Here is a 227087-nt window from a genome sequence, read left to right as displayed (position 1 = left end):
CCGCACCTGCCGGATGAACAGGGCCTGCACGGCGAGCGCGGCCACGAACACCCCGATGGTCAGGCCGAGATGGAGTTCCCGCGCGCCGTCCGACACCCGCTCGACGAGATCGCCGAGCAGATAGGGGCCCACCATCGAGGCGATCACGGCGACCGTGTTCACGCTGACGAGAAGGAGGAAGGCGCGGCGGTGCCGCTGGAACAGTTCGGACACGTAGGCGCGTACGGTCGCGGGGGCTCCGACCGGCAGGGTGTTCGCCGTGGTCGGGGCCGCCGGGTCGTAGGCCGGGGGCGCCACGCCGATCATGCGCTCTCCTCGATTTCTTCCAGTGCGCTCCGCAGCGCGGCTTCGTCGTCGTCCAAGGCGGCCCGCAGCGAGCCCCCGTCGTCGTCCTCGGCACCCCGGAGAGGAGCCTCGTCATGGTTCGACTCGCCCCGTGCGGCGGCCTTGCCGTGTGCCGCGGCGCCTTGCGGAGCGGTGCCCTCGTCGTGTTCCACGGCACGCCGGAGCGGGACCGCACGGGATTCCAACTCACCCCGCAGGGAGGCCTGTTCGTCGTCCAGCGCCTCCCGCAGCGCGGACTCGTCCTCGGTCTCCCGGGTCACTACGGCGCGGTACCGGGGCTCGCTGCGAAGCAGATCGCGATGGGTGCCGACCGCCACCACCGCGCCCTCGTGCACCAGCACGACCCGGTCCGCGTGGTCCAGGAGCAGGGGCGAGGAGGTGAACACCACCGTGGTCCGGCCGGTCCTCAACTCCCGTACGCCGTCGGCGATCCGGGCCTCGGTGTGGGAGTCGACGGCCGAGGTCGGCTCGTCCAGGACGAGGACCTTCGGGTCCGTGATCAACGACCGCGCCAGGGCGAGCCGTTGGCGCTGGCCGCCGGACAGGGAACGTCCGCGTTCGGTGATGCGGGCGTCCATCGGGTCCTCGGTGTCGAGAGAGCCCTGCGCGAGCGCCACCAGCACGTCCCCACACTGCGCGGCGGCCAGGGCCTCCTCCGCGCCGACCGCACCCGAGGCGGGCACGTCGAGCAGCTCACGCAGCGAACCGGACAGCAGCACCGGGTCCTTGTCCTGGACGAGGACGGCGGTGCGCGCCGACTCGAGGGGGAGTTCGTCGAGCGGTACGCCGTCCAGGAGCACGGAGACGCCCTCCTCGGCGGGGTGTCCGCCGAGGCGTTCCGCCAGCCGCCCGGCCGCGTCCGGGTCGCCGCACACCACGGCGGTGAGCCGGCCGGAGGAAGCGAGCAGACCGGTGTCCGGGTCGTACAGATCCCCGGCGGGCACCTCGGCCGCGCGCGTCCCCACGGTGTCGGTGACCCGCTCCAGGGACAGCACGCGTGCGGCGCGTTTGGCCGAGGGCCGGGAGAAGGAGTACGCCATCGCGATCTCCTCGAAGTGCCGCAGCGGGTAGGACATGATCATCACCGCGCTGTAGACGGTGACAAGTTCGCCGACGGTGACCCGTCCCTCGCGGGCCAGCCGCACGCCGTGCCAGACGATCGCGATCAGCAGCAGCCCCGGCATCAGCACCTGGATCGCGGAGATGACCGCCCACATCCGGGCACTGCGCACGGCCGCGTGGCGCACCTCCTGGGAGGCGCGGCGATAGCGGTCGAGGAACAGTTCCTCGCCGCCGATGCCGCGCAGCACCCGCAGTCCGGCGACGGTGTCGGAGGCGAGTTCGGTGGCGCGGCCCGCCTTCTCGCGCTGCACGTCGGCGCGCCGGGTGGCACGGGGCAGCAGCGGCAGCACGGAGACCGCCAGCACGGGCACACCCACGGCGACGACGACACCGAGCGCGGGCTGGTACAGGAACAGCCCGACGCACGCGATGACGAGCGTCAGCGCGGCGGCCAGGAAGCGGGACAGCGCCTCCACGAACCAGCCGATCTTCTCGACGTCCCCCGTGGACACGGCCACGACCTCACCGGCGGCGACCCGCCGGGTCAGCGCCGAGCCGAGGTGGGCCGCCTGGCGGGCCAGTAGTTGCTGGACGCGGGCGGCGGCCGTGATCCAGTTGGTGACGGCGGCCCGGTGCAGGAAGGTGTCGCCCAGGGCGATGCCCGCCCCGCACAGCACCATCAGCCCGCCGGTCAGGGCCAGCCGGCTCCCGGAGCGTTCGACCACGGCCTGCACGGCGAACCCCACACAGAACGGCAGCGCGGAGACGGACACGAAGTGCAGCAGCCCCCAGGCCAGGGACTTGAGCTGTCCACCGAGCTGATTCCGGCCGAGCCACCACAGGAATCGGGGCCCCGAGCGCGCGTCCGGCACACCCGGGTCGGGATACGGAAGGTCTTGAATCTGCATGACGTCCCAGTGGCTCTTGTTCAGGCGGGAAGGGGGAGGAGGGAACCGCGGAGCGCGGCGACGGACCGCGAGCGGAACGCGGCAACAAACCGTGAAAGGTTCGCGTCGCAGCGTGGTCGGAAGCAAGCGGTTTTCCCCGCCGGGGGTCAGAACCGGCGTTCACCCATCAGGGGCGAGATGTCCGTGACCTCACGCAATGCCACCGAATGCGATGTGACCATGGCCCGATGCAGAGTGGCGGCACACGACGTGCGACGGTCGCGATGGCGGCTCTCGGTTCCCTCCTGACGATGACGACCCTGTCCGCGTGCGGCAGCGCGCACACCGGACACCCCGGCGGCGCGGAAGGGAGACCCGGCGCCCAGGCGACCCACCCGAGACCGGCCGTGACCACCTCCGCCCCTGACCCGACCCGCATCCCGGACGTCGGTGACCGGCTCCAGCGCGCCATCCCCACCGACACGAGCCAGGTCCTGACGGTCTACGGCGACGGTAAGGACTCCTCGGACTCCACCGCCGTCCTGTTCACCAAGAACGGCTCCACCTGGGACCGGACCGCCGGCTGGCCCGCGCACAACGGCAAGCTGGGCTGGACCACCGACCACCACCTCGGCGACAAGCGCAGCCCCGTCGGCGTGTTCACGCTGACCGCGGCGGGCGGTGTGCTCGACGACCCGGGCACGGCGCTCCCGTACTCCCAGGACGAGTCGTACGAGGCGCCGCGCGACTGGGACGAGTCGCACTGGCACGACTTCGACTACGTCATCGCCATCGACTACAACCGCGTCCCCGGCACCCCGCCCGACGACGCGGAGCAGCCCGAGGGCGAGGACAAGGGTGGCGGGATCTGGCTGCACCTGGACCACGGCAGCGGTACGTCGGCCTGCGTCAGCCTGTCCAAGGAGGCGATGGAGTACCTGCTGCGCACACTCGACCCGGCCCGGCATCCCGTGGTGCTGATGGGGGACAGGGAGGACCTCAAGGGGTAGAACACCGCCCATGAGAAGCCGGATAGTCATGTCCATGCTCGCCGGAGCGACCCTCCTGGCGAGCACCCTCCTCGGCGCGAGCCCCGCTCAAGCGGCCGAAACGAAAACTCAAGCGGCCGATACCAAGGCTCAAGTCGCCGACGTCCCCGCCGAGTTCGGCACCGACTGGCACGACCCCATCACTGCCGCCCCGCCGATCAAGAAACCCGCGACGAAGTCCTGCCAAGTCACCCTCGCCGACACCGAGTTCCGCGACTTCACCCCGTACCAGGGCACCTACACCCCGCCCAAGGCATGCGGCGACCACTGGAGCAAGGTCGTCCTGAGACTGGACGGGACGGTTGCCGGACGGCAGTACGACCGACTCGGCTACCTGCACGTCGGCGGGGTCGAGATCCTCCGTACCTCCACACCGGAACCGTCGCCCGACGGCATCAAGTGGTCCGTGGAGAAGGACGTCACCCGCTACAGCGCCACCTTCCGCAGCGCGCAGGACGTCGAGATGCTCATCGGCAACGTCGTCGACGACACCTACACCGGCGTCATCGGAGTCAAGGCCACCCTGACGTTCTACGAGGGCAGACCCGCGGCTGCGCAGACCCCCGACCGCGTCCTCACCCTCGCCGCCGACTCGACCGTGACCACCCCGCGCAACACCGAACGGATCGTCGCCGAGGTCTACGCGACCGGATCCGGCGGCGGCTGCGAGGAGTTCTGGTATCTCGCGGTGCCCGACTCGGCGCCGTACTCCTGCCAGGCGGACAAGGGCCCCTACCGCGAGGTGCAGATCAAGGTCGACGGCCAACTAGCCGGAATCGCCGCCCCGTTCCCGAACGTGTGGACCGGAGGCTGGTCCGACCCCTTCCTCTGGTACGTCATTCCCGGCCCGCGCGCCTTCGACGTCAAGCCGATCGAATACGACCTCACACCCTTCGCCGGGCTGCTCAACGACGGCCGCCCGCACCACGTCGACGTCTCCGTCGTGGGCGTGCCCGAGGGGCAGAGCGGGTGGAGCGTGCCGGTGAACGTGCTCGTCTGGCAGGACGCGCAGCGCGCCCACGTCACCGGAAAGCTCACCCTCGACCGGGCGGGCAAGCTCGCCAACTCCTCGACGTACACGCCCGGTTCGGAGGAACGCGTGGACACCGACGCGGGCCATCGGCTGACCACGGCCGGATATGTCGACACCTCGCACGGCCGGGTGCGGACCACCGTCGACCGGACGCTCGCGAACACCTCCGTGCACCGTTGGATCGACGGCGAGAACATGGACGGGCTGGACGCGACCTGGACGGACGACGAGTCGGTGACCGCCGACGGGCGTGGACCGGCCCGGACGACGGCCACGCATCGGACGTACACGATGAACGGTGCGACGACGATCGGGACGGACGACCGGCTGCGTACCGTTCTCACGCTCGGCGACCGGGCGGCGGTCGTCGACACGCGGGACGGGCGGCGGACCGGGTGGTCGCGGCTCGACGACACCTACACCGGGGACGCGACCTACACGCTGAACGTGCCCCGCGACCAGCGGCACGCGGTCGGGACGTCGAGTGAGCGCTACCGGCTGTACGGCTCGGGCGGCTGCTACGACCGTTCGCTGACGACCGCGCAGGGGGTGCTCACCGAGGACCGCAGCGGCTGCTGACCTGCTGTGCGTGCGATGCGTCACTCAGGTGGGTGATTTACACGGCCGTCACACGGAGGTTTTCCGGACGATCAACAACGGCTTCAAAGTGTCCACTCGGAAGCCGCTTTCCGTATCGCAGAAGTCGCCCCCCATCGACTTCCGCGAACGACCGTCCCCCCTCAAGGAGTGCCCGTGCCGCCGTCCGTCCCGCCCCTGCCGCGACGCGTCGCACGCATACTGCGTACCTCACTCTTCGCGCAGGTCGCCTGCGCGCTCGTCCTCGGCATCCTCGTCGGAAAGCTGTGGCCCGACGTGGCCACGGACCTCCAGCCCCTCGGCGACGGATTCACCCGGCTCATCAAGACGATCATCTCGCCGCTCGTGTTCTGCGTGGTCGTCGTCGGTATCGCCAAGGCCGGTGACCTCAAGGCCTTCGGCCGGATCGGCCTCAAGGCGCTGATCTGGTTCGAGGTCGCCAGCACCGCGGCGCTGATCATCGGGCTGGTCCTCGCCAATGTGGTCCAGCCCGGTTCCGGGATGCACGTCGACCCGGCCACGCTCAACACCTCGGCGGTGGACGCGAAGACGGGCGGCGCCGCGCTGCCCTCGACGACCGAGTTCATCGTCAACGCGCTGCCCACCAGCTTCATCGGCGCCTTCGCCGAGAACTCCCTGCTCCAAGTCCTCATCCTGGCCTGCCTGGTGGGCGCCGCACTGCTCCACCTCGGCCATACCAAGGTGCCGCAGGTCCTGCCCGCGATCGAGCAGGCCCAGGAGATCATCTTCGCGATCGTCGGCTTCGTCATGCGACTCGCCCCGCTCGCCGTCTTCGGTGCGATGGCCGTCCTCGTCGGCCAGTACGGGCTCGGCGTCATGAAGACCTACGCCAAGCTGATCATCCTCTGCTATGTCGCCGCCGCGCTCTTCCTCGTGGTGCTCGCCGTCGCCCTGCGCATGGTCACCGGGCTCAGCCTCTGGAAGTTCCTCCGCTACATCCGTGAGGAGATGCTCCTCGCGCTCGGCACCGCCTCCACCGAGTCCGTCATGCCGCGCGTGATGCAGAAGCTGCGCAAGGCCGGCGCCCGGGACGACGCGGTCGGCCTGGTGCTGCCCACCGGCTACTCCTTCAACCTCGACGGCGCCTCCCTCTATCTCTCCATCGGCACGCTGTTCATCGCCCAGGCCGTCGGCGTCGACCTCAGCCTCGGCCAGCAGATCACCGTGATCCTGGTGCTCATGCTCACCAGCAAGGGCATGGCCGGCATCCCCGGTTCGGCCTTCCTCGCCCTGTCCGCGACCGCCTCCTCGTTGGGCGCGATCCCGGCCGGCGCGGTCGCCCTGCTCCTCGGCGTGGACCGCATCATGGACTCGATGCGCGTCGTCACCAACCTCCTCGGCAACTGCGTCGCCGTCTTCGCGGTCTCCCGCTGGGAAGGCGCCCTCGACATCGAGAAGGCCAAGAAGGTCCTCGACGGCGAGATCACGGACGTAGAAGAAGCCGTAGCGGAAGAGGGTGTGCCGGAAGAGGCGGAGATCCCCGCTCAGCGCGTCAAGGAGACTGCCCCCGAGGCCAGTTGAGGTTGCGGCAGTTCGTCGTGGCGGGCTGCGGCTCCTGCTCCGTTTCTACGGTGGGGAGTCGCGGCCCGTTTTTGTGGCTACGGGAGGTCGACCGGGTAGTCATGGTCGAAGTCGGCCGAGCGGCTCACCGTCTCCCATGCTGCCGCCTGCGCGATCTGGTCGCGTGAGTAGCTCTGCGCCATCTCGACCGCGATGACACCCAGGAGGAGATGAGACGGCAGGTTCGGCTGCTTGACGAGCCGGACCAGGATCTCCCCGGCCCGCTTCGGGTCGCCCGCGGCGGTCACGGGACCGTCGAAGAGGCGGATCACCGCGCCGACGGTCTCGTCGTACTCCGGCGGAACTTCCGGGATCTGCATCGACGAACCGGCCCAGTCGGTCGCGAAGCCGCCCGGTTCCACGACGAGGTACCTGATGCCGAACGGCGCGGTCTCGGCCGCGAGCACGCGCGTGAAGCCGTCGACCGCGAACTTCGCCGCCTGGTACGACCCGAGCCCGGGATTCCCGCCGACCCGGCCGCCGACGGACGAGAACTGTACGACTGTGCCCGCGCCCTGTGCCTTCAGGATCGGGAGCGCCGCCGTCGAGACGTTGTAGACGCCCCAGAAGTTCGTGTCGAACTGTCGGCGGAAGTCGTCCTCGGGTGTCGTCTCGACCGGGGAGAGATTGGCGTACCCGGCGTTGTTGACGACCACGTCGATCCTGCCGAAGCGGTCAACCCCCGCCTGTAGAGCGGCTGTTGCCGCTGCCCGGTCGGTGACGTCGAGCGCGACGGGGAGTACGCGGTCGCCGTACTTCTCCGCGAGGTCGTCCAGCTGCTCCGGCTTGCGGGCCGTCGCGACGACTTGGTCGCCGGCCTCCAGGGCCGCGGCGGTGAGGTTGCGGCCGAAGCCGCGGGACGAACCGGTGATGAACCATGTCTGAGTCATGCAGATAGCAAAACATCGTTTCGTTATTAATGCAACCCGGTTGCGCTAATTTAATGCAACCAAGTTGCGCTACGCTCTGGGGCATGAGCACGCCCAGTCCCCAGCGCGCCCGAAGTGCGGCGGCCAAGCAACAGCGCGAGAAGGCGATCCTCGACGCCGCCAGATCCCTCGGCGCCGAACGCAGCGTGCGCGAGGTCACGCTCACGGACATCGCCGCCGCCGTCGGCATGCACAAGTCCGCGATGCTTCGGTACTTCGAGACCCGGGAGCAGATCTTCCTGGCGCTGACCGCCGAAGGATGGGAGGACTGGTCGGCGGAGCTTCGGGTGCGGTTGAGTGACGTCGCCGACGGGGATTCCGACGCGGTAGCCGCCGTCATCGCGCGGACGCTCGTCGCGCGGCCGTTCTTCTGCGATCTGCTCGCTCAGGCGCCGTTGAACCTGGAACGCAACGTCTCACTCGACTCGGTGTACGAGTTCAAGACGGTCGTACTCGGCGTAGTCGCCTCGCTGGTAACCGAGTTGTGCCGGATGCTCGCGATCACCGAGCGTGCGGCCATCGATGTGATCGCCACGGCGACGAGCATGGCGGGGGCGCTGTTGCAGATGGCCGCCCCCGGTACCCGCCTCCGAACGCTCTACGAATCCCGCCCCGAGTTGGCGCATGCGCTGGTCGATGTCGAGCCCCAACTGACGCGCATCCTGGCCGCGTTGCTGACAGGGCTGCGGGCTGCCGCGACGCCAACACAGCCGTCCGGGCAAGCGTGACTCGAAGCCCGTGGGCCACAGCTCACGGCACGGGCGACTGGCCGCGCGTGCTCGCGAACCGGCTGCGATAGTGCGTCGGCGTCGTGTCCAAGTGGCGGGCGAAGGCGCGGCGGAGGGTCTCGTCGGTGCCCAGGCCGCTGTGGTGCGCCGCGGAGGTGACGCTGTGGCCTTCGAGGAGGAGATGCCGGGCGCGGTCGAGACGGACCCGTTCCACCCAACGGGCGGGCGTGGTGCCGAGTTCGGTGCGGAAGAGCCGGGTCAGGTGGCGGGGGCTGACGGCCACGGTCGCCGCCATGGCGGGCAGGCTGTGGTCGGCGGCCGGGTCGGCCAACACCGAGGTGATCAGTGACCGTAGCGGATCCGTGCGCGGTGGTGGGGTGGCGGTCGCGGCGGAGAACTGCGACTGCCCGCCCGGGCGTTGCATGAAGACGACCAGCTCGCGTGCGATGTCCCTGGCCACGTCCGCGCCGTGGTCGTCCTCGACGAGGGCGAGCGCCAGGTCGATCCCGGCGCTGATGCCCGCCGAGGTGACGAAGCGGTCGTCGCGGATGTGGATGGCGTCCGGTTCGACGCGCACGAGGGGGTAGCGGCGGGCCAGGGTCTCGGCGTGCCGCCAGTGGGTCGTGGCCGACCGGCCGTCCAGCAGGCCGAGTTGGGCGAGGACGAAGGCGCCCGTGCAGACGGAGGTGACCCGGGCGGCGTGCTCGGTGAGGGTGCGGGTCGCGGTCAACAGCCCTTCCTCGACGGGCTGTTGGGCCAGCCGGTCGCCCCCGGCGACCATGACCGTGTCGACCGGCCCTGCGTCGGCCGCGGTCACCGTACCGGTCAGTGTCAGCCCGTTCGAGGAGGTCACGGTGCCGCCGAGGGGCGAGACCAGCACCAGCTCGTAGGGATGGCCGAGCCGGCCCGACTGGTGCAGCACCTCGGCGGGACCGCTGACGTCGAGCATCGTCACGCCGTCGAAGACGAGGAATCCGACCCGGTGTGTCATGCCGGAAGCCGCATCTCAAGCCGCATCTCAAGCCACGTCTGAAGCCATGTCCGAATCTGTGGTTTTCCTGGCTGTGAGGACATGGCCCCAGCGTACGCCGCTGACGATGCTGGGGTCATACGGCATCGATGGGCACGGCATCGAGTCGCACGGTATCGAGGAGAGGCAAGAGCGATGAGCGAAGTGATCGCAGGCGTGGAGATCCCGGACACCGCCCTGGTGCGGGAGGCGACCGAGCTGGTGCGTGAGGCCGCGTCGCCGTTGCTGTTCGACCACTCCCGGCGGGTGTTCCTGTGGGGCGCCCTGCGCGGCCGGGAGCAGGGGCTCGACTACGACTCCGAGCTGCTCTACGTGGCCGCGATGTTCCACGACCTCGGGCTCACCGAGAGATTCCGCCGCACCGACCAGCGCTTCGAGATCGACGGCGCCGACGAGGCCCGCCGGTTCCTGCACGCGCACGGCGTCACCGGTGAGCCGGCCGACCGGGTCTGGGCGAGCATCGCCCTGCACACCACGCAGGAGATCCCGCTGCACATGGCGGCCGAGATCGCCCTCGTCAACCGGGGTGTGGGGCTGGACGTCGTGGGCATCGGCTATGACGCCGTCACCGACGAGCAGCGCGCGGCCGTCGTGGCGGCACACCCCCGCCCGGACTTCAAGAACGGGATCCTCGCCGCCTTCACCGAGGGCATCAAGGACCGACCCGACACCACGTTCGGCAACATCAAGGCGGACGTGCTGGCCCATTTCGTACCGGGCTTCGTGCGCGGCGACTTCGTGGAGCGCATCAAGGCCTCGAACTGGCCGGAGTGACGCGAACCCGGTCTCTGGGCGCAGCCTCGGTGCGGGTCAGTGGGTCAGTGGGTCAGCGGGTCAGCGGGTCAGCGGGTCAGCGGGGTCAGCGAGATGGCGGGTCAGCAGGACCGCCCGTGCCCATGCCCATGCCCCTCGTGCGCCCCATGGGCATCGTGCCCCTCGTGCCCCTCGTGTGCACCAGGCGCCCCGTCCACCAACGTGTCCAGCAACGCCCGCAACACCTCGCGCTCCACATCCGTGAGCGGCGCCAGAATCTCGTCCGCCGCCCCCCGCCGCGCGCCCCGCAGCTCGCTCAGCGCCTTGCGGCCGTCGTCCGTGATCTCGATCCGGATCACCCGGCGGTTGGACGGATCGGGCGCCCGCCGCACCTTGCCGCTCGCCTCCAGCCCGTCGACCAGTGTCGTCACGGCGCGCGGCACCACTTCGAGGCGCTCGGCGAGGTCGGCCATGCGCGGTGGGGCGTCGAAGTGCGCGAGGGTGCGCAGCAGCCGGGACTGGGCGGGGGTGATGCCGAGGTCGCGCTGCTCCAGATGGCGCTTCTGGATGCGGTGCACCCGGCGCGTGAGCCGCAGCAGCTGCTCCGCGAGCAGGCCGTCGGAATCGGGGGTGGTCATACGGGAACAATATCAGGACCTGGTTCATTGTGAGTATAGGTAACAATGAGCTATCCTCCACCAAGTCTCATCGCTCCACGAGCTCTGAGCGCTTGACCAGTCCTGATCGCCTCACCATCCGTAGGAGACCATGCCCCGCGACGACATCAACTGGACACCGTCCCCCGGCACCTCGACCGAGCAGCCTCGGCAGGTGCGCCGCATCCTCAAGCTCTTCAAGCCCTACCGCGCCCGGCTCGCGGTCGTCGGCCTTCTGGTAGGCGCGGCGTCCCTGGTCACCGTGGCGACCCCGTTCCTGCTGAAGGAGACGCTGGACGTCGCCATTCCGCAGAACCGCACCGGCCTGCTGAGCCTGCTCGCGCTCGGCATGATCCTGAGCGCCGTCCTGACCAGCATCTTCGGCGTGCTGCAGACCCTGATCTCCACGACGGTCGGCCAGCGCGTCATGCACGACCTGCGCACAGCGGTCTACGGCCGTCTGCAGCGCATGTCGCTCGCCTTCTTCACCCGGACCCGCACCGGCGAGGTCCAGTCCCGCATAGCCAACGACATCGGCGGGATGCAGGCGACCGTCACCTCCACGGCGACGTCCCTGGTCTCGAACCTCACCAGCGTGGTCGCCACGATCATCGCGATGATCGCCCTGGACTGGCGGCTGACCGTCGTCTCGCTGCTGCTGCTCCCGGTCTTCGTGTGGATCAGCCGCCGCGTCGGCAACGAACGCAAGAAGATCGCGACCCAGCGCCAGCGGCAGATGGCCGAGATGGCCGCCACGGTCACCGAGTCGCTGTCCGTCAGCGGCATCCTGCTCGGCCGCACGATGGGCCGCTCCGACTCACTCACCCGCTCCTTCTCCGAGGAGTCCGAGGGCCTGGTCGACCTCGAAGTCCGGTCGAACATGGCCGGGCGCTGGCGCATGGCCGTCATCTCGATCGTCATGGCCGCGATGCCCGCCGTCATCTACTGGACGGCCGGCATGACCCTCCACCTGGGTGGCCCGGACGCCTCGATCGGCACCATCGTCGCCTTCGTCTCGCTCCAGCAGGGCCTGTTCCGCCCGGCCGTCAGCCTGCTGTCGACCGGCGTCCAGATCCAGACCTCGCTGGCACTCTTCGCCCGCATCTTCGAGTACCTCGACCTGCCGATCGACATCACCGAGCGCGAGAACCCGGTCCACCTCGACACCATCAAGGGCGAAGTCCGCTTCGAGGACGTCGAGTTCCACTACGACGACAAGAGCGGCGCGATCCTCGACGGCGTCGACATCACCGTCCCGGCAGGCAACAGCCTCGCGATCGTCGGCCCGACCGGCGCCGGGAAGTCGACCCTCGGCTATCTCGTCCCCCGGCTCTACGATGTGACGGGCGGCCGGGTCACCCTCGACGGGGTGGACGTCCGCGACCTGGACTTCGACACGCTCGCGCGTGCCGTCGGCGTCGTCTCCCAGGAGACGTACCTCTTCCACGCCTCGGTCGCCGACAACCTCCGCTTCGCCAAGCCCGACGCCACCGACGAGGAGCTGTACACGGCGGCGCGAGCGGCGCAGATCCATGAGCACATCGCGGGCCTGCCCGACGGGTACGACACGATCGTCGGCGAGCGCGGCCACCGGTTCTCCGGCGGCGAGAAGCAGCGCCTGGCCATCGCCCGCACCATCCTGCGCGACCCGCCGGTCCTCATCCTGGACGAGGCGACCAGCGCGCTGGACAACCGCACCGAAGCCGCCGTCCAGGACGCCATCGACGCCCTGTCGGCCAACCGCACCACGCTCACCATCGCCCACCGGCTGTCCACGATCCGGAGCGCCGACCAGATAGTGGTCCTCGACTCCGGGCAGGTCGCGGAGCGGGGCACGCACGAGGAACTGCTCGATCAGGACGGGCGGTACGCGGCCCTCGTACGCCGGGATGCCCAACTGGAACCGACAAGCTGAAGATATGCCGGGTTTGTGGCGATATGCGGGTTACCGTGCCCGCATGCAGATGAACACTCCGCCACGGAGCACGATTCGACTGACCCGCAGGGGCCGGGTCGCCCTCATCGCGACGGGGGCCGTCGTGGCCGGCACCGCCGTGGCGGTGCCGCTGCTGAGCCTGGAGGGCGAGGGGGACACGCGTCCCGCGTCCCTGGTGATCCCGGAGGGCTGGCGCTCGGGCCAGATCTACGAAGCCGTGGACAAGGTCCTCGCGCTGCAGGTCGGGACCACGAAGAAGTCGATCGCGAAAGCCGGCCTGAAGCTGCCGACCGACGCGGAGGGCAATCCCGAGGGCTATCTCTTCCCGGCGACGTATCCGCTGGAGAAGAAGTCCACGCCCGCGTCGCTCCTGTCGTTCATGGTCAACACCGCGAACAAGAAGTTCAACGGCGCCCCCGTCGCGGCCGGCGCCCAGCGCAACGCGATGAACGTCTATCAGGCGGTCACCATCGCGAGCATCGTGCAGGCCGAGGCGGCCTCCCCGGCCGACATGGGGAAGGTGTCCCGGGTCATCTTCAACCGCCTCGAACGCGGCATGCCGCTGCAGATGGACTCCACCATCAACTACGCCCTCAACCGCGCCACGTTGAAGACCACCGGCAGCGACACCCGGCTCGACAGCCCCTACAACTCCTACCAGCGCATGGGTCTGCCGCCCACCCCGATCGACAACCCGGGCGAGGAGGCGATGCGCGCCGCGATCAACCCGCCCCCGGGCGACTGGCTGTACTTCGTCACGGTCAAGCCCGGCGACACCCGCTTCGCGGCCACCTACGAGGAACACCAGCGCAACGTCGCCGAGTTCAACGCGGCCCAGAAGAACAGCGCGTCGCCCACGAAGTGACCCGTGCGGGACGCCGTAGGGCGGCGCTCGGCATTCCTGCCGGCGCCGCCTGATGTGTCGCGGGGGTGAGTTACTCGTGTTTCGTTGGAGGGTGCGGGTGCGGGTGCGGGTGCGGGTGCGCTGTGGCTGGTCGCGCCCCGCGGCGGAGCCGCTAATGTCACAGCCTCGCGCCCCTCAAAAGACCCTTGGCCGGCCGGTAAGCGCCCAGAACAACCTCAGACCGCCACCGGCTCCCCGGCCAGCAACCGCCTGATGTCACGTACCGCCGCACGCCCCGCCCGGTTCGCGCCGACGGTGCTCGCCGACGGCCCGTACCCGACGAGATGCACTCGCGGATCGGCGACCGCCCGGGTCCCCTCGACACGGATGCCGCCACCCGGCTCGCGCAGTTTCAGCGGTGACAGGTGGTCGATCGCGGCGCGGAAGCCGGTTGCCCACAGGATGACATCGGCGTCCACATGGCGGCCGTCGTCCCAGTCCACCCCGTCGGGTGTGATGCGGTCGAACATCGGCTGCCGGTCCAGGACTCCGTCCGCCATCGCCTGCCGGATCGCGTCGTTCAGCGGCAGGCCGGTCACGGAGACGACACTCTTCGGCGGCAGGCCCTGCCGCACCCGTTCCTCCACCAGCGCCACGGCCGCCCGGCCCACGTCCTCGGTGAAGGGCCCCTCGCGGAACACCGGCGGACGCCGGGTCACCCACGTCGTCGCCGCCGCGTACGGGGCGAGCTCCATCAGATGCTGGGTACCGGACGCGCCCCCGCCCACCACGACCACCCGCAGCCCGGCGAACTCCTCGGGTCCCGGATACTGCGCGGTGTGCAACTGCCGCCCCCGGAACGTCTCTTGACCGGGATAGCGCGGCCAGAACGGCCGGCCCCACGTCCCGGTCGCATTGATCAGCGCCCGCGTCGACCACGTACCGTCCGACGTCTCGACGAGCAGCCGCCCGTCCACGCCCTCCCGCACGGCCTTCACATCCACCGGCCGCCGTACCCGCAGGTCGAAGGCCCGCTCGTAGGCGGCGAAGTACTCGGCGATCACCTCGGCGGACGAGCGGGCCGGATCGGCGTCCGTGAGTTCCATGCCCGGCAGCGCGTGCATCCCGTGCACCTTGGCGTACGTCAACGACGGCCACCGGAACTGCCAGGCCCCGCCCGGCGCGGGCGCGTGGTCCAGCACCACGAAGTCGCGCTCCGGCTCGAAACCGGTGCGCCGCAGGTGATGGGCGCCGGCCAGTCCTGCCTGCCCGGCGCCTACGACGACCACGTCGACCTCACGCGTGTTGTTCACGTTTGTACGAACAGCGCCGAAGCCGTGGATCTTCCCGGCCGCTCAGCTCCTGCCGCTCACGAGCAACGGCAAGCCGGCCTTCGTCCTCTCCTCGACCAGCCCACGCGCCGCCAGCTCGGGAATCACACCCTCGCCGAACCAGTACGCCTCCTCCAGATGCGGATACCCGGAGAGCACGAAGTGCTCGACGCCCAGCGAGTGGGTCCCCGCGCCACCCCGGACGAGACCGACGCCCGCCCACAGGTTCGGATGGATCTCCAATTCGTCCCGCGAACCGCCGTGCAGGGCCAACATCCGCCGCTGGCCCACCGATTCACTGCGCCCGAGGGCTGTCTGCGCGGCCGCGATCGTGTCCGCGTCGAGGTCGTCGAGCAGCCGGTTCGCGGTCGCCCACGCCTCGGCCGGCGAGTCCCGCGAGATGGTGTGCAGCCGTACCCCGAACCGCACGTCCCGCCCCTCGCGCTCGGCCAGCCCGCGAATCCAGTCGATCTTCTCCTTGACCTGTGTCGGCGGTTCTCCCCAGGTGAGATAGACGTCCGCATGCCTGGCGGCGACCGGCCCGGCCGCCGCCGACGAACCCCCGAAGAACACTTGCGGCACCGGATCGGGCGGCAGCGCCGTCAGCCCGCCCTCGACCTGGTAGTGGACACCGTCGAAGTCGTACGGCTCTCCCCGCCACACCCCTCGTACGACCGACAGGAACTCGTCCGTACGGGCGTACCGCTGATCGTGGCCGAGACGGTCGCCGAAGCGGCGCTGCTCGGCCGAGTCGCCGCCGGTGACGACGTTGAGCAACAGCCGCCCCCGCGTGACCCGTTGATAGGTCGCCGCCATCTGCGCGGCCAGCGTCGGCGAGATCACCCCGGGCCGGAACGCCACCAGGAACTTCAGCCGTTCGGTGTGCTGGGCGAGCGCGACCGTCGTCAGCCAGGCGTCCTCGCACCATGTGCCGGTCGGCGTCAGCACCGCCTCGAAGCCCAACTGCTCGGCGGCCTTGGCGATCTGGGCGAGGTGCTCGATGTCCGGCGGCCGCACCCCGCGGACCGCGCCCGCGCGGTTGGGCCCGTAGGCGTGCCGGTCGACGAGCGTACGGCCGTCCCCGCCGGTCGGCAGGAACCAGTGCAGACGCACGCCCATGTCACGAACCTCCCGTGGTGCGCGGGGCGGAGGTGGAGGCCGGCAGGTTCTCGTTGTAGCGCGTGTCCACGAAGTCGGCGAAGTCCACCTCCCGCGGTATCAGCTTGAGTTGGGTGAAGGTGTCGGCGATCTGCTGCTCGGAGGCGATGAGCGGCTTGTCGACCGCGACCGGGACCCGGGTGGAGTTGGTCCGCTTCACTGACGCCAGCGCCACCTCGTACGGCAGCCCGGTGTCCTTCGACCACACCTTGGCCCACTCGTCCTGATGCGTGAACACCCATGTCTGGGCGCGGCGCAGCCGGTCGAGGTAGTCCTTGACGGCGGCGGCCTTCTTCTTGTCCGCCAGCGCGCCGGGCGCCGCCACCTGGAAGGTGAGGCCGTTGGTCACGCCCTCGCCGGTGGTGAGGAGGCGGCCCTGCTTGGCCTGGAGGATCTGCGAGGTGTACGGGTCCCACACCGCCCAAGCGTCGACCTTGCCGGAGGTGAACGCGGCCAGCGCGTCGGCCGGTTGGAGGTACTTCACCTTGACGTCGCCGATGCCGAGCCCGGCCGCCCTGAGGGAGGCGACCAGCTGGAAGTGCGCGGACGAACCCTGCGCCACGGCGATGGACCTGCCCTTGAGCTGCTGCGGTTCGCTGAGCTTCGAGTCCTTCGGCACGAGGATGGCGTCGCCCTCGGACGTGCCGTGCCAGGCGGCCACCACCTTGATCTTCGAGTCGGCGCCCGCCGCGAACACCGGCGGGGTGTTGCCGACACCGCCGATGTCGACGGCCTTGGCATTGACGGCCTCCAGAAGGGGCGGGCCGGAGGTGAACGTGGACCACTTGATCTTGTAGTCCAGGTTCTTGAGTTCACCGGCGGCCCGCAGCACCGCCTCCGAACCGCCTTTCTGGTCACCGACGTCGAGCGTGAGGGAGCCCTTGCCGTCGGTGCCCGTCGAGGTCTCGGCGGCCGAGTTCCCGCCGCAGGCGGTGAACAGGAGGGCGAGGGGGAGCAGCAGGGCGGCGGGAACGAGGCTTCGTCGCATGGGGGTTCCGTTCTCGGTAACTGGGCTGGTGCGTGGGGGAGTTCAGGCGGCTTCGGCGGCGGTGTCGACGCCGAGGCGTTCCAGGAGTCCGGCGCGCAGTTCGGCGAACCGGGGGTCGGTGATGTCGCGCGGCCGGTCCAGTTCGATGCGCTCCTCGTGCGCGATGACACCGTCGTCCATCACCAGGACCCGGTCCGCGAGCAGCACGGCCTCCTCGACGTCATGCGTCACCAACAGGACGGCACAGCCCCGCCGTTGCCACAGCTCGCCCACCAACCGCTGCGCCTTGATCCGGGTCAGCGCGTCGAGCGCCCCGAACGGCTCGTCGAGCAGCAGCAGATCCGGCTCGCGCACCAGCGCACGGGCCAGCGAGGCCCGCTGCGCCTCACCGCCGGACAGCGTCTTGGGCCACGCGTCGGAGTGATCCCCGAGCCCGACCTCCGCCAACGCCTTTTCCGCTACGGCCCGTTCGGGCTTGCCGGGCAGCCCGAGCAGGACGTTGCGCCACACCTTCTTCCACGGCATCAGCCGGGGCGCCTGGAACGCGACGGCCTTGCGACGCGGCACGAGGACGGTGCCCGCGATGTCCCGGTCGAGCCCGGCGAGGATGCGCAGCAACGTGGACTTGCCGCAGCCACTGCGGCCGAGCAGTGCCACGAACTCGCCCTGCCGCACGTCGAGTTGAAGCTTGTCGATGACGGCGCGGCCGTCGAAGGAACGGGTCAGCCCCTCGACGCGTACCGCCTGCGTGGTCACCGGCGACCGGGTCGCCGATCGGGTGGTCACCGGCCCGTGAACGTCGGTTGCCATTGCAGCAACAGCCTTTCGAGGATGCGGACGAGGAAGTCGGCCAGCAGGCCGAGGAAGGCGTAGACGATCAGACAGACCACGATCACGTCGGTCTGCAGGAAGTCCCGGGCCTGCACCATGAGGAAGCCGATGCCGGCGTCGGCGTTGATCTGCTCGGCGAAGACGAGGGCCAGCCAGGCGATGCCGAGGGAGTAACGCAGCCCGGTCATCGCGTTGGGCAGCGCGCCCGGCAGCACCACATGCCGGACGAGCCCCCAGCGGGACAGCCCGAGCGACTCACCGGCCTCGATCAACTGGCTGTCCACGCCCCGGATTCCGGCGTAGACGTTGAGGTAGAGCGGGAAGGTCACGCCGAGCGTGATGATGGCGACCTTCGGGGCCTCGCCGATGCCGAACCAGATGATGAACAGCGGGATCAGCCCGACGAAGGGCACGGTCCGCAGCATCTGCACGGGGGCGTCGACCAGGTCCTCGCCGACCCTGAACAGACCGGAGACCAGGGCGAGTCCGGTGCCGATGACGGTGCCGAGGAGCAGCCCGACGGCGACCCGCTGCAGCGAGGTGGCCATGGCCGAGGTCAGTGAACCGCTGTCGATCAGGTCCCAGCCGACCTGGGCGATCCGCCCGGGCGAGGCGAGCACGTCGGAGGTCAACACGCCTGTGCTGCTGAGGAGTTGCCACAGCGCGAGCAGCACGAGCGGGCCGGTGGTGCGGCGCAGCCAGCGGGGGACGCGGGTGCGGCGCGAGGAGGTGGGGACGAGGGGGACGAGATCGAGCGGAGCGGGATCGCCTGAGTCGGCCTTCGATGCCGATATAGGGGAAATGTCGGGCCCGGAGGAGTCGGGCGGGGCGTGGCTGATGCTCATGGGTGCTCCACGGATGGGGGAGAGCGTCCGGTGAGGAGAGGGGTACGCCTCAACGCCGCCGCGTCACGACGATGTGAACGGGCGCGACGGAGTGCGGGAAAGGAGAAGGGGTGAGGCGGAAGAAGACGTCAGCAGCCGCGGCGACACGCGGCGGAGGCCACCCGCAGCAGGTCGATGTGACCGCGCGTGGTGAGCAGAACTGAACGCAACATGCGGCCGAAAATAGGTCAGATGGCGTGCCACGGTCAACGGTGTCTCGCGGGCTGGACCTCTCGTATCACGGGCCGGGCGATCGATCGGGTGGGGAGCCCGACGGGCGGGTATCGGGCGCGGAGTCCGACAGATGGGTCAGGATGGGAGGCATGTCAGCTGCCTTCACCACTCGAGTCCTGAACGTCGCCACCGGTTCGAGGGAGCGGGTCATGGATCTGACCCGCGACTGCGAGGCCTTCCTCCGGGAGGCGGCGGCCGGCCGCGACGGCCTCCTCAACATCTTCGTCCCGCACGCCACCGCGGGCGTCGCGATCCTGGAGACGGGTGCGGGCAGCGACGACGACCTCCTCGCCGCCCTGCACACCCTCCTCCCCGCCGACGACCGCTGGCAGCACCGCCACGGCAGCCCCGGGCACGGCCGCGACCACGTCCTTCCGGCGTTCGTACCGCCGCACGCGACGTTGCCGGTGGTGGGCGGGCGGCTGGAGTTGGGGACGTGGCAGTCGGTGTGTCTGGTCGATACGAACAGGGACAACCCGGAGCGAAAGGTGCGCCTCACTTTTCTTGCAGGGTCCTGATGCTGTCTCTCATCTCTGGGTGCCGCCTCTGGTTGAGCTGCCCGGACCGGTGACCGCTCCGGGCAGCCCTACCGCCTTGATCAGGTGGTGAAGCGGTGGGTGCCGGAGCCGACTTGGTACACCGCGCAGTCGTCCTCCTGGCGCAGGTAGGTCCCGTGCGTGTGGGTCACCGCATCCGGGGTGGACGTGGGGATCCACACCTCGGCCGTCGTGTTGGGCGGCACCGCGCAGGTCAGCGTGAACCGGCCGGACCGCTGCCGCCACTGGGTGGAGACCGGGCCGTAGACCGAGGTGAACGTCGCGCGTGCGGTGGTGACGGCTCCGCCGGGGCGGGGGCGGATGACGATCTCGCGGTAGCCGGGCCGGCCCGCCGAGATGCCGGCGATGTTCGTGTACATCCATTCCCCCACCGAGCCGTAGGCGTAGTGGTTGAAGGAGTTCATGCCCGCGTCCTGGAAGCTGCCGTCGGGCCGGATGGAGTCCCAGCGTTCCCACATCGTGGTGGAGCCCCGGTCGATCTGGTAGCCCCAACCGGGGAACGAGCGCTGTTGCAGGAGGCGGTAGGCGACGTCGGTGTGGCCCGTGTCGGTCAGGACGGGAAGCAGTCGGGGAGTGCCGAGGAACCCTGTCGACAGGTGCCAGTCCTTGGCCTCGATCAGGGCGACGAGACGGTCGGCCGCGGGCTTCCGCGACGCGTCCGGCAGCAGGTTCATCGACAGCGCCAGGACGTACGCCGTCTGCGTATCGCCCTTGATGCGGCCGTCGGAGGTGACGTAGGCGTCCTGGAAGGCCGCTCGGATCCGCTCGAAGAGATCGCTGTACGGGGCGGTGTCCTCGCCGAGTTCGCCGGCCATCCGCGCCGCGAGATCGGCGCTGTGCGCGAAGTACGCGGTGGCGATGACGTCCTTGGGGGTCTCGTCCTCGACGTTCAGCCAGTCGCCGTATCCCTGGTCCGGGCGCAGCAGGTGGTCGCTGTGCTTCTCCAGGTACGTCAGCCAGGTCCGGACGGACGGCCAGGCGTCCGCGAGGACTTGGCGGTCGCCGTATGCCTGGTAGAGGGACCAGGGGACCGTGACCCCCGCGTCGCCCCAGCCGGCCGTGCCGTTGCCGACCGTGCCGACCATCGGGGCCACGTCCGTGAACGCGCCCTCCGCGGTCCGCGAGTCCCTAAGGTCGACGAGCCACTTGGACAGGAAGCGGGCCGACTCCATCGTGTACGCGGCCGTGGGCGCGAAGACGTTGATGTCTCCCGTCCAGCCCAGGCGTTCGTCGCGCGCGGGTGTGTCGGTCGGGACGGAGAGGAAGTTGCCGCGCTGGCCCCAAGTGATGTTGTGGTGCAGCTGGTTGAGCATCGGTACGTCGGTTTCGAAGTCGAGGGTGAAGGGGGCGGACGTATGCATCACGCGGCCGGTGACGGCCCTCCCCGAGGGAGTGCCGGGGAATCCGCTCAGCTCCACATACCGGAAACCGTGGAAGGTGAAGCGGGGCTCGTAGACCTCCTCCTTTCCGCCGCCCTTGAGGGTGTACGTGTCGGTCGCCGCCGCGGTCCGCAGGTTCGCGGTGTAGATGGTGCCGTCGGGGTTGAGCACCTCGGCATGTCTGAGCCGGACGGTCGTGCCCGCGTCGCCCGAGACGCGCAGCCGCACCGAGCCGACCATGTTCTGGCCCAGGTCCAACACGTAGACACCGGGCCTGGGTTGGGTCACGGTCTTCGGTGTCAGCTCCCGCTCCACCTGTACCGGACCGTCCACCTGCGCGACGATCAGGTCGGGACCGAAGTCGCCGACGCCACCCATGCCCCGCACGCCGAGCCAGCCGGTGTCGTCGAAGCCTGGCGAGGCCCAGCCGGGGGTCTCCTTGCGAGCGTCGTACGTCTCGCCGTTGAGCAGATCGGCGGCGACGATCGGCCCTGCGGCGGCCCGCCAGTCGGCGCCCGACACGATGCGCTCGCTCGTCCCGTCCGCGTACTCCACCTCCAACTGGGCCAGGAGCGCCGGGACTTGACCGTACTGACCGGGCCCGAACATGCCCACGTTGCCGGCGTACCAGCCGGGTGCCAGATACGCCCCGATGGCGTTGGCGCCGGGCCGCAGGAGTTCGGTGACGTCGTACGTCTGGTATTGGACGCGGGTGCGGTAGTCCGTCCAGCCGGGAGCGAGCTGGTCGAGTCCCACCCGGCTGCCGTTGAGGTGACTCTCGTACAGGCCCAGCGCCGTGGTGTACAGGCGTGCTCGGGCCACCTTCCGGCGCGGCAGCCGGAATTCGTGTCGCAGCTGGGTGACGGCGTACGACACCGGGACGACTCGTCCCCACGGTCCGCTGCCCCAGGCCGCTGCCACCCGGACCGCCGGCCAGCTCCCGTCGTCGAACCCCGACTCCCGCCATCCGTAGGCTGGTTCCTGATTCGTCGCCTTCCAGGAGGCGTCGGTGAACACCTTCTGCTCACCGGACGCGGTTCGGACGACAAGGGTGGCGACGAGCCCCGCCGGGCCCTCCGTCGCGTTGGTGGCGGCGACGGCGATAACGTTGTCACCGGTCCGCACGTGGTCCAGCACGTCGATCACCGCCGGGCGCTTCCAATCCTCGTTGTCGGTGTCGAGGTCGGTGTGGGCGACCTCAACTCCGTTCAGCGAGACGGCATATACGTTGTCCGCGGTGATGGCGAGCGTCGCCGACGTGATCCCGTCGGGCAGGTGGGCGGTATGCCGGAACCAGCGGGTGGCCGCCGGAACGCTGTTGGTCGGATCTCCCTCGGGGAACCAGATCCATGAACCGCCCTCGAAGGACGGCGCGTCCACGAGGCCCGCGGGTGCGGAGATCCAGTCGGCGGTCCACTGCCCGGCATCCATCAGTCCGGTCTCCCACCACGAGGGAGCGCTCCAGTCGGAGGCGTGGTCGTCGGCGTCCCAGACGCGTACGGACCAGTGGTAGCGCGTCCGGGGCTTGAGTCCAGGACCTCCGTAGGACACGAGGACGGACTCGCCGGACGTGACCTTCCCGCTGTCCCAGACGTCCGGGCGGGACAGGCCCGACGCGGTGGTGGCGACGCGGATCTGATAGGCGCTCTGGCGCATGCCCACGCTGTCGGAGGCCAACGGCCAGCTCAGCCGGGGCCGTTGTGCGTCGAGCCCCAGCGGGTGCTGGACGTATTCCACGGTCGGCGCCGTGACGCGCTGTCCGTCGTGCGGCGTCCGTGTCTCTGCCCGCGTCTGTCCGGATGCCGGCGCGGCCATCGCCGGTGCGCCGTCGACGGTCGCTGCCGCGACCGTGGCGACCGCGCCCGCGAGTATGTTCCTCCTGCTGATCACTACGACTCCTCACTCGTGCGGAAGGGGATGAATCGATTCAGATGTGAGAGGCGTGGGTAACGTAGAGCCTGGTGGTGCCGGGGTCAATCGTCATGCAACGGTTTTTGTGACATGGCTACTTGGCGATCGCTTCGGGCGGAGTCGCCGCGCGAGGTGGATGCGCGGGGAGTTGAACGGTTTCAATCGCGGCTCGCAAACCCTTGTGCTGGCAGGGCTCGGTACGTCGCGAGCAGGGCTGCGCGGCGGCGCTTCTTCCTCAGCGGCCGGCCGGTGCGGAGCTTCCGCGTCAGCGTTCTGCTCGGGCCGGCTTTCGCGTCCTGGTGGAGGGCTCTGCCTACTGGTGCGCTGTGTAGACGGTCGCGGTCATCGGTGCCGTCACGGGGCCGGTGCCGAGTCGGTCCGTCATCTTCTGTGTGACGGCGGCCTGGATGGCCTGCGCGTCTTCGCGTGCCTGCACGGCGGCGCTCACCGGTGTGCCGGTGAGGAACCCGGTGGCGATGGAGGCTGCCGACTCCGCGACGCCCTCCAGCGTGATCTCCTCGGCGCTGGCCAGGGTCAGTCCGGCGGCCGCCAGGTCCGCGGTGACGACGGCCGGGTCGGAGTAGCCGTGGGGCACGTCCTTCAGGAACGGGGGTGCTCCGTCGGGCATGGACTGTTCCAGGGCGGTCTGGAAGGCGGCCCCGAATCCGTGCGAGGCCAGCGGGCCCCAGCTGTTGAACAAGAACCGCCCCTGCGGGGCCAGGACCCGGCGCACCTCGGTGTAGGCGGCGGGCCGGTCGGGGAAGAACATCACCCCGAACTGGCACACGACGAGGTCGAAGCCGCCGTCCTCGAAGGGCAGGTGTTGGGCGTCCGCCTGTCGCCAGTCCGCACGGGGTTCCCGTGCCGATCCCGCGGTGACCATCGCTTCGTTGAGGTCGGTCGCCACCACCGAGGCCGTGGGCACCGCGGTGAGCAGGGCAGAGGTCAACGCCCCGGTTCCGGCGGCGAGTTCCAGGACCGTGCGGGGTCGCAGCGCTGCCGCCCTGGCGGCCAGGTCGGCGGCGAAGGGGCGGAAGAGGACCGGCACCAGGTGGCGTTCGTAGGCCTCGGGCATGGACCGTGTCCAGCGCCGGTTCACATCGTCTGTGCTCACCCGATGGACACTAGCCCCGCGGGGACTCCGACGGCGGACGGCCGCGACCACGGCGACTTCGTGTCGGTGCTGCCGCCCCGCGACCGCACCGCAACCGGACCGCGCCGGATGACGTCGAGACCAGTGACACCACTGATGAAGGCGCCGACTCGCTTGGCGGCTGCGGGAGTTGTGACGTCCAGTGGGTGATGCTGGAAGCTTCCGCACAGTGGTTCGGGCAGGCGTCACCCCGCACGTCTGCCTCAGGGCACTACATGCATCAGAGCACTCCATACATTCAGGGCACTACATACAAGGGAAGAGCCTTGCAGCAATCCTCGCGTAGAAGATCACCCCGGAAGGTGCTGGCCGGGATCCTGGCCGGCGGCGCCGTGGCCGCAGGCTGTTTCGCCGTTCTGCCGTCGACGGCGCAGGCCGCCCAGGCCCCGGGCGCCGACCGGCAGTCCTCCTTCACCGACGCGGCAAAGGAGTTCGGCGTACCGCTGCCCGTGCTCCTGGCCGTGTCGTACCAGGAGTCGCAGTGGGACGACCACGACGGGCACTACAACACCTCGGGCGGATACGGCCCGATGAACCTGACGGACGTCACCCCCACGATGGTGTCCGGGGGCGCGACGGGCGCCGCAGGCCGCGGTGACCTCGCCGAGCTGACGTCGGACCCGGCGCTGCACACCCTGGACGCGGCGGCGAAGCTCACCGACACCCCGGCGACGAAACTGCGCACCGACGACCGCGAGAACATCCGTGCGGGTGCCGCCCTGCTCGCCTCGTACCAGCGGGAGTTGACGGGCAAGAGCTCCACCGACCCGGCCGACTGGTACGGCGCGGTGGCCAAGTACAGCCAGTCGTCCGACCAGAAGGCCGCGCAGCTCTTCGCCGACCGCGTCTTCAAGACCGTGTCCTCGGGCGCCTCGCGGACGACCGTCGACGGACAGCACGTCCGCCTCGCGGCGCAGAGCGCGGTCCACCCCGAGACGCGGCAGCTTTCCGAACTGAAGCTGAAGGCCGCCGCGACCGCCACCGACACCGAGTGCCCGGCCACCGTCGACTGCACCTTCCTCGCCGCGGCCGCCTCCAACGGGCAGGTCGCGGGCCGCCCGGACGACGGCGTGCAGATCAAGTACATCGTCCTGCACGACACCGAGTCGTCCTACGACGCCGCGATCAAGACCTTCCAGACGGCGGGCTCCGGCGACTCGGCGCACTACGTCATGCGGGCCTCGGACGCGGCCGTCACGCAGATGACGCACGCCAAGGACATCGCCTTCCACGCCGGCAACTACTGGTTCAACATGCACTCGGTCGGCATCGAGCACGAGGGCTACGCCGCGCACGGTGCCACCTGGTACTCGCAGGCGCAGTACCAGGCGACGGCCGATCTGGTGAAGTACCTCGCCGCGAAGTACGACATCCCGCTCGACCGCGAGCACATCATCGGCCACGACAACGTGCCCGGCCCGCAGGACAGTTACGTGCGGGGCATGCACTGGGACCCCGGCCCCTACTGGGACTGGACGGCGTTCATGAACATGGTCGCCCCGTCGAGGGCGGCCCACGCGCAGAGCGCCGCCCGGCACGCCCCTAGGGTGGGTTCTGCGGTCACCATCAGCCCCGAGTTCGCGACCAACCAGCAGACCGTCCAGGTCTGCCCGGCCGACGACCCCACGGGCGCCACCACCGCCTGCACCGAGAGCACCGCACCCTCCGACTTCCTTCCCGTGCGCACCGCTCCGAGCGCGGACGCGCCCCTGTTCGCCGACCCGGCCATCCACCCCGGCGCGAGCGCGGGCACCGACTCGATCCACGACTGGGGCAGCACCGTCTCGGCCGGCCAGCAGTTCGTGGTCGCCGACGTCGACGGCGACTGGACCGCCATCTGGTTCAGCGGCGCGAAGGTGTGGTTCCACAACCCCGGCGGCGTCAACACCTGCGCCGCGCCGGGCGCCACGATCCTCCACTCCGGCGACCAGGCCGCGACCCTCTACGGCTCCGGCTACCCGCAGGCGTCGGAGTACCCGTCCGGCCTGTCGCCGTCCACCCAGAAGCCCCTGACCGTCTACGGCTTCCCGGCGGGCCAGGCCTACGTCGCCACCCAACCCCCGGTCAGCGCCGACGACTTCTTCGTCCCGGGCGACACCTACGTCACCGGCGCGGCCAAGTACTACACGATCCAGTACAACCACCGGGTCGTCCTCGTCGACGCCTCACAGGTCTCCTGAAGCGGCCGGTGCGGGCGGCACACGTCCTGCCCGCACCGGACTCCGTCGTATCCCGACTGCCCGCGCCCCGCTACCCGGTGACCCCGGCGTGGGCCAGGCAACGCGCCAGGTCCGAGCGGGAACGGACGCCCAACTTGCGGTAGACGCGGGTGAGATGGGCCTCGATCGTCTTGCGGGAGAGGAAGAGCGACGCGGCCGCCTCCACGTTGCTGAGGCCTTCGCCGATGGCACGCGCCACCTGGAGCTCCTGCGGCGTGAGCAGGGCCACCGGAGGCGGTTCGTCCCCGTGGACGGCTGAGCGGTGTCCGGTCGCCGCGACCTCCGCCTCGGCCCGGACCGCCCACGGAACAGCGCCCAGCGCGGTGAACGTCCGCTGTGCGAGCAGCAGCGGCTCCCGTGCCGCGGACGGCCGCCGGAACCGGCGCAGCACCTCTCCCGCGACGAGCCGTGTCCGCGCCGCCTCGAAAGCCATCTCCTTGTCGGCATGGACGCGTTCCGCGACGGCCAGCCAGTCGGCGGCCTCCTCGGCGGACCGCGCGAGCATCACCCGGCACCGGGCGTGGGCGGCCGCCGGCCACGCCAGACCGGTCGCCGTGTCGCGCTCCCGCAGCCAGTCCGCGACGGCCACGGCACCCTCCCTCGCCCCCGTGCGCAGACAGGCCTCGGCGAGGTCGGCAACCCACGGCATGAGGGTGGGATTGACCAGCCCCATCTCGTCGGCCAGCGCGAACGCGGCCTCCAGGTGCGTACGAGCCGCCTCGGCGTCACCGGCGGCGAAAGCGGACGTACCGAGCGCACCGCGTGCGAACATGGCCAGGCCGCGCAGTCGGCTGCCGCACCAGCGCTCGTACTGCGCCACCCGCTTGTGGCAGTCCGCGAAGTCGCCGTGCAGGGCGTCGAGCCGCGCGAGCTGGATCAAGGCGTAGCCCGTCATCGCCAGATGCCCGAACTCCTCCGCCCAGCGCAGCGCCTCGGTGGCGTCCGCGCGCGCCATCGGCCAGCGGGACCACATCTCCACCTGGCACCGCGCCAACAGGGCGTACGGCAGGAGGGCCGGGGCGTTGTCGCGGCGCACCCCCTCGATCACCGTGTCCAGCACGCGGCGGGCGAGGTCCCCGTCGCCGGTCCACGACAGGCCCTGCGCGATCTCCATCGTCGTCTGACGTTCCTCGGGGCCGGTCAGGCCGCGCGTCTCGTCCAGCAGCGCGAGCAGGGTCGTACGGCCCGCGCTCACGTCGCCGCCCAGCACCTCCGCCCGGGCGCGCATGACGGCGGCCTGCCGACGCCGGGTGCCGTGCATGCCGTCCGCCAGTGCCTCGCAGCGTGCGGCGATGTCGCACGCGTCGCGTATCCGCCCGTCCATCGTCGCCGGCACCACTGCGGCCCCGTACAGCTGGGAGGCACGTGAGCGGTCCACCGGCTCCACCGTCCGGGCGGCGCCGACCAGCAGCTGGTGCGCGCGGCCCGGGTCCCCGAGCCAGGTGCAGGCCTGGCCGCGCAGCAACTCGATGTCCGCGGTGAGCAACGGATCCTGACTGCGTGTCAGGGCCTGTTCGCACCACTCGGCGGCATCGCGCGTCGTACCGCCGTAGAACGCGTCGTGTGCGGCTTCGAAGAGTCGGCGGGCCGCGTCCGCGGGGTCCGGCGACAGCTCGCCGGCACGGCGCCAGGCGGGCGCGGCAGCCGCCAACGCCCCACGCTGGCGCGCCTGCCGGGCGTCGGACACCAGGCGGGCGGCGACCGACTCGTCCGGACCGGGGGCGGCGGCGGCCAGGTACCAGGTCTGCAGTTCGCCCGAGCTCAGGGTGGCCAGTCGCCGGTAGACCTCCAGTCGCCGGACGGTGGCGCACTGTCCCAGCACCACCGGCCGCAGCACGGGATGCCGCAGCTCGCAGGCGCCGTCCCGCATGCGGACCAGCCCGGCTGCCTCGGCCGCGTCCAGGTCGGCGGTGGTGAGTCCGTCGAACGCCAACACCCTTTGCAGCAGCGGCCATTGCGGAGCCCGGCCGGCGGCGACGTACACCAGCGCCTTTCGGCTGCGCGCCGGCAGCATGCGCAGTTGTCCGCGCCACGCCCGTTCCACCAGTGGCCCCGGCGCCTCCCACGAGTCGTCCCACGGCTCGGTTCCGCACGCACGGGCCCGGGCGAGCGCCGCCGCGTACTCCACCAGGACCAGGGGGTTGCCGTTCGCCAGCCGGACGATCCGGTCCGCCGCCCGATCCGTCCGGTCGAGCGCCTGCCGCCGCAGCAGCGTCCAGCACTCGTCGTCCGACAACGGCCCCAGCGTGGTCTGCGGCACGCTCTCCTGGATCCCGTCCTCCTGCCGCCCCCGGCGTGCCGCCATGACCAGGGCCACTCGCTCCGTGGCCAGCCGCCGGGCCACGAACTGCAGGACCTGGCGCGACGAGGGATCGGCCCAGTGCAGGTCGTCGACGAGGACCAGCAGCGGCCACGACTCCCCGGCGGCGGCCAGCACCCCGAGCGCGCCCGCGCACACCGCGTACGGGTTCGACTCAGCCACGTCCGTGAGCGCGAGACAGCCCTCGACGGCACTGCGCTGGGCCGACGGCAGTTCGCCGAAGTGACGGCGGAGCGGCAGCAGCACGTCGGCGAGCACCGCGTACGGCAGGACGGCCTCCGACTCCACTCCGCAGGCCCACAGCACCCGGGCATCCTGGCAGCGGGCGGCCGCGTGGCGCAGCACCATGCTCTTGCCGATCCCCGGCTCACCGCTCAGCAGCAGAGCGCCGCCCCGCCGGGGCAGCGCGTCCACCAGGCCGTCCACCAGGTCTCGTTCGGCGCGTCGGCCGACGAGGGCGGCGGGTCCCGGGAGGGACGTCACCCCGTCGGGTACGCCGGGAGTCACCACGCGGTGCGGCCCGTGCGCACCCGAGTCGTCCGCCGCGCGGACCGGATCGTATGCCGCCGCGCTTGCCGACACGTCCGTCATCGCTGGTTCTTCCATGACGCCCCCGTACCTCCGCCGCTCCCCAGCGGCGGGGTCATGTCCTCAGCGTGCCTCCGGGACGGTGATCGGCGTCAGGGGTCGGGGCCGTCCTACGGCGGCCTGCGTACGGTGCTCTCCGTGCTGTGGGCCCATGACGCGTAGGAGGTGCCGGGTACATCCTGCGCCGCCGACCCGGCAGGTGGCGTAGGAGCTCCGGCGAACGGGTCCTCCGAGAACGCGCGAGGGCATGTCCCGGGCGGAGGCAGGGAGTTCCCCGAAGCCGTGGCGCGGGCGTTCGGGAATGCTCGCGTGCTCCTAGACCGGAAAGGGATACGGGATGACTGAGCAGGGACAGTTCCGGCGAGTGATCACGAACCTCACGCACGGTGGACACGCGATTCTCGACAGTGCGGAGGAGGCGGAGAAGACCGCCCAGAGCCAGGAGAGTCTCAGCATGCGCAGCACGGTGGTCCAGGAGTCCACCGACGACGCGGCGCACGTGGGTACCACTTCCTTCGACTACTTGTTCCTCGACCTCGCGAAGAAGTTCCCGGACAACCACCTGCCGATCGACGACGTCCCCACGGTCGTCAAGGCCCTCCTCGACCTGGGCTCGGCGATCGTGGAGACCCCGGACGAGGTGCGCGACCCGGTGCTCAACTCGCCGATTCCGCCGATCTACACCTACTGGGGCCAGTTCGTCGACCACGACCTGACGGCCGCGACCGACCGTGACCTGGTGATCAGCATCACCGATGAGAATCCGCCGCCCGTGCCACCGGACGAAGTGGTCAAAAAGCTGGAGAACCTGCGGATCCCGGCGCTGAACCTCGACTCGGTCTACGGCGACGGACCGTTCGCGCCACCGGTGCCGGGCAAGGACGCCGTTCCGTACGACGGGATCAAGTTCCGGCTGGGCCTGCTCTCGCCGGTTCCCGCCAACGTGGGCGCGCTGATCCCCCCGGTCGACGACACGCAGCGGGACCTGCCGCGCAAGGCCGACCGCACCCCGCTCGTCGGCGACACACGCAACGACGAGAACCTCGTGGTGGCCCAACTCCACGTGGCGTTCCTGCGGTTCCACAACGCGGCGGTCGACTGGGTGCGCGACCACGAGCCCGAGTTCGAGACGGACGTCGAGATCTTCCGGCGGGCCAGGGACCTCACCCGGTGGACCTACCAGTGGTTGAGCGTGCACGACTATCTGCGTACCGTGGCGCGCCCCGACGTCGTCGACCGCGTGGACACCGCCGAGGGGAACCTGCTCGACCTGGACCGCCGCGGCACCTACATGCCGATCGAGTTCTCCGTGGCGGCCTTCCGCTTCGGTCACAGCATGGTGCGTGGCGCCTACGACTGGAACCGCAACTTCGGCCGACCCGGCGACAGGGCCGCCGTGTCCACCCTGGACCTGCTCTTCCAGTTCACCGGCAAGGGCGGCTTCGCCGGCACGCTCACGACGCTCCCGTCGAACTGGCCGGCGGAGTGGGACCGGATGGTCGACAAGAACAGCCCGTTCGCCAACCGCTTCGCCCGGCTCATCGACACCAGGCTCGCACCACCGCTCGCCGACCTGCGCAACGAGGGCACCGACCCGAGCCTGCCCGAACGGATCAAGAAACTGCTCAAGCACCTCGCCCAACGCAACCTCCTTCGCGGCTACCGACTGGCCGCCCCCACCGGACAGGCGGTGGCCGAGGAACTGGAGGTCGAACCCCTCAGCCGCGCGGAACTCGAAGAGGGCAGCAGCGACCTGGTCAAGGATGCCCTGGAGGCCGGCGGTCTGTTCGACAGGACCCCGCTGTGGTTCTACGTGCTGAAGGAGGCCGAGGTGCGGGAGCTCGGCCAGCGGCTCGGCGAGGTCGGCAGCCGCATCGTCGCCGAGACCGTCATCGGCCAGATCCGCAAGGACCCCGGTTCGTACGCCAACCGGACGAGCTGGAGCCCCGCACAGGGCGTCCTGCTGCCGAACGGCCGGCCGGTGCGCACGATCGCGGACTTCCTCCGGTTCGCCGGGGTGCTCTGACCCGACGACACCCTTCGAGCCCTGCCCGTCACGCCCCCGCCGATCCGCATCGGCGGGGGCGTACGCGTGCGCCGTAGGGAGTTCCCCGAAGCGCCCTGCTCCCCGCTCGCCGGACCATGCGCGCATGAACCTACGAGAGCAGCAGCGGAACATGGTGGAGCGCTACCGGGAGACGGTGGACCAGCGCGAGAACATCCGCCGTCGGCAGGTGGAGACCGGTACGCCCTTCGCCGCCGACAGCGAGGAACAGCTGCGCGCACGCGCGGAGCGGTTGGTTAGCAGGCGCGAGGTCGACCCGGGGGAACTGGCGCTCGTGCCGTCCGACGAAGGGCCGGTGCGTCCCGCCGTCGTCTTCGAGCGGATCCTCGGCGCCGCGAACGAGCTGCAGAGCGTCAACTTCCTTGCCCGCGGCGCGCGTGCGGCCCGCGCGGTCGCCCGCGTCTCCATCATCCAGGGCGGACAGCGGGCCGGGTTCGGCACCGGTTTCCTGGTGGGGGAGCGCCTGCTGCTCACCAACAACCACGTGCTGCCCGACGTGGCGACGGCGACGGGGTCCTTCGCGGACTTCGACTTCGAATCCGACGCCGACGGTGTGCCCAAACCGGTCGACTCCTACGACCTGGCCCCGGACGATCTGTTCGTCACGGACCCCGCGCTCGACTACACGCTCGTCGCGGTCGGGGCCCGCCCCGACGGGAAGCGGCCGGGCGAGGCGCACGGCTGGCTGAAGCTGATCGCCCAACAGGGGAAGATCGTCATCGGGGAGCCGGTGAACATCGTCGGCCATCCCGCCGCGCGGCTGAAGGAGGTCGCGGTCCGCGCCAACGAACTGCTCAACCAGCTCCCGCAGTTCCTGCACTACCGCACGGACACCGAGCCCGGAAACTCCGGCTCGCCCGTGTTCAACGACCAGTGGGAGGTCGTCGCACTGCACCACGCCGGCGTACCCGATCCCGGCGGCGCGGGCTGGATCGCCAACGAGGGGGCCCGGGTCAGCAGCATCCTGCGGCACCTCGCCGCGGCCGCGCTGCCACCGGAACAGCAGGCGCTGCTCGCCGAGTTGGGCTCCCAGGCGGTGCCGGTCGGGCCGGCGCCTGTCGAGAAGGTGCCGGTCGGCGGCCGCTTCGGCGAAAGCGGCCCAGGTGTTCAAGAGCGGCGGGGCGTCACCGGGCGGACCGCCGCCGGCCGACGGCGCGTGGTGTTCCTGCACGGTCGCGGCCAGCAGGGCCACAACCCCGCCGAACTGCGCGCCAGTTGGTGCCGGGGCCTGGCCGTCGGACTGGCGGCTGCGGGCCTTCCCCCACTGGACGATGCCGACGTCTGGTTCCCCTTCTACGGCGACGCGCTGGCCGCCGCGACGGCCGGCCGTGAGAGCGCCGCACTCGATACGGCGACGACCACGGCCGAGGCGTACGTGCCGGCCGACTCCGGCGCTCGCACGGTGTACGCCGCGCTGATCGCCGATTCCGCCGAGGCCGCCGGGATGCCCGCCCTGGAGCAACAGCCCGAGAACGCAGGGGAGTCGGGCCTGCTCGGCGGGGCGGTCGCCGCACTGCAACGGCCCTTGTCCTGGATCGCGGCGCGCAGCGGGCTCGACGACGTCGTGATCGCGGCGGTGTTCCACGACGTCGCGGCCTACCTCGGCGACAAGTCGGTACGCGACGCCGTGCTGGAGGCGGTGCTGTCCGGGTTGCCCGAGGACGGCGAGATCGTGCTGGTCAGCCACAGCCTCGGCACCGTCGTCGCGCTCGACCTGTGCACCATGCTGCCCGGCGGGATCTCGGTGCCCCTGCTGGTGACGGCCGGCAGTCCGCTCGGACTGGACGCCGTGTACAAGCGACTGCTCGCCCGCGGACCGGTCCGGCCCGGTCAGGTGGACGTGTGGACCAACGCGTGGGCGGCGGCGGACGCCGTCGCCATCGGCTGTCCGCTCGGCGACACCTGGGCGCGCGTTCGCGACGTGCTCTGCGCCAATCGGAAGGACCGGGCGCACGACATCACGCAATACCTGTCCCACGCCCCGGTCGCAGCCGAGATCGGCGGCGCCCGGTCGGCCGTCGGCTGAGGGTGCGCTTCCAGGGATCATCTCCGTGGCCTCGGACGATCCGGTCGAGGTCTCTGGAAGGATCCCCACCATGAGCGACAACCCCCTGCGCCAAGTCACCGTCGACCGCACCGCCCCCGGCCGCTTCACCGCGACCAACGCCCGTGGCGGCACGATCGACTTCGGTACCGCCGTCGGCGGCGGTACCGAGTTCACCCCGGTCGAGCTGCTGCTCGCCGCGATCGGCGGCTGCACCGCGGCCGACGTCGACGTGGCCACCACGCGGCACGCGGAGCCGGACGGATTCACCGTCACCGTGACCGGCAACAAGGTCAGCGACGACCTCGGCAACCGGATGACCGACCTGGCGGTCACCTTCGCCGTGACCTTCCCGGAGGGGGAGGCCGGGGACCGGGCCCGCGCGATCCTGCCCCGGGCGGTCACCGTCTCGCACGACCGGCTGTGCACGGTCAGCCGTACGGTGGAGACCGGCACGCCAGTCACCGCGACGATCAAGGACGCCTGACCTCACGCCGTTGTCCGCGAGGTTCGCTGCGAGGTTCTCTGCGAGCAGGTGACAAGGGCGCCGGCGTGCGCTGCGTTCTTGTGAGCACCGCCTGATCCCGTGGTCCTGACCGTCCTACGGTCCGGCCATGAACACGAGTCGCAGCAAAGGAAGTTCGTGGCGGGGAGCCGCGAGCACAGGACGTACGTGGCGCGGTGCCGCGCTCGCGGTGTTGCTGACCGCGGGCGCGCTCACCGCGGCCGCTCCGCAGGCCCAGGGGGAGAGCGCCCGCACCGAGACGCCGGTGGCGTCGACGCATCCCGCCGACGGTGTGGTCGAGTCGGTGGTGCGGGTCAAAGTGCCGTTACCGCAGTCGTTCGGCGCCCGGCCGACGGCCTGCGACTGGCTGTCGTATCTGCGCTACCGCTCCGCCGACGGACCGAGCGCGCCGGCCGACGCCGACCGGATCCTCGTGGCCCAACCCGGCATCCTGGAAGGGGCCGGAGCGTTCGACAGCGTCGCCCGCGACACGGTCGTCCAAGCCGCCGCGCAGGGACGGCACATCGAGTTCTGGGCCCTGGACCGGCGCTCCAACTGCCTTGAGGATCCGACCGGTATCGCCTCCGGCGACCAGCACACGGCCGTCGACTACTACTACCGGGGCAAGGCGGTCGGCGGCCGGACCTTCGCCGGGTTCGTCGGCAACGACAAGCTCGGCTGGATGGCCAAGCTCGGCATCCAGCAGACCGTACGGGACGAATACGACCTGCTCACCGCCGAGTTGCCCGATCCGACCCTGCGTAAGAACAAGGTGCTGTGCGGCGGGCACTCGCTCGGCGGTGTCATCACCGGCTACTTCGCGGCGGCCGACTTCGACGGCAACCCCGCGACCACGGCGGACGCCGGGCAGAACCAGTGCGCCGGGTACTTCGCCCTCGACACGACGATCTCCACCGACCTGTCGGACCTCAGCGGCAGCATCCCGGACGACACCAACCTGCCTGACATCGGGCTCGGTTACGGCGTCGTCCAGGCCGGGCTCGACAGCGGCGTGCTGTCCCGCTCGCTGTCCGCGCCCGTGCTGCTCAACCCCGAGACGATGACCCTGCTCGCCATCGCCGGCCTGGGCGCCGTACGGAACCCGAACGGTGAGGCGGACCTGCCGTCCTACCTCCCCTCCAACGTCAACATCGAGGCCACGAACCGCTTCCTGTTCTCCAAGGACACCGCCACGTTCCTCACCGGCTCACCCGCGGTGAAGGACTTCCGGCTCACCAACGACGCCGTGCTGGGGTCGCTGATGGACGACAACTCCGTACCCCTCGCCTTCCTGCAGAGCAGCGTCGGCTTCTTCGACGGTGGGCCGATCACCGACAAGAACTTCCCCGCCGCCAACGGCAGTTCGGACCAGTCGCAGCTCTTCGGCGTCGAGTACAAGGCCATCCCGGCCGTGCCGCACGGGCCGCTTTACACCTGGCGCGATTACGACCGTGTCGGCGCCGCCGACGACCCCGGGTACCGGTCGGCCGACGGCACCCCGTTCACCAATGCCTCCAAGGAGGTCACCGACATCCATGAGCTGGCCCGCAGCATGGGGGAGCAGCCGCTGGACTTCACCGAGCAGTACTTCCCGACCAAGCTGGTCACCGACATCGAGCTGGCCACCTCACCACAGGTGAAGCAACTCGTCGTGCACCCGGGCGGGTTGACCGCCAACCCGACGCTCACCGTGCTCGCGGGCGACGGCCTGCTCGCCGGTCACATCCCGGCCGGCCTGCACCCCGTGATCGCCCCCGGCTACCAGCACCTCGACGTACTGACCGCGGCACCCGTCCAGAACGACGGCCGCCCCGAGGCCGTCTCCAGCAGCCTCGCCGCGTTCGCCGCATCGCCCAAGTAGCCGAACCCGTACGGCCGTTCCGGGACGCCGATGAGGACCGGGAGGATCAACTCCCGGTCCTCATCGGCGCATTGCTACGGCTCAGACCTTGCCCGCGGCGAACGTGGCCGCCGCGTCGGCGTCGGAGGTGTAGCCGAGGTGGGCGAGGACGTCGGTTCCGCCGTTCTGGCAGATGGGGTCACCGTTGGCGCAGAAGTCGATGGTGCGGCTCTGGTAGGTGCCCGTGACGCTCTTGCCGAGGGCCCGGATCGGGTTGCCGAACAGCAGCACGGCGGCGACCTTCGGCTCCACCGCGGCGGGAATGGTCGCGACGATCGGGCTGCCGACCACCGCGCCGTCGCTGCTGATTCCGATGGAGTTGTCGACGACGTTCGCGCCCTGCGAATAGCCGACGAGAATGAAACGCTGATTGGGGCAGGCCGCCGCTTGTGCGTTGACGTGGTTCACCACATCGGCGTTTCCCGTCGCGGCGGACGTGAGGGAAAGGTCGGCGGGATAGTTCACCGCGTAGCTGGAGAGCGACTTTCCGGAGATTTTCTGCTGGAGCGCGGAGAACACCGGGTCGCCGACGATCAGGCCGAGTGTGCCCGGCTCGAAGGTGCCGCGCGCCGCCACGACGTCGAGGTCCGAGCAGGTGGCGGCCGACGCGGCGGGTGCGGAGAGGGTGGCGAGCCCGGCCCCGCCGACCAGCGAGAGTGCGGCCAGGCATAAGCGAATACGCATGGGAATCCTTTGAGGGTGGGGCGCGTGAAAGCGCCTGTGGAAAGGACTGTCCCGAAGGTATTCGCGTTCCCGTACCCGGTGTTATGGACGGGAATTCAGAAACTCTCTCTGTTTTTGTCGCTTCGTGAGTCGCGGTCACCGCCCCGTGAGTCCTGGTCGCCCTCCCGCGAAGCCGCCGAACGCAGCGCGAGGATCAGATCCAGACGGGTGCCGGGATCGTGCAGGGAGGCGCCGAAGAGTTTCTCCAACTGACGCAGGCGATAGCGGACCGTCTGCGGGTGGATGTGGAGCCGGGCGGCTACATCGGGGACGTTGCTGCCGCTGAGCAGCCAGGCGAGCAACGTCTCGGCCAGCCGCGGGCGTTGACCCTCGGAAGCGGCGTCGAGCGGCGCGAGGGCCCGTAACTCCAACTGGGCGAGCAGCGGTTCGTCGCTGTGCAGCAACAGCGTCGACAGATGGTCGGCGCACAGCACCACGCCCTGCCGGGGCAGCACCCCGCGTCCCATCAGCCCCAGCGCCCGCGTGGCCCAGTGCAAGGACCGCGCGGCCTCGACGACCGGGACCGTAGGACCGATCGCCGCCGGACGGCCACCCAGCCCGAGGACGAACGACCGCCCGCCGAACCGGCCGTAGCCCTCCGGGTCCGGCACCAGGACGCGCGGCGGCCGTGACTCCATGTCGGCCAGCGCGCCGGGCATCGCCGGCGGCCGGTCCTCCGCACGCGGGTCCGCGGGGCCCGCCAGCGCGATGACGGCGACCTGCGAAGGCACCCGCCACCGCGCGCCGTGCGCCAGGTCCTGCAAGGTTTCCGGGGCCACCGGCCCCTCGCCCAGCAGGAGTTCGAGCAGCCGTCGGCGCCGCCGCTCCACCTCGTGCGTGCTGCGCGACTGCGCCTCCGCGTACCCGGCCGCCGCTGCCTCCGCGACCTCGTGCACGGTACGGAACGCCAGCTCGCCCAGCGCGGCCACCACCGCCGAATCCAGGCCGAGTTCCTCCGCCGTACGGCCCATCAGCCGCCACGCGTGCAGCCCGCCCACGCGGATCGCCGACTGCAGCGCCTCCAGGCTGCGGCCCTCCAGGGCCTCGCCCCGCCCGAGTTCCTCGTAGTACGCCGCCGCCATCGCGGCGTTCTGGCCGTCCGGGTCCGCGATGTGGTCGACGAACAGGGTGAGCGCCTGCACCACCCCGGATCTCAGGTTCTCGCGATAGGTGCCATCAGCCGGCCGCGCGTACTCGGGGACATGTCTGCGGACCACCTCCTCCACCTCCGCGGAGACGGCGGCGAGTTGGGCACGCAGCAACTCGGCCAGGTCGGGCGGAACCAGCGCGGTTCCGGGCTCGGTGGGTACTCCGCGCGGGGTGGGGACAGCCACGACGGACACTCCTTTCCCCCGGAGGCGGCTCGCCCACGGACTGTTGCCCGTGGGACGAGGGGGACGTCCCGTGTTGGACGGTCGTCCCCTGCGCTCCGTTCCGTGCCCCGGCTGCACCGACATCACTCCGGCAGCCCCAGCGCACCGGCGAGCATCGGCCACGAGGTGGTGAACTCCCCTTTCCAATAAGCCCAGCTGTGACCTCCTCCCGAATAGAAATGCGCGGTGACAGGAATGCCGAGCAGGGCGAGAAAGCCGGTGAAACTGTGCGCGGAGGGCCACAGCAGACTCTCCAACGCCTCGGGCAGCCAGTCGCCCGAACCCCCGGCCACACCACTGCCGTTGGACACGTACAAGGGAGTCCCGCGCAGTCCGACGGCCCGGGCTCGCGGATTGAAGCTCTGCCAAGTCAGCAGGTCCAGGAGGGGATTGCCCCAGAGGGAGCTGGGCGCCAGGTTCTCGCGGGCCACGATGGCGTCCACCAGCGAGGGCACCCCGGGGGCCGTGGTGTCGAGGATGCCGCTGTACGACGCGGCGGCGGTGAACGCCCCCGGGTGACGGGCCGCGTGCGCCATCGCACCGTAGCCCCCGGTGGACACCCCGGCGACGGCCCGCACCCCGGACGCCCGGTAGTCGCGGGCCAACAGTGCCGGAACCTCCGTGAGTTGGAAGGTCTCGTAGTCGGGACCGTCCCGCCACGCGCTCGGGATACCGGTCGGACCCGCGTCCGGCATCGCCACGATCAGATCCCGCCCCTCGGTGAAGGCCTCGATGTCCGTCTCCCGGGTCCAGGACGTGTAGTCGTCGTGCGCCCCGTGCAGCAGATACAGCACGGGGTACGTCCGCCCGGGCTGCGCGTCGAAGCCCGACGGCAGGATCACCCGCACCGGCGCGTTGCGGCCCAGCGCCGGCGACGACACGGACACGTCGAACGTGCGCGCCGAGATCTGCGTCGCGGCCCGGGCCCGGCCAACGGTGCCCGTGGCACCGAACAGGACGGCAAGTCCCGTGGCCGCGGTGGCCCTTGTGACGGCGCGGCGGGATATCCCGTGGGGGTGATGGTGCGGCATGGCGGCTCCTCAGGCTGGTTCGGCGGGTCCCTCCGGCGAGGCGAGCACCCGCCGCAGATGGGCGGCGATCTCGTCGACGTACGGCGGGTCGAGCAGCGACAGGTGGTGCCCCGCCACCGGTACGACCGTCAGCCGCGGGCACACCTCGTCCCAGCCGAGCGCGTCGTCGTCCCGTTCGTACGCCGGGTCACGCACGGTGTGCGGCGCCGGTTCGGTGGCCCGGTACAGCACCACCCGCCCCTCGTACCGGCCCGGTTGATGCGCCTCGCCGATCCGCAGATCCAGGTACGAGGCACGCTGATGCTCCAACGCGGCGGACGGCACCTTCACCGCCCCGCGCAGGGCACGCAGCACGAGGTCGATGCGCTCGTGGTCGTCGTCCAACGCCACGAGGTCGTCGTAGGGCAGGGGGAGTTGGACCCCGTAGGTGTCGGCGATGTGCTCGGCGAAGCCCGTGAGATACGCGCGGACGCGCTCGGCGGGGGTGCGGTCGGGCTGGGGGAGGGGCCGTACGGAGTCGATGAGCACGAGGAGTTCGACATCCCTCCCGTCGGCGGTGAGTTGGCGCGCCGTCTCCTGTGCCACGAAGCCGCCGAAGGACCAACCAGCCAGCACACAGGGCCCGTTGGGATGAGCAGCGGTGATCGCCTCGGCGTAGCGGCGGGCCTTATCGGAAACGGTGTGAGCGTCCTCGATCCGGTCGAGTCCGTGCACCGGCCGGTCTTCGCCGAGGCGTTCGCCGAGCGCGCGGTAGACGTCGCTGGTCCCGCCGGCGGCGTGGAACAGGAAGAGAGGAGAGGGATGGGATGGCGCGTCGGTCAACTGAGCTATCCGGTCCGCCACTTCGGCGACCGTGACGGCGTCGAACAGGTCGCGCAGGTGCAGCTCGACGCCGAAGTCGCGTTGCAGGGCGGTGCGGATGCGGACGGCCATGAGGGAGTCGAGGCCGAGGTCGGTCAGTGCCGTGGTGGGGGTGATACGGGCCGCTGGATGGCCGGTGACGCTGGAGATGTGGTGGCTGACGCGGGCGGTCACCGAGTCTTCGGCGGCCGGGACGGGCTCGGCCCAACGGTGGGCGGCAGGCGCTGGGGTGACGGGAGTTCGGCCGTCGGTCCACCAGTACCGGACGTGCCGCCAGCGCGGTGTGGGGAGGTCGATGACCCGGCCGCCCGGCAGCGGGAGGTTCAGTCCCGCCGTGTACAAGGCCCCCAACTCCCTTAGAAACGCGGTGGATCCGTCCGCGTCGCGGCGCAGCGTGCCGACCGTGAGGGCGCCGGGTACGTTGTCGGCGATGGACCTGGCGAGGACCGGGTGCGGTGAGATCTCCACGAAGGCGGTGTGACCGTCGGCCGCGGCGGCGGCGAGGGCACCGTCCAGGCGTACCGGCCGGCGCAGATTGGCGGCCCAGTGGTCGGCGTCGAACTCGAAGGCAGCGCAGGGGTCTTCGAGGACGGTGGAATAGACGGGGATGCGTGGCGGCCGACCCTTGACGTCCCCGAGAGCCTCGGCCAGCTCCGGCAACAGCGGGTCCACCTGAGGTGAGTGTCCGGCGCCGACGACCCGCATGACCCGGGCGGCCCGCCCTCGCTCCTCCAGCCGGCGCACCAGGCGGGCGACCGCCATCTCGTCACCGGTGACGACCTTCTGCCGGGGCGAGGAGTGGACGGCGACGTGCACGCCCGGTAAGTCCCGCTCCAGGGAGGGAAGTTCACCGTCATCCAGGTCTACGACGGCCATCGCGCCCCCGTGCAACTGCCCCAGCAGCCGCGCCCGTACGGCGACCACCCGGGCCGCGTCCGCCACATCCAGCGCGCCCGCGCAGACGGCGGCGGCCACCTCGCCCAGGGAGTGGCCGATCACGGCGACCGGCTCGACGCCGTACGATCGCCACAGCTCGGCGAGCGCCAATTGGACCCCGAACAGAGCGGGTTGAGCGACATCCAACCGGTCGAGATCCCCGGCGGAGGCCAGGCGCTCGTGCAGGGAGAAGCCGAACACGTCAGCCACCTGCGCGTCGAGCTTCTCCACGGCGGCGGCGAAAGCCGGTTCCTCCAGGAGCAGTTGGCGCCCCATGCCGGTCCACTGGCTGCCGTATCCGGAGAACACCCAGACCGGACCCCGCCCCACGAGATCACGGTCACCGGTCACCACGCGCGCATCGGGGCTGCCACCCTGCGCCAACGCGCCCAGTGCATCGGCCAGTTCGCCCCTGTCGCGCGCGACGACCGCAGCGCGTACGGGCCCACGCCCCGCCCGTCCCGCGAGCGTGCGCGCCACGTCGGCCGGACGGGCGGAACTCCCTTCGGACGTACGGAGCCATGCGGCGACACGGGACGCGGTGTCGCGGACCCGCTCGGTGTCGATGTCGGAGAGGAGATGGAGGCGCGCGGCGGCTTCTTCCAACGGGGGCAGCGCGGGCCGCCATTCCTCCAGTACCGCATGGGCGTTGGTGCCGCCGAACCCGAAGCCCGAGACGCCTGCGGTGGCCGTACCGCCGTAGCGGGGCCAGGGTTCCGGCTCGGTGACGACGCGCAGCCGTGTGTCGCCGAGGGGGTTGCCGTGCAGCGACGGTGGGACGAGGTCGTGGTGGAGCGCGAGGACCGTTTTCACCAGGCCGGTGATGCCCGCCGCGGATTCCAGGTGGCCGAGGTTCCCCTTCACCGAGCCGAGCAGCAACGGCTGTTCGGGGTCACGGCCCGCGCCCAGCACCGCGCCGAGCGCGCCAGCCTCGATCGGGTCGCCGAGCGGGGTGCCGGTGCCGTGCGCCTCGATGTAGTCGATGTGGGCCGGGGTGAGTCCGGCCCGTGCGTACGCGGTGGTCAACAGGGCTTGCTGAGCTGCGGGGTTGGGGGCGAGCAGGCCGTTGGAACGTCCGTCGGAGTTGACGGCGGTGGCGCGGATGACCGCGAGGACACGGTCGCCGTCCCGTTCCGCGTCGGACAGCCGCTTGAGCAGTACCGCCGCGCAGCCCTCACCGCGTCCGATGCCGTCGGCCGCCGAGGAGAAGGGCTTGCAGCGGCCGTCCGGGGCGAGGGCGCCCGCTCGTTCGAAGGCGACGCCGACGGCGGGGGAGAGGAGGACGTTGACTCCGGCGGCGATCGCCGTGTCGGTCTCGCCCGTGCGGAGGCTGACGCAGGCCTGGTGCACGGCGACCAGGGAGGATGAACAGGCCGTGTCCACCGCCATGTTGGGGCCGCGGGTGTCCAGGACGTAGGCCAGTCGGCCCGCCGTCACACTCAGTGCCGCGCCCGCCGGGGCCCAGGGGTCGACGGCGTTCAGGTCGGCGCCGGTGAGCTGTCCGTACTCCGGGGCCGAGACGCCGACGTAGATGCCGGTGGCCGTGCCCGCCAGGGAAGGTGCGGGGACGGCGGCGTGGTCGAGGGTCTCGCGGACGACCTCCAGGAGGATGCGTTGCTGGGGGTCCATGACCGCGGCCTCGCGCGGAGTGATGCGGAAGAAGTCGGCGTCGAACCCGGCGATGTCGTCCAAGTAGCCGCCGTGCAACGGTGTTTCGGGAGGTGGGTACGCCGTGAAGTCGGCCCATCTGTCCTCGGGGACACGTCTGATCGCGTCGACGCCGTCGAGCAGCAGTTGCCAGTAGGCGGCCGGGCCGCGCACCCCGCCGGGCAGTCGGCAGCCGACCCCGACGACCGCCACGGGCTCGCCCGGCGCCACAGCAACAGGGGCGTCCTGTACGGCAATTGGCGTGGCTGTACCGCACACCCGATCCACCAGCGCGTCCACGGTCGGCGCCTCCCACAGCAGGGTCGCCGGCAACTCGTGGCCCGTCAGCGTGGACAACTCGCCCGCCAGCACGACCGCCTCCCGCGAGGACATGCCGAGGTCGGCCAGGGGGCGGTCCAACGGGACGTCGTCGACGGGGGTGTTGTTCCACTCGGCGACCCGTTCCGCGATCCGGCGGCGCAGCAGCGCTCTGGTGTCGGCGGCCGTCATACCGCGGTCTCCGCCGTGTAGGCGCCCTCCAGGTAGCGGGTGCGGGTCAGGGCCCGGGACACCTTGCCGCTGGAGGTGCGGGGCACGGTGCCCGGTGCGACGAGGACGACGTCGGCGAGGCGTAGTCCGTGCCGGGCGGAGACGGCCGAGCGTACGGCCTGCGTCAGGGCCGGTACGTCGATGTCCGCCAGGCTGGTCGTGCGCGCGTGCTCGGCGACGAGCACCACCCGCTCGCCCGTGCCACCCGGCACGCCGAACGCGGCGAGCCGGTCGCGTCGTACGGCGTCATGCGCGTCCTGGGCGGTGGCCTCCACGTCCTGCGGATAGTGGTTGCGGCCGTCGATCACGATGAGGTCCTTGAGCCGGCCGGTGACGACCAACTGCCCCTCCAGCACGGTCCCGAGGTCGCCGGTGCGCAGCCACCTGCCCGGCGCATCCTCGCCGAGCCTGGCGCCGAAGACGCGCTCGGTCTGCGCGGAGTTGTTCCAGTAACCGCGCCCCACGTTGGGACCCTGCACCCAGATCTCCCCGACCTCGCCCTCGGCCAGTACGGCGCGGGCGACCGGATCGACGATGCGCACGCGCTGCCCAACTGGGGCTCCACAGGCGGCCAGTAGCACGGCTCTCGGGTCCTCGGGCCGTGCGGGCAGGGCCTTCCCGGCGGCGAGCGCGTCACGGTCGAGGGCGAAGCGGCCGAGCGGTCGGCCGGGCCGGGCGGCGCTGACGAAGACCGTGGCCTCGGCGAGCCCGTACGACGGGCAGTGGACCTCCGCCGCGAGCCCCTGCGCGGCGAACGCGTCCTGGAAACGGTCGGCGGTGCCGGGCCGGACGGGTTCGCTGCCGTTGATCAGCGCGGCGACCCCGTCCAGCCGCAGCCCCTCCTTCTGCGCCCCGGTGACGGCGGAGGCGCAGTAGTCGTAGGCGAAGTTGGGCGCGGCACTCAGCGCCCGCGGATGCGCGGCCAACAGCCGTAGCCAGCGCACCGGTTCGTGCAGGAACGCCGCCGGGTCCATGAGCACCGACAGCAGGCCGCGTACGACCGGGGCCGCGACGCTCAGCACCAGCCCCATGTCGTGGTAGAGCGGCAGCCAGCCCACGCAGGTCATCGGGTGCGCGTCGGCACCGTAAGCGGCAAGCGCCTGGCGGGCGTTGGCGACGACGTTGGCGTGTGTGATCTCCACGCCGGCCGGAGCGCGGGTGGAGCCGGAGGTGTACTGGAGGTAGGCGGTCGCGGCTGAATCCGGCGCGGGCGCTTGCCAGTTGAGGGCGGTGGAGTCCGGTACCCGGTCCGCCACGAGGACGGTGACCTGTGCGCGCTCGCAGAAGTCCGTCACCTCGGGCAGGACGCGTTCTGTGGTGACCACGATGGACGGGCGCGCGTCCCCCAACACCCCGACCAGCCGGTCGCCCTGCCCCGGCAGGCCGGGCGGGTACAACGGGACGGCGACCGTCCCGGCCGTCAGTGCCGCGAGGAAACCGGTGATGTAGTCCGTGCCCTGCGGGCACAACAGGGCGACCCGCGAGCCGGGTTCGGCGTGCTCGGCGATCCGTGCGGCCAGGGCGCGTACCCGCAGATCCAGCCGCTGCCAGGTCAGGGTGCGGTGCACACCACGGGAGTTGGGGGCTGGATGGTCGACGAACGTGAACGCCCGGCGGTCCGGGGCGACTTCGGCCCAGTGCCGCACGTACCCGGGCAGAGTCCGGTACGCGGGGGCGAGCGGGGGGCGGCGGCTGTCCATCGGGCGTGACTCCTCACATCGCGGAACTTCGCGGTGTCGGCTGACGAGGGTGAACGAGGTGAACAGGGCGGTCAGAGCGGGATGTTGCCGTGCCGCCGCTCCGGCATCGGGGCGCGCTTGCCGCGCAGGGCGCGCAGAGCGCGGCTGACATGGGCGCGGGTGTCGCGCGGCGCGATCACGTCGTCGACGTACCCGCGCTCGGCGGCCGGGTACGGCGTCCCGTGTGTGGACTCGTACGCGGCGACGAGGTCGGCCCGCAGCGCCTCCGGGTCGGCCGCGGCGGCGAGTTGGCGCCGGTGCAGCACGCCGACGGCACCCTCGGCACCCATGACGGCGATACGGGCGGTGGGCCAGGCGAGATTGAGGTCGGCGCCGAGATGCTTGGAACCCATCACCGCGTACCCCCCGCCGTAGGCCTTGCGCACGACGACGGTGACCTTCGGGACGGTCGCCTCGGCGTACGCGTAGAGGAGTTTGGCGCCGCGCCGGATGATGCCGCCCCGCTCCTGGCGGACGCCGGAGAGGTAGCCGGGGACGTCGGCGAAGGTCAGCAGGGGGATGCCGAACGCGTCGCAGAACCGTACGAACCGCGCGGCCTTCTCGGAGGCGTCGATGTCGAGGACACCGGCGAAGCGCAGCGGCTGATTGGCGACGACCCCGACACTCGCCCCCTCGACCCGGGCCAGCGCGCAGATGATGTTCGGCGCGAACAGCTCCTGGACGTGCAGGAGTTCACCGTCGTCCACAACCGCGTGCAGGATGTCCCGCATGTCGTAGGCCTGTCCGAGCCGGTCGGGCACGATCCCGTCGAGCGGCGCCCCGTCGGCGACGGAACCGGGCGCGTACTCCGGTGGCCGCTCCAGGTTGTTGGCGGGAAGGTACGACAGCAGATCGCGCACGGTGTCGAGCGCGTCGCCCTCGTCGGCGGCCAGGAAGTGGGCGTTGCCGTTCACGGAGTTGCTGGTGCGGGCGCCGCCCAGCTCCTCGGCGGTGGTGCGTTCGCCGGTGACCGCCTCGATGACGTCGGGGCCGGTGACGAACATGTGCGAGGCGCCGTCCACCATCACGGTGAAGTCGGTGATCGCGGGGGAGTACGCGGCACCGCCCGCACACGGACCCAGGACGACCGAGATCTGCGGGATCACCCCGGACGCCTTCACGTTCCGGCGCACCAACTCGGCGTAGAGAGCGAGGGAGTTGACGCCCTCCTGGATGCGGGCGCCGCCGGAGTCGTTGAGGCCCACGACCGGGCAGCCGGTCTTCAGGGCGAGTTCCATGAGGGCCACGGTCTTCTCGCCGAAGGCCTCGCCCATGCTGCCGCCGAAGACCGTGGAGTCCTGCGCGAAGACACAGACCGGCCGTCCGTCCACCGTGCCGTACCCGGTCACGACCCCGTCGCCGTAAGGGCGTTGGGCGCCGTCCCCGACGGCCCGGGCCCGCACGAAGCCGCCGGTCTCGGCGAACGAGCCGACGTCCAGCAGCCGTTCGATGCGCTCCCGCGCACCGAGAGCGCCCTGTCTTCTCGGCGCGGCCGTGGCAACTGCCCGCGCCCGCCGGTGTTCCAGATCGCCGATGCGTCCGGCGGTCCCGTCCGCCGCGGGTGTCACTGCCGTCAGGGATGTCGTCGCCTCTAGCGTCACAGCCACCTCCGAAGTGGTTCTCGAATATGGCAGCGATTCCGGAGCGGGCCGTGGGATCGCCGTTCTGTTTGCGGGAGTTGAGTCCCGGGCGACGGAGGTTCGTCCTGAGGTGACAAGGGAGTGAGGGTGGGCGCGCACAGCACATAGGCGTCTGCGGTCCAGACCATTAGTGTGGTCATGTCACTGGCAACGTTTCCATCCCGTCTTACGTGCCCCCACCGATGTGACTACAGGAGGACCCCGGATGAGATCGTCGATGAGCCGGCCGTTGACCGCGGCCGACAGACGGCTGTTGACCGCGGCCGACGGAACCGAGAAGCGCGTACTGCGCCCCCTGGCTCTTGTGCTGACGGCCCTCCTGCTCGGCGTCGCCGCACTTTTCGGCGCCCCGCAGACCGCACAGGCCGCGGCGGGCACCGTGTCGGCGTACCCGATCGCCTCCATCTACCCGGCGTCCACCGACTACAGGTTGACGGTCAACGGCACGTCCGTGCCCGTCACCAAGTACACCGGCTACGACATCGCCCAACTCGCCCTGGGGACCGGCACGGCCACCATCTCGGTCACCAAGCTCAACAACACGGCCATCGGCGCGTACAGCATCAGCCCGCAGAAGCTGGGCATCACGGGCACCGTCAGCGGCCCGACGCTCACCTTCACCGTGCAGAACGACGAGTACCTGATCGTCAAGCTCGACGGCCGCCCCAACCTGGTCATCGCCGCCGACCCGGCCGAGACCAACCGCCCGGCGACCAGCGGCACCGGCATCTTCAACGTGCAGAGCGCGCCCTACTCGGCCCAGCCGAACACCGGCGCCTACACCACAACCGCCTTTCAGGACGCCCTCAATGACGCCGCCGCGTACGGCTCCGCCAACGGAACCCAGGGCATCGTGTACGTCCCGGCCGGCGTCTACACCCTCGGCAACCTCTACCTGCGCAGCAACCTCGCGTTCTATCTCGCCCCCGGAGCGGTCCTCCGCTACACAGGAGAGGCCAGCCACTATGTGGTGACCGGACACAAGACCTCGCAGGGCCGCGACCTCACCTGGTTCATCTCCACCCGCTACTCCTCGACGAACATCAAGATCTACGGCCGCGGCATCATCGACGGCAACGGCCAGGCCGCGCTCGCGCCCTCCAACCTCGGCGTGAACCTCCTCGCCCCGATCTACACGAGCGGCTTCACGGTCGACGGCATCACCTTCCGGGAGTCCAGCAGTTGGGCGGTCATCCCGCTGCGCTCCTCGGACCTGGCCTTCCGCGACATCAAGATGTTCAACAGGTTCGACATGGGCGAGAACGACGGCATCGACGTCATGGAGTCCACGAACGTCACCGTCGACCACGCGATCGGCATCGGCCTCGACGACCCGTTCAGCACCAAGACCTGGCCCGACGTCGCCGACATCTACAAGAGCGTCCCCGGCACCGCCCGCCCACTGGACAACGTCACCTTCAACGACCTTGTCTCCTGGACCTATTGCTACGGCGTCAAGGTCGGCCAGGGCGTCTACGAGTCGCAGAACAAGGTCACCTTCCAGCACGTCGTCGTCTACGACGCGGCCGTCGGCATCGGCGTCCACCACAAGTACGGCACGGCGAGCGCGACGAACCTCAAGTTCGACGACATCGACATCGAACGGCTCAGCTTCAAGAACGACGACAACCGGACCTGGCTCGCCATGCAGACCGGCAGCACGGCGGGCATCGGCCCGGTCACCGGCGTCACGATCTCCAACGTCCGCGTCCGCAACGCCGGAGTCACCGCCGCACGCATCAACGGCCTTCCCGGAGCGCCCATTTCGGGCGTCGCGCTGAGCCACATCGTGATGCCCGGAAGCACGACCGGCGCGACCACCCTGAGCCAGGTCAACCTGACCAACCTCTCGGACTACGGCAGCCTGACCATCACCCCCTGAGGTCAGACGGCCAGGGGCGTCGCTCCCCAGGGTCCGGCCCAGCCGTAGACGAGGGTCTCGGCGCCGGACCGCCGGCGACGAGGAGCGGTGGTGGAGAGCCAGTCGAGCGGCTCGACACCACCGGGTGTCCCGCCGTCCAGCGCGAGCCGTACGGCCACCGCGAGATCGGCGTCCCTACGGGCCGTGCGGGCGGCGGGATCCACCGACACGAACAGGGTGGTACCGGAGCGCGCCCGGCCTCCAGCCACCGCCCGGTCACGCCGACCCGCCGCTCGTCCCCGGCCCACCGGGCAACGCCCGCGGATGCACCGGAAACAGGTGCCGCACCCCGCCTCCGCACACCTCCAGCGCAAGCTCGCAGAACATCGCGTTCGCCCAGCCGAACCACTCGCGCGTGAACCGGCCCGGTGCGTCGACATGGAAACTCTCGTGCATCAGGCCGGTACCGGCGGTGGTGGCGGCCAGGGTCTCCAGGGCCCGCGCCGCCTCGTCCGTGCTGCCGGTCAGGCCGGCGGTGGCGATCGCCAGGGGCCAGATGTGGCGGTCCGGCGTGTGCGTGCTGCCGATACCGGACGCGTAACTCCCGCTGAAGTAGGAGGGGTTGGCCTCGGACAGCGCGAAGCGCCGGGTGGCTCGGTACAACGGGTCCTCCGGCGCGCACCAGCCGCTCAGCGGAAGGCTCAGCAGACTCGGAAGGTTGGCGTCGTCGCACATCAAAGCCGAGCCGAAGCCGTCGACCTCGTAGGCGAGGACGGAGGCGCCGTCGACCTCGGTCACCGCATGGGCCAGGATTCCGGCGTCGATCTCGTCGGCCAACCGCCAGCATTCATGGGCCAGTTCGGTGTCGTCGAGGACCGCCGCCGCCAGTTCGGCCAGGCCGTGCAGGCTCGCCGACGCCAGCGCGTTGGCCGGGATCAGATAGCCGTGGGTGCACGCGTCGTCGCTCGGCCGGAAGCCCGACCACGTCATGCCGGTCCAACCGACCGGCGCACCACGGCCGTTGAGGGGCAGGCTGTCGCCGGCGAAGGGGCCGGACGGCCGGACGAACCGGTAGGGCCGGTGCGCGTGGGACTGCTCGGCCCGCCACAGCCGTACGATCAGCCAGGCGGCGCGGTGGAACGCCTCGTCGAGATGGTCCTCGCGGCCCGTCGCCCGCCGGAGTGCGTACGCGAGCTGCAACGGCGCGCAGAGGGAGTCGAGTTCGTACTTGCGCTCCCACACCCAGTCGCCCGGCGTGGGCAGATCGCCGGGTTCGCCGTGCGCGCCGGTGGGACCGTCGTTGAAGGCGTTGGCGTACGGGTCGAGCAGGACGCAGCGGATCTGGCGGCGCGAGACCGCGGCCAGGACGTCGCCGACCTCCGGGTCCGTGGCCACGGCCAGGTAGGGGCGGACCTGCGCCGTGCTGTCCCGCAACCACATCGCCGGGATGTCACCGGTCTTCACGAAGACCTCGGACGACGCGTCCGACACCCCGCCCGATACCCCGGCCACCACCCCGTGCGCCGGACCGCCCGGCAACCCGTCCGGCACCCCGTGCGCCGGACGCCACGGCAATCCCCCCGACATGCCGCCCGGCAGATCGCTCGACAGCCCACGCGACGGACGGTCCGGCAGTCGACCCGCCGGACCGTCCGGGAATCCACCCGCCGGTCCGCTCGACACCCCGTCCGCCAGACCGCTCGTCAGCCCACCCGACGGACCACCCGGGAAGCCGTCCGACAGATCCCCCGGCGCCCCACTCGCCGGAGCCCCCCAACTCATCGAAGTAGCCCACGTATTGGTCAGACACCGCTCGACGATCTCCCCCGCCGGCCCACCCCGCAACTCGTCGGCCAGCCGCCGCCCCAGCGTGCTCAGCGACTCCGGAACTGCCCACACTGTTCCGGATGTTGATCCGGGAAACGTTACCATCGCGCCTCTTGACTCCCTCATGTGGCGTGCGCCACCGTGTGATCGCCAGGGAATGGAAACGTTACCTTGAGCGGGCCGACGACCACCAGACGGTCGGGTCCGCGTGATCCGAGTGATCGTCAACTCCTCGGAGGAAGAAGGTGAGCGCGTGTGACAGCCGCCCCGCACCAAGAGACGCGAACCGCCGTACCGCCCGTGGACAGGCCGCCCGGCGGGGGGAGTCCCGGCGGCCGAGGACGACCCTGGCGGCGGCCACCCAAGAGGTCCTCGGACACCCTGGCCGCGTACGTGTTCCTGGCACCGGCGCTCATCGGCTTCACGGCGTTCGTCGTCTACCCGCTGTTCCGCTCCGCGTACTTCGCGCTGACGACGTACAACGGCCTGACGGACCCCAAGTTCGTCGGCCTCGACAACTTCCACCGCATGTTCACCACCGACCCGTCCTTCTGGCCCTCGGTGCGCGCCACGCTGCTGCTCGTCGTGCTGTACGTGCCGCTGTCGCTGGCCATCGGGCTGGCCCTGGCGGTGTTCTGCAACCAGCGGATGCGAGGCGTCGGCCTGCTGCGCACCCTGTGCTATCTGCCGGTCGTGCTGCCCGTGGTCGCCACGATCACGCTCTGGAAGTTCGTGTTCAACCCCCAAGTCGGCCTGGCCAACCAGGTGTTGAAGTGGTTCCACCTGCCTACCAGCGAGTGGTTGTCCGGCGACAACTCGGCGATGCCGTCGATCGTGATCGTCATGCTGTGGAGCGTCGGGTCCACGATGATCATCTTCCTCGCCGCGCTCCAGGCGGTCCCCACCGAGCTGTACGAGGCGGCCAGGCTCGACGGAGCCGGCCCCCGCACGGTGTTCTTCCGGATCACCCTGCCGCTGATCAGCCCGATCATGATCCTGCAGGTGGTCCTGCAGATGGTGACGGCCCTCCAGGCGTTCAACCAGCCGAAGATCCTCTCGCCGGACAACCAGGGCGGTCCCGGGTTCAGCACCAGGACCCTGATGCTGTCGATCTACGACAACGGCTTCCCCCGGCTCGGGCAGGTCTCCCAGTTCGGCTACGCCTCCGCCCAGGTTTGGGTGCTGTTCCTCGTCATCGTCGTCGTGATCGCCGCCACCGCCCGCTTCTCGTCGATTTGGACCTACAGTGACCACGTCTCCTGACGTCACCAGGGCGCCGACGACCGCGCCGACACCGGTCGCCCCACCGACGAAGCCGCCCCGCAGGGCCGTACGCACGGCATCCTGGTACGCCGTCGCGCTGCTTATCAGCTCGGTGATGATCCTGCCCATCCTGTGGATGCTCACCGTCGCGCTGAAGGGCCCCTCGGCGGTCTTCGAGGTCCCGCCGAAACTGCTGCCGCACGAGTTCCACTTCAAGAACTTCATCGACGGCCCGAAGGTGATCCACTTCCCGCGCCTGCTGCTCAACTCCCTTGTCATAACCGGTCTTTCGGTGATCGGCGGGGTGATGACGTCGATGATGGCGGGCTACGCGCTGGCCCGGCTGCGCTTCCCCGGCCGCAAGGTGTGGTTCTACGTCTTCGTCGGCAGCATGCTGCTGCCCCCGGTGGTCGGCATCATCCCGCTGTTCCAGCTCTTCAAGGACATCGGCTGGTACGACACCTGGCTGCCGCTGATCGTCCCGGCCTTCCTCGGCGGCAATCCGCTCTTCATCTTCCTGGCCCGGCAGTACTTCCTGTCGATCCCGCACTCCATCGACGAGGCGGCCAAGGTCGACGGCGCGGGACACGTCCGGATCTTCTTCAGCGTGATGCTGCCGATCACGAAGCCCGCCTGGATAACGATGTCAATCCTGGCCTTCCAGATGTCCTGGAACGACTACCTCAACCCGCTGATCTACCTGTACTCGTCCCAGAAGTGGCCGCTGAGCGTGGGCATGGCCTCCTTCGTCACCCAGTTCGCGGGACAGACCCCGGACTGGAACCTCTACATGGCCACCAACCTGCTCTACATGCTCCCGCCACTGATCGTGTTCTTCGTCGCCCAGCGCTACTTCATCCAAGGTCTGAGCGCCCTGGGCACCGTCAACCAGCGCTGATCCGACCCCGTCCCGTCCCGACCCACCTACGAGCCGTATGCCAGCCAGGTATCAGGAGGCCACGATGAAACGATGGATCCGTTGCGCCGGAGCGTTGCTGTCGGCGGGGGGACTGCTCGCGACGGCGGCCTGCGGCGGCTCGTCCGGGAAACAGTCGGACGGCAAGGCCACGGTCACCCTGATGACCTGGGAGTCCGCCGCCACCAACAAGGCCATCGACCAGGCCCTGACCGGCTTCCACGACCCGAACATCACGGTCAAGCGCGTCGACACCCCCAACGGCAACTACAGCGACAAGCTCGCGGCCCTCACCCAGGCCAAGAAGCTCCCCGACCTCTTCTGGTGCGGCAACGACACCGAGCAGCAGTACACCAGCCAGGGCCTCCTCACCGACTGGGCCTCCCGGCTCTCCGGCTCCAGCGACTTCGGCGCGAGCAGCTTCGTCTCGTCCACGATGAAGAACTGGAAGACCGCCGACGGCAAGATAGGCGGCGTCCCCTCCCTGCTGAACACCTACGGCATCTGGTACGACATCGACGCCTTCAAGGCCGCCGGCATCACCGTGCCCGCCGCGGGCTGGACCTGGGACCAGATGTTCGACGCGGCCGCCAAACTGCACGCCAAGGGCGCCAAGTACGGCCTGGTCGCCGATGCCCTGACCTCCACGGACGGACCGTTCTCCCTCAGCACGTACGCCCTGTCCGCGGGCGGCAAGCCCTTCGCCGACAACGTGCACCAGCCCACCAGGACGACCATCGACACGACGTACACCGAAGGCGTCAGTAAGGTCGTGGCCGGCATCAAGAGCGGCGCCATCGCGCCTCCCGGCTACGACATCAGCAACCAGCAGGGGCTGTTCGCCGCCGGACAGATCCCGATGCTGTGGAGCGGCCAGTGGCTGGCCGCCGGCTTCCTCACCGACAAGCCGAAGATCAAGTACGGCTTCGCGCCCCTGCCCCAGGTGACCAAGCCCGCCACGCTCTACGACGCCGTGGGCATCTGCACCCCGTCGTACACCCAGAACGCGGACGCCACCTTCAAGGTCCTCAAGTACCTCGACTCCACCGTGTGGACCAAGGTGCTGCCCGACTCCCCGGTCGCGGCCCCGGCCTATCTCTCCGCACAGAGCGCCTACTTCGGCGCCCTCGACAAGGCCGGCCAGACGACTGTCGCGGCCACCGTCAAGGCGGGGCTGAACACGCAGACCACCATCGGCGTGCGCTTCACCACCCAGTGGGCCAGCCAGTCGAATGACTTGATCACCGCCTACTGGCCGGACATCCTCAACGGCAAGAAGCCTCTCTCCGACCTCCAGACGATGACCGACAAGATCAACGATGTGATCAAGAACAACGGTTAGCGTCCCGGGCCGAGCGGCGGGCCGGGACCCGATACGTATCCTGAGGGCGGTCCCGGCCCCCGGTACGCGATGGAAGGTTGGTCTTCAACTCACGTGAGCAGTCGTCCCCCGCACCGCCAGAACACCAGACCCACGATGCGCGACGTCGCGGAGCGGGCCGGAGTCGCCGTCGTCACCGTCTCCCGCGTCGTCAACGGCATCGGCACGGTCCGCGAGGAGACGGCCGAACGCGTGAACGCGGCGATCACCGCGATCGGCTACCAGCGCAACGAGATCGCGCGTTCCCTGCGCCCCGGCCAGAACTCCATGACCATCGGGCTGCTCCTTGGCGACCTCACCAACCCGTTCTACGCTTCTCTCGCGAAGGCCGCCGTCGAGGTCGCCAACGAGGCAGGCTACGCAGTCCTGTTGAGCACCGCCGACGAGGACCCCGAGGTCGAGCGCCGGGCCGTCGGCGAGCTGATCGGCCGCCGGGTCGCCGGGCTCATCATCGTCCCCGACCAGGGCGACCACGCCTTCCTCAACGAGATCAACGGCCACGACCACGTGCCGATCGTCTTCGTCGACCGGCCGGCCACCGGCGCCGAGGCCGATGTCGTCCTGGTCGACAACGAGGACGGCGGACACAAGGCCACTCAGCACCTCGTCGACCAGGGCCACCGCCGCATCGCGATCCTCGTCGCGCCCTCGTACTACAGCACCGGCCGACGGCTGCGCGGCTACCGCAAGGCGCTGCGCCGCAGCGGCATCGAGCCCGACAACGACCTGGTCGTCACCCTGCGCCGCGGCACCACCGAGGAGGCCGAGGCCGCCACCCGCGCCCTGCTCACCTCCGCGCACCCGCCCACCGCGGTCTTCTCCACCACGGGCTTCCTCACCGAGGGCGTGCTGCGGGCCTGCCGTGACCTCCAAGTCTCCGTGGCCGTCGTGGGGTTCGACGACTTCAAGCTCGCCGACATGCTCCCCACCCCGGTCACCGTCGTCACCTCCGACACCGAGGAACTCGGCCGCCGGGCCGCCCACATCCTGCTGGACCGCATCGACGGCGACGACAGCCCCTCCCACCGCACCGTCCTCCCGGTGCAGCTGATCGCACGCGGCACCGGGGAGATCGGACACCCGTAACGTCAGTACAGGATCCGCCACTTGGCGCGCGGCCAGGCGAGCACGGCGTAGAGCTGTACGAGGGCCGCCTGCTGGATCGCCTGCGTCCCACCGGCCGAATCGAAGTGCACGAGGCCGGTCGCGGGATCGCGCATCGTGTCCCACACCTGGTCGGCGTAGGCGGCCATCGCCCGGTGGTAGGTGTCCTTCCCGGTCACCGACTCCAGGAGCAGCAGGTTCTTGAAGAAGATCGAGTTGAAGAACACGGGCTGACCGAACAGCCGCCCCTGCGTGACGTAATAGGCGTACGCGGCGGCCGCAACTCGCTCCGCCTGACGCAGGTAGGCGCGGTCCCGGGTGACCTCGTACAGCAGCACGGCGACACCGACCGGCACGCCCTGGTTGTAGGACCAGACGGTCTTCTCGATCGTCCCCTGCAGGTCAAGGTGGTCCCAGTACAGCCCACTTGGGCTCTGCAGATGCGCGTTCGTCCAGTCGTAGAAGCGCTTGGCCCACTCCAGGTAGTCGGCCTCGCCGGTGATCTGGTGCAGGCGCAGGGCGAGTTGGGCGCCCGGCATGTTCGAGACGGTGTTGCGGTCGTGACTCCAGTCGGCCTGCGTCCAGAAGACCCCGCCGGGTGCGGCATGGCTGCTGTCGGTGTCCCAGCCGGACTTGACCAGGGCGAAGACCTCCTTCGCGCGGGCCAGCGCGGCGGCGTCCCCCGTCTGCAGATACCGCTGGACCTTCGCCAGCCCGACCCATTCGTTGTCGTCGTAGAACATGTCCCCGCCCGCCCCGTACGGCGCGACCGGGTAGGAGGCGTAACCCGGCAGCTTGGTCGTCCCGCCGCCCGCGTTCCAGTGGTGCTCCTGCGCCGCCGCCCGCCGCGCCAGCTCGGGCTCCAACTCCGGTGCCACGACGGTGAGATCGAGCGCGGCGACGTGCACCTGCGAGAAGGGCCATTCGTACGAGTACGGGTTGTCGCCGGCCGCCGCCGGGATCTGCTCGCGGACCAGCCCGGAGCCGTCGGTCGCGTCGAAGTGTCTTCTCAGCGCGTAGTACGTCGCCTTGGCGCGGGACAACGCCCGTGCCGCGCTGGGGCGTTCGGCCGCGAAAGAGGGGGTGGCGGCCGTCGCCGTCAGAGCGGCGGCCAGGCCGGATCCGATCATCACGCGCCGGGAGGGACGCAGCGACATGGAGGCCTCCAAGGGTGCGGGTGGGTGCCGATGATGGAAACGTTGTCATCGACTCACGAGGTCGTCAACGCATCTGACGACACGGGTAGTTCACTCCCGGGACATTTTGGTCCGGACCATTGACGACGCAGCTCCGCTGATGGAACCTTCACGATGGTTACGTTTCCACAGGTGAGTTCGACCGGCCCCACACGGCGAAGCAGGAGACCTCGACATGACCCTCCCGTCACCCTTCAAGAGACGTCTGAGCGCCGCCCTCACGATGGTGCTGCTGCTGGCCCTCGTCCCGGCCCTGCTGGTGCTGCGCGCCGCGCCGCCCGCGCAGGCCCTCGACAACGGCCTCGCCAGGACGCCCCCGATGGGCTGGAACGACTGGAACGCCTTCGGCTGCAACGTGACGGAGCAGCTGGTCGAGCAGACCGCCGACTACCTCGTCTCCTCCGGGCTGAAGGACGCCGGGTACCAGTACGTCAACATCGACGACTGCTGGATGACCTCGGCCCGCAACTCGGCCGGTCAACTGGTCCCGGATCCGGTCAAGTTCCCGAACGGCATCAGCGGCACCGCCGCCTACGTCCACGGCAAGGGCCTCAAGCTCGGCATCTACGAGAGCGCCGGCACCGCCACCTGCGCGGGCTACCCGGGCAGCCTCGGCCATGAGCAGACCGACGCCAACAGCTTCGCCGCGTGGGGCGTCGACTACCTCAAGTACGACAACTGCAACCACCAGAACGTGCCCGACCAGCAGCGCTACACCGCGATGCGCGACGCCCTCGCCAACACCGGCCGCCCGATCGTCTACAGCCTCTGCAACTGGGGCCTCGCCGACGTGTGGACCTGGGGCGCGGGCGTCGGCAACAGCTGGCGCACCACCGACGACATCAACGTCAACTTCTCGACCGTGGTGTCCATTTACAAGGCCAACGTCAAACTCGCCGCGTACGCCAAGCCGGGCGCCTGGAACGACCCCGACATGCTCGAAGTCGGCAACGGCATGTCGTTCACCGAGGACCGCTCCCACTTCAGCCTCTGGTCGGAGATGGCCGCACCGCTGATCGCCGGCACCGACCTGCGCAAGGCGACCGCCGCCACGCTCTCCCTCTACGGCAACAAGGACGTCATCGCCGTGGACCAGGACTCGCTGGGCAAGCAGGGCACCGAGATCTCCAACTCCGGTGGCCTGCACGTCCTTTCCAAGCCCCTCGCCAACGGCGATGTCTCGGTGGTCCTCTTCAACGAGAACTCCTCCGCCGCCACCATCACCACCTCGGCGACGGCGGCCGGCCTTCCCTCGGCATCCTCGTACAAGCTCAACAACCTCTGGTCCCACGTCGTCAGCAGCACCAGCGGCAGCATCTCGGCGAGCGTCCCCGGCCACGGCTCGGTGATGTACCGGGTATCCGCCGGCAGCGGCACCAGCGTCGGCACCACCCACCCGCTGATCGGCGCCTCCTCCAACCGCTGCCTCGACGCCTACAACGGCGAGACCACCCCCGGCACCAAGATCGAGATCTGGGACTGCGGCGGCGGCACCAACCAGGCCGTGACCATCACCGCCGCCAGTGAACTCCGGCTCTACGGCGGCACCCAGTGCCTGGACGCCTACGACAACCAGACCAGCAACGGCACCAAGGTGCAGCTCTACACCTGCAACGGCGGCGCCAACCAGAAGTGGAGCGTCAACCCCAACGGCACGATCACGGGCACCCAGTCGGGCCTCTGCCTCGACGTCACCGGCGGCGACCAGCCCGCCGGCAACGTCAACGGCACCGCGCTGGAACTCTGGTCCTGCAACGGCGGCGCCAACCAGCAGTGGCGCCTGGGCTGACCTCCCGCATCCCCCCACCTCGATGGAGCCGGCATGACCTCAACAGCACGACGTATCAGGAGAGTCGGGACCGGCCTGATCGCCGCCCTGGCCCTGTTCATGCCGGTGTCCACCGGCGTCGCGACCGCCGCCGCCCAGGCGTCGATCTGCAACAAGTACTGCGACGCCCGCGACCCGGCCCTCTCCCCGGGTGACCGGCAGCCGGTGAGCGCGACCATCTACTCCCGGAGCATCAGCCTGCACTTCGACGACACCGACGCGATGGGCTGGGCCTCGATCGCCAACGGCAGCCCCGGCGACGAGGTCTGGCTCGACCGCTCCTTCGACGGCGGCCGTACCTGGGCCTCCGGCAGCAAGCTCGGCGACACCACCATCCCCGCGGGGCAAGGCGGTTGGCGCACCCTGATGTACAACGTCGACGACTGGAACAACCTCGGCGTGGGCGCCCTGCGCGCCTGCGGCAAGGCCGGCGACCGGGCCGAGATCGCCTGTACGTCCTGGGCCCGCACGACGTGGAACGCGGGCAGCCGCCCAACTGCCGCCGCCACGGCACTGATGCAGTCGTACAACCTGGGCACCGGCCTCTTCGACACCACCGGCTGGTGGAACTCGGCCAACGCCATGACCGCCCTCATCGACAACATCCGCGTCACCGGCATGGCCAGCTACAAGTACGCGATCGCCAACACCTACGACCGCAACCTCTCCGCCCAGGGCGGCAACTTCACCAACGACTACATCGACGACACGGGGTGGTGGGGACTCGCCTGGGTCGACGCGTACGACCTCACCGGCGACTCCCGCTACCTCAACACCGCCCGCGCGGACGCCGATTACATGGCGCGGTACTGGGACTCCACGTGCGGCGGCGGAGTCTGGTGGAGCACGGCGAAGACCTACAAGAACGCCATCGCCAACTCCCTCTACCTGGAGCTGAACGCCGCCCTGCACAACCGCATCGCGGGCGACACGGCGTATCTCGGCCGGGCCAACGCCGAGTGGTCGTGGTTCAAGGGCACCGGCATGATCAACGGCTCCCATCTGGTCAACGACGGCATCAACCTGGCGACCTGCGGCAACAACGGCGACACGACGTGGTCGTACAACCAGGGCGTGCTGCTCGGCGGTCTGTCGGAGCTGTACCGGGCGACCGGGGATTCCGGGTTGCTCACCACCGGCCGGCAGATCGGTGACGCCTCGACCACGGCGACGGCCCTCAACTCCGGTGGAATCCTGCGGGAACCGTGCGAGACGAGTGGCTGCGGCGGTGACGGCCCGTCCTTCAAGGGTGCGTACGTCCGGGGCCTGAGCGCCTTCAACTCCCGCCTGTCCGACCGGCCTTACACCGCGTACATCAAACGCCAGGCCGACAGCGCGTACGCGAACGACCGCAACTCCCTTGACGCGTACGGGCTGCACTGGGCCGGACCGCTGGACTCCACCGACGCGGCCCGGCAGCAGAGCGCGCTCGACCTGATGAACGCGGCGAATTGACGCCCCGTCACCCCTGCCCGGTGAGGAGCCGTCGCGGATTGGCGATGCGAAAGGCGTAGGCCGCCGCCCCGCCCAACCCGTACCCCGGGTGGCGGGGCGGCTCCGCGTAAGGGCGGTCCGAGCCCTGGACGACGGCGTTCACGCCCAGCGCGCGCACGATCGCGTCGACGGCGGTCGGGCCGTAGGACGACGTCTCGACGAACACGCCCTGGTCGCCCTCCTGTTGCCGCCCGCCACGGGCCGCCAGGCGCTCGCCGTGCAGCGGGGCGAGTCCGGCCAGCAGGGCGAAGCACACGCGGAGGCGTGGATGGCGGGGGCGGCCGAAGGCGCGGAAGGCGTACCAACTGGCGTGCATCTGCTGGACGTACGGGACCATCGCGGGCCACCACGCGGGGTCGGCCGAGGAGCCCACGGCGGGCCCCGGGTGGACGAAGAGCGGGAGGTCGCGTTCTTCGAGCAGGTCGAGGAGCGGGGCGCAGCGGGCGTAACCGGCCGCGTCGGCAAGGGAGTCGGCGGGGAGTTGGAGGCCGACGAAGCCTCGGTCGAGGGCCTTGGCGGTCGTGTCCGCGTCGATGTCCTGTACGCAGGCCGCGGCCCAGGCCCCGAACGGCTCGGGCAGCGCTGACGCGCCGTCGTGATACGCGTCGAGCAGCGGCCGTGCCTGAGCCTCGGGCAGCCACTCCACGCCGATCGGGGCGGACAGCGAGACGAGGACCCGGTCGAGACCGTCGGCGGCGGCGAGTTCGGCGCGCCGGGCGATGTCGTGGTCGGCGGGCGGTATCTCGAAGGGCGGTTCACCGTCCAGGAACAGCGTCCAGCCGTCCAGGTACGGTGGTTCGCGGCGGGCACGCAGAGCCGTCACCAGCGATGGGGTCCACAGATGCTGGTGTACGTCGACGTTGGTCATGTCGCTTCTCCCGCCAAGGCGTTCAGTGTGCTGCGGACGTCGTCGGACCCCAGGATGTCGCGGCTCACCGTCTCCACGTCCACCCCGTGCGGCCGGTCGTCGTCCAGCGTGGGCACGCGCTTCCGGATCGCGCGATACAGGAACTCCGGCCCCCGCCCCAACGTGCCCGGCGCCGCCAGATCCACCGCTTGGGCGGCCACCACCGCCTCCACGGCGAGGAGTTGACGCAGCCGGCCGAGCATCGTCGTCAACCGCCGAGCACCGAGCGCCGCGTTGGTCGAGTCGTCCTCCACGGAATCGGCGCCCTGCCGGGGATCGATACACACCGGCACGGCCAGCATCCGGACCTCGGCGACCAGCGCCTGCGCCGTCTTCACCAGTGGCGCGAACCCCGACCGCTCCGGACCGTACGGCGAGAGGTTCGCGGGCAGCCCACTGACCGCCGGGTCGAGCAGCCGCCGCATGCGCTCGGCGGAGATCGCCGCGGTCTGGGTCAGGGCCAGCGCGAGGGTGTCGAAGGCGAGGGCCAGGGCGGGGGTGTGGAAGTTCCCGGACGAGAGGATCTCGCCTGTGCTGCCTGGCGCTGATACCTGCGCGGCGCTGCCGGTGTGGTCCGGCGTCTCCGGGCTCATGCCGGTCGCGGCTGGCTCCTGCGGGGCGGCGCCGGTACTGGGCAGCGGGTCAGGGGTGTCGCCGGCGCTGGTCGGCAGCGCAAAGGCGTCTCCGGCGCGTGTCAGTACGTTCGGAGTGTTGCCGGTGGCGGGCAGCGCATCCAGGGTCTGGCCGGCGCCGGTTGGCAGCTCCGGGTCGTCCCCGGCGCCCGTCAGTGCCCCCGGGCCGCCCAGTCCTGTCGTCAGGCCGTACGTCGGGATCTGGCGGTCGACCACCTCGTCCACGACCGCCCGTTCGCCCGCCAGGCGCGCCAACACTCCATCCGCCAGGGCGACTTGGGCGCCGTGGTGGGCGACGGCGACGACATCGCCGTAGGACAGCGTCTGTCCGTCTACGACGACCTCGGTCACCAATGGCTTCTCCCCATGTCCTGTCATGTGTGAACCTAGCGCCTGGGGTCGTGATGATCGAGTGGTGGGGAGCAGGGGGCGGGCGTACCGTCGAACGGTGAGCAACCGGTGGACGGAGCCGTTCACCGGGCCCTCGTGAGTGCGATCTCCCATGAGCAGCAGCCCTCAGCAAGCCCCCGCGGACCAGACCACCACCCGGGACACCGGCGGTGGCGGCAGCACGATGGCGCTGCTCGTCATCGCGTCCTGTCAGCTGATGGTGGTCCTCGACATCACCATCGTGAACATCGCGCTTCCGCACATCCAGAGCTCGCTGGGGTTCTCGACCACCAGCCTGGCCTGGGTCGTCAACGCGTACACCCTCACCTTCGGCGGTCTGCTGCTGCTCGGTGGGCGGGCCGGGGACATCCTCGGGCGGCGGCGGGTGTTCGTGTTCGGTGTGCTGCTCTTCGTACTCGCCTCCCTGCTGGGCGGGTTGTCGCAGAACTCCGGTGAGCTCCTCGCCGCACGCGCCCTCCAGGGCGTCGGCGGTGCCATCGCCTCGCCGACCTCGCTCGCCCTGATCAGCACGACGTTCCGCGAAGGCCCGGAACGCAACCGGGCGTTCGGGGTCTTCGCCGGTGTCTCGGCCGGCGGCGGCGCGATCGGACTGCTGATGGGCGGGATCCTCGTCGAGTGGCTGAACTGGCGCTGGGTGCTCTTCGTCAACGTCCCGATCGGACTGCTCATCGTCCTCGCCACCCCGCGCTGGATCAAGGAGTCCGAACGCCACCCGGGCCACTTCGACATCACCGGCGCCCTGACCTCCACCGTGGGCGTGGTGTTCCTCGTCTACGGCTTCATCCGGGCCGCGCAGGAGGGCTGGCGGGACTGGCTCACCCTGAGCTCGTTCGCCGCGGCCGTGGTCGTCCTCGCCCTGTTCGTCCTGGTCGAGCGGCGCTCCCGGCAGCCGATCACCCCGCTGCACATGTTCCGCGACCGCAACCGCGCCGGGACGTACGGCATCATGCTCTGCCTCGCCGCCGCGATCTTCGGCATGTTCTTCTTCCTCACGCTCTTCGTGCAGGACGTGCTGGGCTTCAGCCCGCTCATGGCCGGCTTCGCCTTCCTGCCGGTCAGCGCCGTCATCGCGGTCGGCGCGGGACTGGCCTCACGGTTCCTGCCGACCTACGGGCCCAAGCCGTTCATGGTGGTGGGCGCGATCCTCGCGGCGGCGGGCCTGTCCTGGCTGACGCTGACCGACGTCCACTCCACGTACCTGGGCAGCGTCCTCGGCCCGATGCTGGTGTTCAGCCTCGGTATGGGCATGGAGTTCGTGTCGCTGACCCTGATGGCACTCTCGGACGTGCCTGTCCAGGAGACCGGCGCGGCCTCCGGACTCCTCAACGTCACACAGCAGGTGGGCGGTTCGCTCGGACTGTCCATCCTGGTCACGATGTTCGGTACCGCCAGCCGCAACGAGGCGAAGGACCGGATCCCCGCCTTCCTCGCCCAGGCGACTCCGGCCGAGCGCATCCGCTTCCAGCGCACCGGCCAACTCCCGGGCACCTGGGGCGATCACGTCCTCACCGCCGGTGTCTCGGCCGCGTTCGTGATGGCGGCGATCTTCACTGTCGTCGCCGCGCTCATCGCCGTCATCGTGATCCAGGTCCGCCCCTCCGACCTGGAACGCCTCAAGGGAGGCACGGGAGTTGGACCGGTCTGAACGTCAACTCCCTTCTGAAAGCCAACTCCCTTGAGATTACTGGCCCTTCGGGATCTGCTGCTCGAACCACACGACCTTGCCCGAGCTCAGCCGCGTCGCTCCCCAGCGCTGGGCGAGCCGGTCGACCAGGAAGAGGCCGCGGCCGCCCTCGTCGCCGGGTGCGGCCCGCCGCATACGGGGCACCTGGGGCGAGTCGTCGGTCACCTCGCAGCGCAGCACGTCGGTGCGCAGCAGCCGTAGCGAGATGGGGCGGGAGGCGTACCGCACGGCGTTCGTGACGACCTCGCTGACCATGAGCTCCGTGCTGTCGAGCAGATCGTCCAGGCCCCAGCGAAGCAGCACCCTGCGGGTCAGCCGGCGGGCCTGGCCCGCGGTGAGCGGGTGGGGGTCGAGGTGCCAGTAGCCGACGCTGTCCGGCGGGAAGCCGTCGAAGCGGGCGGTGAGCAGCGCGATGTCGTCGTCGCGTGGGCCCGGCGCCAGTGCGGTGAGGATGCGGTCGCACAGCCGCTCCAGCGAGGACAGGCGGTGCCGGTGCGGGGTGGCCTGGAGGTGGGTGCGCAGGGCCTCGACGCCCGTGCCCACGTCGGTGTCGCGGGACTCGACCAGGCCGTCGGTGTACAGCACCAGGGTCGTGCCGGTGGGCGCGGGCATCTCCACGGACTCGAAGACGACGCCGCCGACGCCGATCGGCGCGCCCGGCGGGACCTGGAGCACCTCGGCGTGACCGTTCGGGCGCAGCAGCACGGCGGGCGGGTGGCCGGCGTTGGCCATGAGGAGGCGGTGCGAGATCGGGTCGTAGATCGCGTACAGGCAGGTCGCGATGTGGTCGCTGCCGAGGCGCTGGGCCTGTTCGTCGAGGTGGTGGAGGACCTCGTGCGGGGGCAGGTCGAGGCCGGCGAGGGTCTGCACGATGGTGCGCAGCTGGCCCATGATCGCGGCGGAGGTCATGGAGTGGCCCATGACGTCACCGACGATCAGCGCGACCCGGCTGCCGGGCAGCGGGATCGCGTCGTACCAGTCGCCGCCGACCTGCGCGGTCTTCGAGGCGGGCAGATAGCGGCTGGCGAGCCGGATGCCGGTCGACTCGGGCAGCGAGGACGGGAGCATGGTGTGCTGCAGGGTGTCCGCGACGGAGGCTTCGTGGCCGTACATCACCGCCTTCTGGACGCCGATGGCGGTGTGGGTGGCGAGCTGGGAGGCGACGAGCAGGTCGTCGGCGGTGAACGCGGAGCGGTCGGGGCGGCGCAGCAGGACGACGGTGCCCATGACGTGGTGGCGGCCGTGCAGCGGGGCGATGATCAGGCGGCGGCCCGGCGGCAGCGTGCCGTGCGCGCTCGCCGCGGGGCCGAGCAGTTCGGCTACGGCGGGGTGGATGCCCGGGTCGTCGCCGAAGGCCGGCCGCCCGGCCAGGAGCAGCTTCGCGAGCCGGCCGGTGAGTACCGGCTGCACCCGCTCGGCCACGCTCGCGTACTCGGCGTGCGGCATCAGCAGCGCGGACCTCGCCTCCGGCGCCCGGTCGACGCTGTGCAGTCGCAGGACGACGGGCGCCGCCGACCTCTCGTCCCCGACGGGCAGCGGATCGTGCAGGTGGATCACGATCGCGTCGGCGAAGGCGGGGACCGCAGCCCACCGCAGTTCCCGCAGCGTCTCGTCCAGGTCCATCCCGCGGGCGATCCGGCGGGTGGCGACATCGAGGTACTGGAGCCGGTCCATCTGCTGCACGGGCGTCCGGCCGAGCGGTACGACGGGCGCCGGGCCGCTCGCCGAGGAGCCTCGCCGGGCGGTTCCGGCGGGGCCTTCGCGGGGGCTGGGATGCTCCGTCACACGCTTCGTCCCGTCACTGGTACGGCAGCCGGGTCGGTCCTACCGCCTCAGTCGCGCCGTCGGCAGCAGAGGAACACCTGTTCCTCGGGCGGGACGTCGGCGGTCGCCGGGGCGTAGGTGTAGGAGTTCTCCTTCACGATGTCGAAGCCGGCCGTGTCGAGGATCTTGTGCAGGTCTTCGAGGAGATAGCCGGAGACCCTGATCGTGTTGCCCAGGAAGGGGATCTCGAAGTCGTCCACATGGGCCTCCACCATCGACAGGGCGAACAGCCCGCCCGGACGCAACAGGTGGTGGATCGTGCGCAGGGCGAGCGGGATCTCCGCGCGCGGGAGCATCAGCAGGGAGAAGAACGCGGCGACCCCGTCGAAACGGCCCAGGTCACGGGCGCCGCCCGGGCGCAGGTCCGCGAGGTCCAGCTGGTGGAACGTGGCGGTGGGGACGTACCCCCGGGCCAGCGCCACCATCCGGGCGGAGAAGTCCACGCCGACGACCTCGAAGCCCGCGTCGGCCAGCTGGCGGGCGGTCGGCACACCCGTGCCGGAGCCGAGGTCCAGCACGCGGGCACCCGGGTCCAGGGACTCGATCAGCCAGTCACCGGCGCCGACCTGGCCCTCCTTGTGCGGGAATGCCTCGTCGTACCGGTCCCCGATGGCATCGAAGGCCTCGGCCTGACCGGTGCGGTCGAGCCGAAGGCTGTCGTACCCGGACCCGTCGTGCGTTCCGCTCACTGAAGTGGCCTTTCGTCCGCGCATAGAGGATTGTCCCACAAGTCCGTGAAGTGAGGTTTCGGCGGAAAAAGAACGTGAGGGGCGCCCCCTGGGGCACCCCTCACGGAACGTCGAGGGCGAGGAAAGCGGACGGACTGGTTTCAAGGAGTAGTTGAGAAGGAAGCCCGTCCATGGCCTCGCCGGGGTCGACGTTAGCAGTCAGGCGGGGATCAGGTCGCGCAGATTTTCGAGAGTGACGACAAGAGATCCGGCGGGCAGCTCGGCCGGGCGGCTCATTCCGATGAAGGTGACCGGTCCGTCCGGGACCGTCTCGCCGTCCCACAGGGTCACCTTCGTCGTGTTTCCGCTCATCAGGTCGACGAGATGGCGCACGGTGAGCTGCTCGCGCTCGACGATGCCGCGCAGCAGGTTCGCCACCGTCACGCGGTTCTCCTCGACCCGGTTCGCCGACGGGCTGCCCTTGAGATACAGGTGCAGCCACTTCGCCCGCCAACTGCCGTCCTCCCCGCGCAGGAACACCAGCGGCAGCGCGACCCGCCCCACCCCGCGCAGCTCCGACTTCATCCGCACGGTACGCGGCTCGAAAGGTCGCCCCCGCTGCTCGCCCTCGCGCAGCATGAACCCGAAGAACGACTCCTCGACCTCCTCGAAGCCCTCGCCCGCGAAGATGTTGACCTGCGGCACGACGAACGCCCCGCGCACGGCACCCAGCCGCAGATTGATGAACTCCGAGGCCCCGTCCGGGGCTTCGACGATGTCACCGGAGTGCTCGCCCTCGACCTCGGTGAGCGAGGTGTACGACAGCCACGTGTTCGTCGAGTAGTCGGCGTTGAGCATCAGCGCCGACAGATCGAAGTCGGTGCGCCGCTCGGTCTCCTTCCAGTACACGAAGAACCGCAGCAACTCGCCCTCCACCGCCGACAGGGACCCGCGCGGCAGAACTCCGAGCCCGGCCGCCGTCGCCTTCCCGCTCAACGGCAACGCCACGTCCAGCACGTCGGGATCGACCAACAGCCGCTCCGGAGAAGGCAGTCGACGCCGCGTCTCGTCGTCGAGCGCGGCGATCAGCCGATTCCGCTCCGCCGGACCTACGACCGACCGCTCGTCCTCGGTCACCCAGGCGCGGCCGCGCCGGTTCACGAAGACCCGCAACTCCCCGGTGTCCCGGGCGCGGTTGTGCAGATGCTCGCGCACCGACAGCACGACCCGGCCCGACACTTTGGGCGCCACCTGCTCGGCGGCGGCCACCACGGCGTCCCGCTCCTCCTGCGTGAGCGCCATGCGCAGCAGCCGGTCCAGCGCGCGGAACAGCTTGCCCGGCGCCGACTTCAGCAGCTCCGCCGCCCCCGACACATCGTGCCGGGCGAGCAGTTCCTCGACCCGGCTGTCGAACGACCGGGCCTTCAGCTCACCGCGCGCGACCGCGAACACCTCGGCGGCACGCGGCAGTCGCGGGTACTCGTGCGGGTGCAGCCGCTCCCCGAGCCGCTTCCACGCCTCGCGGTGCGCGTGCACGTCGGCGAGCTTGGCGGGGGACGCGGCGACCACGGAGTCCAGTCCCGTGAGCAAAGCCCGCCGGACCGGACGCGACGGCGACCGGAAACGGGTCGGCTCCGCCAGCGTCACATCACCGTCCGACAGCGCGCAGGCCAGCCGCAGCACATCGGTCACGGTGTCCAGCAGCAGTCCCGAACCCGCCTTCATCCGGGCCTGGTTGACGATCGCGCGATTCTCCCGGACCGGGATCGCCTCGGGCTGCGGCCCGTCAACGCACCGCTCGGCCAGCGCCCGCAGATCGCCCTGGTGCTCCTCGCTCAGGGGTGTGGTGCTGCCGGCCAACGCCAGGTACAGGGCGGTGAGTTCGTCGGCAAGCTCGCCGCCCGCGTGCAGCACCGTGAGCCGGTCGCCCGCCGTCGCGATCAACTCGTCCTGGGAGGCGAGCAGTTCGGCGTACGTGTGCTGGTACCTGCCGTACTTCGGCAGTCCGAGCAGATTCACCACGCCGGTCCGCAGCTGCTTGAGCGTCGCGGACGAGGTTTCCTCGTCGTGGAGTGCGTCGGCGACGCACTCCATCCAGAAGTCCACGGTGTCGGGCACATTGGCCGGGAAATCGATGAAGTAGGCGTTGTGCCGCACGTGATCGCCGACCAGCTCGCGGACGGTCCGCAGCGTGCGTCCGGCGATACGGACGACCGTCTCCTCGGGCAGTCCCGACAGCCGTTCCAGCAGGTCGGCGGAGAGCTTGAAGCCCACGGAGAGCAGCACGGCGTCGAACTGCCGCGCGGCGGTGGCGCCTTCACCCACGAGACCCGTGGCTTCACCCGAGGGATCCGTGGGGAGGGGGACGCGGAACGTGTGCCGGAGGACCAGTGGTTCGAGACGGTCGATCATTCCCGCATGGTCCCAGAACCGAACAAGCGGGCGCATTCGGGTTTCCGTGGCGGGCGCCGAGCGGTGAGGGACGCGGGTCAGCGTCCGGGCGCTCCCGCCCGCAGTCCGTCCATGACCAGGTCCAGGAGCCGCCCGGCGCGCCCCTGCCAGTCGCCGTGCGGATCGATCTGCCACAGGCCCGCGATGGCGAGAAAGAAGTCTTCGGGGGTGACGCCCGGGCGGATGGTGCCGGCCTCGTCGTTCGCCCGCAGGAGCAGCGCGACGGCCTCCGTCACCGCGCCGTGCCCAGGCTTGGCCGGGGTGCCGGATGCTCCGGCCGCCTGCCGCAGCGCCCCGGCCAGGCCGACCTTGGCCCGGGCGAACTGGGCGAGGCGGTCCATCCACTCCCGCAGCGCCCGGTCCGGCGCGCTCGTCTCCAGCAACGGGGCCGCCGCATCGGCGACCTGCTGCATCTCGTGGCGGTAGATCTCCAGCAGGAGCGCTTCGCGGTTGGGGAAGTTGCGGTAGAAGGTGCCCTGTCCGACACCGGCCTTCCGGGCGATCGTGCTCAGCGGGACGTCCGCCGCGAGCGTCAGCTCGGCGAGCGCCACTTCGAGGATGCGCTCGCGGTTCCGCTGGGCGTCCGAGCGCTGTGGCGTGCCCAACTCCTCGCGCACTCCTCCTCCTTCAGGGAAATACGGCAGAGCCGACCTTGCTAAGCGGACAGCTGTCCGTTAGGTTCCTGGATAGCGGACAGCTGTCCGCTTGGAGCCCACTCTACCGGCAGAACGGGCTGCGCGAACGGCCGGACCCATCGCCGACCGGAATTCTCGTGCGACCCGTGGGCTCACGGATCTCCTCGTCCGACCTCGGCGCGCCCCACATCCGCGAGAGAAGGCTGATCATGGCCCCATCGACGTCCAGCGTCATCACCCTGAACATCAACGGAGAGAAGCACACGCTGCCCGTCGATCACCGCACCACCCTGCTCGACGCGCTGCGCGAACACCTCGACCTCACCGGCACGAAGAAGGGCTGCGACCAGGGGCAGTGCGGGGCCTGCACGGTCCTGCTCGATGGCCGCCGGGTCGTCTCCTGCCTCCAGTTGGCGGTGGCCGCCGAGGGGCGTGCCGTCACCACCATCGAAGGCCTGGCCGACGACGGCCGGCTGCATCCCGTGCAGCAGGCGTTCCTCGACCTCGACGGATACCAGTGCGGCTACTGCACTCCGGGCCAGATCTGTTCGGCCCTCGCGATGATCGAGGAGCACGCGGCGGGCTGGCCCAGCGCCGTCACCGCCGACGTACGGCCCGAGGCGGGGCCGCCACCCCTCACCGCCGAGGAGATCCGGGAGCGGATGAGCGGCAACCTGTGCCGGTGCGGCGCGTATGTGTCGATCGTCCAGGCGGTCGCCCGGGCGGCCGAGGCGCGGCGGACGGAAGCACCGCGGGCCGATGAGGAGCAGGACAACGTCAAGGAGGCCGTGGCATGAGGGAGTTCGAGTACCGGCGGGTGCTCGACGTCTCCGGCGCGGTCGCGCTGCTCGACGCCGAGCCCGACGCCCGTTTCCTCGGCGGCGGCACCAATCTCGTCGATCTGATGAGGGCCGGCGTGGAGCGTCCCACGCGGCTCGTCGACGTACGCGAACTGCCCCTGGACCGCGTCGAGACGACGGCGGACGGCGGCCTGCGCATCGGCGCCACCGTCACCAACAGCGACCTCGCCGCGCATCCCGAAGTGCGGCTCCGTTACCCGGCGTTGGCCCAGGCGGTGCTGGCCGCCGCCTCCGGACAGCTGCGCAACATGGCCACGGTCGGCGGAAATCTGCTCCAGCGCACCCGCTGCGCCTACTTCACCGACGTGACCCAGCCCTGCAACAAGCGGGCCCCCGGCAGTGGTTGCCCCGCGCTGAAGGGCGAGCACCGCAACCACGCGATCCTCGGTGCCTCCGAGCACTGCGTGGCCACCCACCCCTCCGACATGGCGGTGGCGCTGGCGGCCTTCGACGCGGTCGTGTCGTACGAAACCGCCGCCGGGCCGGGTGAGTTGGCGCTCACGGACCTCTATCTCCCCGTGGGCGACACCCCGCACCGCGAGACCGCGCTGCCGCCGGGCGCGCTGATCACCGGGGTCACGCTGCCGCCCGCCCCGGTCGCCGCCAACTCCCGCTACCGGAAGGTGCGCGAGCGTGCCTCCTTCGCGTTCGCGGTCGGCTCGGTCGCCGCCGCCCTCGACGTGCGCGACGGTGTCGTGCGCGAGGTACGGCTGGCCTTCGGTGCGGTGGCGTCACGGCCGTGGCGGGCGCGGCGGGCCGAGCGGGTGCTGACCGGGGGACCGGCGAGCGCCGAGGCGTTCATGGCGGCCGCGGACGCCGAACTGGCCGCCGCCGAGCCCCTGTCGGACAACGCCTACAAGGTCACCCTGCTGCGCAATCTCGTCGTGGCCGTACTGACCGAACTCGCCGAGGAGACCGCTCGATGACCACCACGACTCAGGCCGTCCGGCCGACGGGTGCCTTCGGAACCGCCCACACCCGCGTCGAGGGACGGGAAAAGGTCACCGGCGCGGCCCGCTACGCGGGAGACTTCTCCTTCGATGAACTCGCCCACGGCTGGCTGGTGTTGTCCACCGTCGCCCGAGGCCGCATCCGCACCGTCCACGCCGAACCGGTGCTCGCGATGCCCGGAGTCCTCGCCGTCCTGCACCACGAGAACGCACCGCGTGTCACCACCGACTACATGAGTGTCGTGGGCCCGCCGGACCCGGCCCTCGGACTGTTCCAGCACGACCAGGTCCCGTACGTGGGCTGGCCGGTGGCGCTGGTCGTCGCCGAGACCTCCGAGCAGGCCAGGGAGGCCGCCGAAGCGCTGGTGGTCGACTACGACGAGGAGCCCCACGACATCGCGTTCCACGCCGGGCACCCCGACGCCTACCTGCCCGCGGGCTCGCCCGTCGGACCGGCCGAGGTGGTGAAGGGCGACGTGGAGGACGCCCTCGACCGGTCCGCCGTGGTCGTCGACGAGGAGTACACGACACCAGAGGAGCATCACAGCCCACTGGAACCCCATGCCGCGACGGCCCGTTGGGAGGCCGGACGGCTCGACGTCGTCGACTCCAACCAGAGCACCGTGTGGGTGGCCGGCGAACTCGCGAAACTCTTCTCCCTCGACCCGGCGGCCGTGCGGGTGCGGTCCGAACACGTCGGCGGCGGCTTCGGATCCAAGGGGGTACGGCCGCACCAGGTGGCCGCCACGATGGCCGCGACCGTTCTCCAGCGCCCGGTCCGCGTGGTGTTGACGCGCCGTCAGATGTTCTCCCTGGTCGGCTACCGCAGCCCCACCACCCAGCGCGTCAGGCTCGGCGCCGACCCCGACGGCCGGCTGCGCGCCCTCGACCACCAGGCACTCAGCCTCACCTCGACCGTGCACGAATTCGCCGAACCCAGCGCCGCGTTCGGACGCCCGCTGTACGACGCCGACGCCCACCGCACCGCCTTCCGGGTCGTACGGCTCGACCTGCCGACGCCCACCTTCATGCGCGCCCCGGGGGAGGCGCCGGGCTCCTTCGCGCTGGAGTCCGCGCTCGACGAACTCGCCGAGAAGTGCGGCCTCGACCCGATCGCCCTGCGCGTCCGCAACGAACCCGCGGTGGGGCCCGTCTCCGGGCTCCCCTTCAGCAGCCGCAACCTGCTCGCCTGTTTCGACGAGGGCGCCCGCCGCTTCGGCTGGGCCGGCCGCGACCCCCGCCCCGGCGTGCGCCGCGACGGGCGCTGGCTGCTCGGCACCGGCATGGCCGCGGCCACCTTCCACGTGGGGATCGGCCCGTCCACGGCGGCCGTCACCGCGGAGGCGGACGGCACCTACACCGTGCGGATCAACGCGACGGACCTCGGCACCGGCGCCCGCACCGCGCTGACCCTGGTCGCCGCGGAGTCGCTGGAGACGGAGCCGGCCCGGGTCCGGGTGCACATCGGGGACAGCGACCTCGGAGCCGCGATGTTCGCCGGCGGCTCGATGGGCACCCGCTCCTGGGCCTGGGCGGTGATGCGGGCCGCGGCCGACCTGCGGGAGCAACTGGCCCTGGGCGGCGACATCCCGCCCGACGGCATCACCGCGCGCAGCGACACCGCCGAGGCCGTCGCCGCGCTCGCCAAGAAGGAACGGCACTCCTTCGGGGCGCAGTTCGCCGAGGTCGCCGTGGACATCGCCAGCGGCGAGGTCCGGGTACGACGGCTGCTCGGCATCTTCGCCGCCGGACGCATCGTCAACCCGCTGACCGCGCGCGGTCAGTTCGTCGGCGGGATGATCTGGGGCATCTCGATGGCCCTGCACGAGGAGGCGGTCCGCGACACGGCGTCCGGCGCCCAGGTCGGACCGGACTTCGCCACCTACCACTTCTCCGCCAACGCCGACGTACCGGCCATCGAGGCTGACTGGGTCGACGACCCCGATCCGGACGACCCGGTCGGCATCAAGGGCATCGGCGAGATAGGGGTCGTAGGGACCGCAGCGGCGATCGCCAACGCCGTCTGGCACGCCACCGGCGTCCGCCACCGTGCCCTGCCGATCCGCCCCGACCGGGTCCTGAGCGCGGGCGGGGCGCCAAGTGCTTGACATCGCCGAGGAGTTGGACCGCTGGATGCGGGACGGCCGGGACTTCGCCGTCGCGACCGTCGTCACCGTGGGCGGCAGCGCGCCGCGCCCACCCGGCGCCGCGCTCGCCGTCGACACCGACGGCACGGTGATCGGCTCGGTCTCCGGCGGCTGTGTCGAGGGCGCGGTCTACGACCTGTGCGTGCAGGCACTCCAGGACGGCGAGCCGGTCCGCGAACGCTTCGGCTACAGCGACGAGGACGCCTTCGCCGTGGGCCTGACCTGCGGCGGGGTGATCGAGGTCCTGGTCACGCCGGTGCATGCGGGCGACCCGGTGTACGCCGCGGGGCTGGCGGCGGCGGCCGGGGGCGAGCCGGTGGCGCTCGCCCGGGTGGCCAGGGGGCCGGCCGAACTGCTCGGCAGGGCGCTGCTGGTGTATCCCGACGGGAGGCACGAGGGCAGCCTCGGCGCGCGGGACGCGGACGGCCCGGGGGAGGGCGGTTCGAGCGGGGCGGACGGGGGTGGCCTCGGCGCGGCGGACGAGAGCGGCCGCCACCGACCGCACGAAGGCCCCCGCGCCGGCCGGCCCCACCTCGACCGCATGTCGGCGGCCCAGGCCCGCGCGCTGCTGGACCTCGGCCGTACCGGATCCGTCGAGATCTCGGAGGACGGCTCGCACTGCCCCGGGGGCCTGACCCTCTTCGTCGAGTCCAGCGTGCCCGCGCCCCGCATGATCGTCTTCGGTGCCGTCGACTTCGCGGCGGCGCTGGTGCGGGCCGGCAAGTTCCTGGGCTATCGGGTGACCGTGTGCGACGCCCGGCCCGTCTTCGCCACCCGGAGCCGTTTCCCGGACGCCGACGAGATCGTGGTCGACTGGCCGCACCGCTACCTCCTGCGCACGGCGACGGACGAACGCACGGTCCTGTGCGTGCTCACCCACGACGCCAAGTTCGACATACCGCTCCTTCGGGAGGCCCTGCGGCTGCCCGTCGCCTTCGTCGGCGCCATGGGCTCGCGCCGAACCCACGAGGACCGCAACCGACGGCTCCGGGAAGTCGGCATCAGCGAGCGGGAGTTGGCCAGGCTGCGCTCACCGATCGGCCTCGACCTGGGCGGCCGGACGCCCGAGGAGACGGCCCTGTCCATCGCGGCGGAGATCGTCGCCGTACGCAACGGCGGCTCGGGCGTGCCGCTGACCGGCTCGGCGGCACCGATCCACCGTGACCGGGACAAGACCGTGCTGCGGGTGTCCTGACGCGTTCGATCAGCTCCCGGTGAGCCAGTCGTACGCCCCCTGCCCGCTGAACTCCCCCTGCCCGCCCCGGAGTAGCAGCCCCGCCGTGGCGAACTCGGGGGCGTCGGCCTGCGCGGCCACGTACGGGATCGCGACGCAGCGCATCCCGGCCGCGTGCGCCGCCGCCGCGCCCGGAGCCGCGTCCTCCAGGACCACACAGTCGGCCGGAGCCGCCCCGAGCCTGCGCGCGGCCTCCAGGAAGACGTCCGGCGCGGGCTTGCCTCGCGCCACCTCGTCCGCCGAGACCACGGTCCGCAGCGCCGCGTCGAGCCCGGTGCCCGTCAGGATCGCCCCGATGGCCTCCGGCGACGAACCCGACGCCACCGCCATCGGCACGCCCTCGGCCGTGAGCAGCTCCACGAACTTCCGCATCTCCGGGTACACGCGCGTCGCGGCCCGGGCCAGCGTCAGATAACGGCGGTTCGTCTCCGCGAGCAGCTCCTCCACCGGCGCCTTCAGGCCGTAGCGCTCCTTCAGCAGGACGAGGGTCTCCTGGGTGCTGATGCCGACGAAGCGCTCGTGCTGGGCCCAGGTGAAGTCCGGGACGCCGTGCTCGGCGAGGGTCTGCCGGGTGGCTTCGTAGTAGTTCGGCTCGCTGTCCACGAGTGTTCCGTCGAGATCGAAGATGACCGAGAGGCCGCCGAGATTGCTCATGGGTTCAGGATGCCAAGGGTCACGTGCCGGCCGCGCGGCCGATCGACTCCACCAGCGGCAGCAACCGGTGCGGGACGCGTTCGCGCAGCGCCATCTCGGTCCGGGTGCGGACCACCCCCGGCAGGCTGATCAGCTGCTGGATCACGTCCTCCAGGTGGCCGTTGTCCCGTGCGACGACCCGGGTCAGCAGGTCCCCGCCACCGGTGATCGAGAACGCCTCGACGATCTCCGGTACGGCGGCCAGCGCGTCCCCGACCTCGTCGAGATGCCCCTGGGTGACCTCGATGTGCACGAACGCGAGCACCGGGTGCCCGAGCGCGGCGGGGGACAGGAAGGGGCCCGTACCGGTGATCACCCCGTCCCGCTCCATCCGGTCGAGCCGCGCCTGGAGCGTGCCGCGGGCGACGCCGAGCAGCCGGGCGTACTCGCGCACGCTGGTACGCGGCTGCTCCAGAAGCAGTCTCAGGATGCGGGTGTCGAGTTCGTCCACGCTCATGACGCAAGACTGTACCAATGGCTCAGCACCTTGGGATTGCGCCAATGGCCCACTCGGTCACGAGCCACTTGAGCCAGTCGCCCCGATGATGCTCTCATGGGCATGTCGATGGCGCTGCGGACCTCCGCGGCGCCTTTTTCATGCCGGTGTCCAGAGGTATGCGCAGGGGGCGGGAAGCAGTGCTGAAAAGGGTGTTCGTGGCTCCGGACCCGGGGCGCGTGCGGCTGCGGTTCGCCGGTCGGGCCGTCCTCGGCATCGGCCTCGCGGTCGTCGTCTGCGGGCTGACCGGGCAGTCCCTCGCGGGCGCCGTCACCGGCGGTCTCGCCGCGCTGCTCGCCCTGTTCACAGTGACGGACGCCTCGGCGCGCGGGCAGGCCGTCACCACCGCGCTGCTGCCCTGCGTGGGCCTGCCGGTGCTCGCCGCCGCGGCCGAACTGCACGACCACCCCGTCGCCCGCGACCTCACCTTCCTCGCCGTGGTCGGCGCCGGCGTCTACGCCCGCCGCTGGGGACCGCGCGGCCACAGCCTCGGCGTCTTCGCGTTCATGACCTTCTTCGTGGCGCAGTTCCTGCACGCGACCACCGACCAACTGCCCATGCTGTACGCGGCAGTTGTCCTCTCTGCGCTCGCCGCGGCGACGGTCCGCTTCGGCTTCTGGTGCTACGAACGCCGACTGCCTCCGACCGCCGTACCCGCCCCAACTGCCGGTCGCGGCCTGGCCCGTGTGACCACGAGGCAGGCGGTCCAGGCGACCGCCGGTGCCGGATTCGCGCTCGTCGTGGGCCAGTTGGTGTCCGGGCAGCGCTGGTACTGGGCCGTCGGCGCCACCTGGTGGATCTTCGTGAACACCGCCTCGCGCGGCGAGACGGTGGTCCGCGGCTTCCGCCGCGTCCTCGGCACGGTCCTCGGCATCGCCCTGGGCCTGCTCGTCGCCGTACCGGTCCACGGCGCCCCCGTCCCCACCGCGATCCTGGTCGCCGCCTGCGTCTTCGGCATCTTCTACTCGGCCGCCGTCTCCTACACCTGGATGATGCTCTCGGTGACCTTGATGGCCGAGCTGCTCTACGGCCTCCTCGGCGTCCTGAACCCCGGCCTGCTGGCGCTGCGGTTCGCGGAGACCGGCGTCGGCGCGCTCGGTGCCGTACTGGCCGTCCTCCTCGTGCTCCCGGTGACCACCCACACCACCACCGATGCCTGGATCCAACGCGCCCTGCGCTGCGTCCACACCTGCACCGCCGAGGCCGCCGCCCGCCTCGCCGGTTCCGCGACCGCCGACCCGGCCGGACGGGTCGCCGAACTGGAGCAACTCCTCGGCCGGGTACGGCTGTCCGTCGCGCCCCTCGTGCACCCGCTGAACCCCGCGCTCGGCCGCAAACGCCGCGCCCGCCGCGTGCTCTCCCTGCTCGACGACTGCGCCCGCGAGATCCGCGGCCTCGTCGCCGTGGCCGCCGACCCGGAGGCCTCCCACGACGCCCGCCTCGCCGCCGCCTGCTGGCGCGTCGAGACCGCGGTCGAGGCACTCACCGACGGCGACGCGTCGGGGCTCACGACCACGGCGGCCGGGCCCCCCGCGGAGCCTGCGCTGGCCCACCTCCACGGCCTGGAACGCGCCCTCGCGGAACTGGCGGAGCCTCTGCGCGCACGGTCTGGTTCACGGCTCGTCGGAGCTTGAGCCGGTACGGGAGCGAGACGTGAGCCAGCACGGGAGTGAGACCCGTAGGGCTGGGCGGGAGAAAGCTCCGGGATTTGGTCTAGACCGGTCATGATCGACTGCTACCGTCACCCCGGACAGCACTGACCGAGAGGGGACAGCGGTGGCAGACGGCGGCAGGCGGGGGCGGCGGGCCTTCATCGGGTCGTTCACGGCGGCGGGCGGCCCGGGTGTTGTCGCAGCGGCCGTGGACGCGGACAGCGGCGCGCTGACCGTCCTGAGCAGCGTCGACGGCGTCCCCGACCCCTCGTATCTCGCCCTGGCACCCGACGGGGACACCCTCTACGCCGTCAGCGAGACGGCCGAGGGCGCGGTGGCCGCGTACGGCGTGAACGGTGACAAGCCTGAGCTGCTGGGGTCGCCGGTGCTTGTGGGCGGCGCGGGGCCGACGTACCTGAGCCTGTTCGCGGGGCACGTCCTGACCGCCGACTACGGCTCCGGCAGCGTCACCGCCGTGCCGGTCCGCCCCGACGGCACCCTGGCGAGCCGCCCCTCCGGGCAGCTCCGGCACATCGGCTCCGGCCCGCACCAGCAGCGCCAGCAGGGTCCGCACGCCCACCAGATCCAGCCCGACCCGAGCGGCCGTTGGGCGGTCAGCGTCGACCTCGGCACCGACTCCGTGCGGGTGTGCACGCTGGACGACGGACGCCCCGTACCGCACCGCGAGATCGCGCTCCGGCCCGGCTCGGGCCCCCGCCACCTGGCCTTCCACCCCGACGGCGCGCACGCCTACGTCCTCAACGAACTCACGCCGACCGTCACCGTCTGCCGCTGGGACGCCGGGAGCGGCGCACTGAAGCCGCTGACCGAGGTGCCGGTCCTGCCCGGCCCGCCGGACGGCGACGCCGCCTACCCGTCCGGCATCGTGACCTCGCCGGACGGCCGCTTCGTCTGGACGGCGACCCGCGGCGAGGACGTGCTCTCCGTGCTCGCCGTCGAGGGCGACGGGCTGCGACTGATCGGCACGGTGCCCTGCGAAGGCCACTGGCCGCGCGCGATCGCCGAGGCCGGCGGTCACCTGTACGTCGCGAACGAGCGTTCCGGCGACGTCACGTGGTTCACCGTCGACCCCGCCACGGGCGTCCCGCGCCGCGGCGGCTCGATCAAGGTGACCGCCGCGTCCTGCGTGGTCTTCGACTGAATCCGACGCGCTTGCCAGGCACGCGTGCCGAAGGGCCCACTCCCACATGAGGAGGGGCCCTTTCGGCGCTACGGCGTTACGCGTGCGGGGTGGATCAGCGAACCGGCGCGCCCTGCTGCTGCGGCGGGGCGATGCCCAGCGCCGTCGTGTACTTGGCGAGCGCGAGCTTGCCGATCGCCGGGTACGGGCCGAGCGCCTCGGCGGCGGCGCAGCCGGCTTCGGCGGCAGCTCCTTGCAGCAGACCCGGGTCGATCTCGGGGCCGATCAGGTACGGCGCCAGCGCCAGCTGCTGCGAACCCGACCCGCGCAGCTGCTCCGCGATCGCCGCGATCGAACCTTCCTGGTCCAGAGCCGCAGCCATCACCGGCACGGCGAGCCGCGCGGCGAGCAGCATGCCGGTGATACCGGCCGCCTGCACGGCCTCCTCGCCGCCCACGGACGCGAGGATGATGCCGTCCGCCGCGGTCGCCACGGTGAACAGCCGGGCGCGGTCGGCACGGGCCAGACCCGCCTCGGACAGCCGCACGTGCAGCGCCTCGGCGAGCAGGGGGTGCGGGCCGAGCACATCGGTCAGGTCGGCCGCGACCCGGCTGTCCATGACGGCCTGACGGACCTGGCGCAGCAGCGCGCTGTCCGGACCGGCGAGCAGCGGCACGACGACGGCCACCGGCCCGTCCGGCTCCTTGACGTCGGCGCCGGCGGCCCTGGCCTGCTCGAAGCGGGCGGTGCGCTCCTCGGCGGCGTGCGCGAGCACGGACGTCAGCGTGGGGAACTCGGAGTCGTCCCCGTCGAGATAACCGATGCGGCCGTCGAGACCGGGCAGCTCGGAGCGCGCGATGCTCACGACCTCCTCGGCGAGGCTGCGCGTGGCCGCGCTGGGCGTGCCCGGCACGGCGAGGACCAGCGCGGGCGCGCCCTCGGGAGCCGCCAGCTGCTCGGGTCGGCGGTGCCGCCCGGGCTGGCGAGGTCGCGGCATTCGTACTGGCAGGCCGGACGCGGGCCCAGTGGGGGAGCTCATGGCGAGGCATGTTACTGGCTTCCTGGGCTCCCCTGTTCGGGGAGGGTGCAGGTGAGCGGTATCCGTCCTGTTTTGTCTGATGAGTTACGTACGAATCAGAAGTGATCACCTTGTCCCTTTGGGCTCGCCACGGAGTTCCCTTGGGCTCACCACGGACAACATCACGTCGTCACACGGCAGAGCGAGCGCGCCCGCGGCAAGATCACGCGCGATCCGCTCGGCACCGTCCAGCGGATCACCCTCCGCCGGAACCACCCGCGCATGCGGCAGCCGTTTCGCCAACTCCTCACGCAGCGGTACGAGGAGAGGCTCGCCCATCTTGAACAGGCCACCGGTGAGCGCGACTCGGGGTTCGCCGCCGGCCGGGCAGACCGCGACGGCGGACTCGGCCATGTGCCGGGCGGCCGCGCGCAGGATGCCGGCCGCCACCGGGTCGTCCGCGGCGCGCTCGGCGACACGGGGCGCGAAAGCCGCGAGTACGGCGGCCCGGTCCGACCGCGGATACAACTGCCCCGGCAACCCCGTCATCGCCCCGAACTGCTCCTCGGCACAGCTCAACAACGCCCCGGAACCACCGTCCCGCCCGTCGTAAGCCCGCAGCGCCGCCTCCAGCCCGGCCCGCCCGATCCAGGCCCCGCCACCGCAGTCGCCGAGCAGATGACCCCAACCGTCGGCTCTTCGCCACCCGGTGAGATCGGTGCCGATCGCGATCAGCCCGGTACCGGCGGCGACCACGGCACCGGGCCGCGCCCCGAGGGCACCCGCATAAGCAGTGACGGCATCAGCGGCGAGCGCGACGGTCCGTACCCCGAACTCCCGCGTCAACGCCCCCGGCAACTCGGCCCGCAACCCGTCCCCGAGAGTGGCGACCCCGGCCGCCCCGATGACGGCCGTGCCCACCTCGGACACCGCACCTCTTTCGGTCAACGCCCTCACCATGGGCGCCAGTCGCTCCATGAAATGCCCGGGGTCGATCCCACGGGCACCGGTCCGAACGGGTTCCCCGGACGAGAGCGGGCCCGATCTTCGGCCACTGCCGATCTCACCCACGACGACCCGGAGCCCGGAGCCTCCCGAGTCCACGGCGAGGAACCTTTCCACGGAATCCGGTGAACCGTCCCCCGGAACCGTCATGGCAGACGCCAGTCCACCGGTTGTCCTCCCTGCCGGACCAGCAGGTCGTTGGCGCGGCTGAAGGGGCGAGAACCGAAGAAGCCGCGGTCGGCCGACATCGGGGACGGGTGCGAGGACTCCACCGAGGGCAGGTCGCCGAGGAGGGGCCGGAGGTTGCGGGCGTCGCGGCCCCACAGGATGGACACCAGCGGCTTGCCGCGTGCCGCCAGCGCCCGTATCGCCTGCTCGGTCACCTCTTCCCAGCCCTTGCCGCGATGGGCGGCCGGACTGCGCGGGGCCGTGGTGAGCGCCCTGTTGAGCAGCAGCACCCCCTGCTGGCTCCACGGGGTCAGATCGCCGTTGGACGGCTGGGGGAGCCCCAGGTCCGTGTTCAGCTCCCGGTAGATGTTGAGCAGGCTCGGCGGCAGCGGACGTACCTCGGGGGCCACCGAGAACGACAGCCCCACCGCGTGCCCCGGAGTCGGGTAGGGGTCCTGTCCGACGATCAGGACGCGGACGTCGTCGAAGGGCTGCTGGAAGGCTCGGAGGACGTTCGGTCCGGCCGGTAGATAGGTGCGCCCCGCGGCGATCTCCGCGCGCAGGAAGTCCCCCATCCCGGCGACGCGTCCGGCCACGGGTTCCAGGGCTTTCGCCCAGCCCGGTTCGACGATCTCATGCAACGGTCGTGGTGCCACGGGCGTCACCCTACTGCCGTACAGTGCCCGGCGATCAACCGGTGGTCGCGGCCCGACCGAGAACGACCGAACCGTGGGCGCGTGTGAACGAAGCCTGCCCTGGCGGGAGTTGCCGTTCCGGAAGTTCCCACCCTCACGCGACCACCGCCGCGCGCACGCACAGCACGTCCGGGAGGTGGGACGCCAACTGCCGCCAGCTGTCCCCGTCGTCGTCCGACGCGAACACCTCGCCGTTGCGATTGCCGAAGTACACGCCCGCCGGGTCCGCGCCGTCCGTGCACATCGCGTCGCGCAACACCGTGCCGTAGTGGTCCTCGGTCGGCAGACCCGCCGACAGCGCCTCCCAGCTCCGGCCCGCGTCCGCCGTACGGAAGACCCGGCACCGGTGCTCGGCGGGCACCCGGTCCGCGTCGGCGTTGATCGGGAACACGTAGGCCGTGTCGCCGCGATGGGGGTGGGTGGCCGCCGCGAAGCCGAACGTGGACGGCAGGCCCGCGCCGATGTCCGTCCAGTGCGCGCCCGCGTCGTCGCTGCGGTACACGCCCCAGTGGTTCTGCAGATACAGCCGGTCCGGGGTCGCCGCGTCCTGCGCGATCTTGTGCACGCACTGGCCGAACTCCGGGTTGGGATCCGGCAGGAACACCGCCGAGACACCGGAGTTGGACGGCGCCCAGCTCTCGCCTCCGTCACTGGTGCGGAACACCCCGGCCGTCGAGACGGCGACCGTCACGGCGCGCGGGTCGCGCTCGTCGGTGAGGACGGTGTGCAGGCCTTCCCCACCACCGCCGGGCACCCACCGCGAACGCGTGGGATGTTCCCAGAGGGGACGGACGAGTTCGAAGCTCTCGCCGCGGTCCTCGGAGCGGAACAGTGCGGCCGGTTCCGTGCCCGCGTACACCACGTCGGGTTCCGCGGCCGCCGGGTGCAGCTGCCACACCCGCTCCAGCGAAGCCCCCGTGTCCTTCGGGAACTTGACCGCGGGCCGCGCCGGCTCGGCCCACGTCCGGCCGAGGTCGTCGGAGTGGAACACGGACGGACCCCAGTGAGAGCTGTCACCACCGGCCAGCAGTCTCGGGGTTGGGCCGCGGGTGTCGACGGCGACCGAATACAGCGCCTGCGCGTTGAAGTACGGACTCTCGTCGAACTCCCAGACCCCACCTCGCCTGCGCCCGATGAACAGGCCTTTTCGCGTGCCCACCGCGAGCAGAACCTCCGTCATGCCGATCACCTCCGCTGCGTTTTTGGCGACTTTGCCCCCCCGTCACCGCCCAGTCTGCACCCCACCACTGACAGTCACCCCTGGAACCGGAATCACCGCAGGTCAGGACGCCGAAATCGGCCCGTGGGGGCAGATGTACGAGGCCTTCGCGCGAAGCGCCTGCGGGAGTCCGGGCAGCCATGGGAACGTCGAGTCGGGGTATTCGTCGTGAGCATCGAGGAGACGTCTCCCGTATGGGAGGGCGGTTCGGCATGTCAGTGCGTTCATGAGGAGGATGCCTTCGATGGCGTTCCGAGGTCCGAAGGTGTGGCTGTGGCGGTGGCGGCGGAATCCGCTCAAGCGCCGCGCCGATGCGGTGGAATCGTGGATCGTGCTCGGCGCCTGGCTGATCACCGTCCTCGCCGGGGTGCTCGCCGGCCTGACGGCGACCCAGTCCGTCGAACACGAGCTGGCCCAGGAACGCGTCGACTGGAAACCCGTGGTGGCCCTGGTGGTCCAGGACGCGCCCGGCCCCGCCCCGGCGAACTCCGGCAGGACGAGCGGAGAACCGGTCTGGGCGAAGGTCCGCTGGACGGCCGTGAACGGCTCCTCGCACACCGGCCAGATACGCGTCCCCTCCGGCAGCGCGATAGGCACTCCGGTGACCGTCTGGACCGACCCGCAGGGCCACCTGGTCACCAAGCCCGCCAGCGCCTCGCAGGCCAAACTGCGGGCCGTCATGATCGGCACCCTCCTGGGCGTGGGCGCGGCGGCCGTCCCCTACGTCAGCGCCCGGGCCCTGCGCGGCCGGCTGGAACGCCGGCGCATGGACCAGTGGGACGAGGAGTGGGCCCGCTTCGGCCCACTGTGGGGCCGCAAGACGGGCTGAGCACCCGGCCCGGCGCCACGAGCCCCTGCCCTGCGGATCGCAGACAGGGGCCCTCGTGGTGCCCGTCCAAAGCCCCGCCTGGTCCCAAGCCGCCCGCACTGCCCGGCGCACAGCCCCGGCCGGTTCCACTCGGCCCGAACTCCCAGGCGCATGGACCCGTCCGGTGTCATGTGTCCAGCACTTCCGGTCCTCCGGCCCGCCTGGTCTCGAGCCGCGCGTACTTCCCGGCACACAGCCCTGACCGGTTCCACTCGGCCCGAACTCCCAGGCGCATGGACCCGTCCGATGTCATGTGTCCAGCACCTCCGGTCCTCCGGCCCGCCTGGTCTCAAGCCGTCCGCACTTCCCGGCACACGGCCACGACCGTCCTGGTCTGCCCGAACGCCCCGGCACACGGACCCGTCCGATCTCACGCGCCCGCGCCTCTGGTCATCCGGCCCGCCCGGTCTCAAGCCACGCGCCCTTCCTGACAGACAGCCCTGACCCCACCTGCGCGGCTCGAACTTGGAGGCAGACAGGCCTGCCCGGGTCTCCCTCGCCCCGCACCTCCGGCACCCACTCCCACCCGGTCTCAAGCTCCCCGCACCTCCCGGCACACCTCCAACAGCCGTTCGTCCTCCAGCACGTCCTGGCTCCCGTGCCCGTCCGACCGCACCAAATGCCGTCGCGGAGTGGCGAGTTCCGCCTCCACGAGGTCACGCAGAGGCGCCCCGGCCGCCCCCATGTCGACCAGACACGCGGCAATAGCACCCCGCACCTCCGGATGCTCCACCCAGGCAGAGCGCAGTACCGGAAGCACTCTCTCCACCTCCCCGGTGACCCGCCACAGCGCACACGCGCCCGCCGTCCGCTCCCGCGCGCACTCCGCCCCGACCATCCGCGCCAACCCGGGCGCCGCGGTCCGCGCGGCCGACCCCAGCCGAGCCAGTGCCTCCGCGGCAGCCCGGCGCCGATGCGTGTCCGGTCCCGCCAACTCCCTTATCAGCACCGGCAGTACGGCCGAGGCATCCCCCTCCATCGACCACAGAGCACCCGCGGCGACACCAGCGCACTCGGACTCCAACAGGCCCCGCAGCACCGGTACGACCGCCTCCGTGCCACCCCCGAACACATCGAGCGCCCGCACCGCCGACTCCACGACCCGGTGCCTCAGCCGCACGCCGTCCGCCATCCCACCCAACAGCCGCACCACCTCCGGCACGGCCTCCCGATCGGCGAGCGCGGTCAGTGCCGACAGCAGGGGTACGGCACGGTCGTAGGTCTCGGGGGAGTCGAGGGGTACCTGACCGAGCCGGTGTCGTAGTGCCGGGGCGAGCGGTGCGGCGGCGCGGCCGAGGTGGACGATCACGCGTCCCAGATCGGCGGGTACGGCCGGCTGCGCGAGGACCTGGGCCAGTACCGGTGTCGCCCGTGGATCGCCGCTGCGGGCAAGGGACTTGAGCGGACCGCCCAGGGTCGGCGCCCGGCGCTCCCAGCGGTGCACCCACAGGTCGGGGCGGGAGATCACCAGCGCGTGGAGGTGGTCGGCGGCAGGCGCGGCCAGGTGGAAGAGATCGCCCAGGACCGACACCGCCGCATCGCGCAACCGGTCCGACACCGCCACACCGAGCAACGGAGGCGCCCCCGCGCCCAGTTGCTCACCGATCAGCTCGACGGGCACCGTGTAGTCGGCCCGCCACTCACGGAACAACCCCGCCGACATCCACACCCCGTTGCACCGGTCGGCCGGGTCAGGGCTGGTCAACTGCCCTTCCAGCAGGGCGATCCGGTCGCCCACCCGCCCGCCGAGCGCGGTGTGCAGCGTACGCAGCAGCAGCGCGCCCTCCTCGTCCGAGGGCCGCAGCCGCCGTAACCGTCCGGCGAGCGTGTCCGGGTCCGCATCGTCGCCCTCGACCGGTGTCGAGCGGCCCGACCGGCGCTGCTCCGACCGCTCCCCGAGCAGTTCGACGACGGTCGGGACGAGGTCGGCGGGGAGCAGGTCGGGTGCGCAGCCCGCGAGTTGGCCGAGCGCGGCGAGCCGTAGACCGGGGTCGTACGGCGGAGTGCCGAGCATCAGCAGGATGTCCAGCGCCTCGGGGGCGTGGGACGGGTGCCGGCGTACGAACAGGCCCACGCTCTCGGTGAGGGCGAGGAGGACCCGGTCGTCGCGCTCCACCGCGATCCGCCGGCGCAACATGCCCAGTACGCGCGCGGGTTGGTCGAGGAAGCGGACGAGCGCTTCGGCTGCCGCGCGGCGCACGCCGGAGTCCCGGTCCACGATGAGGACGGCGAAGACCTCGGCGCCCGCACTGACGGCGGCATCGGCCGGGCCGCACCCGTCACCCGCTTCCCCCTCCTCTTGTGCGTGTCCCTGGCCGATGCTGACCAGAAGCTCCACCAACCCGCCCCGGTCCGCGACCTCTTCGCAAGCGGCGAGCGCGAGCAGAAACGGAACGCAGGCGAGCGTCGAGTCGTACACGATCCCCTGGTGGTGCACCGCGCCGTACATCCCGTCGAGCGCGCCCGCCCGCTCGACGGGGTCCGTGGAGGCCAGTCCCCGGAGCAGTCCGGGCACGTCCTCCGCACTGCCGTACGCATGGCGCAGTGAGGTCCAGCCGACCTCGTCGATCCCCGTGAACACGTTGTCCTCCCCAGGCGCAGTGCCAACTGATCGCGAGTCTGCACCACGCCACTGACAACGAAGCGGAATCGGGAGGTGACCGAGGGTCAGTCACCTTCGGGCAGGGCGCGGGCGAGGATCGTGTCGAGGTCGGCGGCGTCGGGGAGGGTGCCGAAGGCGTGTCCCCAGTCGCCGCCGAGCCGGGTCGCGCAGAAGGCGTCGGCGACCGCGGCCGGGGCGTGTCGTACCAGGAGGGAGGCCTGGAGGGTCAACGCCATCTGCTCGACGAGACGGCGGGCTCCCGTCTCGGTGGCCTCGCTCAACCCGTTCTCCAGCCGACTCACGGCCGCGTCCAGGCGGGCGTCCGCGCCCTGCGCCAGGGCGAGTTCGGCGAACAGCGCCTCCGCTGTACCGGGGTCGCGGGTCAACGCCCGTAGTACGTCAAGGGCGTTGACGTTCCCCGAGCCCTCCCAGATCGAGAGGAGGGGCGCCTCGCGGTAGTGGCGGGGCATGCCCGAGTCCTCGACGTAGCCGTTGCCGCCGAGGCACTCCAGGGCCTCCGCCGTGAAGGCCGGGCCGCGCTTGGTGACCCAGTACTTGCCTACGGCGGTGGCGATCCGGCGGAACGCCGACTCGGCGCTGTCCCCGCGCACCGCGCGGTCCGCCGCGCCCGCCAGCCGCAGTGTGAGTGTCGTGGCGGCCTCCGACTCCAGCGCCAGATCGGCCAACACGTTGCGCATCAGCGGCTGTTCGAGCAGTCGCGCGCCGAACGCGGACCTGTGGCGCACATGGTGGCCCGCCTCGACGAGCGTCTTGCGCATAAGAGTTGCCGACATCATCACGCAGTCCAGGCGGGTGCAGTTCACCATCTCGATGATGGTCTTGACGCCGCGCCCCTCGGGGCCGACCAGCCAGGCGACGGTCCCGTCGAACTCGGGCTCCGAGGACGCGTTGGAACGGTTGCCCAGCTTGTCCTTCAGCCGCTGGATACGGAACGTGTTGCGGCTGCCGTCGGGCAGAACGCGCGGCACCAGGAAGCAAGTCAGTCCGTCAGGCGCCTGTGCCAGCACGAGGAACACGTCGCACATCGGCGCCGACGTGAACCACTTGTGCCCGCGCAGGGTGTAGACGCCGGGTTCGGTGGTGGGGGTGGCTGTCGTGGTGTTGGTGCGGACGTCGGAGCCGCCCTGCTTCTCCGTCATCCCCATTCCGGCGAGCAGTCCACGCTTCTCGGTCGGGACGCGCAGGACCGGGTCGTACACCCGGCTCGTCAGCAACGGCTCGTAGACCGCGGCCAGTTCGGGCGTCGCACGCAGGGCGGGGACGGCGGCGTACGTCATCGACGTCGGGCAACCGTGCCCGGCATCGGTGTGCCCCCACACCAACCCCCGTGCGGTGCGGGCCACATGGGCGCCGGGGCGTTCGTCCGCCCAGGGCGCGCCCGCCAGCCCCTCGGCCACGGCGACGCCCATCAGCCGATGCCAGCTCGGGTGGAACTCGACCTCGTCGATCCGGTTGCCGTAGCGGTCGTGCGTGCGCAGCTCCGGCTCGTGCCGGTTCGCCTGCTCACCCCACTCCTGCGCCTCCTCGCTGCCCGCCGCCCGCCCGAGCCGCCGGACGTCCTCCTCGGCCCACCCGGCACCCTCCCGGCGCAGCCCCTCCAGGAGGGCCGCGTCCTCGGAGGAGTCGTACGGGGTCAGGGGCGGGGGCTGGTTGGTGACGTCGTGCGTGGCGTTCCGCGGCTGCGGCGGTATGTGCGCGAGTGTCTGGGCCATACCAGCAGTGTTGCACTATCTTCACGACCGCATCAATGATGTAACAAGAGAATCGCCACGTAGAGTACGAGGCCATGCGGATGAACGTGTCAGAAGACCCCGGCGAGGTGGATCTGCGCCCGCTGTCCGCGCGGTCGGTCGTCCTCAGCCTGCTGCTGGGCACGCACCCGCCCGAGCTGCCCGTACGGGATCTGCTGCGTGCCGTCGAACCCCTCGGCGTCGCGGGCTCCACGCTCCGCGCCGCGCTCAGCCGGATGGTGGCCGCCGGCGACCTGCGGACCACGGACGCGGTCTACCGGCTCAGCGACCGCCTGCTGGAACGCCAGCGCCGCCAGGACGCCGCCGTGCACCCCGAGACCCGCCCCTGGGACGGCGACTGGGAGATGACCGTCGTCACCGTGACCGGCCGCGGCCCCGCCGAACGCGCCGACCTGCGCGGCAAGTTGACCACCCTCCGGCTCGCGGAACTCCGCGAGGGAGTCTGGCTCCGCCCGGCCAATCTGCTACGACCCCGACCGGACGAACTCGGCGCGGTCGCCCGGCACTTCACCACCCGCCCCGAAGAGCCCGCCCGCCAACTGGCCACGAACCTCTGGCCACTTGACGCCTGGGCGAAGACGGCCGAGGCGCTGCTCGACCGGATCACCGCCACCGCGGACCACCCGGCCGACCGCTTCACCGTCCTCGCCGCCGCCGTACGGCACTTGCTCGCCGACCCGGTACTGCCCGCCGAACTCCTGCCCGCCGACTGGCCGGGCGCGGCTCTGCGCACCGAATACACGCGCCACCGGCGGGAGTTGATCGCGACCACGCTGGGGAACCCGGCATAGGCCGCTTAGTTCGGTCGGCTTGATCGTCTGTTAGCGTGCGCGGATGGAAGATCTGGGACTCGCGGACTGGCCGCCCGAGCCGATCGGAACCGGACGGCTCGTGCTGCGTGGGTCCGAGGCGCGGGACCGTGCGACCTTCATCGAACTGCTCGCCTCGGCAGAGGTGCACACCTACCTCGGCGGTCCCCACCCGCGCGATGAGCTTGAGCGCAAGACGCCCGAGGTGCCCGAGCATCGGCCCGGGAGCCTCGTCGTCGATCTCGACGGGGCGATGATCGGCCTGATCCTGCTCAGGAGAGCGACCGGGCACAGTCGCCCGGCCGCCGAGGGGAAGGTCGATCTCGGCTATCTGTTCCTGCCGCGGGCGTGGGGATTCGGGTACGCCGCCGAGGCGTGCGCGGCGGCGCTCGGCTGGCTCGACGGGGTCCTTCCCGGTGAGCCGGTGGTGCTCACCACCCAGAGCGCCAACGCCCGTTCGATGCGTCTCGCGGCCAAGCTGGGGTTCACCGAGGTGGAGCGGTTCGAGGCGTGGGACGCCGAGCAGTGGCTCGGCATGCGGTCAACGGCCGTACCGCCGGGCTGAGTTCGTGCCGGAGCGGCCGTGCGAAGCGCCGTGCGGGGACGCTTCGTACGGCCGCCGTCACCGTGGGAGGCCTACTTGTACGTGATGTCCGAGGACGCGTACTTGCAGTAAGTCCCGTCCGCGCCCGTGCCGTTGGTCGTCGGCTCCGCGCCCGTGTTGTTCCCGATGTACTTCTGGCAGGGGATCATCTTCTTGCTGGTGTCCCCGACGATCGTGATGGCCTTCAAGGTCGCGCTGTCACCGTAGTTGGTGTTGATGCCGACGATCCGACTGCCCTTGTACGTTGCCTCGATGGTGTTGAGGTTGATCGTGCGCTTGTACTGCGTCTTGCAGTTGCCGCACGAGCGGACGAACGTACCGAAGGTCTGCGCCGCGAAGTTGGAGACGTTGAGCGTCCCGGCACCGTTGAACTGGAACACCTTGTCGCTTGCCTCCTTCGCGCCACCGCCGGAGACGGTGTACACGTTGGACGACGAGGAGCCCAGGAAGGTCGCCGCGTCCTCGCCGACGTCCTCCCACCAGACGTTCTGCAGCGTGCAACTGCCCAGGCAGTGGATGCCGTCGGCGGCGGGAGAGCCGATGATGACGTTCTTGACGACCGCGCCGGCGGCCAGCTCCAGGATGGGGCCCTGGTCCTCGTCCTGGCTGCCCGTGCCCAGGTCACCGCTGCCGTACAGGCGCAGCATCCCGTAGTCCTTGGTGCCCGAGACCGAGATCGTCGAGGTCACCGCCTGGCTGCCGCTCGCGGTGGGCCAGGTGGCGGCACTGGCCGGCGAGAGCGCGCCGGATGCCATGATCATGCCAAGCGAGAGTCCGAAGGCCGTCGCCGCGCCGGTGAGCACGCGTGGCCGTAGGGAAGAAGTCATGTCCCGATTCCTTCTCCGAGGTGGGGAGTGGTCAGAGCTTTCCGGTGCCCGCGCCCGCGGTCACCGAGGCGACGACGGTCGAGGCGGGCTCGGCGGTGTAGCTGTACGGCGGGCTGGTGAACGTGCCGACCTGCGAGATCTCGGTGGCGGCTCCACCGAGGTCGTTGCCGCTGAGGTTGGCGTAGCCGTCCACGTCGCTGTCCCGGTTCGTCGTGACGGCGACCTCCGTGTCCCGGAAGACGTTGTTCTGGACGAACATCTGGGCGCCCATGCGCGAGTGCACGGCGGTCTCGGCGCCGACGACGTAGTTGTCGTAGAAGTGCCCGGTGCCGAAACGGAGGCTTGGGATGCGGGAGTTGACCTGGTCGAACCAGTTGTGGTGGTAGGTCACCCGCAGATGCCCGGTGTCCTCGCTCGCGTTGTTGTCGCTGTGGCCGACGAGTGAGCCCTTGTAGTGGTTCTTGAAGGTGTTCCAGGAGACGGTGACGTAGTCGGAGGCGTGGCTGATGTCGACGAGGCCGTCGTAGTAGTCCTTGCCGTGGTCGAGGTCGGACGAGAAGGCGTTGTGGTCGATCCACACCTTCGTCGAGGCCTGCACGGTGATGCCGTCGGCGGGCGCCACCGGCTTGCTGATGTTCAGGTTGCGGACGACGACGTTCGTCACCTTCTTCAGGCGCAGCCCGCCACCGGTGAACCCGGACGCCGAACCGACGCCCAGGACGGTCGTGTTGGACCCGACGTCGACCTGACCGCTCAGCGAGATCCGGCCGTTGACCTTGACCACCTTCGAACTGGCGCCGGTGACCGCCGACTTGAAGGCGTCCAGCGTCGACACCGTGACCGCCGCGGCGCTGCCGCCACCGGTCGTCCCGGCACCGAAACCGACCGGCGAGGCGTCGGCCGCCGACGCGGGCTGGGGGAGCGTGAGCACGGCCGCCGCGGCGAGGGCGACCGCCGCCAGGGCTGATCGTCGTGGATGTGTATGTGGGGGGCGAGTACGCATGCGGGTGCGTCCCTTCCGGGGAAGTGGGGTGATCGTGTACGTGAACGATGTACGCCATGAAGGACCGCGCGGTCACACTTCTGAACGGAACGTAGGGTGCAAGCGCTTTCTAGTCAACGCTTGTGCAGAAACTATTCGAAGCGTGGGAGCGCTTCCATGGCATCCGTGTCCATGCCACGATGCCGATTGCTCTCCCCGAAAGATGCCGCACGAGCCGCGATCAGGAAGGGACGATGACGTGCGCCCCACAGCCGCCGACACCCTCAAGTCATCGAGAAAACCGCCGCGTTCGGTACTCGTCGCCCTCTTCGGAGCGCTGGTGCCCTTACTCGCGGCCCTGACCCTCCTGGCACCCCCGGCCGCCGCCCGCACCGAGGCCGTCCCCACCGCCACCCTCACCGAGGTCACCGGCTTCGGCGCCAACCCCAGCAACCTGCAGATGTATGTGTACGTCCCGGCCGCCGTCACCGCGCACCCGGCGGTCGTCGTGGCCGTGCACTACTGCGGGGGATCGGGCCCCGCGATGTACTCCGGCACCGAATACGCCTCGCTGGCCGACCAGTTGGGCTTCATCGTCGTCTACCCGTCGGTCACCCGCGCCAGCAAGTGCTTCGACGTCTCCTCGCCCCAGGCCCTGCACCGCGACGGCGGCAGCGACCCGGTCGGCATCAAGTCGATGGTCGACTGGGTGACGAGCACCTACTCCGCCGACACCTCCCGCGTCTACGCCCTGGGCATCTCCTCCGGCGCGATGATGACCAACGTCCTCCTCGGCGACTACCCCGACGTGTTCGCGGCCGGCGCCGCCTTCGCCGGCGTACCGTTCGGCTGCTTCGCCACCACCGACGGCTCCGAGTGGAACACCGCCTGCGCCAACGGCACCGTCATCCAAACCCCCCAGCAATGGGGCGACCTGGTCCGGGGCGCCGACCCCGGCTACACCGGCCGCCGCCCCCGCATGCAGCTGTGGCACGGCACCGCGGACGACACGCTGAGCTACCCCAACTTCGGCGAGGAGATCAAGCAGTGGACCAACGTGCTGGGCGTCAGCCAGACCCCGGCCGCCACCGACTCCCCGGCGACCGGCTGGACCCGCACCCGCTACGGCGCCACCGGTGACCAGGCCCCCGTCGAGGCGATCAGCCTGCAGGGCGTCACCCACAACCTCTACACCTACGGCATGGGCGCCCGCGTCCTCACCTTCTTCGGCCTCGACTCCGGCTCCGCGCCCCAACCTCCTGCGGGCGCCTGCGAGGTGACCGTCAAGACCAGCGCCTGGAACACCGGCCTCACCGCCTCCGTGACGCTCACCAACACCGGCACGAGCACGGTCAACGGCTGGCAGCTCGGCTTCACCCTGCCCGCCGGCCAGGCCATCACCAACGGCTGGGGCGCCACGTACGCCCCCGCCTCCGGCACGGTGACGGCCACCAACGCCTCGTACGACGGCACGATCGCCCCCAACGCGAGCGTGACCATCGGGTACCAGGCGACCCACACCGGCAACAGTGCGGCGCCGACGGCCTACACGCTCAACGGGACGGCCTGCACAGTCGGTTGATCCACTTCGGGGTGCGTGCCCGACGCCTCCGGCACGCACCCCCGCTCCCAACTCCCGCCAGAGGAAGGCCGGTTCCGTGCAGCCAACGAGACGGACAGCGATCGTCGCCACGACGACAACGGCACTGTCGGCCCTGGTCGCCACCAACCCAGCCCGCGCCGAGGGTAGTTCGGCCCCTCCCGTCACGCACTGGGTGAACACCTGGACGGCGATGCCCCAGCTCACCGAGCCCGGTAACCTGCCACCGGCGCCGTTCACCGGCACCGGCTCGGTCCTCGTCGACACCACCCTGCGCCAGACACTCCGCGTCACCACCGGAGGCCGGAAACTGCGCCTGCGCTTCTCCAACGCCTACGGCGACACCCCGCTCCCGCTCACCGCGGTGACGTTGGCGCTCCCGCAGGACGGCAGGGCAGGAGCGAGCGCGATCGTGCCCGGCAGCGGCAGACCAGCCACCTTCGCCGGACGCAGATCGGCGACCGTCCCGGTGGGCGCCCAACTAGTCTCCGATCCACTGGACTTGGACCTGCGCCCCGCGTCCGTCCTGACCGTGACGGCTTACCTGGCGACGGGCCAGCCCTCTCTCGCGCTCACCTCGCACCCGGGCTCGCGCACGACGTCGTACCTGCGCACCGGTGACCACACCGAGGACCAGGACCTGCTGCCCGGGGCGACCCCGGTCGACCACTGGTATCTGCTGAGCGACGTCGAGGTCCTGGCCCCGCGCGCCACCGCGGCCGTAGCGATCCTGGGCGACTCGCTCACCGACGGCCGCGGTTCCACGACCAACGCCAACGACCGCTGGCCCGACCAGCTCTACGACCGCCTCCGCACCCACCCCGCCACCGTGTCCGTGGCGATCCTGAACCAGGCAGCCGGGGGCAACCGTGTCCTCAACGACGGCCTCGGCCCCAACGTCCTCGCCCGACTCGACCGCGACGTCCTCTCCCGCAGCGGAGTCACCCGCCTCATCGTCTTCGAGGGCGTCAACGACATCGGCACCGCCGACGCGACTCCCGCCGCCCAACACCAGGTCACGGAAGACCTGTTGGCCGCCTACGACCAGATCGTCGTCCGCGCCCACGCCCAGGGCATCCGCGTCTACGGCGCGACCCTGCTCCCCTTCGGCGGCAACACCTACGACGACCCGGCGGGCGAACGCGAGTCCTCCCGCCGGGTGGTCAACTCCTGGATCCGCACGGCCGGTTGCTTCGACGCGGTCCTCGACTTCGACCGCGCTGTACGCGACCCCGCCGACCCGCGCCGACTGCTCCCGTCCCTCCAGGTCGGCGACTGGCTGCATCTCAATCCGGCGGGATACGGGGTGCTGGCCGCGACGGTCCCCGCCGGACTGCTGCGCTGACCAGGGTGCAGGACATCGGCGGTGCCTGATCGGCGCCGGTGAGTAGAGCGGCGTGCGTGCCATGCCCCGCGTCTGCGGCAGGATCCGCCGGTCGACCCTAGACGACCGGCTCCTCCGCGACGGCGCCGGCGGGAGCCGCGGTGCTGGTGGCGGGTGAACTCCCCTTCGACGGAAGGTGGTTGAAGAGGAGGTTCAGCACGATCGCTGTCAGGCAGCCCGCGCTGATGCCGCTGTTCATCACCGTCTGGAACCAGTCCGGGAACTGCGCGTAGATCGTCGGCACCCCGACCGGGAGCACGCCCACGGCCACCGAGACGGCGACGACGGTGAGGTTGTGGTTGTCCTTGAAGTCGACCTGGGTCAGGGTGCGGAGACCGCTCGCGGCGACCGTGCCGAACATGACCAGTCCCGCGCCGCCGAGCACCGGCGCCGGTATCGCGGCGACGACCGCGCCGAGCTTGGGCAGCAGGCCGAGGACGACGAGGATGCCACCGGCGACGGCGACGACCCAGCGGCTGCGGACGCGGGTCATGCCGACGAGGCCGACGTTCTGCGCGTACGCCGTGTACGGGAAGGTGTTGAAGATGCCGCCGAGGACGGTGGAGAGGCCGTCGGCGCGCAGTCCGTCGGCCAGGGAACGCGGCTCTATCCTGCGGTCGGTCATCTCGCCGACCGCGATCAGGTCGCCGGTCGTCTCGGTCATCGTCACCAGCGCCACCACCAGCATCGACACGATCGCCGAGGCATGGAAGGTGGGCGTACCGAAGTGGAACGGTGTGCTGATGCCCACCCAGTCGGCGTCCCCGACCCCGCTGAAGTCCGTGAACCCGAAGACCACCGCGGCCACAAGCCCAACCGCCATGCCGATCAGCACCGCGATCCGGCTGAGGAAGGCCGGCGCGAACCGCTGCACACCGAGGACGACCGCGAGGACGAACGCGGCGAGCGCGATGTTCTTCGGCTCACCGAAGTCCTTCGCGCCCTGGCCGCCGGCCGCCCAGTTGCCCGCCGCCGGCAGCAGCGACAGACCGATGATCAGGATCACCGTGCCGGTGACCAGCGGCGGGAAGAAGCGCAGCAGCCTGCCGAAGACGGGGGCCAGGAGCGCGATGGCGAGCCCCGCGATGATCACGGAGCCGTAGATCGCGGGCAGTCCGCCGCCCGTCGTACCGATCAGCACCATCGGGGACACCGCGGCGAACGTACAGCCCTGCATGATCGGCAGCCGCACGCCGAACCGCCAGAAGCCTATGCACTGGATGAGCGTCGCTATCCCGCACACCAACAGGTCCGCGGTGATCAGATACGCCAGATCGGCGGCCGACAGCTTCATCGCCCCGCCAACGATCAGCGGCACCGCGACCGCGCCCGCGTACATCGCGAGCACGTGCTGGAGCCCGAAGGCGGCCAGTTGCCGTACGGGTGGGACCTCGTCGACGGGATGCACGGGTGTGGTCGTGGCCATGGGCACTCCTGAGCGGCGGAGAGGGGAGAAACGTGCGAACAGTTCGAGACCGTAGGCGCCTTGAACAGTTTGTTGATTTCTGGTTTGTTGCCGCCGTGTGTCTTGCCCAGCTGCTATGTGTGCGCCCCACATATCTCTATGTGTGCGCCTCACGTGCCGCCGCCAGCAGGGCCTCCCAGTCCGGCAGTTTGACCACTCCACCCCGCCCGAGCGAGACCCCCAACTCCGCCTCGGCCCGCTCGATGGCCTCCCACCCGCCCCACTCGACCGGCTCGATCCCTTCGGCGCGCAGTGCGAGGAGCGGGTCCTCGGGCGGGTCCCGTCGTACGAGCATGGGCGCGTCCGCGAGCAGCGACGTCACCGTCTCCTTGGCGTCCGGGCGGTTGGTGCCGATGACGCCGGTCGGGCCCCGCTTGATCCAGCCGGCCACGTACTCGCCGGGTACGGTCCTGCCCTCGCGTACGACACGGCCCGCCAGGTGCGGCACGGTGCCGTGCTCGGCGTCGAACGGCAGCCCGTCCAGCGGCACCCCGCGATAGCCCACCGAGCGCAGCACCAACTGCGCCTCGATCTTTTCGAATTGGCCTGTGCCGACCACTCCGCCCCGCCCGTCCGGCGCGGTGCGTTCGAAGCGCACGGCGCCCACGCGCCCGGCGTCGGCGAGGAGTTCGACGGGACGGAGGAAGAAGCGGAGGTGGATACGGCGTGGGGCGCCCTGGGGCGGGAGTGCGGCCCAGTTGCGCAGTGCTTCCACGTTGCGGCGCTGGGCGCCGGGCAGGGCGGAGAGGTCGAGACAGCCCGGGTCGAGCGCCAACTCGGCCGGATCCACGGTCACTTCGGTGCCCGGGAGGCCGCCCAGTTCGCGCAGTTCCTTGGTGGTGAAGCGGGCCTGCGAGGGGCCGCGCCGGCCCGCCATGTGGACATCTGTGATCCCGCTCGCGGCCAGCGCGGTGAGTGCCGCCTGGGGGATGTCGGTACGGCTCAACTCGGCCGCGCCGCGCGCCAGCATCCGCGTGACGTCCACCGCGACATTGCCCACGCCGATGACCACGGCCGAGCGCGCGCCGAGCACGAAACCGTCGGCGGTGGAGTCGGGGTGGGCGCTGTACCAGGACACGAATTCGGTCGCCGACCAGCTGCCCGGCAGCTCCTCACCGGGAATCCCCAGGTGACGGTCGGTGGCGGCACCCACGCAGTACACGACCGCGTCGTACAACTCCCGCAGCCGGGCGGCCGGCACCCCGCCAGGTCCCACGAGCACCCCGCCGAGGAACCGCACCCGCCCGTGCTCCAGGACCGCCCGCAGACTGTTCTGCAGCGACTTGATCTTCTCGTGGTCCGGTGCCACGCCGTAGCGCACCAGACCGTACGGGCACGGCAGCCGGTCCAGGACGTCGACCAGCGCCCCGGGCTCCAGCTGGACCAGACTCTGGGCGGTGTAGACCCCGCTCGGCCCGGAGCCGACGACGGCGACACGCAGCACGGCGGAACTCCTCACCCGTCAGGCACGCAGGAGAACGCTGATTCGCCAGACCACTGACGACTCCAGGATCGCACCACCGGTGCTCCGCTGACAGGGTGCTGAACGGACCCGTACGCGCCGGGGGCGCGCGTGTCCGTTCGTATGGAGTGTGATCATGCGGTTACGTTGCGTATGTGCTAGAAGCATCCTTCGTTAATCTTTCCGATCGCTCTCCGTCGGACGGTGCGGTGTCCGTGTGGCCCGCGTGGGAAGTGCAGGAGCATGACGGCGCCACCTCGTGGTTCCACGTCCGGCTTGCCTTCCCCGACGGCGCCCGGGTCGACGCACTCGCCGTGGTGTGCGAGCAGACCGTCTCCGTCGAGGACGTACGGGCTCAACCGGCCCTGTCCCTCGACGACTTGACGGTGCTGGCCGACTGGCTTGAGGGGCCGCTCTTCGAGGCGTGCGGGCTGGAACCGGTGCCCGCGGAGGGGGAGGAGTGGACGGAGCCGGGCGGAGCGCGCCGGGCCCGGCCGGCCTGGCCGCGCGGCATCGAGGGGCGGTGGCAGATCGCCCAGGAGTATCGGGCCGCGCAGGAGGAGGGAGTTGATCCCGTCCTCGCGGTGATGTGCGCGACCGGACACAGTCGGCGCCGTTCTCTTCGGCTCATCTCGCAGGCGCGGGACGCGGGATTCCTGACGCCTCGTCACGCTCGGCGCTGAGCAGGGCAGTTACGCGTCCGAGGGCTCGGTCGGCCGGTCGTCGGCCGAACTCCCGGGCGCGGGTGCGGGAATGGGCGGGAGTGCGGACCTGTCGTCCGTCGCGAAGAAGCGTGAGAAGTCCGTGTCGAGCGTTCCGGCTCGCGCACGGGACTCCGGCGGGATCCCCAACTCCCAGTCGAGGCCGTACCGTTCGAACAACTCGGTGCGCAGCACCGGAATCGGCATCGGCACCCCGGGCACGAGCGCCGAGTAGACCGCGCCCATGAGCAGCGCGCGCAGCATGGGGTAGTCGGAGGGGACGTTCCCCGACCCGTACCGCGCGATCGTCTGCCCGAGCAGTTCGGACAGGCGCCGCTGCTCCGGGCACTGCACGAAGCCCTCACCCTGGAGGAGCCCGGCCATGTGCTGGCGCATGAGGACGGGCCGGTCGTGTGCGAGGCCCAGGATCGCGTCGATGGCCCGCGCCATCCGCTCCTGCCCGTCGTCGGTCCGGGGCTCGCGCTCCAGGGCCTCCTCCAGCGTGCGGTGCATCAGGCGGTGCACGGCGGACTGCACGAGCTGGCGTTTTCCGGGGAAGTAGTACGACACCAGTCCGCGCGCCGAACCGGCCCGGTCCGCGATGTCGCCCAAGGTCGTGGCCTCGTACCCGCGCTCACTGACCAGCTCCAAGGCCGCCTGCAGGAGCCGTTCCCGGGAACGCCTGCGCAACTCTTCATTGACCGATGCGCTTCGCGGGGACATGCTGTAACTCCTGCGTTGACTGGCTATCAGCCAACTATACTCAGGACGTCCGGGTCTCCCGTAGAGGGGGCCTGGCGCATGCTGCCGTCCGTCTGGGGCGACGCGGGGGATCGTCTCAGGCGGGCGGCTCCTTTTCGCCCAATGGTTTCCTTGGGCGACCTTTGAACCGGCGTCCGGCGCCGCCTTCTCGCACATCTGTCGCACGGCACGTGATCCGTCCCTAGAGTGGGCACGGATGTCGAGCCGAGGAGGCGCACGGGCATGGAGCAGGACCAGCAGATCTTCGCGCGGATCAACGAGATGGTCGACGACGAGCGCAAGCTCCGGGAGGCCGTCGCGTCCGGCGCGATCGACAGCGCCACGGAACATCAGCGCCTCGGGCAGTTGGAACGTGAACTCGACCAGTGCTGGGACCTGTTGCGCCAGCGCCGCGCGAAGGTGGAGTTCGGGGAGAACCCGGACGAGGCGCGGGTGCGGCCGGAGTCCGAGGTGGAGGGGTATCAGGGGTGAGGTGACGTGAGCTGACGGGTGGGGTGGCCGCGGCGGCCCGGTGCTCCGCGGCCGCTGATCGTCGCGTCCTGTGTCGCTCCTGCTGATCGCTTCGGCGCTACTTGCCGCGCGCGGCAAGCCTGTTGGCGATCTCGGTCCTGACCATTGACGATCCCCTATCGTCAACCTGTAATTGACGATTGGTTCGAGGGTGCTCCGCCATGGCGATCCGGGGGCTGCGACCCGGCGGGCCCAGTGATCGGTCAGCCGCGAAGTCCGCCCAACCCCCGCCCCTGCCCGACCAGTTCGAGCACCGGCCGCAGACCGTCCGGCCGCTCCGTCACCGGCCGGTGGTCCACGAAGTGCACCCCGCACCCCAGGGCCGCCGCCCCGCCGTCCGCCCGCCGGTCGTCGCCGACCATCAGGACGTCCTTCGGGTCGACGCCGAGGGCCTCGCAGGCGACGGTGAACAGCCGTGGGTCCGGCTTCTGGATGCCGTGTTCGTACGACAGGACGTACGCGTCCACGTACGGGTCGAGCCCGTGCTCGCGGAACACCGGCCGCAGATCCCAGCCGATGTTGCTGACCACACCCACGCCGATCCCGCGTTCGTGCAGGGTGCGCAGCACGTCCTCGGTATCGGGGTACGGCATCCATGCGGCCGGCGTCATGTGCCGGTCGTACAGCGCGTCGTGCAACGCCGGGTCGGGGAGCGGGACTTGACGGGAGACGCCGGTGTACGCGGCCCGGTGCAGCGCGGAACTCTGGTCCCGGATGGCCCACACCTCCGCGAACTCCTCGGGCAGTTGCTCCGGCTGCGCACCGCCCGGCATCGCCCCCGCCACCTCCAGCGCCCGCGCCGCCTCGGCCAACTCCGGTTCCGGCAGCGCGATCCCGGTCTCGCGCAACACGGCACGCAGCCAGGACTCGGTGGACTCGATACGGAAGAGGGTTCCGGAGAAGTCGAAGAGGACGGCATTCATGCGGTGATCTTACGCAGCGGCATTCCACGCGGCGGGACGGGCGATACCGGCCAGGTCGAGCGAGCGTGCGCCCAGCACATCGGCGCCCCCGGCACACGCCACATGCTCACTCCGGCGCGTCGTTCGGATCCCCGGTCGCGCTCATCCCCCACCGTTGGTACGCCCCCACGGCCACCGCCACCACGAGCGCCCCCAGTACCCACCCGCCCACCACATCCGACGGCCAGTGCACGCCCAGCCACACACGGGTGAGTCCCACACCCGCGACGGAGATCACGGCCAGGGCCATGGCCGTACGCCACACAGCGCGTCTGGCGCCGTGGTCGTGGAGCAGCCACAGCAGCAGGCCGCAGACCACCGTGGCGGTCATGGCGTGGCCCGAGGGGAAGGCGGCGTAGTGGGCCGAGTCGACGGGGTCGGGCCATGCCGGGCGGGGCCGGGCGACCAGTGCCTTCAGGGTCTGTTGGAAAAGTGTGCCCAGCGCACATGTGGCCGCCAGCCATAGCGCCGTCCACCATGCTGAACGCCGCCACACCAGCCACACCATGGCGGCCGCACACACGAGGCGCATGGTCAGCGGGTCCCAGACCCAGTCCGTCAGGATGCGGAACGTATGCGTCAGACCGTGGTTCTCGACCGCCCAGCGATGCGTGGTCCGGGCGATCCGCTCGTCCACGTCGATCAGTGGACGCCACTCCACCGTGACGAGAGTGAGGAGCAGCGCGGAGCACAGGGCGAGGGCGATGCCGGTCTGTCGGAGAGTCGGGCGGGGCGGGCGGTGCATGGAACGATCCTCGCCGACTCACGGCGGGCGGAGCCAACCCGGCCCGGGGAGCACATCCCCCTCGCCGCCTGTTTGCCCTGACCTCGGCGCCTTCGCGGCCCCTCTTCAGCCCAGCGCCCGCAACCCCGGCACGAACGCCACCAGCACCGGAACCACCGGCACCAGTGCCGCCGTCGCGGTCCAGCCCAGGCGGCGCATCGCCGTGAGGCGGTCCGGGGGAGTGAGCAACCGGTTCACCCGCTGCGGAACATGGGCGTGCGGAGTGGGGCACGGCCCGAACACCCCGCGGTCCTCGTTGAGTTCGACCAGCGCGAGGGCGGTCGTGAGGCGACCGAAGCGCCGTGAGGCCATGTCGTCGGCGGCGAGTTCGACCAGCCGGTGCATCTCGCCCCGGAACGCGGCGAACACCGGCACCTGCGGAAACCCGTTCGCGAGCGCGCCCGAGCAGTGCAGCAACCAGTCGTGCCGGGCCTGTGCGTGCCCCTGTTCGTGCGCGAGCAGCGAGTCCAGCTGCCGCCCCTTGAGGCGCCTCAACGCGGCCGTGGTGATGACCAGTTGGGGCGCGGTACCGGCCATCCACCACGCGTCCGGCCGCTCCCCCTCCAGGACGACCAGCGGCTCGGCGCCCGGCTCCTCGCCGGGCAACACAGGGGCGCGCACGAGGAGTTCGGCCCTCCGCAGCCGACGCCGCGCCCGGGCCCGTACGACCTCACGGACCAGCATCGCCGCGGTCCACGCCCCGCCGCACGCGAGGGCCACCGCGGTCGTGGCGGCCCAAGGCCCGGTCGTCACCAGGGGATAGGCGTCCACGACCGCGTGCGGGGCGTTGGCGAACACATGGCCGCGCACCGCCTGCCATGCGGCGGCCGCGCTGAGCGTCATGGACAGGGCGCAGCACAGGAGGACGGCCGCCACCACGCACTGCCACACCCACAGCGCGAGCACCGGCTCGTGGTCCGGCCAGTCGGCCCGGGCGAGCAGCCGTGGGGCGACAACGGCGGCCAAGGCGCCGAGCAGCAACAGTGCCGCGGGGACCATCATGGGAGCACCCTATGAGCGCCGCGGTGATCAGTGGTACGGCTTGTCGCGGCAAAGTGACGCAGACCACGATGTCGTACAGCCGCGCCTCTCCTGCCTAGAGCGTCAGCAGCATCGCGACCATGCCGATCCCCATCGACAGCCGGCACGCCCGCGCCAGCTCCGGCCGGTCGCCCCAGCCGACGCTCCCGCCGCCGACGGCCGCGCCGGTCACCGCTCCGGGGACCGGCACCAGCCGGATGCCCGACAGCAGCACGTATCCCACGAAGTAGAGGAGCAGCGCGCCCGTCACGAGCGGGACTCCGGAGTCGCCGTGCTCGTGGTGGTGCGCGGGCGAGGCGGCCATCGCGAGCGCCATGTAGACCATGGCCGCGGTGCCCAGCAGATGGTGCACATGGTGCGGACTCCGGCGCGCCGACCACAGGGCGCGCAGCGCCGCCGCGCCGAACACCGCCGCGTAGACGGGCCACGCCCAGGACGGTGGTGTGAACACCGCGGCGGGTACGGCCATCGCTGCCATGCCGAAGCCCATCAGCGCCTCGCCGCCGGCGGCCCGGCGCTGTTCCTCGACGGGGCTGCGCATCCGCAGCAGGCAGTAGGCCCCGGTCGCCGCGCACAGCGCGACCAACAGCCAGCCGGGCGAAGCCGGTCCACCATGCACGCGCATCCCCCGTTCCGCCTCGAACATCGCTCTCCGTCGACGTTCGGTCACAGGATGCCCGTGCCGCACGGGGCGCAATCAAGCGCAACGGTGTACATGGGGAGCACTCGACGGAGCGCGGCAGGTCAGTGGCGCCCCGTGGCATGCCCGACGGGAATACTTCACGAGTAAAACACCCGCTAAGCTTGTTTCCCATGAGCAGTGCGACCCCCGCCCCCACCCCACGCGTCCGACGTCTCCCGCTCGCCGGCGTGCTGAGCCTCGGCCGGCCGTCCGACATCTGGTTCAAGCCCGCGCTCAGCGCGGTCGCCTCGGTCGCCCCGCCCAACCTGACCCTGTTGGCCCTCGGCCGCCTCGACCTGGCGATGTATACGATGGCGGGCTCCTTGTGCGCGCTCTACGCCCACAACAAGCCCTACGCCGCCCGGGCCCGCGCCCTCTTCTGGGTGGTGCTCGGCATGATCGCCGGCCTCGCCGTCTCGCTGGTCACGGCCTCGCTCACCACGAACGCCGTCGTGCTGGTCACGGTCGGCGCCGTCCTGGCCGCCGTACAGAAGGGACTGTGCGACGCGAGCCGGATCGGCCCGCCCGGCAACGTGGTCCTCACTTTCATCAGCTCCGCCTCGCTCTTCGCACCGCAGACGCTCGGCCAGGTCCCCGCGCACCTCGCGCTGGCCGCCGCCGCGGGCGCCTGGGCATGGCTCGTCGGCATGGCCCCCGCACTCGTCCGCCCCTACGGCCCCGAGCGCCGTGCCACCGCCCAGGCCCTGAACGCCGCCGCGACGTACGCCGCCACACACGGCACCGGAGACGGTGACGCACGCGCGCGTGCCGCGGCCGCCATCCACGCGGCCTGGCACTCCCTCCTCGCCACCGGCACCCCTACCCCACCCCGACGCGGTCTCGAACGCCTCCTCGTCCGTGCCGAGGTGGCGCTCGCCGCGCCCGCGGACGCCGACCCGGCGCGGCTGCGCACCTGGGCCCGCGAACTGCGCGGCAGGCGACCGGTCCCGCAGACCGACGTCCCGGCCGGCGCCGTGGACGAACTCCTCGGTGTGGACGCCGAACTGGCCGCCCCCGCCCGCCCGTTGTGGACCAGGCTCGGTCCGCTGACCCCGCTCGTGCTGCGCACGGCGCTCGGCTGTGCGCTCGCCGGATACGTGTCCCTCGCCCTCGGTGTCGGCCGCCCTTACTGGGCCCTCGTCACCGCAGCCTCCCTCTACCAGGCCAACATCACGCTCACCTGGGGACGGGGTGTGCAGCGGGTCGTCGGGAACCTCGCCGGGGTGCTCGTCTTCGCCGCGGTCGCGCCGCTCGCCCACGCGCATCCGGCGGCCCTCGTGCTGTGCTGCCTCGCCTTCAACTTCGGTGCGGAGGCGCTGATCGGCCGCAACTACTGGCTGGGCAGCGTCTGTGTGACCCCGATGGCACTGCTCATCACGGAGTTCGCGCGGGCGCAGCAGCCCGGGGAGCTGATCGCCGAGCGGGTCGTCGACACCCTCGTCGGCGCGCTGGTCGGCCTCGTCGCCGCTGCCGTCGTCACCAACCGGCGCGCGACCGACCGTATCGAGGAGGCGCTGACCGCCGTGGAACGGGCCCGGGAGCGGGCCGCGCGCCTGCTGGCGGAGCAGGCTCCCGCGCCCGGAGCGCTGGGTTCCGCGCCCCGCGCGCTCGCCGCCGCGCTCGTCGAACTGCGCGCCACCGTCGACGCCGCGTCCGGCGAGTGGTGGCAGCGCGCCCTGCCGCAGGAGCGGGTCGTGCTCGCCGAACAGTCCGGACACCGTACGCTCGCCGCGACGGTACGACGCCGGGAGTCGCACTCCCGGCCGACCGTGGATCGGCGTACGGGCGGAAAGACGGAGGGCGTACGGGGATGACGGCAATGAACGGACGGCCGGTTGACCGGGACGGCGCGGCCCGCCCGATCCCTTCGAGTGCGACCCGGGGCGACACCGTCGCCGCCGTCGTCGGGCAGTGGCAGGCCGTGCACCCCGACCTCGACACCGGCCCGATGGAGATCATCGGCCGGATCAACCGGTGCGCCGCCCTGCTCCAGCAGGCCGAGGACGCGCCGCTGCGGCGGGCCGGGCTCAGCCGCCCCGAGTTCGACCTGCTCGGTGCGCTCCGCCGCACCGGGCACGAGCTGACGCCGAGCGAGCTGACCCGGGAGACCTTCTCCTCGGGTGCCGCCGTCACCAAGCGCCTCAAGCTGCTGACCGAACGCGGGCTGGTCGAACGCCGCGGCGACACCCGCGACCGGCGCGTCGCCCACGTCCGCCTCACGGACAGCGGCCGCGACCTCGTCGACGCGATCCTGCCCGAGCAACTCGCCTACGAGACGACCGTGCTCGCCGGCCTGGACACCCCCGGACAGGGCGAACTCGCCTCCCTGCTCGGCGAGTTGCTGGTCCAACTGGAAGGCCGGCTGGGCATGCTGCGCGTCTGAGCCGCCGCACGCGGGCGCCGACGGACCGTTGACGCGAGTCGCGTGATCTCCCTACGTTCGATCAAGCCGGTCCGGGACACCGACTGACGTACGACATGCCGAACAAGGGATTGATGCCGTGGCAGCCGCAGCCTCCGCCGCTCCTGTTTCCGGGAACCTCACCATCGACCTCGGCACCGACACGGGCCCCTTCCACGGAGGCGCGAGCGGCACGCTCTACGGCCTGTACGGCGACGGCGTCCCCAGCCGCAACGCGGTCGAGGGCATGTACGTCCGCACGGTCTCCACCAAGGCCCAGGACGGCACCCAACACCCGGGCGCCGACGCCCTGGAGATCCTCCGCCCCTTCGTCGAGGCGGGTGGCCGGGACGTCTACGTCTACATGACCGACATCTACCGCGGCTTCCCCTATGAATGGCCCGGCGACACCGGAGCCGAACGCCTCGCCGACTTCACGGCCCGCGTCCGCCGCCAGGTGGAGCAGGTGCTGACGCTCGGCGCGTACAAGTCCCATGTTGTGTACGTCCCGTTCAACGAGCCCGAGGGCAACATGTTCGGCACGGGGGAGTGGAGCTACGACCGGATCTCCTGGCGCACCGAACCGCGCCCCTACTTCACCGCCTGGCGGGACATCCACCGCCTCATCAAGGAACTCGACCCCGGCGCCCGCATCGCCGGCCCCAACACCTGCCTCCTGTACGACGAGGTCAGGGGCTTCCTGGAGTTCGCCCGGGCCGAGGACGTACTGCCCGACGTCATCACCTGGCACGAGCTGTCCTCGCCCGACGAGATCCGCACGAGCGTCGCCAAGTACCGTGCGCTGGAACGGGAGTTGGGCATCGGAACGCTCCCCGTCAACCTCAACGAGTACGCCCACAACTACCACTTGTCCGTCCCGGGCCAGATGATCCAGTGGATAGCCGCGATCGAGGAGTCAAAGGTCGACGCCGACATGGCGTACTGGAACATCGACGGCAACCTCAACGACTCGGTGGTGGAGGCCAACAAGGGCAACGGCCAGTGGTGGCTGTTCAACGCCTACGGACAGTTCACGGGCAACACCGTCCAGGTCACCGCGCCCCATCCCAACGTCCAGTACACGCTCCAAGGCGTCGCCGCGCTCGACCGCGCCAAGCGGCAGGCGCGGGTGCTGCTCGGTGGTGCGGGCGGGTCGGCGGACGTCGTGTTCGAGCACGTCGACCCCGAAGTCTTCGGTACGACCGTCCACGCGCGGCTCCTTGAGATCCCCTGGACCGGTCAAGTCGGCGGCTCCGCGCAGCCGTTGAGGCTCGCTGATCACGAACTCCCCGTCCTGGACGGCAAAGTGACGCTGCGTCTGGCCGGCCTGGACGCGATGTCGGCGTACCAGGTGATCCTGTCCCCGGGCGGCAAGGGGGCCGTAGCGCTGCCGCCCTCGGTCGGCTGGCGGCGTTCGTACCAGGCGGAGGACGCGGCCTACATCGGTGAAGGCCACTCGCTGAACGGGCCCGAGGGGTCCCCGTCCGACGTCGACAGGTTCGCGGGCTCGACGGGCTACCACGTGGGCGGACTCCGCACCGGTTCCGACGGCGTGCTCGTCTTCTCCGTGGAGGTCCCGCGGGACGGGACGTACGACGTGAGCGTCTTCGCCAACTCCTACAACCTGGCCGACGCGGTGCGCGAGCAGGGACCCACCAACGTGTTTCTCCGCGTCGACGGCGGGGATCCGCGGGAACTCCGGCTGCCCCTCGGCTACAAGTGGGCGGTGTGGGGCCACACCGACACCCGGGTCGAGCTGACCGCCGGCGCGCACACGATCACCCTCGCCGCGCAGGACCATGACCTCGGTGTCACGCGGGGCGACGCGGTCGTCGACCGGCTCGACCTCGCCCTGCGCGACGACCAGGTGACCGCGCCCGCGCTGTACGACGCCGAGTTCGCGGCGTTGGCGGGTGGCGCTCGCGTGGACTACGGGCAGCTCGGAGCCTCGGGACCCGGTGTCGTCGTACTGCCGCGGGGCGGCACCGCCACCTTCTGGGTGCACGCGGCGGAGGACGGGGAGGCGGCTGTGAGCGTCGATCGGATCGGCCCCGGGGAGGGCGAGTTGACGATCAACGGCGAGAACGTGGGGATGATCGGCGGAGACGGCATGGGGATTGTTGAACGATCCTCCGTTCCCCTGTTCCTCGCGTCGGGCATCAACAAGGTCACCGTCACCGCCACTTCGGACCATCTCGTCCTGGACCGCCTCCAGACAGGCCCGTCACGCGGCCTACTCCCCACCTCCACGCACCCGGCCGAGGACGGCACCACGACCGGCAGCGCCCGGGTCACCGGCGCCCACACGTTCGCCACGGGCGGCAAGGCGGTCGAAGGCATCGGCGGCGGCCCCGCGAACGCGCTCACGCTCACCGTGACGGCGGAGCGGGCCGGCCGTCACGCGCTCACGATCCGGTACTCCAACGGCGAGCAGGCGCCCGCCACCCACTACAACCCGGACCCGGTCTGCCGCCACGCGGACATCGCGGTCAACGGGGCCGTCCCGCACCGCGTCCTGTTCCCCACCACCTTCCACTTCAACAACTTCCACGGCCTCTCCGTCCCCGTCACCCTCGACCAGGGCGCCAACACCCTCACCTTCACCGCCGACGAACTCCCGGACCACGACGGCCACTCCAGGAACCAGTACGGCCAACGCTCCGCGTACGCACCGGTGATCGACCGGGTGACGGTGACACCGCTGGCGTGACACCGAAGGTTCCAGTGCGCTAGAGGACCTCGGTCGCCGTGCGGCGGTAGCCGGAGCGCCGGTCGTCGATGTCGGCCCAGCGGTCGCCGTAGATGTTCCGCACGACGGCCGGCTCCCGTACGAAGTCGTGCGGGAAGCCGAGGTCCACCGCGCTCACCTCGTCGAGGCGGGCGACGGCGTCGGCGGAGAGGCGGACGTCCACGCTGCCCAGGTTGTCGGCGAGTTGGTGCACCGTGGTGGCAGCGACGATCGGGACGACGTTGCCGGCCCGGCCCAACAGCCAGGCCAGCGCGACCTGGGCCGGACTCCAGCCGCCCTGTCCGGCGATCTCCAGGACGGCGGAAATGACGTCCTCCTCCCGCGAGTTCGGCTTGTCGCCCCAACTGTCGAGCCGACCCGCCTCACCCCGGCGGTACTTGCCGGTGAGCTTCCCGGCCGCCAACGGCGCCCACGCCAGCACCGTCTGCCCGAACGCCCTTGCCTGCGACAGCAGTTCACGCTCCGGTGTCCGCTCCAACAGGTTGTAGCGCAGCTGCGAACCGGCGAACGAGGTCCAACCCCTCAGCTCCGCGAGCGTGTTGGCCTGCGCGATCTCCCGTTCTTGCGGTGGTTGCCGGCCGCGTTGACGTCCCCCACGCGGGTCCCGCACGTGTACTTGCCGGCCAGCACGAACTCCTCGCGCCGCCCTTCCAGCAGTTCACCGAGGATCCGCTCCGACGCGCCGCCCGAGTAGATGTCGGCCGTGTCGACGAAGTTGCCGCCCCCGTCGGCGAAGGCGTCCAGGAGCCGGGCGCTGGTCTCCTTGTCGGAGCCGTAGGCAGGATCGTCGCCCATGACCATCGCGCCGAGGCTCAGCTCGCTCACGCGCAGACCGCTCTTGCCGAACAGTGTGTACCGCACGATCAGTTCCCCTTCAGGCAGGTCGTGCGGACGACGTTAGGAGCTGGAGCGCACTTCAACACAAGACGGCGTCTCGTGGACAGGACGCCGGCTCAACTCTCCGCATACACCCCGAACATCGCCCCCTGCGGATCCCGCAGCACCGCGATCCGCCGCACGTCCCCGATGGACGTTGGCTCCATCAGGACCGTGCCGCCCGCCTCCGTAGCCGATGCGGCGGCGGCGTCGACGTCGGCCACGGCGAAGTACGGCAGCCAGTGCGGAGGCACCTCCGGCGGGAACTTCGCGTCCATCGTCATCATGCCGCCGAAGTCGGCGCCGTCGATGCCCCATTGCGGGTAGTGCTCCGAGGGGCGGACGGTCCAGCCGAACACCGTCGTGTAGAAGGTCTCGGCCCGCTCGGGCGCCCGCGTCAGCAGCTCCACCCAGCCCAGCGCGCCGGGCGCGTTGAACAGCCCGGCGCCTGGGAAGGTCCGCGCCTGCCACATCTGGAACACGGCGCCGCCCGGGTCGAGGGCGACCGCGAAGCGGCCGATGTCGAACACGTCGATCGGTTCCATCAGCAGGGTCCCGCCCGCCGCGCGCACCCGCTCCGCCGTCGCGTCGGAGTCCGCCACCGCGAACGACACGTTCCACGCCACCGGCTGCGACTCCTGGAACAGCGGCGTCAGCGCGGCGACCGCCGCATCACCGACGTGCGCGACCGTGTAACCGCCCGCCTCCGGCCGGGGATCGGTCTCCGGACGCCAGCCGAACACGTCCGAGTAGAACCGCTTGGCCGCCTCCAGATCACTGGTCCCGAGCTCGGTCCAGCAGGGTCCACCGGTCACCGGCCTGTCGAGCTTCATGGCGTTCCTTCCGCAGAAAGCTCCCCTCCCAGCACGCTAAGCCCCGGCCGCGACCCCGGCCATCCGGCGCGGAAACGGCGCCGTGGTCGTCGTAGGCCTACATCCCCGGCCGGTACCTCAGCGGATGATCCGCCGGGACCTCCACCAGGACGATCCGCGTTCCGTCCGGATCCGAGATCCACATCTCCACCAGCCCCCAGGGCTCCTTCACCGGCGGTCGCGCGATCTCGACCCCCTTCGCCCGCAGCTCCTCGTGCGCGGCGCCCGCGTCCGCGACCTGCAGCCACAGCCGCACGGCGGGGGAGGGCGGGGTGTCGGAGCGTCCGGAGACCTCCAGGAAGCCGCCGCCGAGGAAGTAGACGGTTCCGCGTTCCGGACCTGTGCCGAACTCGCGGTAGACGGGCAGGGCCAACCGCTCGCCGTAGAAGGCGCGGGAGCGTTCGGGATCGGTGGGGCGCAGCAGGATGCGGCTGCTCAGTACGTGCACCATGCGGCCGGAGCCTAGCCTCCGGGGTCGCGTTACCCTCGTCTCTGCCTGAGCCGCGCCCTGATCGGAGTTGTGCACCATGGACACCGCCGCCACCGGACTGACCTTCCGCGACGCCACCGACGCCGATGTGGACGCCCTCGTCGTGCTGATCGAGTCGGCCTATCGGGGTGACGACAGCCGGGCGGGCTGGACCACCGAGGCGGACATCCTCGAAGGGCAGCGGACCGACCCCGAGGGCGTGCTGGCGGTCATCAAGTCGCCGGACAGCCGACTGCTCGTCGTCGAACGCGACGGGCAGGTCGTCGCCTGCTGCCAGCTCGAACACCGGGGCGAGCACGCCTACTTCGGGATGTTCGCCGTCAGTCCGCAGCTCCAGGGCGGCGGTCTCGGCAAGGTCATCATCGCCGAGGCGGAGCGCACGGCCCGGGAGACCTGGGGCGCGCGGGAGATGCACATGACCGTGATCTCCGTACGGAACGACCTCATCGCCTGGTACGAGCGCCGCGGCTATCGCCGTACGGGCCGGATGACCCCGTTCCCGTACGGCGACGAGCGGTTCGGCATTCCGCAGCGCGACGACCTTCAGTTCGAGCTGCTGGTCAAGGAACTCGCCTGATTCCTACGGCCGTTCGGTCCGCTACGCCGTGAAGCGGCCCGTGCGTTTGATCTCCGGGTAGTCGGTGGTCGCGCCGTCCAGCCCCAGGGCGCGGACGAGCCGCAGCTGGTCCTGTGTGTTCACCACCCAGCCGATGATCCTCAAGTCCGCCTTGCGGGCCGCCTCGACGACCTCCAGAGTCAGCCGGCGGATGTTGAGGCAGACCGTTTCGGCACCGGCCTCGGTGGCGCGTTCCACCACGTCGGGGCCGAAGCGGCTGGCGATCAGCGCGGTGCGTACGCCGGGCACCAGGCGGGCGATCTCGGCGATCGCCTCGTCATGGAACGAGGACACCTCGACCCGCTCGACCAGGTTCCGCCGGTGCATGACCTCGGCCAGCGCCCGTGCCGCCGCCAGGTCCTTGATCTCGGCCTGGACCGGCGACTTGACCGCGTCCAGGACCTCTTCGAAGGTCGGGACGCGCTCGCCGCGGCCCGCGTCCAGGGTGCGCAGCTCGCCGAGGGTCCGGTCGGCGATCGGGCCGGTCCCGTCGGTCGTGCGGTCCACGTCGGCGTCGTGCATGACGACGAGGGCGCCGTCCTTGCTCAGATGCAGATCGAGTTCGATGACATCGAGGCCGGCCTGCTCGGCGGCGACGAAGGAACGGAGAGTGTTCTCGGGTTCGAGACCCATGACTCCGCGGTGACCGATGGTAAGGAAGTTCAAGGTTCAACTCGCTTCCGTCGACGGCGGCTCGGCACGCGCGCGTGGGCGCGGCCGGACACCGGCGTCCACGCGGCAGAGCCGCAGCCTAATGGCCGGGCCCGGCGTTGTACCCGTGCGTACACGGGGGATCGGAGGTGACGGCCGGGGTGTATCTGGAGCGTACTGCGCGTCGCCGTCACTCAGGGGTGGGCGAGTCCGGTGGGCGTTGACCGAAACCGGCTCCCGGTCGCGGGCGGCGCCTCACCTACCCGGCGGCAGCGGAAGTAGTCGCGTTCTTTGTGTCTGGCAGGAAAAAGGGCGGTGACGGTCCGGGTCGCGCAGGATAATTTGCGGATCGCTCACTTGCTGGGAGAAACCGCGAACGCATACGGTGTCCATACGCGAGGTTCTCCCGTGGAGGATGGGACATGACGGAAATTCTTGTGCAGGTGGGTTCTGAGGAGCGGGTTCGTCCCGCGGCCAGGGTGGTGGAGCATCCGGCATGGCCCGTGCTCAAGGATGCCGTGGAGCGGATCCGGCCATGGCAGTCGAAGGACGGCTCGATCGACTTCGAGGCCGAGGGCGCGCCGGACCGTGCGGACGTCGACTCCGCCATGCACCAGGTGATCGGCGCTGTGGAGGAGCTTTCCCCGTTGCTCCCGCATGACGCGGCCTATCACGCGGCGCTCGTCAGGGATCTCGCGGAATGGGCCGCCGCCGATTTCCCGGTGCCCGACTTCCTCGACTCGCTGCTGGCTTTCCAGCCCGCCGCGAACCGCCGGGACGGACTCCAGCACCTGGTCGTCTTCCCGATGTACACGCAGAACGGCAACCCGGACCGCAACTTCGAGGCGGTCGTGCTGCGCATGGTCTGGCCAGACTGGCTGGCCGAGCTGGAGGCTACCCGCTACGACAACCCGCTGTTCTGCGGCATCACCTTCGAGGACTTCACCTCCGGCTACGACACCAACTCGGCCGTGCTCTTCCCGGAGACCATCGCCGTACGGCAGGCGCCGGAACGGTTCTCCTGGGGCGGCATCTTCTGCGACCGCGAGGCCGCCCGCTTCCGCCGGGTCACCGAGGCCGCCGTCGACATCCTGGGCATGCGACTGCCCGAGGACGTCGCCACGATGGTCGACGACCAGAAGCGCTGCGAGGAGGCCTTCGTCCTGTGGGACATGGTCCACGACCGCACCCACAGCCACGGCGACCTGCCCTTCGACCCGTTCATGATCAAGCAGCGCCAGCCGTTCTGGATGTACGGCCTGGAGGAGTTGCGCTGCGACCTCACCGCCTTCAAGGAGGCCGTGAAGCTGGAGGCCGACGGCGTCTCGCAGGCGCGTGACGTGCAGTACGCGGTCCTCTGCGACCGCATGTTCCGCTTCCCGGTCACCGGCGAGCGCGTGCGCAACTACGACGGTCTCGGCGGCCAGCTCCTCTTCGCCTACCTGCACAAGCACGACGTCGTCCGCTGGACCGACAACAAGCTGCACATCGACTGGCAGCGCGCCCCCGAGGTCACCAACCAGCTGTGCGCCGAGATCGAGGACCTCTACCGCGCGGGCATCGACCGCCCCAAGCTCGTCCACTGGTTCAAGGCCTACGAGCTGGTCGCGACCTACCTCGCCCCGCACCCGGGCTCCCGCTGGGCCAAGGGCCCGGACGCCCTGGACCTGAGCCTGCCGCCGCGGAAACTCGTGGATGACGTGCTTCCGGACGAGTTTCCGCTGAGCATGTTCTATGAGGCACTCTCCAAGAAGCTGAAGAACGTGATCGCGTCGACCCGGGGCATCACGGCGGAGAGCGCCGAGCGGATCGCCGCGTGAGCGGCCGCACCACAGAACTGGCTCAGGAGGCGAGGACCATGGGGAACGGGGCGCTCAACGGCGCGGTGATCGCGGTGGCCGGAGCGGGCGGGCCCGCGGGCCGGGCCGTGCTGCTGCGGCTGGCCGAGGCCGGCGCGACCGTCGTCGGCGCGGACGCGCATCCCGAACGCCTGGCGGAGGCCGTGGACGCGGCCCGCTACGCGCACGGCGGCGCGACCGTCGTCGGGGACACCGTCGACCTGCTCGACCCGCAGGCGACCCGCGACTGGGCCGAACACATCGAGAAGGACTTCGGCCGCGTCGACGGCCTGGTCCACCTCGTCGGCGGCTGGCGCGGCAGCGCGTCCTTCGCCGACACCGACCTCGCCGACTGGGACCTGCTGGAGAAGCTGCTCATCCGCACCGTCCAGCACACCTCCCTGGCCTTCTACGACGGCCTGGAGCGCAGCGACCGCGGGCGCTATCTGCTGATCAGCGCGGCGGGCGCGAGCAAGCCCACCGCGGGCAACGCGGCGTACTCCGCCTCCAAGGCCGCCGCCGAGGCCTGGACCCTCGCCATGGCCGACGGCTACCGCAAGGCCGGCGGCGAGGACGGGCCTACCTCCGCCGCCGCCGTGATGGTGGTGAAGGCGCTTGTGCACGACGCGATGCGTGCCGAGCGCCCCAACGCGAAGTTCGCGGGCTTCACCGACGTCAAGGACCTCGCCGAGGCCATCGCCGGAGTCTGGGACAAGCCCGCCACCGAAGTGAACGGAAACCGTCTGTGGCTGACCGAGAAGCCGTGAACCCTCCGAAGACCGACGCCCGTCGCCACCACGACCCGGAGATCCGCGGCTTCGCCAGCGACAACTACGCCGGCGCCCACCCCGAGGTCCTCGCCGCCCTCGCCCTCGCCAACGGCGGCCACCAGGTCGCGTACGGCGAGGACGACTACACCGACCACCTCCAAGGCATCATCCGCAGCCACTTCGGCGCCACGGCGGAGGCCTTCCCGGTCTTCAACGGCACCGGCGCGAACGTCGTCGCGCTCCAGGCGGTCACCGACCGCTGGGGCGCGGTGATCTGCGCCGAGAGCGCGCACATCAACGTCGACGAGGGCGGCGCCCCCGAGCGCATGGGCGGCCTGAAACTCCTCACGGTCCCCACCCCCGACGGCAAGCTCACCCCCGAACTGATCGACCGGCAGGCCTACGGCTGGGACGACGAGCACCGCGCTATGCCGCAGGTCGTCTCGATCACCCAGAGCACCGAACTCGGCACCCTCTACACGCCCGACGAGATCCGCGCGATCTGCGACCACGCCCACGCCCACGGCATGAAGGTCCACCTCGACGGTTCCCGGATAGCCAACGCGGCCGCTTCCCTGAACGTCCCGATGCGGACGTTCACCAACGCGGTGGGCGTCGACATCCTCTCGCTGGGTGGGACGAAGAACGGCGCGATCTTCGGCGAGGCGGTCGTCGTCATCAACCAGGACGCCGTCAGCCACATGAAGCACCTGCGCAAGCTGTCCATGCAGCTCGCCTCCAAGATGCGCTTCGTATCAGTGCAGTTGGAGGCGCTGCTCGCCAAGGACCTGTGGCTGCGCAACGCCCGCCACGCCAACGAGATGGCCCAGCGCCTCGCCGAGGGTGTCCGGGCGGTGCACGGCGTGGAGATCCTCTACCCGGTGCAGGCCAACGGTGTTTTCGCCCGCCTTCCGCACGACGTGAGCGAGCGTCTTCAGAAGCGCTTCCGCTTCTACTTCTGGGACGAGGCCGCCGGCGACGTCCGCTGGATGTGCGGCTTCGACACGACCGAGGACGACGTGGACGCGTTCGTGGCGGCGCTCAAGGAGGAGATGGCCCGCTAGGCCTCCCGGCTCGGAGTCGGGTTGTGTTGTGCATAGATATGCGGTCACCTGAAAAGTCATTGACTCTCGGGTGATCGCTTTCCTATGCTCTGCAGCCATGGAGCTGATCCAGAACACCCCCGACCTGTCCGCGTACTTGGCCGCCGACGAGGTCATCGACCACGACCATCCCCTCGTACGGGAGACGGCCGCGCGTCTCGCCAGGAGTGCCGCGGACTCGTATGGCTATGCACGGCTGGCGTTCGAGTTCGTGCGGGACGACATTTTCCACTCGCAGGACTCCGGCGACCCGCGCGTCACCTGGCGGGCCTCCGACGTCCTGGAGCAGGGCACCGGCATCTGCTATGCCAAGGCGCACGCGCTGGCCGCGTTGCTGCGGGCCGAGGACATTCCTACGGCGCTCTGTTACCAGAAGTTCGACGTGGTGCACGGGTTGGTCGCCGTGCGGTTCAACGGGGCCTGGCATCGGCAGGACCCGCGCGGCAACAAGCCGGGCGTGGACGCGCAGTTCTCGCTCGACGGGGAGCGGCTGGCCTTCGTACCCGATCCTGAGTTCAATGAGCTGGACTATCCGGTCCTGTACGCTGAACCACACCCGGTCGTGCTGAGCGCCCTCAAGGCCGCCTCCGACCGGCCGCACCTGTGGCAGACACTCCCGACCGCACTCTGAGGCACCTCATGACGCTCACGCTGACCGTGTCCGACGAAGTCCGCGCCCTCGCGCCCGGGTTCACCCATGTCGCCATCGAGGCCCATGGACTTGTCAACGGGCCGAGCACCGAAGCGAGTTCGGCGCTCCTCGACGACGCGGCCCGCCGTCTCGCCGTACGACTGGACGGGCGTGCCCCGCACGAGGACCCGCACATGGTGGCCTGGCGGGAGGTGTACACGGCGTTCGGGTCGAAGCCGTCGCGGACCCGTAACTCGGCGGAGGCGCTGGCCAGGAGGGCGCTTTCCGATGGCGGGTTGCCCCGGATCAATGTGCTGGTCGACCTCTACAACGCCATCAGCGTCGCCCACTTGATCCCCGTGGGCGGTGAGGACACCGACCGCATCCAGGGTGCGATGACCCTCCAACGGGCCGTCGGGGACGAGGAGTTCGTGACCGTCGCGGGCGGCGAGGAGGTCGTCGAACATCCCGACGCGGGCGAGGTGGTGTGGTGCGACGCGGCCGGTGTCACGTGCCGCCGCTGGAACTGGCGACAGGGGCCGCGCACCAGGCTCACGGAGGAAACGACCTCCGCCGTCTTCCTGTTGGAGAGTCTGGCGCCGATGCCCGTCGCCGAGGTCGAGCGCGCCGGCGCCGAACTGGCCGAACTGCTGGAGAAGTTCAGCCCCGGGGCGCGGATCACCGTCCACGCCCCGGCGTGACGATTCAGCGGGCCTGGGCCTCCGCCGCCTTGACCTCTTCGGGGGTCGGTGCCGTGCCGCCGAGGTGGGCCGGCATCCACCAGGTGTCGTCCGGGCCGTTCGGCCGTACCGGATAAGCGCGTTGGGCGGCTTCGAGGAGTTCCTGGATGCGCTCGCGCAGGCGGCGGGTGATCGCGCCCGCGTACTGGTCCTGCGGGGCCTCCACCGGCTCGCCGACCCGGATGGTGATCGGGGTGTGGCTGCGCTTGAAGTTCTTCGGGTGCCCCTTGGTCCACAGGCGCTGAGTGCCCCACAGCGCCATCGGGATCAGCGGGACGCCGGCCTCCTGGGCCATGCGCGCGGCACCCGACTTGAAGCTCTTCAGGGTGAAGGACTGGGAGATCGTCGCCTCGGGGAAGACGCCGACGATCTCGCCGGAGCGCAGCGACTCCAGCGCGTGCTGATAGGCCGTCTCGCCCTGCTTGCGGTCCACCGGGATGTGCTTCATGCCGCGCATCAGCGGACCGGAGATCTTGTGCCGGAACACCGACTCCTTCGCCATGAAGCGCACGAGGCGCTTCTGCGGCAGGGCGGCCAGACCGTCGAAGATGAAGTCCAGGTAGCTGATGTGGTTGCTGACCAGCACGGCGCCGCCCGAGCGCGGAATGTTCTCCGACCCCTTGCAGTCGATCTTGAGGTCCCAGGCCTTGAACAGCGTTTGGGCGAGACCGATGACGGGGCGGTAGACAAGCTCAGCCATGGACGGGGTGGACCCTTCTCTCTGCCTGGAAGGGGTTCTCCGGGCGGGAAAGTTACGCAGCCGTAGGTTTACGGCATTGCGCAGATCGTGCCCCAAGAACGGACGAGTGGCCAGTCCTCGTGCCGCAGAACGGCGAGATCCTCGTCACTTCCATCACTTGATCCACCTCGGCCTTTTAAGTTTCCTTTACTGTGCGCGAACTGTCACTCGACGCACGAGCAGGTACATCTCGCATCCGAGGCAGTACCCGAACGCGGCATTGAGGAACGCGGCCGCCAGCGCGGCCCCGGTCGCCGCGAGCCCCAGCCAGTCGGGACCCAGGCCGAAACCGACCAGTCCCACCCCGGCGAAGACCAGCCCGACCGCCTGTGCGAACCGCGGCGGCTCCGGCGACTCGAACTCGGTCGGCGGCCCGATCCGCAGCCGTACGGCCTTCCGGAACAGCCAGCCGTACGGCGAACGGCCCACGCCGCCCGCCGCGCCCAGCGCGAACGCCAGGGTCTGCCAGGCCAGCAGCCAGAAGCTGCCGGTGATCAGCACGACCGCCAGCACCACGGTCGTCAGGGCCGCTCCGAAGCGCGGTCCTCTTACGTCGATGTCCATGAATCAAGGATTCCGCAAGGGAAAGGATTAGGGGTGCCGGGAATCTTTGCAGTCTCGTGAACGCTGGAAGGGCCGATGAGCGGACTTGTGGTGTGCGTGGTGGTGCTCGCGGCGGCGAGCGCCTACGGAGTGCTGCATCGGCGGCGGAGCGGGAGAGTACGCGTGCGTGGGCGCGACGGTGGAAAACGGCTCGGCGCCACCGAGCTGGGCGGCGACCTCGGCGAGAAGGCCACCCTGGTGCAGTTCTCCAGCGCCTTCTGCGCGCCCTGCCGGGCCACGCGCCGGGTGCTGGGCGAGGTGGCCGGCATGGTCCCCGGGGTGAGCCACATCGAGATCGACGCCGAGGACCATCTGGACCTCGTACGGGAACTCGACATCCTGAAGACCCCCACCGTGCTGGTCCTCGACGCCGACGGGCGGGTCGTACGGCGCGCCACCGGCCTCCCCCGCAAGGCGGATGTCATCGCGGCTCTGGGGGAGGCGGTCTGACGGTCGTGAGGACGACGGTGAGTCATCTCCCATATGCCGGAACGTACTTGACTGTGCGCACCACCTATCGTCAGCCTGACCGTATGCCTTCGGAACTCCTTCTCTACGGGCGGGTGCACGTCGACCTGGCCCGCACCACGAGCGCGCGCTGTCCGGGCTGTTGAGCAGCCACGGACCCCGCTCGTCCCCTCGGCAGAAGGACAGTTCCATGACGGCGACGCCCGACCTCGGCACCCGTAACCATCAGCACGCCTCTCCCGACCTGCTGCGTTCCGTCTTCCGGCAGCACGCGGCCGGTGTGGCGGTGATCACCGCGCGCGGTGAGAACGGCCCGGTCGGCTTCACCGCCACCTCGCTCAGCTCCGTCTCCGCGCAGCCCCCGATGCTGTCCTTCGGGATCAGTACCGGCGCCTCCAGCTGGCCCGCGATATCCGCGGCCGACCATGTCGGTGTGCACATACTCGGCGAGCACCAGGAGCAGTTGGCCGCCACCTTCGCCCGCAGCGGCGCCGACCGGTTCGGGGCGCCCACCGTCTGGCGCGAGGGTCCCGAGGGCGTCCCGGTCCTCGACGGTGTGCTCGCCTGGCTGGTGTGCCGGGTCGTCGCGCGCGTGCCCGCGGGGGAGCACCGCATCGTGCTGGCCGAGGTCGTCCTCGGCGACCACGCGGGCTCCGGCCGCCCGCTCCTCTACCACCAGGGGCGCTTCAACGGGCTGCGTGACTGAGGCCACTCCGGGTGGGTGACGGGCCACCCTGCGGAAGCGTCGAGTTCCGATTACGCTGCGTTGCACAGGTCACAGTTCAAAGCGCTTGCTTAGCGGGCACCCCTTGGGGGAGCGTAGGAGTGCGTACTGGCGAGTAATATTTCGCTCGGAGCACCGGTCGCCCCCACCGGGAACGGCCGTTCAGGGCGCCTATGCTGCCTGGAAGTAGGCAGCCGAAAATGACGATGCAGTAGGAGAGCCGGCGTGAGCTTGAGGATCGTTGTCACTGTGAAGTACGTGCCCGACGCCACTGGCGACCGGCACTTCGCCGATGACCTGACCGTCGACCGGGACGACGTGGACGGTCTGCTCTCCGAGCTCGACGAGTACGCGGTCGAGCAGGCGCTGCAGATCTCCGAGAACTCGGACGACGACGTGGAGATCACCGTCCTGACCGTGGGCCCGGAGGACGCCAAGGACGCCCTGCGCAAGGCGCTGTCGATGGGCGCCGACAAGGCGATCCACGTCGAGGACGACGACCTGCACGGCACCGACGCCATCGGCACCTCCCTGGTGCTCGCCAAGGCGATCGAGAAGGCCGGCTTCGACCTGGTCGTCTCCGGCATGGCGTCCACCGACGGCACCGCCGGTGTGATCCCCGCCCTGCTGGCCGAGCGCCTGGGCGTCCCGCAGGTCACGCTGCTCTCCGAGGTCTCCGTGGCGGACGGCGTCGTCAAGGGCCGCCGTGACGGCGACACCGCCAGCGAGCAGCTGGAGGCCTCCCTGCCGGCCGTCGTGTCGGTCACCGACCAGTCGGGCGAGGCGCGTTACCCGTCCTTCAAGGGCATCATGGCCGCCAAGAAGAAGCCGGTTCAGGCCTGGGACCTCTCCGACCTGGAGATCGACACCGACGAGGTCGGCCTCGAAGGCGCCTGGACCGCCGTCGACTCCGCGGCCCAGCGCCCCGCGCGCACCGCCGGCACGATCGTCAAGGACGAGGGCGAGGGCGGCAGGCAGCTCGCCGAGTTCCTCGCGGGCCAGAAGTTCATCTAAGGCCCAACTCGCTTACCGCCCCTCAGACTTCGCAAGCACGCAGGAGACCAACCTCATGGCTGAAGTTCTCGTCTACGTCGACCACGTGGACGGCGCCGTCCGCAAGCCCACCCTGGAGCTGCTGACCCTGGCCCGCCGCATCGGCGAGCCCGTCGCGGTCGCCCTCGGCTCCGGTGCCGAGAACACCGCCGCCGCGCTCGCCGAGCACGGCGCGGTGAAGGTGCTCACGCACGACGCCGCCGAGTACGCCGACTACCTCGTCGTACCCAAGGTGGACGCCCTCCAGGCCGCCTACGAGGCCGTCTCCCCGGCCGCCGTCCTGGTGCCGTCGTCCGCCGAGGGCAAGGAGATCGCCGCCCGGCTGGCCGTGCGTATCGGCTCCGGCATCATCACCGACGCCACCGACCTGGAGGCCGGTGACGAGGGCCCGGTCGCCACGCAGTCGGTGTTCGCCGCCTCCTTCACCACCAAGACCCGTGTCTCCAAGGGCACCCCGGTCATCACCGTGAAGCCGAACTCGGCCGCTGTGGAGGCCGCCCCGGCCGCCGGCACCGTCGAGGCCCTCGCGGTCACCTTCTCGGACAAGGCCACCGGCACCAAGGTCACCGCGCGCACCCCGCGCGAGTCGACCGGCCGCCCGGAGCTGACCGAGGCCGCGATCGTCGTCTCCGGCGGCCGTGGCGTCAACGGCGCGGACAACTTCGCGATCATCGAGGCCCTCGCCGACTCCCTCGGCGCGGCCGTCGGCGCCTCCCGCGCCGCCGTGGACGCCGGCTGGTACCCGCACTCCAACCAGGTCGGCCAGACCGGCAAGAGCGTCTCCCCGCAGCTCTACATCGCCAACGGCATCTCCGGCGCGATCCAGCACCGCGCGGGCATGCAGACCTCGAAGACGATCGTCGCCGTCAACAAGGACGCCGAGGCCCCCATCTTCGACCTCGTCGACTACGGCGTCGTCGGCGACCTCTTCGACGTCGTCCCGCAGCTCACCGAAGAGGTCAACTCCCGCAAGGGCTGACCCCTGGCTGATGCCTTTCGGGCTGTACGAGGCTCCCGTGACCCATGTGGTCGCGGGAGCCTTCGTTCACCCCAGGGTGATGGTCGACTGGACGGGCAGATGGTCGCTCGGGAACTGGCTGTTCTCGGAGAAGGTGTTGAGGGCCGTCCGGCGCACGGTGACTCCCGGGGAGACCAGGATCCAGTCGATGCGGGGACCTTCCGGCACGAGCGCGCGGTAACCGTGGAAGCTGCCGTAGAGCTGCCCGCGCGCGGCCGCCGCGTCCCAGGTGTCCCTGAGGCCCGCGCCCGCGCCCAGCATCGTGGAGTAGACCGAAGTGGTGTACGCGGCGGTGTTGAAGTCGCCGGTCACCACGAGCGGCAGGGAGCCGTCCAGGCGGGCGAGGCGTTCGGCGATGAGCGTGGCGGCCCGCTCGCGTGCGTACTGACTGGCGTTGTCCAGATGGGTGTTGAGGACGTAGAACTCCCGTCCGTCGTCCCCGAGATCGCGGAAGCGGATCCAGGTGGCGATGCGCGGGTGGGCGCCGCCCCAGGTGTTAGACCCGATCACGGCGGGCGTGTCGGAGAGCCAGAACTGGTCGTACTCGACAGGGGCGAGGCGGCGGGTGTCGTAGAAGATCGCCGTCTCCTCGTCGTGGCTGCCGCCCTTTCGGCCGCCGCCGATCCAGTCGTAGTGCGGCGCGAGGTCCTGCTTGATGTCCTGGAGCTGCGCGTAGAGGCCCTCCTGGGTGCCGATGATGTCGGGGGCCGCGCGGAGCAGCAGGTCACGCATCACCGGGCGGCGGACCTTCCAGCTGTTGGGCTCGGAGGTGTCGGCGTAGCGCAGGTTGAACGTCATGACGTCCAGCAGGCGGGTCTCCTTCCGAGCGGAGGCGGAGCGTGCGGTTCCGATGAGTGGCAGGGCGATGGCGGCCGCCACCAGCGTGCTCAGCCCCGCGCGCCGGGTGACCGTCCTGACAGTCGACATGTGCGTCCCCTCCCCTTGGGAGTCAGGATGAAGGGGCGAGGTGCCGGGCGGAAGAGGGCCTGGGGGCAGCAGTGAACGCGACGGGTTCACGGCGTGGACAGGGTGTTGACCGGTGGGAAGCTCCCTGGATAACTTCGCTCTACGGATTGTTGATTCCGTAGTGCGGAAAACTGGAGGATGTGGGATGGGTCAGGGCGAGCAGGAGAAGGTCGCGACGAGCCTCGCGGGTGCGATCAGCGAGGAGATCAGCGCCTCCCTGGCACCGGTCGACGCCGAACTGGAGCGCCGCTACCCCGGCGACCCCGGCACCCGGCAGCCCGTCCACACGGTCTACGTCCCCGGTGACGTCTTCGCCGCCGACACGATCCGCACCTGGGGCGACCGGGCGCTGGCCGCCCTCGACGAACACGCCCCCGACGCGGCCTCCTTCGCCGCCGTCCTCGGACTCTCCGACGACCTCGCCGAACCCGTCCACGCGCGCGTACGGGCCAAGTTGGAGCGCGAGCCCATCGAGGACCTGCGCGTCGACTTCGAGGACGGCTACGGCCCCCGCCCCGACGCCGAGGAGGACGAGGCCGCCGCCCGCGCGGCCCGCCTGATCGCCGAGGCGTACGAGAAGGGCACGGCGGCGCCGTACATGGGCATCCGGATGAAGTGCATGGAGGCGCCGGTGCGCGACCGGGGCATCCGCACCCTCGACATCTTCCTGACCGGGCTCATGGAGGCCGGAGGGCTGCCGGACGGCCTGGTCCTGACGCTCCCCAAGGTGACGTACGCCGAGCAGGTGACCGCGATGGTGCGCCTCCTGGAGGCCTTCGAGAGGGCGCGCGGGCTGGAGCCGGGCCGGATCGGCTTCGAGATCCAGATCGAGACCAGCCAGTCCATCCTCGCCACCGACGGCACCGCCACCGTCGCCCGCATGATCCAGGCCGCCGAGGGCCGCGCCACCGGCCTGCACTACGGCACCTTCGACTACAGCGCCTGCCTCGGCGTCTCCGCCGCCTACCAGGCCAGCGACCACCCGGCCGCCGACCACGCCAAGGCGGTCATGCAGGTCGCCGCGGCGGGGACGGGCGTACGTGTCTCGGACGGCTCGACGAACGTGCTGCCGGTGGGCCCGACGGCGAAGGTCCACGACGCCTGGCGCCTGCACTACGGCCTCACACGGAGGGCGTTGTCCCGCGCGTACTACCAGGGCTGGGACATGCACCCCGGCCACATCCCCACCCGCTACGCGGCCGTCTTCGCCTTCTACCGCGAGGGCTTCGAACAGGCCGCCGCGCGCCTCGCCCGCTACGCCAACCACGCCGGCGGCGACGTCATGGACGAGCCCGCCACCGCCAAGGCCCTCAGCGGTTATCTGCTGCGCGGCCTGGACTGCGGCGCGCTCGACATCGCCGAGGTGGCCAGGGCGACCGGACTGACCCGGATGGACCTGGAGGGCTTCGCGTCGCCGCGACGGGGCGATCTCACGGCGTCCGCGAAGTAGCGGACCTGTCACAGGTGTTGGCGCCGGCTTCTGTTGTCACTGCCGCCCCGTAGGCTGTACGGCGTTCATGGATGTGCCACAGGGACGGAGCGGCGGTGCCTTCGGGGAAGAGCGGGCGCGTGGACGGGGTCGACCGGTTGCTGGCCGGGCGCTATCGCGTCGTGGCCCGACTCGGGCGCGGCGGCATGGGTGTGGTCTGGCGGGCCGTGGACGAGGTCCTAGGCCGTGAGGTCGCCGTCAAGGAACTGCGCACCTTCACCGACGCCCACGGACCCGAACTGGCCGACCTGCGCCTGCGGATGCAGCGCGAGGCGCGGGCGGCGGCGCGGGTGCGCCACCCCGGCGTGGTCGCCGTGCACGACATCGCCGAGGTCGACGGACGCCCGCTGATCGTCATGGAGTTGATCGACGGCCCGTCCCTGGACGACGTGCTGGGCGAGCGCGGCCCGATCGACCCGCGCGAGGCGGCCGGGATCGGCGCGAAGGTGATGGAGGCGCTGACCGCGGCGCACGCCGTGGGCGTCCTGCACCGTGATGTGAAGCCCGGGAACATCCTGTTGGACCGCTCGGGACGCGTCGTCCTCACGGACTTCGGCATCGCGACGATGGACGACCCGGGCGACGGTTCCGCCACGCACCTCACGCGCAGCGGCGAACTCATCGGCTCCCTGGACTACTTGGCTCCCGAGCGGGCGCAGGGGGCGGACCCCGGACCGGCGTCCGACGTCTGGGCCCTGGGCGCCACGCTGTACGCGGCGGTCGAGGGCGCGTCCCCGTTCCGCCGCACGTCCACGTACTCCACCCTCACGGCGATCGTCTCCGAGCCTCTGCCGGAACCCCGGCGGGCGGGCCGACTTGGGCCCGTTCTGCGGCAACTGATGGAGAAGCGGGCGGAGTTGCGGCCCGGGGCGGATGTGGCGTGGGGTTTGTTGGAGGAGGTCGCGGGCGCGCCGGGGGTGGATTTGCCTACGGCTGTGTTGCGGGGGAACGGGGGCGGGGGTCCTGCGGTGCCGCCGGGGTTCGTAGCGGCGGGGGCGCGGGGGAGTGCGGGGACGGGAGCGGGGGTTCCGGAACCGGAGGAGTCAACGGGGGTGCGGGCGGCGGGTGTTGGGGCTTCGGGGGTGGCTCTGGGGGAAGCCGATCTCGATACCGGGGCTGGGGTCCTGGGAGCGGATTCCGCTGAGCCGACGGAGAGCGGGCAGGGTCTCGGGGCTGTGCGGCACGCGGCGCCAGCCGGGCAAGGGTTCGGCGCGGACGGGCCGGCCGGCGGCGGTGGACCGGAGACCGGCGGTTCGTCTGAGCAGGCGGGGCCGGAGGAGACCGGCTCCGGTGCCTCGGGGCGGTCCGGATCGGGAGGGCCGATCCCCGGGTCTTCGGGGCCACTTGAGACAACGGGGTACGGGTCTGATGCGGCGGGGCGGTCCGGACGGGGAGGGTCAACCCCCGTGCCTTCGTGGCCACTTGAAGCATTGGCGTACGGGTCTGCCGCGACGGCACCGTCTGGACCGGGAGGGTCAACACCCGGGTCTCCGCGGCTACTTGAAGCATCGGCATACGGGGCTGCCGCGGCGGGACCGTCCGGATCAGGGGAGCAGGGGCCCGGTTTCTCCGGGCGGCCCGCATCGCACGCCCACCCGCCCACATCCGCGTCCCCTGCCACCCCCATGCCCCAAGGCTTCGGCCCTCCCCTCGCGTTCGTAGCCTCCGCACCTCAGTCGTCCCCGCCCACCGGGCCCATGGCCGACCCGACCACGCCCCGCCGCAAGGTCCGCATCCTGATGGCCGCCGCTGTCGTAGCCGCCGTCCTCGCCGGTGCCGGAGTGGTCGTCGCCCGCATGGCCAACTCCGGGGACACCACGGTCACTTCGCAACCCAGCGACTCACCGCCGGCCGGTGCTGGTGGCGGTACCGGCCCGGCCTCGCCCGACGGACGTAAGGACACGCACCCCTCGGCCGACCCCGAGCCCACCGGGCAGGGCGATGACGGGACCCAGGCGCCGACGCGGCAGCACACCGGCAAGGGGAAGAGCACGGCGCCGGGGCAGGCTCCCACCGTCGCCCCGAGCAAGTCCACGTCCTCCGGCGGCGGAAACACCGGCGGCAGCGCCCCCGCGACGGGCGGATCCAGCCCCAGCCCCGTCTCCGCCTGCGAGTCCATCGGCGGCGGCAAGTACAACTGCCAGGTCTGGCGCAGCGCCAAGTCCTACACCGCGTCCGGCACCGAAGTCGGTGTCCTCGGCGCGGGTACCAACTATGTCTTCTGCCAGGAGAACCTGGGCCGCCGTGAGACGTACGGCCAGTGGACCAACACCTGGTGGGCGAAGACGGATGACGACAGCGGCAACACCAACGTCTATGTCAGCGACGTCTACCTCAAGGGCGGGGACAACGACGAGCCGGTGCCGGGGGTGCCGGTCTGTTGAAGTCCCCGTCGCGGGACCATCGGCATTCCCGGAATCGATCGCATGAGGTGACGGTGGTGGACAACGTCCCGTCCGCGGACGCGGATCAGCGGAAGCAAGGCACCCTCGTGGTGTCCAGGGCACCGGACGGTGGCCGTGATCAGTTCCGGCGCTACAAGGTGTTCGTCGACGACACTCAGGTCGGCCTGATCGGCCGCGGACAGACCTTGCGCTTCGACCTGCCGGCCGGCCCTCATCGGCTGCAACTGAGGATCGCCTGGTGCTCCAGCCCGACCCTGACAGCCATGGTGGAACCGGGGGAGGCGACGTCCTTCCGCTGCGCCCCCGGTGGTGAGCCGTCCGAGGCGCTGAGCGCCGTGACCGTGGGCGCGGCCGACTACATCGCACTCCAGCAGACCGACGAGCCGATGGAGGCGGCTAGGGCTCCTCGGAACGCAACGACCCGCTTCCGCCTGGCGACCGCGCTGGGTTTCCTCGGTGGCTGCCTCGTCCTCATCGGGGCCTGGATCCGGCACTGGGCCGGCTGAAGTACTCGGCCCCGCCGACGCGACCTCACGCACGCGATCCCGACGACGCGCACGCGATCCCAACGACGTGCACGAGGTGCGCAATTGTCGCTCACCGTTCCAGACCCGACGCCGTCACCAGCCCCTCCTCCTGGAACAGCCGCGTACCCCGCTCGCACAACTCCCGGTCCCGGCGCGCCCGCTCGCAGAACTCCTCCGGTGTGCGCCCGAACAACGCCCTCAACTGCCGTGACCCGCTGAGCAGTTCGGTGAGCAGGGTCCGCTCGCCCGGATGCCTGCGCGGCACGCCCGTGCCGTCATGCAGGACGCCGTGCCGGTTGACGTAGACGCACACGCCCCGCAACGACTCGCCTGAGCCCAGCTCGATATGGCACTCGGACCCGGGCAACCGCGTCCGGTCGTACGCCCTCTCGCTCGCGTCCACCACCGCGAGCTGCCGCGCGTCGAACCACGTCACGAACAACTCCCGTACGACACCGGGCGCGTGGACCGGCGATGCCGACACATACCCCACGCGGCTCACATGCGCGGAGACACCGACGTCTACACCCGTGACCCGTACCTTCAGCATCGGGACGGGAGACGTGATCCCGAACTCGGCCATCTTGTGCCGCAGTTGGCCGGGGCAGGCGTTGGAGCCGATGGCGAGGACGGGGGTGCGGTTCGCGTGCGGAAGGTGGTCGTCGAGGGGCAACAGACGGTCGCCGACCAGGAGTCCGGACTCCTTGGGCCACGTACCTGGGTAGCTGAGGGGATCCTCGCGCGGCGCCCCGGCCAGGCCCAGCGCCTCCAACGTACGGTCGCCCGCAGGGTGGTCCACCCGCCGCTCAGTCCGACGGCGGCAGCTCGCCCGAGCCCCGGGTGATCAGCCTCGTCGGCAACTCGATCCGCTCCGGCGCGATCAGCGTGCCGTCCAGCTGGCGGAAGAGACGGTCGGCGGCCGTGCGGCCGAGGGTCGCCGCGTCCTGGGCGACGACCGTCACGCCCGGCTGGAGGAGGTCGGCGAGTTCGAAGTCGTCGAAGCCGACGAGGGCGATCCGGCGGGACTGTTCGGCGAGGACGCGGACGACGGTGACCGTCACGCGGTTGTTGCCGGCGAAGATCGCGGTGACGGGGGAGGGGCCGGTCAGCATCTCCTCGGCCGCTCGGCGCACCCGGACCGGGTCGGTCACGCCGAGGGACATCCAGGCGTCCTCGACCGGTATCCCCGCGTCCTCCATGGCGGCCCGGTAGCCGCGCAGTCGCTCGGCGGCCGTGTGGATGCGGGGCATGTCGCCGATGAAGCCGATGCGCCGGTGGCCGTGGGAGATGAGGTGGGTGACGCCGTCGCGCGCGCCGCCGTAGCTGTCCGACAGGACGACATCCGCGTCGATCTTCCCGGCCGGACGGTCCACGAACACGGTCGCGACGCCGGCCTTGATCTCCGGCTCCAGGTAGCGGTGGTCGTCCCCGGCCGGGATCACCACGAGGCCGTCCACGCGCCGGGCGCACAGCGCGAGCACCAACTCCTGCTCGCGGTCCGGGTCTTCGGCGCTGGAACCGTTGATGAGCAGGGCACCATGGGCGCGGGCGACCTCTTCGACGGCGCGGCTGAGGGGGCCGTAGAACGGGTCGGCGAGGTCCTCCAGGACGAGGCCGATGCTGGCCGTGCGGCCCTTGCGCAGGACGCGGGCGCTGTCGTTGCGACGGAAGCCGAGCGCGTCGATGGCCTCCTGGACCCGGCGCTCGGTGTCCGGGGTGACGCCCGGCTCGCCGTTGACCACGCGCGACACCGTTTTCAGGCCCACACCGGCGCGTGCGGCCACGTCCTTCATGGTCGGACGGTTGCCGTAGCGGTTCTCGGGGCGGCGGGCGGTCTCTGGCACGATGCGCTGTCCTGTCCTGTCGTCCACGGGGGATGCACAGGCCCATGGGTTTGTATGAGGATGTGGCGTCGAGCATAGAGCCTGGACAACGTTGTCATATGCGAGAGAGACTGTCCACCGAATATCTCCGGCCTGCGCCCCCACCGCGAGACCGGCCCAACTCACCTTCTGGTGGTTCTCATGTTTGACGGGGAGATCTGACACTGATGCACACCGACCTCGTGGCCGCGCTCGACATCGGCGGCACCAAGATCGCCGGGGCGCTGGTGGACGGCCACGGCAAGATCCTGGTGCGAGCACAGCGCCCGACGCCCTCGCAGGACGACGGCGACACCGTGATGCGAGCCGTGGAGGAGGTGCTCGCCGAGCTCACCGCATCGCCCTCGTGGTCCCGCGCGAGTGCCCTCGGCATCGGCAGCGCGGGTCCCGTGGACGCCTCCGCCGGCACCGTGAGCCCGGTCAACGTGCCCGGCTGGCGCGACTATCCGCTGGTCGAGCGGGTGCGTGCGGCGACCGGTGACCTGCCCGTCGCGCTGATCGGCGACGGCGTGGCGATCACGGCGGCCGAGCACTGGCAGGGCGCCGCGCGCGGGCACGCCAACGCGCTGTGCATGGTCGTCTCCACGGGAGTCGGCGGCGGCCTCGTCCTCAACGGGCAGCTGCATCCCGGGCCGACCGGCAACGCGGGCCACATCGGCCACATCAGCGTGGACCTGGACGGCGACGCCTGCCCGTGCGGTTCGCGGGGCTGCGTCGAGCGGATCGCGAGCGGTCCCAACATCGCCCGGCGGGCGGTCGAGGGCGGCTGGCGGCCGGGTCCCGACGGCGATGCCTCCGCCGCCGCGGTGGCCGCGGCCGCCCGTGCCGGTGACCCGATCGCCGTGGCCTCCTTCGAGCGGGCCGCGCAGGCCCTCGCCGCCGGTATCGCGGCCACCGCGACCCTCGTCGAGATCGACATCGCCGTGATCGGCGGGGGAGTCGGCAAGGCGGGCGACGTGCTCTTCACGCCGCTGCGCAAGGCGCTGAGCGACTACGCGACGCTGTCCTTCGTGCAGCGGCTGAAGGTGACGCCGGCTCAGATGGGCACGGACGCCGGGCTGGTGGGAGCGGCCGCGGCCGCGCTCGCCGGGCAGGCGAGCACGACCGCGGCCGGGGTGTGAGCGACCGACCGGCCGAAACGTTCGCTCAGCGGCCTATGCCCTTGTTCCGTACGGGAGTTGTGCGTCGATCGGCAGCACCTGAAGTGCGATGTGCCATGTTCAGCACGTGAGTTGAGCGTCCGCCCAGTCCGCGTGGTCCGAGTCGATCCCGTCGCCGCCGTCGGTGACGACGAGTCGGACCACCTGGGCGCCGGTCACGTCCGCCGTGACCGGCTGGGCGGGCATCGCGTTGGTGAGGACGCCGGTCGAGGCGACCTTCGTGCCGTCCGCCCAGATCTCGAAGGCGACGGTTCCGTTGGCCCCCTTCTCGTCGTCCACACCGACGTCCGCGGTGACCTTCTCGCACGTCTTCCCGGTGTAGTACTCGACGTCGCTCTCGGCGTGCACACCGAGTCCCTTGGCGTACACCACTCCACCGAGAGTGATGGGATTACCGTCCCCTCCCGCGCTCTCCCCGTTGCTGGTGTTGCGCTCAACGGGCCCCCATCCATTGGCCGTCGACATCCAGGGAAGGTCACCGAGGTACGAGGTGCCCGCAGGCGGAGCGACCACCACGGACGCGGTGAACGGCAGCGTGCTGGTGACCCGGGCACCGGTCGGCGAGCGGTAACTCGCCTTGAGCGTCAGGTCGTACGACCCCGTCGGCGTCCCCACGGGAGCGGTGACCGTCCACTTCGTTCGCAGCGACGTGCCGGTCCGTACGGCCCTCGCGGTCGTCGACGACGCGGCCCGCACCTTCCAGCCGGCGGGCCCGGTCAGGCCCACGGAGACGTGCTCGGCGGTCGTACGGCCCAGGTCGGTGACCGTCGTCGTGAGCGGGGTCGGGGTGGCCGCCTGGACCAACGGGGCGCTGTCCAGGCCGAGTTCGACGGCGGGCGGGTTCTTGAGTGCGTGCCGGTCGGCGGAGACCCGTACCAGGACCGTGCCGTGGGCCGGGACGGTCGCGGAGATCGCGCCCGCGGTGTTGTAGCTCTTGTGCTGCCACAGGTCGCGCAGGGCGTACGCGCGGGCGTTCGGGAGGCCTACGGCCGCCGCGGTCGTGGCGATGCGCTGGGCGCTGCCGGTCTCGTTGAAGAGCGCGACCGTACGGCTGCCGTCCTTCATCTCCTTGGCGACGACCCAGCGTCCGCCCTCGGACGTGACAACGTTGCCCTGCTTGCCCAGCGGGTCCTGGTCGACCGCGATGACCTCCTTGTTGTCGAGGATGTCGAAGGTCGCGGGGGTCGCCGTGCGCAGGTCCGAGCCGATGAGGAGGGGCGCGGCCATGATCGACCACATCGAGAAGTGCGAGCGGTACTCGGTGTCCGTCATGCCGCCGTTGCCGACCTCCAGCATGTCGGGGTCGTTCCAGTGCCCGGGACCGGCGTACGGAGCAAGGGGCAGGTTCTGCTTGAGGATCGACAGCATCGAGCCCCAGTTGTCGCTGATGTCACCGGTCGTGCGCCACAGGTGTCCGACATCCGCGGCCCACTCCCAGGGCTTGTTCTCGCCCCATTCGCAGATGCTGAAGACGATCGGGCGGCCGGTCGCCTTCAGGGCGTCGCGCATGGTGGTGTAGCGCACCTTGGCGTCCACGCCTTGGTTGTTGCAGTTGTCGTACTTGAGATAGTCCACGCCCCAGTCGGCGAACTGCTGCGCGTCGCTGTACTCGTGGCCCAGGCCGCCCGGGAATCCGGCGTCGTTGCACGTCTTCGTGCCGGCGCTGGTGTAGATGCCGAGCTTGAGCCCCTTGGAGTGCACGTAGTCCGCGACGGCCTTGATGCCGTGCGGGAAGCGGACCGGGTCGGGGACGAGCTTGCCGTCGGCGTCACGGGACGGCAGGGCCCAGCAGTCGTCGAGGTTGACGTACTGGTAACCGGCCGCCTTGAGGCCCTTGCTGACAAAGATGTCCGCGATGCCCTCGACCATCGACTCGTTGAACTCGGCACGGCAGTTGGTCGAGTTCCAGTTGTTGAAACCCATGGGAGGGGTGAGTGCCTGACCGTCGGCCAGGGCGGGGGAGACGGGGTCCTGCGAGGGAGTGGCTACGGCCGGCGCGGCGAGGCCGGCTGTGCACAACAGGCTTGCGGCGAGCGCTCCGACCACTCTTCGGCGGGTCGTGCGGGTGTGAGGGTGACGCGTCATTACGTTCCTCCGGACTCGCGAAAGATGGGATCACTTCCTGTGCATGTCATGTGCGCGATTACGTTAGGACGTGTCGGACTCTGTTGGAAGGGTTGGGTATTGGTTGTTCGGTATTTCGCTGAACGAGTTTTGAACACGTTCAACTTTCTGCGCTAGGCTCACTCCCGACAGAAGGGGGAGCCCGGTGAAGATCGTCATTCCCGGTGGCACGGGACAGGTGGGCGCGATCCTGGACCGCGCCCTGACCGAGGCGGGTCACGAGGTCGTCGTCCTGACCCGGCGGCCGAGGCGCGACCGCGAGGTGTGGTGGGACGGCGAGAACCCGGGCTCCTGGGCCCGGGAGATCGACGGCAGCGACATCGTGATCAACCTGGCGGGCCGCAGCGTCAGTTGCCGCTACACCTCCGCCAACCTCAAGGCCATGATGGACTCGCGCGTGCACTCCACCCGGGTCGTCGGCGAGGCCGTCGCGGCCGCCGCGCACCCGCCACGCGTCTGGTTGCAGATGAGCACCGCCACCGTCTACGCCCACCGCTACGACGCCCCCAACGACGAGGCCACCGGCGTGATCGGCGGCGCCGAACCCGACGTGCCCGACTACTGGTCCTACAGCGTCGAGATCGCCAAGAACTGGGAACGCGAGCAGGAGCGCGCCGACACCCCGCACACCCGCAAGGTCGCCCTGCGCGCCGCCATGGTGATGAGCCCCGACCGCGGCGGCGTCTTCGACGTCCTGTCGGGGCTGGTCCGGCTCGGGCTCGGCGGGCCGGTCGCGGGCGGTGCCCAGTACGTCTCGTGGATCCACGACCAGGACTTCGTGCGCGCGGTCGAGTTCCTGATCGACCGGGGTGACATCGCCGGACCGGTGAACCTCGCCGCCCCCGGACCGCTCCCGCAGCGCGCCTTCATGCGCGTCCTGCGCGCCGCCCGGGGAGTCCCTGTCGGGCTGCCCGCCACGAAGTGGATGGCAGAACTGGGCGCCTTCGCCCTGCGATCGGACACCGAACTCCTCCTCAAGAGCCGCCGGGTCGTGCCGGGACGGCTGCTGGCGGAGGGGTTCACCTTCGACCATCCGCAGTGGCCCGAGGCGGCCGTAGATCTCGTACGGAGGGCGCGGGACGGCGCGGGTTCCATCCGGCGGGCCGTCCGGGCGTGACCCCGGCGCGCTTCGTCAGTTGAACGGGGCATGAAGAAGCGCAGCATGCTGGCCATCGCCTCCCTCGCCACCGGTTTCGTCGTCGCCGCGATCTCCCCGTCGCACTCCCACGACCACGACGTACTCGGCGATCTGAACGTCAAGGACACCGTGGGTTCCGTGGATCACCTCGTCAGTGACGGCAGCTTCGCCGTCGACGAGGGTGCCCTGGGAGAGAACAGCTGATACCGGTCGAAAGCGTACGGCGCCGGTGCCTCGTCGGAGGGGGCACCGGCGCCGTCGTATGCGGGCTCTCAACTGCGGCTGGTTTCCGTGGCAGGGTGGAACGGGCAAGCCTCAGGGGGCCAATAGAAGAGGGGGAACTGTCCGTGATCGTCTGGATCAACGGCGCGTTCGGTGCAGGCAAGACCACCACCGCACGGGAACTGATCGAACTGATCCCGAACAGCACGCTCTTCGACCCCGAGGTCATCGGCGGAGCACTGCCGCACCTGCTCCCGCCCAAGCACCTCGCAGAGGTCGGCGACTTCCAGGACCTGCGGATGTGGCGGCGGCTCGTGATCGACACGGCGGCGGCGATGCTCGCCGAGCTGGGCGGGACCCTCGTCGTCCCGATGACCCTGCTGCGCCAGGAGTACCGGGACGAGATCTTCGGCGGTCTGGCGGCCCGCCGGGTCACGGTCCGGCATGTCCTCCTGGCTCCGGCGGAAACGATCCTGCGCGAGCGAATAGCCGGCCGGGAGGTCCCACCGGACCTCCCCGACGGCGAGATCCGGACACGGCAGTGGGCGTACGACCACATCGAGTCGTACCGCGCCGCCCTCGGCTCCTGGCTCACCGCCGACGCCCATCTCGTCGACACCAGCGCGCTCACCCCGTACGAGACGGCCGCCCGGATCGCCGGGGCCGTCGGCAGCGGTGCCGTGCCCGTGTGCGACATCGTGCAGACCCCGGAACCCACCTCCGAGACCCTCGCGGCCGGAGTGCTCCTCTTCGACGAACAGGACCGCGTCCTGCTCGTCGACCCCACCTACAAAGCAGGCTGGGAGTTCCCCGGCGGTGTCGTCGAATCCGGCGAGGCACCCGCCCGGGCCGGCATGCGCGAGGTCACCGAGGAGACCGGCATCGTGCTCGACGAGGTCCCCCGCCTGCTCGTCGTCGACTGGGAACCGCCCGTACCACCCGGCTACGGCGGGCTGCGCCTCCTCTTCGACGGCGGCCGGCTGGACGCCGCCGTGGCCGACCAACTGCTGCTGCCCGGACCGGAGTTGCGCGGCTGGTGCTTCGCCACCGAGGAGGAGGCCGCCGATCTGCTGCCGCCGGTCCGCTACGAGCGGCTGCGGTGGGCGCTGAGGGCCCGGGAACGCGGGGCCGCGCTCTACTTGGAGGCGGGCGTACCCCTTGGCTGACGACACGTCAATTTGCGGTCTGATCAACGATGTTGGACGTGACTTTGCCTTTTCGGGGGCGCCACCTGGCGATTTTGCGGGGTGTGGGTCATTCCGATAACAAAGCGAGGGTGAATTGTCGCCTTCCCGGTATGAACAAGAACGTGAAGAAGGTACATCGGAGCTCTAACGTCTTTGCGCAGCTCAGTTCTCTCGCGGCCGTCGGCCGCCTTGACGGGACCGGACCTTCCGCCGGTCGAAGGAGAAGAACATGCGCGCGCCATCCTCGGCCCTCACCCGGGCCCTCACTCTCGCCGCCGGGCTCACCCTGGCGCTCACCGCCTGCAGCAGCAGTGGCGGGGGCGGCGGCTCCAACAAGGGCAGCTCGGCCGGCCTCACGTCCTGCAACACCGTGGGCAAGGCCAACACCTGCAACTCGGCCGCCACCAAGTCCGGCGGAACGTTCACCTATGTGCTGGAGAAGAACATCCAGCAGTGGAACGTCCAGGACGTCAACGGCAACACCTTCGAGAACGGGGAGGCCCTGGAGGTCGTCCTGCCTCAGGTGTTCATCCCCCAGCCCGACTTCACCGTCGCTCTCAACACCGACCTGGTGACCTCGGCGACGCAGACCAGCACCAGCCCGCAGACCATCGTCTACAAGATCAACCCGAAGGCGGCGTGGAACGACGGCACGCCCATCACCGCCGACGACTTCGTCTACTACTGGCGCACCAACAACGGCAAGGACTGCCCGCCGCCGCCCGCCAGCGACTCCACGCAGACCAAGGGCTGTCTGCCGCAGAGCACCGCGGGCTACGACCGCATCAAGTCCCTCACCCCGTCCGACAACGGCAAGACCTTCACCATGGTGATGTCGAAGCCGTACTCGGACTGGAAGTCCCTGTTCGGCGCGGGCTATCCGCTGTATCCGGCCCACACCGCCGAGAAGCTCTCCGGCGCCAAGGCCGGTGACGCCGCCGCCATGACGGCCACGCAGATGGCGCAGGCCTGGCAGTACTTCCTGAAGACGCCGCCCACCAAGTACCCCACCGCGGGTGCCTACAAGATGCAGCAGTGGGTCGACAACGACCACGCCACCTACGTGCCTGACCCCAAGTGGACCGGCGCGAAGAAGGCCACCCTGCAGCGGCTGATCTTCAAGGTGATCTCGGACGCGACTCAGGAGCCAACTGCCCTGAAGAACAACGAGGTTCAGGCGATCTACCCGCAGCCCGAGGTGGACCTGGTCAACCAGGTCAAGGACATCCCCGGCGTCACCTACACCATCGGCAACGGGCTGACCTGGGAGCACTTCGACCTCAACCTGCACGATCCGGTGATCGGCAAGTATCTGGCCCTGCGGCAGGCGATGTTCACGGCGATCAACACCAAGGACATCATCGCCAAGACGGTCGGCCAGTTCGACCCGGCCGTGAAGCCGCTCGGCAACCACAACTTCGTTCCCGGGCAGGCCGGTTACAAGGACGTGGTCTCCGCCAGCGGCCAGGGATCGGGTGACCTGACCAAGGCGAAGGCGTACCTCACCGCTGCCAAGTTCACCGGCGTGGGCACCGCGTTGAAGACACCGGACGGCAAGGCCGTCGGACCCTTCAACTGCCGCTACACCACCGGCAACCAGATCCGGCAGAGCGAGTGCCAGATCCTGCAGAGCAACCTGGCGAGCCTCGGCATCAAGATCACCATCAAGCCGATCGGCGCCGCCGACCTCGGCACGGTCCTCGCCGGGCACCAGTACGACATCATCGTCTTCGCCTGGGTCGCACCGCCGTTCCCGAGCAGCGGCGCCCAGCAGAACTGGTTCACCGGCGGTGGCGGCAACTACGGCGGCTACAGCAACAAGACGGTCGACTCCCTGATCTCCCAGGCCATCGGTGAGACCGACGCGACGAAGGCCGCGGCGCTCCTCAACCAGGCCGACCAGCTCATGGTGAACGACGCCTACGTCCTGCCGCTGTACCAGAAGCCGACGTTCCTCGCCGTGCAGACACGGTTCGTCAACATGCGGAACAACTCGTCGAACGTGGGCCCTGCCTACAACACCGGCACCTGGGGCCTGAAGAAGTAGCTCTACGGCTGACAGCTCCACCGGCACGCCCGTCGAGCCCGGCCCCGCGGACACCGGGGCCGGGCCCGGCCCGGACGGCATCCACGACCCGCCGGCCTCCGAGAGAAGACCGCATGCTCGCCTACACCGTGCGCCGCATCCTCGTCTCCATACCCGTCCTCATCATCTCGACGTTCATCGTGTTCCTGGTCGTCATCAACTCCGGCGACCCGGTGGCCAACTTCGCCACCTCACGACAACCCGCGCCCAGCAAAGCGGCGGTGACCGCGTTCGCCCGACACATCCACGCCAACGAGCCGGTCATGGAACGCTATTGGAACTGGATCACCGGCGTCCTTCACGGCGACTTCGGCCCCTCCGTGCAGAGCAACCTGAACATCGGGCACGACCTGTTCACCCGCTTCAAGGTGACCATCACCCTGGTCGCCGCCGCGATGATCCTCGCGCTGATCATGGCCGTCGTCTTCGGCGTGTTCAGCGCCATCCGGCAGTACTCCGCCGCCGACTACACGATCACCTTCTTCGGCTTCCTCTTCCTCGCCATGCCCGTCTTCTGGTTCGCGGTGCTGCTCAAGCAGGCCGGGATCTGGTTCAACCAGAAGACCGGCAGCCAGTTCCTCGGCACCATCGGCGAGAAATCGCCGTACCTCGAAGTCGACACCACCTGGAACCAGTTCACCGATCACGTCGGTCACTTGATCCTGCCCACCATCACCCTCGCGCTGGTCTCCTTCGCGTCCTGGACCCGCTACACCCGCGCCTCCATGCTGGAGGTCCTCAACAGCGACTACGTACGGCTCGCCCGCGCCAAGGGGCTGCGGCGCGGCAGGGTGATGACCCGGCACGCGCTGCGCACCGCCCTGATCCCGCTCGCCACCGTGACCGCGCTCGACATCGCGATCATCCTGGGCGGCGCGGTGATCACGGAGACGATCTTCCAGTGGCACGGCATGGGCGAGATGCTGGTCCAGGCGGCGACCACGCTCGACGTCTACCGCACCATGGCCTGGCTGTTGCTCTCCGCCGTCGTCGTCATCGGGTTCAACCTCATCGCCGATCTGCTCTACGCCGTACTCGACCCGAGGATCCGCTATGACTGACATCGAGGCACCGGGGTCTGCGGGCACTCAACTACCGCGCGGGGACCACGAGTTCACCGTAAAGCAGCGCACCCAGACCCAGCTGGTGCTACGTCGGTTCGTGCGCCACCGGGCCGCGATGGTCAGCCTGGTCGTGTTCGTGCTGATCATCCTGTGGGCGTTCATCGGCCCGCACCTGTGGCACTACTCGTACCAGAAGTACACCGAGGACAACTCCAAACCCCCTTCCTGGAAGCATCCGTTCGGCACCGACTCCTCGGGCTACGACGGCTACGCCCAGGTCATGCGCGGCACCCAGACCTCGCTCAAGATCGCCATCATGATCGCGCTCGGCTCCACGCTGCTCGGCGCGATCTGGGGAGCCGTCGCCGGCTTCTACCGGGGCATCGTCGACGCGGTCATGATGCGCATCGCCGACCTGGTGCTGACCCTGCCGCTGTTCGCGATCGCGCTGGTCATCTCCTCGCGCACCGGCGGTTCCTGGTACTGGATCGCCATCGTGATCGCCGGACTCACCTGGGCGTACGTGGCCCGTGTCGTGCGCTCGGCCGTACTGTCGCTGCGCGAGAAGGAGTTCATCGAGGCGGCGCGGGCGCTCGGTGCCTCGGACACGCGGATCATCTTCCGGCATCTGCTGCCGAACGCGCTGGGACCGATCATCGTGAACGCGACGATCCTGGTGGCGACCGGCATCCTCACCGAGACCGCGCTCTCCTTCCTGGGTTTCGGCGTCCAGCCCCCGGACACCTCCCTGGGGTTGCTGGTCTCGCAGGCGCAGACGGCGGTCGAGACCCGGCCCTGGCTCTTCTACATCCCCGGCGCGTTCATCATCGCCATCGCGCTGACCATCAACTTCATCGGCGACGGACTGCGCGACGCCTTCGACCCCCGGCAGCAAAGGGTGCGACAGTGACGACCACGAGTCATGGAGTGCGGGAGGTCCCCGTGACGTCCGCCGTGCTCGAAGTCGAGGACCTCAGCGTGGAGTTCGCGACGGAGGACGGTCTGGTACGGGCCGTGCGCGGTGTCGGCTACCGGCTCGACCGGGGCGAATCGCTGGGCATCGTCGGCGAGTCCGGGTCCGGGAAGTCGGTGACCGCCCTCGCCGTGATGGGGCTGCTGCCGACCGGCGCCAAGGTGCGCGGCTCGGTCCGCTTCGAGGGCACCGAACTGCTCGGGCTGTCCGACGCCCGCCTGTCCGACCTGCGCGGCAGTGGCATCGCGATGATCTTCCAGGACCCGATGACCTCCCTCAACCCCGTCTACAACGTGGGCTATCAGATCAGCGAGACCCTGCTCCGCCACAACCCCGAGATGAAGCACAAGGACGCCCGCAAACGCGCGATCGAACTGCTCGGCACGGTCGGCATCCCCAGCCCCGAACGGCGCGTCGACAGCTACCCGCACGAGATGTCGGGCGGCATGCGCCAGCGCGTCGTCATCGCCATCGCGATGGCCAACGACCCGGACGTGATCATCGCCGACGAGCCGACCACCGCCCTCGACGTCACCGTGCAGGCTCAGATCCTCGAAGCCCTGGAGACCGCCCGCGCCGAGACCGGCGCGGCGCTCGTCCTCATCACCCACGACCTCGGTGTGGTGGCCGGCCACACCGACCGGGTCGCGGTCATGTACGCGGGCCGGATAGTGGAGACCGGCTCCGTCGAGGACATCTTCTACACCCCGCGTATGCCCTACACTCTTGGCCTGCTCGGCTCCCTGCCCCGCATGGACCGTGAGGAAGCACGTCTCACCCCCATCACCGGCTCACCGCCGAGCCTGCTCAACCTGCCACCGGGCTGCCCCTTCTCACCCCGCTGCCCGATGAGCCGGGACGTGTGCGACACGGACGAGCCCGCCCTGCGCAGGGCCGGCGGCGACCTCCACCTCAGCGCCTGCCACTTCGCCGACGAACTCGTCGACACCGGCGCCGGTCAGGTCTTCGAGGCGGTCGGCGCGGACACCGAGGCCCTGGCCCGCTTCGCCGACGCGGCCACCGCCACGAACCCCGAGGAGGACGCCGTATGACCGCGCCCGCGCAGGCCGCCACCCCCCTGCCGCCGCTGCCCGGACACGGTGGCACCGGCGAACCGGTCCTCCAGGTAAGGGACTTGGTCAAGCACTTCCCGGTGATGTCCAAGGGTGTCATCCGCCACCGCGTCGGCGACGTGCACGCCGTGTGCGGGGTCTCCTTCGACCTCCACGAGAACGAAACCCTGGGCCTGGTGGGGGAGTCGGGCTCCGGCAAGACGACGATCTCCCGCACCGTCCTCGGCCTTGAGCGGGCCACCTCGGGCCGCGTCCGCTACGGCGAGCATGAGCTCACCGAGCTGAGCAGACGTCAGATGCGGCCGCTGCGGCGCGAGTTGCAGATCGTCTTCCAGGATCCGTACGCCTCGCTCGACCCGCGGATGACCGTCCATGAGATCGTCGCCGAGCCTCTGCGCATCCACGGCCGGTACGGGTCCGGAGCAGGCGGTGAGGTGAGCGAACTCCTGCGCCTGGTCGGGCTCAACCCCGAGCACGGCAACCGATTCGCCCACGAGTTCTCCGGCGGACAGCGCCAACGCATCGGTATCGCACGGGCGTTGGCCCTGCACCCGAAGGTGATCATCCTCGACGAGCCGGTGTCGGCGCTCGACGTGTCGATCCAGGCGGGCGTTCTCAACCTGCTGATGGACCTGCAGAGCGAACTGAGCCTGTCGTTTCTCTTCGTCGCCCACGACCTGTCGGTGATGCGCCATGTGGCAGGGCGGGTGGCCGTCATGTACCTGGGGCGGCTGGTCGAAATCGCCCCGGCACGGCAGTTGTTCGCCCGCCCGGCACACCCGTACACCCAGGCCCTGGTCTCCGCCATCCCGCTGCCCGACCCCCGCAAGGAACGCGCCCGGAAACGGATCACCATCCAGGGCGACGTCCCGAGCCCCGTCCGCCCGCCCAGCGGCTGCCGCTTCCGCACCCGCTGCCCCAAGTTCGCGAACCAGCTCACCGACAGCGAACGGACGTCGTGCGTCGAGGAGATACCGGCGCTGGTGGACCGGGGCGGCGGCAACCCGGTCGCCTGCCACTACGCGGAGAGCGTGGAGTTGCTGTAGTCGAGCCCGAGTTCCTCGGCGGACGGGTACGGAATAAGCCTGCTCTCGTCGCACAGACGGTGGTTGAAGTCGCCCACCGTCGCGCCGAGTCGGGCGTACCGGGAGATGAGCCCGGCGGCGGCCCCGGGGATGCCCTCGGGCGGTTTGCCGTCGGCGCACGCGCGGATGAAGTCCTCGCGTTCGTCCCTGCCGTAGCCGTACAGGTCCACGACGAGCCAGTGCACCAGGTAGGAGAAGGCGTACGCACGGTCGTAGTGACGGTGGCGGTCGTAGAAGTCCCGTTCGTCCGCCGCGAGTTGGAAACGCGGGGAGAGGGCGAGGCCGTAGTCGGCGAGGTAGAGCTGGTGTCCGTCGGTGAGGATGTTCCTGAAGTGGACGTCGAAGTGCGTGAGTCGGTGCTCGTGGAGGAAACCGGTGACGGCTTCGAGGCCCTGCTCCACGAGGGCGCAGGCGGTGTCGGGGTCGTCGGTGCGCAACTGCTCGGAGAGCCAGTCGTGCAGGGTGTGCGGCAGGTGTTCCATGAACAGCGTCAGGCTCGCGGACGCCGTGCGCACGGCCTCGATGTGCTCACGTCCGGTGCCCCAGTAGGCCACGTTCCGCTCCACGTCGGCGAGTTCGTCGGGCAGCGGCTGTCCCGGGTCGTGCAGCACGCGCCAATGGTGGAGGAGTGGGAAGCCCGAAAAGCGGCCGGAGAGGACCCAGTTGGTCGTCATCTCGTGGACGGCCAGCTCGCGCCAGACGCCGAAGCCGGGGTTGGGGACCGCGCCGATGCCGAAGTGGCAGTAGGAGGGCGCTCCGAACACGTTGGCCGTGGACCGGACGTTCTCCGGCCGCCGCTCGACATCGGTGAGCGGCATCCGCTTCACGAACACCCTTCTGCCGTCCACCTCGACCAGGGCCGAGCGACCGCCCACGCTGGTGCCCAACGGCGTGCCGGCCTCGACCAGTTCGGCGAGTTCGTGGTCGGAGAGCAGGGCGAGGGACGTGGCGATGTCGCTGTGGGCGACGAGGCGCGAGATGGGAGCCATGTGTCCCATCTTCGTTCAGCCGACCGGGAGTTGGAGGTCGATGGTCATTTCCACCGTCACCTCGTCGTCCGCCGCGAGACCCTGCGGCTTGCGCACGGCGTTCTTGAGCGGCAGCAGATACCCGCCGTCCTTGGGGAAGAGCGACGTGGTGAACAGCGCGTCGCCGATCCTGGCCTCGACCGGGATGACGCCCCAGCCGTACGAGGCGAGGGCGGCGACCTCACGGATGTCCGCCGACTCCTCGTCCGGCACGGGGACGAAGTAGTACGGCGAAGGGCCGCGCCACTCGATCACCCGGCCGGTGAAGACGAACCTCATCGATGCGGTGCCCTTCCTCAAGGACCGTCAGGCAGGCTCAGTTGGCCGCGTAGTTCTGCAGGAACAGCGCCTCCGCCACCGACAGCCGCTCCAACTCCTCAGGGGACACGCTCTCGTTGAGCGCGTGGATCTGGGCCTCCGGCTCGCTGAGGCCGATGAGGAGGATCTCCGCCTGCGGGTAGAGGGCCGCGAGGGTGTTGCACAGCGGGATGGAGCCGCCCTGGCCGGCGTACTGCATCTCCTCGCCGGGGTAGGCGACCGCCATCGCGTCGGCCATCGCCGTGTACGCCGGGCTGGTCGTGTCGGCGCTGAACGGCTGACCCTGGCCGATCTGTTCGGTGCGGACGCGGGCGCCCCACGGGGTGTGGGCCTCCAGGTGGGCCTGGAGCAGCCTGGTCGCCTCGGCCGCGTCGACGCCCGGCGGCACCCGCAGGCTCACCAGCGCGCGGGCGCCGGCCTGCACGGAGGGGGTCGCGCCGACGACCGGCGGGCAGTCGATGCCGAGGACCGTGACGGCGGGGCGGGCCCAGATGCGGTCGGCGACCGCGTCGGAACCGATCAGCTCGACGCCGTCCAGCACCTTCGCGTCCTCGCGGAACTGCTCCTCGTCGTAGGCCAGTCCCTCCCAGGTCGCGTGGGCCGCGAGCCCGTCGACCGTCGTCGAGCCGTCCTTGCCGCGCAGCGAGTCCAGTACGCGGATCAGCGCGGCCAGCGCGTCGGGCGCGGCGCCGCCGAACTGGCCCGAGTGCAGGTTGCCTTCGAGGGTGTCGACCTGCACGCGCACCATGGTCATGCCGCGCAGGGTCGAGGTGACCGTGGGCAGACCGACCCGGAAGTTGCCTGTGTCGCCGATCACGATCGTGTCGGCGGCGAGGAGGTCGGGGTGTTCCTCCGCGTACCGCTCAAGCCCGCCGGTGCCCTGCTCCTCCGAGCCCTCGGCGATCACCTTGACGTGCACCGGGACACCGCCGTTGGCCTTGAGGGCGCGTAGCGCGAGCAGGTGCATGATCACGCCGCCCTTGCAGTCGGCGGCACCGCGCCCGTACCACCGGCCGTCGCGCTCGGTCAGTTCGAACGGCGGGCTCGTCCAGCCGGCCTCGTCCAGCGGGGGCTGCACGTCGTAGTGGGCGTACAGGAGGACGGTCTTGGCGCCCTCGGGGCCGGGCAGGAAGCCGTAGACGGACTGGGTGCCGTCCGGGGTGTCGAGCAGGGCCACGTCCTGGAAACCCTCGGTGCGCAGTGCGTCGGCGACCCAGTTCGCGGCGCCCTCGCTCTCGCTCTTCGGGAACTGGTCGAAGTCCGCCACCGATCGGAAGGCCACCAGCTCGGTGAGCTCCGTCCTCGCCGTGGGCATCAGCGAGGCGACGGTCTCGGCGACCGGATGCGACGACATGGGCACGCTCCTGGTGGGTGCGACGTTGTACGAGTGATGCCGTCGATCCTCCCACAGCGGTCTGGGGCGATGTCCGCCGTAGGATGCGGGGGACAGGTGCGGCAGCGGCTTGATCGGGAGCAGTAGACCATCGTGAGCAGCGAGAACTCTTCGGCGGACGACGACCAGCGGGTGTGGGACGTCGTCGTGGTGGGCGCGGGACCCGCGGGGGCTTCGGCCGCCTATGCGGCGGCGGTCGCGGGACGGCGCGTGCTGTTGCTGGAGAAAGCCGAGCTGCCCCGCTACAAGACATGCGGCGGCGGCATCATCGGACCCTCTCGTGACTCCCTCCCGCCCGGCTTCGAACTGCCGTTGAAGGACCGGGTGCACGCCATAACCTTCTCGAACAACGGGCGCTTCACGCGCACCCGCCGGTCCCGGCAGATGCTGTTCGGGCTGATCAACCGGCCCGAGTTCGACCAGCAGCTCGTCGAGCACGCGCAGAAGGCGGGCGCCGAGCTGCGTACGGGCGTCACAGTGACACGAGTCGAGCAGCACGGCTCCGCGGTCCCGGACCGGCGTACGGTCGCGGTCGTCCTGCAGGGCGGCGAGACGGTGCTCGCGCGGGCCGTCGTCGGCGCCGACGGCAGCGCCAGCCGCATAGGGGCGCACGTCGGGGTCAAGACCGACCAGGTGGACCTGGGGCTGGAGGCGGAGATCCCGGTGCCGGAGACCGTCGCCGAGGACTGGAAGGGCCGGGTGCTCATCGACTGGGGCCCCATTCCCGGGAGTTACGGCTGGGTCTTCCCCAAGGGCGACACGCTCACGGTCGGCGTGATCTCCGCGCGCGGTGAAGGCGCCGCCACCAAGCGGTACTTGGAGGACTTCATCGCCCGGCTCGGCCTCGCCGGCTTCGAACCGAGCATCTCCTCCGGGCACTTGACCCGGTGCCGGGCGGACGACTCGCCGCTGTCGCGCGGTCGTGTGCTGGTCTGCGGCGACGCGGCGGGGCTCCTGGAGCCGTGGACCCGTGAGGGCATCTCGTTCGCGCTGCGGTCGGGGCGGCTCGCGGGGGAGTGGGCGGTGCGGATCGCCGAGGCGCACGACGCCGTGGACACCCGCCGTCAGGCACTGAACTACGCGTTCGCGATCAAGGCGGGGCTCGGCGTCGAGATGAGCGTCGGCAAGAACATGCTGGCGGTCTTCGAGAAGCGCCCCGGTCTGTTCCACGCCGCCCTCACCGGCTTCCGGCCGGCCTGGAAGGCCTTCATGGACATCACCCGGGGCTCGACGACGCTGGGCGAACTCGTGCGCAGTCACCCGATGGCGCAGCGCGCGCTGACCGCGATCGACCGGAGGAACGCGGAGCCGGTGGAGCGCGTGGAGCCCACGGAGCCCGTGGAGGGCGAGGTCAGCTCCTGACCGTGACGTGGAACACCGGGTGGTCGGGGGCGATCCGGCGCAGCTCGTCGTCGGAGGAGTCCGGGCCGACTCCTCCGAAGAACACCCCGACCTCGGCCTTCCACCGCTTGAGGTAGGCGCGCAGCAGCGGCACCTTGTCGTCGCCGGTGACCTCGGTCGCGGTGAACGCGTCGACCTTCTTGCCGAGCCGCAGCTCGCCGCCGCCTGCCGCGCGCATGTTGTGCGTCCACTGGACGTGCCCGCGCGGGGCGACGAGGTACTGCTGTCCGTCCACCGTCAGCAGGTTCACCGGGGTGGTCCGCCACTCGCCGCTCTTCCGGCCGCGGACCGCCAGCACCCGTGAACCCCAGACGCTGAGACCGCGGCGGGTGAACCAGGCGACGGCGCGGTTGAAGACGTTCACGGTGAACCAGCCGGGCTTCTGGACGTGCGTGCTCATGACGACTCCCTGGGCGAAGAAGAAGGACGGTGAAGAAGCAGGACGAGGAGAACGGCGCTCGCTTTTGTGAGCACTGCTCTCGCTCTCGGGAACAGTCTGCATCGGCACGGCGGTCCAATGCAAGAGCGGTGCTCTCTTTTTTGTCTGCCGCTCTCGTTTGTGTGCGCTGCTCTGATTCCATGCCACACTGGCTCGTATGAGCACCACACAAGGCGCCCGCGCCCGAGCCCGGATCGAGGTCACCGCGGCCATCAAGGACGAGGCGCGCAGACAACTCGCCGCGGAGGGCGCCGCGAAGCTCTCGCTGCGCGCCGTGGCCCGTGAGCTGGGCATGGTCTCCTCCGCCCTGTACCGCTACTTCCCCAGCCGGGACGACCTGCTGACCGCTCTCATCATCGACGCGTACGACTCCCTGGGCGAGACCGCGGAGGCGGCACACTCCAAGGTGGCGGACGCGGGCCCGCTGCGCCGCTGGACGACGGTGTGCGAGGCGGTACGCGGCTGGGCGCTCGCGCACCCGCACGAATACGCCCTGATCTACGGCTCACCGGTCCCCGGCTACGTCGCCCCCGAGACGACGGTCCCGCCCGCCGCCCGCGTCGCCCTCCTCCTCATCGGCATCACGCGCGACGCGCACCGGGCCGGCACCCTGACCGAGCCCCCACTACCGGCCGACCTGCTCCCCGAGGCGAACCGCATGGTCGCGGACTTCGCCGGCGACCTCCCACCCGCGGTGGCCGTGGCCCTCGTCGCCGCGTGGGCCGAGTTGTACGGGCTGGTCAGCTTCGAGCTGTTCGGCCAGTTCCGCCGCGTCGTGGAGGACCGCGAGCCGTTCTTCCATCAGGCGGTACGGCGACTCGCCCTCGGGGTGGGTCTCGCGGACGTCTAGCAGATCCTCGACTCCGGCCGCTGCCGCCGATGAATTCTGCCTCGTCGCGCTGTCTGCAAGGTGGGAACGTCCCGCTTCCCGATCCTGCGGGAGGCCCGGGACGAGATGACAAGGGAGCGTGCACACCGTGGACCAGGAGAGCGTGAGCGCCGGCCTGACTGTCGCTGTGCCCGTCGCGAGGGTGTTCGCGGTGCTGGCGGACCCGACGACGCATTCCGCGATCGACGGCACCGGCTGGGTTCAGGAGTCCGTCGACCGGGCGCGACTGACCGAGGTGGGGCAGATTTTCCGGATGGACATGTATCACTCCGGCCATCCCAACGGTGACTACCAGGTGGTCAACAAGGTCCAGGTGCTCGACCCGCCGCGCGCCATCGGCTGGCTGACGGGGCAGGACAGGGGCAACGGTGACCTGGAGTTCGGCGGCTGGATCTGGCGCTACGACCTCGCGCCGCTCGGCCCGTCCGAGACCGAGGTGACGCTCACCTACGACTGGTCGGCGGTGCCGCAGTTCATCCGGGATCGCGGCATCCGGTTCCCGCCGTTCGGCCCGGAGCACCTCATCAACTCGCTGCACCACCTGGCCGAGCTCGCCGCATCGCCGTCCCGGGCCTCGGCGCCTCACGGGGTAGACCGGTTTCCGGACGTACTCCCCGGGAAGTACACGTGATCACCCCGTCCGGCTGACGCCCCCGACGCCGCCCGGCGTCTAGCGTGACGTGCATGGACGAGCAGCGGGTGCGCGGTGGGGGACCGCCGCAGTGGTGGCGTCACGGACCGCCGTGGGGCGGGGCGGTGGCGCCGACGCGGTGGCCGTGGCGCTCCACGCTGCTGGTCACCGTGTTCGTGCTGGTCGGCAGCAACTTCGCCTCGCACAGCCAGCCCGACCGCGTCCACCTCGACTTCTACGCGCGCGTGCTGCTCGTCGTCGGATCGGGGCTGCTCCTGTGGCGTCACCGGTACCCCGTGTGGGTGGCATTCGGCACCGTGCTCGCCACCGTGCTCTACTTCGCCGCCGGATATCCGTACGGCCCCGTCTTCGTGCCCGTCGCGCTCGGCTGCTTCAGTGCGGTCGTCGCCGGCCGCCGCTGGGCCGCCTGGACCGCGCTCGGCGTGCTGTGGGCGGCGCATCTCCTGGTCGCGCACTGGCTTTACCGCTGGCTGCCCCCACAGCACGACCACGGAATGCCGTGGGGCCGTGAACTGGCCGTCGCCACCTGGGTGGTGGCCGTCGCCGCGATCTCCGAACTGGCCCGCACCCGCCGCGAACAGTGGGCCCGCGACCGCGCCGAACGCGCCCAGGCGGCCCGCCGCCGCGCCGACGAGGAACGGCTGCGGATGGCCCGCGAACTGCACGACGTCCTCGCGCACAGCATCTCCGTCATCAACGTCCAGGCGGGCGTCGGCCTCGCACTCCTCGACTCCGACCCCGAACAGGCCCGCACGGCCCTCACCACCATCAAGGCCGCCAGCAAGGAAGCGCTCGGTGAGGTCCGCCAGGTCCTCGACACCCTCCGCACCCCGGGCGACGCCCCGCGCGCCCCGGCCCCCGGCCTCGACCGGCTGCCCGAACTGGTGCAGCAGGCGGCGAGCGCCGGCCTCACCGTCGCGGTCGACGGAACACCGCCCCGCCTCCCGCCCAACACCGACCTCGCCGCCTTCCGCATCGTCCAGGAGGCGCTCACCAATGTCGTTCGGCATTCCGGTTCGCGGCACGCGCGCGTGCACGTCGAGCACGACCCCCGGCAGCTACGGCTGCGTATCGACGACGACGGGCCCCCGACCGGCGCGGACGCCGGGGGCAGCGGGAACGGGCTGGCCGGAATGCGGGAGCGGGCCGCCGCGCTCGGTGGCACGATCGAGGCGGGCGCGCGCCCGGACGGCGGCTTCCGGGTGCTCGCCGTACTGCCGTTGAAGGTCACGCCGAAGGAGGACGACCGGTGATCCGCGTACTGCTCGCCGACGACCAGGCCCTGGTCCGGGCCGGCTTCAAGGCGCTGCTGGACGCGCAGCCGGACATCGAGGTGGCCGGTGAGGCCTCCGACGGCGAGGAGGCCGTGCGCACGGTGGGCGAACTGCGCCCCGACGTCGTCCTGATGGACATCCGCATGCCGCTGCTCGACGGCCTCGCCGCGACCCGCCGGATCACCGGGGACAGCGCCCTCAAGGACGTGAAGGTGGTCATGCTGACGACCTTCGAACTCGACGAGTACGTCTTCGAGGCGATCCGCTCCGGCGCCTCCGGCTTCCTGGTCAAGGACACCGAACCGGACGAACTCCTGCGCGCGGTAAGGGCGGTGGTCGAGGGCGACGCGTTGCTGTCGCCGGGTGTGACCCGCCGCTTGATCGCCGAGTTCGCGGCCCGTTCCAAGGAACCCGCGACCGCCGACGCCCTCACCCAACTCACCGAGCGGGAGCGGGAGGTGATGGCCCTGGTCGGCATCGGACTCTCCAACGACGAGATCGCCCGCCGCCTGGTCGTCAGCCCCCTCACCGCGAAGACCCACGTCAGCCGCACGATGGTGAAGCTCGGCGCCCGGGACAGGGCCCAACTGGTCGTCCTGGCCTACGAGTCGGGGTTGGTACGCCCCGGCTGGCTGGGGTGACCCGCTCCCTGCCGGTACCGGTACAGCACGGTCGCCACCCGGACGAAGAACACGACCGGCGCGAGCACGAGTCCCCCGCGCACCAGCAACGTCTCGACGGCGCCCGGCAGTTCGAACAACAACGCCGGCCCGGCGACCGCCCCGAACAGCACCGCCGCCACGAACGCCGCACTGACCAGCGCGTACCCGATCTCCACGGTCATCGCATCCCGCTCGGCCTGCGTACGCCGTCCCCCGGTCATCGTCATCCCGAAAGTCTCACACGCGTCCGCCCGGCGGAGCAATCGGCTCCGCCGGGCGCACAGGTAGAAGGCGTTTCTCTGGGGCGAGGCATCGCGTTCCGGCCCAGTCGGTCGCGCCCTTTAGGGGCGCGGGGAACTGCGCGACCAGCCACGACGGACCTGCAGACGAAAGCCTCCCCCGGCGGAGCGACTACTTGCGGACCCCCACCCGCTCCGCCTCCGTCACCGTGGACTTGGCCACCACAATGGTCCGCTGAGCACGCCGCCCCCGAAGTCCTGGCAACGTGATCAACAACCCGGCTAGCGCGATGAACGTCACCACCACCAACCCCGGCCGGTAACTGTCCAGCACCGCCTGCGGAGTGGCATGCGCGGGCGCGTGCGCGGTGACCACGGCCGTGACGACGGCCAGGAAGATCGCGCCGCCCACCTGCACCGAGGTGTTCAACAGCCCGGACACCATGCCCTGTTCGTGGTCGTCGACCCCGTTGGTGGCCTGGATGTTGAGCGAGGGGAAGACCAGCGCGAAGGCCGCGCCGATCAGCAGCATCGACGGCAGGATCATCGACGCGTACCCGGGATCGACGCTGACCCGAAGGAACAGGGCGTACCCCACGACCATCAGCGCGAAGCCCACCACGATCAGCCGCTGGGTGCCGAACCGGTCGACGATAGCGCCCATCTTCGTCGAGGACGCCGCCACCAGCGCTCCGGCCGGCAGGAAGGCGAGCGCCGTGTGCAACGCCGACCAGCCGAGCAGCTGTTGCATGTAGAGCGTGACCAGGAACTGGAAGCCGACGTACGACCCGAAGAGGGCCATCGCGCCGAGCTGGGCGCGGATCTGGTTGCCGGAGCGCAGCACCCCGAGCCGGATCAACGGTCCCGCGGAGCGCCGCTCGACGTACACGAAGACGGTCAGCAGGACGGCGACTGCCAGGAAGGACAGGAGAGTTCGGGCCGACGCCCAGCCGGCCTCCGGTGCCTGTACGACGGTGAACACCAGCAGCAGCATCGACGCGGTGCCGAGGACGGCGCCGGGGACGTCGTAGCCGTTGTGGTCCTTCTCGCGTTCGCTGCGCGGCAGCAGCTTCAGGCCGGCGAGCAGGGCGAGCAGCGCGATGGGCGCGGGGAGCAGCATGGTGAGGCGCCAACTGGCCTCCGTGAGCAGGCCGGAGAGGACCAGGCCCATCGAGAAACCGGTGGCCGCGCAGGTGGTGTAGATGGACAGGGCGCGGTTGCGCAGCGGGCCCTCGGCGAAGGTCGTCGTGATGATCGACAGGCCGGCCGGTGCGGTGAAAGCCGCGCTGAGGCCCTTGATGAAGCGGCTGGCGATGAGCAGCGGGCCCGAGTCGACGAGGCCGCCGAGCAGCGAGGCCACCGCGAAGACCCCCAGGGCGACCAGGAAGACCTGACGCCGGCCGAGCAGGTCGGCGGTCCGGCCGCCGAGGAGGAGCAGGCCGCCGTATCCGAGGATGTAGCCGCTGACGATCCATTGGAGCGTCGAGGTGGAGAGGTCGAGTTCGGAGCCGATGGAGGGCAGGGCGACGCCGACCATCGACACGTCGAGCGCGTCCAGGAACATCGCGGCGCAGAGCACCAGCAGGGTGCCCCACAGCCGTGGGGTCCAGCGGACGGCCGAGGCCGGGGCCGCGGGAGAGGAGAGCGGAGAGGTCATGCCGCAGACAATACATGCGCATGCATCGAATGCGAACGCATTTAATTCCGATGCAACAAACTCGTTTCTCTGCTACGGTGCGCTGTCATGGCGGCGAAGAAGGCCGAGCAGGCGCTCGTGGACCAGTGGCGGGAGATGCTGGCGCTGCATGCCCGCACCCAGTGCGAACTAGACCGCGCTCTGCATCAACACGGCCTGTGCGGCAGTGACTTCGAGGTCCTGGACGTGCTGTCCGCCGAGTCCTGCGCGTTTCGCGTCCAGGAGATCTCCGAGCGGGTCCATCTGAGTCAGAGCGCTTTGTCGCGTCTGATCGCGCGGCTGGAGAAGGACGGTCTCGTCGAGCGCGGCATGTGCGCGGAGGACCGGCGGGGCGTCCGCGTGACCCTCACGGACAAGGGTCGCGCGCTGCACGGTGAGGTACTCCCGTTGCAGCGCGCGGTGTTGACGAAGATGCTGACTGGCTGACGGCTCGTCAGCTCCAAGCCCCGAACCCTCAGCTCCAGGTGACGGCCGACTTCTCCCGCCACAGTTCGGCGACCGACGCGTCCCCGGTCACGCTCGGGAACGGCCCCCGGTTCCACAGTGCCCGATACAACTGCCCTGCGGGACCGGCCAGTTCGCAGTCGGCGTCCCCGGTGCCGTCCCGCTCGGCGGCGGGCGGTTCCTGGGACAGCCGTACGGTCCACACGGCGCCGTCCGCGTCCGTCGCCCGCACCCTCAGCACCCGGGGTTCCTCGCTGCGGACCCGGCTCTTGCGGCGGCCGTGGAAGCCGCGCAGCAACTCGTCGATGCCGTCGGCCGCGAAGTCCGGGGCGATCTCCCCGGCCGTCCCGCCGCGTGCCGCCTCGGCGTCCATCCGGTGCACGGTCGTCTCGTGCGCCTGCCTCCGTGCCCAGAAGGCGAGCGGCGACGGTGCCGCGAAGAACTGCCAGCACTCCACGTCGGGCGGGGCGGCGGAGAGGGTGTCCACGAGGGAGCGGTGTCCCGCCCGGAACCAGGCCACCAGCTGGGCGCCGTCCAGGTCCGGGAGGCCGCCGTCGGGGTGGTACCCGGCGTGCCCCTCGGCGACGAACGCGGTCGCCCAGCGGTGCACCATCCCCGTGTGCCGCAGCAGATCCCGCACCTGCCACCCCGGACAGGGCGGTACCTCGGCGTCGGCGCCCGCCTCCTCGGCGGCCGAGGCCAGCAGGCCGCCCTCCCGGTCCAGAGTCCTCACGAACGCATCGGTGTCCATGCGGCCGAGTGTGCCGTATCGCAGAGGTGGCGTGCGCGTCACCGAGGGAGGGCGGCCCGTACGTCAGGCGGAGGCGAGCGCCTTGCGCAGGACGGTGACGGCCATCGTGATGGCGGCCTCGGCGGCGTGCGTCTCGCGCAGGGCGTTGAGCATCACGAAGTCGTGGATGATGCCCTGGAAACGGACGGCGGTGACGGGGACCCCGGCCTCGCGGAGCTTGTTGGCGTAGGCCTCGCCCTCGTCGCGCAGCACGTCGGCCTCGCCGGTGATGACGAGGGCCGGGGGCAGACCGGTGAGCTGCTCGGTGGTCGCCCGCAGCGGGGACGCCGTGATCTGGGCGCGCTCGGCCTCGTCGGTCGTGTACTGGTCCCAGAACCACTGCATGCCGTCGCGGCGCAGGAAGTAGCCGGTGGCGAACTGGCCGTAGGAGCCGGTGTCGAAGTTCGCGTCGGTGACCGGGTAGAACAGCACCTGCTGGAGGAGCGGAACGTCACCCCGCTCCTTGGCCATCAGGGTCAGCGCGGCGGTCATGTTGCCGCCCACGGAGTCGCCGGCCACCGCGATGCGGGTCGGGTCGAGGTCCTTGGTGGCGCCCTCTGTCACGACCCACTGGGCGACGGCGTAGTTCTGCTCGATCGCGACCGGGTAGCGGGCCTCGGGGGAGAGGTCGTACTCCGGGAAGACCACGGCGGCGTTCGCGCCCACGGCGAGTTCGCGCACCAGGCGGTCGTGGGTGTGGGCGTTGCCGAAGACCCAGCCCGCGCCGTGGATGTAGATGATCACGGGAAGCGTGCCGGTGACCCCGGCCGGGCGGACGACACGGGCCCTGACCTGCCCGGTCGGGCCGCCGGACACGGTGATCCACTCCTCGTCGACGGCGGGCTTCGCGATCTCCCCGGACTGCACCTCGTCGACGGCCTTGCGGCCCTCCGCCGGGGCGAGGTCGAAGAGGTACGGCGGGTTCGCGGTCGCCTCGACGAAGGCCTGGGCGGCGGGTTCGAGGACGGGGCGGGGCGCGGTGCTGTCGGTCATGGCGATCTCCTCGGATCGGGTGCCGCGGCGGGTTCCGGCCGGATCTCGGCCGGTGGTGCGGCACGAGGAAGATAGTAGCGTGCGATTAAGTCGTGCACAACTAAAGCGTGCTCGATAGAATCGGCTGGACCTGAACGATAAGGTGGTGATTGCCCTGAAGAACGCCGTAGACGCCACGGACGCCGGAGCGAGGAGTCGCACCATGAGCCCAGCCGCCGCGGAACCGGCCGAGGGATCGCTGCTCCTCGACGACCAGTTGTGCTTCGCGCTGTACGCGGCGTCCCGCGCGGTGACCGCGCGCTACCGGCCGCTGCTGGACGAACTCGGCCTGACCTACCCGCAGTACCTCGTCATGCTCGTCCTCTGGGAGCAGGACTCGATCTCCGTACGGGACCTGGGCGCCGCGCTCCAACTGGAATCCAGCACGCTCTCCCCGCTCCTGAAGCGGCTGGAGACGAACGGTCTGCTGCGCCGCGAACGCCGGCGCGACGACGAACGCTCGGTCGCCATCCGGCTCACCGACGCCGGGGAGCGGATGCGGGAGCAGGCCGCCGCCGTGCCGCTCGCCATCGGTGACGCCATGGGCCTGACGCCCGCTCAGGACGCCCTGACCAAGCAGCTCCTCCGGCTGATCACCGCCAACGTCGCCGCCGGCTGAACCGCCCGCCACCTGCGCGTTCCCGCTCGACGAGGCCTCCTGTCGTCGCCGCTGTTCACCTTAGCTTGCAGGCCCAACGGCATCTCCTGGACCGGATCCCTGTATACGGTCCGAAGCGATTTCCCGAAAAGAAATGGCTTACGTCAATGGAGATTCAAGCCGATCAAGCGCGAGGTGCCATGCCGACCCAGGTGTCCGAAGTCTCACCGCCGGCCCCGCAGCCGGAGAGCCCGTCCCGGAACGTCACCGCCACCATCGCCCTGGCCTGCGTGGGAGTCTTCGTCTCCTACCTGCCGGTCGTCGGGGTGTCGGTCGTGCTGCCGGTGATCCAGCAGGCGCTCGACGCATCCACCACCGGGCTCCAGTGGATCACCGACGCGTTCATCCTGCCGACCGCCGCACTGCTCCTGACCTGCGGTGTCATCGGCGACCTCTACGGCCGCAAGAAGATGTACCTGATCGGCCTGACACTGTCCTGTCTCGGCTGTCTCGTCGCCCTGACCGGCCACAGCGTCGTCCAGGTCTGCGTCGGCCAGGCGCTCACCGGCGTCGGCACCGCCGCCCTGCTGCCCGCGACCCTCGGCCTGATCAGCCACGTCTGCCCCGACCACCGCAAACGGGGCGCCGCGATAGCCCTGTGGACGGCCGCCCTTGGCCTCGGCCTGACCCTCGGCCCGCTCTTCAACGGCCTGATCGTGGAGCACGCGAGCTGGCGCTGGATCTTCCTGCCCACCCTGGCCATCGGCGCCGTCACGGTCCTGGTCGGCGCCTTCGCCCTGACCGACTCCCGCTCGGACCGCGAACGCCATCTCGACATCCCCGGCCAACTCCTCGCCGTGGTCGCCATCACCGCCATCGTCTACGGCGTCATCGAGGGCGGCGGCGCCCCGGGCTGGGGTTCGGCCGAGGTCGTCACCGCGTTCGTCGTGGCGGCGCTCGCCCTGCCGGCCTTCGTCCTGGTCGAACTGCGGTCGCCCTGCCCGATGTTGGACATGCGCCTGTTCAAGTCGTCGGCGTTCTCCGGGGCCGCGTTCGTCATGGCGCTCACCTTGTTCGCGCAGGTCGGTCTGGTCTTCTCGCTCAGCGAGTACTTCGGGCTGGTCCATCACGCCTCGACGTGGGACATCGGGGTGCGCCTGATCGCGCTCAACGGTTTCACCGTCGTCCTCGGTCCGGTGGTCGGCCGGCTGATGCACCGGTTCTCGCCCGGCCTCGTGCTGGTGACCGGTCTGCTCGTCGGCGGCGTCGGGGCGCTCCTGGTGAACCTCTTCGACGCCACCACCGGAACCGGCGAAGCGGCCCTGGTCATCGCGGTGTTGGGGGTCGGCATCGCGCTGGCGATGGCCCCGATCACCACCATCGCCATGAACAGCCTGCCGCGCCGCCTGGGCAGCACCGCCGGTGCCGCCAACAGCGCCCTCCGCCAGATCGGCAGCGCCCTGGGCCCCGCCATCTTCGGAGTGGTCCTCACCCACCGCACCCTCGCCACCCTGCCCGCACACGTCGCCGCGTCCGGCCTCGACCCGGCCGACCAGGGCCAGGTCATCGGCATGGTCAACGGCGCGGGCATCCAGGCAGGCGCCTTCCTGCACCTGAACACCGGCGAGGCGACCGGCCAGGCCCTGGCCGCCTACGGAGCGAGCTTCACGGACGCGCTGCACACCTGCGCCCTGGTCGGCGGCATCGGCATGCTGGTGGCCGCGGCCGTCGCCTTCCTCACGATCGGCATCCACGCCCGCACACCGCACGGTGAGGGGGAGCCTGTCGCGGCGGTGCATCCTGCCGCCGGGGCAGCGGGTGTTGGCGGGGGTGGCTGAGCAACGGCTCGTTGCGCAGGGGTAGTTGGTCATCGGGTGCGTAACTCCGATGGGCAACTGCCCTTGCTCTACGTCCCGTTGGCCGACGCCCACGCCCCGCGATCAGGTGAGACCGTCGCCGTTCTCTGATGCGGTGCGAGGAGGAAGCGCAGTGAGTCCGCCGACAGCTGTATGAGGGGTAGTTGGCCTTCCGCCGTAGGGTTCCGATGGGTAACTACCCTTGCCGTACGTCCCGTTGGCCGACGCCTGCGGCCCGCGATCAGACGAGGTCGTCGTCGTTCTCCAACGCGGGCGCGAGGAGATGACACAGGGAGTCGGCCAGCAGATACAGGGGATCGGCGGTCTCCAGCGGCCACTCCACGGCGATCCACGCGGCGAAGAACGACTCGGTCTGCAGTACGGCCATCAGCGTCCGCTGGCGGGCCTCCGCGGGGTCGACGCCCCGCCAGCGCTCCGGCGGAGCGACCAGCATCGCGACATACCGCTCGTGCGCCTCGACGTACTGCACCCGGCCCTCGCCGAGGCTGCGGAGCGCCGCCGGGGCCGCCGCGTTGGCGACGCGGCGGACGGGCGCCATCTCGCGCCAGCGGGTCGCGGCCTCGTCCAGCCAGGCGCGGACGTCAGGCCGGGTCCAGCGCGGAAGCGCGGCCAGGTCGGCGTACGCCTCGCCCATCACGCCGTAGACCCGCTCCACCAGCGCGTCGACGATCTCGGCCTTGCCGGGGAAGTGGGCGTAGACCGTGGCCCGGGTCACCCCCGCCGCCTGGGCGATGTCCTCCATCCGCGCATCGAGGAACGGCTTCTCGGTGAACACCGTGACGGCCGCGTCGAGCAGTCGGCGATGCGTGAGGAGCTTCTGCTCTTCGCGCAGGTTCCTGCGGGGCGGCGTCGGCTCCATTCGCCCAGTTTCTTGCATGGGGCGACTATATGCCGCCGGGTGCGGAGTGATGTGCCGGGAATTGGTGCTCTGACCTGGTCTTTTACCTGAGGGCCGGCTTGGGGTGCTCTCTCAGCTCGACTCGGGCCAGTCGGCGTACCGGATGCGGCGCAGGTCGAGAACCTCGCCGAGGGTGCTCCACTCGTCCTTGCCCAGACGTGCCAGGGGGCGCAGCCGGGTGACCTCGGGGTGGCCGTCGTGCAGGACGGTTTCGTCGATCGCGAGGTGGACCACCCGGCCGAAGACCACGGTGGAGTGGCCCAGCCGTAGCGTGCTGTGCAGTTCGCACTCCAGGGCCACGGGGGAGTGGGCGACGCGCGGTGCCTTCACCCGCGTGCTGGCCTCGCGCTCGACTCCCACGGCGTCGAACTCGCTCACGCCTTCCGGGAAGTCCGTGGCGGTCTTGTTCACCTCGTCGATGAGGGACTCCGGGGCGAGGTTGACCACGAACTGCCCGGTCGCCTCGACATTGCGCAGCGAGTCCTTACGGCCGACCGAGGTGAACTGCACGATGGGCGGCGCGGCCGACGAGACGGTGAAGAAGGAGTGCGGGGCGAGATTGTCGACGCCGTCGGCCGAGACCGTCGAGACCCAGGCGATCGGCCGCGGTACGACCGTCGAGGTGAGCAGGCGGTAGACCGCGACCGGTTCCATCTGGGCCGGGTTGAATTCAGTGCGCATACCAGCGATATATCAGACGCCGGCGAGGGGACGGTTCGCCGGCCGCAGATGACCGGGGCGCGAGCGCGGCCGAACGTCTCGCTCGCCCCTCGGGCGACTCTGTTTCCCGCCGCTATACGCCGTGTATGGTGAACCGATATCGCTATACACGGCGTATAGCGAACGGGTCGCTTGGAGTCCGGCGTATGAGCACCGCGGTGAACGAGTCGAGTCCGCCGGACATATCCCCCGCGGCCCGCCGGAAGGTGCTGAAGGCCCTCAGCGGGCTGCTCCTCGCGCTGTTCGTCTCCACCCTCAGCAGTACGGTCGTCTCCAGCGCGCTGCCGAAGATCATCGGGGCGGTGCACGGGTCGCAGACGCAGTACACGTGGGTCGTCACCGCGACGCTCCTCACCACCACGGCGACGACGCCGATCTGGGGCAAGCTCGCCGACCTGTTCAGCAAGAAGACCCTCGTGCAGGTGTCCATCGGCGTCTTCGTGCTGGGCGCCGTGGCATCCGGGATCAGCCAGACCGCGGGGCAGCTCATCGCCTCGCGGGCGTTGCAGGGTGTCGGCTTCGGCGGTGTGCAGGCCCTCGTCCAGATCACCCTCGCGGCGATGATCCCGCCCCGCGAACGCGGCCGCTACAGCGGCTACTTGAGCAGTGTCACGGCCACGTCGACCATCGGCGGACCGCTGCTCGGCGGCGTGATCGTCGACACCTCGTGGCTGGGGTGGCGTTGGTGCTTCTTCGTCGGCGTGCCGATCGCGGCCGTAGCGCTGTTCATGCTCCAGCGGACGCTGAACCTTCCCGTCCTCCGGCGCGAGAACGTCAGGATCGACTACCTGGGGGCGGCATTGATCGCCTCGGGCGTCAGCGTGCTGCTGGTGTGGGTGTCGTTCGTCGACAACTCCTTCGGCTGGGCCTCGTGGCAGACCGGGGTCATGGTGGCCGGCGGGCTGGTGCTGATCGGCGCGGCAGTGTGGGTGGAGTCGCGGGCCGCCGAACCCGTCGTACCGCTCCACATCGTGAGGCAGCGGACGACCGCGCTGGCGATCGTCGGCAGCCTCTCCGTCGGTACGGCCATGTTCGGCGCCGCTGTGTTCCTCAGCCAGTACTTCCAGCTCAGCCGCGGGCACGGTCCGACCGGGGCGGGCCTGCTGACGATTCCCATGATGGCCGGAATTCTCATCGCCTCCACGGTCGCTGGGCGGCTGATCAGCCGGACCGGGAAGATCAAGCCGTTCATCATCACCGGAGCCGTCCTGCTCACGGTCGGGTTCGCCGTGCTCGGCACCATCGACTCCAGGACACCCATGCTCCTGCTGGGCGTGGCGATGCTGTGTGTCGGGATGGGCGTCGGCATGACGCTGCAGAACCTGGTGCTCGTCGTGCAGAACACCGTGCCGCTGAGGGACATCGGCGCGGCCAGCTCCACGGTGTCGTTCTTCCGGTCCCTCGGCGGCACGATCGGTGTCTCCGTCCTCGGCGCCGTACTGGCCCGGCACGTCCAGGACCAGATCGCGCACGGCCTCGTCTCGGCGGGACTGCGGACCACGGGCTCCGCCACGGATGTCTCCGCACAGCCCGCCGCCGTACAGGAGATCATCCGTGTCGCCTACGGCGACGCCACCGCGCGGATCTTCCTCCTCTCGGCCGCCGCCGCCCTCCTCGCGGTGATCGCCGCGATCCTGCTGAAGCCGGTCAGCCTCCGCAGCAGCCTCGGCCTGACCGAGAAGAGCGGCGGAGCGGCGACGGTCGCCGCGGAGGCCGGGTGACGGGCGGAACCCGACGGCGAAGTTCCGCGGGAGCCCCTCTCAACCCGTCTACCTGGGTAAACTGTCGGGAAAGCCAAGTGCCTTGAGGGGGAGCCGGGATGCCGCCGCACAGTCCTTCCGCGGCCGGGGTTCCGGACGAGGGCGAGGGTGACGAGCGGAGTGTGCCGCCCGTCCGGCAGGCGCTGTCGGACAGTGTGTACGAGCGCATCAAGGCGATGGTCATGGACCACGAGATCGCCCCCGGCGCCCGCGTCGGCATCGAAGCGCTCGCCCGCACCCTGAAGGTCTCCCCAACTCCCGTACGGGAAGCGCTCGCCCGGCTGGAGTCCGACGGCCTGGTGGTGAAGCGGGCGCTCTCCGGATACCGGGCCACACAGCTGCTCACCAGCCAGGGTCTCGCCGAACTCTTCGAAATGCGGCTGCTGTTGGAGCCGAAGGCCGCCGCGCTGGCCGCCGTCAACGCGACCGAAGCGCAACTCGACGGCCTTGAGCGGATCGTCGAGGAGATGCAGGCCCACCCGAGCCCGAACGAACGGTACGCGTCCTACCGCGACTTCGCCGCCCTCGACCAGCGCTTCCACGAGGCGATCGGCCAGGCCGCGCACCGACCGCTGCTGGCGGACGCGGTGGAACGGCTCCACGCCCATCTGCACATCTTCCGGCTCAGCAAGGTGGTGGGAGCCTGGGGCCCGACCGTCGCCGAGCACGAGCGGATCGTCCGCGCGGTGCTGCGCCGCAACCCCGAGCGGGCGGCCGAGGCGATGACGGAGCACCTGACGCGCAGCCTGGAGCGGCAGAGCGAGGACGGCGAGGGGCCCGGTCCCTGAACGGCCCCTGCTGAAGCCGGAGTTGGGGCCTGTCCCCGCTCAGTCCATGAGGAACACCTGCTCCGCCGTGGCCCACCATTCGCCGGGCGCCGCCTCCGGCACGGGCACCTGACACGGGGCGGTGAGTTCCCACCACCGCCGGGTGGCCTCGTCCTCGGCCATCAGGGCCAGGTCCGCCGCGAGATCGTCGCCGTCGTACTCGAAATAGCTGAACAGGCGGTCGCCCAGCAGATGGATCGAGTAGTTGGAGATGTGGCTGCGCCGGATGCGGTCGAGCACGGGCTGGGGCACGTCGCGGTGCAACTCCCGGTATTCGTCCAGCTTTTCCGGGTGTACGGCGATGACCTGGGCCACGCGCCTCATGAGCGCACCGCGTCGCGGTCGTGGATCAGGCGGATGACCCGGCCGCTCATGCGGTCGTAGTCGCGGTCGTTGTCGAGCTCGCCGCGGATGCGGTGGTCCGTCATGACGACGATGCGGTCGGCGAGGGTGACCGTCTCCGCGAGGTCGCTGCTGATGAGGAGGATGGGCAGGCCGTCGCGGGCCAGGTCCCAGATCAGTTCGTGGAAGGCGCGCTTGGTGCGGACGTCGACGCCCACCGTCGGCTCGTCGATGACCAGCAACTTGGTGTCCGCGGCAAGCCACTTGGCGAGGCTGACCTTCTGCTGGTTGCCGCCCGAGAGTTCACCGGCGTTCTGCCCGAGCCCCGAGACGCGGATGCCGAGCCGGTCGACGAGATCCTGCGCGACGTCCCGTTCCTCGCGCGCCGAGACGAACCCGAACGCCTTGGCGAGCCGCTTCCACACCGTCACCGTGATGTTGCGGACTATGGGCTGCTCAAGGAAGACGCCCTCCTCCTTACGGTTCTCGGTGACGTACCCGATGCCGAACTCGTGCAGGGCCTGGCGGGGCGACGTGATGCGGACCGGGCTGCCGTGCACCCGGACCTCGCCGCCCGTGACGCGGTCCAGGCCGAGCACCGCCTTGACCAGCTCGCTGCGCCCGGCGCCGACCAGGCCGTACAGGCCGACGATCTCGCCGGGCCGGACCTCCAGGCTGATGTCACGGTGGCCGCCGGCCGTGGAGACCTTGTCCAGTACGAGAGTTGGGGCGGCGGTGCGGTCGACCGTGCGGGGGCGCATCTCCGTCGCCGCGTGGGCGCGGCCCACCATGAGGCCGACGATGTCGTCGTGGGTGTGGTCCGACAGGGGCGAGGACTCCAGGACCGACTTGCCGTCGCGCAGCACGGTGACCGTGTCGCAGACCTCGAAGACCTCCTCCAGCTTGTGGCTGACGAAGACGACACAGGCACCGCGGGCGGCCAGTCGCCGGATCACCTCGAAGAGGCGTTCCGTCTCCTGCGGGGAGAGGGACGCGGTGGGTTCGTCCAGCAGGAGGACCCGGCTCTCGGTGTAGAGGGCCTTGGCTATCTCGACCAACTGCTGTTGTCCTACGGAGAGTTCGCGTACCGGTCGCTGGGGGTCGAGGTCGACGCCGAGTTCGGCGAGGCAGGCGACGGCCGGTGCGGTCATGGCCTCGCGGTCGACCAGGCCGCGGTGGGAGGGCGGGTGTTGCAGGGTGATGTTCTCCGCCACCGAGAAGCCCGGGATCAGGTTGCGTTCCTGGTGCACGACACCGATGCCGGTGCGGGTCGCCTCCAATGGCGAGCGCAGATGGACCTGTTGGCCGTTCCAGGTGAGCCTGCCGCCGTTGGGGGAGTGGACGCCGGTGAGGACCTTGATGAGGGTCGACTTGCCGGCGCCGTTCTCACCGAGGAGCGCGTGCACGGAGCCGGCGGTCAGCGTGAGCCCTACGCCGTCCAGCGCCCGCACACCGGGAAAGACCTTGACCAGGTCGTCGCATTCGAGAAGAACCGTGTCGCTCACTGGGCACCTCCGGTCTGGGGCAGAACGGCGCCGTCGCTCGTCGCGGACTTCTCCAGGCGCGTCTGGTGCAGCCGGCCACCGGCGACGGTGCCGAGCACGACCAGCCCGATGAGGAGGTTCACCCAGCTCGGGTCGAGGGAGAACTGGGCTCGCGCGGCGTCGATGAGCCGGGTCACGAAGGCCGCAAGTACCGTGCCCAGTACGGCGATTGAACCGCCGGTGAGCGCCACGCCGCCGATGATTGGCGCGGCGAAGCTCGGCAGCAGCCAGTCGCCGCCGACGCTGCGGTTGACGCCGGGCAGCGAGGCCGTGGCGGTCACGGCGGCCACGCCGATCAGCAGCCCGGACAAGGTGTGCGCGGCCACGATCTGCCGGTCGGTGGAGATGCCGGACAGCCGGGCCGCGAGCGGGTTGCCGCCCGCCGCGAGGAGCCGCCGGCCCGCGACCGTGCGGTACATGAACGCGGCCAGCAGCGCCGCCGCGACGAGCGCGGTGACGAAGACGAGCGGGATGTTCAGCGGGGCCGCCGTGCCGAAGTCGCGCAGCGTACGGGAGTAGCCGTCGACGGTACGGGTGCCGGTGAGCCGGTACTGCGCCCCCAGGAGGATCGTCATCGTCGCGAGGGTGACGATGAACCCGTTGATCTGGGTGCCCACGATGGCGACACCGGTCGCAAGACCGATGGCCGTCGCCGTCAACAGGCCCACGATCACGGCGACTCCGGCGGGCACACCGTGGTCGGCCATGAGAACGCCCATCAGGCAGGCGGTGAAGCCGCCCAACGCACCTACGGCGAGGTTGAGTTGACCCACGCACAGCGCCACCATCTGGGCCAGCCCGATGAGGATGGGCGTGGCGAGGTACTGGAGGAAGACCCGCACCGACGGGCCTTCGAAGAAGGAGCCCGACGAGGCGATGCCCAGTGCCACATAGCCCGCCACGACCACGCACAGCAGCATCGCCGCAGTGGAACGGGAGAACCGGCGCAGCGCCTCGCCGCCCCAACTCCCCTGACCCAGCGTCACGTTCAAGCGGTTCATGTCGAACGCACCACCTTGCGATAGGACACCACCGTGCGGATCCGGTCGGCCGACAGGGCCAGCAGGAGGCCACAGCCGAGATAGATGTTCAGGCTCTCCAGCCCGACGCCGAGCAGATCGAGCCCCTTGCGGATCACCCCGACCAGGGCGGTGCCGAGCAGCGTGCCCAGCACGGACACCACCCCGCCGGTCAGCAGAGTGCCGCCGAGTACCGCGCCCAGGAAGGACGGCAGCATGAAGTCGTCGCCGATGGAGGCACGGAACGTACCTGTACCGGCCGCCGCCATGAAACCGGCGAGCGCCGCGAGCAACCCCGACAGCGTGTGCGCGAGCAGGACCCGGCGCCCGGTGGGGATGCCGGACAGCTCCGCGGCGGCCGGATTGGCGCCGGTGAGCAGCAGTTCCCGGCCGACGCGCGTACAGCCGTAGAGGAAACCGAGGGCGAGCATCGCGAGGACGGTGAACTGGGCGATCTGCGGGACAGCGGGGGAGCCGCAGATGGGGCCCGCGCAGATGTCGGCGAGGGAGTACGAGCGCAGGGCGTCGATTCCGGCGGGGTGGGTGGTGAAGGCGGCGTCGTCGGTGAGGGACGAGTAGAGGAGGGAGACCAGGCCCAGGAGGGCGAAGTCCATGGCCAGGGTGACGACGAAGGAGCTCACTCCGGTACGGGCGATGAGCCAGCCGGTGACCGCGCCGATTGCCGCCCCGGCGGCCAGGCACATCAGCAGCCCCACCTGCATCGGAACGCCGAGACGGTCGTAGCCGAGGCCCGCGAACAGGGCGCCGAAGGCGGCCATCCGGCCGACGGCGAGGTTCATGTGGCCCACGGACAGGGCGACCATCTGCGCGAGTGCGACCACGGTCAGTGTGGCGATGTCGCGCAGGAGCGGGAAGAGGACCAACCGCTGGTCCAGGAAGGCCGGTCGGAGCACGCCGAACAGGACGCTGAGCGCGATGACGAGGACCAGCAGGCCGAGCCGCTGGTTGACCCAGAACGGCATCCGGTGAGCGGCCGTCCTCTCCTCCGGGACGGTGTCCGGCGGGCTGATCGAGGTCGTCATGCCACCCTCCGGTCGTCCAGCGCGTCCGGGTCCCAGTCGATGCCGATGCCGGGTACGTCCGGGGCTACGGCCATGCCGTCCCGGATGGTCAGTTCGGTGCGGGTCACCGCCCTCAACTGCGGGATGTACTCGACGTATTGGCCGTTCGGTACGGCGGCGGCGAGGCTCACGTGCAGTTCCATCAGGAAGTGCGGGCAGACCGCGACGCTGTGACTCTCCGCCAGATGCGCGACCTTCAGCCATGGCGTGATGCCACCGATCCGCGCGGCGTCGACCTGCACGACGGACGCGGCACCGGCCTCCAGGTAACTGCGGAACTGCATCAGCGAGTACATGGACTCGCCCACGGCGACGGGGATGCGGGTCGCCGCCGCGAGCCGCGCGTGCCCGCTGATGTCGTCGGCGGGCAGCGGCTCCTCCAGCCAGTACGGGTCGTACGGTTCCAGCGCGGCCGCGAGCCGCAGGACGGAGGACGCCGTCTGGGACTGGTTGGCGTCGGTCATGATGTGGAGGGAAGGGCCGACTGCCTCGCGGACCGCGCGCAGGCGCTCCGCGTCCTCGGCAGGATGGGGGCGGCCCACCTTGATCTTGACGCCCGCCCACCCCAACTCCTGTGCGCGCAGGGCGCTTTTCACCAGTTCCTCGGCGCTCAGGTGCAGCCAGCCGCCCTCGGTGTCGTAGACCGGCACCTCCTGACGGTGACCGCCGGCCAGTCGCCACAGCGGTTCGCCCGCACGCTTGCACCGCACGTCCCACAGGGCGGTGTCCACGGCGGCGAGGGCGAGCGAGGTGATGGCCCCGGTGGTGGTGGACCGGGTCAGCGCGAACAGCCGCTGCCACAGCGCCTCGACGTTGCGCGCGTCCTGTCCGACGAGCGCGGGCAGCAAGTGGTCGCGCAGCAGGGCGAGTACGGAGCTGCCGCCGGTGCCGATCGTGTAGGAGTAGCCGGTTCCCGCGAGGCCGTCAGCCGTCTCCAGGTCGACCAGGACCGTCTCCTGTTTGACGAACGACTGCACCGCGTCGGTGCGGTCCTGCTCGACGGCGATGTCGGCCAGCCTGGCGGTCGCGGCCGTGACGATGCTGCTGCTCATTCAGCAATTCCGTTTTCTGTCGGGGGAGTTGGCCATCAGCGGTGCTCGGTCATCAGCGCTGCTCGGCCGTCAGGCGCAGGAGAGGATCTTGTCGGCGAACTGCTTCTTCAGCTCGGCGGTCTTCGCCTGCCGCGCCTTGTCGTAGCCGGCGACGTTCGCCTTGGTGACGACGAACGAACCCGAGTCCACCTCCACGCCCGGGGAGCGCACCGTGCACTGCTTCGTCTGGAGCAGGGCCAGCGCCCAGATCCCGATCTCGGCCTGCCCGACCGGGTTCTGCACGACGGTGGCGGCGACCGTGCCCTGCTTGATGCCGCTGAGGATCTTGGCGTCGTCGTCGATGGCGATGACCTTCGCCTTCGACCCGGACGACTTGACGACATCGGCCGCGGCGACGGCCGGGTTGTAGGCGGTCGCGACAATGCCCGCGATCTGACTGCCCTTCGCGGCCATCAGGTCGGACACCGCCTTCTGCGCGGTCTGCAGGTCCGTGTCGATGTCGGTGATGGTCTGCAGGAGCTTGACCTTGCCGCCCGACTCCTTCACGGCCTGGGCGACGCCCTTGATCCTCAACTGGGTATTGGCGTCGACGTTGTTGCCGGTCAGGTGGACCAGGGTGCCCTTGCCGCCCATGGCCGCGATCGCCGCCTTCGCGGCTTTGTAGGCGGCGAGTTGGACGTCGGTGGAGAGACAGAAGTCGGCCTCGTCCTTGTCGCCCGCGGGGCACGAACCCAGCGAAGCCACCGGGAAACCCTGGGACTTGAGGTCCGTGAAGGTCGAGTTGATGTCGGTGGGGGAGACGCCGAACACCCCGAACGCGTTGTAGCCGCGCGCAGCGAGCGTCGACAGCAGGTTGTTCTGCTTCTGCTGGTCCCACTCCGCCGTCTCGTCGAAGGCGACGGCTCCGAGGCCGTCCGCCTTCTTCGCGGCGGCGCCCGCGGTCTTCCAGGGCTGGAAGTACGGGTGGGCGCCGCCGGGCACGAGGGCGACCTTGGTCCTGGAGCCGTCCACGAGGTCGGAGCCTGCGCCGGTCCGGGCGGCCGGCGCGGCCTGACTGCCGGACTGCGCACCGGAGTTCTTGTAGGTACAGGCCGCTGTCCCCGTCGCCAGCAGCGCGACCGCGACAACTCCGGGCAGGACAGATCTGGTTGGGAAGCGCATGACCCACCCCTGCGGATTCAGATAGGAATCAGATAGGAAATCGATGCGGCGATCGTGAGGGAGGAAGCCGGGCGCGTCAAGGCTTGCGGCACAAACAGGTGCGGTGGGTTGGGAGTTTGCGACTCTCAGGGCTCCCGTCGATGCCTCTCATGTGGTCCGGCTGTGCGCGAAATCGTATAGGAAATGCCCGCGTGTCGGCCTGGCCGTAAAGGCGCAGATCATTCCCGCAACGTGAAGATCGTGTGCCCCTCGGCCCCCTAGGATGACTGGCTTCAGCGTTCGCGGGTGGGCAACTCGTGGGCGTGCAACGGCCGTTCACCGCAGGGAGTTGCGCATGGGTTCCGACATGAGTGCCAACGAGGTCTTAACCGCGCCACTGGACGGGCTGTCGGCCGGCCCGGTGGTGCCGCGGCTGGTGCTGGGTGCGCGGTTGCGCGAACTGCGGGAGGAGCGGCACATCTCCCGCGCGGCCTCCGGTGACGCCATCCGCGCCTCGCGCTCCAAGATCAGCCGCCTGGAGGCCGGTCGCCACCGCTTCAAACCGCGCGATGTCGCCGACCTGCTCACGCTCTACGGCGTCACGGACGAGGCGGAGCGGGCCACCCTGCTGGCCCTCGCCGAGGAGGCCAACTCCCCAGCCTGGTGGCAGCACTTCAACGATGTGGTGCCCACGTGGGCGCGGGCCTACCTCGGGGCCGAACAGGCGGCGAGCCTCGTCCGCTGCTTCGAGGTCCAGCGCGTTCCCCACCTGCTGCAGACCCCGGACTACGCGCGCGCCTCCCTCCGGCTCGCCCACGCGGGTGCCGGCGGGGCGGAACTCGACCGGCGGGTCAAGCTGCGGATGACACGGCAGCGGATTCTGCGCCGGCGGCCGGCGGCACAGCTCTGGGCGGTGATCGACGAGGCGGCGCTGCGCCGCCCGGTGGGTGGAATCGGCACGATGCGGGCCCAGTTGAGGCATCTCATCGAGATCTGCCGGCTGCCGCAGGTCACCGTCCAGGTGATGCCGTTCCTCGCGGGCGGGCACGCGGGGGAGGCCGGGCCGGTGACCATCCTGCGGCTGCCCGGGGGCCGGCTGCCCGACATGGTCTACCTGGAGCAGCGGGTCACCGCGCTGTATCCCGACCGGCCGACCGAGATCGAGTGCTACTGGGACGTCATGAACCGGCTGGTGGTGGAGGCGGAATCGCCGGAGGAGACTCCGACGATCCTGCATCGCATTCTTCAGGAGACGTGATCCGCCAAAGGACGTGAACTGCCGGGCGGGTTCTAGCGCTTGAGGGCGACACCGCCGTACTGGTGCACCTCCGCCGGCAGGCCCCAGGCGCTCTCGTCGGGACGCCAGCGCGAGCAGGAGGCCACGCCCGGTTCGATCAGTTCCAGGCCCTCGAAGAAGCCCGCGATCTGCTCGGGGCTGCGCAGGATGTACGGGATCGAACCGCCCTCGTTGTACTGGCGGATGGCGTCGACGTAGGCCTCGCTGGTGTCGGTGCTGTCGTACTGCACGAGGTAGCTGCCGGAGGGCAGGGCGTCCACCAGGCGCCGTACGATCGAGCGCGCCTCGTCGTAGTCCTCGATGTGGCCCAGGATGCCCATCAGCATGAGGGCGACGGGCTTGTCGAAGTCGAGCGTCTTGCCGGCCTCGCGGACGATGGTGGCCGGGTCGCGCAGGTCGGCGTCGACGTAGTTGGTGACGCCTTCCGGGGAACTGGTGAGCAGGGCGCGGGCGTGGGCCAGTACCAGCGGGTCGTTGTCGACGTAGACGATGCGGCACTCCGGGGCCACGCGCTGGGCTATCTCATGGGTGTTGTCCACGCTGGGCAGCCCGGTGCCGATGTCCAGGAACTGCCGTATGCCCTCCTCGCCGGCCAGGTGACGGACGGCGCGCGCGAGGAAGTACCGGGCGGCACGGGCGCCGGTCTCTATGCCGGGGAAGATCTCGCGGAACGCGTCACCGGCGACACGGTCCACCTCGTAGTTGTCCTTGCCGCCCAGCCAGTAGTTCCAGATCCGGGCCGACTGCGGCACGGTGGTGTCGAACCTGGCGAGCGGATCCTGCTCGGAGTTGTCTGCCGCTTCGGTCATGGAAGCTCCTGTGCGTGCGCGGTGAGAACCACGGAACCGTCGAAGATCGGCCGTGGACACCCACGTTATTCCCCCGTGGCGCGACTCGTGTGCCTCGTCGGCCCCAACTGCACGTACCGGCCCGCTCGTTGGCTGGTTCGCTGCGGCCCGTGACGTGGAATCAGCCCTCTGCGGCGTGCCGGGTGAGGAATCCGATGAGGGCCGCGACGGCGGCGAGTGCGGCCACGCTGGTGAGGGCGGCGGGGAGGGAGTACCAGTCGGCCATGAAGCCGATGGCGGGCGGTCCCAGGAGCATGCCGCCGTAGCCGAGGGTGGAGGCGATGGCGACGCCGTCGGGGCCGGCGAGGGTGCCGGCGCGTTCGACGGCGACGGGGAAGAGGTTGGCGAGTCCGAGCCCGGTGATCACGAAGCCGAGGACGGCTGCCCACAGGGTGGGCGCGAGCGCGCCGAGCAGCATGCCGAGGGCGGCGGTCGTGCCGCCGGAGACGAGGGTGCGGGTGCGGCCGAGGCGTTCGAGGAGCCGGGTGCCGGTGAGCCGGCCGGCGGTCATGGCGAGCGCGAAGCAGGAGTAGCCGATGGCGGCGGCGCCGGCGGTGGCGTCGAGGTCCTGCTCCAGGTGCAGGGCGCTCCAGTCGGCCAGGGCACCTTCGCCGAAGGCGGTGCAGAGGGCGATCAGGCCGAAGGTGAAGACGAGGCCGCGGGTGCGGGGGGTGAGGCGGCGGGGGGTGGTCTCCCGCTTCGGGGAATCCTTGGGGGGATCGGCGGGTTCGGGAGGTGCCGGGGGCTTCAGGCGCAGCAGGTCGCGCCCTACGACCGCGGTGACGAGCAGGCCGATCAGGGTGAGGCCGAACAGGTGCTGGGTCGGGGTCAGGAAGCCGGCGACCAGTCCGCCGAGCCCGGCGCCGACCATGCCGCCGAGGCTGAACGCGGCGTGGAAGCTGGGCATGATGGGCCGCCGCATGGCCCTGACCAGGTCGACCGCCGCGCTGTTGAACGCGACGTTGATCCCTCCATAGGCGGCGCCGAAGATCAGCAGGACGAGACCGAGGGTGAGGGGTGAGTGGGTGAGCGGTGGGAGGGAGACGCTCAGGGACAGCAACACGGCGCAGACGACGGTGACTTGGTGGTTGCCGTAGCGGTGGCAGAGGCGGCCGGTGAGCATCATCGTGATGACGGCGCCGGCGGAGACGCCGAGGAGCGCGAGTCCGAGGGTGCTGGCGGAGGCGCCGGTCTGTTCCTTGATGGCGGGGATGCGGACGACCCAGCCGGCGAAGATGAAGCCGTCCAGGGCGAAGAACGCGGTGAGGGTGATCCGGAGTCGGGTCAGGTCGGTGGGGGCGCCCGGCACGGCGTTGTGCGTTCGGGGTTTGTTTATTTGCGGCACAAAGTCAGGCTAGGTGGGGGTCGCGCCCAGGGCAAGGGGGGTGGCGGGCGCCCGGGGCGAGGCGCGGCTCGCCCCGGGCGCTGCCCGTGGACCACCTAGGGGGCGTCGGCAGCCGGGTCTGGAGCGGCAGGAACAGACGGGCGTGTCCGCCGCTCGTCGACCTCCCACGGCGATGATGAGGACCAGGAGACCGGCCGGGACAACCGGTCTCACGGTCGGGTCGGGTCGGTCCGACCGGCGGCGGCCCCACGCACCACCGATGCGACGGAACTCGTGGCCATCGCGCCCTCGTCAACGCTCCTTCAGGTCTTCTCGCGGAAGTGGTAGCTCCGCCCGGGCAGGGGGCAGAACGGGTCCATGCAGGACGACAAGGACCCGACAAGCCCCTGGAGGTGGTGACTTGACCGTCATCGTCGGCCTGGTCCATCGCGGGCGGGTCCATCTCGCCGGTGACTCGGCAGGCAGCAGCGGGTCGCAGCTCACGATCCGCCGTGATCCGAAGGTCTTCACCAACGGCCCCTATGTACTCGGATTCACGACCTCGTTCCGTATGGGCCAGCTCCTGCACCACGCGTTCGAGGCCCCGCACCCCGAGGGCGACCTCGACCGTTTCATGGCCACGCGCTTCATCAACGCCGTCCGAGCCTGCCTCAAGGACGGTGGATGGGCCCGCAAGGACTCCGAGCAAGAACAGGCAGGCGTCTTCCTGGTCGGCGTCCACGGCCGTCTCTTCGAGATCCATGACGACTATCAGGTCGGTGAGCCCATGGAGGGATATTCCGCTGTGGGCTCCGGGGACGACCTGGCTCTCGGAGCTCTGCACGCCACCGCCGACCTCGGCCTCAAACCGCGCGAGCGCCTCACAGCCGCCCTTCGTGCCGCGGATCATCACAGCACGTATGTCTCCGCCCCGTACACCTACGTCAAGACACCCCGTTGAACGGTCCTGCGGGAGGGGCGGGGCTTCGTGCCGTACGACCTCACGACCTCATCCCCCGATCGTCAGCGGTCGCGCCCAGATCACCACCGACTGAAGTAGCCGGACGGGCGTGGTCGTCGTAGCCGCAGGTGGCCAGTGCGGCGCCCGAGTGGTCGTGGCCGTGGTGGCTCGGGAGCGGGGGCCACCCGGCCGGACAGGGCCGGTGACGGCGTCCTGGGTGTCGCGGGCCCACCACGGGCGGCGTGTGCCGTGACGATCAGAGGGGGAGCGGGAGCCGGTCGGTCAGGTGCCGTGGACAGTGCGCCACCGGGCGCAGTCGGCCAGCGGTGCCGCTCCAGGGGGCCTTGAACGCCGTGTCACCCGGGCCGGATTCGGCGACCGGGCCGCCGCTGTCCAGCACCGCGACGGGTGGGGCGCGTGCGTCACTCCGTGCCGCGCAGGGCGAGCCAGGTCTCGCGGCCCACGATGCCGTCGGCGTCCAGCAGCTTGGCGCTCTGGAAGCTCCGCACCGCCGACTCGGTTCCGGCACCGAAGTCGCCGTCCACGCCGGTGCTCCCGACGGAGTATCCGCGCTTCGTCAGCATGCACTGCACCTGCAGCACACGTTTGCCGCTGTCTCCCAGACGCGTGCGTCCGTTGCCGTGGTAGTACGTGCAGTCCGAGATCCAGGCCGGGGTCGCGGGCTCGGTGGTGGGCGGACTGCTCGGGGGCGATGAGGGAGTGGCGTCGGCCGAGGCGCTGGGATCGGCATCGGGAGCGGAGGGAGTGCCGTGCGCCGCCGGTGCGGCGGAGCCCGAGTCCTCGGGGTGCGTGGCCGCGCCGTCGGGGGTCGCGGCGCCGTCGACGTTCTTGCCGGAGGCGGCCCTCGCGTCCGCGGCCCCGGGCGTCGACGAGAGGGCGGTGTCGCCGGGCCGGATGCGGTCGGTCGTCGTAGCGGACCCCGGGCCGGAAGCGGCGGGCGGGGCGTCGTGGCGACTGAGCACGAAGACCCCCGCGGCCACCGCGCAGACGGCGATGCCCGCGGCGACGGCCCGTACCGACTTCTTCCGTGCCCAGGTGCGGACTCCGCCCTCCTGGGGACGTGCCGATGGCGTGCCGGAGGCGGCGTCGGCGGCCACCACCGGTGGTTCGAGAACGGGCGGACCAGGTCGGCCGCCCTGCCCGGCCGGTGCCGACGGCATCGCCATCGGCCGTTCGTCCGGAGACCGTAATCGGGCTGGCGATGCGACGGGGAGGCGGTACAGCACCTCGTACGCCCGCTGCCGGGCCAGCAGTTGGCCGGCCAGCGGCTCGGGCCACACGGTCGTTTCGGTGCGTTCCCCGGCCGCGTTGATCAAGTCCTGCCCGGTGGGCCGCCGTTCGGGCTCCTTGGCCAGGCAGGCGGTCAGCAGCGAGCCGAGCACCGCGTCCGCCGTCGAGATCTCGGCGATCAGTTCAGGGTCCGGCTCCTCGAACGCCACCCGGTGCATCACGTCGATCCCCGTACCGTCGCCGAACGGGGCATGCCCCGCCGCCGCGTACACCAGTGTCCCGGCGAGGGAGAACACGTCCGACGCCGGGTCGGATCTGCCGGTCCGCAGGTGTTCCGGCGACATGTAGGCCGCGGTTCCCACCCGGACACCCGTGCTGGTGATCGTGCTGGCGTCCATGGCCTTCGAAATGCCGAAGTCGATCACATGCGCGCCCCCGACGGACAGCAGCACGTTGGACGGCTTCAGATCCCGGTGCACGATCCCCGTGGCGGCGAGGTCGGTCAGCGCCTGCCCCAGTTCCGCCACCAGACGCCAGACCGCGGCCGTCTCCAGGGCGCCGTGCTCACGTACGGCGTGCGCCAGATCGAGCCCCGGGAGGTACTCGGTGGCCATCCACAGCAGCTCGTCCTGGAAGCCCGTGCCGCACAGTCTCGGTGTGTGCGACGTGCTGACCCGCTCGTGCACCGACGCTTCACGCTCGAACCGGCGCCGGAAGCCGGGATCGTCCGCGTACTCCGGCCTGATCACCTTCACCGCGGCCAGACCGGGGCTGCCGTCCGAGGGACGTGCGAGGTAGACGCGCCCCATACCGCCGCTGCCGAGCAGGGCCAGGGGCGCATAGGGACCGATGAGATCCGGGTCACCGAGGCGCAGGGGTGAGGCACCGGTCTGCCGCAGCGTGGCGGCCTCGTTCGTCGCCAGGTCCGCTGGCAGCGGCCGCTGTTCTGACACGGATCTCCCGAAGTGATGTGCGCCGTACGTCAGTTCGGCTCCACGGATTGACGAGGCTATCCGAGCCGTGGCGTCCGTTCAGGGTTTCCCGCACTTCCGTTCCCCCCAGGGTTGTTCAGGATGCCGCGATCAAGCCCCTCGTGACGGATGTCGGACTCGACCGTGCGGGCAGTCCGCCGAACCGGTGCATTCCTGCCGGGCACCCTATCCGCTAACATAGAATAATTAGCTAGATGAATAGCCTAGTGCTGTCGAGGAGTGGCCGTGGACTTCGGGCTGACCGACGAGCAGGACCTGTTGCGCGCGACGGCACGGCAGTTCGTCGCCGACGTGTGCCCGGCCGAGAAGGCCAAGCAGTGGGACGAGGAGGGCGTCGTGCCGCCCGAGCTGTTCCGCGGCATGGCCGATCTGGGGTGGTTCTCCCTCCCGTTCGGTGAGGATGAGGGCGGCGACGGCGGCGGCCCGCTCGAACTCATCCTGATCGCCGAGGAGTTGGGGCGGTCCAGTTTCGACGTCGCCATGTGCTACATCGGCGTGCTCATCCCGGGGATCACCGTGTTCCGGTGGGGCAGCGAGGCGCAGCGCGACTTCATCCGTGAGCAGGTGATGACGGGGCGGCACCGGCTCGCCGTCGGCCTCAGCGAGCCGGACAGCGGGTCCGACGCCGCCGCCCTGCGCACCACCGCCGAGGACCACGGCGCCCACTTCCTCGTCCGCGGCCAGAAGGCCTGGTGCACCGGCGGCGGCCTGCCCGACACGACCATCGCGACCTACGTGCGGACCGGGCCCCGCGAGCCCAAGCACGGCGGCATCAGCCTGCTGCTAGTCGACCCCGCGACGGCCGGCGTCGAGGTGCGCCGGACGCCGACGCTGGCCCGGCACATCCTCGGCACCAACGAGGTCTTCTTCAACGACGTCCTGGTCCCGAAGGAGAACCTCGTCGGCCCGCGCGACGAGGGCTGGAAGGTCATGCTCTCCAACATCGAACTGGAGAAGGTGATCATCACCGGCGGCTATCTGGGTGCCGCGCAGGCCACGTTGGACGAAATGCTGGAGTACTCCCGCACCCGGCACGCCTTCGGGCGACCGATCGGGAACTTCCAGGCCCTCGCCCATGCCATGGCCGACCTGCAGACCGAGATCGACTCCGCCCGGCTGCTCGCCTACCGCGCCGCCTGGCTGCTCGCCCAGGGCAAGCCGTGCACCCGGGAGGGCTCGATGGCCAAGCTGAAGGGGTCGGAGACGTATGTGGCGGCCGCCCGGCTCGGGATGCAGGTGTGCGCCGGGCACGGTTTCTCGACCGAGAGCGTGATGAGCTTCCGCTACCGGGAGTCGATCGTGGCCACGATCTCCGGGGGCACCAGCCAGATCCAGCGCAACGGGATCGCCCGGAGCATGGGGCTGCGGTCCTACTGACCCGCGCCTTCGCCCTTGGTCTCCTGGTCGGCCAGCCACGCCTCGTGCCGCGCGAAGTGGCCCTGGTCGCGGGTCACCCAGATCCCGGAGACCCGGGCCAGCACGGCACGTGTCGGCAGCAGCACCATCTCGCCCGCGATGTACCAGCGCCGGCCCTCCCGCCGCTCGACCCAGGCACGGACCTCCAGCGGCCGTTCCACCGGCACCGGCTTCACGAAGCTCACGCTCAACTCCGCCGTGACGCTCAACACCCGGTGCAGCAGCGGGAGATGACCGAGGCAGTCGTCCAGTACGGCCGCCGTCCAGCCGCCGTGCGCGACGTTGGGACCGCCCTCCTGGTCGCGAGGGCAGACGAGTTCGAACACCGCCACGCCGTCCCCGTCGAGCCGTTCGCCCTCGACGCCCAGACGGCAGGAACCGGCGACCCGGCACGCGCCGCACAGCGCCACGCCGCCGGGGGTGCGCGGCGGCTCCTGGAAGTCCGACCCCGCCCACACTCCGGTCTGACCGGTTCCCATCGACATGCTCGAACTCCTCGTGTCAGACATCGGCGAGTAGCGGCCGCAACTTCCCGGCGATCAGCTGGACTTGGCGGGCGACCATCTCCTCAGGCATCCCGGCCAGCGACGCCCACAGGAACACCCCTTCGACCGGCAACCCGGCGACGTACGCCTTGATGGCCTCGGCGATGTCCTGCGGGGTGCCGTAGAGGAATTGACCGACGCCTGTCGCCTTCAGCCCCGTCTCCCGCCACTTCTCGGGATCGATGGGGCGGGGAGCGGGCTGGTCGGTCCCCTCGACCATGTACCGGCGATAGCTGTCCCACTGGTACGCGAGGTGTTCGCGCACCACCGGCCAGTCGCCGTCGGGGTCCTCGGTGACGAACGTGGTGAAGGAACCCTGCATCCGGGCCGCCGACACGTCGTGGCCGCTCTCGGCGAGCCCGTCCCGGTACGGCGCCAGCAGCGTGGGGTTGAGGGACAGCAGGCCCGTGCCCAGCCGCCCGGCCCGGCGTGCGCCCTGCGGGCCCTGGTAGCCGAGCCAGATCGGCAGCGGGTCCTGGACCGGGCCGGGGGTGACCAGGGATTCGGACCACAGGCCGCGGATCTCCCGCACCCGCTGGTCCGTCGTGGAGTAGCGCTTGGCGAGATCGGCGCCGTAGAGCCGGTACTCGGGTACCCGGTAGCCGGTGCCGAGTCCGAGGTCCAGGCGGCCGTCGCTGATGATGTCGACGATCGCGGCCTGTTCGGCGATCTCGGGGGCCGCGTGCAGCGGCGCGGGGATGACCGCGGTGCCCAGCCGGATGCGGCGGGTGCGGGCAGCTGCCGCGGCCGCCATGGTGAGCGGCTGCGGGAGGTATCCGTCCTCGAAACCGTGGTGTTCGGAGAACCAGACCGAGTCGAGGCCGAGTTGGTCCGCCTCCTCGCACATCTCCAGGGCGAATCCGTAGACGCGTGACCAACTCTGTCGCCAGGGCGGGGGGTTGCGCATGTCGAAGTAGATGCCGACCTTCATGAGGGGCCGCCTCTCCTTGTGTCGTCGCTGAGTTGGATCGTCGCGTGGGTGACGGCGACTCCGTCCCCGGGCGGCAGCAGCCGTATCGGACGCAGGTCCATGGACTCGATCTCGGGCAGGTCCTCGACCATCGCGGAGATCCGCAGCACGGCTTCTTCGAGGGCCGTCAGGTCCACACCCGGGCCGCCCACCCGGCCGTCCAACAGCGGGGCGGCCCGCAGCGAGCGGATCATCTCGCGGGCGTCGCGGTCGCTGAGCGGGGTGATCCGGTGGGCGACGTCCGCCATGAGGTCGGCGTAGTCACCGGTGAGACCGAACGCGATCACCGGGCCGAAGACCGGGTCCGCGCGCACGGAGAGGAACGCGTCCGGGCCCGGCACGTGAGTGTCCCGTACGGAGATGCCGTACGAGTCCAGCAACTCGGCGGCCACCTGCGGCGGTACGGGTCCGGGAGCGCACCCGGCGATCAGTGAGGGGGCCCGGTCCGTGTCCACCTCCGGGAGGTCCGGTATGACTCCCGCAGGGGTGCCGCGCCATGCCTGGTACGCGGCCGCATGGCCGAGCGAGGTCGCCGCGGACTCGGGGAACGCGTAGGTCGGTACGACGAGTTCGCCCCGGTGCAGGAGATCGGCGACGCCCGCGCCGCCCAGGAAACTCGCGACCACCGGCTTCTCGGGCGCGGCCTCGGCCGCGTCGAGTATCGCCGCCGCCACCTCGTCGGGCTTGTCCGCCAGCGGCGGCATGAAGAGGACCACGGCGGCGTCGATGCCGTCGTCGGCCAGGACGGCGTCCAGCGCCTGCCGGTAGTGCGCGGCGGTGGACGTGGGCGTGAGGTCGATCGGGTTGGTGACGTCAGCGCGGGGCGAGAGCGCCGTACGGAGGGAGTGCTGTAGACGCTCGTCCAGTGCGGGCACCCGCAGGCCGCTCGCCTCGCACGCTCCGACAGTCAGCGCGGCGGGACCGCCCGCGTTGGTGATCACGGCGACCCGGTTGCCCGGCGGGGGTGGCTGGTGCGCCAACAGGAGTGCTACGTCGAAGAGTTCCTGGAGGCTGCGGGTACGGATGACGCCGGACTGGGCGAAGAGCGAGTCGACCGCCGCGTCCGCGTGCCCCGGGTGCACCGCGACGATCGGCTTGCGCGGCGCGACCCGGCGCGCAATGCGGGCGAAGCGGCGCGGATTGCCGAAGGTCTCGACATGCAGGAGGACCACCGAGGTCTCGGGATCCTCCTCCCACCACTGGAGCAGGTCGTTGGTGGACACGTCCACGGCGTGGCCCACCGACACGAACCCCGAGAAGCCGAGCCGCAGCCGCCGGGCGAAGTCGAGCACCGCGAGCCCGAGCGGCCCGGACTGGCTGGACATCGCCACCCGGCCCGGCGTGGGCAGCGCGGGGGAGAAGGTCGCGGCCAGCCGGGCCGCGGGCGTCGTGTTGACCACGCCCATGCAGTTCGGGCCCACCAGCCGCATCCCGGAGGCGCGGGCGAAGCGGGCCAGCTCCAGCTCGGTCGTCCGGCCTTCGACTCCCGTCTCCCTGAAGCCGGTTGAGACAACGACCACGGCTTTTACACCGGTCTCCGCACACTCTCGTACGACATCGGGCACCGCCTCGGCCCGCACGGCGACCAGTGCCAGGTCGGGCACCTCGGGCAGCTCCCGGACGCTCGGGTACGCCCGTGTCCCCGCGATCTGCTCGGCGCGCGGATTGACCGGGAACACGAAGCCGCGGAAACCGCCCCGCAGCAGGTTGGCGACGATCTCGTGGCCGATCGTCAGGGGGCTGCGGTTCGCGCCGATCACCGCGACCGAGCGAGGTTCGAGCAGCGGTCGCAGGGAACGTCGTACGGCCGTGTGTTCGCGACGTTCGGCGCGGGCCACGGCCTGGGCCTGCGGGTCGACGGCGATCTCGAAGTGGACGATCTGGCCGGGCGGCCCGGACTCCACCCGGAAGCCGGAGCCGAGGAACACGTTGATCATGCGGGTGTTGTCGGCGAGGACGTCGGCCTCCAGGACCCGGATGCCCCGGGCGCGGGCGGCAGCGGCGATGTGCTCCAGGAGCAGCCTGCCGAACCCCTCGCTCTGGTGGTCGTCGCGGATGGTGAAGGTGACCTCCGCGTGTTCCGGCTCCTCCGGATCACGGACGTAGCGCACCAGGCCCGCTATCTCGTCGCCGGCCAGGGCGACGAGCGCCAGCTCGTTCAGGTAGTCCACGTGCGCGCCGCGCCGGATCACGTCGTCGCGGGCGCGGACCACCGGGCCGAGCGAGCGATAGGCCAGGGTCGCCCGGGACAGTCCGCCGACGAACGCGACCAGGCGGTCCGCGTCCTCCGGCCGGACGGGCCGGACGAACGTCGACCGGCCGGTGCGCACGAGACCCGGTCGTTCCAGATCCTCGGGATACGGCGGATCCTCGGGATACGGCGGAGCGCTCATCGGGGTGTCGCCGCTCAGACGGCCGCCTCCTGGGGAGTCTGCTCGGGCAGGCTGAACAGCTCGTCGAAGGTGCCGCGGGTGACCCGCTCGCGGATGTCCGCGGACACACCGTCGAACAGCTCGTGCAGGGTGGACTGGGTGTGGCCGTAGGTGCCCTCCAGGTGGGGGTAGTCGTCGCCCCACATCACGTTGCGGTAGCCCGTCGACTCGACGATCTCCACCGAGCTCTTGTCGTGCTGGAAGGAGGCGTACACCTGCTGCCTGATGATCTCGCTGGGCAGCCGGCTGAGCTTCGGCCGGACGAACATGCCGTGCTGACGGTAGGCCTCGTCCATCCGGTCGCCGATGGCCGGCACCCAGCCCGCGCCGCCCTCCGCGATGAGGATCTTCAGGTCGGGGTGCCGGTCCAGGGCACCGCCCGCGACCATGTGGGACACGACGCGCATGCCCGGATACGTCGTCTCCATGTAGTTGACGACCGCGCCGCCGGGACCGCGGAAGACGACGTTCTCGCCGCCGGTGCCGATGTGGAAGCCCAGGGTCAGTCCGGCCCGCTCGGCCGCCGTCCACAGCGGCTCCCAGCGGTCGAGGGCGTACTCCTCGCCGGGCCGTGTCTGGCACGGCAGGAAGACGGACTGGAAGCCCATCTCCGCCACGCGCTCGACCTCGGCGACCGCGTCCTCGACGTCGGCGGTCGACACGCAGGCGGGAGTGATGATGCGCTTCTGCTTCCCGAGGACCTCGGAGTGCGCCCAGTCGTTCCAGGCCCGTACGGTCTCCCGGGCCAGCTCCCGCTCTGTGATCGACACCAGCCAGAACCCCATGGAGGGAAAGGCCAGTTGACCCCACACGCCCTCCTGGTCCAGGTCCTTCAGCCGGACCTGGAGGTCCCGGGCGCCCGGCGGCCGCATGGCGTCCATGAAGTCGTTGAGCTGGCGGTCGATGCGCTCGCCGTCGATGTACAGCACCTCGTACTTGTCGCCGCGCTCACTGCGCGGCGCCCGGTCGGCGAGGCGTGGCGGCAGCGCCTGGATCCACAGGTCGTCGGGTTCCATCACATGGGAGTCCCCCGAGTTGACCCAGATCTTCGTCATGACACTCCTTCGGGTCAATAGATGCAATCAGTTAGCGATTTTAATCGTATCGGCGGACGGACGGAAGGCCAGGAGGGGGTGGAGATCAGCTCCGGCGCCGCTCGATCTCCTCCACCAGCTGCGGGAGCACCTGGAAGAGGTCTCCTACGACGCCGTAGTCCGCGAGTTCGAAGATGGGGGCGTCCTTGTCCTTGTTGACGGCGACGATGGTCTTGGAGGTCTGCATGCCCGCACGGTGCTGGATCGCCCCGGAGATTCCGGCGGCGAGGTAGAGCTGCGGGGAGACCTGGGCGCCGGTCTGGCCGACCTGGTGGCTGTGCGGGTACCAGCCGGCGTCGACGGCGGCCCGGGACGCTCCGACGGCCGCGCCCAGAGCGTCGGCGACGCGCTCGATGACGGCGAAGTTCTCGGCGGCGTTCACCCCGCGGCCACCGGAGACGACGATGTCGGCCTCGGCCAGCTCGGGGCGGTCGCCGCGCTCCCGGGGTGTGCGGGACAGGACCTTCACGGCGGCGGAGGCCGGGCCGAAGGTGACGTCCCACTTCTCCAACTCGGCTGTGACGGGGGCCGGTTCGGGCGCGGTCGCGTTCGGCTTCACCGTGATCACCGGAATGCCTTGGGTGATGTGAGCCGTGACCTGGTGCGTCGCCGCGAACGCGGACTGCTCGGTGACCGGGCGGCCGTCCTCGCCCGCCGTGATGTCGACCGCGTCCGTGATCAGCCCCGACTCCAGGCGGAGCGCGACCCGAGCGGCGGTCTCCTTGCCGTCTGGGCCGGACGGCAGCAGGATCGCCGCCGGGGCGATGCTGTCGGCGATCTGGGTGAGGGCGTCGACAGCCGGACCGACGAGGAGCTCCTCGACCTCGGGTGCGTCCACGACGTACACCTTGTGCGCGCCGTACCGGCCGAGGGTCTCGGCCGCGACGTCCGCGCCCGGGCCGAGGAAGACGGCTGACGGTTCGCCCAACCGGCGTGCCAGGGTGAGCAGTTCGAGGGTCGGCTTGCGGACGGTGCCGTCCAGGTGATCGACGAGTACGAGGATCTCGGCCACGGTGCTGGGCTCCTTGGGTCGGTCGGGCGAAGGTGTCGGTCAGACGAACTTCCTGGCGGTGAGGAACGCGGCCAGACCGGTGCCGCCCGCGCCGTCGTCGGCGAGGATCTCTCCCTTGGTGCGCGGTGGACGCCTGGTCGCTGTGTCGACGGCGGATCGCGCACCGGCCCGGCCGACCCGCTCGGTGTCGATGCCGAGATCGGCGAGGCCGAGGGTCTCCAACGGCTTCTTCTTCGCGGCCATGATCCCCTTGAAGGAGGGGTAACGGGCGTCACCGGAACGGTCGGTCACCGAGACCACGGCCGGCAGCGCGCTCTGGACCCGCACGGTCGCGGTGTCGCCCTCGCGCCGGCCGGTCACCGTGCCGTCCTCGACGGTCAGCTCCTCGACGTGGGTGACGGCCGGGATGCCGAGCCGCTCCGCGAGCAGCGCCGCTACGACGCCCCCGCCGCCGTCCGTCGAGGCCATCCCGCACAGCACGAGATCGAAGCCGTGCCGTTGGATCGCCCCGGCCAGCACGAGCGAGGTGGCGAAGACGTCACTGCCCTCGATGTCCTCGTCGGCCACGTGCACCGCCGAGTCGCCGCCCATGGCGAGCGCCTTGCGCAGGGCGTCCTTCGCGTCGTCGGGGCCGACGGTGAGGTAGCAGATCTCGACGTCCGGGCCCGACTCCGCGATCCGCAGGGCCTGTTCGACCGCGTACTCGTCGAGTTCGGACAGCAGCGAGTCGACCGCCGCGCGGTCGGTGGTGCCGTCCTCGGTGAAGGTGCGGTCCGCCGTGGCGTCGGGCACGTGTTTCACGCAGACAACGATCTTCACGTCGCCCTCCCGAGGGTCTAATGAGTGCTAATAGTTAACTATATAGATCGAGCGAGTGCGAGACTTCCCCGAGATTCAGTCGAATTAGTTGACTGATTGCGCTGATAGCTGGAAGATCTGGGCAGCTGAGCCGCGAGGAGGCGCCATGGCCGGGGACAGGGACACCGCTGACAGGTACTTCGAGCCACAGGTGGAGACCATGGCCCGGGACCAGCTGCGGGCACGACAGGAAGAGCGGGTGGTCGAACTCGTCGCGTACGCCTACGCCAACTCCGCCTTCTACCGCGCACTCTGGGACGAGCACGGGGTGCACCCGCGCGACGTCCGCACCCTCGACGACTTCCGGGCCCGCATCCCGTTCATCACCAAGGACATGGTGCGCGCCCACCGGGCCCGCACCGGCGACCCCTTCGGCGGACTGCTCTGCGTCCCGACCGAGGAGCTGACCTCCGTCTCCTCCAGCTCGGGTACCACCGGCGACCCGGAGTTCTTCGCCGAGATCTGGGAGGGTGCGCCGCCACTGGTCACCGCGCAGGTGCGTGACCTGTGGGAACTCGGCCTCAGGCCCGGGGACCGGGTGCTGAGCCCGCCCGGCACCTTCCGCAACCTCATGGACGCCGGCTTCCAGGCGCTGGGCGCGGTGGTCATCGAGGTGGACACCTGGATGGGGAACATGCCCGAGGTCGTCGAGGCCCTGCGCACCTACCGCCCGGCCTACCTCCAGATGATGTATCCGCAGATGGTGGAGCTGGAGCACCTGGCCGGCACGACGGATCTCAAGGAGGCGTTCTCCTCCCTCAAGGGCGCCTCCTGCGCCGGTCAGCCCCTCAGCCGGAAGATGCGCGAGCGGATTCGCGAGGACTGGGGCATCGACGTCTACGAGTACACCAGCGCCGCCGACACCGGCACCGCCTGGGAGTGCCGCGAACACGACGGCTTCCACCTCTGGGAGGACACCGTCTTCGCGGAGTGCGTCGAGATCGACGAGCACGGCTGGCGCGATGCGGCCGAGGGCGACCTCGGCGAACTGGTCGCCACCGATCTCGACAACCGGGCCGCGCCGCTGATCCGTTACCGCAGCGAGGACCTCGTCCGGCTGTCCCGGGACCGCTGCGGCTGCGGACGCACCCATGCCCGGATGTGGGTGGCCGGCCGGCGCGGCGACGAGACTCTGGTCCAGGGGCGTTCCGTGGTCCTGCGGGACATCTGGCAGGCGGTCGAGGACCAGCCCGAGACCGTGGCGGGCGTCTTCCAGATCGTCCGTGCCGGGCGCGAGGTCGACGAGCTGCGCCTGCGCGTCGGCTACGACCCCCGGCTCACCGGCGACGTCGACGCCCTCGCCGGACGGCTGAGCGAAGCCGTGCGTGAGCGGACCGGCGTCAAGCCGGTGCTCGACATGCGCACCGAGGAGGACCTGTTGAAGACAATGACCAGCGTCGCCAAGTTCCCCCGGGTGGTGAAGAGCTGATGACCCGCGCCGACACCCTGGCCCGGGCCCGGACCCTCGACCGGCCCGAACTCGCCTACCTCGTACGCTTCCCCACCTCCGAGGGCATCCGGGACATGGAACTGACCTGGGCCGAACTCGCCCGCGACACCGACTGGGCCACCGCCCGCCTCCGGGACCACGGACTGGCCGCCGGACAGCGGGCGTTGCTGACCACCTCCGGCTTCGAGGGCTTCTGGGGCCACGCGGTGATCGGCGCCCTGCGCACGCTGAAGGTGACGTACGGCATCGCCGAGGCGATGGGCTGGGACCACCGCAGGACCGCGGTCTTCCACCGCGAACTCGACCCGCACGCGGTCATCGGCCTCTCGGCCGAGACCCTGGAGGGGCTGGCCGGTGCGGCCGACGTCGGTGAGATGTTCCGGACGACGCCGGTCGTGCTGGCCCGGCCCGCCGCCGTACCGGTGCTGCGCGGGGTGGGCGTGTCCGCCGCCCTGATCGCGACCGTGGGACCGGCCCTCGCGCTGGAGTGCCCCGAGCGAGGGGGCGCGCACGTTAACGCGGCCGAGTGGCGGGTCGGCGCGCGGGACGGACAGCTGTCCGTGGCGGCGGGGGAGGGGCGCACTTCATTGCTTCCCGAGACCCCGCTCGGCATCGCCGGACGCGTGCTCGCCGGCCGCTGCGCCTGTGGCAGCGACGACCCGCGGGTCCTCTTCGCCGAGACCACCAACCAGTCACCGTCATCGAGGAGTTGAGGATGTCCGAAGGAGTGGTCGACGGCCGGGTCGTGGTCGTCACCGGCGCAGGCAACGGGATCGGCCGGGCACACGCCCTGGCGTTCGCCGCGCACGGCGCGAAGGTCGTGGTCAACGACCTGGGCGGCGCGCGCGACGGCGGAGGTGCCTCGGCCGGACCGGCCCAGACCGTGGTCGACGAGATCGTCGCGGCCGGCGGCGAGGCGGTGGCCAACACGGACGACATCTCCGCCTGGGACGGCGCCGGCCGGCTCGTCCGGCAGGCCGTCGACACCTACGGCGGCCTGGACGTCCTGGTCAACAACGCCGGCATCCTGCGGGACCGGATGATCGTGTCGATGACCGAGCGGGACTGGGACAGTGTGATCGCCGTCCACCTCAAGGGCAGCTTCGCCACCCTGCACCACGCCGCCGCGTACTGGCGCGAGCGCGCCAAGTCCGGTCACGACAACGACGCCCGGGTCATCAACACGACCTCCCCGTCCGGCATCTTCGGCAACCCCGGCCAGTCCAACTACGGCTCGGCGAAGGCCGGCATCGCGAGCCTCACCGTCATCGCCGCGGCCGAACTCGCCCGCTACGGCGTGACGGTGAACGCCATCGCCCCCACCGCGCTCACCCGGCTCACCGAGGACATCGAGATGATGAGGCAGGCCGCCGAGGCTCAGGACCTCACCCCCGAAGCCATCTCCCCGCTCGTCGTCTGGCTCGGCTCGGCCGCCTCCCGCGAGGTCACCGGCCGGGTCTTCGGCGTCGTCGGCAACCGCATCACGGTCCTGGAAGGCTGGGTCAACGGCCCCCGTGCGGGCGCCGAGTCGCGCTGGACGCCGGAGGAACTGACCTCGGTCGTCCCGAACCTGGTGGCCAAGGCGGCTCCGAACGCCGACGCCCTGGGCAACCGGAACGGGGCATGACGACATGACGACCACTCAAACACCTGTCGCCGAAGGCCTGTTCACCTGGCCGCTCCACGAGAGCACGCCTCTGCGGCTCATCGGCTCCGAGTGCACGGTCTGCGGACTGGTGAGCTTCCCCGCCGCCCCGGACTGCGTCCGATGCGCGAGCACGGAGTCCAAGGAACGGCTCCTGGCGGACCGCGGGACGCTCTGGACGTACACCACCCAGGACTTCCGCCCGCCGTCCCCGCCGTACGACGGCCCCGAGGCCTTCGAGCCGTACGCCGTCGGCTACATCGAACTCCCCGGCGAACTGCTGGTCGAGGCCCGCCTCACCGAACCCGACCCGGACAAGCTGCGGATCGGGCAGGAGATGCGGCTGACGCTCGTGCCGTACCGCGTGCAGGACGACGGCACCGAGGTCATGACGTTCGCGTTCGCCCCGGCCGAGGAGGAGGCATCATGACCGAGGCCGTCATCATCGGGGTGGGACTCCATCCGTTCGGCCGGTTTCCCGGCAAGCCCGCACTGGACATGGGCGCGGACGCGGTACGGCTCGCGCTCGCCGACGCAGGTGTCAACTGGCCGCAGATCCAGGGCGGTTACATCGGCAGCTACGAGGTCGCCAACCCGGACGCGATCGTCGCCCGGCTCGGCCTGACCGGCGTACCCCTGCGTGGGGTGTTCAACGGCTGTGCCACGGCCGGTACTTCGGTGGCGCTGGCCGCCCGCGCGATCGAGACGGGCGAGCACGACCTGACCATCGCGATCGGCCTGGACAAGCACCCGCGCGGGGCGTTCGCCGCCGACCCGTCCGTGGCCGGCATCCCCTCCTGGTACGGACAGACCGGCCTCTTCCTCACCACCCACTTCTTCGGCATGAAGATCAACCGTTATATGCACGACCACGGCATCTCGCACGAGACGCTCGCGCGGGTGGCGGCCAAGAACTTCGGCAACGCGGCCCGGAACGAGAAGGCGTGGCGCCGAACGCCCCTGTCGGTGGAGGAGATTCTGGCCTCGCCCGTGCTCAACCACCCCCTCCGCCAGTACATGTACTGCGGCCCTGACGAAGGAGCGGCGGCCCTCGTGCTGTGCCGGGCCGACCAGGCCCACAAGTACACCGGGAAGCCCGTACGGATCCGGTCCACCGCCCTGCGCAGCCGCCGGCTCGGCGCCTTCGAGGTGCAGAGCCCGTCGTTCCCCGTCGGGGAGGTCGTCGCGAGCCCGACCGTGGATGCCTCGCGTGAGGCGTACGAAGGGGCGGGCATCGGCCCCGAGGACGTCGACGTCGCCCAACTCCAGGACACCGACGCCGGATCGGAGGTCATCCACATGGCCGAGAACGGTCTCTGCAAGGACGGCGAACAGGAACGCCTCATCGCCGAGGGCGCCACCGAGATCGACGGCAGACTCCCGGTCAACACCGACGGAGGACTCCTCGGCAACGGCGAACCGATCGGCGCGTCCGGACTGCGTCAGATCCACGAGATCGTCCACCAACTGCGCGGCACGGCCGGCAACCGGCAGATCCCCGGCACACCCCGCGTCGGCTACACCCACCTGTACGGCGCGCCGGGCGTGTCGGCGGTCACCATCCTGAGCACCTGAGGGCAGAGCGGACATGGCAGACGACATGCAGGACTTCGCGGCCGAGGCCCGCGCCTTCCTCGACGCCCACGCGCCGAAGGCCCCCGACCGCACCGCCCCCACCTGGGGCGAGGGCGACGACTCGATGGCCTACTTCAGCAGCCTTCCGCCCGAGGCGGAACGGGAGTACGTACAGCGGGCGCGCGACTGGCAGCGCGTCCGCCACGAGAACGGCTTCGGCTGGATCACCGGCCCGGTCGCGTACGGCGGCCGGGGCCTGACCCCCGTCCACGACCTGCTCTACGACGCCGTCGAGTCCGAGTACGACGTTGCCGACACCGGGGTGCTCAGTGTGATCGGCCTCGGCATGATCGGACCGACGATCCTCGCCCACGCCCAACCGCACATCAAGGAGCGGTGGTTGCCCGCGATGTACCGCGGGGATGCCATCGCCTGCCAGCTGTTCAGCGAACCCGGCGCCGGATCCGACCTGGCGAGCGTGGCCACCCGGGCGGTGCGCGAGGGCGACCACTGGGTGCTGAACGGCCAGAAGGTGTGGACCTCGGTCGCCCAGCACAGCCAGATCGGCCTCGCTCTCACCCGTACGAACCCGGACGCACCCAAACACCGAGGGATCACGGCCTTCCTGGTCCCCATGGACGCACCCAGCGTCGAAGTCAGACCGTTGCGGCAGATGACCGGCGGCGCGGACTTCAACGAGGTCTTCCTCACCGACGTCCGCATACCCGACGACCACCGGCTCGGCGAGGTCGACGGCGGCTGGACGGTCGCCCTGACCACCCTGATGAACGAGCGCGCGACCGTCGGCAGCGAGGGCGCGGGACCGGTGGCCGCCGCGCTGTCCCCGGACCACCTCTCGGCCCTGATGCGCGCCACCTGGACCTGGGACGACCGCGCCCTGCGCGCCCGGCTCGCGGAACTCCTCGTGGACGCCCTCGCCACCCGGCACCTCAACACCCGCGCCCTGCGCACCCTGCGCGCAGGCGGCACACCGGGCCCCGAGATGTCCGTCTCGAAGCTGATGTGCGGCCAGAACCTCACCCGCGCCGCACACTTCGTGTCCGACGTGCTCGGACCCCGGATCATCGCCGACACCGGGCAGTGGGGCACCTACGCCTGGTCCGAACTCCTCCTCGCCACCCCGGCGTTGCGCATCCTCGGCGGCACCGAGGAGATCATGAAGAACATCCTCGCCGAACGCGTCCTCGGACTGCCCAAGGAGGTGCGGTCATGACCGCCGACGAGACCGGACTGCGCGAACTGCGTTCCTCCGTACGGGAGTTCCTCGAAGCCAAGTCACCCGAGGAAGCCGTGCGCAAGCTCATGGAGAGCGAGCCGCGCTACGACCCGGCGGTGTGGGCGCAGGCTGCCGACCAACTGCGGCTGCCCGGCCTGGTGATCCCGGAGGAATACGGCGGTGACGGCTTCGGCCTCGTCGAACTCGGCGTCGTACTGGAGGAGATGGGCCGGGCCCTGCTGTGCGCTCCCTTCTTCGCGACGGTGGTGCTCGCGAGCCAGGCCCTGCTCGCCTCCGGTGACCGGGAGGCCTGCGCACGTCACCTCCCCGGTATCGCGGCCGGCGGGACGACGGCCGCCCTCGCGGTGGCCGAGGACAGCGGATCCTGGGACCCCGCCCTCATCTCCACGCGCGCGGTGCCGGACGGGGACGGCGGCTGGAAGCTCAGCGGGCGCAAGTCCTTCGTGATCGACGGCACCACCGCCGATCTGCTCCTTGTCGTCGCCCGCACTGTCGCCGGCCCCTCTCTCTTCGCCGTGGACCGGGACGCCTCGGGACTGGCGGCCGAACCCATCGAGACCCTGGACGCCACCCGGGCGATGGCCCGGCTGACGTTCGACGCGGTGCCCGCGACGCTCGTCGGCGCGGACGGGGCGGCCGGGCGCACCATGGCCAAGGTGCTGGACGTCGCGTCGGTCGGGCTCGCCGCCGAGCAGTCGGGCGGGGCGCGCAGGTGCCTGGAGGCGAGCGCCGAACACGCCCGTACCCGGCACCAGTTCGGCCGGCCGATCGGTTCCTTCCAGGCGGTCAAGCACAAGTGCGCGGACATGCTCGTCCAGGTGGAACTGGCCGAGGCCGCGTCCCGGGAGGCGGCGCGACTGGCCGACGAGGGCTCCGCGGAGTTCCCCGTCGCCGCGGCTGTGGCACACGCCTGCTGCTCACGGGCGTACATGTTCGCGGCCATGGAGAACATCCAGGTCCACGGCGGCATCGGCTTCACCTGGGAGCACCCGGCGCATCTGTACTTCCGGCGGGCCAAGGCCTCGCAGCTGCTGTTCGGCGGGCCCGCCGTGTACCACGAGCGGCTGCTGGACCGGCTCGGGATCTGAGAGACCGCGAAGACCAGGAAGGCCCCGGGGTGAATTGAACCCCGGGGCCTTCCTCATCGGTACCGCTCAGCCCCTGGCCGCCTCGCCCAGCAGTGCCTTCGCGATGATGACCTGTTGGATCTGGCTCGTGCCCTCGTAGATACGGAACAGGCGGGCGTCCCGGTAGAAGCGTTCGACGGCGACCCCGCGCATATAGCCCGCCCCGCCGTGGACCTGGACCGCGCGGTCCGCGACCCGCCACACCATCTCGCTGGCGAAGTACTTCGTGCAGGACGGGCCGATCTTGGTGTCCGTGCCGGCGTCGAACGCGCGGGCCGCCTCCAGGACCGTGGCGCGGCCGGCGTAGTAGTCGGTCATGGAGTCGGCGATCAGGCCCTGGACGAGCTGGAAGGAACCGATGAGTTTCCCGGACTGGCGGCGGGTGCGGGCGTACTCCACGGACTCGTCGACGAGCCGCTCGGCCATGCCCACGCACAGGGACGAGATGTGCACCCGGCCGTGCGCGATGCAGCCCATCGCCGTGCCGAAGCCCCGGTTCAGCCCGGCCTCGCCGCCGACGAGGGCGGACGCCGGTACGCGGACGTCGTCGAAGTACACGTCCGCGGTCCAGGCGCCGAACTGGCCCATCTTGTGGTCCTTGGGAGCCACGGTGAGTCCCGGGGTGCCGGCCGGGACCAGGAAGGTGGAGATACCGCGGGTGCGCGGGGCGTCGGGGTCGGTGCGGGCGAAGACCATGAAGACGTCGGCGAGCGGGGCGTTGGTGATGTACCGCTTGGCACCGTTGATCACCCACTCGTCGCCGTCCAGGTGCGCCCTCGTGGTCAGGGTCGAAGGGTCGGAACCCGCCTCCGCCTCGGTGAGCGCGAACGACGCCAGGACGTCGCCCGAGGCGATCCTCGGCAGCCAGTCCGCCTTCTGCTCCTCGGTGCCGCCGACCATCAGGACGTGCCCGGCGATGCCGTTGTTGGTCCCGAACATCGAGCGCAGGGACGGGGTGGTGTACCCCAGCTCGAACATCAACTGGGCCTCCTCGTACATCGACAGCCCCAGCCCGCCGTACTCCTCGGGCAGCGCGAAGCCGAACAGGCCCATCTTCTTGGCCGCCTCGCGGATCTCCGCGGGCATCTCGTCCTTCTCGTCGATCTCCGCCTCCAGCGGGACGACGCGCTCGCGCACGAAGCGCCGGACCTCGGACAGCACCGCGCTGAAGTCAGCCGCGTCCATGTCGACTCCCTTATTGCCCTTGGTTATCTGTTTCGGTCTCGTCCGGCTTCCGTTCCGGTCGGTAGCACGCGGCCAGCAGCGCGGCGGCGCCGGCCGTACCGATCCCCACGGCCAGCAACGCGGGCCCCGCGCCCGCGCGTTGGCGGCGGAGCACCCCGTCCAGCGAGTACCTGCCCGGGCCCAGCGCGGCCAGGGCAACGGCTGCGCCGCCCACGACACCGACGTACTCCCAGCCGCCCTTGAAGACGAAGAAGCCCTTGCCCCGATGGTCTGTTCGGGCCGCCACGGTCATCAGACCGACGGCTGCCGCCGCCGGGAGGGGATTGGCCGCGCCGAGCGCGATCCCCACGCCGGCTGCCATCTCCGTCCCGGCAGCCAGGCGGGCGTGTACCTTTGCGGGCCGCAGCCCGAGCGCCTCGAACCAGCCCGTCGTGCCCTTGAGCCCGCCCGGCCCGGCGACCTTGTTCCAGCCATGCGCGAAGAGCATCGGGCCGAGCGTCGCGCGCAGGACGAGCGCGGCGACGTCGTGGCCCCGTGCCCTCACTGGCCGACTCCGGTGGCCCGTCCCGCAGGGGCGACACCGTACAACTGCGGTACGGCGTCCACGAGTTCGTCGTAGGTGAGGGCCTGTCCCGACGCGCTGGGGTGGACGCCGGCGACGGTCCAGCCCTGCAGCCGGTTCAGCCGGTTGCCCTCGATGCGCAGGACCTGGCCGGTCAGCCAGGCCGCGCTGTCGGAGGCCAGGTAGACGACGACGCCCGAGGCGTTGGCGGGGTCGCGCGGGTCGAAGCCGTCGACGGCCCGCAGCGATTCACCGACGGACAGGCCGTCCGTCATCCGGGTGGCCGCGATCGGCGAGATGGCGTTCGCGGTGACACCGTACTTGCGCATCTCCAGGGCGGTGAGGACGGTGAGCCCGGCTATCCCGGCCTTCGCGGCACCGTAGTTGGACTGCCCCTGGTTGCCGAACAGGCCGGTCCCGGACGTCGTGTTGATGACGCGGCCGGTGACGCGCTCACCCCGCTTCGACGCCTCGCGCCAGTACGCGCACGCGTGCCGGGTCAGCGCGAAGGTGCCCTTGAGATGGACCGCGATCACGGCGTCGAACTCGGCCTCGGTCATCGAGAACAGCATGCGGTCGCGCACGATCCCCGCGTTGTTCACGACGATGTCGAGGTGCCCGAACTCCGCGACCGTGTCCGCGACCAAGGTCTCGGTCGCGGCCCAGTCCGTCACCGACGCGTGGTTGGCGACCGCCTGCCCGCCCAACTTGGTGATCTCGGCGACGACTTCGTCGGCGGGGGAGTCGCCGGTGCTCTCGCCGTGCACGCCGGAGCCGAGATCGTTCACCACCACGGTCGCGCCGGCCTCGGCCAGCGCCAGGCAGTGTGCCCGGCCCAGACCCCGGCCACCGCCGGTCACGACGGCGACCTTGTCGTCGAGGATGCCCACCTGCTACCTCCCGGTTGTGTCGAGTTCGCGGAGTACGTCGTCGGTGTGCTCGCCGAGGGTCGGCGCACCGCTGCGTGGTTTGTCGTCAACACCCCAGAAACTGACGGGTGTTGCCACGGTCCGCAGCGGTGGCGCGTCGCCCATGCCGGGCTGTTCGACGAACGCGCCAATCGCTTCCGCCTGCGGATCGGCCGACACCTCGGCGAGGGTCTGCACCGGCGCCCACCAGACACCTTCGGCGTCGAACCGCTCGGCCCATTCATCGAGGGGCCGACTCGCGAACTCCTCGTCGAACACGGCGATCAACTCGCGTACGTGCGCTCGCCGTTGCTTGCCCGTCGCGAACCGCTCGTCCGTCTCCAGGTCCGTGCGGCCGAGCGCCTTGACGACGCCGGGCCAGTGCCGGTTGCCCTCCAGACCGACCAGCCAGAACCAGCGGTCGTCGGCGGCCCGGTAGGAGTTGTAGAGCGGGGACTCGTGTTCGGTGCGGTGCCGGGTGCGGCCGCGCCTGCCGAAGAAGTTCTGCAGGGCGAGATCGTTCCCGTTGGCGTAGGTGCCCGACCGCAGCAGCGACACGTCCACCACCCCGCCCTCACCGGTGCGTTCGCGGCGCAGCAGCGCGGCCAGTACGCCGGCCACCAGGTTGGCGGCGGCCGTACGGTCACCAAGTCCCGGGCGGATGCCGGGCGGTGGCTCACCGGCCGGGTTGAGCATGGCGGCGATGCCGGGCCGCGCCCAGAAGGCGGAGACGTCGTACCCGGCGCGGTCGCGCTCCGCGCCCGTCCAGCCGTAGCCCGTCAACGTGCCGACGACCAGGCGGGGATGGCGGGTGCGCAGTTCGTCCGGGGCCAGGCCCAGGCGTTCCAGCGCGCCGGGGCGGAGGTTGGTGACGAAGACGTCGGCGCGCTCCAACAGCCGTTCCAGTACGTCCTTGCCGTCCTCAGAGCGCAGGTCGAGGACGATCCCGCGTTTGCCGCGGTTGTCGGTCTCGAACGGGGGCGCGCTGTCGATGTCCTGGCCGACGTGCCGGAGCGTGTAGCGGTTGGGATCGCCGGTCGGCGCCTCCACCTTCACCACGTCCGCGCCCCAGTCCGCGAGCATGGTGGCCGCGGCCGGAGCCGCCACCCACATGCCCAGTTCGACGACCGAAATGCCCTCCAGTGGCCGCACAACCCACCTCCCTGTCTGTCGGTACGCCCGCTACTTGCCCTGGAAGTCGCCGGGACGGCGCTCCCGGAAGGCCTTCAGTCCCTCGACCCGGTCCTCGGTGGAGAAGAGCACCGAGACGGTCTCGCGCTCGTAGGAGATCGCCGCCTCCAGGTCCATCCCGAGGCCGTAGTCGATCAGTCGCTTCCCCGCCGCCAGGGCCAGCGGGGCCCCGGCTGTCAGCGCGACGGCGAGTTTCTCGGCGACGCCCAACGCCTCGCCGGGCTCGGCGAGTTCGTTGACCAGCCCGAGTGCGTGGGCCCGTTCCGCGTCGATCGCTTCGCCGGTGAGGATCATCTGCTTGGCGATCGCGGGCGGGATCAGACGCGGCAGCCGCTGGGTGCCGCCCGCGCCCGGCAGTACGCCGAGTTTCATCTCGGGCAGGCCCAGCCGTGTGCCCCGCTCCGCGACCCGCAGGTCGCAGGCGAGTGCGAGTTCGAGGCCACCGCCGAAGGCGAACCCGTGGACGGCCGCGACCGAGGGTTTGGGGAATTCCTCCAACAGCGCGTACGCGTCGGTGAGTTGCTGGACGAAGGAATGAAACTGCCGGGGTGCCGTGAACGACTCGATCTCACCGATGTCGGCCCCGGCCGAGAACGCCCGGCCCGCCCCGGTCACGACCAGGGCGCGTACGTCGTCGTTGTCGCGCAGCTCGTTCAGCGCGAGGGTGAGCCGGTCCACGGTCCCGGATCCGATCGCGTTGAGCCGCTCCGGCCGGTCGAGGGTCAACACGGCGATTCTGTCCCGGAGTTCGACACGCAGCACGGTGTCCACCTCAGACCATCGTTAGGCCGCCGCTGACCGAGAGCGTCTGCCCGGTCATGTAGGCGGCGTCGTTGGACGCGAGGAAGGCCACCACACCGGCGATGTCGGCGGGCTGGGCGACGCGGCGCAGCGGGATCGCCCGCACGGTCGCGTCGTACATCTTCTGGCTGTACTCGGCGACCTGCCCGAGCAGTGCGGTGTCGGTGGGCCCCGGGCAGACGCTGTTCACGGTGATGCCGTGCCGGGCCACCTCGCGGGCCAGCGCCTTGCCGAAGGCGATGAGGCCGCCCTTCGTCGCGGAGTACACGACCTCACCGGACGAGCCGACCCGGCCGGCGTCCGAGGCGATGTGGACGATCCGGCCGCCGCCTCGCTCGATCATCGGGTCGAGGACGGCCCGGGTCATCGTGATCGTCCCGCGCAGATTGACGGCGATAATCCGGTCCCAGGTCTCCTCGGCACTGTCGACGAACCGGCCGATGACATCGACGGCCGCGTTGTTCACCAGGACGTCCACCGGGCCGAGTTCGGCGGTCACCCGTTCCACGGCCGCGCGTACGGCCACGCTGTCGGAGATGTCCGCGCCGACCCCCGTGGCCCGCACGCCGTACAGCTCCGCGAGCAGGCCCGCGACCTTGCCGGCCGCCTCCGCGTCCAGATCGCAGACGGCGACGGCGGCTCCCTGGGCGGCGAGCCGGTCGGCGATCGCCTCGCCGATGCCGCGGCCCGCTCCGGTGACGAGCGCCACCTTGTCCCGTACGCTCACGCGCCCTCCCTCGCCCGGCTCCCGATACAGCGCTATCGTATAACTACTTCAGCTAAATAAGCGAGATGACTGAGCGGAGTAGAGCATGCGCCGAACGATCTTCACCGAGGAGCACGAGCTGTTCCGGGAGACCGCCCGCTCCTACTACCTGCGGGAATGCGCTCCGTACGCCGAGCAGTGGGAGCGGGACGGGCAGGTGAGCCGGGCCGCGTGGGCTGCCGCGGGCAAGGCCGGACTCATCGGCTGGCAGTTCCCGGAGGAGTACGGCGGCCAGGGGATCTGGGACTTCCGCTACAACGCCATCATGGCCGAGGAGATGGCGGCCACCAGCTCGGTCGGCATCGGGCTCGGGCTGCAGAACGACGTCATCCCGCCCTACCTGACGCGCCTCACCACCCCTGAACAGAAGGCCCGTTGGCTGCCCGGGGTGACCAGTGGCGAGACGATCTGCGCGCTCGCGCTGTCCGAACCGGCCGCCGGATCCGACCTCAAGGCCATCCGCACCACCGCCCGCCGGGACGGCGACGAGTGGGTCATCGACGGCTCCAAGACCTTCATCACCAACGGCATCCTCGCCGACCTGGTCGTCGTCGCCTGCAAAACCGACCCCGAAGCCGGGCACAAGGGCATCAGCCTGATCGTCGTCGAGCGGGACACGGAGGGCTTCGAGCGCGGGCGCAAGCTCGACAAGGTCGGGATGAAGGCCCAGGACACCGCCGAACTCTTCTTCCACGAGGTCCGCGTCCCCGCCGAGAACCTCATCGGGCAGGAGAACCGCGGTTTCTACCACATGATGGGCAACCTCCCGACCGAGCGCCTCGCCATCGCCGTCTCCTCACTGGCGGCAGCCGAGCGGGCGTACGAACTGGCGCTGGACTACGCCAAGACCCGGATGGCCTTCGGGCAGCCGATCGGGGAGTTTCAGGCCAACCGGTTCGCCCTCGCGGACATCAAGGCCAAGCTGGGCGCCGCACGGGTCTACGTCGACGGCTGCATCATGGCCCTGTTCCAGGGCGAGTTGACGGCCGAGGAGGCTGCGGCGGCCAAGTACTGGACCTCGGAGACCGGCTGGCAGATCATCGACCGCTGCATGCAGCTGTTCGGCGGCTACGGCTACGTCAACGAGTACGAGATCGCCCGGATCTGGCGCGACAGCCGGGTGCAGCGGGTGTTCGGCGGGACCTCGGAGATCATGCAGGAGATCATCGGGCGCTCGCTGGGGCTGTGAGCCCGCATGGCCCCCAGTGGACTGTGAGCCCGCACACCAGCGAGTGCGCCACGCATTGACTACCTTGGATAAATAGGTTAGCTATTTAAGCTGGATGAAGGGTGCCGGTGCCGGCCGCGACCGACCGCCGCCTTCCGAACTTCCGAAGCCCTGGGAGCCAAGAGCATGCATTCCGCCCGCCGCCTGACGTTCGGCGACATCATCCGTGAGCACCGCAGGTCCTTTCCCGACGGCATCGCCCTCGTCGACGGCGAAGTCCGGCTGACCTGGCCGCAGTTGGACGAGCGCACCAACCGCCTCGCCCAGGCCCTCACGGTCGCCGGGGTCGGCCCCGGCGACCGCGTCCTGTGGCTGGGACAGAACTCCTTCCGCATCTGGGAGCTGCTCGGCGCCGCCGCGAAGATCGGCGCCATGGTCTGTCCGGGCTACTGGCGCTGGGCTGCCCCCGAAATGGCGTTCGCCGTCGAGGACTTCGACCCCAAGGTGGTGGTCTGGCAGGACGAGGAGATCGGCGACACGGTCGGCAAGGCGCGGGCCGAACTGGGCAGCGACCACCGGGCGTTGTGGCTGCGGCACGACTCGGAAGGCCCCGACTCCTACGAGTCCTTCCTCGCCTCCGGCGCGGCCGAGGACCCGGCCGTCGACGTCGACCCCGACTCCGCGCTCCTGGTCATCTACACCGCCGCGATCTCCGGACGCCAGTCCGGCTCGATGCTCTCGCACCGCAACCTCCTTGCCATGGGGGCGAGTTCCGCCTGGATGGGGGACATCGGCACCGAGACCGCCTTCCTCGGCGCCGGACCGATGTTCCACATCGGCAACTACCAGTTCTGGGGCGTCCCGGCCTTCGTGCACGGCGGCAAGAACGTCGTCGTCCGCCGGGTCGTCGCCGAGGAACTGCTCCCGCTGCTGGCGGCGGAGCGGTGCACGCACGCGTATCTGATGCCCCCGACGATCGCCCAACTCGTCGCCCTCAACAGGGAAGCGGGCCACGACCTCTCGCACCTGCGCGCCAGCGTCGCCGCACCCCTGTGGCAGGGCACGGTCCCCACCGACACCAGCCGCTTCACCCGCAATGGCGGCGGTGAGGGCCGCGGCTACGGCCAGACCGAGGTGACCGGCTTCGCCGTGACCGGAGCCTACGGCGGTACGGGCACCGGCAATGCGGGACGCCCCGGCCCCTTCACCGCCGTACGCATCCTGGACGGCACCGGCAAGGAGTGCGAGGTCGGCCGGGCCGGCGAGATCTGCGTCCGGGGCGACCTGGTGCATCTCGGCTACTGGAACCGGCCCGAGACCAACGAGGAGCGTTTCCGCTTCGGTTGGTGGCACACCACCGACCTGGGGCGGCGCGAGAGCGACGGCACGATCAGCTTCCTCGGCACCACGACCCGCATGCTCAAGTCGGCGGCCGAGAACATCTTCCCGGCCGAGGTGGAGAACTGCGTCGAGTCGCACCCGGCGGTGAAGGAGGCCGCCGTGATCGGCGTCCCGAACGAGCGCTGGGCGCAGGACGTCAAAGCGGTCGTCGTCCTCCACCCGGACGCCGAACCGGTCACGGCCGCGGACGTCATCGAGCACTGCCGGGCCCGGATCGCCTCGTACAAGAAGCCGAAGACGGTGGAGTTCGTCGAGGCGCTGCCGCACACCAAGGACTTCGGCAAGGACTACGAAGCGCTCGACCAGCGCTTCGGCGGGGGCGGCTATCCCGGCGGCGACCAGCTCGGCGCGGGACGGTGACCCGGTGAACGACCGCCAACCCGTCGTCGTCGGCGTACACGCCACCGAGCAGGCCCTGTCCCTCCCGCACCGCGACGCGATGGGCCTCGCCCTCGAAGCGGTGCGCGGCGCGATCGAGGACGCCGGGCTGACCCCGGGGGACGTCGACGGCGCCCAGGTCGACTGGCCGGGCCCGGGCGGTGTGCCCGGCGAGGGCAGCTCCTGGGCGCGGATGCTCGGCCGGGACCTGCGCTGGACCAGCGACTCGATGCTCGACAACGCCGGTTCGCGGGGCCTGTTGAAGGCGGCCTCGGCCGTGCGGGCCGGGCTCGCCGACACCGTCGTGGTCGGCGGCTGCAAGCTGGTCTCGCGCAGCACGGGTCCCGTCGGCGCCGGGGTGCCGCTGGAGTTCGCCGACGTCTGGGGCAGCTACGTCGTCGCCCAGTTCGCGCTGGTGGCGGCCCGGCACATGCACCAGTACGGGACGACCGCCCGCCAGCTCGCGGAGGTCGCGGCCACCGTCCGCAACAACGGGACCACCAACCCGGAGGCGATGATGTACGGCCGTGGCCCGTACACCGCCGACGACGTGCTCGCCTCCCGCATGGTGGCCACACCGTTCCACCTGCTGGATTGCTGCATCGTCGGCGAGGGCGGCGCCGCCCTCGTGGTGACCACCGCCGAACGGGCCCGGGACCTGCCCCAGCCGCCCGTCGCGGTGCTCGGCGGTGGCATGGAGTACCACCAGGCCGCGTACGCCAACCCCGCGCTGTACCGGGAGGTCGGCCAACTCGGCCGGGACGCGGCCACCCGTGCCTACGCCATGGCGGGCATCGGCCCCCAGGACGTGGACGTCTTCTCTCTCTACGACCCCAACTCCTTCGAGATCATCAGGCAGTTGGAGATCCTGGGGCTCTGCGGCGAGGGCGAGGGAGGGCCCCTGGCCGCCAGCGGTGCCATCGCCGTCGGCGGCAAGCATCCCGTCAATCCCGACGGCGGCTGCCTGGCGTACGCGTGGAACGGAACCCAGCAGATGACCCTCAAAGTCGTCGAGGCCGTACGGCAGTTGCGCGGCACGGCCGTCCACCAGGTGGAGGGCGCGGAGCTGGCGGTCGTCGGCAACGCCGGCTCCGGCGCGCAGCACTACGAGATGAGCGTCCTCGGGAGGAGCCGATGAGCCGGCCCGTACCCGTCCCCACTCCGCTGTCCCAGCCGTTCTGGGACGCGGCCCGGCGCGGTGAGCTGGTCGTCCCGCACTGCCCGGCCTGTGGGCTGCGCTTCCTCGTGCCCGAACCCGCCTGCCCCGGCTGCATGTCGGCGGACTGGCGCTACGTGCCCAGCGCCGGCCGCGGCACCGTCTACTCGGTGACCGTGGTCCACCGCGCACCCGGCCCCGGCTTCGGGACACCGTTCGCGCTGGCCGTGATCGACCTGGACGAGGGCGGCACCCTGCTCTCCCACGTCGACGCGGGCGACCCGGACAACGTCGTCATCGGGATGCGTGTGCGCGTGGACTTCCGGCCCCTCACCGACGAGATCACCCTGCCGTACTTCGTGCCGGTCCCGTGTGACTGAAGGAGATGGACGCCGTGGCGAACACGCCGGTGCGGGTCCCCAAGATGGCCGAGCTGGTGGCGGCACAGCTGCGCCGCAAGATCGTGCGCGGAGAACTGGCCGAGGGGGAGGCGCTGCCCGCCGAGACGGCCCTGATGGCGGAGTTCGCCGTCTCCCGCCCGACCCTGCGCGAGGCGTTCCGGGTCCTGGAGTCGGAGTCGCTGATCAGTGTGCGCCGGGGCGCCCGGGGCGGGGCACGCGTGCAGATCCCGGAGGGCACGGTCGCCGCCCGCTACGCGGGAGTCGTCCTTGAGTACCGCGGTACGACCCTCAAGGACGTCTACGACGCCCGTACGGTCATCGAGGCGCCGTGCGCCGGTCTGCTGGCCCAGCGCCGCACGGACCGGGACCTGGAGCGGCTGCGGGCCTCCGTCGCCGAGGCCGAGAGACTCATGGACGACCCCTCGGCCTTCATCCGCGCCCACATGGAGTTCCACGCCCTCGTCGTCGAACTCGCAGGCAACGAGACGCTGAGCGTCCTCAACGGCATGGTCCGGCACATCATCGACCAGGCGAACTGGTCCCACGTCGACCTCGACGCCGGCAGCCCCGAGAACATCCGGGCCAACCGCCGGGGCTTCCGCGCCCACGGCGCCCTCGTCGAACTGGTCGCCGGGCGCCGGACCGAGGCCGCCGAGGAGCTGTGGCGCCTCCATCTCCAGGAGGCCGAGGACTACCTGCTGCAGAGCAGGTCCATGACGACGGTCCTGGACCTGCTCGGCTGACGTACCGTCAACTTCCGTGCAGCTCCTGGACGATGGGCTCCCACACCTCGGCGTCGATCTCGTACGCGGTGTAGAAGGACACCCGGTCTACCAGACTCCCGTACCGGCGCCTGATCTCGCCCGCCACCCGTTCCGGCTCCGCGACGACCGCGAAGGTGTGCAGGACCTCGTCGTCGACGAGGCCGCCCATCGCCTCCCACTTGTCCGCGCGGGACGACTTCGACAGCGCGTTCAGCTCGTCGCCGAGTTCGCCCCAGCCGTGCAGCTCCAGGACGCCGCGATAGGCGGGTGTGCTGCCGTAGAAGGCGATCTGGCGGCGCGTGCCGTCGACCGCGCGGGCCAGTTCCTCCTCGGTGCGGCCGGTCGCGGTGAGCAGCAGATGGGAGACGGAGAAGTCGTCGCGCGTACGCCCGGACCGGTCGAGGCCCGACTCGACGGTCGGGAGGGTCACTTCCCGCAGGTACCGCTCGGTGGTGAAGCCGTGCGCCAGGAGCCCGTCGGCGACCTCGCCCGCCACCCGGGTCATCGCCTCGCCGACCGCGGCCACGAAGACCTTCGGGGCGCCGCCGGGAGCGGGCGGAGGAGAGAAGAAGGGGGACATGAGCGTGTGGGTGTAGAAGTCGCCGCGGAAGTCGAGCTTCTCGCCCTCGTTCCAGGCGGCCCAGATCGCGCGCAGCGCGCTCACGTACTCCCGCATACGGGCGGCGGGGCGGCTCCACGGCATCGAGAAGCGCCGCTCGATGTGCGGTTTGATCTGACTGCCCAGGCCCAGCGAGAAGCGCCCGCCGGAGTAGGCCTGCAAGTCGTGTGCGGTATAGGCGAGTTGCATGGGGGAGCGGGCGAACGCCACCGCGATCGCCGTGCCGACCTCCAGCCGGTCGGTGTGCTCGGCCGCGAGCAGCAGCGGCAGGAACGGGTCGTGCTGCGACTCCGAGGCCCACAGGCCGTCGTAGCCCGCTTTCTCGTGGTGTCTGGCCTCCTCCACGACCTCCGCGGTGCCCCACACGCTCAGTTTTCCGTCGACCTTCATGCTGTTCCCTCCACTGTGACCGCGTCCAGCCCGATGTGCCGCGCGAGCAGTTCGCGGTGGAACGCCGGGTCCCCGAACAGGAGTTGTGACGTCTTGGCCCGCTTCAGATACAGGTGGGCCGGGTGCTCCCAGGTGAAGCCGATGCCGCCGTGGACCTGGATGTTCTGTTCCGTCGCCTGGAGGCAGGCGTCCGAGCAGAACGCCTTGGCCAGGCTCGCCACCGCGGGCAGGTCCGGGTCCTCGCTCTCGGCGGCGAGCAGCGCGAAGTGGGCGGCGGCACGCGCCGACTCCGCTTCGAGGAGTACGTCGGCGAGCAGGTGTTTCACGGCCTGGAAGGAGCCGATGGGCCGCCCGAACTGGTGCCGCACCTTGGCGTACTCCACCGCCATGTCCAGCGCGCGGGAGGCCACCCCGACCTGCTCGGCGGCGAGTGCCACCGCAGCCCGGTCGAGCACCTGCGAGACGAGATCCCAGCCGTCGCCGTGCGTACGCAGCCGGGTCGCCGGTACGTCGTCGTAGTCGAGGCGGGCCTGTCGGCGGGTCGGGTCCATCGTGGGGAGGGGTGTGCGGGTCAGTCCCGTCGCGTCGCCGTCGACCCAGAAGACACCGATGCCGTCTTCGGTCCGGGCGACGGTGAGGACGACATCGGCGGTGGCGCCGTCCAGGACGAACATCTTGTGTCCGGTCAGCAGCCAACGCCCTTCCGATGCGCGGGCGTTGAGCTGGACGCCTGTCGCGTCCCAGCGGGCGGAGTCCTCGGTCAGGGCCAGCGTCCCGACCAGTTCGCCCGAGGTGAGCCCCGGCAGCAGACGCTTGCGGGCGTCCTCGTCGTCGCTGCGCAGCAGTGTGGTCGTCGCCAGTACGGCCGAGGAGAGGAAGGGCGTGCACATCAGCGCACGTCCCAACTCCTCCATCACCACACCCACTTCGACGGGCCCGCACCCGGCGCCGCCGTACTCCTCGGGGACGGCCAGCCCCTGAAGGCCGAGTTCCGTCCCCATCCGGCGCCACAGCGCCCGGTCGAAGCCGTCCGGCGTCTCCATCAACCGCCGCGTCTCGGTCTCGGGCGAGGTGTCCGCGAGGAACGCCCGTACCGTGCGCCGCAGTTCGTCCTGCTCGTCGCTGAACGCGAAGTCCATGCCGCTCAGCCCTCCGCACCGGCTCGGCGACGCCCGCGCGAGGCGATGATCTTCTCCACCGCGGCGATGTGATCCGGGTCGTGCATGCTGTCTCGTTCGGCGAGCAGCGCCGGCTCCAGTACGGCGGCCATGGCCTGCTCCAGATGCAGGTTCACCGCCCGCTTGGTGCCGCGCAGCGCCTGAGCGGGCAGGGCGGCCAGCCGTCCCGCCAGGTCCATGGCCTCGTCCAGGAGCTTGTCCTTCGGTACGAGGCGGTTGGCGACGCCGAGCCGGACCGCCTCCTCGGCGCTCACCCGGTCGCCCAGGAACAGGAGTTCCTTCGCGCGGGTCAGGCCGACGAGCAGAGGCAGGACGAGCGCGCCGCCGTCGCCCGCGACGAGACCGACCTGGACATGCGGGTCGGCCACATAGGCGTCGTCCGCGATCAGCACCAGGTCGCTCAGCAGGGCCAGGCTGCAACCAAGGCCCACGGCAGGCCCGTTGACCGCCGCGATCACCGGCAACGGGCAGCGGACCAGGCCGGTGATGATCCGCCGGGCCTCGTCGACGTTCTGCTGCCGGAAGACGGGGTCCCGCTGGACCCGGGTCATGATGTCGAAGTTGCCGCCCGCGCTGAACGCCCTTCCCCTGCCGGTGAGCACGACCACCCGTGCCTCCGGGTCGTCGGCGACCGTGTCCCAGACCGACGCGAGGCCGGCGTGCAGCTCCTCGCTCATCGCGTTGAGCTGGTCCGGCCGGTTCAGCTCGATCAGCCGGACCGGCCCGAGTGCCGTGACCACCAGATCCGTCATCTCCACCGCCATCATCCAGGGACAGTTCAGTAGGCCAGTAGAGTTGAATGCTATAACTAATTGAGCTTTATGAGAACCGGGTCATGGAGTGACGAACCTGACGGAGGACGCGCATGCCGGAGCAGAGGTACGAGACCGTGCGGGTCGAGGTGGCGGACCGGATCCTCACCGTCACGCTCAACCGGCCGGAGAAGCTGAACGCCTTCAATCCGCAGATGATGGGCGACCTCCTCGACGTTCTCGACGCGGCCGACGCCGACGACGATGTACGGGTGATCGTCGTGACGGGCGCCGGGCGCGGGTTCTGCGCGGGGGCCGACGTCAGCTCCGGCGGGACGTCGTTCGACCACCGCAGGGCGGGTGCCTGGCACCGGGACACCGGTGGCCGGGTCGCGCTGCGGATCTTCTCCAGCACCAAGCCGGTCATCGCGGCTGTCAACGGCCCCGCGGCCGGCGTCGGCGCCAGCATGACCCTGCCCATGGACATCCGGCTGGCCTCGACCTCGGCGAAGTTCGGCTTCGTCTTCGCGCGCCGGGGCATCGTGCCGGAATCCGCGGCGAGCTGGTTCCTGCCCCGGGCCGTGGGTATGCAACGGGCCATGGAATGGATGGCCACGGGCCGCGTCTTCGGCCCCGACGAGGCCCTGTCGGCCGGGCTGGTCCGCTCCGTGCACCCGCCGGAGGAGCTGCTGCCGGCGGCGTACGAACTCGCCCGGGAGATCGTCGAGAACACCTCAGCGATCTCGGTCGCCCTCTCCCGCCAGATGATGTGGCGCATGCTCGGCGAGCCCCACCCGATGGCCGCGCACCGCCTCGACTCTCGGATCATGAGCCAGATCGGCGGCGGCCCGGATCCGGTGGAGGGCGTCGAGTCCTTCCTCGCCAAGCGACCGCCGGAGTTCCCGGGCCGGGTCAGCAAGGACATGCCGGCGGTCTACCCCTGGTGGCGGGACGAGGAGTTCCGGCCCTTGGGGGAGTAGGCGTCACCGGAGTAGGGGGACAACGCCGTCGCTTCCGGACTCCGGGGCGTGGAGGGGCCGTTGGGCATCTCGACGGGCGGCTCGGCCAAATCCTCCGCCCGCGGTCGAGGGCAGCCTCCGCATCGGCTCGGCCGCCTCGAAAATATCCCTCACGGCAACGCCGTATCACCACGGTGCCGAGCACGTCCGCCGCGTCGGGGCCGCCCTCTTCCGCCGTATGCGTCAGGACTTCGGACCACCCCGATCGCCGACCGGATCATGGCCGAAACCATCCCCGATCCCACCGCCCGCGACGGCCAAGAGATCATCGGCGCGGGCCGTGACCACGGACGCCGCGGTCACCATGCCGTCGGAACCCGCCCGGCAGGCCTTGTCGGGGACGACCTCGTCAACGTCCGGCCGTGCGTGCGCGGTGTCGCCGGCCTGCGGATCGTCGACCGCTCGGCCGTGCTCTCCCGCAACCTCGACCGACGATCATGGCCGTGGCCCGGCGGCCCGCTGACCCCGCTCTGGGCGCGGGCCGACCCCACCCCGACACGTTGACGGACCGACGAGATCTGTCCGAAACATTGTCGTCGTATCCCTGAAGTGTTAGCGTCCGGACGGCGGGCATTCAGTTGAATGCGTTAGCTATTCCGCCCGGGACGGTGACCATGAGCGATGGTTTCCTGCATGAGTCCTTCCACGGTGTCGACTGGGGAGTCGCCACCGCGGACCCCATCGCGGCTCCGCCGCCGCCCCCGCCGGAACGCGCGGGGCACTTCAGGCAGTGGACCGACGACATCCGGCAACTGGTCGGCGTCACGCCCGACACGCACCGGATGGTCGCCGGATGGCCGCTGCTCCAGCCCGACGGCCCCGGCAGCTGGGACCACGCGGCCCTGGACCGCTGCGACCGCGAGCTCGACTCCCTGCTCGCACTCGGCCTGCGCCCCTGCCTCACCCTGTTCGACCGGTCGCTGCCGCCCTGGCTGGAGGAGCGTGGGGGCTGGCTGGAGCGCGACACAGCCGAGTACTTCGCCGCCTACGCCGCCGAGTTGGGCCGCCGCTTCGGCGACCGCGTGACCCGCTGGATCACCTCCACCGACCTGGCCGGACCCACCCTCGCCGACCACGTGGCCGGGATGTACACCCCGGGACGGGGCATCGGCCGCGCCGGCCTGCCCGCGGTCCACCACATCCTGCTGGCCAACGGACTCGCGACCCGGGCTCTCCGGGCCGCCGGAGCGAGCGGCCGGATCGGGACCACGGTCACCCTCGTCGGCGGCTACGCGGCCACCGAGGACCCCTTCGACCGGCTCGCCCTGGACCGCCTGCTGAGCTGGACCAACCGCCTCTTTCTCGATCCCTTGCTGCTCGGCGAGCACATGGTGACCGAGGACGACGTCTCACCGATCGAGGACACCGACTGCGTGCGCCTCGGGGACCTGGACGTCATCGCCACCCCGCAGGACCTGCTCGGCCTGTCCTGGCACACCCCGTTCCGCGTCACCGCACCGGAGAACCTCGCCCGCGCCCTGCCGGCCGACAAGTGCCAGAGCAGGCTCAACGAGGTCAACCGCCTGCTGGTGGGCCTGGGCTTCGCCGTCGTCCCCTTCGACGACGTGGAGACGACGGCGTACGGCTGGCCCATCCTCCCCGAGGGCCTGGCCGACGCCGTCGCGGACCTCCACGATCTCTACGGCGACCTGCTGCCGCCGCTGTCCGTCGTCGACAACGGCATGGGCGACCTGGACCTCGTCGACGGGACCGGCCACAGCGACGACGCCCGGCGCAGCGCCTTGCTGCGCGCCAGGCTGTCCTGGCTGGGCCGGGTGATCCAGCGTGGCGTGGACGTCTGCGGCTACGAGTACTGGTCGGTGCTCGACAACCTGGAGGCGAAGTTCCGCTACACCCGGCTCTACGCGATGGCCGTCCCCGACCACGAGCCCCCGCCGCGCCCGCCGATGCCGTCGGACTGGATGCGGACGGGAGCTTTCGCGGGCCCCGAGGCTCCCGGTCCGGCGGCCGGGCTGACTCTGGTTCCGCCCGGCCCCCGGGATCAGCGCGTCGGAGCCCCGTAGTCCCGGCCCCGGATCAGCCGCACCGGTGTGTAGACGAGCACGTCCTCGTCCCGCTGGTTGCGTACGGTGATGCGGCTCGTCACCACGCCCCGGCCGGGCTTGCTCGACGGCCGGCAGCCGGTGGTCTCCACGGCGGCGTACAGCGTGTCGCCTACGTACACCGGGCCTTGCACGGTCAGCTCCATGTGCAGAAAGGCGAGGCCCGTGCCGTGCAGCACGTTCGTCTGCAGCACGAGCCCTTCCGCGATGCAGTACGTCAGCGCCCCCGGCACCAGCCGCCCGGTGTAGCCGCCGTCGGCCGCGTGCGAGGCGTCCCAGAAGAGCGGCTCGTTGAAGCCGCCCCAGGTCACGAAGTTGACCAGGTCGGTCTCGGTGACCGTGCGGCGGGCGGTACGGAAGACCTGTCCGACCGGCATCTCCTCGTAGGTCAACCCCCTTACCAGCGGGGGGATTTCGGTGGCGGTGGTGGGCTCTGCCGTCATCGCGTACTCCTCGTGCTGCTCGTGCGTCCGTGGGTCAGAGATCGATCGGGTGCTTGCCGCCCACGCCCTCGAAGTCCGGGGCGCGCTTCTCGCGGTGCGCGGCGAGTCCCTCGACGACCTCGTGCCCGCCGAAGCCGAAGAACTCCAGCCCCAGCGAGGCCTCGAAGAGCGGCTGGGCCGTGCGGTACCAGTGGTTGAGGGACCGCTTGGTCCAGCTGAGGGCACTGGCGGGCCCGGCGGCCAGCAGGGTCGCGACGCGCAGGCCCTCGGCGTGCACGTCCTCGTCGTCCACGCACTTCGACACCAGGCCGATCCGCTCGGCCTCCTCGCCGGTCAGCGCCTCGCAGGTCAGCAGGTAGTACTTGGCCTTGGCCATCCCGCACAGCAGCGGCCAGCAGATTGCCGCGTGGTCGCCGGCCGCCACCCCGAGCCGGGTGTGCCCGTCGACGATCTTCGCCCTGCGGCCAGCGATGGAGATGTCCGCCAGCATGCCGACGACCAGCCCCGCGCCGACCGCCGGGCCGTGGATCGCCGAGACCACCGGCTTCGAGCAGTTGATCACCCCGTAGACCATGTCCCGCGCCTCCCGCATCACTCGGGCCCGCACGGCGTAGTCCTCGGTCATGGCCTCGATGGAGTCGAAGGTCCCGCCGGCCGAGAACGCCTTGCCGGCCCCCTGGATCAGCACCGCGCGGGTCTCCTCGTCCCGGTCGATGACGGGCCAGACGTCGGCCAGTTCACCGTGCATGCGCGGATCGACGGCGTTGAGGTTCGGCGCGTCGAGCACGATGCGCAGCACACCGGGCGCGGACCGCTCGAAGGTCAGGCTCGTGAACGGGGCGTAGAGATCGGTCACGTCGCGCTCCTGGTGTATTCAGTGCGGATACTATAATTATCTAACTGTATCGAGAGGCGGGCGGCAAGCGTCCGGCACACGGGCGCACCGAGGACGGGAAGCTCGGCATGGATCTCACCTTCAGCGAGGAACAGGACGAACTGCGCACGGTCGTACGGTCGTTCCTCACCCGGCACGCCACCGAGGCCGACGTGCGCAGCCTGGCCGCCGACCCGCACGGACACGACCCGTGGATCTGGCGGCGGATGGCCACGGAGATCGGGCTCCAGGGACTCGCCGTACCGGAGGAGTACGGCGGCTCCGGCTTCGGCTACGTCGATCTCGGCGTCGTCTTCGAGGAGACGGGCCGCGCCCTGCTGTGCGCCCCCTACTTCGCCACCGTCGCCCTGGCCGCCGAGGCGCTGCTGCGCTGCGACGACGAGGTCGCCCGCGCCGAACTCCTCCCGGGCATCGCCGCCGGCGAGACGGTGGCTACGCTCGCCCTAACGGAGGAAAGCGGGCGCTGGGACGAGCCGGGCATCCGGCTCACCGCCCGCGAGGAAGCGGGCAGTTGGCGCCTCACGGGCGTGAAGACCTACGTCCCCGACGGACACCTCGCCGACCTGCTCCTGGTCGCCGCCCGCACCCCCGCCGGCGTCAGCCTTTTCGCGGTCACGACCGCCGACGCCCCGGGCCTCACCCGCACGCCCCTCCCCACTCTCGACCAGACCCGCAAGCAGACCCGCGTCACCTTTACGGACACCCCCGCCCGTCTGCTGGGCACCGACGGCACGGCCTGGCCCGTGATCGAACGCACCCTCGCCACGGCCGCCGTCCTGCTGGCCGCCGAACAAGTCGGGGGAGCGGCGGCGGCCCTGGACGCGTCGGTCGGGTACGCCAAGATCCGTGAGCAGTACGGCCGTCCCATCGGCTCGTTCCAGGGCATCAAGCACAAGTGCGCCGACATGCTCGTCGAGATCGAGTCCGCCCGCTCGGCCGCGTACGCCGGACTGTGGGCCCTGGACGCCGGTGACGAGACGGAGATCGCCGTCGCGGCGGCCCTCGCCCAGGCCTTCTGCTCGGAGGCGTTCACCAAGGTGGCGGGCGACACCGTCCAGGTCCATGGCGGTATCGGCTTCACCTGGGAACACCCCGCGCACCTCTACCTGAAGCGGGCCAAGAGCTCCGAGGTGCTGCTCGGCACGCCCGCCTACCACCGGGAGCTGCTCGCCGCCCGGCTCGGCATCTGACACCCAGGAGAGGCAGACATGGAAGTGGATTTCGGGCCCGCCGTACGCGACTTCCGCGACGAACTGCGGGACTGGTTCGCGGACCACCTCGTGGGGGAGTTCGCCGAGCACCGGGGCGTGGGCGGCCCCACCGACGGCGCGGCCTGGGACGTTCGCCTGGCCTGGGACCGCGAGCTGTCGGCCGGGAACTGGCTGGGAGTGGGCTGGCCGAAGGAGTACGGCGGACGCGGCCTCGGACTCCTGGAGGAGATCGTCTTCGAGTACGACTACGCCCGCGCCAACGCCCCCTACCGCGCCACCGTCAACGCCCTCGACCTGCTCGGCCCGATGCTCCTCGCGATGGGCGCCGAGGCCCAGAAGAAGCGCTTCCTGCCACCGATCCTCGCCGTCGAGGAACTGTGGGGACAGGGCTTCAGCGAGCCCGGCGCGGGCTCCGACCTCGCCTCCGTCCGCACGCGCGCCGAACGCGACGGCGACCAGTGGGTGGTCAACGGGCAGAAGGTGTGGACCTCGTTCGGCATCCACGCCGACTGGCTCTACGTCCTCACCCGCACCGACCCCGACTCCCGGCGCCACAAAGGCCTGACCCTGCTGCTCCTCCCGACCGACCAGCCCGGCGTGGAGATCCGGCCCATCCGCAACCTCGCCGGCCAGGACGAGTTCGCCGAGGTCTTCCTCTCCGACGCGCGCACCGGCGCGGACATGGCCGTAGGGGAGGTCGGTCAAGGCTGGCGCACGGCGATGGCCACGCTCGGCATCGAACGCGGCACGACTCTGCTGCCCCAGCAACTCGGCTTCGAGCGGGAGGCGGAGGCGCTGATCGATCTGGCCCGCGAGCGCGGCGCACTCGACGACCCCATGCTGCGCCGCAGGATCCTGGACGCCTGGATCTCCGTACGCATCATGCGCACCACCAACCTGCGCACTCTCGCCGAACTGACCGCGGGCCGCACACCCGGCGCGCAGGCCACAACGGCGAAGCTCTACGCCTCGACCCGCCACCAGCAACTCGGCCACCTCGCCATGGAGTTGGCCGGACCCGCAGGACAGATCGTCGGCGAGGACTACGAACTCGACACCCGGCAACGCTCGTTCCTGCTCTCCCTCGCGGAGACGATCTACGGCGGTTCAAGTGAGATTCAGCGCAACATCATCGGGGAGCTGCTCCTCGGTCTGCCGAGGGAGCCGCGGCCATGACCTCGACCGAGGACCGCCTCGACCGCGTCGAGTCCCACCAGGCCATCCAGCAACTGCCCATCCGGTACGCCCTGGCCGTGGACTCCCGGGACCTCGACGCCTGGGTCGGCTGCTTCCGCCCCGACGTGGACATGGGACGCCACGGCCGGGGACGCCAGGTCCTGCGCCAGCACATCGAGCCCCTCGTGCGCGGATTCCACCGGTCGGTGCACCAGATCTGCGGCCACCGCATCGAGTTCACGGGCCGCGACACCGCGACCGGCGCGGTCTACTGCCGCGCCGAGCACGAGGTGGGGGACCGGTGGATCGTGATGGCGATCTGCTACTTCGACGACTACGCGCGCGTGGACGGCGACTGGTACTTCTCCCGGCGCCGCGAACAGCACTGGTACGCGGCCGACGTGACCGACCGCCCTCAGGCGGTGGGCTTCAACGGCTGGGAGGGCGCGGGGGAACCGGCGCTGCCCGACGCCTTCCCCACATGGACGACCTTCTGGAAGGAGACGTGATGGCACGGCTGGCAGGCAGGACGGCGTTGGTCACCGGCGGAGGCCAGGGCGTGGGCCGAGGCATCGCGCTCGCGCTGGCGGCCGAGGGCGCGGCCGTGGTCGTCACCGGCCGTACCGAGTCCAAGCTGAAGGACACCGCCGGGGAGATCGCCGAGCGCGGCGGCAGGGCGTACGCCGTCGTCGGAGACGTGGGGGAGCGGGACGACGTCGACCGGATGGTGGCCGAGACGGTACGGGAGTTCGGCGGCCTCGACGTGCTCGTCAACAACGCCCAGTCCTCGGTGCAGCGACGGCTGGAGACGACGTCGTACGACGATGTCGAACTCACCTACCGCAGCGGGCCGTTGGCCGTCTTCCACGCGATGCAGGCGGCCCTGCCCCACCTGAAGGAGAGCCGCGGCAGTGTCGTGAATCTCGGTTCCTCGGCGGCGGTGCAGGGCGAGGCGACCTTCGCGGCGTACGCCATGGCCAAGGAGGCGATCCGCGGTCTGAGCAGGGTCGCCGCGCGGGAGTGGGGGCCGTACGGGATCCGCGTGAACGTCGTCTGCCCGGCCGCGCTCAGCCCGGCGGCGGAGGACTATCTGGCCGCGCATCCGCAGAAGGCGGAGGAACTCGCCCGCGAGATCCCACTGGGCCGGCTCGGCGCCCCGGAGGCGGACATCGGCCGGGCGGTGGCCGCGCTGGTGAGCGACGACATGGCCTACCTGACGGGCGCGACGCTGATGCTGGAGGGTGGCCGGACCCTGATCGGGTGAAGGCGTTACACGACACCTCGCGCGCGCAGTCCCGCGAGCTGATCCTCCGTCACCCCGGCGAGCCTGCACAGGACTTCGGCCGTGTGCTCGCCCAGCGCGGGCGGCGGGGCATAGCCCTCGACCGGGGTCGCCGTGAGCCGTATCGGATTCGCGAGCAGCGGCAGTCGGCCCGACACGGGGTCCTCGACCTCGACCAGCATCCCCCGGTGCTGGATCTGGGGGTCGGCGAAGACCTCGGGCATCTCGTTGAACGGGCCCGCCGGCACGTCGTGTTCGTCCAGCAGGGCGAGCCAGTCGTCCCGGGTCCGGGTCCGCATGATGTCTTCGAGTACCGGCAGGATCTCCTCCCGATGGGTGATCCGGGCGGAGGTCGTGGCGAACCGGGGATCCTGGAGCAGGTCGGTGCGGTCGGCCGCCGCGCAGAACGCGGCGAACTGCTTGTCGTTGCCCGCGACGAGGAAGAGCGGCTTGTCCGCGCAGTGGAACGCCTGGGAGGGGATTCCGCCGTAGCCGCCGTTGCCGCGCCGGCGCGGAACCTCCCCGGAGACCAGGTAGTTCATCGCGAAGTGCGACAGCGAGGCCAGCCCGCAGTCCAGCAGGGAGAGGTCGACGAACTGGCCCTCGCCGGTGGCGTCCCGGTGTCGCAGCGCCGCCAGGACCGCCGTCGAGGCGTACAGGCCGGTGAGGATGTCGACCATGCTGACGCCGACCTTCATCGGCTCGTCGGGGTGGCCGGAGACGCTCATCATCCCTGACATGGCCTGGAAGATGCCGTCGTAGCCGGGGCGCCCGGCATAGGGACCGGTCTGGCCGAAGCCGGTGACCGACAGGTAGACCAGGCGGGGGTTGAGCGCCAGCAGGCTCTCGTGGTCGAGGCCGTACTTCGCCAGCGTCCCCGCGCGGAAGTTCTCGACCAGGACGTCCGAGCGGGCGGCGAGCGAGCGGATCAACTCCTGTCCCTCGGTGGTGGCGTGATTGACCGTCACGGATCGCTTGTTGCGGTTGCAGGAGAGGTAGAAGGCCGCGGTGTCCGTGCCGGGGGCGAACGGCGGACCGTACGTCCGTGAGTCGTCGCCGGTTCCGGGCCGCTCGACCTTGATGACCTCCGCGCCGAGGTCGGCCAGCATCTGGGTGGCCAGCGGGGCCGCGAGGACGCGGGACAGGTCGAGGACGCGGATCCCGGCCAGGGCGGTCGACGGCATCGAGGTCTCCCTCTGTTCACGGACATCGAATGAGTTATATAAATAATACATCTGGCGCCTTGGCTGCGCCCCGTGTGATTGCTTCAACTATCCAATTCATGTAACTATATGGATCGGCTGACCGGCCGAGACCGGAGGGCGTGCGGATGACCGTCGCGGCGAGACCTCTCACCGACCAGGAACAGCGCGAACGCCGCGAGTGGTTCCGGGCCCGCTGGGAGCGCGGCGTCGCGTTCAACCGCCTCTGCCGGCTGCGCATGGTCCGCTGGGACCCCGACGGCGTCGAGGTCGTCCTTCCCTATGCCGAGCAACTGACCGCCCACGAAGGCGTGTTCCACGGCGGAGTGCTCTCCGCGCTCATCGACACCGCGGGCGCGGGAGCCGTGATCGCCGGGCACGACTTCCAGACGGGGAGTCGGCTCAGCACCGTCTCGATGTCGGTGCAGTACCTCGCGCCCGCGCGGGGCCGGGAGGCCGTCGCCTACGCGCGCTGCGTCCGCCGGGGCCGCAGGCTGCACTTCGCCGACGTCGACGTGATGACCGACGGGGTCGTCTGCGCCCGGGGGCAGGTCGTGGTGACCATCTCCGGGGAGCGCCCGGGCGTCGGCGAACCCATCCACCCCATCGACGCCATCGAACCGCTTACCGAGGAGTGACGCGATGCCCGACGAACCCGACCGCGACCTGGTGTTGTACGAGGTCGACGAGGACGGTGTCGCCACCGTCACCCTCAACCGGCCCGAGCGCAAGAACGCGTGGAGCCTCCCCATGGAGCGCCGCTTCTTCGCCCTCCTGGACGAGGCCGCCGTCGACCCCGCCGTCCGCGTCGTGATCGTCACCGGCGCCGGCCGGGCGTTCTGCCCCGGCATGGACGTCCAGCGGCTGGAGCAGAACGCGCAGCCGGGCCAGTCCCTCAACCTCCAGGCCCGCGTGCCCATGTACAGCAGGCGGACCATGCCCAAGCCGCTCATCGCGGCCGTCAACGGCGCCTGCGCGGGCATCGGACTCGTCCAGGCCCTGATCTGCGACGTTCGCTTCGCCGCCCGCGGGGCGCGCTTCACCACCGCCTTCACCCGCCGTGGCCTCGCCGGTGAGTACAACCTCCCCTACGTGCTGCCCCGCGTCGTCGGCCTGGAGAACGCCCTCGACCTCCTCCTGTCGGGCCGCGTCTTCGACGCCGACGAGGCGAAGCAACTCGGCCTCGTCAGCCGGGTCGTGGAGCCGGAGGACCTGCTCGACGCGGCCCGCGCCTACGCCCGCGACATCGCCCGCAACTGCTCACCGCGCGCCATGGCCGTCGTACGCCATCAGGTCTACGGCGACCTCGACCGGCCCTTCACCGATGCCCTGGCCCGCTCCTACTCCGCCATGGAGTTCTTCGCGGGCTCGCCGGACTTCCGGGAAGGGGTGGCCAGCTTCGTGGAGAAGCGGGAGCCCAAGTTCGAGGGACTGCCCCCGGACTTCGACCCGGACGAGGCCACCCGCGACGCGTTCCTGCCGTACTGACCGAGGAGAAGGAAGATGACAGGGCAGCCGTTCCCCGTCGAGGCCGGGCACATCCTGATGTTCGCCCGGGCCATCGGCGACGAGAACCCGGACTATGTCGGCGAGAGCGCGTTCGCGCCGCCCACCTTCGCCATGGCGAGCGCCCACCACGACCCGGACTACCGGCTGCGGCCCAAGCCGGGCGAGGAGTGGTTCGGGTCCGGCGCCGGGCCCGGTGTGATGCCCGAGGGCGGCGGCGGCCTGCACGCCGAGCAGCACTTCGAGTACCACCGGCCGGTGCGCGCGGGGGAGACCCTGTACGCCACCACCGTCGCCGGACGCAACTGGGAGAAGCAGGGCCGCACCGGCCGCCTGCTGTTCAGCGAGCGCATCACCGAGTACCGCGACGCCGACGGCGAACCGGTCGTCAGCGCCCGCACCGTGGCCGTCGTGCCCGAGGGCCCCGCCTCCCGGAAGGACGCCTGATGACCCTGAGCGCCGACGACGTCAAGGTCGGTGAGACGCGCGAGAGCGTGCTGGTCGACGACCTCAAGCGCACCCGGATTGTCCAATACGCGGGCGCGTCCGGCGACTTCAACCCGCTGCACACCGACGAGCGGTTCGCCACCGAGGTCGCGGGATACCCCGGCGTCTTCGCCCACGGCATGCTCACGATGGGCATGACGGGACGGGTCCTGACCGACTGGGTCGGCGTCGAGGCACTGCTGACCTTCGGGGTGCGCTTCAAGGCCCAGGTGTGGCCCGGCGACACCCTGACCGCCACGGCGACCGTCGAGTCGGTCGAGGACACGCCGGACGGCCCGGTCGCCCACTTCTCGCTCCGTACCGTCACCCAGGACGGCGCCGAGGTGGTCACCGGCACCGCATCGGCCCTCCTGGAGCCCTGAACCGGTGGGCGCCGAGCAGGAGTTGACCTGGACGGCGACGGTCGTCGCGGCCTACGACCACTCCCGTCCCGCCGTCCGGTTCGGGGACCTCACCTGGTCCGGACGCGAACTCCTCGACCGGGCGGCAGGCGCCGCCGACTGGCTGGACTCCCTCGGCCTCGCCCCCGGCGCCCCGGTACCAGCCCTGGCCGCCACCTCCGCCGACGCCCTCGCGCTGGTCGTCGGCGGCGCCGGATCCGGTCACCCGCTCGCGCCGCTCGGCGTCCGTATGACGCCGTACGAGATCGCGGCCGTGGTCGAGGCGTCCGGCGCCCAACTCCTCGTCGCGCAACCCGAGTTCGCAGAACTCGGCGAGCAGGTCGCCAAGCTGTCCGGTCGCCGCGCCGTGATCGTCCCCGAACTCCGCCCGAGCACAAGGCCGTTGACCGCCGAGCCGGACGACCTCGCCGCCGTCCTGCACACCTCCGGCACGACAGGCCTCCCCAAACCCGTCCGCATGACCCAACGCCGGCTGGCCGCCCGCGCCCGCGTCAACGGCCGCCTCTGCGCGCTCGATCCGGACAGTTTCTACGGGGGCAGCGCCCCCTTCCACCACATCGCCGGCCTCGGAAACATCGCCGTCGCTCTGGCCGCGGGTGCGCTGATCACCGGCCTGCCCCGCTTCACCGTCGAGGGCTGGGCCCTGCTGCGCGAACTCGGCGCCACCCACACCAGCATGGTCCCGGCGATGCTGGAGACCCTGCTGGCGGCCGGCCAGGCGCGCCACGAGACGCTGCGGGTCCTGCAGTACGGCGGCGCGCCGGTCCGCCCCGGCACCCTGCGGCGGACGTACGAGGCGATGCCCGGCGTCCGCATGCTCAACATGTTCGGGCAGACCGAGGGCTCGCCCATCAGCGTGCTCACCCCGGAGGACCACCGGGAGGCGGTCGCCGGGCGCACTGATCTGCTGCGGTCCGTGGGACGGCCCGCCCCCGGTGTCGAGCTGCGGGTGCGGGACACCGGGCCGGACGGCATCGGTGAGATCCACGCCCGTGCCGACCATTTCTTCCGGATCGATGCCGAAGGCTGGCTGCACAGCGGCGACTTGGGCCGCGTGGCCGAGGACGGCTACCTCTATCTGTACGGCCGGGGCAGCGACATGATCATCCGGGGCGGTGAGAACGTCCACCCGCTGGAGGTCGAGACTGTCCTGGCAGCCCACCCCGGCGTCGCCGATGTGGCGGTCACCGGCGCCCCCGACGAACGGCTCGGCCAGACCGTCATCGCCTTCGTCGTAGCGGCCGACCCCGATGCTCCACCGGAACCGGCGTCGCTCAGGACGCACGCCCGCGCCCGGCTGTCCGGATTCAAGGTCCCCGTCCGCTGGTGGTTCGTGGACCATCTGCCGCGCAACGCCAACGGCAAGGTCGTACGGCAGCGACTGCGCGAGCCCGGCCAAGGAGAAGCCCATGACTGACCACTCCGTCGTCGACCCGGAGACCGTGGGGGTGGACCCGCACCGGCTGGACGTCCTGTTGCGCCGGATCCGGCTGGAGGTCGAGCACGGGCCACTGCCGTCCGCGCAGGTCGCCGTCGCTCGCGGCGGTCGCCTGGTGGCGTTCGAGACCTGGGGGGACGCCGGCCCGGACACCAGATACGTCCTGCAGTCCGTCGGGCGGTCGATCGTCGCCGGCGTCGTGTGGAAGCTGCTCGGCGAGGGACTCCTGCACCTGGACGAGCAAGTCGCCGCGATCATCCCGGAGTTCGCGCCGAACGGGAAGGAGGCGGTGACCGTCGAGCAGGTGCTCACGCACACCGCCGGCTTCCCCTTCGCGCCCCTCGGTTACCCGAAGATGCTGGACCGCGAGCAACGGCTCGCCGCCTTCGGGCGCTGGCGGCTCGACACCCCGCCCGGCACCCGCTTCCAGTTCCATCTCACCGCCGCCGCCTGGCTGATCGCCGAGATCGTCGAACGGCGCACGGGGCTGCCCTTCGCCGACTACCTCCACGAGCGGATCGCCCGGCCGCTGGGGCTCACCTCGATTGAACTCGGCGTCCCGGTCGAGCGGCAACCCGGAACCGTCGCTCCGATGACCGCCACCGACCGCACGGACGACACCCAGGAACCCGACCCCTGGGGACCGTGGTATCTCGCCGACCCCCGCGTCCTGGCGGCCGGTGAGCCCAGCCACGCCCTGGTCGCCACCGCCGCCGACGTCGCCCTGTACTTCCAGGCGCTGGAGCACTCGGGCCTGTGGAAGCCGGAGGCGGTGGCGGAGGGCACCCGAATCCGGCTGACCCAACTCCCGTACGGGGAGCAGATCTACGGGGGCGGCGGCAGCCGACGTACCAGCATGGGCCTGTTCGTGACAGTGGCGGGCCCCGACGCAGGCAGCCAACTGCCCTCCACCGGCTCGCCTTCGCTCTTCGGCAGCGCGGGCGCCGCCTACCAACTCGGCTTCATGGACCCGGAGTCCGGCCTGTCCTTCGCCTGCCTGAGCAACGGCTACCCCCTGGCCGGATACGACCACTCCCGGCGGGGCACGGCACTGCTCACGAACTTCGCGAATCTGGCGGCGGACCTGGTCTGATGACCGGTCCGCCGCCAGGCGGGGGCATTTCGGGGTTCAGCGGCTGATCAGCTGCTGGGCGTTGTTGTACATGATGTCGTCCTGGACGGACTCGTCCAGCTCCGCGAGGAGCTTGCGGTAGTCGGCGGGGTTGGCGATGCCCTCCGCGTGTGGGAAGTCCGAGCCCATCACGATCGACTCGTGGTAGCCGAGCCGCTTGATCAGGCTCGGGATGTCGTCCTCCGGGTAGGGCACCACACGGATGTGCTTGCGGAACACCTGACTGGGGCGCTCCGTCAACTGGCCGCCGATCCAGGGGCCGTTGCGGCCCATGCCGCGGCTCTTGTCCATGTGCCGGACGAAGTGGGGCACCCACTCGGCGCCGAACTCGGAGACCAGGACGTTGATGTCGGGGAAGCGCTCGAAGAGGTTGTCGAAGATGAGTGCGGAGAGCGTCTCCTCGATGGGGCGCTGGCCGTAGGTGTTCATCCACTGCCAGGCCGACATCCGGAAGTGGATCGGGCTCGCGTCGTGGCCCCAGGCCGGGGCGACGTTCGAGTTGTAGTAGAACTCGCTGATGTGGTAACAGACGCTGGCCTTGGCCTCGTTGACCAGTTTCCAGAACGGGTCGAAGTACGGATCGCCAGGTGAGCGGCCGTACTGCGGCCCGGTCGGCAGCATGATGAACCGGGCGCCCCGCTCCAGGACGTACTCCAGTTCCTTGACCGCGCTGTCCAGGTCGCGCAGCGACAGCAGCGCGGGGGAGTAGATGCGGTCCTGGTGGTTGAAGCCCCACACCTCGTTCATATAGCGGTTGAACGAGTGGTAGTTGGCGTAGAGCGGCTCGACGCCCTGCACGTACTCCTCGGCGACCAGTGCCCAGCCGCCCGGGTAGATGATCGTCTGGTCCAGGCCCTGCTCGTCCATGACGCGCAGCCGGGCCTCGCGGTTCTGGTACGACTCGTGCATCGGCTCGAACTGGTACGTTTCGTCGGGGTTGCCCGAGGCCATCGCCTTGAGCATCTCCTTGAGCGAGCCGGGCCGGTAGACCTGCCCGAACTCCGGCTCCAGGCAGACCACGATCCGGTCGCCGGCGAGGATGACCTCGCGGCCGTCCGGGAGCGTCACCGGGGCCACCGCCTGGCCGAGGAACTCCTTCGGGAGGTAGCGGGTGAAGGAGTCCCGTTCCTCGTACATGTGCTGGTCGCAGTCGAAGATTCGCTTGCGCTGTTCGGCCATGGCCGTCGCCTCCGGACCCCAGATCTATTCAGTACGCCTCCTATAATTATCTAACTGTTTCGGAGGCGCAAGGGGTGAGGGTGGGAACGGCTGGGTGATCCTCGATCCGCGTGGTCGGTCGATGAGGGTCAGCCCGGTCAGTCGATGAGTTCGAGCACCGTCTTGGGGCCGGCTCCGTTCACCACGTCGTCGGCGCCGCTGATGTGGCGCTGCCACAGCTTCTCGGCCTCGTCCGCCTTGCCGGACTCGATCAGCCCGACGAGGCGCACATGGGCCCGGTGCCCCTTGAGGGCCTGTGCTTTCTGAGTCGCCGCGTCGGTGGCGGCCGCGGTGTACGAGGCGTTGGCCCGGTCGATGATGTTGCGCAGCATGCCGCACAGGAGGATCAGCGTCTGGTTGCCGGTCAGCTCGACCAGCAGGGCGTGGAAGGTGTCCTGGGCCTCGACCAGGCCCAGCGGGTCGTCGAGGACGGTCTTCTCGGCCGCCACCGCGTCACGCAGTCGCTTGATGTCGTCCGCCGTGTGTTTGGCGGCCAGTTGGCGCACACAGGGCGGCTCGATGACGGCCGCGGCACGGTAGACGTCGCCCAGGGTGGCACCGCGGTATTCGAGGATCAGGCCGGCGAAGCGGGCCGCGACATCGGAGTCCGGCGCGCTCACCCGGGCGCCGCCGTGCGCACCGCGCCGCACCGTGATCAGCGACTCCGACTCCAGGACGCGGAACGCCTCGCGCAGCGTCGGCCGGGAGATGCCGAACTGCTCCATCAGCCCCGACTCCGGCGGCAGGGCGTCGCCGGGCTTCAGCTCGCCCCGTACGATCTGGCGGCGCAGCTCCGCGGCGACCAGCTCGGCGGTCTTCGGGACACGCACCTGACGTCCGACGCGGCCACGCGCGGGGACGGGCACGGTTGGCGTTTCTGCGCGGGCTGCCTCGGCCACGGCGGGCTCCTCGTCATATAGCAAAATGAATCGTCTTAGTGCATCGAGGGTACCAGGTCAAGGGTTGGGTGATCTTCTCTCGGCGGGGTCTGATCTGGTGCCCCGGCCATGGTTGGGTATATAGATGATTCATCTAGCTATAAGGCCAACGGGCTCTGGGAGTGACCTCGATGAACGAGCATGCGGCCCCGGTGATCCTCAGTGAGCTGACCGGCGACGGAGTCATGCTGCTCACCCTGAACCGGCCCGAGCGGCACAACGCCTGGACCCTGGAGATGGAGCTGCTCTACAACGAGCTGTTCGACGGCGCCGAGGCGGACCCGGCGGTACGGGCCGTCGTCCTCACCGGCGCGGGACGCAGCTTCTGCCCGGGCATGGACATGAGCGTGCTGGACGGGGCGTCCTCGGGCGCGCGCCCGTGGCCGACCGACCGGCTGCCGCCGCGCACCCGGCCCATGTCGTTCCCCAAACCCCTGGTGGCCGCTGTCAACGGCGCCTGCGCCGGCATCGGCTTCAACCAGGCGCTCATGTGCGATGTGAGGTTCGCCGTGCCGGGCGCCAAGTTCGCCGCCGCGTTCAGCGCGCGCGGCCTGGTGGCAGAGGACGGTGTCTCGTGGCTCCTGCCCCGGCTCGTCGGCTACGGGAACGCGAGCGACCTGCTGCTGTCCTCACGCCGGATCACGGGAACGGAGGCGCACGCGATGGGCCTGGTCAACCGTCTCGTCGAGCCGGACGAACTGCTCCCGGCGGCCCTCGCGTACGCGACGGAACTGGCCCGCTCGGCCAGCCCGTACGCGATGTCCCTCATCAAACGGCAGCTCGCCGACGACCAGTCGAGAAGCTTCACCGAGAGCCGCGACACCGCCGCCGCGCTGCTGGCCACGGCGAAACGTGCACCCGACTACCGCGAGGGCGTGCGCAGCTTCATCGAACGCCGGCAACCGGAGTTCGCCGGGCTGGGAGCGGGCGCGCCCGAGCCGGCGGAGGCCTCGTCGTGAGCCGCGCCGAACTCCCGCTGCACCGCCGGACCATCACCGTCACCGCCCACCAGGAGCACGGCGGCGAGGAGATCTCGGTCGAGGCGGAGCTGCGGGACGAGCGGCCGTGGGCCGAGCCGGATGCCGCCGACATCCACCGGATGGTGCTGGCAGTGCGGATCCGCCTCGCGGACATGACCATCGTGGCCGCCGGAGCGGACATGCTGACCTTTCCGCATGCCGAGTGCCCCTTCATCACCCCCGTCTTCGACAGCCTGATCGGCCTCGGCGTCACCGCCGGATACAACCGGGCGATCCAGGAGCGGTTCCGCGGTGTCCTGGGCTGCTCCCACCTCCACGAACTGGCCCGGGTGCTCGGCCCCGCCGTGGTGCAGGCGGCCATGTCGGCCAACGCGCGCCGCCGTGACGCCGGCGAGCCCGCGAACGGCCCGCGCGCCACGGCCGGGGTCCTGAACAGCTGCCGCATCTGGGCCCCGGACGGCGTGGGCCTGCGCAAGCTCGACGCGGGGTGGCGCCCGGGGATCGGGCCGCGTCCGGTCCCCGGACTCGGGACGTTCGAGACGCGGGAGTGAGTCCGCGGGGCTGAGGGGCGGCCGCGCGAAGGCTGGGCCGGGGTGGTCGCGGCCGACCGCGTGGATGCGGAATCGGCCCGGCCGAGCCTATTTGGAGCCCTCCGGCGCGGCGGCAGCCGCCGACTGACCGCGGCCTGGGGTGCGCCGAACCGGCTCGACCAGCCGCCGCCGGACTCGCCGCAACCGGCAGTCGCTGAACCGGCCATGACCGGCCATCGGCGGACTCGCCGTAACCGGGAGTTGCTGATGCGGCCATGACCGGCCATCGGCGGACTCGCCGCAACCGGCAGTCGCTGAACCGGCCATGACCGGCCATCGGCGGACTCGCCACAACCAGCCGTCCCTGAACCGGCCTTGACCGGCCGCCGCCGAACCTGCCGCAACCGGCCGTCCCTGAACCGGCCGCGACCAGCCGTCGCCGGTCCCGCCTCAACCAACCGTCGCCCTCGGCTCGCGCGGCAGCCCCAGTACCTTCTCCGCGAGGATGTTCCGCTGCACCTGCGAGGTGCCCGCGTAGATCGTGCCGGAGCGGGCGATCAGGTAGGTCGTCGACCAGGACGCCGAGGAGTTCGCGGCGCCGGGGTCGTCGGTGCGGTAGGTGCGCAACGGCGGTCGGCCGACCGGCACTTGGGCGTGCAGGCCCATGATGTCCATCGCCAGATCGGTGACCTTCGTGTGGTACTCGCTCCAGTACAGCTTGGCGATGGACGACTCGGGGCCCGGCTCCGCGCCCTTGAGCCAACCGGTGAGGATCCGGTAGCCGAGATAGCGCATGATCTCGACCTTGGACCAGCACCAGGCGATCCGCTGCCGAATGACCGGATCCTGGTCCCTGCCGTACAGGCGGGCCAGTTCCACCAGGCGTTCCACCTCGGCCCGGAACAGGATCGGGTTGGTCGCCGCCTCCTCGCCGCGCTCCACGCCCAACAGGCTCTGGGCGACGGTCCAGCCGTTGTCGACGCCGCCCACGACGAGGTCGGCGCGGGTGCGGGCGCCGTTGAAGAAGACCTCGTTGAAGTGGAGTTGGCCGCTCATCATGCGGAACGGCCGTACCTCGACGCCGGGTTGGTCCAGCGGGACGAGAAGGAAGGAGATGCCGCGGTGCTTGGGGGCGGTGCGGTCCGTGCGGGCGAGCACGAAGATCCAGTCGCTGTGGTGGGCGCCGGACGTCCACACCTTCTGGCCGTCGATCACCCACTCGTCGCCTTCGCGGACGGCGCGCGTCGTCAGCGACGCCAGGTCCGAACCCGCGTCGGGCTCCGAGTACCCCTGGCACCAGGTGTCCTCGCCGCTGAGGATCCGCGGCAGGAAGTGGCCGCGCTGCTCGTTCGTGCCCCAGCGCAGCAGCGTGTTCGCCAGCATCTTCACGCCGAAGGTGTCCTGCGGCAGCCCGAACGGCACACCGGCCAGGGCCAGTTCCTCCATCAGGACCACCTGGTGGAGCTTGGACAGGCCACGGCCGCCGTACCGCTCGGGCCAGGTGAGGGAGAGGTAGCGGTGCTCGGCGAGCAGGCGCCGCCAGTCCCGGGCGAAGGCCCAGGCGGCCTCCTGGTCGAGGGCGCCGATGCCCTGCCAGTCCGGCGGCAACGTCTCGGCGAGGAACGCTCTGACCTCGGCGCGGAACGTCTCGGTCTCCGCGGGATAGCTGATGTCCACCCGTGTGCTCCCCTCGCCCGGCCACGGTCACCCAGCCGATCGCTGTATTGATTGTTTCAGCATAATAGGTTATCTATTTAGAAGGAATAGTGGGGGACGGCGTCGAGCCAAGGGCGGGCTGACATGGGACTGCTGGACGGCCGGAACGCTGTCATCACCGGCGGCGCACAGGGCATCGGCTTCGAGATCGCCGGTGTGCTCGGCGCCGCGGGCGCGTCCGTCGTCCTCGGCGACATCAACGAGGACGCAGCGGCGGAAGCCGCCGAGCGCCTGGCCAAGAACGGTGTGGCCGCCACCTCGCTGCGCTGCGACGTCACCGACGAGGACGAGGTCGCCGCCCTGGTCGCCCACTGCGCCGACACCTTCGGCCCCGTAGGCGTCATGGTCAACAACGCCGGGATCACCCGGGACGCGACCCTGCGCAAGATGGCGCTGTCCGACTTCCGCGCGGTCGTCGACGTCCATCTGACCGGCGCCTGGAACGGCAGTCGGCACGCCGCCGAGGCGATGCGCGCGCACGGACGCGGTGGCAGCATCGTCAACATCTCCTCCATCGCCGGCAAGGTCGGCAACTTCGGCCAGACGAACTACAGCGCCGCCAAGGCCGGACTCGTCGGCCTCACCAAGGCCTCCGCCAAGGAGCTTGCCAGGGCGGGCATTCGCGTCAACGCCGTACAGCCCGGCCTGATCCGCACCGCCATGACCGAGGCGATGCCGCGGGCCGCCTGGGACGCGAAGCTCGCCGAGATCCCCCTGGGCCGCGCGGGCGAACCCGCCGAGGTCGCCCAGGTCGTCCTCTTCCTCGCCTCCGACATGGCGAGCTACGTCACCGGAGCCGTGGTCGAGGTGACCGGCGGCCGGTACATGTGACCCCTCATGAAAGGCATGGCCGATGCCCGCCCTCCTGCGTGACGCGGTGATCTGCGAACCTGTGCGTACCCCCGTCGGTGGCTACGGAGGCGTCTTCCGCGACGTGCCGGCGACCGAGCTGGCCGCCGCCGTCGTACGCGCCGTACTGGACCGCACCGGTATCCCGCCCGCCGCCGTCGACGACGTGCTGCTGGGCCAGTGCTACCCCAACGGCGAGGCCCCGGCCATCGGCCGCGTGGCGGCCCTGGACGCCGGTCTGCCGGTGGAGGTGCCGGGACTGCAGATCGACCGCCGCTGCGGCTCCGGACTGCAGGCGATCATCACGGCGGCGATGCAGGTGCAGACCGGCGCGAGCGACCTCGTGCTGGCCGGCGGCGTCGAGTCGATGAGCCAGGCCGAGTTCTACACCACCGGCGTCCGCTTCGGCGTGCGCGGCGCGGGCACCACCCTGCACGACCGGCTGGTCCGCGGCCGGGTCACCTCCGGAGGCGTCAACCACCCTGTGCCCGGTGGGATGTTGGAGACCGCCGAGAACCTGCGGCGCGAGTACACGATCCCCCGCGAGGAGCAGGACCGACTCGCCCTGCGCTCCCACGAGAAGGCGGTCGCCGCCCAGCGCGAGGGCCGCTTCACCGACGAGATCGTGCCGGTCACCGTACGGACGAGGAAGGGCGAGACGGTCGTCGACACCGACGAACACCCGCGCCCCGACTCGACGTTGGAGAAACTCGCGAGCCTGCGCCCCGTACTCGGCCGACAGGACCCGCAGGCGACCGTCACCGCGGGCAACGCCAGCGGACAGAACGACGGCGCCGCCCTGTGCGTCGTCACCCACCCCGAGCGCGCCGCCGAACTCGGCTTGCGCCCCCTGGCCCGCCTGGTCTCCTGGGCCGTGGTGGGCGTGCCGCCGGAGACGATGGGCATCGGCCCGGTACCCGCCACGGCCAAGGCACTTGAACGCGCGGGACTGAAACTCGCCGACATCGACCTGATCGAACTCAACGAGGCCTTCGCCGCCCAGGTGCTCGCCTGCACCCGCGAATGGGCCCTGACCAAGGCCGACTTCGAGCGGTTCAACGTCAACGGCTCCGGCATCTCGCTGGGCCACCCCGTCGGCGCCACCGGCGGCCGCATCCTCGCCACCCTGCTGCGCGAACTCGACCGCCGCCAGGCCCGGTTCGGCCTGGAGACCATGTGCCTCGGCGGCGGCCAGGGCCTGGCAGCGGTCTTCGAACGGCCCACGCACACAACCGACGCCAATGGAGGACGCTGATGGCCGGACTGATCGCATACGGCGCCTACGTGCCGTACCACCGCCTCGCCCGCGCCGACGTCGCCGCCACCCTCGGGACGACCCCGTCCCGGGGCACGCGCGCGGTCGCGGGCTACGACGAGGACACCACCTCGATGGCCGTCGAGGCGGCACGGTCCACCCTGGCCAGGGACGGACTGCGCACCCGCATCGGCCAGTTGTTCCTCGCCACCGCCGCGCCCGCCTACCTCGACAAGACGAACGCGACCGCCGTCCACGCCGCGCTCGGCCTGGACCCGCACGTCCTCGCCGTCGACATGGCGGGCTCCGTCCGCTCCGGTCTCGGCGCGCTCGTCACCGCGGCCCGCTCCCCGGCGCCGACCCTGACGGTCCTGTCCGACCTGCGCACCGGTCTGCCCGGCGGCGGCGACGAGGTCGCGGGCGGCGACGGTGCGGCGGCGTTCGCCTTCGGCGGCCACCGCAACGGAGCCCCGGTGATCGCGGAGCTGCTCGCCCACGACACGGTCAGCGACGAGATCCTCGACCGCTGGCGGCTGCCCGGCGCGCCCGCCTCGCGCGTCTGGGAGGAGCGCTTCGCGGAGGAGATCTACGTCTCCCTCGCGGACAAGGCGCTCAGCGCCGCCCTCGACCAGGCGGGCCTGGACCGGGGCGCCATCGACCACCTCATCGTCTCCGGCCTGCACGCACGCGCGTGCGCGACGGTGCGTCGTACCTCAGGCGTACGGCCCGAGGCGGCGACCGCCGACCTCACCGCGGAGATCGGCAACGCCGGCACCGCCCAGCCCGGGCTGCTCCTCGCCGACGTCCTAGACCGGGCCGAACCCGGCCGGATCATCGCGCTCGTCGTGCTCGGCGACGGCGCCGGAGTCCTGCTCCTGCGCACCACCGACGCCCTCCCCGCACACCGCGCCGCCCGCCCGGTCGCCGCGCAGATCGCCGCGGGCGGCGCCCCCATGCCGTACGCCACCTACCTCTCCTGGCGCGGCCTCCTCGACCGCGAACCACCCCGGCGCCCGGACCCCGAGCCGCCCTACGCGCCGCCCGCGCACCGCCGCAACAGCTGGAAGTACGGCTTCGTCGCCTCCCGTTGCGAGAAGTGCGGGACCCGGCATCTGCCGCCGGACCGGGTGTGCGTGTCCTGCCGGAGCGTCGACGCCATGACCGACGAGCCGATGGCACAGGTGCGGGGCACGGTCGCCACGTTCACCGTGGACCGGCTGGCCCACACACCGAGCCCGCCGATGCTCGTCGTGGTCGTCGACTACGACGGCGGTGGCCGCTTCCGCTGCCAGCTCACCGACGCCACCGAGGCCGACGCCGTCATCGGCGCCCGGGTCGAGATGACCTTCCGGCGCACGGTCACAGCCGCCGGCGTCCACAACTACTTCTGGAAGGCCCGGCCGGTACGCACCGGCGAGACCGAGGGGACAGGCGCATGAGCTCGCACGGAATCCGGGACCGGGTCGCGATCGTCGGCATGGGGTGCACGCCCTTCGGTGAACACTGGACCCGCTCGGCGGACGACCTGCTGGTCGACGCCGTGGGCGAGGCGGTCACCTCGGCCGGCATCACGCTCGACGACATCGACGCGTTCTGGCTCGGCACCCAGGCCTCCGGAGTCTCCGGGCTGACCCTCAGCCGCCCGCTGCACCTACCGTACAAGCCGGTCACCCGCCTGGAGAACATGTGCGCGACCGGTTCTGAGGCGCTGCGCAACGCCTGTTACGCGGTTGCCTCGGGCGCGTACGACGTGGCGATGGCGGTCGGCGTGGAGAAGCTCAAGGACTCCGGCATGTCCGGGCTCTCGGGCACTTCGATGCCCGGCGCGGGCGACGACAGCCGCGGCGAGATCACCGCCCCGGCGAACTTCTCCCTCCTCGCCCCCGCCTACGCGGCCAAGTACGGCCTGGCGGAAGAGGAGTTGAAGGACGTCATCACCCGCATCGCCTGGAAGAACCATGTGAACGGCGCCCGCAACCCCCGCGCCCAGTTCCGCAAGGAGGTGCCGCTGGAGCGCATCCGGTCGGCGCCGATCGTCGCGGGCATGCTCGGCGTGTTCGACTGCTCGGGGGTCTCCGACGGATCGGCGGCGGCGATCGTCGTACGCGCCGAGGACGCCTACAAGTACACGGACAAGCCGATCTTCGTGAAGGCCCTGTCCTTCGTCGCAGGACCGGCGGACGGACTCCTCGACCCCGACTACGACTTCACCACCTTCCCCGAGGCCGTCGTCTCCGCCCAGGAGGCCTACCGGCAGGCGGGCATCACCGACCCGCGCGCCGAACTCGCCCTCGCCGAGGTCCACGACTGCTTCACACCAACGGAGTTGGTGCTCATGGAGGACCTGGGCTTCTCCGAGCGCGGGCAGGCCTGGAAGGACGTCACCAGCGGCGCGTTCGACCTGGACGGGACCCTGCCGGTCAACCCGGACGGAGGCCTGAAGGCCTTCGGCCACCCCATCGGCGCCTCCGGGCTGCGCATGATGTTCGAGGCCTGGCTCCAACTGCGCGGCGAGGCACCGCCCGAGCGGACGGTCGGCTCCGTGGCCGAGGGCCGCACCCTCGCCCTGACCCACAACCTCGGCGGCGGCCCCGGCGAATGCGTCTCCTTCGTCTCCGTCGTCGGCAGCGAACTCACCGACTGAGAAAGGTGGTTGAGCCATGGGACGACTCGACGACAAGATCGCGATCGTGACCGGGGCCGCGTCCGGCATCGGCGCCGCCACCGCCCGCCGCCTGGCGGCCGAGGGCGCCCATACGGTCGTAGCGGATCTGAACCTCGACGGCGCCAAGGCGGTCACGGAGGAGATCCGGGCCGCCGGCGGATTCGCCACGGCGGTCCAGGTCGACCTGGGCGACATCGACTCCGTACGGGCCATGGTGGCCACGGCCGTTGACACCTACGGCGGCCTCGACGTCCTGCACAACAACGCGGCGGCCACCCACCTGGCAGCCCGGAAGGACCTCGCCGTCCTGGAGGCAGATCCGACGGTCTGGGACGAGACGATGCGGATCAACCTGCGCGGCACCATGGTCGCGATCCAGGCCGCCGTCCCGCACATGATCGCCCGCGGTGCCGGATCGATCATCAACACCTCGTCCGGCGCCGGTCTCGCGGGCGACCTGCGCAACCCCGCGTACGGCGCCTCGAAGGCCGCCCTCATCAACCTCACGCAGTACGTCGCCACCCAGTACGGCAAACAAGGCGTGCGCTGCAACGCCATCGCCCCGGGATTCATCGTCACGCCGGCCAGCGCCGGTTCGGCCCACGGGGCGATCCGCGAGAAGATGCTGCGCCATCACCTCACCCCACGCCTGGGACGGCCGGAGGACGTCGCGTCGGCGGTCGTCTTCCTCGCCTCCGACGAGTCCGCCTTCGTCACCGGGCACACCCTGCGCGTGGACGGCGGACTGCTGTCCCACGCGCCGTACGTGGCGGACCTGCGCGAGGCGTGACGCGGTCCCGCAGGGGGCGCACCTGCCAGCGCCGGCGCACGAACGCGATCCGTCAACGGTGCGTCGGCGTCGGCCACTTCGCCCACCGGGTCGCCTCAGACCGGCCCGCGGCGCGGAAGCCCGCGGGCCGGTGGCGTCATGCCCGCTCACCGTCCGGACCCGAGTGGCGGGGGGAGATGGCCGGCCCGGCCGAGGCGGACGTCGTCGCCTCGGTCCGGGCGGCCGCGCTCAGGCCGTCGTCTCCGGCTCCAGGTCGCCCAGGTAGGCCGCCCGGACCGCCGGATCGCGGCGCACCTCGTCCGGGGTGCCGGCGCAGATCCTGCGGCCGAAGTCGAGGACGACGACCTGGTCGCAGACGCTCATCACCATGTCGACGTCGTGCTCGACGAGCAGCACCCCCATGCCCCACTCCTCGGCGAGCCGCCGCACCAGCCGGGCCAACTCCCGTGTCTCGTCGTCGGACAGCCCCGCCGCCGGTTCGTCCAGCAGCAGCACGGACGGCGAGGTCGCCACCGCCCGCGCGATCGCCAGCAACCGCCGCTCGCCGTACGACAGATCGCCCACCGGCCGGTCCAGGCTCTCCTGGAGTCCGAACTCCCTTACCGCGACCAGTACTTGGGCGGGCAACGGGCGACTGCCGGGACGAACCAGGTCGGTGAGCCAGGTCCACCGCCCGGGTCGCTCGCATGCGGCGTAGAGGTTGTCCAGGACCGTCATGTCCTCGAACAGCTCCAGCGACTGGAAGGACCGGCTCAGCCCGGCCCCGGCCCGCCGGTGCACCGGCACCCGGGTCACGTCCCGCTCGCCGAGGTGGACACTGCCGGCCGCGGCCCGGGTGAAGCCGGTGACGGCGTCGATGGCGGAGGTCTTGCCGGCGCCGTTGGGGCCGATGAGACCCACCACCCGGCCCGGTTCGACGTCCAGCGAGAGCCCGTCGACGGCGACGACACCGCCGTAGCGGACAGTGAGGTCGCGCACGTGCAGGGGGAGGGGTGCGGCGCGGGGGACGTCCGGCAGGGGAGCTGGCTCCTCCTCGGGCGCGACGGCAGCGCGCTGCGGGCGCAGCTTTCGCTCAAGTCCCCTTGTCCGCCTGCCGAGTTCCCTCCCGATGCCGTCCTGGTTGCCCACCAGGGTCAGCACCAGGATGATCCCGCCGATCAGCGGCATCCACTCGCTCAGCCCGGGCACCACCAGGTCCCCGAACCGGGCGCCGACCGTACCCGCGGCGAACGTGGCGCCGAACAGCGGGCCGACGAGGAAGCCGACACCGCCGATGACGGCGAGCCCGAGCGCGGTCACGGAGTCGAAACTCGCGAAGTCGGAGAACACCACCGACGTCGAGCGGAAGCCGGTCAGCACTCCGGCGAGCGCGGCGATGGCCGAGGACAGACCGAAGGCGTAGAGCTTGGCCGCGCGGACATCGATACCGAGGGCGGCCGCGGCCCGTTCGTTGGCCCGTACGGCGATGAGCCGGCGGCCGGTGCGGCCGCGCCTGACGTTGGCGACCACGAGCGTGGCGGCGACGAACAGGACCAGGACCACGGCGGCGTACCGCTGCGGATGGTCGACCCCGGAGATGCTGATGCCGAAGAGTGTCTGCTTGCCGACCGCGATGCCGTCGCTGCCGGGTGTCGTCGACAGGTCGGTGTTCTGGAAGACCATCGCCTCCAGGGTGGTGCCGAGCCCGAGCGTGATGATCGCGAGATTGACCCCGCGGGTGCGCACGGCCGGCAGCGCGAACAGCAGGCCTATTGGGACGGTGCCCAACACACCTGCCAATAGGGCGAGTTCGAAGGACCAGCCCCAGTCCGCCGCCGCGTGCCCGGCGATGAAGGCGCCGGTCCCGGCGAGGGCGTAGGCCGCGAGCGACACCTGGCCCGCGTAGCCGGTGACCACGATGATCGACAGGATGATCAGCGAGAGCACCAGGGTGCTGGTGATCGCGTCGGCCCACAGCGGGGTGGACACGCTCACCAGGACCAGCCCGATCACGACGGCCAGGGCGAGGGGGACGGGGCGAACCTTGCCGGTGCCCAGTGCCGGGAGGCGGTCGAGGAACGTGCCGCGCAGCGGCAGTGCCCGGCCGCGCGCGACCAGCACCAGGGCGATGAAGAGGAACGGCACCGAGGAGGCGAGCCCGGTGACGCCCGAGCCGAAGCGCGTGAGTTCGGACTGCGCGACCC

General features: G+C 70.7%; 200 protein-coding genes and 1 pseudogene (2 of these 201 cut by a window edge). 104 read left to right on the top strand and 97 right to left on the bottom strand.

Annotation, left to right across the window (positions count from 1 at the left end; genetic code table 11):
• Together ACGFY9_RS12135 and ACGFY9_RS12130 are read right to left on the bottom strand one after the other, a co-directional pair.
• Positions 1-306 carry the beginning of an ABC transporter ATP-binding protein gene (locus tag ACGFY9_RS12135; RefSeq protein ID WP_393753628.1) on the bottom strand. 1476 nt of this gene lie to the left of the window's left edge, so the window shows 306 of its 1782 coding nt (coding positions 1-306); its start codon is at positions 304-306; its stop codon lies off the left edge, out of view.
• Positions 303-2315, bottom strand: a complete 2013-nt coding sequence (locus ACGFY9_RS12130; RefSeq protein ID WP_393753627.1) for an ABC transporter ATP-binding protein — start codon at positions 2313-2315, stop codon at positions 303-305. Before ACGFY9_RS12130 ends, ACGFY9_RS12135 begins: the two co-directional genes overlap by 4 nt.
• Before the next feature lie 227 nt (positions 2316-2542).
• On the opposite strand from ACGFY9_RS12130, the gene ACGFY9_RS12125 reads away from it, so the two are divergent.
• The 3 genes from ACGFY9_RS12125 (at position 2543) to ACGFY9_RS12115 (ending at position 6515) form a co-directional block, all read left to right on the top strand.
• Complete coding sequence (locus tag ACGFY9_RS12125; RefSeq protein WP_393753626.1) at positions 2543-3304, top strand: L,D-transpeptidase family protein; 762 nt, start codon at positions 2543-2545, stop codon at positions 3302-3304.
• A 10-nt stretch (positions 3305-3314) separates the two neighbouring features.
• Positions 3315-4955: a peptide-N4-asparagine amidase gene (locus ACGFY9_RS12120; RefSeq protein ID WP_393753625.1), complete on the top strand. Its 1641-nt coding sequence runs from the start codon at positions 3315-3317 to the stop codon at positions 4953-4955.
• A gap of 174 nt (positions 4956-5129) precedes the next feature.
• A complete protein-coding gene (locus tag ACGFY9_RS12115) occupies positions 5130-6515 on the top strand; it encodes a cation:dicarboxylate symporter family transporter (protein ID WP_393753624.1) in 1386 nt (461 codons plus the stop codon).
• Positions 6516-6592: 77 nt separating this feature from the next.
• Here ACGFY9_RS12115 and ACGFY9_RS12110 read toward each other — a convergent pair whose 3' ends face one another.
• On the bottom strand, positions 6593-7444 hold the full coding sequence (locus tag ACGFY9_RS12110; RefSeq protein WP_393753623.1) for an SDR family NAD(P)-dependent oxidoreductase: 852 nt from the start codon (positions 7442-7444) through the stop codon (positions 6593-6595).
• Between the two features lie 83 nt (positions 7445-7527).
• On the opposite strand from ACGFY9_RS12110, the gene ACGFY9_RS12105 reads away from it, so the two are divergent.
• Complete coding sequence (locus ACGFY9_RS12105; protein WP_393753622.1) at positions 7528-8211, top strand: TetR family transcriptional regulator; 684 nt, start codon at positions 7528-7530, stop codon at positions 8209-8211.
• A 22-nt stretch (positions 8212-8233) separates the two neighbouring features.
• On the opposite strand, the gene ACGFY9_RS12100 is transcribed toward ACGFY9_RS12105, so the two are convergent.
• Positions 8234-9202, bottom strand: a complete 969-nt coding sequence (locus tag ACGFY9_RS12100) for a GlxA family transcriptional regulator (protein ID WP_393753621.1) — start codon at positions 9200-9202, stop codon at positions 8234-8236.
• 174 nt (positions 9203-9376) lie between these two features.
• On the opposite strand from ACGFY9_RS12100, the gene ACGFY9_RS12095 reads away from it, so the two are divergent.
• On the top strand, positions 9377-10015 hold the full coding sequence (locus ACGFY9_RS12095) for an HD domain-containing protein (RefSeq protein WP_393753620.1): 639 nt from the start codon (positions 9377-9379) through the stop codon (positions 10013-10015).
• Positions 10016-10116: 101 nt separating this feature from the next.
• Here ACGFY9_RS12095 and ACGFY9_RS12090 read toward each other — a convergent pair whose 3' ends face one another.
• Positions 10117-10632: a MarR family winged helix-turn-helix transcriptional regulator gene (locus ACGFY9_RS12090; RefSeq protein ID WP_393753619.1), complete on the bottom strand. Its 516-nt coding sequence runs from the start codon at positions 10630-10632 to the stop codon at positions 10117-10119.
• Positions 10633-10762: 130 nt separating this feature from the next.
• Here ACGFY9_RS12090 and ACGFY9_RS12085 point away from each other — a divergent pair, with 130 nt between their 5' ends.
• A complete protein-coding gene (locus ACGFY9_RS12085; RefSeq protein ID WP_393753618.1) occupies positions 10763-12565 on the top strand; it encodes an ABC transporter ATP-binding protein in 1803 nt (600 codons plus the stop codon).
• 43 nt (positions 12566-12608) lie between these two features.
• The gene (gene mltG, locus ACGFY9_RS12080; RefSeq protein ID WP_393753617.1) at positions 12609-13451 is read left to right on the top strand and encodes an endolytic transglycosylase MltG; all 843 of its coding nucleotides are present in this window, start codon (positions 12609-12611) and stop codon (positions 13449-13451) included.
• 215 nt (positions 13452-13666) lie between these two features.
• Here mltG and ACGFY9_RS12075 read toward each other — a convergent pair whose 3' ends face one another.
• From ACGFY9_RS12075 to ACGFY9_RS12050, 6 genes are all read right to left on the bottom strand, one after another.
• Positions 13667-14743 (bottom strand): NAD(P)-binding domain-containing protein, encoded by a 1077-nt coding sequence (locus ACGFY9_RS12075; RefSeq protein ID WP_393753616.1) that lies wholly within the window; start codon positions 14741-14743, stop codon positions 13667-13669.
• Between the two features lie 42 nt (positions 14744-14785).
• The gene (locus tag ACGFY9_RS12070) at positions 14786-15880 is read right to left on the bottom strand and encodes an LLM class flavin-dependent oxidoreductase (protein ID WP_393753615.1); all 1095 of its coding nucleotides are present in this window, start codon (positions 15878-15880) and stop codon (positions 14786-14788) included.
• A gap of 1 nt (position 15881) precedes the next feature.
• Positions 15882-16907 carry an ABC transporter substrate-binding protein gene (locus tag ACGFY9_RS12065; protein ID WP_393753614.1) on the bottom strand — a complete coding sequence of 342 codons (1026 nt, stop codon included), beginning with the start codon at positions 16905-16907 and terminating at the stop codon, positions 15882-15884.
• 42 nt (positions 16908-16949) lie between these two features.
• Positions 16950-17717 (bottom strand): ABC transporter ATP-binding protein, encoded by a 768-nt coding sequence (locus tag ACGFY9_RS12060; RefSeq protein WP_393753613.1) that lies wholly within the window; start codon positions 17715-17717, stop codon positions 16950-16952.
• The gene (locus ACGFY9_RS12055) at positions 17690-18583 is read right to left on the bottom strand and encodes an ABC transporter permease (RefSeq protein WP_393753612.1); all 894 of its coding nucleotides are present in this window, start codon (positions 18581-18583) and stop codon (positions 17690-17692) included. The genes ACGFY9_RS12060 and ACGFY9_RS12055 overlap by 28 nt, the downstream gene beginning before the upstream one ends.
• Before the next feature lie 128 nt (positions 18584-18711).
• Entirely contained in the window at positions 18712-18795 is an 84-nt protein-coding gene (locus ACGFY9_RS12050) for a putative leader peptide (protein WP_350495123.1), read from the bottom strand.
• Between the two features lie 150 nt (positions 18796-18945).
• On the opposite strand from ACGFY9_RS12050, the gene ACGFY9_RS12045 reads away from it, so the two are divergent.
• Positions 18946-19374 (top strand): secondary thiamine-phosphate synthase enzyme YjbQ, encoded by a 429-nt coding sequence (locus ACGFY9_RS12045; RefSeq protein ID WP_393753611.1) that lies wholly within the window; start codon positions 18946-18948, stop codon positions 19372-19374.
• 80 nt (positions 19375-19454) lie between these two features.
• Here the strand turns inward: ACGFY9_RS12045 and ACGFY9_RS12040 are convergent, their stop codons facing one another.
• Both ACGFY9_RS12040 and ACGFY9_RS12035 read right to left on the bottom strand, forming a co-directional pair.
• Positions 19455-22682 (bottom strand): alpha-L-rhamnosidase, encoded by a 3228-nt coding sequence (locus ACGFY9_RS12040; RefSeq protein WP_393753610.1) that lies wholly within the window; start codon positions 22680-22682, stop codon positions 19455-19457.
• A 334-nt stretch (positions 22683-23016) separates the two neighbouring features.
• Positions 23017-23778 carry a class I SAM-dependent methyltransferase gene (locus ACGFY9_RS12035; protein WP_393753883.1) on the bottom strand — a complete coding sequence of 254 codons (762 nt, stop codon included), beginning with the start codon at positions 23776-23778 and terminating at the stop codon, positions 23017-23019.
• A gap of 293 nt (positions 23779-24071) precedes the next feature.
• On the opposite strand from ACGFY9_RS12035, the gene ACGFY9_RS12030 reads away from it, so the two are divergent.
• Positions 24072-26036, top strand: coding sequence for an N-acetylmuramoyl-L-alanine amidase (locus tag ACGFY9_RS12030; RefSeq protein WP_393753609.1), 1965 nt, complete (start codon positions 24072-24074; stop codon positions 26034-26036).
• 70 nt (positions 26037-26106) lie between these two features.
• Here the strand turns inward: ACGFY9_RS12030 and ACGFY9_RS12025 are convergent, their stop codons facing one another.
• Positions 26107-29001 carry an AAA family ATPase gene (locus ACGFY9_RS12025; RefSeq protein WP_393753608.1) on the bottom strand — a complete coding sequence of 965 codons (2895 nt, stop codon included), beginning with the start codon at positions 28999-29001 and terminating at the stop codon, positions 26107-26109.
• Between the two features lie 319 nt (positions 29002-29320).
• Here ACGFY9_RS12025 and ACGFY9_RS12020 point away from each other — a divergent pair, with 319 nt between their 5' ends.
• The 4 genes from ACGFY9_RS12020 (at position 29321) to ACGFY9_RS12005 (ending at position 35458) form a co-directional block, all read left to right on the top strand.
• Complete coding sequence (locus ACGFY9_RS12020) at positions 29321-31009, top strand: heme peroxidase family protein (protein ID WP_393753607.1); 1689 nt, start codon at positions 29321-29323, stop codon at positions 31007-31009.
• Between the two features lie 124 nt (positions 31010-31133).
• Positions 31134-33074 (top strand): trypsin-like serine peptidase, encoded by a 1941-nt coding sequence (locus ACGFY9_RS12015; protein WP_393753606.1) that lies wholly within the window; start codon positions 31134-31136, stop codon positions 33072-33074.
• Between the two features lie 70 nt (positions 33075-33144).
• Positions 33145-33579, top strand: coding sequence for an OsmC family protein (locus ACGFY9_RS12010; protein WP_393753605.1), 435 nt, complete (start codon positions 33145-33147; stop codon positions 33577-33579).
• A 208-nt stretch (positions 33580-33787) separates the two neighbouring features.
• Complete coding sequence (locus ACGFY9_RS12005; protein WP_393753882.1) at positions 33788-35458, top strand: hypothetical protein; 1671 nt, start codon at positions 33788-33790, stop codon at positions 35456-35458.
• Positions 35459-35539: 81 nt separating this feature from the next.
• On the opposite strand, the gene ACGFY9_RS12000 is transcribed toward ACGFY9_RS12005, so the two are convergent.
• The 6 genes from ACGFY9_RS12000 to ACGFY9_RS11975 form a co-directional block, all read right to left on the bottom strand.
• Complete coding sequence (locus ACGFY9_RS12000; RefSeq protein ID WP_393753604.1) at positions 35540-36181, bottom strand: cutinase family protein; 642 nt, start codon at positions 36179-36181, stop codon at positions 35540-35542.
• Between the two features lie 95 nt (positions 36182-36276).
• Positions 36277-37554 carry a PucR family transcriptional regulator gene (locus ACGFY9_RS11995; protein WP_393753603.1) on the bottom strand — a complete coding sequence of 426 codons (1278 nt, stop codon included), beginning with the start codon at positions 37552-37554 and terminating at the stop codon, positions 36277-36279.
• 122 nt (positions 37555-37676) lie between these two features.
• Complete coding sequence (locus ACGFY9_RS11990) at positions 37677-38624, bottom strand: alpha/beta hydrolase (RefSeq protein WP_393753602.1); 948 nt, start codon at positions 38622-38624, stop codon at positions 37677-37679.
• A 9-nt stretch (positions 38625-38633) separates the two neighbouring features.
• Positions 38634-42578 (bottom strand): acyltransferase domain-containing protein, encoded by a 3945-nt coding sequence (locus ACGFY9_RS11985; RefSeq protein WP_393753601.1) that lies wholly within the window; start codon positions 42576-42578, stop codon positions 38634-38636.
• Entirely contained in the window at positions 42575-44317 is a 1743-nt protein-coding gene (locus ACGFY9_RS11980; protein ID WP_393753600.1) for a fatty acyl-AMP ligase, read from the bottom strand. The genes ACGFY9_RS11985 and ACGFY9_RS11980 overlap by 4 nt, the downstream gene beginning before the upstream one ends.
• A gap of 71 nt (positions 44318-44388) precedes the next feature.
• On the bottom strand, positions 44389-45924 hold the full coding sequence (locus ACGFY9_RS11975; RefSeq protein ID WP_393753881.1) for an acyl-CoA carboxylase subunit beta: 1536 nt from the start codon (positions 45922-45924) through the stop codon (positions 44389-44391).
• A gap of 277 nt (positions 45925-46201) precedes the next feature.
• Here ACGFY9_RS11975 and ACGFY9_RS11970 point away from each other — a divergent pair, with 277 nt between their 5' ends.
• Positions 46202-47878: a glycosyl hydrolase family 28 protein gene (locus ACGFY9_RS11970; protein ID WP_393753599.1), complete on the top strand. Its 1677-nt coding sequence runs from the start codon at positions 46202-46204 to the stop codon at positions 47876-47878.
• Between the two features lie 2 nt (positions 47879-47880).
• On the opposite strand, the gene ACGFY9_RS11965 is transcribed toward ACGFY9_RS11970, so the two are convergent.
• Positions 47881-48087, bottom strand: a complete 207-nt coding sequence (locus ACGFY9_RS11965; RefSeq protein ID WP_393753598.1) for a hypothetical protein — start codon at positions 48085-48087, stop codon at positions 47881-47883.
• A 46-nt stretch (positions 48088-48133) separates the two neighbouring features.
• Positions 48134-49756, bottom strand: coding sequence for a glycoside hydrolase family 125 protein (locus ACGFY9_RS11960; RefSeq protein WP_393753597.1), 1623 nt, complete (start codon positions 49754-49756; stop codon positions 48134-48136).
• Between the two features lie 321 nt (positions 49757-50077).
• On the opposite strand from ACGFY9_RS11960, the gene ACGFY9_RS11955 reads away from it, so the two are divergent.
• From ACGFY9_RS11955 to ACGFY9_RS11940, 4 genes are all read left to right on the top strand, one after another.
• A complete protein-coding gene (locus tag ACGFY9_RS11955; RefSeq protein WP_393753596.1) occupies positions 50078-50947 on the top strand; it encodes a carbohydrate ABC transporter permease in 870 nt (289 codons plus the stop codon).
• Positions 50931-51845: a carbohydrate ABC transporter permease gene (locus ACGFY9_RS11950; protein ID WP_393753595.1), complete on the top strand. Its 915-nt coding sequence runs from the start codon at positions 50931-50933 to the stop codon at positions 51843-51845. The genes ACGFY9_RS11955 and ACGFY9_RS11950 overlap by 17 nt, the downstream gene beginning before the upstream one ends.
• A 64-nt stretch (positions 51846-51909) precedes the next feature.
• Positions 51910-53205: an ABC transporter substrate-binding protein gene (locus tag ACGFY9_RS11945; RefSeq protein WP_393753594.1), complete on the top strand. Its 1296-nt coding sequence runs from the start codon at positions 51910-51912 to the stop codon at positions 53203-53205.
• Between the two features lie 93 nt (positions 53206-53298).
• Positions 53299-54330 (top strand): LacI family DNA-binding transcriptional regulator, encoded by a 1032-nt coding sequence (locus ACGFY9_RS11940; protein WP_393753593.1) that lies wholly within the window; start codon positions 53299-53301, stop codon positions 54328-54330.
• Between the two features lie 2 nt (positions 54331-54332).
• Here ACGFY9_RS11940 and ACGFY9_RS11935 read toward each other — a convergent pair whose 3' ends face one another.
• On the bottom strand, positions 54333-55505 hold the full coding sequence (locus ACGFY9_RS11935) for a glycoside hydrolase family 76 protein (RefSeq protein ID WP_393753592.1): 1173 nt from the start codon (positions 55503-55505) through the stop codon (positions 54333-54335).
• Positions 55506-55719: 214 nt separating this feature from the next.
• On the opposite strand from ACGFY9_RS11935, the gene ACGFY9_RS11930 reads away from it, so the two are divergent.
• Both ACGFY9_RS11930 and ACGFY9_RS11925 read left to right on the top strand, forming a co-directional pair.
• On the top strand, positions 55720-57333 hold the full coding sequence (locus tag ACGFY9_RS11930) for a glycoside hydrolase family 27 protein (protein WP_393753591.1): 1614 nt from the start codon (positions 55720-55722) through the stop codon (positions 57331-57333).
• 33 nt (positions 57334-57366) lie between these two features.
• On the top strand, positions 57367-58827 hold the full coding sequence (locus ACGFY9_RS11925) for a glycoside hydrolase family 76 protein (RefSeq protein ID WP_393753590.1): 1461 nt from the start codon (positions 57367-57369) through the stop codon (positions 58825-58827).
• Between the two features lie 7 nt (positions 58828-58834).
• Here the strand turns inward: ACGFY9_RS11925 and ACGFY9_RS11920 are convergent, their stop codons facing one another.
• Both ACGFY9_RS11920 and ACGFY9_RS11915 read right to left on the bottom strand, forming a co-directional pair.
• The gene (locus ACGFY9_RS11920; protein ID WP_393753589.1) at positions 58835-59734 is read right to left on the bottom strand and encodes an amidohydrolase family protein; all 900 of its coding nucleotides are present in this window, start codon (positions 59732-59734) and stop codon (positions 58835-58837) included.
• Positions 59731-60783 (bottom strand): aromatic amino acid lyase, encoded by a 1053-nt coding sequence (locus ACGFY9_RS11915; protein WP_393753588.1) that lies wholly within the window; start codon positions 60781-60783, stop codon positions 59731-59733. Before ACGFY9_RS11915 ends, ACGFY9_RS11920 begins: the two co-directional genes overlap by 4 nt.
• A 196-nt stretch (positions 60784-60979) precedes the next feature.
• Here ACGFY9_RS11915 and ACGFY9_RS11910 point away from each other — a divergent pair, with 196 nt between their 5' ends.
• Positions 60980-62461, top strand: a complete 1482-nt coding sequence (locus ACGFY9_RS11910) for an MFS transporter (protein WP_393753880.1) — start codon at positions 60980-60982, stop codon at positions 62459-62461.
• A gap of 36 nt (positions 62462-62497) precedes the next feature.
• Here the strand turns inward: ACGFY9_RS11910 and ACGFY9_RS11905 are convergent, their stop codons facing one another.
• The 4 genes from ACGFY9_RS11905 to ACGFY9_RS11890 all read right to left on the bottom strand — a co-directional run bounded on the left by ACGFY9_RS11905 (position 62498) and on the right by ACGFY9_RS11890 (position 68060).
• Positions 62498-64285 carry a SpoIIE family protein phosphatase gene (locus tag ACGFY9_RS11905; RefSeq protein ID WP_393753587.1) on the bottom strand — a complete coding sequence of 596 codons (1788 nt, stop codon included), beginning with the start codon at positions 64283-64285 and terminating at the stop codon, positions 62498-62500.
• Positions 64286-64332: 47 nt separating this feature from the next.
• A complete protein-coding gene (locus ACGFY9_RS11900) occupies positions 64333-65037 on the bottom strand; it encodes a class I SAM-dependent DNA methyltransferase (RefSeq protein WP_393753586.1) in 705 nt (234 codons plus the stop codon).
• Between the two features lie 174 nt (positions 65038-65211).
• Positions 65212-67404 (bottom strand): hypothetical protein, encoded by a 2193-nt coding sequence (locus ACGFY9_RS11895; RefSeq protein WP_393753585.1) that lies wholly within the window; start codon positions 67402-67404, stop codon positions 65212-65214.
• A 77-nt stretch (positions 67405-67481) separates the two neighbouring features.
• A complete protein-coding gene (locus ACGFY9_RS11890) occupies positions 67482-68060 on the bottom strand; it encodes a TetR/AcrR family transcriptional regulator (RefSeq protein WP_393753584.1) in 579 nt (192 codons plus the stop codon).
• A 227-nt stretch (positions 68061-68287) separates the two neighbouring features.
• Here ACGFY9_RS11890 and ACGFY9_RS11885 point away from each other — a divergent pair, with 227 nt between their 5' ends.
• From ACGFY9_RS11885 to ACGFY9_RS11870, 4 genes are read left to right on the top strand one after another with little or no spacing between them, the layout of a single operon-like run.
• Complete coding sequence (locus tag ACGFY9_RS11885; protein ID WP_393753583.1) at positions 68288-68875, top strand: (2Fe-2S)-binding protein; 588 nt, start codon at positions 68288-68290, stop codon at positions 68873-68875.
• The gene (locus ACGFY9_RS11880; RefSeq protein ID WP_393753582.1) at positions 68872-69864 is read left to right on the top strand and encodes an FAD binding domain-containing protein; all 993 of its coding nucleotides are present in this window, start codon (positions 68872-68874) and stop codon (positions 69862-69864) included. Before ACGFY9_RS11885 ends, ACGFY9_RS11880 begins: the two co-directional genes overlap by 4 nt.
• The gene (locus tag ACGFY9_RS11875) at positions 69861-71996 is read left to right on the top strand and encodes a xanthine dehydrogenase family protein molybdopterin-binding subunit (RefSeq protein WP_393753581.1); all 2136 of its coding nucleotides are present in this window, start codon (positions 69861-69863) and stop codon (positions 71994-71996) included. Before ACGFY9_RS11880 ends, ACGFY9_RS11875 begins: the two co-directional genes overlap by 4 nt.
• Positions 71989-73230 carry an XdhC family protein gene (locus ACGFY9_RS11870; RefSeq protein WP_393753580.1) on the top strand — a complete coding sequence of 414 codons (1242 nt, stop codon included), beginning with the start codon at positions 71989-71991 and terminating at the stop codon, positions 73228-73230. Before ACGFY9_RS11875 ends, ACGFY9_RS11870 begins: the two co-directional genes overlap by 8 nt.
• Before the next feature lie 9 nt (positions 73231-73239).
• Here the strand turns inward: ACGFY9_RS11870 and ACGFY9_RS11865 are convergent, their stop codons facing one another.
• Positions 73240-73923: an HAD family hydrolase gene (locus tag ACGFY9_RS11865; protein ID WP_393753579.1), complete on the bottom strand. Its 684-nt coding sequence runs from the start codon at positions 73921-73923 to the stop codon at positions 73240-73242.
• Between the two features lie 19 nt (positions 73924-73942).
• Entirely contained in the window at positions 73943-74419 is a 477-nt protein-coding gene (locus ACGFY9_RS11860; protein WP_393753578.1) for an Lrp/AsnC family transcriptional regulator, read from the bottom strand.
• 179 nt (positions 74420-74598) lie between these two features.
• On the opposite strand from ACGFY9_RS11860, the gene ACGFY9_RS11855 reads away from it, so the two are divergent.
• Positions 74599-76092 carry an FUSC family protein gene (locus tag ACGFY9_RS11855; protein ID WP_393753577.1) on the top strand — a complete coding sequence of 498 codons (1494 nt, stop codon included), beginning with the start codon at positions 74599-74601 and terminating at the stop codon, positions 76090-76092.
• A 142-nt stretch (positions 76093-76234) separates the two neighbouring features.
• Positions 76235-77272, top strand: a complete 1038-nt coding sequence (locus ACGFY9_RS11850) for a lactonase family protein (protein WP_393753576.1) — start codon at positions 76235-76237, stop codon at positions 77270-77272.
• A 94-nt stretch (positions 77273-77366) separates the two neighbouring features.
• Here the strand turns inward: ACGFY9_RS11850 and ACGFY9_RS11845 are convergent, their stop codons facing one another.
• From ACGFY9_RS11845 to ACGFY9_RS11830, 4 genes are all read right to left on the bottom strand, one after another.
• A complete protein-coding gene (locus tag ACGFY9_RS11845) occupies positions 77367-78290 on the bottom strand; it encodes a sirohydrochlorin chelatase (RefSeq protein WP_393753575.1) in 924 nt (307 codons plus the stop codon).
• A gap of 105 nt (positions 78291-78395) precedes the next feature.
• Positions 78396-79424, bottom strand: coding sequence for an N-acetylglucosamine kinase (locus ACGFY9_RS11840; RefSeq protein ID WP_393753574.1), 1029 nt, complete (start codon positions 79422-79424; stop codon positions 78396-78398).
• A complete protein-coding gene (locus tag ACGFY9_RS11835; protein ID WP_360074925.1) occupies positions 79421-80098 on the bottom strand; it encodes a uracil-DNA glycosylase in 678 nt (225 codons plus the stop codon). Before ACGFY9_RS11835 ends, ACGFY9_RS11840 begins: the two co-directional genes overlap by 4 nt.
• 133 nt (positions 80099-80231) lie before the next feature.
• Positions 80232-81317, bottom strand: coding sequence for a WD40/YVTN/BNR-like repeat-containing protein (locus tag ACGFY9_RS11830; protein ID WP_393753573.1), 1086 nt, complete (start codon positions 81315-81317; stop codon positions 80232-80234).
• A gap of 283 nt (positions 81318-81600) precedes the next feature.
• Here ACGFY9_RS11830 and ACGFY9_RS11825 point away from each other — a divergent pair, with 283 nt between their 5' ends.
• Positions 81601-82185: a hypothetical protein gene (locus tag ACGFY9_RS11825; protein ID WP_393753572.1), complete on the top strand. Its 585-nt coding sequence runs from the start codon at positions 81601-81603 to the stop codon at positions 82183-82185.
• A 571-nt stretch (positions 82186-82756) separates the two neighbouring features.
• On the opposite strand, the gene ACGFY9_RS11820 is transcribed toward ACGFY9_RS11825, so the two are convergent.
• Positions 82757-84805 carry a HEAT repeat domain-containing protein gene (locus tag ACGFY9_RS11820; protein ID WP_393753571.1) on the bottom strand — a complete coding sequence of 683 codons (2049 nt, stop codon included), beginning with the start codon at positions 84803-84805 and terminating at the stop codon, positions 82757-82759.
• Between the two features lie 86 nt (positions 84806-84891).
• Positions 84892-86559 (bottom strand): acyl-CoA dehydrogenase family protein, encoded by a 1668-nt coding sequence (locus ACGFY9_RS11815; RefSeq protein ID WP_393753570.1) that lies wholly within the window; start codon positions 86557-86559, stop codon positions 84892-84894.
• Between the two features lie 74 nt (positions 86560-86633).
• Between ACGFY9_RS11815 and ACGFY9_RS11810 the strand changes: the two genes are divergently transcribed.
• Positions 86634-87389 carry a PaaX family transcriptional regulator C-terminal domain-containing protein gene (locus tag ACGFY9_RS11810; RefSeq protein ID WP_393753569.1) on the top strand — a complete coding sequence of 252 codons (756 nt, stop codon included), beginning with the start codon at positions 86634-86636 and terminating at the stop codon, positions 87387-87389.
• 43 nt (positions 87390-87432) lie between these two features.
• Positions 87433-87972 carry a GNAT family N-acetyltransferase gene (locus ACGFY9_RS11805; RefSeq protein WP_393753568.1) on the top strand — a complete coding sequence of 180 codons (540 nt, stop codon included), beginning with the start codon at positions 87433-87435 and terminating at the stop codon, positions 87970-87972.
• 71 nt (positions 87973-88043) lie between these two features.
• On the opposite strand, the gene ACGFY9_RS11800 is transcribed toward ACGFY9_RS11805, so the two are convergent.
• Both ACGFY9_RS11800 and ACGFY9_RS11795 read right to left on the bottom strand, forming a co-directional pair.
• Positions 88044-88838, bottom strand: coding sequence for a pectate lyase (locus tag ACGFY9_RS11800; RefSeq protein ID WP_393753567.1), 795 nt, complete (start codon positions 88836-88838; stop codon positions 88044-88046).
• 31 nt (positions 88839-88869) lie between these two features.
• Positions 88870-89841, bottom strand: a complete 972-nt coding sequence (locus ACGFY9_RS11795) for a polysaccharide lyase family 1 protein (protein ID WP_393753566.1) — start codon at positions 89839-89841, stop codon at positions 88870-88872.
• A gap of 238 nt (positions 89842-90079) precedes the next feature.
• On the opposite strand from ACGFY9_RS11795, the gene ACGFY9_RS11790 reads away from it, so the two are divergent.
• Together ACGFY9_RS11790 and ACGFY9_RS11785 are read left to right on the top strand one after the other, a co-directional pair.
• Positions 90080-91402 carry a PHB depolymerase family esterase gene (locus ACGFY9_RS11790; protein ID WP_393753565.1) on the top strand — a complete coding sequence of 441 codons (1323 nt, stop codon included), beginning with the start codon at positions 90080-90082 and terminating at the stop codon, positions 91400-91402.
• A 76-nt stretch (positions 91403-91478) separates the two neighbouring features.
• Positions 91479-92765, top strand: a complete 1287-nt coding sequence (locus ACGFY9_RS11785; protein WP_393753564.1) for an SGNH/GDSL hydrolase family protein — start codon at positions 91479-91481, stop codon at positions 92763-92765.
• Positions 92766-92862: 97 nt separating this feature from the next.
• Here ACGFY9_RS11785 and ACGFY9_RS11780 read toward each other — a convergent pair whose 3' ends face one another.
• Positions 92863-94230 (bottom strand): nucleobase:cation symporter-2 family protein, encoded by a 1368-nt coding sequence (locus ACGFY9_RS11780; protein ID WP_393753563.1) that lies wholly within the window; start codon positions 94228-94230, stop codon positions 92863-92865.
• Positions 94231-94366: 136 nt separating this feature from the next.
• A complete protein-coding gene (locus tag ACGFY9_RS11775; protein ID WP_393753562.1) occupies positions 94367-95713 on the bottom strand; it encodes an FAD-dependent oxidoreductase in 1347 nt (448 codons plus the stop codon).
• 227 nt (positions 95714-95940) lie between these two features.
• Between ACGFY9_RS11775 and ACGFY9_RS11770 the strand changes: the two genes are divergently transcribed.
• Entirely contained in the window at positions 95941-96414 is a 474-nt protein-coding gene (locus ACGFY9_RS11770; RefSeq protein WP_393753561.1) for a DUF6214 family protein, read from the top strand.
• A 9-nt stretch (positions 96415-96423) separates the two neighbouring features.
• Here ACGFY9_RS11770 and ACGFY9_RS11765 read toward each other — a convergent pair whose 3' ends face one another.
• Positions 96424-97155, bottom strand: coding sequence for a TetR/AcrR family transcriptional regulator (locus tag ACGFY9_RS11765; RefSeq protein WP_393753560.1), 732 nt, complete (start codon positions 97153-97155; stop codon positions 96424-96426).
• Between the two features lie 261 nt (positions 97156-97416).
• On the opposite strand from ACGFY9_RS11765, the gene ACGFY9_RS11760 reads away from it, so the two are divergent.
• A complete protein-coding gene (locus tag ACGFY9_RS11760) occupies positions 97417-97665 on the top strand; it encodes a DUF2630 family protein (protein WP_033278377.1) in 249 nt (82 codons plus the stop codon).
• A gap of 242 nt (positions 97666-97907) precedes the next feature.
• On the opposite strand, the gene ACGFY9_RS11755 is transcribed toward ACGFY9_RS11760, so the two are convergent.
• The 4 genes from ACGFY9_RS11755 to ACGFY9_RS11740 form a co-directional block, all read right to left on the bottom strand.
• A complete protein-coding gene (locus ACGFY9_RS11755) occupies positions 97908-98627 on the bottom strand; it encodes an HAD family hydrolase (RefSeq protein WP_393753559.1) in 720 nt (239 codons plus the stop codon).
• 106 nt (positions 98628-98733) lie between these two features.
• Positions 98734-99411, bottom strand: a complete 678-nt coding sequence (locus tag ACGFY9_RS11750; protein ID WP_393753558.1) for a phosphatase PAP2 family protein — start codon at positions 99409-99411, stop codon at positions 98734-98736.
• A 105-nt stretch (positions 99412-99516) separates the two neighbouring features.
• A complete protein-coding gene (locus ACGFY9_RS11745) occupies positions 99517-100452 on the bottom strand; it encodes a M56 family metallopeptidase (protein WP_393753557.1) in 936 nt (311 codons plus the stop codon).
• A gap of 94 nt (positions 100453-100546) precedes the next feature.
• The gene (locus ACGFY9_RS11740) at positions 100547-101137 is read right to left on the bottom strand and encodes a DUF5134 domain-containing protein (protein ID WP_393753556.1); all 591 of its coding nucleotides are present in this window, start codon (positions 101135-101137) and stop codon (positions 100547-100549) included.
• 167 nt (positions 101138-101304) lie between these two features.
• Between ACGFY9_RS11740 and ACGFY9_RS11735 the strand changes: the two genes are divergently transcribed.
• The 3 genes from ACGFY9_RS11735 (at position 101305) to ACGFY9_RS11725 (ending at position 106284) form a co-directional block, all read left to right on the top strand.
• A complete protein-coding gene (locus tag ACGFY9_RS11735; protein WP_393753555.1) occupies positions 101305-102987 on the top strand; it encodes an FUSC family protein in 1683 nt (560 codons plus the stop codon).
• Complete coding sequence (locus ACGFY9_RS11730) at positions 102984-103556, top strand: MarR family winged helix-turn-helix transcriptional regulator (RefSeq protein WP_393753554.1); 573 nt, start codon at positions 102984-102986, stop codon at positions 103554-103556. The genes ACGFY9_RS11735 and ACGFY9_RS11730 overlap by 4 nt, the downstream gene beginning before the upstream one ends.
• Before the next feature lie 118 nt (positions 103557-103674).
• Entirely contained in the window at positions 103675-106284 is a 2610-nt protein-coding gene (locus ACGFY9_RS11725; protein ID WP_393753553.1) for a cellulosome protein, read from the top strand.
• Positions 106285-106303: 19 nt separating this feature from the next.
• On the opposite strand, the pseudogene ACGFY9_RS11720 reads toward ACGFY9_RS11725, so the two are convergent.
• From ACGFY9_RS11720 to ACGFY9_RS11710, 3 genes and pseudogenes are all read right to left on the bottom strand, one after another.
• Positions 106304-107184: pseudogene (locus ACGFY9_RS11720) on the bottom strand (aldo/keto reductase).
• Positions 107185-107276: 92 nt separating this feature from the next.
• Positions 107277-108032 (bottom strand): VOC family protein, encoded by a 756-nt coding sequence (locus tag ACGFY9_RS11715; protein WP_393753552.1) that lies wholly within the window; start codon positions 108030-108032, stop codon positions 107277-107279.
• A gap of 97 nt (positions 108033-108129) precedes the next feature.
• A complete protein-coding gene (locus ACGFY9_RS11710; RefSeq protein ID WP_393753551.1) occupies positions 108130-108522 on the bottom strand; it encodes a VOC family protein in 393 nt (130 codons plus the stop codon).
• Between the two features lie 76 nt (positions 108523-108598).
• On the opposite strand from ACGFY9_RS11710, the gene ACGFY9_RS11705 reads away from it, so the two are divergent.
• Positions 108599-109138 (top strand): GNAT family N-acetyltransferase, encoded by a 540-nt coding sequence (locus ACGFY9_RS11705; RefSeq protein ID WP_393753550.1) that lies wholly within the window; start codon positions 108599-108601, stop codon positions 109136-109138.
• A 21-nt stretch (positions 109139-109159) separates the two neighbouring features.
• Here ACGFY9_RS11705 and ACGFY9_RS11700 read toward each other — a convergent pair whose 3' ends face one another.
• A complete protein-coding gene (locus ACGFY9_RS11700; RefSeq protein ID WP_393753549.1) occupies positions 109160-109843 on the bottom strand; it encodes a glycerophosphodiester phosphodiesterase in 684 nt (227 codons plus the stop codon).
• Between the two features lie 407 nt (positions 109844-110250).
• Between ACGFY9_RS11700 and ACGFY9_RS11695 the strand changes: the two genes are divergently transcribed.
• From ACGFY9_RS11695 to ACGFY9_RS11675, 5 genes are all read left to right on the top strand, one after another.
• A complete protein-coding gene (locus ACGFY9_RS11695) occupies positions 110251-111648 on the top strand; it encodes a DUF6421 family protein (protein WP_393753548.1) in 1398 nt (465 codons plus the stop codon).
• Between the two features lie 38 nt (positions 111649-111686).
• Positions 111687-112433 (top strand): SDR family NAD(P)-dependent oxidoreductase, encoded by a 747-nt coding sequence (locus ACGFY9_RS11690; RefSeq protein WP_393753547.1) that lies wholly within the window; start codon positions 111687-111689, stop codon positions 112431-112433.
• Positions 112430-113500: a threonine aldolase family protein gene (locus ACGFY9_RS11685; protein ID WP_393753546.1), complete on the top strand. Its 1071-nt coding sequence runs from the start codon at positions 112430-112432 to the stop codon at positions 113498-113500. Before ACGFY9_RS11690 ends, ACGFY9_RS11685 begins: the two co-directional genes overlap by 4 nt.
• 97 nt (positions 113501-113597) lie before the next feature.
• Positions 113598-114170 carry a transglutaminase domain-containing protein gene (locus ACGFY9_RS11680; RefSeq protein WP_393753545.1) on the top strand — a complete coding sequence of 191 codons (573 nt, stop codon included), beginning with the start codon at positions 113598-113600 and terminating at the stop codon, positions 114168-114170.
• Positions 114171-114178: 8 nt separating this feature from the next.
• A complete protein-coding gene (locus ACGFY9_RS11675; RefSeq protein WP_393753544.1) occupies positions 114179-114871 on the top strand; it encodes a B3/4 domain-containing protein in 693 nt (230 codons plus the stop codon).
• 4 nt (positions 114872-114875) lie between these two features.
• Here the strand turns inward: ACGFY9_RS11675 and ACGFY9_RS11670 are convergent, their stop codons facing one another.
• Together ACGFY9_RS11670 and ACGFY9_RS11665 are read right to left on the bottom strand one after the other, a co-directional pair.
• The gene (locus ACGFY9_RS11670) at positions 114876-115610 is read right to left on the bottom strand and encodes a lysophospholipid acyltransferase family protein (RefSeq protein ID WP_393753543.1); all 735 of its coding nucleotides are present in this window, start codon (positions 115608-115610) and stop codon (positions 114876-114878) included.
• Between the two features lie 186 nt (positions 115611-115796).
• Positions 115797-116213, bottom strand: a complete 417-nt coding sequence (locus ACGFY9_RS11665; protein ID WP_393753542.1) for a DUF4395 domain-containing protein — start codon at positions 116211-116213, stop codon at positions 115797-115799.
• A 75-nt stretch (positions 116214-116288) separates the two neighbouring features.
• Here ACGFY9_RS11665 and ACGFY9_RS11660 point away from each other — a divergent pair, with 75 nt between their 5' ends.
• The 4 genes from ACGFY9_RS11660 to ACGFY9_RS11645 all read left to right on the top strand — a co-directional run bounded on the left by ACGFY9_RS11660 (position 116289) and on the right by ACGFY9_RS11645 (position 119476).
• Positions 116289-116702: a TlpA family protein disulfide reductase gene (locus tag ACGFY9_RS11660; protein ID WP_393753541.1), complete on the top strand. Its 414-nt coding sequence runs from the start codon at positions 116289-116291 to the stop codon at positions 116700-116702.
• A 208-nt stretch (positions 116703-116910) separates the two neighbouring features.
• Complete coding sequence (locus tag ACGFY9_RS11655; protein WP_393753540.1) at positions 116911-117426, top strand: flavin reductase family protein; 516 nt, start codon at positions 116911-116913, stop codon at positions 117424-117426.
• A gap of 243 nt (positions 117427-117669) precedes the next feature.
• A complete protein-coding gene (locus tag ACGFY9_RS11650) occupies positions 117670-118458 on the top strand; it encodes an electron transfer flavoprotein subunit beta/FixA family protein (RefSeq protein WP_393753539.1) in 789 nt (262 codons plus the stop codon).
• Positions 118459-118513: 55 nt separating this feature from the next.
• On the top strand, positions 118514-119476 hold the full coding sequence (locus ACGFY9_RS11645; protein WP_266868341.1) for an electron transfer flavoprotein subunit alpha/FixB family protein: 963 nt from the start codon (positions 118514-118516) through the stop codon (positions 119474-119476).
• Between the two features lie 66 nt (positions 119477-119542).
• Here the strand turns inward: ACGFY9_RS11645 and ACGFY9_RS11640 are convergent, their stop codons facing one another.
• The gene (locus ACGFY9_RS11640; RefSeq protein ID WP_393753538.1) at positions 119543-120442 is read right to left on the bottom strand and encodes an endonuclease/exonuclease/phosphatase family protein; all 900 of its coding nucleotides are present in this window, start codon (positions 120440-120442) and stop codon (positions 119543-119545) included.
• A gap of 184 nt (positions 120443-120626) precedes the next feature.
• Here ACGFY9_RS11640 and ACGFY9_RS11635 point away from each other — a divergent pair, with 184 nt between their 5' ends.
• The 3 genes from ACGFY9_RS11635 to ACGFY9_RS11625 all read left to right on the top strand — a co-directional run bounded on the left by ACGFY9_RS11635 (position 120627) and on the right by ACGFY9_RS11625 (position 124881).
• Positions 120627-121931 carry a DUF6986 family protein gene (locus tag ACGFY9_RS11635; protein WP_393753537.1) on the top strand — a complete coding sequence of 435 codons (1305 nt, stop codon included), beginning with the start codon at positions 120627-120629 and terminating at the stop codon, positions 121929-121931.
• 95 nt (positions 121932-122026) lie between these two features.
• Positions 122027-124354, top strand: coding sequence for a protein kinase (locus ACGFY9_RS11630; protein WP_393753536.1), 2328 nt, complete (start codon positions 122027-122029; stop codon positions 124352-124354).
• A gap of 56 nt (positions 124355-124410) precedes the next feature.
• The gene (locus ACGFY9_RS11625) at positions 124411-124881 is read left to right on the top strand and encodes a hypothetical protein (RefSeq protein ID WP_393753535.1); all 471 of its coding nucleotides are present in this window, start codon (positions 124411-124413) and stop codon (positions 124879-124881) included.
• Positions 124882-124972: 91 nt separating this feature from the next.
• On the opposite strand, the gene ACGFY9_RS11620 is transcribed toward ACGFY9_RS11625, so the two are convergent.
• On the bottom strand, positions 124973-125701 hold the full coding sequence (locus tag ACGFY9_RS11620; RefSeq protein ID WP_393753534.1) for a hypothetical protein: 729 nt from the start codon (positions 125699-125701) through the stop codon (positions 124973-124975).
• Positions 125702-125708: 7 nt separating this feature from the next.
• On the bottom strand, positions 125709-126773 hold the full coding sequence (locus tag ACGFY9_RS11615) for a LacI family DNA-binding transcriptional regulator (RefSeq protein WP_366094364.1): 1065 nt from the start codon (positions 126771-126773) through the stop codon (positions 125709-125711).
• 179 nt (positions 126774-126952) lie between these two features.
• Between ACGFY9_RS11615 and ACGFY9_RS11610 the strand changes: the two genes are divergently transcribed.
• A complete protein-coding gene (locus ACGFY9_RS11610) occupies positions 126953-127906 on the top strand; it encodes an ROK family protein (RefSeq protein WP_393753533.1) in 954 nt (317 codons plus the stop codon).
• A gap of 99 nt (positions 127907-128005) precedes the next feature.
• Here the strand turns inward: ACGFY9_RS11610 and ACGFY9_RS11605 are convergent, their stop codons facing one another.
• Entirely contained in the window at positions 128006-130030 is a 2025-nt protein-coding gene (locus tag ACGFY9_RS11605) for an NPCBM/NEW2 domain-containing protein (RefSeq protein ID WP_393753532.1), read from the bottom strand.
• A gap of 184 nt (positions 130031-130214) precedes the next feature.
• Here ACGFY9_RS11605 and ACGFY9_RS11600 point away from each other — a divergent pair, with 184 nt between their 5' ends.
• The 8 genes from ACGFY9_RS11600 to ACGFY9_RS11565 all read left to right on the top strand — a co-directional run bounded on the left by ACGFY9_RS11600 (position 130215) and on the right by ACGFY9_RS11565 (position 138858).
• On the top strand, positions 130215-131186 hold the full coding sequence (locus tag ACGFY9_RS11600; protein WP_393753531.1) for a TIGR01777 family oxidoreductase: 972 nt from the start codon (positions 130215-130217) through the stop codon (positions 131184-131186).
• 30 nt (positions 131187-131216) lie between these two features.
• Positions 131217-131411: a hypothetical protein gene (locus ACGFY9_RS11595; RefSeq protein WP_393753530.1), complete on the top strand. Its 195-nt coding sequence runs from the start codon at positions 131217-131219 to the stop codon at positions 131409-131411.
• Between the two features lie 143 nt (positions 131412-131554).
• Entirely contained in the window at positions 131555-132595 is a 1041-nt protein-coding gene (locus tag ACGFY9_RS11590) for an NUDIX domain-containing protein (RefSeq protein ID WP_393753529.1), read from the top strand.
• A 250-nt stretch (positions 132596-132845) separates the two neighbouring features.
• Positions 132846-134663: an ABC transporter family substrate-binding protein gene (locus ACGFY9_RS11585; RefSeq protein WP_393753528.1), complete on the top strand. Its 1818-nt coding sequence runs from the start codon at positions 132846-132848 to the stop codon at positions 134661-134663.
• A 113-nt stretch (positions 134664-134776) separates the two neighbouring features.
• Positions 134777-135763, top strand: a complete 987-nt coding sequence (locus ACGFY9_RS11580) for an ABC transporter permease (RefSeq protein WP_393753527.1) — start codon at positions 134777-134779, stop codon at positions 135761-135763.
• On the top strand, positions 135756-136676 hold the full coding sequence (locus tag ACGFY9_RS11575; protein WP_393753526.1) for an ABC transporter permease: 921 nt from the start codon (positions 135756-135758) through the stop codon (positions 136674-136676). The genes ACGFY9_RS11580 and ACGFY9_RS11575 overlap by 8 nt, the downstream gene beginning before the upstream one ends.
• Positions 136677-136693: 17 nt before the next feature.
• Entirely contained in the window at positions 136694-137791 is a 1098-nt protein-coding gene (locus ACGFY9_RS11570) for an ABC transporter ATP-binding protein (protein WP_393753879.1), read from the top strand.
• A complete protein-coding gene (locus ACGFY9_RS11565) occupies positions 137788-138858 on the top strand; it encodes an ABC transporter ATP-binding protein (protein WP_393753525.1) in 1071 nt (356 codons plus the stop codon). Before ACGFY9_RS11570 ends, ACGFY9_RS11565 begins: the two co-directional genes overlap by 4 nt.
• Here the strand turns inward: ACGFY9_RS11565 and ACGFY9_RS11560 are convergent.
• Genes ACGFY9_RS11560 through ACGFY9_RS11550 form a run of 3 tightly spaced genes read right to left on the bottom strand, consistent with a single transcriptional unit; the run spans position 138831 to position 141597 of the window.
• The gene (locus tag ACGFY9_RS11560; RefSeq protein ID WP_393753524.1) at positions 138831-139886 is read right to left on the bottom strand and encodes a protein kinase family protein; all 1056 of its coding nucleotides are present in this window, start codon (positions 139884-139886) and stop codon (positions 138831-138833) included. The genes ACGFY9_RS11565 and ACGFY9_RS11560 overlap by 28 nt on opposite strands.
• Before the next feature lie 15 nt (positions 139887-139901).
• Positions 139902-140204, bottom strand: coding sequence for a DUF1905 domain-containing protein (locus tag ACGFY9_RS11555; RefSeq protein WP_393753523.1), 303 nt, complete (start codon positions 140202-140204; stop codon positions 139902-139904).
• Between the two features lie 37 nt (positions 140205-140241).
• Entirely contained in the window at positions 140242-141597 is a 1356-nt protein-coding gene (locus ACGFY9_RS11550) for a dipeptidase (RefSeq protein ID WP_393753522.1), read from the bottom strand.
• 132 nt (positions 141598-141729) lie between these two features.
• Here ACGFY9_RS11550 and ACGFY9_RS11545 point away from each other — a divergent pair, with 132 nt between their 5' ends.
• Positions 141730-142998, top strand: coding sequence for a geranylgeranyl reductase family protein (locus ACGFY9_RS11545; RefSeq protein ID WP_393753521.1), 1269 nt, complete (start codon positions 141730-141732; stop codon positions 142996-142998).
• Here ACGFY9_RS11545 and ACGFY9_RS11540 read toward each other — a convergent pair.
• Positions 142988-143437 (bottom strand): nitroreductase family deazaflavin-dependent oxidoreductase, encoded by a 450-nt coding sequence (locus ACGFY9_RS11540; RefSeq protein ID WP_019065153.1) that lies wholly within the window; start codon positions 143435-143437, stop codon positions 142988-142990. The two genes, ACGFY9_RS11545 and ACGFY9_RS11540, sit on opposite strands and share 11 nt — an antisense overlap.
• 196 nt (positions 143438-143633) lie before the next feature.
• Here ACGFY9_RS11540 and ACGFY9_RS11535 point away from each other — a divergent pair, with 196 nt between their 5' ends.
• From ACGFY9_RS11535 to ACGFY9_RS11520, 4 genes are all read left to right on the top strand, one after another.
• Positions 143634-144326, top strand: coding sequence for a TetR/AcrR family transcriptional regulator (locus tag ACGFY9_RS11535; RefSeq protein ID WP_393753520.1), 693 nt, complete (start codon positions 143634-143636; stop codon positions 144324-144326).
• 127 nt (positions 144327-144453) lie between these two features.
• Positions 144454-144996: a polyketide cyclase gene (locus ACGFY9_RS11530; protein WP_393753519.1), complete on the top strand. Its 543-nt coding sequence runs from the start codon at positions 144454-144456 to the stop codon at positions 144994-144996.
• A gap of 53 nt (positions 144997-145049) precedes the next feature.
• Entirely contained in the window at positions 145050-146270 is a 1221-nt protein-coding gene (locus ACGFY9_RS11525; RefSeq protein WP_393753518.1) for a sensor histidine kinase, read from the top strand.
• Complete coding sequence (locus tag ACGFY9_RS11520; RefSeq protein ID WP_393753517.1) at positions 146267-146932, top strand: response regulator; 666 nt, start codon at positions 146267-146269, stop codon at positions 146930-146932. Before ACGFY9_RS11525 ends, ACGFY9_RS11520 begins: the two co-directional genes overlap by 4 nt.
• Here the strand turns inward: ACGFY9_RS11520 and ACGFY9_RS11515 are convergent.
• Complete coding sequence (locus ACGFY9_RS11515; RefSeq protein WP_393753516.1) at positions 146893-147180, bottom strand: DUF6332 family protein; 288 nt, start codon at positions 147178-147180, stop codon at positions 146893-146895. The genes ACGFY9_RS11520 and ACGFY9_RS11515 overlap by 40 nt on opposite strands.
• 184 nt (positions 147181-147364) lie before the next feature.
• On the bottom strand, positions 147365-148849 hold the full coding sequence (locus ACGFY9_RS11510; RefSeq protein WP_393753515.1) for an MFS transporter: 1485 nt from the start codon (positions 148847-148849) through the stop codon (positions 147365-147367).
• Between the two features lie 87 nt (positions 148850-148936).
• Between ACGFY9_RS11510 and ACGFY9_RS11505 the strand changes: the two genes are divergently transcribed.
• Positions 148937-149314: a MarR family winged helix-turn-helix transcriptional regulator gene (locus ACGFY9_RS11505; protein WP_393753514.1), complete on the top strand. Its 378-nt coding sequence runs from the start codon at positions 148937-148939 to the stop codon at positions 149312-149314.
• Positions 149315-149342: 28 nt separating this feature from the next.
• Here ACGFY9_RS11505 and ACGFY9_RS11500 read toward each other — a convergent pair whose 3' ends face one another.
• Positions 149343-150083, bottom strand: a complete 741-nt coding sequence (locus ACGFY9_RS11500; RefSeq protein ID WP_393753513.1) for a maleylpyruvate isomerase family mycothiol-dependent enzyme — start codon at positions 150081-150083, stop codon at positions 149343-149345.
• A 63-nt stretch (positions 150084-150146) separates the two neighbouring features.
• On the bottom strand, positions 150147-151115 hold the full coding sequence (locus tag ACGFY9_RS11495; protein WP_393753512.1) for an alpha/beta hydrolase: 969 nt from the start codon (positions 151113-151115) through the stop codon (positions 150147-150149).
• Positions 151116-151317: 202 nt separating this feature from the next.
• Between ACGFY9_RS11495 and ACGFY9_RS11490 the strand changes: the two genes are divergently transcribed.
• Together ACGFY9_RS11490 and ACGFY9_RS11485 are read left to right on the top strand one after the other, a co-directional pair.
• Positions 151318-151773 (top strand): MarR family winged helix-turn-helix transcriptional regulator, encoded by a 456-nt coding sequence (locus ACGFY9_RS11490; protein WP_393753511.1) that lies wholly within the window; start codon positions 151318-151320, stop codon positions 151771-151773.
• 179 nt (positions 151774-151952) lie between these two features.
• Positions 151953-153590 (top strand): MFS transporter, encoded by a 1638-nt coding sequence (locus ACGFY9_RS11485; protein ID WP_393753510.1) that lies wholly within the window; start codon positions 151953-151955, stop codon positions 153588-153590.
• Positions 153591-153849: 259 nt separating this feature from the next.
• Here the strand turns inward: ACGFY9_RS11485 and ACGFY9_RS11480 are convergent, their stop codons facing one another.
• Both ACGFY9_RS11480 and ACGFY9_RS11475 read right to left on the bottom strand, forming a co-directional pair.
• Positions 153850-154488, bottom strand: a complete 639-nt coding sequence (locus ACGFY9_RS11480; RefSeq protein WP_393753509.1) for a TetR/AcrR family transcriptional regulator — start codon at positions 154486-154488, stop codon at positions 153850-153852.
• A 111-nt stretch (positions 154489-154599) separates the two neighbouring features.
• Positions 154600-155208 (bottom strand): flavin reductase family protein, encoded by a 609-nt coding sequence (locus tag ACGFY9_RS11475; RefSeq protein ID WP_393753508.1) that lies wholly within the window; start codon positions 155206-155208, stop codon positions 154600-154602.
• Between the two features lie 185 nt (positions 155209-155393).
• On the opposite strand from ACGFY9_RS11475, the gene ACGFY9_RS11470 reads away from it, so the two are divergent.
• The gene (locus ACGFY9_RS11470) at positions 155394-156968 is read left to right on the top strand and encodes an MFS transporter (protein WP_393753507.1); all 1575 of its coding nucleotides are present in this window, start codon (positions 155394-155396) and stop codon (positions 156966-156968) included.
• Between the two features lie 98 nt (positions 156969-157066).
• Complete coding sequence (locus ACGFY9_RS11465; protein ID WP_393753506.1) at positions 157067-157795, top strand: GntR family transcriptional regulator; 729 nt, start codon at positions 157067-157069, stop codon at positions 157793-157795.
• Between the two features lie 39 nt (positions 157796-157834).
• Here the strand turns inward: ACGFY9_RS11465 and ACGFY9_RS11460 are convergent, their stop codons facing one another.
• The 6 genes from ACGFY9_RS11460 to ACGFY9_RS11435 all read right to left on the bottom strand — a co-directional run bounded on the left by ACGFY9_RS11460 (position 157835) and on the right by ACGFY9_RS11435 (position 164034).
• Positions 157835-158158, bottom strand: a complete 324-nt coding sequence (locus ACGFY9_RS11460) for an L-rhamnose mutarotase (RefSeq protein ID WP_393753505.1) — start codon at positions 158156-158158, stop codon at positions 157835-157837.
• Complete coding sequence (locus ACGFY9_RS11455; RefSeq protein WP_393753504.1) at positions 158155-159681, bottom strand: sugar ABC transporter ATP-binding protein; 1527 nt, start codon at positions 159679-159681, stop codon at positions 158155-158157. Before ACGFY9_RS11455 ends, ACGFY9_RS11460 begins: the two co-directional genes overlap by 4 nt.
• Positions 159678-160721, bottom strand: coding sequence for an ABC transporter permease (locus ACGFY9_RS11450; protein ID WP_393753503.1), 1044 nt, complete (start codon positions 160719-160721; stop codon positions 159678-159680). The genes ACGFY9_RS11455 and ACGFY9_RS11450 overlap by 4 nt, the downstream gene beginning before the upstream one ends.
• Positions 160718-161782 (bottom strand): ABC transporter permease, encoded by a 1065-nt coding sequence (locus tag ACGFY9_RS11445; RefSeq protein ID WP_393753502.1) that lies wholly within the window; start codon positions 161780-161782, stop codon positions 160718-160720. The genes ACGFY9_RS11450 and ACGFY9_RS11445 overlap by 4 nt, the downstream gene beginning before the upstream one ends.
• A complete protein-coding gene (locus ACGFY9_RS11440) occupies positions 161779-162873 on the bottom strand; it encodes a mandelate racemase/muconate lactonizing enzyme family protein (RefSeq protein WP_393753501.1) in 1095 nt (364 codons plus the stop codon). The genes ACGFY9_RS11445 and ACGFY9_RS11440 overlap by 4 nt, the downstream gene beginning before the upstream one ends.
• A gap of 69 nt (positions 162874-162942) precedes the next feature.
• On the bottom strand, positions 162943-164034 hold the full coding sequence (locus ACGFY9_RS11435; RefSeq protein WP_393753500.1) for a sugar ABC transporter substrate-binding protein: 1092 nt from the start codon (positions 164032-164034) through the stop codon (positions 162943-162945).
• Positions 164035-164368: 334 nt separating this feature from the next.
• On the opposite strand from ACGFY9_RS11435, the gene ACGFY9_RS11430 reads away from it, so the two are divergent.
• Positions 164369-165271, top strand: coding sequence for a helix-turn-helix domain-containing protein (locus ACGFY9_RS11430; protein WP_393753499.1), 903 nt, complete (start codon positions 164369-164371; stop codon positions 165269-165271).
• Between the two features lie 32 nt (positions 165272-165303).
• Here ACGFY9_RS11430 and ACGFY9_RS11425 read toward each other — a convergent pair whose 3' ends face one another.
• Positions 165304-166119, bottom strand: a complete 816-nt coding sequence (locus ACGFY9_RS11425) for an SAM-dependent methyltransferase (RefSeq protein WP_393753498.1) — start codon at positions 166117-166119, stop codon at positions 165304-165306.
• Positions 166120-166279: 160 nt separating this feature from the next.
• A complete protein-coding gene (locus tag ACGFY9_RS11420) occupies positions 166280-167467 on the bottom strand; it encodes an MFS transporter (RefSeq protein WP_393753878.1) in 1188 nt (395 codons plus the stop codon).
• A 436-nt stretch (positions 167468-167903) separates the two neighbouring features.
• Here ACGFY9_RS11420 and ACGFY9_RS11415 point away from each other — a divergent pair, with 436 nt between their 5' ends.
• Entirely contained in the window at positions 167904-168443 is a 540-nt protein-coding gene (locus ACGFY9_RS11415; protein WP_393753497.1) for a hypothetical protein, read from the top strand.
• 422 nt (positions 168444-168865) lie between these two features.
• Here ACGFY9_RS11415 and ACGFY9_RS11410 read toward each other — a convergent pair whose 3' ends face one another.
• Positions 168866-170647 (bottom strand): protein kinase, encoded by a 1782-nt coding sequence (locus ACGFY9_RS11410; protein WP_393753496.1) that lies wholly within the window; start codon positions 170645-170647, stop codon positions 168866-168868.
• A gap of 264 nt (positions 170648-170911) precedes the next feature.
• Here ACGFY9_RS11410 and ACGFY9_RS11405 point away from each other — a divergent pair, with 264 nt between their 5' ends.
• Positions 170912-172063 (top strand): acyl-CoA dehydrogenase family protein, encoded by a 1152-nt coding sequence (locus tag ACGFY9_RS11405; protein WP_393753495.1) that lies wholly within the window; start codon positions 170912-170914, stop codon positions 172061-172063.
• On the opposite strand, the gene ACGFY9_RS11400 is transcribed toward ACGFY9_RS11405, so the two are convergent.
• The 6 genes from ACGFY9_RS11400 to ACGFY9_RS11375 all read right to left on the bottom strand — a co-directional run bounded on the left by ACGFY9_RS11400 (position 172057) and on the right by ACGFY9_RS11375 (position 178956).
• The gene (locus ACGFY9_RS11400) at positions 172057-172587 is read right to left on the bottom strand and encodes a PaaI family thioesterase (RefSeq protein ID WP_393753494.1); all 531 of its coding nucleotides are present in this window, start codon (positions 172585-172587) and stop codon (positions 172057-172059) included. The two genes, ACGFY9_RS11405 and ACGFY9_RS11400, sit on opposite strands and share 7 nt — an antisense overlap.
• 16 nt (positions 172588-172603) lie before the next feature.
• Complete coding sequence (locus ACGFY9_RS11395) at positions 172604-173578, bottom strand: LLM class flavin-dependent oxidoreductase (RefSeq protein WP_393753493.1); 975 nt, start codon at positions 173576-173578, stop codon at positions 172604-172606.
• The gene (locus tag ACGFY9_RS11390; RefSeq protein WP_393753492.1) at positions 173575-176010 is read right to left on the bottom strand and encodes a GNAT family N-acetyltransferase; all 2436 of its coding nucleotides are present in this window, start codon (positions 176008-176010) and stop codon (positions 173575-173577) included. Before ACGFY9_RS11390 ends, ACGFY9_RS11395 begins: the two co-directional genes overlap by 4 nt.
• Positions 176011-176024: 14 nt before the next feature.
• Positions 176025-177104: an amidohydrolase family protein gene (locus tag ACGFY9_RS11385; protein ID WP_393753491.1), complete on the bottom strand. Its 1080-nt coding sequence runs from the start codon at positions 177102-177104 to the stop codon at positions 176025-176027.
• A gap of 85 nt (positions 177105-177189) precedes the next feature.
• The gene (locus ACGFY9_RS11380; RefSeq protein ID WP_393753490.1) at positions 177190-178155 is read right to left on the bottom strand and encodes an electron transfer flavoprotein subunit alpha/FixB family protein; all 966 of its coding nucleotides are present in this window, start codon (positions 178153-178155) and stop codon (positions 177190-177192) included.
• A 39-nt stretch (positions 178156-178194) separates the two neighbouring features.
• Positions 178195-178956 carry an electron transfer flavoprotein subunit beta/FixA family protein gene (locus ACGFY9_RS11375; RefSeq protein ID WP_393753877.1) on the bottom strand — a complete coding sequence of 254 codons (762 nt, stop codon included), beginning with the start codon at positions 178954-178956 and terminating at the stop codon, positions 178195-178197.
• Between the two features lie 163 nt (positions 178957-179119).
• On the opposite strand from ACGFY9_RS11375, the gene ACGFY9_RS11370 reads away from it, so the two are divergent.
• The 7 genes from ACGFY9_RS11370 to ACGFY9_RS11340 are packed head-to-tail and all read left to right on the top strand — an operon-like array spanning position 179120 to position 186029.
• Complete coding sequence (locus ACGFY9_RS11370; protein WP_393753489.1) at positions 179120-180442, top strand: phenylacetate--CoA ligase family protein; 1323 nt, start codon at positions 179120-179122, stop codon at positions 180440-180442.
• A complete protein-coding gene (locus ACGFY9_RS11365; protein WP_393753488.1) occupies positions 180442-181176 on the top strand; it encodes a hypothetical protein in 735 nt (244 codons plus the stop codon). Before ACGFY9_RS11370 ends, ACGFY9_RS11365 begins: the two co-directional genes overlap by 1 nt.
• Before the next feature lie 2 nt (positions 181177-181178).
• Positions 181179-182090 carry an SDR family oxidoreductase gene (locus tag ACGFY9_RS11360; RefSeq protein ID WP_393753487.1) on the top strand — a complete coding sequence of 304 codons (912 nt, stop codon included), beginning with the start codon at positions 181179-181181 and terminating at the stop codon, positions 182088-182090.
• Positions 182091-182094: 4 nt separating this feature from the next.
• Positions 182095-182538, top strand: coding sequence for a Zn-ribbon domain-containing OB-fold protein (locus ACGFY9_RS11355; protein WP_393753486.1), 444 nt, complete (start codon positions 182095-182097; stop codon positions 182536-182538).
• Positions 182535-183683 (top strand): thiolase family protein, encoded by a 1149-nt coding sequence (locus tag ACGFY9_RS11350; protein ID WP_393753485.1) that lies wholly within the window; start codon positions 182535-182537, stop codon positions 183681-183683. Before ACGFY9_RS11355 ends, ACGFY9_RS11350 begins: the two co-directional genes overlap by 4 nt.
• A 13-nt stretch (positions 183684-183696) precedes the next feature.
• Entirely contained in the window at positions 183697-184917 is a 1221-nt protein-coding gene (locus ACGFY9_RS11345) for an acyl-CoA dehydrogenase family protein (protein ID WP_393753484.1), read from the top strand.
• Entirely contained in the window at positions 184914-186029 is a 1116-nt protein-coding gene (locus ACGFY9_RS11340) for an acyl-CoA dehydrogenase family protein (RefSeq protein ID WP_393753483.1), read from the top strand. Before ACGFY9_RS11345 ends, ACGFY9_RS11340 begins: the two co-directional genes overlap by 4 nt.
• Before the next feature lie 66 nt (positions 186030-186095).
• Here the strand turns inward: ACGFY9_RS11340 and ACGFY9_RS11335 are convergent, their stop codons facing one another.
• The 6 genes from ACGFY9_RS11335 to ACGFY9_RS11310 are packed head-to-tail and all read right to left on the bottom strand — an operon-like array spanning position 186096 to position 191442.
• Entirely contained in the window at positions 186096-187253 is a 1158-nt protein-coding gene (locus ACGFY9_RS11335) for an acyl-CoA dehydrogenase family protein (RefSeq protein ID WP_393753482.1), read from the bottom strand.
• A 10-nt stretch (positions 187254-187263) separates the two neighbouring features.
• Positions 187264-187797 carry a DoxX family protein gene (locus tag ACGFY9_RS11330; RefSeq protein WP_393753481.1) on the bottom strand — a complete coding sequence of 178 codons (534 nt, stop codon included), beginning with the start codon at positions 187795-187797 and terminating at the stop codon, positions 187264-187266.
• Positions 187794-188705 (bottom strand): SDR family NAD(P)-dependent oxidoreductase, encoded by a 912-nt coding sequence (locus ACGFY9_RS11325; RefSeq protein WP_393753480.1) that lies wholly within the window; start codon positions 188703-188705, stop codon positions 187794-187796. The genes ACGFY9_RS11330 and ACGFY9_RS11325 overlap by 4 nt, the downstream gene beginning before the upstream one ends.
• A gap of 3 nt (positions 188706-188708) precedes the next feature.
• Positions 188709-189875 carry a CaiB/BaiF CoA transferase family protein gene (locus tag ACGFY9_RS11320; RefSeq protein WP_393753479.1) on the bottom strand — a complete coding sequence of 389 codons (1167 nt, stop codon included), beginning with the start codon at positions 189873-189875 and terminating at the stop codon, positions 188709-188711.
• A 30-nt stretch (positions 189876-189905) separates the two neighbouring features.
• On the bottom strand, positions 189906-190676 hold the full coding sequence (locus tag ACGFY9_RS11315; protein WP_393753478.1) for an enoyl-CoA hydratase/isomerase family protein: 771 nt from the start codon (positions 190674-190676) through the stop codon (positions 189906-189908).
• 10 nt (positions 190677-190686) lie between these two features.
• The gene (locus tag ACGFY9_RS11310; RefSeq protein WP_393753477.1) at positions 190687-191442 is read right to left on the bottom strand and encodes an SDR family NAD(P)-dependent oxidoreductase; all 756 of its coding nucleotides are present in this window, start codon (positions 191440-191442) and stop codon (positions 190687-190689) included.
• A gap of 85 nt (positions 191443-191527) precedes the next feature.
• Here ACGFY9_RS11310 and ACGFY9_RS11305 point away from each other — a divergent pair, with 85 nt between their 5' ends.
• From ACGFY9_RS11305 to ACGFY9_RS11285, 5 genes are all read left to right on the top strand, one after another.
• Positions 191528-192670, top strand: coding sequence for an acyl-CoA dehydrogenase family protein (locus ACGFY9_RS11305; protein ID WP_393753476.1), 1143 nt, complete (start codon positions 191528-191530; stop codon positions 192668-192670).
• 165 nt (positions 192671-192835) lie between these two features.
• Positions 192836-194410, top strand: coding sequence for an AMP-binding protein (locus ACGFY9_RS11300; RefSeq protein WP_393753475.1), 1575 nt, complete (start codon positions 192836-192838; stop codon positions 194408-194410).
• Positions 194411-194414: 4 nt separating this feature from the next.
• Positions 194415-195566, top strand: a complete 1152-nt coding sequence (locus ACGFY9_RS11295; protein WP_393753474.1) for a thiolase family protein — start codon at positions 194415-194417, stop codon at positions 195564-195566.
• On the top strand, positions 195563-195964 hold the full coding sequence (locus ACGFY9_RS11290) for a Zn-ribbon domain-containing OB-fold protein (RefSeq protein ID WP_393753473.1): 402 nt from the start codon (positions 195563-195565) through the stop codon (positions 195962-195964). Before ACGFY9_RS11295 ends, ACGFY9_RS11290 begins: the two co-directional genes overlap by 4 nt.
• Positions 195965-195969: 5 nt before the next feature.
• Positions 195970-196728: a FadR/GntR family transcriptional regulator gene (locus tag ACGFY9_RS11285; protein ID WP_393753472.1), complete on the top strand. Its 759-nt coding sequence runs from the start codon at positions 195970-195972 to the stop codon at positions 196726-196728.
• Between the two features lie 7 nt (positions 196729-196735).
• Here the strand turns inward: ACGFY9_RS11285 and ACGFY9_RS11280 are convergent, their stop codons facing one another.
• The 3 genes from ACGFY9_RS11280 to ACGFY9_RS11270 are packed head-to-tail and all read right to left on the bottom strand — an operon-like array spanning position 196736 to position 199703.
• Positions 196736-197758: an LLM class F420-dependent oxidoreductase gene (locus ACGFY9_RS11280; RefSeq protein WP_393753471.1), complete on the bottom strand. Its 1023-nt coding sequence runs from the start codon at positions 197756-197758 to the stop codon at positions 196736-196738.
• A complete protein-coding gene (locus ACGFY9_RS11275; protein WP_393753470.1) occupies positions 197755-198897 on the bottom strand; it encodes an acyl-CoA dehydrogenase family protein in 1143 nt (380 codons plus the stop codon). Before ACGFY9_RS11275 ends, ACGFY9_RS11280 begins: the two co-directional genes overlap by 4 nt.
• Before the next feature lie 5 nt (positions 198898-198902).
• Complete coding sequence (locus ACGFY9_RS11270) at positions 198903-199703, bottom strand: enoyl-CoA hydratase/isomerase family protein (protein ID WP_393753469.1); 801 nt, start codon at positions 199701-199703, stop codon at positions 198903-198905.
• A gap of 98 nt (positions 199704-199801) precedes the next feature.
• Here ACGFY9_RS11270 and ACGFY9_RS11265 point away from each other — a divergent pair, with 98 nt between their 5' ends.
• From ACGFY9_RS11265 to ACGFY9_RS11255, 3 genes are all read left to right on the top strand, one after another.
• Complete coding sequence (locus tag ACGFY9_RS11265) at positions 199802-200668, top strand: crotonase/enoyl-CoA hydratase family protein (protein ID WP_393753468.1); 867 nt, start codon at positions 199802-199804, stop codon at positions 200666-200668.
• Between the two features lie 258 nt (positions 200669-200926).
• Positions 200927-201211 carry a hypothetical protein gene (locus ACGFY9_RS11260; protein WP_393753467.1) on the top strand — a complete coding sequence of 95 codons (285 nt, stop codon included), beginning with the start codon at positions 200927-200929 and terminating at the stop codon, positions 201209-201211.
• A gap of 110 nt (positions 201212-201321) precedes the next feature.
• Positions 201322-202731, top strand: coding sequence for a family 1 glycosylhydrolase (locus tag ACGFY9_RS11255; RefSeq protein WP_393753466.1), 1410 nt, complete (start codon positions 201322-201324; stop codon positions 202729-202731).
• On the opposite strand, the gene ACGFY9_RS11250 is transcribed toward ACGFY9_RS11255, so the two are convergent.
• Positions 202710-203213 carry a MaoC family dehydratase gene (locus tag ACGFY9_RS11250; RefSeq protein WP_393753465.1) on the bottom strand — a complete coding sequence of 168 codons (504 nt, stop codon included), beginning with the start codon at positions 203211-203213 and terminating at the stop codon, positions 202710-202712. The genes ACGFY9_RS11255 and ACGFY9_RS11250 overlap by 22 nt on opposite strands.
• 34 nt (positions 203214-203247) lie before the next feature.
• The gene (locus ACGFY9_RS11245; protein WP_393753464.1) at positions 203248-204069 is read right to left on the bottom strand and encodes an enoyl-CoA hydratase/isomerase family protein; all 822 of its coding nucleotides are present in this window, start codon (positions 204067-204069) and stop codon (positions 203248-203250) included.
• 107 nt (positions 204070-204176) lie between these two features.
• On the opposite strand from ACGFY9_RS11245, the gene ACGFY9_RS11240 reads away from it, so the two are divergent.
• Genes ACGFY9_RS11240 through ACGFY9_RS11225 form a run of 4 tightly spaced genes read left to right on the top strand, consistent with a single transcriptional unit; the run spans position 204177 to position 207759 of the window.
• The gene (locus ACGFY9_RS11240; RefSeq protein ID WP_393753463.1) at positions 204177-205298 is read left to right on the top strand and encodes an acyl-CoA dehydrogenase family protein; all 1122 of its coding nucleotides are present in this window, start codon (positions 204177-204179) and stop codon (positions 205296-205298) included.
• An 18-nt stretch (positions 205299-205316) separates the two neighbouring features.
• On the top strand, positions 205317-206495 hold the full coding sequence (locus ACGFY9_RS11235) for an acyl-CoA dehydrogenase family protein (protein ID WP_393753462.1): 1179 nt from the start codon (positions 205317-205319) through the stop codon (positions 206493-206495).
• On the top strand, positions 206492-207004 hold the full coding sequence (locus ACGFY9_RS11230; RefSeq protein WP_393753461.1) for a nuclear transport factor 2 family protein: 513 nt from the start codon (positions 206492-206494) through the stop codon (positions 207002-207004). The genes ACGFY9_RS11235 and ACGFY9_RS11230 overlap by 4 nt, the downstream gene beginning before the upstream one ends.
• On the top strand, positions 207004-207759 hold the full coding sequence (locus ACGFY9_RS11225) for an SDR family NAD(P)-dependent oxidoreductase (protein WP_393753460.1): 756 nt from the start codon (positions 207004-207006) through the stop codon (positions 207757-207759). The genes ACGFY9_RS11230 and ACGFY9_RS11225 overlap by 1 nt, the downstream gene beginning before the upstream one ends.
• A 5-nt stretch (positions 207760-207764) precedes the next feature.
• Here ACGFY9_RS11225 and ACGFY9_RS11220 read toward each other — a convergent pair whose 3' ends face one another.
• Positions 207765-208961, bottom strand: a complete 1197-nt coding sequence (locus tag ACGFY9_RS11220) for a CaiB/BaiF CoA transferase family protein (RefSeq protein WP_393753459.1) — start codon at positions 208959-208961, stop codon at positions 207765-207767.
• Between the two features lie 146 nt (positions 208962-209107).
• On the opposite strand from ACGFY9_RS11220, the gene ACGFY9_RS11215 reads away from it, so the two are divergent.
• The 6 genes from ACGFY9_RS11215 to ACGFY9_RS11190 are packed head-to-tail and all read left to right on the top strand — an operon-like array spanning position 209108 to position 213924.
• Positions 209108-209617 (top strand): PaaI family thioesterase, encoded by a 510-nt coding sequence (locus ACGFY9_RS11215; RefSeq protein ID WP_393753458.1) that lies wholly within the window; start codon positions 209108-209110, stop codon positions 209615-209617.
• Between the two features lie 4 nt (positions 209618-209621).
• Positions 209622-210467 carry an enoyl-CoA hydratase-related protein gene (locus ACGFY9_RS11210; RefSeq protein ID WP_393753457.1) on the top strand — a complete coding sequence of 282 codons (846 nt, stop codon included), beginning with the start codon at positions 209622-209624 and terminating at the stop codon, positions 210465-210467.
• 15 nt (positions 210468-210482) lie between these two features.
• Positions 210483-210932, top strand: coding sequence for a MaoC family dehydratase N-terminal domain-containing protein (locus ACGFY9_RS11205; protein WP_393753456.1), 450 nt, complete (start codon positions 210483-210485; stop codon positions 210930-210932).
• A complete protein-coding gene (locus ACGFY9_RS11200; protein ID WP_393753455.1) occupies positions 210932-211354 on the top strand; it encodes a MaoC/PaaZ C-terminal domain-containing protein in 423 nt (140 codons plus the stop codon). The genes ACGFY9_RS11205 and ACGFY9_RS11200 overlap by 1 nt, the downstream gene beginning before the upstream one ends.
• A gap of 4 nt (positions 211355-211358) precedes the next feature.
• On the top strand, positions 211359-212810 hold the full coding sequence (locus ACGFY9_RS11195) for a class I adenylate-forming enzyme family protein (protein WP_393753454.1): 1452 nt from the start codon (positions 211359-211361) through the stop codon (positions 212808-212810).
• Positions 212803-213924, top strand: a complete 1122-nt coding sequence (locus ACGFY9_RS11190) for a serine hydrolase domain-containing protein (RefSeq protein ID WP_393753453.1) — start codon at positions 212803-212805, stop codon at positions 213922-213924. The genes ACGFY9_RS11195 and ACGFY9_RS11190 overlap by 8 nt, the downstream gene beginning before the upstream one ends.
• A gap of 36 nt (positions 213925-213960) precedes the next feature.
• Here the strand turns inward: ACGFY9_RS11190 and ACGFY9_RS11185 are convergent, their stop codons facing one another.
• Positions 213961-215142 carry an amidohydrolase family protein gene (locus ACGFY9_RS11185; RefSeq protein WP_393753452.1) on the bottom strand — a complete coding sequence of 394 codons (1182 nt, stop codon included), beginning with the start codon at positions 215140-215142 and terminating at the stop codon, positions 213961-213963.
• Positions 215143-215279: 137 nt separating this feature from the next.
• The gene (locus ACGFY9_RS11180) at positions 215280-216080 is read right to left on the bottom strand and encodes a FadR/GntR family transcriptional regulator (protein WP_393753451.1); all 801 of its coding nucleotides are present in this window, start codon (positions 216078-216080) and stop codon (positions 215280-215282) included.
• A 170-nt stretch (positions 216081-216250) separates the two neighbouring features.
• Between ACGFY9_RS11180 and ACGFY9_RS11175 the strand changes: the two genes are divergently transcribed.
• Positions 216251-217078 carry an enoyl-CoA hydratase-related protein gene (locus ACGFY9_RS11175; RefSeq protein WP_393753450.1) on the top strand — a complete coding sequence of 276 codons (828 nt, stop codon included), beginning with the start codon at positions 216251-216253 and terminating at the stop codon, positions 217076-217078.
• On the top strand, positions 217075-217650 hold the full coding sequence (locus tag ACGFY9_RS11170) for a DUF2889 domain-containing protein (protein ID WP_393753449.1): 576 nt from the start codon (positions 217075-217077) through the stop codon (positions 217648-217650). Before ACGFY9_RS11175 ends, ACGFY9_RS11170 begins: the two co-directional genes overlap by 4 nt.
• A 429-nt stretch (positions 217651-218079) precedes the next feature.
• On the opposite strand, the gene ACGFY9_RS11165 is transcribed toward ACGFY9_RS11170, so the two are convergent.
• Positions 218080-219306, bottom strand: a complete 1227-nt coding sequence (locus tag ACGFY9_RS11165) for an acyl-CoA dehydrogenase family protein (RefSeq protein ID WP_393753448.1) — start codon at positions 219304-219306, stop codon at positions 218080-218082.
• Positions 219307-219429: 123 nt separating this feature from the next.
• Between ACGFY9_RS11165 and fabG the strand changes: the two genes are divergently transcribed.
• From fabG to ACGFY9_RS11140, 5 genes are read left to right on the top strand one after another with little or no spacing between them, the layout of a single operon-like run.
• Positions 219430-220176 carry a 3-oxoacyl-ACP reductase FabG gene (gene fabG, locus ACGFY9_RS11160; protein ID WP_393753447.1) on the top strand — a complete coding sequence of 249 codons (747 nt, stop codon included), beginning with the start codon at positions 219430-219432 and terminating at the stop codon, positions 220174-220176.
• A gap of 22 nt (positions 220177-220198) precedes the next feature.
• Entirely contained in the window at positions 220199-221449 is a 1251-nt protein-coding gene (locus ACGFY9_RS11155; protein WP_393753446.1) for an acetyl-CoA C-acetyltransferase, read from the top strand.
• A complete protein-coding gene (locus ACGFY9_RS11150) occupies positions 221449-222888 on the top strand; it encodes an OB-fold domain-containing protein (RefSeq protein WP_393753445.1) in 1440 nt (479 codons plus the stop codon). Before ACGFY9_RS11155 ends, ACGFY9_RS11150 begins: the two co-directional genes overlap by 1 nt.
• Entirely contained in the window at positions 222885-224093 is a 1209-nt protein-coding gene (locus tag ACGFY9_RS11145) for an acetyl-CoA acetyltransferase (RefSeq protein WP_393753444.1), read from the top strand. The genes ACGFY9_RS11150 and ACGFY9_RS11145 overlap by 4 nt, the downstream gene beginning before the upstream one ends.
• A 16-nt stretch (positions 224094-224109) precedes the next feature.
• Positions 224110-224904 carry an SDR family NAD(P)-dependent oxidoreductase gene (locus ACGFY9_RS11140; RefSeq protein ID WP_393753443.1) on the top strand — a complete coding sequence of 265 codons (795 nt, stop codon included), beginning with the start codon at positions 224110-224112 and terminating at the stop codon, positions 224902-224904.
• 228 nt (positions 224905-225132) lie between these two features.
• On the opposite strand, the gene ACGFY9_RS11135 is transcribed toward ACGFY9_RS11140, so the two are convergent.
• Positions 225133-227087, bottom strand: partial view of an ATP-binding cassette domain-containing protein gene (locus ACGFY9_RS11135; RefSeq protein WP_393753442.1) — the 3' portion only. Its footprint extends 742 nt past the window's final position; the window shows 1955 of its 2697 coding nt (coding positions 743-2697); the start codon falls outside the window, past its right edge; its stop codon occupies positions 225133-225135.

Origin of the sequence: Streptomyces sp. NPDC048504, from assembly GCF_043200035.1 — a bacterium.
Lineage (GTDB): Bacteria > Actinomycetota > Actinomycetes > Streptomycetales > Streptomycetaceae > Streptomyces.
Note: the sequence above shows the minus strand (reverse complement) of the source record. Positions and strands in the feature narration are given on the sequence as shown.

What these genes read in the sequence shown, in the direction of transcription:
- ACGFY9_RS12130 (WP_393753627.1), bottom strand. Translation starts at nt 2,315, where the DNA reads ATGCAGATTCAAGACCTTCCGTATCCCGACCCGGGTGTGCCGGACGCG.
- ACGFY9_RS12125 (WP_393753626.1), top strand. Translation starts at nt 2,543, where the DNA reads ATGCAGAGTGGCGGCACACGACGTGCGACGGTCGCGATGGCGGCTCTC.
- ACGFY9_RS12120 (WP_393753625.1), top strand. Translation starts at nt 3,315, where the DNA reads ATGAGAAGCCGGATAGTCATGTCCATGCTCGCCGGAGCGACCCTCCTG.
- ACGFY9_RS12110 (WP_393753623.1), bottom strand. Translation starts at nt 7,444, where the DNA reads ATGACTCAGACATGGTTCATCACCGGTTCGTCCCGCGGCTTCGGCCGC.
- ACGFY9_RS12105 (WP_393753622.1), top strand. Translation starts at nt 7,528, where the DNA reads ATGAGCACGCCCAGTCCCCAGCGCGCCCGAAGTGCGGCGGCCAAGCAA.
- ACGFY9_RS12100 (WP_393753621.1), bottom strand. Translation starts at nt 9,202, where the DNA reads ATGACACACCGGGTCGGATTCCTCGTCTTCGACGGCGTGACGATGCTC.
- ACGFY9_RS12095 (WP_393753620.1), top strand. Translation starts at nt 9,377, where the DNA reads ATGAGCGAAGTGATCGCAGGCGTGGAGATCCCGGACACCGCCCTGGTG.
- ACGFY9_RS12090 (WP_393753619.1), bottom strand. Translation starts at nt 10,632, where the DNA reads ATGACCACCCCCGATTCCGACGGCCTGCTCGCGGAGCAGCTGCTGCGG.
- ACGFY9_RS12085 (WP_393753618.1), top strand. Translation starts at nt 10,763, where the DNA reads ATGCCCCGCGACGACATCAACTGGACACCGTCCCCCGGCACCTCGACC.
- mltG (WP_393753617.1), top strand. Translation starts at nt 12,609, where the DNA reads ATGCAGATGAACACTCCGCCACGGAGCACGATTCGACTGACCCGCAGG.
- ACGFY9_RS12070 (WP_393753615.1), bottom strand. Translation starts at nt 15,880, where the DNA reads ATGGGCGTGCGTCTGCACTGGTTCCTGCCGACCGGCGGGGACGGCCGT.
- ACGFY9_RS12065 (WP_393753614.1), bottom strand. Translation starts at nt 16,907, where the DNA reads ATGCGACGAAGCCTCGTTCCCGCCGCCCTGCTGCTCCCCCTCGCCCTC.
- ACGFY9_RS12060 (WP_393753613.1), bottom strand. Translation starts at nt 17,717, where the DNA reads ATGGCAACCGACGTTCACGGGCCGGTGACCACCCGATCGGCGACCCGG.
- ACGFY9_RS12055 (WP_393753612.1), bottom strand. Translation starts at nt 18,583, where the DNA reads ATGAGCATCAGCCACGCCCCGCCCGACTCCTCCGGGCCCGACATTTCC.
- ACGFY9_RS12050 (WP_350495123.1), bottom strand. Translation starts at nt 18,795, where the DNA reads ATGTTGCGTTCAGTTCTGCTCACCACGCGCGGTCACATCGACCTGCTG.
- ACGFY9_RS12045 (WP_393753611.1), top strand. Translation starts at nt 18,946, where the DNA reads ATGTCAGCTGCCTTCACCACTCGAGTCCTGAACGTCGCCACCGGTTCG.
- ACGFY9_RS12035 (WP_393753883.1), bottom strand. Translation starts at nt 23,778, where the DNA reads ATGCCCGAGGCCTACGAACGCCACCTGGTGCCGGTCCTCTTCCGCCCC.
- ACGFY9_RS12030 (WP_393753609.1), top strand. Translation starts at nt 24,072, where the DNA reads ATGCATCAGAGCACTCCATACATTCAGGGCACTACATACAAGGGAAGA.
- ACGFY9_RS12025 (WP_393753608.1), bottom strand. Translation starts at nt 29,001, where the DNA reads ATGGAAGAACCAGCGATGACGGACGTGTCGGCAAGCGCGGCGGCATAC.
- ACGFY9_RS12020 (WP_393753607.1), top strand. Translation starts at nt 29,321, where the DNA reads ATGACTGAGCAGGGACAGTTCCGGCGAGTGATCACGAACCTCACGCAC.
- ACGFY9_RS12015 (WP_393753606.1), top strand. Translation starts at nt 31,134, where the DNA reads ATGAACCTACGAGAGCAGCAGCGGAACATGGTGGAGCGCTACCGGGAG.
- ACGFY9_RS12010 (WP_393753605.1), top strand. Translation starts at nt 33,145, where the DNA reads ATGAGCGACAACCCCCTGCGCCAAGTCACCGTCGACCGCACCGCCCCC.
- ACGFY9_RS12000 (WP_393753604.1), bottom strand. Translation starts at nt 36,181, where the DNA reads ATGCGTATTCGCTTATGCCTGGCCGCACTCTCGCTGGTCGGCGGGGCC.
- ACGFY9_RS11990 (WP_393753602.1), bottom strand. Translation starts at nt 38,624, where the DNA reads ATGCCGCACCATCACCCCCACGGGATATCCCGCCGCGCCGTCACAAGG.
- ACGFY9_RS11985 (WP_393753601.1), bottom strand. Translation starts at nt 42,578, where the DNA reads ATGACGGCCGCCGACACCAGAGCGCTGCTGCGCCGCCGGATCGCGGAA.
- ACGFY9_RS11980 (WP_393753600.1), bottom strand. Translation starts at nt 44,317, where the DNA reads ATGGACAGCCGCCGCCCCCCGCTCGCCCCCGCGTACCGGACTCTGCCC.
- ACGFY9_RS11970 (WP_393753599.1), top strand. Translation starts at nt 46,202, where the DNA reads ATGAGATCGTCGATGAGCCGGCCGTTGACCGCGGCCGACAGACGGCTG.
- ACGFY9_RS11945 (WP_393753594.1), top strand. Translation starts at nt 51,910, where the DNA reads ATGAAACGATGGATCCGTTGCGCCGGAGCGTTGCTGTCGGCGGGGGGA.
- ACGFY9_RS11935 (WP_393753592.1), bottom strand. Translation starts at nt 55,505, where the DNA reads ATGTCGCTGCGTCCCTCCCGGCGCGTGATGATCGGATCCGGCCTGGCC.
- ACGFY9_RS11930 (WP_393753591.1), top strand. Translation starts at nt 55,720, where the DNA reads ATGACCCTCCCGTCACCCTTCAAGAGACGTCTGAGCGCCGCCCTCACG.
- ACGFY9_RS11925 (WP_393753590.1), top strand. Translation starts at nt 57,367, where the DNA reads ATGACCTCAACAGCACGACGTATCAGGAGAGTCGGGACCGGCCTGATC.
- ACGFY9_RS11920 (WP_393753589.1), bottom strand. Translation starts at nt 59,734, where the DNA reads ATGACCAACGTCGACGTACACCAGCATCTGTGGACCCCATCGCTGGTG.
- ACGFY9_RS11915 (WP_393753588.1), bottom strand. Translation starts at nt 60,783, where the DNA reads ATGACAGGACATGGGGAGAAGCCATTGGTGACCGAGGTCGTCGTAGAC.
- ACGFY9_RS11910 (WP_393753880.1), top strand. Translation starts at nt 60,980, where the DNA reads ATGGCGCTGCTCGTCATCGCGTCCTGTCAGCTGATGGTGGTCCTCGAC.
- ACGFY9_RS11900 (WP_393753586.1), bottom strand. Translation starts at nt 65,037, where the DNA reads ATGCGCGGACGAAAGGCCACTTCAGTGAGCGGAACGCACGACGGGTCC.
- ACGFY9_RS11895 (WP_393753585.1), bottom strand. Translation starts at nt 67,404, where the DNA reads ATGATCGACCGTCTCGAACCACTGGTCCTCCGGCACACGTTCCGCGTC.
- ACGFY9_RS11885 (WP_393753583.1), top strand. Translation starts at nt 68,288, where the DNA reads ATGGCCCCATCGACGTCCAGCGTCATCACCCTGAACATCAACGGAGAG.
- ACGFY9_RS11880 (WP_393753582.1), top strand. Translation starts at nt 68,872, where the DNA reads ATGAGGGAGTTCGAGTACCGGCGGGTGCTCGACGTCTCCGGCGCGGTC.
- ACGFY9_RS11875 (WP_393753581.1), top strand. Translation starts at nt 69,861, where the DNA reads ATGACCACCACGACTCAGGCCGTCCGGCCGACGGGTGCCTTCGGAACC.
- ACGFY9_RS11865 (WP_393753579.1), bottom strand. Translation starts at nt 73,923, where the DNA reads ATGAGCAATCTCGGCGGCCTCTCGGTCATCTTCGATCTCGACGGAACA.
- ACGFY9_RS11860 (WP_393753578.1), bottom strand. Translation starts at nt 74,419, where the DNA reads ATGAGCGTGGACGAACTCGACACCCGCATCCTGAGACTGCTTCTGGAG.
- ACGFY9_RS11845 (WP_393753575.1), bottom strand. Translation starts at nt 78,290, where the DNA reads ATGAGCTCCCCCACTGGGCCCGCGTCCGGCCTGCCAGTACGAATGCCG.
- ACGFY9_RS11840 (WP_393753574.1), bottom strand. Translation starts at nt 79,424, where the DNA reads ATGACGGTTCCGGGGGACGGTTCACCGGATTCCGTGGAAAGGTTCCTC.
- ACGFY9_RS11830 (WP_393753573.1), bottom strand. Translation starts at nt 81,317, where the DNA reads ATGACGGAGGTTCTGCTCGCGGTGGGCACGCGAAAAGGCCTGTTCATC.
- ACGFY9_RS11825 (WP_393753572.1), top strand. Translation starts at nt 81,601, where the DNA reads ATGGCGTTCCGAGGTCCGAAGGTGTGGCTGTGGCGGTGGCGGCGGAAT.
- ACGFY9_RS11815 (WP_393753570.1), bottom strand. Translation starts at nt 86,559, where the DNA reads ATGGCCCAGACACTCGCGCACATACCGCCGCAGCCGCGGAACGCCACG.
- ACGFY9_RS11810 (WP_393753569.1), top strand. Translation starts at nt 86,634, where the DNA reads ATGCGGATGAACGTGTCAGAAGACCCCGGCGAGGTGGATCTGCGCCCG.
- ACGFY9_RS11805 (WP_393753568.1), top strand. Translation starts at nt 87,433, where the DNA reads ATGGAAGATCTGGGACTCGCGGACTGGCCGCCCGAGCCGATCGGAACC.
- ACGFY9_RS11800 (WP_393753567.1), bottom strand. Translation starts at nt 88,838, where the DNA reads ATGACTTCTTCCCTACGGCCACGCGTGCTCACCGGCGCGGCGACGGCC.
- ACGFY9_RS11795 (WP_393753566.1), bottom strand. Translation starts at nt 89,841, where the DNA reads ATGCGTACTCGCCCCCCACATACACATCCACGACGATCAGCCCTGGCG.
- ACGFY9_RS11780 (WP_393753563.1), bottom strand. Translation starts at nt 94,230, where the DNA reads ATGGCCACGACCACACCCGTGCATCCCGTCGACGAGGTCCCACCCGTA.
- ACGFY9_RS11765 (WP_393753560.1), bottom strand. Translation starts at nt 97,155, where the DNA reads ATGTCCCCGCGAAGCGCATCGGTCAATGAAGAGTTGCGCAGGCGTTCC.
- ACGFY9_RS11760 (WP_033278377.1), top strand. Translation starts at nt 97,417, where the DNA reads ATGGAGCAGGACCAGCAGATCTTCGCGCGGATCAACGAGATGGTCGAC.
- ACGFY9_RS11755 (WP_393753559.1), bottom strand. Translation starts at nt 98,627, where the DNA reads ATGAATGCCGTCCTCTTCGACTTCTCCGGAACCCTCTTCCGTATCGAG.
- ACGFY9_RS11750 (WP_393753558.1), bottom strand. Translation starts at nt 99,411, where the DNA reads ATGCACCGCCCGCCCCGCCCGACTCTCCGACAGACCGGCATCGCCCTC.
- ACGFY9_RS11745 (WP_393753557.1), bottom strand. Translation starts at nt 100,452, where the DNA reads ATGATGGTCCCCGCGGCACTGTTGCTGCTCGGCGCCTTGGCCGCCGTT.
- ACGFY9_RS11740 (WP_393753556.1), bottom strand. Translation starts at nt 101,137, where the DNA reads ATGTTCGAGGCGGAACGGGGGATGCGCGTGCATGGTGGACCGGCTTCG.
- ACGFY9_RS11735 (WP_393753555.1), top strand. Translation starts at nt 101,305, where the DNA reads ATGAGCAGTGCGACCCCCGCCCCCACCCCACGCGTCCGACGTCTCCCG.
- ACGFY9_RS11730 (WP_393753554.1), top strand. Translation starts at nt 102,984, where the DNA reads ATGACGGCAATGAACGGACGGCCGGTTGACCGGGACGGCGCGGCCCGC.
- ACGFY9_RS11715 (WP_393753552.1), bottom strand. Translation starts at nt 108,032, where the DNA reads ATGAAGCTCGACAGGCCGGTGACCGGTGGACCCTGCTGGACCGAGCTC.
- ACGFY9_RS11710 (WP_393753551.1), bottom strand. Translation starts at nt 108,522, where the DNA reads ATGGTGCACGTACTGAGCAGCCGCATCCTGCTGCGCCCCACCGATCCC.
- ACGFY9_RS11705 (WP_393753550.1), top strand. Translation starts at nt 108,599, where the DNA reads ATGGACACCGCCGCCACCGGACTGACCTTCCGCGACGCCACCGACGCC.
- ACGFY9_RS11695 (WP_393753548.1), top strand. Translation starts at nt 110,251, where the DNA reads ATGACGGAAATTCTTGTGCAGGTGGGTTCTGAGGAGCGGGTTCGTCCC.
- ACGFY9_RS11690 (WP_393753547.1), top strand. Translation starts at nt 111,687, where the DNA reads ATGGGGAACGGGGCGCTCAACGGCGCGGTGATCGCGGTGGCCGGAGCG.
- ACGFY9_RS11680 (WP_393753545.1), top strand. Translation starts at nt 113,598, where the DNA reads ATGGAGCTGATCCAGAACACCCCCGACCTGTCCGCGTACTTGGCCGCC.
- ACGFY9_RS11675 (WP_393753544.1), top strand. Translation starts at nt 114,179, where the DNA reads ATGACGCTCACGCTGACCGTGTCCGACGAAGTCCGCGCCCTCGCGCCC.
- ACGFY9_RS11670 (WP_393753543.1), bottom strand. Translation starts at nt 115,610, where the DNA reads ATGGCTGAGCTTGTCTACCGCCCCGTCATCGGTCTCGCCCAAACGCTG.
- ACGFY9_RS11665 (WP_393753542.1), bottom strand. Translation starts at nt 116,213, where the DNA reads ATGGACATCGACGTAAGAGGACCGCGCTTCGGAGCGGCCCTGACGACC.
- ACGFY9_RS11660 (WP_393753541.1), top strand. Translation starts at nt 116,289, where the DNA reads ATGAGCGGACTTGTGGTGTGCGTGGTGGTGCTCGCGGCGGCGAGCGCC.
- ACGFY9_RS11655 (WP_393753540.1), top strand. Translation starts at nt 116,911, where the DNA reads ATGACGGCGACGCCCGACCTCGGCACCCGTAACCATCAGCACGCCTCT.
- ACGFY9_RS11645 (WP_266868341.1), top strand. Translation starts at nt 118,514, where the DNA reads ATGGCTGAAGTTCTCGTCTACGTCGACCACGTGGACGGCGCCGTCCGC.
- ACGFY9_RS11640 (WP_393753538.1), bottom strand. Translation starts at nt 120,442, where the DNA reads ATGTCGACTGTCAGGACGGTCACCCGGCGCGCGGGGCTGAGCACGCTG.
- ACGFY9_RS11635 (WP_393753537.1), top strand. Translation starts at nt 120,627, where the DNA reads ATGGGTCAGGGCGAGCAGGAGAAGGTCGCGACGAGCCTCGCGGGTGCG.
- ACGFY9_RS11610 (WP_393753533.1), top strand. Translation starts at nt 126,953, where the DNA reads ATGCACACCGACCTCGTGGCCGCGCTCGACATCGGCGGCACCAAGATC.
- ACGFY9_RS11605 (WP_393753532.1), bottom strand. Translation starts at nt 130,030, where the DNA reads ATGACGCGTCACCCTCACACCCGCACGACCCGCCGAAGAGTGGTCGGA.
- ACGFY9_RS11595 (WP_393753530.1), top strand. Translation starts at nt 131,217, where the DNA reads ATGAAGAAGCGCAGCATGCTGGCCATCGCCTCCCTCGCCACCGGTTTC.
- ACGFY9_RS11585 (WP_393753528.1), top strand. Translation starts at nt 132,846, where the DNA reads ATGCGCGCGCCATCCTCGGCCCTCACCCGGGCCCTCACTCTCGCCGCC.
- ACGFY9_RS11580 (WP_393753527.1), top strand. Translation starts at nt 134,777, where the DNA reads ATGCTCGCCTACACCGTGCGCCGCATCCTCGTCTCCATACCCGTCCTC.
- ACGFY9_RS11575 (WP_393753526.1), top strand. Translation starts at nt 135,756, where the DNA reads ATGACTGACATCGAGGCACCGGGGTCTGCGGGCACTCAACTACCGCGC.
- ACGFY9_RS11565 (WP_393753525.1), top strand. Translation starts at nt 137,788, where the DNA reads ATGACCGCGCCCGCGCAGGCCGCCACCCCCCTGCCGCCGCTGCCCGGA.
- ACGFY9_RS11560 (WP_393753524.1), bottom strand. Translation starts at nt 139,886, where the DNA reads ATGGCTCCCATCTCGCGCCTCGTCGCCCACAGCGACATCGCCACGTCC.
- ACGFY9_RS11555 (WP_393753523.1), bottom strand. Translation starts at nt 140,204, where the DNA reads ATGAGGTTCGTCTTCACCGGCCGGGTGATCGAGTGGCGCGGCCCTTCG.
- ACGFY9_RS11550 (WP_393753522.1), bottom strand. Translation starts at nt 141,597, where the DNA reads ATGTCGTCGCATCCGGTCGCCGAGACCGTCGCCTCGCTGATGCCCACG.
- ACGFY9_RS11540 (WP_019065153.1), bottom strand. Translation starts at nt 143,437, where the DNA reads ATGAGCACGCACGTCCAGAAGCCCGGCTGGTTCACCGTGAACGTCTTC.
- ACGFY9_RS11535 (WP_393753520.1), top strand. Translation starts at nt 143,634, where the DNA reads ATGAGCACCACACAAGGCGCCCGCGCCCGAGCCCGGATCGAGGTCACC.
- ACGFY9_RS11525 (WP_393753518.1), top strand. Translation starts at nt 145,050, where the DNA reads ATGGACGAGCAGCGGGTGCGCGGTGGGGGACCGCCGCAGTGGTGGCGT.
- ACGFY9_RS11515 (WP_393753516.1), bottom strand. Translation starts at nt 147,180, where the DNA reads ATGACGATGACCGGGGGACGGCGTACGCAGGCCGAGCGGGATGCGATG.
- ACGFY9_RS11510 (WP_393753515.1), bottom strand. Translation starts at nt 148,849, where the DNA reads ATGACCTCTCCGCTCTCCTCTCCCGCGGCCCCGGCCTCGGCCGTCCGC.
- ACGFY9_RS11505 (WP_393753514.1), top strand. Translation starts at nt 148,937, where the DNA reads ATGGCGGCGAAGAAGGCCGAGCAGGCGCTCGTGGACCAGTGGCGGGAG.
- ACGFY9_RS11500 (WP_393753513.1), bottom strand. Translation starts at nt 150,083, where the DNA reads ATGGACACCGATGCGTTCGTGAGGACTCTGGACCGGGAGGGCGGCCTG.
- ACGFY9_RS11495 (WP_393753512.1), bottom strand. Translation starts at nt 151,115, where the DNA reads ATGACCGACAGCACCGCGCCCCGCCCCGTCCTCGAACCCGCCGCCCAG.
- ACGFY9_RS11490 (WP_393753511.1), top strand. Translation starts at nt 151,318, where the DNA reads ATGAGCCCAGCCGCCGCGGAACCGGCCGAGGGATCGCTGCTCCTCGAC.
- ACGFY9_RS11485 (WP_393753510.1), top strand. Translation starts at nt 151,953, where the DNA reads ATGCCGACCCAGGTGTCCGAAGTCTCACCGCCGGCCCCGCAGCCGGAG.
- ACGFY9_RS11480 (WP_393753509.1), bottom strand. Translation starts at nt 154,488, where the DNA reads ATGGAGCCGACGCCGCCCCGCAGGAACCTGCGCGAAGAGCAGAAGCTC.
- ACGFY9_RS11475 (WP_393753508.1), bottom strand. Translation starts at nt 155,208, where the DNA reads ATGCGCACTGAATTCAACCCGGCCCAGATGGAACCGGTCGCGGTCTAC.
- ACGFY9_RS11470 (WP_393753507.1), top strand. Translation starts at nt 155,394, where the DNA reads ATGAGCACCGCGGTGAACGAGTCGAGTCCGCCGGACATATCCCCCGCG.
- ACGFY9_RS11465 (WP_393753506.1), top strand. Translation starts at nt 157,067, where the DNA reads ATGCCGCCGCACAGTCCTTCCGCGGCCGGGGTTCCGGACGAGGGCGAG.
- ACGFY9_RS11460 (WP_393753505.1), bottom strand. Translation starts at nt 158,158, where the DNA reads ATGAGGCGCGTGGCCCAGGTCATCGCCGTACACCCGGAAAAGCTGGAC.
- ACGFY9_RS11450 (WP_393753503.1), bottom strand. Translation starts at nt 160,721, where the DNA reads ATGAACCGCTTGAACGTGACGCTGGGTCAGGGGAGTTGGGGCGGCGAG.
- ACGFY9_RS11445 (WP_393753502.1), bottom strand. Translation starts at nt 161,782, where the DNA reads ATGACGACCTCGATCAGCCCGCCGGACACCGTCCCGGAGGAGAGGACG.
- ACGFY9_RS11440 (WP_393753501.1), bottom strand. Translation starts at nt 162,873, where the DNA reads ATGAGCAGCAGCATCGTCACGGCCGCGACCGCCAGGCTGGCCGACATC.
- ACGFY9_RS11435 (WP_393753500.1), bottom strand. Translation starts at nt 164,034, where the DNA reads ATGCGCTTCCCAACCAGATCTGTCCTGCCCGGAGTTGTCGCGGTCGCG.
- ACGFY9_RS11430 (WP_393753499.1), top strand. Translation starts at nt 164,369, where the DNA reads ATGGGTTCCGACATGAGTGCCAACGAGGTCTTAACCGCGCCACTGGAC.
- ACGFY9_RS11425 (WP_393753498.1), bottom strand. Translation starts at nt 166,119, where the DNA reads ATGACCGAAGCGGCAGACAACTCCGAGCAGGATCCGCTCGCCAGGTTC.
- ACGFY9_RS11400 (WP_393753494.1), bottom strand. Translation starts at nt 172,587, where the DNA reads ATGTCGATGGGAACCGGTCAGACCGGAGTGTGGGCGGGGTCGGACTTC.
- ACGFY9_RS11395 (WP_393753493.1), bottom strand. Translation starts at nt 173,578, where the DNA reads ATGAAGGTCGGCATCTACTTCGACATGCGCAACCCCCCGCCCTGGCGA.
- ACGFY9_RS11390 (WP_393753492.1), bottom strand. Translation starts at nt 176,010, where the DNA reads ATGAGCGCTCCGCCGTATCCCGAGGATCCGCCGTATCCCGAGGATCTG.
- ACGFY9_RS11385 (WP_393753491.1), bottom strand. Translation starts at nt 177,104, where the DNA reads ATGACGAAGATCTGGGTCAACTCGGGGGACTCCCATGTGATGGAACCC.
- ACGFY9_RS11370 (WP_393753489.1), top strand. Translation starts at nt 179,120, where the DNA reads ATGGCCGGGGACAGGGACACCGCTGACAGGTACTTCGAGCCACAGGTG.
- ACGFY9_RS11365 (WP_393753488.1), top strand. Translation starts at nt 180,442, where the DNA reads ATGACCCGCGCCGACACCCTGGCCCGGGCCCGGACCCTCGACCGGCCC.
- ACGFY9_RS11360 (WP_393753487.1), top strand. Translation starts at nt 181,179, where the DNA reads ATGTCCGAAGGAGTGGTCGACGGCCGGGTCGTGGTCGTCACCGGCGCA.
- ACGFY9_RS11355 (WP_393753486.1), top strand. Translation starts at nt 182,095, where the DNA reads ATGACGACCACTCAAACACCTGTCGCCGAAGGCCTGTTCACCTGGCCG.
- ACGFY9_RS11350 (WP_393753485.1), top strand. Translation starts at nt 182,535, where the DNA reads ATGACCGAGGCCGTCATCATCGGGGTGGGACTCCATCCGTTCGGCCGG.
- ACGFY9_RS11345 (WP_393753484.1), top strand. Translation starts at nt 183,697, where the DNA reads ATGGCAGACGACATGCAGGACTTCGCGGCCGAGGCCCGCGCCTTCCTC.
- ACGFY9_RS11340 (WP_393753483.1), top strand. Translation starts at nt 184,914, where the DNA reads ATGACCGCCGACGAGACCGGACTGCGCGAACTGCGTTCCTCCGTACGG.
- ACGFY9_RS11335 (WP_393753482.1), bottom strand. Translation starts at nt 187,253, where the DNA reads ATGGACGCGGCTGACTTCAGCGCGGTGCTGTCCGAGGTCCGGCGCTTC.
- ACGFY9_RS11305 (WP_393753476.1), top strand. Translation starts at nt 191,528, where the DNA reads ATGCGCCGAACGATCTTCACCGAGGAGCACGAGCTGTTCCGGGAGACC.
- ACGFY9_RS11300 (WP_393753475.1), top strand. Translation starts at nt 192,836, where the DNA reads ATGCATTCCGCCCGCCGCCTGACGTTCGGCGACATCATCCGTGAGCAC.
- ACGFY9_RS11290 (WP_393753473.1), top strand. Translation starts at nt 195,563, where the DNA reads ATGAGCCGGCCCGTACCCGTCCCCACTCCGCTGTCCCAGCCGTTCTGG.
- ACGFY9_RS11285 (WP_393753472.1), top strand. Translation starts at nt 195,970, where the DNA reads ATGGACGCCGTGGCGAACACGCCGGTGCGGGTCCCCAAGATGGCCGAG.
- ACGFY9_RS11280 (WP_393753471.1), bottom strand. Translation starts at nt 197,758, where the DNA reads ATGAAGGTCGACGGAAAACTGAGCGTGTGGGGCACCGCGGAGGTCGTG.
- ACGFY9_RS11275 (WP_393753470.1), bottom strand. Translation starts at nt 198,897, where the DNA reads ATGGACTTCGCGTTCAGCGACGAGCAGGACGAACTGCGGCGCACGGTA.
- ACGFY9_RS11270 (WP_393753469.1), bottom strand. Translation starts at nt 199,703, where the DNA reads ATGATGGCGGTGGAGATGACGGATCTGGTGGTCACGGCACTCGGGCCG.
- ACGFY9_RS11265 (WP_393753468.1), top strand. Translation starts at nt 199,802, where the DNA reads ATGCCGGAGCAGAGGTACGAGACCGTGCGGGTCGAGGTGGCGGACCGG.
- ACGFY9_RS11260 (WP_393753467.1), top strand. Translation starts at nt 200,927, where the DNA reads ATGGCCGAAACCATCCCCGATCCCACCGCCCGCGACGGCCAAGAGATC.
- ACGFY9_RS11255 (WP_393753466.1), top strand. Translation starts at nt 201,322, where the DNA reads ATGAGCGATGGTTTCCTGCATGAGTCCTTCCACGGTGTCGACTGGGGA.
- ACGFY9_RS11250 (WP_393753465.1), bottom strand. Translation starts at nt 203,213, where the DNA reads ATGACGGCAGAGCCCACCACCGCCACCGAAATCCCCCCGCTGGTAAGG.
- ACGFY9_RS11240 (WP_393753463.1), top strand. Translation starts at nt 204,177, where the DNA reads ATGGATCTCACCTTCAGCGAGGAACAGGACGAACTGCGCACGGTCGTA.
- ACGFY9_RS11235 (WP_393753462.1), top strand. Translation starts at nt 205,317, where the DNA reads ATGGAAGTGGATTTCGGGCCCGCCGTACGCGACTTCCGCGACGAACTG.
- ACGFY9_RS11230 (WP_393753461.1), top strand. Translation starts at nt 206,492, where the DNA reads ATGACCTCGACCGAGGACCGCCTCGACCGCGTCGAGTCCCACCAGGCC.
- ACGFY9_RS11225 (WP_393753460.1), top strand. Translation starts at nt 207,004, where the DNA reads ATGGCACGGCTGGCAGGCAGGACGGCGTTGGTCACCGGCGGAGGCCAG.
- ACGFY9_RS11220 (WP_393753459.1), bottom strand. Translation starts at nt 208,961, where the DNA reads ATGCCGTCGACCGCCCTGGCCGGGATCCGCGTCCTCGACCTGTCCCGC.
- ACGFY9_RS11215 (WP_393753458.1), top strand. Translation starts at nt 209,108, where the DNA reads ATGACCGTCGCGGCGAGACCTCTCACCGACCAGGAACAGCGCGAACGC.
- ACGFY9_RS11210 (WP_393753457.1), top strand. Translation starts at nt 209,622, where the DNA reads ATGCCCGACGAACCCGACCGCGACCTGGTGTTGTACGAGGTCGACGAG.
- ACGFY9_RS11205 (WP_393753456.1), top strand. Translation starts at nt 210,483, where the DNA reads ATGACAGGGCAGCCGTTCCCCGTCGAGGCCGGGCACATCCTGATGTTC.
- ACGFY9_RS11200 (WP_393753455.1), top strand. Translation starts at nt 210,932, where the DNA reads ATGACCCTGAGCGCCGACGACGTCAAGGTCGGTGAGACGCGCGAGAGC.
- ACGFY9_RS11190 (WP_393753453.1), top strand. Translation starts at nt 212,803, where the DNA reads ATGACTGACCACTCCGTCGTCGACCCGGAGACCGTGGGGGTGGACCCG.
- ACGFY9_RS11185 (WP_393753452.1), bottom strand. Translation starts at nt 215,142, where the DNA reads ATGGCCGAACAGCGCAAGCGAATCTTCGACTGCGACCAGCACATGTAC.
- ACGFY9_RS11175 (WP_393753450.1), top strand. Translation starts at nt 216,251, where the DNA reads ATGAACGAGCATGCGGCCCCGGTGATCCTCAGTGAGCTGACCGGCGAC.
- fabG (WP_393753447.1), top strand. Translation starts at nt 219,430, where the DNA reads ATGGGACTGCTGGACGGCCGGAACGCTGTCATCACCGGCGGCGCACAG.
- ACGFY9_RS11155 (WP_393753446.1), top strand. Translation starts at nt 220,199, where the DNA reads ATGCCCGCCCTCCTGCGTGACGCGGTGATCTGCGAACCTGTGCGTACC.
- ACGFY9_RS11150 (WP_393753445.1), top strand. Translation starts at nt 221,449, where the DNA reads ATGGCCGGACTGATCGCATACGGCGCCTACGTGCCGTACCACCGCCTC.
- ACGFY9_RS11145 (WP_393753444.1), top strand. Translation starts at nt 222,885, where the DNA reads ATGAGCTCGCACGGAATCCGGGACCGGGTCGCGATCGTCGGCATGGGG.
- ACGFY9_RS11140 (WP_393753443.1), top strand. Translation starts at nt 224,110, where the DNA reads ATGGGACGACTCGACGACAAGATCGCGATCGTGACCGGGGCCGCGTCC.